The organism is Hymenobacter ruricola (assembly GCF_015694525.1).
Lineage (GTDB): Bacteria > Bacteroidota > Bacteroidia > Cytophagales > Hymenobacteraceae > Hymenobacter > Hymenobacter ruricola.
This window is the reverse complement of sequence record NZ_JADQDM010000001.1, coordinates 226669-457354: the sequence shown is the minus strand read 5'-3', so window position 1 is coordinate 457354 and position 230686 is coordinate 226669. Positions and strand designations below refer to the sequence as shown.

The window sequence follows — 230686 nt, the reverse complement described above, 5'->3', positions numbered from 1 at the left end:
TTGCCCTGCAGCTGGTCCTGCCTGCTCAGGGCCTCGGTCAGGGCCAGGTTGGCGTTGAGGCTGCCGCCGTGCTGCTTCAGGGTGTTGGTTTGGTTGAGGTCGTTGAGGTTGTTCACGCTGTCGTCGGTGCGGAGCGTTGCGCCGCCGTTGCGCTGGCTGTAGGTGCCCCCGATGGTGAGGCTGGCCGTGCGCCCGGCCTTTGGGAAGCGGTGGCGCAGCAGCACGTCGCCGCCGGTGTTCAGGCCCTTGTTGTTGGAGTTGTAGTCGCTGTGAATGCGGCTTTGCTCCTCGCCGGCGTTGCGCGTCACGCCGTCCACCACGCTGGTGGCGTCGTTCTGCTGGTAGCTGAACCGGGGCCGGAACAGCACCGAGTTGGCCGAGTCAATCTTGTGCTCCAGGCGCATGTTGAAGCGCTGGTTGGTGTTCAGGCTGTTGGTGGTGGCGTTTTGGGTGAAGGTGGTGTTGGCTTGGTCGGGCAGCACGTACTGGCGCTGGGTGCTGCTTTCGTTGCGGTTGTTGGCGCGGTTGAAGAAGTAGCTGGCCGACAGCTCGGTTTTCTTGTTCCAGGCGTCCGAGAAGTTCAGGCCCGCCGCGTTGGTCGTGGTAATACCGCCGCTCTGGTTCACCAGGAAGTCGCCGGCGTTGCCGCCGTTGCCACCGCCTCCCCCGCCGCCCTGGCCGCCGCGTCCGCCCCCGCGGCCCCCGCCGCCCACGTTGGAGTTGCCCACCACGCCCAGCAGGTCCTCGGTGCCGAAGTTCTGCTCGTTCACGTTGTTGCTCTGGGCCAGCACCGCCACCCGGCGGTCGCCCTTGAAGTTGTTCACGTTGCCGCTGGCCCGGTAGCGGTCGGGGCCGGCGCCGGCCACCACCCGCCCAAACGTGCCGTTGCGAAACTCCACCTTGGTCACAATGTTGATGGTCTTGGTCGTGTTGCCGTCGTCGAAGCCCGAAAAGCGGCTTTGCTCGCTGCGCTGGTCGAATACCTCCACTTTGTCCACCATTTCGGCGGGCAGGTTTTTGAGCACCGCGTCGGGGTCGTTGCCGAAGAAGGGCTTGCCGTCCACGAGCACCTGCTGCACGTTTTCGCCCTGGGCCTGAATCTTGCCGTCGGCCCCGCGGCTCACGCCGGGCATCTTTTCCAGCAGGTCGCCGGTGGTGGCGTCAGGGTTGGTTTTGAAGGCGCGGGCGTTGAACTGGGTGGTGTCGCCCTTCTGCACGCTCTGCGCGGCCTGGCCCGTCACCACCACGCCTTTGAGCTGCACGCCGCCGGTTTGCAGGGCCAGCGTGCCGAGCATCAGGGGCTGGCTGGCCACGGTCACGGGCTGGCTCAGCTTGGCGTAGCCCACAAAGGAGGCGTCGAGCACGTAGCGGCCGGGCACCACGTTATCGAACTGAAACCGGCCTTCGGCGTCGGCCGCCGTGCCGGTTTTCACCGAGTCGGGCAGGCGTATCAGCAGCACGTTGGCCCCGATGAGCGGCGACTGGTCTTTGCCGTCGGTGATGCGGCCGCTCACCGTAGTGGGCGCTTGCGCGCGGGCCGCGCCCAGGCCGAGGAGCAGGAAAAATAAGAGGGTAACGTGCCGCATGTAAAGAGGAAAAGCGCTGAAAATTGGTCTGACGGGATTCCGCCGGTCAAGGTTGGCCGGGCCGGCTGTGGCGGGAACCGCCGGCTACTTCCGGCGCAGCAGCAGCAGCCCGTCGCGCAGGGGCAGAAACACCGGCTCCACCCGCGCGTCGCGGGCCACTTTCTCGTTGAAAGCCCGGACCAGCGGCGTGTCCTTGTCCCCCGGTTTCACCGCGTGCGCGGGCAGCACCTTGCCGCTCCACAGCACGTTGTCGACGATGAGCAAGCCGCCGGGCCGCACGTGGTCAATGACGGCGTCAAAGTACGCGGCGTTGTTGCGCTTGTCGGCGTCAATAAAGACCAAGTCCCACACTTCATCGACCAAGCCCGGCAAAACGTCGAGCGCCGCGCCGATATATAAGCGAATTTGCGCCGTGCGGCCCGCCGCGGCCACGTAGCGCCGGATGCGCGCTTCCCGTTCAGGGTCTATTTCAATGGTATGCAGTATGCCATCCTCGGCCAGCCCTTCCGCCAGGCACAGCGTGGCGTAGCCGCAAAACGTGCCGATTTCCAGCACGCGCCGCGGGCGCAGCAGGTGGCTGAGCAGGCTCAGGAACCGGCCCTGCAAGTGGCCGCTGCTCATGCGCGGCAGCAGGGTTTGCAGGTGCGTTTCGCGGGTGAGCTGGGCCAGCAGCGGCGGCTCGGGCGCGGTGTGCAGCTCGGCGTAGGTTTGAGTGGGGTCGTCGGTCATGGGCATTGCACGGCAGAGATGCAATATTTTGCGTCTCGTCGTTGCTGATGTTGTTTGGTTGTTTGGGCGGACGGCGTGGTTCCGGTCGTTCAACGACGAGACGCAAAATATTGCGTCTCTACAACGCTACCAACGGCTGCAGCCGGAATACGTACACTTGAAAGCCGGACTTGCCCGGCCCGTAGGTGGAGCCCACCACCCGGTACAGGCCTTCGTAGCGATACACTTCCAACTCACCTTCCTCGGCGGGCTCACCTTCCTCGGCGGGCACTTTGCGCAACACGCGTACCGGCAAGCCGGTTTCGATGCTCTTAAGCAAGGCCAGAATGCCGGTGGTGGCTACCTGGTCCATGATTTGACGGCCGGTTTTGGGGTCGCGCCCGCCGTTGCCGGAGTACAGGATTTCTTCTTCGCTAAAGTCGTCCTCTTCGTATTGCCCCGCCAGCACGATGCTCTCGGCGCCCAAGGCGGAAGTACCACACACGCCCGTCCGGCGCGGGCGGTGCACGCCGCTCAACGACAAGTCGATACGGTTGCGAAAGGTATCGCCGGGCCGGTAGCTGCCCACGTGGCCGTACACTGGCTGGCGGCCGCTTTCTCTATTTCCGGTGGGTTTCATCAGCATTCGGCTCATAAAAATGGATTCGCTGATAAGCCAGAAACGCCGGGTCGATTACGTGTTTTTTGTGCAGGCGCAGTTTTCCTTCAACGCCAAGTAATTGCCCGTCATCAGCCACCCCAAAACTGCCCAAGTCAAACAAAACGTGGTGGTTGGGGCACAGGCAAAGCACGTTTTCTAACACGTCGGGGCCGTGATGCGGCGCACCCAGCGGCCGGATGTGCGCAGCCTCGGCGTACGGCCCGGCGGACCCGCGCAGCTGCGTGCCACACACCTGGCAGCGGTGTTCGTGCAGCATTTTTACGCGGCGCGTCACGGCTGTATCCCGCACAATGCGCAGCGTGGTTGTTTCCCGACGCGGCGCCGGGCCATAGCCAGCCGGGGGCTCGGCCGCAATTGAATCCTCTGCCTCCAAGCCCCCAAATAATTTGCCCTGTACCCCCGATTCGGGAGCAGCCTTTGCAGCCGGAACCTCGGCCGTTTCATCAGTATCTGCCTTCTCGGCCAGCAACTCCAGCCGAAAACGCCACACTCGGTGCCCTGATTTGCCTGGCTCGGCCCAATGGCTCACCACGCGGTAGAGCCCGGCGTAACGGTAGAAACTACTGTGGCCGACTGTCACTTTGCGCGTTACGCGTAGTGGCAGTCCCTGCTGCTCGTTGCGCACCAATTCCAGATTGGCGCCCGTCAGTGCTTGGTCGGCTACTTGTTGGTTGGTTTCGGCGCTGCGGCCGCCCCGACCGGTGTAAATAATGATGCTGCCAAAATCCTCGTCATCCTCGTAGCCGCCCGACAGCACGATGGATTCTGCGCCCCCGCCTTGCCGAGCGCTAATGCCCGCCTGCGTTTGGCGGTGCACCCCCGCGCCCCACAATTCGAGCCGACTGGCAAACTCATGCCCCGGCAAAATGCCCGGAATCGAGCCAAAAACAGGATGCGCTGATGTAGGCACGGCTTGTTGCTACTTCCCCTCCGGCACGTATTGCAGCACGCTCAAGTGCTCATCGGTCAGCACCTCGTTGGCCATCTCGCGCAGCTCAACGGCCGACACCCGCTCGATTTTCTCGAAAATCTCGCTCAGCGGCTCGACACGGCCCAGGTCCAGCGTGCTCTTGCCCAGCAGCTGCATCAGGCCGCTGTTGCTTTCCTCACTCATGGCCAGCTGGCCCATGAGCTGGTGCTTGGCAATGTGCAGCTGGTTGGTGGTGAGCGGCTTCTCGCGCAGCAGCTTTAGCTCCTTTTGCACCAGACCCAGCGTGCGGTTCAGCTGCTTGCCCTCGGTGCCGAAGTAAATGCCAAACAAGCCGGTATCGGTGTAGGGCGAGTAGGTGCTGTCGATGGTGTACACGAGGCCGTATTTCTCCCGCACGGCCAGGTTGAGGCGCGAGTTCATGCCGGGGCCGCCTAGAATGTTGTTCAGCATGAAGAACGGGATGCGGCAGGCGTCGTTCAGCGCGTAGGCCGGGCCGCCCACCAGGCAGTGCGCCTGCGAAATGGGCCGGGTTTCGACCTGGGTTTTGCGCGCGTAGCTGCCCACCGGGCGGCGCACCCGCGGCCCGCGCTTAGCCGGCAGCGGCGCCAGAAATTTGTCGGCCAGCTTTTTCACCGCCTCAAACGGCAGGTTGCTCACCGAGCTGAACACGAGTCGGTCGGTGCGCATCTGCTCCTGCAAAAAAGCGTGGAAGTCGGCCGTCTGGAAGCGGCTCACGCTTTCGCGGGTGCCCAGAATGTTGACGCCCAGCGGGTGGTCGCCGAAAATGACGGTGTCGAAGTCGTCCACGATGGCGTCTTCGGGGGCATCCTGGTACATGCTCATTTCTTCCAGAATCACGCCCCGCTCCTTCTCCACCTCGCGGCCCGGAAACACGGAATTGAACGTCAAATCGGTCAGCAGCTCAAACGCCCGCTCGAAATGCGTGCTGAGCAGCGCGGCGTAGAAGCAGATTTTTTCTTTGGTGGTGTAGGCGTTGAGCTCGCCGCCCACGGTTTCGAGGCGGTTGAGGATGTGGAAGCTCTTGCGCTTCTCGGTTCCTTTGAAAGCCATATGCTCCCAGAAGTGCGCCAGGCCCTGCTGGTGCGGCGCCTCATCGCGCGAGCCAATGTCGAGCAAAAACCCGCAATGCGCTATTTTAGTGTGCGGTACCTGCTTGTGCAAGAGGCGGATACCGTTGGGATATTCGTGAATGTGATAGTCAAGCATAAGATTGCAAAGGTACCGTAGCGCGGACTTTGTAGTCCGCGTCTTGAAGGAATGTCATTAAAAATGGCGCGGGGACGCGGACTACAAAGTCCGCGCTACATCAACCGGCAGCGTAGCCAGTAGTTGCCCTACTTCAATGGTGTGCGCGCAACGAAAGTGCCCCAGCGGGCAGGCGCCGTGCCCGTGCAATCCGCAGGGCTTGCACGGCAGCGGCTCCCGGGTTTCCACCACGAAGGACACCGGCGCCAACGGCCCAAACCCAAACGCCGGCACCGTGGAGCAAAAAATGGCCGTAACCGGCGCGCCCACCGCCGAGCACAAATGCATGGGCGCCGAGTCATTTACGTAGTTCATCACGGCCCCGCGCATGAGGGCCGCCGAGGCCAGCAGGCCGATTTTGCCGGCTAGGTTCACCAGGTTTTCGCGGCCGCTGGCGGCGGCCAGGCGCTCGCAGGCGCTTACGTCGGGCGGGCCGCCCAGCAGGTACACACGCAGGCCAGCGGGCAGCGCCGCCAGCAGCTCCAGCCATTTGGCTTCCGGGTATTGCTTGGTGAACCACACCGAAGTGGGCGCAATGCAGAGGTAGGGCCCGGCCGCCGCGTAAGGCGCCACAGCGGCTTCATCGGCCGCCGAGGGGTATAGACGCGGCGCCAGCAGCGGCGTGGGCACCGTATCCGTGAGCAGGCGCAGGTTACGCGCCACTTCGTGGGTGCCGTCGCCAATAACGTGGGGCACGCGCCGCGTGAAAAACCGGCTCAGTGGGTTTTTGGCAAAGCCTACCCGCTCGGGCGCCCGCGAAAACGCCGTGAGAAAGCCCGTGCTGGCGAAGCGCTGCAGCGTGACCACGCGGCGGTAGCGGTGGGCCCGAATCTGGCGCAGCAGCTGCCACAGCGCGGCGTATTTGCGGTGCTTCTTGTCCCAGATGAGCACCTTCCGCACGTGCGGGTGGCCGGCCAGCAGGCCCTCGTTGCCGCGGCGCACCAGCACGTCGACGGGCGTGGCGGGCTCGGTCTGGTGCAGGTACTCCAGCAGCGCCGTCATCAGAATGACGTCGCCGATGAAAGCGGTTTGGATAAGCAGGGTGGCGGGCGAAGACTCGGGCATGGGCTAGCGCAAAATTACGGCCGGCCGGGCGCCTTGCGTGCGCCCGCCGCACTGTTCAGGCTAGGCGCTACCTTTCCGCGGCTTTTGCGCCGGGCGGGTCACGCCTGCCGTGTAATGTCCGGCCATTTCCCCCGATTCACCCATTCCAAACGATTCTTAATTATTCACTTTTCTTCGCTTCCCTTCATGCTTTTTGTCATTACTGTTCCGCTGGCTTACACCGTCTTCGGAATCATTATCGGGCTGCTGGTGCTGCTTTTGCTGGCCAAGTCCCTGCTCGGCATCGTGGTCATCGGCGAGATGCAGGTGGGCGTGGTGGCCAAAAAATTCTCGCGCCGCAACCTGGCCGCCGGCCGCCTCATCGCCCTGGAAGGCGAAGCCGGCTATCAGGCCGACACGCTGGCGCCGGGCTGGCATTTCTTCCTCTGGCCCTGGCAGTATTCGGTCACCAAAGAGCCCGTGGTCATCGTGCCACAGGGCGAAATCGGCCTCGTGGTGGCCAATGGCGGCGAGCCCATCCCGCCCAGCCACATCCTGGCCCGCGAAATTGACTGCGACAACTTCCAGGACGCCCGCGCCTTCCTCACCAAAGGCGGCGAGAAGGGCCGGCAAATCGGCATGCTCACGGCCGGCACCTACCGCATCAACACCGCCCTGTTCACCGTCATCACGCAGCGCACGGCCGGCTCCATGGGCATGATGCCCGAGGAACTGTTCATCTACCGCGTGGCGCCCGACGCGGTGGGCATCGTCACCACCCTCGACGGTGTGCCCATCACGCCGGGCGAAATTGCTGGCCCCGTCATTCCCAACCACAACAACTTTCAGGACGCGCAGGCCTTCCTCTCGGCCGGCGGCAGCCGCGGCCTGCAGGAGCAAATCCTGCTTTCCGGCTCCTGGAACCTCAACCCGTGGTTTGCCCGCGTCGAGCAGGTGCCCATGACCGAAATTCCCATCGGCCACGTGGGCGTGGTCATTTCCTTCGTGGGCAAGCCGGCCGTCGACGTCAGCGGCGCCGATTTTACCCACGGCAACCTCGTGGAAGTGGGCCACAAGGGCATCTGGGCCACGCCGCTCTACCCCGGCCGCCAGCCCCTGAACACGCACATCATGAAAGTGGAGCTCATGCCCACCACCAACATCGTGCTTAACTGGGCCGTGCGCACCGAAGCCCACCACTACGACGACTCGCTGAGCAGCATCACGGTGCGCTCGCGCGACGGCTTCTCCTTCAACCTCGACGTGGCCCAGATTATCCACGTGGCCGCGCTCGATGCGCCGCGCGTCATCTCCCGCGTGGGCTCCATGAAAAACCTGGTCGACCACGTGCTGGAGCCCATTGTGGGCAACTATTTCCGCAATTCGAGCCAGGAATTCACCGTGCTCGACTACCTCACCAACCGCGCCGAGCGCCAGCGCGAAGCCTCGGCCTACATCCGCACCGCCCTGCAGGAATACAACGTGCAGGCCGTCGATACGCTCATCGGCGACATTGTGCCGCCGGCCCAGCTCATGACGACGCAAACCGACCGCAAGCTGGCCGAGGAGCAACGCAAAACCTACGAAGTGCAGCAGGCCGCCCAAACCCAGCGCCAGGCCCTGGTGCGCGAAACCAGCATCGCCGACATCCAAAACTCGCTGGTGCAAAGCGAGCAGGGCGTCAACATTGCCGAGCTGCAAGCTAACGCCCAAGTGAAAAAGGTGCGCGGCGAAGCCGAAGCGGCCAAGCTGCGGGCCGGTGGCGAGGCCGAAAGCACCCGCCTGCGCGCCATCGCCGACTCCGAAGCCACCCGCCTGCGCGGCGTGGGCGAGGCCGAAGCCATCCGGGCCATCGGCAACGCCAAGGCCGAAGCCTACCGCGTGGGCGTGGAGGCGCTGGGCACCCGCGAGTTCACCGGCCTGCAGCTCATGCAAATCATCGGCGACCGTCAGGTGAAAATTGTGCCCGAAGTGCAGGCCAACGGCGGCGCCAGTGGCACCGGCGGCGGGCTGGTGGAGGCGCTCATCGGCCTGCTCGCCCAACAGCAAACGGCGCAGCTGGGAGCGCCGGCGCCCGTTGCCGCACCGCCCCCTCCGCCGCCAGCCGCAGACGTCCCACCGACAACCTCCGATTCAAAAGAGCTATGAAGTAAAACGGTCATGCTGAGCGCAGCCGAAGCATCTTTACCGCGACACTAAATCAAATTAGTTGTGCGGGCGAGATGCTTCGGCTGCGCTCAGCATGACCGTTTTATTTGTGTTGTCTTGCTTGAGAACCTACGTCAGCTGCGTGGGCCGGTTTACCACTTCTTCCAGCGAAATCAGGGTTTCGGTGCGCTCGATGCCGTCGATGGGCTGAATGCGGTCGTGCAGCACGTCGCGCAGGTGCTGGGTATCGCGGCACACGAGGCGGGCAAAGACCCCGTAAGCGCCGGTGGTGAAGTGAATGCTCACTACCTCTGGAATGTCGCGCAACTGGTTTACCACGCTGGTGTACACCGAACTTTTCAGCAGGTAGATGCCCAGAAAAGCGCTGACGCCATATCCAAGTTTTTGATAATCAATTCGCAGCGTGGCGCCCTGCACGATGCCGATTTCTTCGAGCCGGGCCATGCGCACGTGCACTGTGCCGCCCGACACGTTCACCTTCCGGGCGATTTCGGTGTACGGCATCTTGGCGTCCTGAATGAGCAAGTTCAGAATGTTGCGGTCCGTATCATCAAGTTCGTAATTTCTAGCCATGTTTTGCAGAGTGGAATTAAAGAGAAAGCTAAATTATGACCTTAAAATTAACTTTATTGTAAATTTTAAGTTAAACGATGAAATTATTTGCACCATGTAACTTGTTCACTTACATTTGTTGCAATCCAAGGCAGAAGGCCACGGCAGAACGTAGTGGTGAAAAGTGAACAAATAAACGCAGTATTTCCCGCGGTTTGTCACCAATCCCTTTATGATTGGACTTTCCTATCAATACGGCCGTGGTTGGATACGGAGGAGAAGAGGGGAAAACGAGATAGTGCATCTGGGTGGGTGCACGTCTCACACAAGTAAGAGGCGACCTCTGGGTGGGGGTCGCCTCTTCGTGCTTTAAAACGATTGCAGTCGGACTCAAAGCACGTATCATCCAGGTGGTCAATAAGTTATCAGCGAGTAGCAACGGGCCCGCGCTGGTGCTGGTACTGCTGCACTCCGGCCCGCAAAAAGGCGCTGAACTGCGCCACATCGGGCTCGTAGGCAATAGGCGTTATCAAGGGTTTGCTGGTGGGGTCGTTGGGGTCGAGCAGCACGTAATAGGGCTGGGCGTTAAAGCCATAGCGGGTGATTTGCAGGTCGGCGTTTTGCTTGCCGAGCGTTTTTTTCACCTGCTGGTCGTGGGTGGAGGTGTACCATTCCCTTTGCGGCAGTTCGGTTTTGTCGTCTACGTACAGGGCCACCACCACGTAGTCGTTGCGCAGCTGTTCCAGCACTTGGGGGTCGCTCCACACGGTGGCTTCCATCTTGCGGCAGTTCACGCAGGCGTGGCCGGTGAAATCGATGAAAATGGGCTTGTGTTCTTGCCGGGCCACGCGTTTGGCCTGCTCCAGGTCGAAATAGCCGTTGAGGTTGTGGGGCAGCTCCAGAAACTCGCCGAAGCGCGGCACCTCGCGGGTGGAGGCGGCGCTAACCGGAACCGCAGCCCCGGCAGCGGCCAGCGAAAAATCGTGCTTGCTCTGGGGCGGCAGGTAGCCGGCCAGCAGCGGCAGCGGCGCCCCAAACAGGCCCGGCACCAGGTACACGGTGAAGGCGAAGGCCAGCACGGCCATCAGCAGCCGGCCCACGCTGAGGTGGTCCAGCGGGGAGTCGTGCGAGAGGCGGAACTTGCCCAGCAGGTAGAAGCCCAGCAAGGCCGAGAGCACCACCCAGAGCACAATGTACACGTCGCGGTTGAGCAGTTGCCAGTGGTAGGCCAGGTCGGCGGTGCTCAGGAACTTGAGGGCCAGCATCAGCTCCACGAAGCCCAGCACCACCTTCACGGTGTTGAGCCAGCCGCCGGAGCGGGGCAGGCTTTTGAGCCACGACGGGAAGATGGCGAACAGCGTGAACGGCAGCGCAAACGCCAGCGAGAAGCCCAGCATGCCCACGATGGGCTGAATGCGCTGCCCCCGGGCGGCCATGCCCAGAATGCTGGCCACGATGGGCGCGGTGCACGAAAACGACACCACCACCAGCGTGAGGGCCATGAAGAAGATGCCGGCCCAGCCGCCCTTGTCGGCCTGCGCATCTACCTGGTTCACAATTTGGTGAGGCAGGGTAATTTCAAACAAGCCCAGAAACGACAGGCCGAACAACACGAACACCGCGAAGAAAATCAGGTTGGGCAGCCAGTGCGTGGCAATCAGGTTCGGGCCGTCTTCGCCCAGCAGCACCGACACGAGCACCCCCATCAGCACGTAGATGCCGATGATGCTGGCCCCGTACACCAGCGCTTTGAAGATGCCGCGCTGGCGGCTGTCGTTGCCGCTCGTGAAGAGCGAAACCGTCATGGGCACCATCGGAAACACGCAGGGCGTGACCAGCGCGGCCAGCCCCAGCGTGAAGGCCAGCAGCGCAAAGCCCCATAGCCCACCGGCTTCCTTCACCGGGTCCTGGGCCAGGGCCACGGCGGCGCTGGCGGGGGCAGCTTCGGCGGGCGCAGGCGCCGCTTCGGCTGGTGCGGCCGGCGCCACGGCAGCGGCCTCTGCGGTAGCTCCCGAATCGGAAACCATGGTGGGCGCTTCGGTTGGAGGTACTGCTTCGGGGACGGCGGGAGCCGTTGCTACGGTGGCGGTTTTGGCCGGCGCATCGGCGGGAACCGCCACGGCGCCCGTGGCTTTGGCCGGGGAGGCGGTGGCGGCGCCCGCCACGGCCAGCGGGCCGAAGGTGAGGGTTTCGTTGCCGGGCACGCAGCGGCCGTCGACGGTGGTGCAGCTTTGGTAGTCGGCGGTGGCCGAAACGGTGAGCGGGCCGGGCTGCAGCACTTTGATGCGCTGGCGCAGCTGCCCGGTTTTTTCCCAGAAGGCCACTTCGCCTTTGAACACTTCGTCCTGCTCGTGGTGCGACTTAACGGACTGCAGCTTGCCCACCAGCGCGTAGGCCGGGCTGGGCTTGAAGGCCAGGGTGAAGACGACGGGGCCCACTTCGTCGCTGAAGTCGGAAGCGTAGAGGTGCCACTTGTCGTCGATGCGGGCATTGATTATTAGCTCTACTTCCTCACCCACTTTGGCGGCGGGCTGGCTCAGGGCCGTGCTCAGGTGCGTGGGCGTGAGGATTTGGGCCGCTACGGGCCCGGCCAATCCCAGCCAGAGCAGCAAAACGGTAATTATCCAACTAGTTTTCATGGGTACAGGTATCGGGCGCGGAAGGGGCCGTTGCTTTTTTCACAACCGCGAAATGACGAACCTCGCGGCGAATCGTATTGTTGCCGTCGCAACCGAATAGTGGCGCAAAGACGCGGGTGGCGCCACGGGATTCAGCCCACAAAATAAGGCGGCCCGCCTCACAAACGTTCGCCTCAAAAACGCAGCCGCCCAACCACCTGCCGCAAACTGCGTACTTTTGGGTAACAAAGGCCCCCAGACCGACCGCGTCGCGGGGGCCGTCCACATGGGTTTACAATTACTTTTCACCGTTTTACTGGTATTGGTAAACGGCTTTTTCGTGGCCGCCGAATTCTCGCTGATTCGCGTCCGTCTCTCACAGCTGGAGGTCAAAGCCAAAGAAGGCAGCCGCCTCGCCGGCCAGGCCCTCGGGGTGCTCCGCAAGCTCTACGACTACCTTTCGGCCACCCAGTTGGGCGTTACCATCGCCTCGCTGCTCCTGGGCGCGGTGGGCGAGGAGCTGTTCACGGAAATATTTGCGGGCTTGCTGCCGCGGCTCGGCATGCCGGTTTCGCCGGCCACCCTGCACACCATTGGCGTGGGCCTGGGGCTGATTATCCTGACTTTTTTGCACGTGCTGTTCGGCGAGCTGTTTCCGAAGGCGCTGGCCATTCAGCGGCCCGAGGCGGTGAGCCTGGCGCTGGTGCTGCCGCTGCGCGGCTTTTACTATATCACCCGGCCGCTGACGTGGTTTTTGTCGAAGGCCTCGAACCTGCTGCTGGGCGCTTTTGGCGTGCAAAACGCCCACGGCACCGAGGCTCACACTTCTGACGAGTTGCGCCTGCTCATCGACCAAAGCAAGGAAAGCGGCGAGATTCAGGACTCGGAACACGAGCTGATTGAGAACGTGTTCCAGTTCAACGACCGGATGGTGAAGCAGATAATGGTGCCCCGCACCAAGCTCTCGGCCTTGGATGTGCACGCGCCCGCCGACCAGATTCTGGACACCATTTTCTCCGAAGGCTTTTCGCGCCTGCCCGTGTACGAGGGCAACATCGACAACATCGTGGGCGTACTCAACGTGAAAGACCTGCTGCCCATCATCCGGCGCGGCGAGCCCGTGGATTTGGCCCGCATCATGCGCGCGCCCTACTTCGTGCCCGAAACCAAGAAAATCAACCGCCTGCTGCGCCAGTTCCAGCGCAAGCACATCGTGATGGCCATCGTGAGCGACGAGTTCGGCGGCGTGTCGGGCATCGTCACCATCGAGGACATCATGGAGGAACTGGTGGGCGAAATTCAGGACGAGTACGACAACGAAGTGCCCGTGGTGGAGAAAGTGGCCGAGGACGAGTACCGCGTGAACCCCGCCACGCCCATCTCCGACGCCAACGAGTACCTACCCTTCCCCCTGCCTGAAGGCGAAGACTACGAAACCGTGGGCGGCCTGCTCAACGTCATTTACGGCAGCATCCCGGAAGTGGGCGACGTGGCCGTGCTCGACCCCTACGAATTCCGGGTGCTGCAACGCTCGCGCCGAGCCGTGGAGCTGGTGCAGCTGCGCGTGACCACGCCCCTGGAGCGAGAGGCGCCCCGCGGGGAACTGGACGACGAACTGTAAGAGACTCTTTTTATGGAAAGTTTTGAGTAGCAGAAGCAAAACCTCCTGTCTTCTTATTTATTCAACAACTTATCGCCTCTTCGTGTATTCACTGCCTTTGGGCTTCATCTCATCCGTCAGAATGCGAAACAAGTCACTGTACACAAGGACGATTAACACGACTCCCATCAGCGGGACAAATAAGATACTTGCACCGATGATGGCGTAAAATATACCCAAATCAGTATAGCCAAGGTAGAATCGGTGAACACCCAGGCTACCCAATAGCAGGCAAAGCAATGCGGCAACCAGCCGGCTTTTACCGTTGGTAGCACGGCCATCGGTAAACCCATTTTTTTTCTGTTTGCTAACCCGGCGTAATTCCGGCTTCATGCCTTTGCGGTCAATCTTGGAGAAGGCGGGGTGGACAGTTGCATTTTCAACCGCCACGGAGTTATACCGACCATACTTTACACCTGAAACCTTCAAAGGAGTGGCTGATGCCACTGTCAACGGCACCGAAACTCTCTCTTTAGTTTTGGCAACTGCATCAGGTTGCGTGGTCGGATTGAGCGTGCATGTATGAGTTGTGGTCAAGTATGCTGTAGTGGTATTGTCAAAAGAATAGCTCGCCCGCTGGCAACTATCGAGTCCTCCAACAAGCATCAACAGGCCAATTACTAGTTGCTGAATATGGCGGGAGTTGGTCATGGCCATGATAATCGAGGGAGCGCGAGGGCACTCCGCGGCGAGCTCGGCGACGAGTTGTAGGCCGCAACGGCTAAAAGAAACGGTCGGAATACTCGCCGTCTTTGGGCGTCAGGCTCCCGGTGATGATGCGCACGATGTCGCTCAGCAGCCAGGCCTCCAGCAGCACCGACAACAGAATAGCCACCAGAAAGAAGCCGGCATAGGCCCCGCCGAACACGATTCCCAGAATGCCGAGGGTGGCAAAGAAGAGGGTTAGCGCCCCTACCCCCAGGTAGACGAAGCCGCGGCCAACGTACCCCAGGTAAAATTGGTGGGCTCCCAAAGTGCCCAGGAACAGTGCCAGAACCAAGGCAATTCCTTTGCTCCGCCGGGGCGATGGTTCGGCGACACCGGGCGCCAACGCCTTATGCCCGGCGGCGCGCCGTTGAACAACCCGAGCCAGCGGCGTTGCTTTTGCTACTCTGGCAAGGGCTTGACCTACAATCCGCTGCTCAGTTTTCATCACTTTGAGCTGCTTGGGCGAAAGCAGCAAGCGACGGGAAGCTGCCAGCCTGTGGCGCGGCTTGAACAGCCGGGCGGGCATTGCAACCACAGAATCGGGAGTCGGCCCCAGCGCCGAAGGCGCGGCGACCCGGCCCACCTCCGGCCGGGCGGGCTCAAACGTGGCTTGATTGGTCTGAAACGAGTAAGTGGCCCGGTGGCAGCCCGCCGAGGCAAAGCAAATCAGCAGTGCGCAGGCGCAGGCCAATCGAATTGAGCAGAAATGCCTCATAAAGCGCTTGTACAATGTAATGCCCTGCGAAGTACCTCCCTGAAGCAACCAGCTTACAAGTATAAATGCAGCTTTATCAGACCTTAACAAAGCAGCATAATTTTATAATTACTAAATTAATAATCTGATTTTTAGAAAATTAAGCTGAAAACCGCGCGAAAATCAAGGACTTTACAAATGCGGGCTACTTCAGCCAGCTGGCGTAGGTCTGGTAGTTGGCGGCGGTGCGCCGCAGTCCTTCGCGTTGGGCCTCTGTCACGGGCTTTATTTTTTTGGCGGGCACGCCGGCGTAGAGAAAGCCGGGCTCGCACACAAAGTTTTCCAGCACCACGGCGCCCGCCGCGATGATGCAGCCGGTGCCTACCACGGCGTGGTCCATCACAATGGCGCCCATGCCGATGAGGACGTCGTCCTCCACGGTGCAGCCGTGCACCAGCGCCCGGTGCCCGATGCTCACGCGGCTGCCGATGCTGAGCGGGGCTTTTTGGTAGGTGCAGTGTAGGATGGCGCCGTCCTGAATGTTGGTTTCGTCGCCGATGCGGATGCGGTGCACGTCGCCCCGAATGACGGCCGTGAACCAAACGGTGCATTTCCAGCCCAGCACCACGTCGCCGATGACGGTGGCGTTATCGGCCACAAAGCAGTCGGCCGGAATTTGCGGAAAAATACCGTGAACAGGTAATATAAGGGCAGGCATGGCGATTTAGTAGCTGGTGCGGCCGTAAATATGCGGCGGTTTGCGCCGCGTGTTCATCCTTTTTTTATTTGCGCCATGCTTTTTCAGGAACGTCAGGTATTCATTCGTCGGTGGTGGCCGCTGCTGTTGGGGCCTATAGTGCTGATAGGGGCTTTGCTCCTGGCCGTGCCGCCTAAAGGCGCCTTCCCGCTCAATTGGTTGGGGGCGCTGGGGGCAGCGGCGGTGCTGGCCGGCGTGGCCCTGCTGCTCACGCTCCGCCTCGAAACCCGCCTGGACCAGGCCGGCGCCCACTACCGCCTGTTTCCGCTGCAATGGCAGTGGCGCTCCCGGTCCTGGGCCGAAATCGCCCGGGCCTACGTGCGCGCCTACGACCCGCTGAGCGAGTACGGCGGCTGGGGCCTGAAAGGCAGCGCCCGCAACCGCGCCCTCAACATCTCGGGCGACCAGGGCCTGCAACTGGAATTAACAAACGGGCAGCGCCTGCTGCTGGGCACCCAGCGCCCCACCGAGGTGGCGCAGGCATTGCAGCAACTGGGCGTGCCCGGCCCGGGCGCGGCCTTGGCGAGCTAAGCGCCTACCAGCCGCTTCCAAGTGCCTTTTTCCCAGTTGTACTTGAGGGTGCTGGGCAGCGCCTGCCAGAAGTATTTGCTGGTTTCGACGGCAAAGCTGGGCTGCATGTAGCAGTTGATGGTGCAGCCCTCGCAGGCGGGCAGGCGGCCTTCCAGCGCGGCCAGGCGCTGGGTTTCGGGCGCGTGGTATAGGTCAAACAGCTGGCCGGCGATGGGAAATTTCTGCTCGCCGAGGTGGTAGCAGGGCAGCACCAGTTCGTTTGAGGGCGAGATGACCAGCGTGGTGCTGGCGGCCCGGCACACGGGCGCGGCTACGTGGTTGCCGCCGTCGCGCCGCAGCTGGATGAAGGCTTCGTTCAAATACACGCCCTTGCGCTTGCCGAAGGCGGAGAGGTAGTCCAGCTCGGCGGGCGTGAGCTGCTCGCCGGTTTCCACGTCGCCGTACTCAAAAGCGGGGTTGAGGATGAGGACAAGGCCGTTGGGCTGGGTGATGTCGCGGTACACGGCTTCCAAATCCCGGAGGTTTTTGCGGAAGACGGTGAAGAGAATGTCCGGCCGCTCGCCCAGCTCTCTGGCCACGCGAATGCTTTCGAGCACGAAATCGTAGCAGGCCACGCCGCGGCCCAGGTCGTGGGTATCCCGGTCGGCCGAGTCGAGCGAGAAGTGCAGCATGTCGACCTTGCCGCGCAGCTTTTCGGCATTTTTGGGGTAGAGCAGGCCGTTGGTCGTGACGGTGGTGATGAAGCCCATCTCCCGCGCTAGCCCCAGAAACTCGGGCAGTTGCCGGTGCAGCAGCGGCTCGCCGCCCGTGAAATCAATCACCGACACGCCCAGCCGCTTGAGGTCGCGCAGGTTCTGCGTCACGTCTTCCAGGGTGATGTAGGGCGAAGGCTTCTCCCAGATGTCGCAAAACGCGCACTTCGCATTGCAGCGGTACGTGACGTAGTAATTGCAAAGGACGGGGTGCTTGACGAGACGCATGGCGGTAGCGTGGACTCTGCGAGTCCGCGCTTAAAAGGTGGGCAACGCGCGGACTCGCAGAGTCCACGCTACAAAGCTAATGCGGCAGCTTGCCCCAGGCGGCGGGGTCCCACTGCTGGGGCGTGGCAGCCAGCGCCTCGGCCGTGGCGTCGCCGTAATGTTCCTGATAGTAGTTGCAGAAGCCTTTGAGCGGGCAGCGCGGGCAGTTGGGCTTCAGGAAAAAGCAAATCTGCTGTCCGTGCCAGTAGTTGTGCTTGTGGAAGTTGAACAGCGTCTCGCCATCGGCGGGCAGCAGCGCCAGCAGCACCGCGTGAGCTTTCTCCACCGATACTTTCGGGCCCAGAAATCCCACCCGCTGCGCCACCCGGTGCACGTGCGTATCCACTGGCAACACCGGCTTGTGGTAGTTGAACAGCAGCAGCAGCGAGGCTGTTTTCAGGCCGATGCCGGGCATGTCTGTCAGCCAGGCCATGCCTTTGTCCACCGGCCATTCCGCCAGAAAATCCAGGTCAAACGGCCCACCGGTTTCGGCCTGAATACGCCGCAGGATTTCCTGAATGCGCGGCGCCTGCGTATCGGGCCAGCGCGTGGTCCGGATGGCGTGGGCCAGTTCCGGCGTGGGCGCGGCCAGCACGCCCGGCCAGTCGCCAAAGGCTTCCAGCATGCGGTCGTAGGCCAGCTCTTCGTCGGCGTGGGTGGTGCGGTGCGAAAGGACCGTCGAAATCAGCTCGCGCATGGGCGTGCGGCGCGGCTCGGGCGGCAGGTGGCCGTAGAAGTGGTCGAGAATCTGGTGGTCAGCCCAGGCCTTTTCGGCGACTGGCGAGGCGTAGGTGGCGTCGGGAGAAGGCATTTTTGGTGTACCTACGGCCGAGCCGCAAGGTTGCCTTGCCGGGCCTGCGCCGACCAAAAACCACAAAAAAGGCGACCAGTGTGGTCGCCTTTTTTAGTTGAATACCGGCGGCTCTTACCCCGCCGGCGTGGTCTTAGAGCTGGCCTTTCTTGGCAGCTTTCACCATTTTCTCGTTGGCGTAGATGGCCACTTCCACGCGGCGGTTGGCGGCTTTGCCAGCGGCGGTGGTGTTATCGCCCACGGGCTGGGTCGAGCCGTAGCCGGTGGCCGTGATGCGGGCGGCGTCCACGCCCTGGGCCTGGATTTCGTTCGATACAGCCTGGGCACGGCGCTCGCTCAGCGGCTGGTTGATGGCGTCCGAACCGGAGTTATCGGTGTGGCCTTCAATCACGACGTTGGTGTCGGCGTATTTTTTCAGCGTAGCGGCCAGCTGGTCAATATTGCCGGCCGCTTCCGGGGTCAGGCTCGACGAGTTGGTGGCAAACAGGATGCCCGAAGCGAAGGTGATTTTGATGCCCTCGCCCACGCGCTCCACTTTGGCGCCTTCCAGGTCGCGGCGCAGCTCAGCGGCTTGCTTGTCCATTTTTTTGCCGATGAGGGCACCGGCCGTGCCGCCCACCACGGCGCCGATGATGGCGCCTTTGGCAGTGCCCGACTTGCCGCCAATCAGGCGGCCGGCCACGCCGCCGGCCACGGCGCCACCCAGGCCGCCAATGATGCCGCCCTTCAGGGTTTTGCTCATGCCTTTCGGCTTATCCGTCGAGACAGTGGTGGTTTGGGCCTGCGCAAAATTATTCACCAACAGCAGCAGGGCCAGCAGAAAAGTGAGGGACAAACGAAGAAATTTCATGTTTAAAAAAGGGTTTGGATAAAAGATGCCAGCAAAAAGCCGCCGCTGGTACAACGGGCCGGCAAGTACGCCATTTGCAACCACCTTGCCAAACTATTGAGGTGAGACATTAGCGGCACAAAAAAAGGCCTTGCCGCAAAAGCAAGGCCTTTTTCATCATCTGTCTGGGGCACAATTGCCCGGGCGCGCCTTACTTTTTACGGTAGGCCTCGTAGCGGGCCGGGTCTTGTTTCTTGTCTTTGTTGCGGCCAATCAGGCCCCCGCCCACCACGCCGGCGGCCCCGCCGATGATGGCGCCCTTGCCGCCGCCGAGCACTGCCCCCGTCACGGCGCCCGCGCCGCCACCAATGGCCGCACCTTTGGCCTTATTGCTCCAGCCTTTTTTGGGCGTGGGCGTCGTCTGGGCCTGCGCGGCCGAACCGGCCAGCATCAGAAACGCCAGCACCAGCAGGAAATATATTTTGAACGTTTTCATGGTAAATCAGGAATGAAGGTTGAAAAACAACGGGCTTTTAACGCAGGCACTTTTGCGTAGGTTGTGCCAAAATCAGCTCATTTCAAAAGCAACGGGCACAAAAAAAGGCCGCCCGAGCAGGCGGCCTTTTTGCATTGAGCTGCGGCCCATTGACCGCCCAGACAGCGAAGCTTACAGCGTGCCGTTTTCGGCGGCCTTCTTCATTTTCTCGTTGGCGTAGATGGCTACCTCCACGCGGCGGTTGGCCTGCTTGCCTTCAGGGGTGCTGTTGTCGGCCACGGGCTGGGTCGAGCCGTAGCCGGTAGCCGTCACGCGGCTCGCAGCCACGCCCTTGGAGATGGTGGAAGCGGCCACGGCCTGGGCCCGGCGCTCGCTCAGGGGCTGGTTGATGGCATCGGTGCCGGTGTTGTCGGTGTGGCCTTCAATCAGCACGTTGGTGTCGGGGTATTTCTGCAGCACGGCGGCCATTTTGGTAATGTCAGCTTCGGAAGCCGGGCGCAGGTAGGCCGAGTTCACGTCGAAGAGAATGCCCGAGTCGAAGGTGATTTTGATGCCTTCGCCCACGCGCTCCACTTTGGCGTTCTGCATGTCTTTCTGCAGGTCGGCGGCTTGCTTGTCCATTTTGCGACCGATGATGGCGCCGGCCGTGCCACCGGCAGCAGCGCCGATGATGGCGCCAATGGCCGTGCCCTTGGCCCCGCCGCCAATCACGCGGCCCAGGATAGCGCCAGCGGCCGCGCCGCCCCCGGCCCCAATCAGGCCGCCTTTGGTGGTTTTGCTCATGCCCGTCTTGCGGACGCCGGTGCCGTTATTCGTCGAAAGGTCGGGCTGGGTGCTGGCTTGCTGCGAAGTGGCGCAGGAGCTGAACAGCAGCACGAAAGCCATCAGGACCGAGAGGAGGGATTTGGAGGTGTTCATCAGGAGAAAAGTTGGTGAGTGTTGGGCCGTATACGGGAAAAGCCCATTCCGGTGACGGAAACAGGCTTTTCAAGAAGTGTGCCGAAAATAAAAAACGCGGTTTCCAACCATCTAATGGGGTTTTGGGGCGGTGCGGCGGGCTTCGCGCTGCTCCGGCACAGCTACCGGTGCGGGCTGGAGCATGCCCAGCAAATCGGCCAGGCGCTGCTTGAGCTCGCGGCGGTCCACGATGAAATCAAGAAAGCCGTGCTCCAGCACGAATTCGGCGCTCTGAAAGCCCTTGGGCAGGTCCTTGCCAATGGTTTCCTTGATGACGCGCGGGCCGGCAAACCCGATGAGCGCGCCCGGCTCGGCAATGTTGAAGTCGCCCAGCATGGCAAACGAAGCCGTGACGCCGCCCGTGGTGGGGTCGGTCAGCAGGCTCACGTAGGGCACGCCGGCTTCGGAGAGCAGGGCCAGCTTGGCCGAAGTTTTGGCCATTTGCATCAGCGAGTAGCCGGCTTCCATCATGCGGGCGCCGCCCGAGCGCGAAATCATGAGAAACGGCGTCCGGTTTTGGCGGGCGAAGTCGATGGCGCGGGCAATTTTTTCGCCCACCACCGAGCCCATCGAGCCGCCAATGAACTTGAAATCCATGGCGGCCACCACCAGCGGCTGGCCCGCCGACAGGCCGTGGGCCGAGCGCACGGCGTCTTTCAGGCCGGTGTTGCGCTCGGTGGCGGCCACCCGCTTGGGGTACTCCTTGGTGTCGACGAAGTGCAGCGGGTCGCCGGAAGTGAGGTTGGCGTCAAGTTCGGTGAACTGGCCCTGGTCGAACAAAAACTCGAAGTAGTCAGCCGCGTCGATGCGGTCGTGGTAGTTGCAGTTGCCGCACACGTACAGCAGGCGCTTGTGCTCGGCCATGGTCACCACGGTTTTGCACTCCTGGCACTTGTGCCACAGGCCGTCGGGGGTTTCTTTTTTCTGGTCGGTGGGGGTAACGATGCCCTTTTCTACGCGCTTGAACCAGGCCATATTGTTAGCTTTTAGCTGTTAGCTGATGGCTATTAGCTTTATTTTTGGGAGGAAGACGACAAGCTTCGGGCCTGCCGGGGCTACTTAAAACCGGGCGTCAAAGATAAGCCAAACCAGCCGCCTTCTGCCACTGCGGCGGCCCGGGGTGGCGCCGGCCCGCCGTAGTGTACGCAAGAGCTTCCTTTTTGTCCGGGGCAAAAGGCTTCGGCGACGAGCATTCCGGCCAGCGCGGGGCCGAAGCCTTTTGCCTGCCGTACACCGCGCCGGGGCTAAGCCGCGGCAGGGTCGACGTTCCTGGCGATGGAGTGAAAAGCGGGGGTAATGGTCGATTTGGGCGAATTGCTGCGGCCGGGCCGCCCGTTAAGCGCTACCTTGCTACGCCAACGCGGCCGGACAGTCCGGCGGCCGATGGCCCGGCGCTTCGCCTTCTTTTTGCCTGTGAAAACCTTCTCCCCTACCCTGCTGGGCCTCTTGCTGCTGGCGGCCCCGGTGCTCAACGGCTGCGTGACGGCCAAGAAATACGACGACCTCAGCGCCCGCCAGCAGGCCGATGCCCAGGGCAAGGAAGCCGCTGAGCGCCAGCTGCGCAGCACCACCGCCGAGCTCCAGAAAGCCTCCGACGAGCTGGCCCAGCTGCGCCTCACCCAAAAGCGCCTCGTGACGGACTCGGCCGAAACCGGAGCCGCCTACCGCAAAACGCGCATGCTCTACAATGAGCTGAACAGCAGCTACGACAAACTCCTCAAAAACAGCGACCGGGAACTGGCCAACAAATCGTCGGACTATAACAAGGTTGCCAAAGACCTGGCCCGCCGCGAAGCCGAGCTGGGCGAGCTGGAAACCACGCTGCAAAAAAGCAAGGCCGTGAACGACCGCCTCGCCGCCGACCTGCAGGCCCGCGAAGCTCGCCTCACCGAGCTCACCAAGGCCTTGGCCGACAAAGACCAGGCCGTGGCCGACCTGAAAGCCCGCGTGAGCAAGGCCCTGCTCAGCTTCAACAGCAGCGACCTGCAGGTGAAGCTCAAGGACGGCAAGGTATACGTGTCGCTGTCGGAGCAATTGCTGTTCAAATCGGGCTCGACCAAGGTGGACCCCAAAGGCCAGGAAGCCCTGAAAAAACTCGCCACCGTGCTACAGGAGCAGAAGGATGTGAACGTGGTGGTGGAAGGCCACACCGACAACGTGCCCATCCTGCGCGGTACCGCCGGCCTCGCCGACAACTGGGACCTGAGTGCCCTGCGCGCCACCGAAATTGCGCGGCTGCTCACCACGGCCGGCGTGGCGTCGGAGCGGGTCACGGCGTCGGGCCGCGGCCAGTACGTGCCCGTGGCCCCCAACGACACGCCCCAGAACAGGGCCCTGAACCGCCGCACCGAAATCATCCTCACGCCGAAGCTCGACGAGCTGTTTCAGATTCTGGGCAGCAACAGCACGGCCCCGGCCGGGGCAGCACCGGGAAAGTAGCGAGACTGGTCAGTTGTTTAAAACGCCTTCCAGAACGTCCTGCTGAGTTGGTCGAAGCCTCTTTGTCGCGCGCAACTAATTAAATTTAGTACTGCGGTAGAGATGCTTCGACCAGCTCAGCAGGACGTTCTTTTCTATGAATACTATTCCCACCAGTTAGCATTGAGAGGCCCGGCGGCTACGTCGACGCGCTGACCGGGGGCGGGCAGCAGCAGCGGCACCTCGGGCCCGGCCTCGGCCAGGAGCTCCTGCACCGGCGCCCGCCAGGCGTGCAGGGCCAGATTGAACGTGCCCCAGTGCAGCGGCAGCAGCGGCCCGCCGCCTAGCAGCCGGTGCGCCTGCAAGGCCACGAGTGGGCCCATGTGAATGTCGGCCCATTCCGCGTCGGCCGCGCCAATTTCCAGCATGGTCAAATCGAAGGGGCCGAAGGCGGTGCCAATCTGCCGGAAGCCTTCCTCGAACGGGCCCGAGTCGCCGCCGAAAAACACCTTGTGCTGCGGCCCCAGCAGGCACCACGAGGCCCAGAGCGTGTTGTTGCGCGTGAGCCCGCGGCCCGAAAAATGCCGGGCGGGCGTGGCCACCAGCGTGAAATCGGGCGCCAGGGCGGCCTTCTCCCACCAGTTCAACTCGGTGATGCGGGCCGGGGCCACGCCCCAGCGGCGCAGGTGCGCGCCCACGCCCAACGGGCAGAAGAACGGCACTTCGCGGCGCGCCAGCGTCCGGATGGTAGCCTCGTCGAGGTGGTCGTAATGGTCGTGCGAGAGAATGACGGCATCGAGCGCGGGCACGTCGGCCAAGGGCAGCGGCGGCGCAAAAAACCGTTTCGGGCCCACCAGCTTTGAGGGCGACACCCGCTCGGCCCACACGGGGTCGGTGAGGAAGCGGCGGCCGTCGATTTCGAGCAGCGTGGTGGAGTGGCCCAGCCAAGTGGCGCGCAGGGCATTGGGCGGCACGGGTGCGGCCAGCGCGACAGCATCGGCCCGGAACGGACCGAGCGGCTGCCGGGGCTCGCGCTCTTCTTTGCCCCACAGGTAGCGTTTGAGCAGGGTGCCGTAGCCGGAAGTGGGGCCGACGGCGGTGGCAATGGCATTGTGGTATTTCTTGCCGTCGTGGCGGGCCTGGAGCTGCATAAAAAAAGGCTGGGAAGCGCCCTACGGAGGCGCCTCCCAGCCAAGACGCACAGCGCGGCCGGATATTTGGCGGGCTTGCGCCAACGCAGGCTTTTTAGGCTTAAAAATCAGCCTTTAAGCCCAGCGCCAGGGTCAGGAGCTGGCCAATGCCCAGGCCACCGTTGCGGTTGTTGAGGTAGCTGGCCAGGTACAGGTCGTTGCTGCCCAGCTCGTAGTAGAACGACAGTTTGCGGGGCTGGCCCGTGGCGGCCACCGGGGCGGCCAGCAGCGTGAGGCGGCTGCCCAGCAGGGGTCCGTAGCGCGTGTCAGTCGAAAACCAGTAATAGTCGCTCGAATACTGGCCCTTCAACTCGTCGTTGATGGTGCCGTGGGTGTAGCTGAAATAAGCGCCCACGGTGATGGGTACTACCTGCAGCTTCTCGCCCACCGGCAGCCGGAAGGGCGAATACAGGAACTTCACCGACGCCAGACTCAGCGTGGAACTGGCAAAGCGCTTGGGGACGTAGCCGAGGAGAATGTCGGTTTCGAGGCGGCCTTTTGAGTATTCGTAGCCGGCGCCGGCGGCCACCATGCCCAGGCCGCCGCCGGTTTGCAGAGCCAGGTGGCCGGGGCGGTACCAGGGGCGCGCGGCGCGCGGCGGGGCCAGGGCAGAATCGGGCGGGGTGGCGGCGCGGACGGCGCCAGCGGCCAGCAGCAGGGCCATTAGAAGCAGGTTTTTCATTAGAATGCGACCCGTTTGATGCGGAATTGCTTGTCGCCCCACACGGTGACCACCATGTAGTGGCGCTCCGAAAACGCATCGGAGTTCACGTAGGTCACCCCGTCGTTGTAGGGCTGCGAAATGGCGAAGGAATGGTTGTGGCCGTTCATCTCGAACACTAGGTTCGGGGCTTCGCTCAGGGCCTGCACGTAGGGCGTGCGCAGGGCGGGGTCGAAGTCGTCGTTGGTGGGCGGCACGTGGCAAATCACCACCTGGCGCCGGGCACCGTCGAGGTGGTTCAGTTGGGGGCGCAGCCAGGGCATGTCGGGGGCGGTGCCGTCGAAATTGTATTCGCGGCCGTTGGTGTCCACCATCGTGAATTTGGTATCGCCGTACACAAACGAGTAATTCAGGGCGCCGAAGATGTGCTGGTAGGTTTCGCGGCCGTTGCCCACCTGGTCGTGGTTGCCCACCACGGTCACGTAGGGCACGTTCAGGCGCCGCAGCTTCTCGTCCACCCAGCGCATTTCGCGGGCCAGGCCGAAGTCGGAAATGTCGCCGGCCACCACCAGAAACGAGATGCCCGACAGCTGGTTCACGCTGCTCACCAGGTCCTTGGCTTCGTCGTAGAACTGCTGCGAGTCGCCGGTGAAAACGAAGCGCAGGGTGTCGCCGGGGGCCAGGGGCCGGGCCTGCAGCTTGGCGAGGTTTTTCTCGGTGAGGTTGGTAAATTCCTCGGGGACGCGGTGGTCGTTGGGGCTGAATTCGATGAGCTCGCAGCCCGCCAGGCCCAACAGCGCCAGCAGGGTAACCGCCCGGCCCAGGCCGCGCAGAAAAGAAGAAAAATGCATGGTCAAAAAACCGACCCACTTGCCGGCCCGAATAAGGATAAACACGCCTTAAACCAGGTTTCGGTCCGGTTGGTTGAGGTTTAACTTGCTTTTAATGTAGGTACACTTGTGAGGCGGCGCCTGCATAATACTGTTTTTCACCTTAATGCAGGCGGGCGAGTTGTCGGCCAATGGGCTTGCGGGCGCACCGCTGCAGCTTGAGTTCGAGCACAGAGCAGAGCGGCCGGATTTCGATGGAAACCGGCAGCCAATGCACATCTGAAAGGCACAGCTCTTTACTTGACTTCAAACACCACGTCGTACACCGCCGTGATGTTGATTTTGCGCAGGTTGGGCGTGCCGATTTCGCCGCCCTCGCCCCCCGCGATGCTTTTGTTTTTCTTATCATAGCCCATCGAGCTATACGCCGCCAGCTTGTCGTCGGCCACGGCGGAGAGCGGCAGCACCTCCACGGCCGCCACGATGCCGCCGAGCTGGCCCCCGGCAAGTTTGGCCACGGCCTGGGCCTTCTGGCGGGCATTGGCGGCGGCGCGGCCGGCCACCTCCAGACGGGTGGCTTCGAGACGGCTGCTTTCCAGGTTCACCACGCGCAGGTTGTCGGCCCCGGTTTGCACCAGCTTCGGAATGAGGTCGTTGAGCAGCTTGGGGTTGTTGAGGGTCAGGCGGTATACTTTGGTGAGGGCCACGTTGGCGTTGGCCGTTTTCGAGAAGCCGCCGTAGCCGCTGGCGGCTAGGTCTTCCAGCACCAGCTTTTCGGGCGCGATGCCGGCCTGCTTCAGCACCTGCTGCAGGCCCTGCTCCTGTTCCTGGGTGCGGGCGTTTTCCTTCACGTTATCCGAAAAGCGGTAGGTGAGCAGCAAATCGGCCTTTTCGGGCTCCAGCTCCTGCTCGGCCGTGCCCCGCACCAGAATGGTGCGCGGCGTGGGGACAGGCGCCTGGGCCGCGCTAAAGTGAGCCAGGGGCAGCAGCAACAGATACAAATGACGCATGGGGCGAAGCGGAAATGGGGTGAAAACCTTAAAAGTAAAAGCGCCGGGCCGCCCGCAAAGGCAACCCGGCGCTTACAACGCTCGCGGCGCAAATTATTACCCAATGGCCTGGGCCAGGTCCTCAATCAGGTCCTCGGCGTCCTCAATGCCCACGCTCAGGCGGATGAGCGAGTCCGAGAGGCCCGACTTGCGGCGCTGCTCGGCCGGAATGCTGGCGTGCGTCATGGTGGCGGGGTGGCCGCTGAGGCTTTCCACGCCGCCCAGGCTTTCGGCCAGGGTGAAGTACTTGAATTTCTCCAGCACGGCAATGGCATCAGCCTGCTGGTCGCCTTTTAGCACGAAGGAAATCATGCCGCCGAAGTCGCGCATCTGCCGGGCCGCCACGGCGTGGTTGGGGTGGTTTTCGAAGCCCGGCCAGTACACTTTTTCCACTTTGGGGTGCTGGCGCAGGTACTCGGCCACGGCGCGGCCATTTTCGCAGTGCCGCTGCATGCGGATGTGCAGCGTTTTCAGCCCGCGCAGCACCAGGAAGCAATCCTGCGGGCCGGGCGTGCCGCCGCAGGCGTTCTGGTAGAAGCTCAGGCGCTGATGCAGCTCGTCGTCGTTCACCACCAGCGCGCCCATCACGGTGTCGGAGTGGCCGGCCATGTACTTGGTGAGCGAATACATCACGATGTCGGCCCCCAAGTCCATCGGTGTTTGCAGGTAGGGCGTGCTGAAGGTGTTATCCACGGCCAGCAGGGCGCCGCACTCCTTGGCCACGGCCGCGGCGGCCGCAATGTCGATGACGTTCAGGAGCGGGTTGGTGGGAGTTTCCACCCAAATGAGCTTGGTTTTTTCGCTGGCCACGGCGCGCACGGCTTCCATGTCGTGCATGGGCACGAAGTGGAATTTGATGCCGAACACTTCGTACACTTTCGTGAACAAGCGGTAGGAGCCGCCGTAGAGGTCGTTGGTCGAAATCACCTCGTCGCCGGGCTGCAGCAGCTTCATCACGCAGTCGATGGCGGCCATGCCGGAGGCGAAGGCCAGGCCGTGCTTGCCGTTGTCGAGGGCGGCCAGGGCGTCCTGCAGCTGCGAGCGGGTGGGGTTGTGGGTGCGCGAGTACTCGAAGCCCTGGTTTTTGCCGGGCGAGGTCTGCACGTAGGTCGAAGTCTGGTAAATGGGCGTCATGATGGCCCCGGTGTGGGGGTCCGGGTGCACGCCGGCGTGGATGGCTTTGGTGGCGAATTTCATGAATGAGGAGGTGGGATTTTAGCGAAAATGAGCCCGGCGCGCGGCCCATGGCGGCGCGTTGGGCCGGCAAGTTACGGAAGCCCGGCAAGGCAAGACCCAAATGCTGGCCGGCCGCTATATTCGTGGTTTGGCTACCACATAATCAACAGCCAATTACCGTATTTCAGCCCGTTGCGCCGCATGAAAAAACTACTCCTCTACTTCATGCTCGCTTTCGGCACGGCCTTCGCTAAGCCCAAAGCCAAACCCGTCCTCACCGCCGCCGACTCCGTGGCGCTGTGGCGCGCCGCCGAAAAAGCCTACGTCGACTCCGTGAATGCCACCCTGCACTACCAGCAGGGCCACATCGTCCTGCCCGGCGGCTTCGGCGAGCTCACCGTGCCGCGCGGTTTCCGCTACCTCGACTCGGCCCAGAGCCGCCGGGTGCTGGTGCAGCTCTGGGGCAACCCCAACGGCGAAAGCCTGGGCATGCTCTTCCCCATCGACCGCGGCCCCGTCGACCGCAACCACTGGGCCTATTCCATCGATTTCGACCCCATGGGCCACGTGGCAGACGATGATGCCGACGACATCAAGTACGACGAGCTGCTGGAGGAAATGCAGGACGACACCCGCGAAAACAACCGCGAGCGCGAAAAGCGCGGTTTCGAGCCCGTGTACCTCCTCGGCTGGGCTGCCAACCCCTACTACGATGAAAACACGCACGCCCTGCACTGGGCCAAGGCCCTGCGCTTCGGCACCGACCCCGACACGGTGCTCAACTACAACGTGCGCCTGCTCGGCCGCAAGGGCGTGCTCATCCTCAACGCCATCGGCGACCCCAGCCAGCTGGCCGAAGTGAAGGCCAGCATTCCCGGTTTGGTGCACAACGTCACCTTCGTCAAGGGCCAGCAGTACACCGACTTCGACGCCAGCCTCGACGAGGTGGCCGCCTACTCCATCGGCGGGCTGGTGGCGGGCAAGGTGCTGGCCAAAGTGGGCCTGTTTGCCGTCATCGTAAAGTTCTGGAAAGCCGGCCTGCTGTTGCTGGCCGGGGCCTGGGCGGCCATCAAGCGGTTTTTTGGGTTCGGCCAGAAGGAAGCGTAGCCGCCCGGGCCGGCGGCGCGTAAGCAGGGCACGGGGGCGGCTGGCCGCGCCGGACAAGGGCCCCGGCCCCGCTACCTTCGCTGCCCATGAAATTTCTGCGCGAGCTCTTTCGGAAGAATTTTTCCACGCTGCTGTCCATGCTGCTGCTGGTGGCCGTGCCGCTGGTGGGCAGCGCCTCGCTCACGGGGGTGCTCTACCACAACCAGCAATTCCTCGAAAACCTCAGCACCGGCCAAAGCCTGCTCTACTTCGTCATCGTGGGCGTGGCCATGGCGTTTTCGCTGGTCAATACCACCGCTGTGGTCCTGATAACGGGGTTTTATTTGGGCTGGAGCGGCTTTCCGGGCATGGTGGTGGCGTATGCGCTGGCGGCGCTGGTGGGCTACCAGGTGGCTTCCGCCCTCGACCACGGCAAGATGCTGGCCTTTCTCGGTCATTTCCCCAAAGCCGACGCCGTGATGAAAGAACTGAAAACCGACAGCTGGCAGTTGATTTTCCTCACGCGGGTGTCGCCCGTCACACCGTTTGCGCTCATGACGTTCGTGCTGGCCATCATGCGGGTGCGGCGCGGGCCCTTCCTGCTGGCTTCGGTGGCGGGGATGCTGCCGCGCAGCCTGTTTTTCTACTGGCTGGGCACCAAGGCGCAGGACGTGTTCACGCTGCTGAAAGACCCCGGCACCGGCACCACCGGCAAGCTGCTGCTGCTGGCGCTGGTGGCGGCCTCGTTTTTTGGCATCTACTATCTTTTCAACCAGGCCCTGAAGCGGGCCCTGAGCAAAGGTGCCGCCGCTCCCCCAACCGCTCCTTGATTATGAGCAGCTTGCACTTTTTTTCAAAATTTATTTAACAAAAACCCGCAGCGGGCTTGTACGGCCACTTTTTTCCGTCTTACCTTTGCGCTCCCAACACGGGAACTGGTTGTGTAGCTCAATTGGATAGAGCATCTGACTACGAATCAGAAGGTTTAAGGTTCGACTCCTTACACGACCACAAAAAAGGCCCTTTGCGACACTGCGAAGGGCCTTTTGCTTTTCCGGGGGACCCGGGAGGGGACCCGCTGTCTCTAGAGCGTGTTAATGGCTTAGCAGGTTGATGTGATATGCTTTGCCGAGCATGAGGCAGGCAAACATAAGGTAGTGAATGCCTTGCAGGGTACTGGTGAGACGTTCGTAATTCCGGGCCAATTGCCGGAACCGGGCGGCCCAGGCAAAGGAGCGTTCCCCACCCCCCGCTGCTCAGCCTCCCGCCAAGCCCAAGCACGGCGGCCGGCTAATCGGCGGGCAACAACAGTGCCTCTAGTGCACCGAGAGAGCACAATCCAGCGCGGGCGCCTGGGCAGGCACGTGATTACGCCCTACCACGGCAAACACGCGCTGTCCAGCGCGAGCCTTGTCGGCAATGAGGCGATACATGTAGGCGTTGCGAAACTCGCTGGAGGCGCGGTTGATGTCGTTGGTGAACTGGCCACCCGTGCTGGCCGAGGCTGCCGCCGGGTCGAACCAAGCAGCGGGAGCCTCCCACCAATTGCCACCCTGAGGCCAGTGCTTCCGGTACGCGGCGGCTAACTCCGGCACCGAGCGGATGACTTGGTCAGCACCGGGCAGCACCTGGGCACTTTTCGTCAGAAAGGCTTCCATGGCCTTTGTAATCTGCTCCGGGGTAGCATGGGAGCGCGTGCGCAGGCGTTGCGCCTCGCGCAGCATGTAGAAGAGCTTGAGCTGCTCCGGGTCAAACTTGGTTTTGAGGTGCTGGTACTCGGCCACCGGATTTTCGAGCGATTCTACCGCAATGTGCTGCTGTTTGGCCAAAAAGCGCACGTAGCCGGACTCCCCGAGTCGGGCAATGGTTGCGGCGGCCGTGGAATCAACTCCCCGATTGGGCCCTTCAAACAGGACAATGGTGGGGTTGACTTCCGCAAAAGCCTGTTTGATGCGGGCAAACTGCGGGTGCGTGGCATCCTGAGAGTGCTCGGCCCCGAAGTAGTAGACGCGGCCGCCGGTGGGCAAGGAGCGTGTGTACGTCCAGGTTGGCTTGGCTGGCAGCGGAGCGGCATAGCTCAGCAGTAGCTTGTCGCAGGGGCCAGGAACAACGTTTTGGGCCAGTACGGGGGCGGAGGCCAGCACGACAGTCAGCAGCCCAAGTAAAGATTTCATAGCGAGGTAATGGAGAAAACAACGCCGCAAGTTTTTCCTAAGCCGCTGGTCCTGCTATCACACAGGCAGGTGCACAGAACAGCTTTTCGGGGTGGCAGGTTGAGCTAAAAGATGAGTCTGATGGAGCAGGCTGGCGCCGCTTATTCCAGCGTCAGCCGCTGGCTCATTGCACCGCAGCGCAACGTGTACATGCCTGCCGGGAGCCCGGATAAGGGCATTAGGACCTCCGTGCCAGCTACGGGGGCCGGCTGCGAATGCACCTGCCGGCCCAGGGCATCGAATACCTGCAGCTGGGCTGCCACTAATGACCCCACCAAGCGCACCCTGACCGCGCCGTGGGCCGGGTTGGGGTAGGCCAGCAGCTGGTTCGGGACACTGCTGGCGGAGCGAGAGGCCGTGCGAACAGGCGAATAAACGGCGGTGCCGTCCCGGTCGACCTGGCGCAGGCGGTAGTAGAGCGTGGTTGCCTCCAGCGGGCATTGGCTGTCCATGAAGCGGTAGTCGGTTAGCTGGGCGGTGGTACCCTGGGCCGCCACGGTGCCAATGCGTTCAAATACCTGGCCCCCCAGGCTGCGCTCTACTTCAAATGTGGCGCTGTTCTTCTCCGAAGCCGTGCGCCAGGCCAGGGCCACGCCGGAGCCGCTCGGCTGGGCGGTGAAGGCCGCCAGTTCTACCGGCAGCGGGGCCGCGGCGCTGGCCAGCGTCAGAAAGCCAAATTGGTTCACGCCCGTAACGGTGACCGCGTTGGCCGTCGCATCGCGGCTGGTGGCACCAAGGCTTTGCCAGGTACTCGCCCCAAAAGTGGTGGAGCGGAACAAACTCAGGTCGGTTTCGGCCAGCCCTTGCAGCTCGGTTTGGGCGTAGGCGAAGGTGAGCGTCGCGTTCGAAATAGGGTTGGCCGGCTGCAGGATGTAGTAGCGCTCAATGCCGTGGTTGCTGCCGGCGGTTACGGCCGTGCCGGTAATGCGCGACACGGCCACGTTGCCGGGCGCGGTTGGGCTGGCCGGGTCGGGCGTGAGCGTGAGGCCCAGTCCCCCGAGGTTGCTCAAGGCGTTGGTGGTCAGGCTCTGGGTGGTAACCACGACGCCGAGAAGGTAGCCATTAGCCGACTCGTTGAGCATGCCCGCCGGCCCGATGGTGACGTACCGACCGCTGGTTTCCAACGTGCCGTTGATTAAGTCCAGCGTCTGCGTTACCTGCAGATTGTTGGAAAGGTGCAACAGGTTCCCGCCGGTCTGGGTGAGGGTGCGCACCGTGGGCGGCAGGCCCGAACCGGTGTACTGCACCCCCGGCCCGATGTAGTGGTAGTTGGCGTCGGGCGAGAACGTGCGGGGCCCCGTTACCTGCACTGCGCCGTTGCTGCCGCTGGCCGTGATGCCTGTGGCATCGCAAATGAACAGCGCGGCCCCGGCGGCCAGCGTGAACGCCCCCGGGCCCGTGAGGGGCTGGCAGCCGGGCCGCAGCAGGCCGCCGCTTTGCACCAGCAGCTCGCCCTCCACCACCACGGGGCCACCCAGCACGGCATCGCCGGTGCCGGTGACGGTGATGTTGTGGTAGGTGCCGGCCGGAATGGTGGCGGCGGTGTTCACCACCAGGTCGGCGGGCGGGGCGGTGAAATTCAGCTTCACGTATTGCAGGTTGCCGCGGTCGCCGCCGCTGGTGTCTTCCAGGCGCAGCGTCCACACGCCGTTGGCCGGGCCGGTGCTGAAGCCTGTGAGCGGAAACTGGGGCCGAAACGAGCCAATGAACGGCGATGCGCCGTCCCCCACGGCCACCGGGGCCGCATCGACGAAGTGCGTGACTTCGGTGGGGCAGTTAAAGGGGTTGCCGTAGTTGTCGTCGCGCCCGCCGTTGTGGCTGCTGAGCACCACGCGCTGCCCGGCCGGCGAAATCAGGCTAATTTCCAAATCAGAATCCCAGGTGTGGAACAGCGACAGGTCGACGGAGGTGAGGGTGAGGCCCGCGCCGAGCGTGCCAGCCACGCCGCTCACGTAGAGGGGCACGTCGGTAACGCTGACATCCGCAATTGGAATGTTGAGCCCGCAGTTGGCCGGCGTATTCGTCACCACCGTGAAGGGCGTGGCGCTACTGCCCAGGCCATCGAGCGAGGCCACCCGCAAGAGCCCCGTGGCCGCATTTATCGTCGGCACCGTGGCCGTGATGCTGGTGGCCGATACCACCGTAAAATTGACCGACACGCCGTTCAGCGACACGTTGGTGGCCGCGGTGAAATCGGTGCCGGTGATGGTGATGACCGTGCCCGGCACGCCATAGCTGGGGCTGAACGAAGTGATGGTGGGCGCCGGCGCAAGAACGGCGGCGCGAGCCGGGGCCGAAGCGGCGGCTGGGCGCAGTCCCGCGGCCAGCAGGCCGATTGCACAGGCAACGGAGCGAAAAAATGGGTTCATAGGTAAGCAGAAAAGAGGTGAGAGAATGCCAGAAACAGTGGGCCGTTCCGGTGCTTCAAAGTTGCCGGGCGCCTGCTGACAGGGCCAATGGGGAGTTGCATGAGCTGGGATTTAGCCCGCCTGAATTGTTGAAACCCAAGCTTGCGGGCAGCAACCGCGAGGCGCGCACCCGGCCGTGGCCCATCTGCATTCAAAGTCTAGCTGCTGGTATTCCGGGAAGCGCTTGTTCCGCGAACACACAGAAGCGACAAAGTCTAGGTGCTCCTGGGCTCTGTCGCTTCTGTTCGTCAAACCCAGCGCGGTCTGTGGCCTTACTGCTTCACCACCCGCCGCCGAACGACCCGGCCATCGGCCAAGGTGGCGCTCACGAGGTAAATGCCCGGTTTTTCTTTTGCCAGGCTTATAATAATTGCGGAGGCAGTAGGCGTCACCATTTGCAAGCAACGGCCGCTCAGGTCGTAGAGGGCCAGCGCAACAATGCGCTGGCCGGTGCGATTGACGAGTTGCACCGCATCGGCAGTGGGATTTGGGTATAGTTGAAAGTCGGTAGCTTGTTGAGGGGCCGTGGCCGAGGCCAGGCGCCGCCCCGTGTGGTACACCCGCACGTCGGTATCCTGCACCATAAACACGTCGCCATCGGCGAACTCGGCAAACTGTTGGGCCTGCCGAAAACCGTCGGCCCCCGCGCCCAAGCCAGCGCGCTCCAGCCGCCAGCTGCGCCCGCGGTTTTGCGAAACCAGCGTGCCGCCGACCGTCGGCGGGCCCGGGCGGGAACTGTACCAGTCGCCGTTTTGGGCAAAGTGGAGGTTGGCCAGTGGCGCGCGGGCCCACCAGCTTATGCCGCTGGTGCCGCCGTGCACGGTCCAGCCGGCCAGCGGATTGGTTACGTTGGTCAAGCTCTGGGCCAGGTTGCCCGACGCCTCAAAGTTTTGGTAAACTCCCTGGTAGCTGCACTGCAACGAGTCTTGGGGGCTCACGGCCAGGGCCGTCACCTCATACATCGTAACGGGGTCGGTGAAGCCGGCGGCGTTGAGGCGAACCGGCAGGTACTGCCAGCTCAGCCCTTCGTTCGTTGAGAGGTAGAGGCCCGGCTGGGAAGCACCCTGCTGGTCGGCTACGGCGGCGTACACGCGGCCCAGGCGGTCAGTCGCTAAGCGGTCCACAAAGCGCCCGGCCCCGATGCCGGTGTTGCGCGCCTGCCAGGTCTGGCCTTGGTCGACGGAGCAAAACACGCCGTTGCCGGTGCTGCTGCCTGCGCCGTTCACGGCAATGTACTCGCCCGTGCCCACCAGCAGCGCGCCCTGCGGCGTTTCCGCGAAGGCGGCAACCGGGTGCGGCGTGGCTAAGGCTACCGAATCCCAGGTGGCACCGGCATCGAAGCTGCGGTACACCTTGCCCGCGCCGCCGGCCAGCAAGTGGCCCTGCCGGGTGGCAAAAACCGCGAACACCGGCCCGGTGCGCCGGGCCAGCTGCCAGGTGCGCCCCCGGTTGGTGGTGCGCAGCAACCCAGCGGCTACCGCCGTCAGCAGGGTCGAATCGCCGGTGGCGGCCACGCCGGTTTTAGGGCCGCCGGGGAATGTTGGGGTAAGCTGCCAGAGTTGCGCCTGAGCCGGCGGGCTCCACGCGCTCAACCCCAAGAAGGAAGCTCCGCAAGCGAAGCGTTTCCATTGCCGCAATGGGCCAGCAAAACCGGTGAGATGGAGCATCGCCGCCATAGCATTTGGTCTGGGTTTGTCAGTATGAGCCATCGCGCTTTATTGAGCGTTCAACTACAGGTTTTTTTAAGCTGTTTGGCGTTGTTTAGTGCAGCTGCAGCCGCTGCGTGGCCAGGTAGCCAGCGGGCCCCACCAGCCGGAGCAGGTACAGGCCGGGCGGCTGCGCGCCTGGTTCCACCGTGACTTCGGAGCCGGGAGTGGTGGGAAGTGCCTGCGTGAAAACCGTCCGGCCCGTGGCATCCAGCAGGGTGAGTTGCAGGCCCGTGCGCGGGGCCGTGGCCGGCAGCGGCAGCCGAAAGCGGACGCGGGCCGGGTTCGGGTAGGCCTGCAAGGTGGCCGTGGAAGCCGCGGCGGCGGTGCCGGCCACGACGCTGCCGAGCTTCACCACCCAGAAATCGCCCCCGCCCCGGCTGGCCTGCGACTTCTCCCCGCTAATGCCCGAGGCCGCATAGCCCGCCAGCACGTAGCCGCCGTCGGCGGTGGGCTGCAGCGCCGCCAGCTCATCGTAGGAGTTGCCGCCCAGGGTTTTTTCCCACTGCGTGGCGCCGGCGTGGTCCAGCTTCACCACCCAGAAGTCGTAGACGCCCCGGCTGGGCTGGCTTTTGTCGCCGCTGGCCACCGAGCGGGAGCCGCCGCCCAGCACCCATCCCCCGTCGGGGGTGGGCCGCAGGTCGTGCAACTCGTCGTAGGCGTTGCCGCCGAGGGTGCGGTCCCATTGCCGGGTCCCGTTGGCCTCGAGCTTCACCACCCAAAAATCCTCCATGCCTTGGTTGGGCTGGGTTTTGTCGCCGTCGCGGTCCGAGAAAGAGCCGCCGCCTAGCAGGTAGCCGCTGTTGGCCGCCACGCCCAGGGCAAAAAACTTGTCGTATTGTGAGCCGCCGAAGGTCTGGTCCCATTGCTTCGCGCCGGTGGGGGTGAGCTTCACCACCCAGTAGTCGCCGCCGCCGCGGGCGGGCTGCGTTTTGTCGCCGCCGATGCCCGAAAACGAGGTGCCGCCCACCACAAAGCCGCCTTCGGGCGTGATTTCCAGCGCAGCTGGCTCGTCGCGGTCGGGCCCGCCGTAGGCGCGGTCCCACAGCTTGTTGCCGGTGGCATCGAGGCGCAGCACCCAATAGTCTTCCTGCCCCTGGCCGGGCTGGCTGCGGTCGCCGCCGGGGCCCGAGTCCGAAGCCCCGGCGAGCAGGAAACCGCCGTCGGGCGTTTGGCGCAGGCAAGTCAGTGCGTCGGCGCCGCTGCCGCCGTAGGCCCGGTCCCAGAGCTTGTTGCCGTTGGCGTCGAGCTTCACCACCCAGTAGTCGGCAAAGCCGCGGCTGGGCTGCGTGCGGTCGCCGCTGGCGCCGGAGTAGGACGTGCCGCCCAGCAGAAAGCCGCCGTCGGCGGTGGGCTGCACGGCGTTCAGCTCGTCGGTGTCGGACCCGCCAAAGCGGCGGTCCCAGAGCTTGTTGCCCGCCGCATCGAGCCGGATTACCCAATAATCCCGGTCGCCATGGCTGGGCTGCGACTTGTCGCCGGTGAGGCCCGAATCGGAGTCGCCGGCCACGAGGTAGCCACCGTCGCTGAGCTGGTGAATGCCCCGGGCGTAGTCGTTGCCCGTGCCGCCCAGGGTGCGGTCCCACTGCTGGGGCGGGGCCTGGGCCGCGGCGAAATGGTGAGCCAACAGGCTGCTGAGTGCGAAAAAACAGGCAGCCAGCCGCTGCCGTGCGCGTAAAGACACGTTCATGGGGAGAAAAGAGCGGGAAAATCCAGGAAGAAAAACAGCTCGCCGGGCTACTGCCAGCGCACGTAGATGGGGTCGTTCTGCGGGCCTTGCAGGCCGCTTTCGTAGCTGCCGCCTCCGGCCGGTTTGAAATAGACGCCGTCGAGAGCGGCCTGGAACGGGGGAATGTTGCTGCGGCTCACGCCCACGCTGTGGGCCACGCCGCTGAGGCGGCTGGTGGCCGTGACGCGGTACTCGCACTGCGGGATGTCGTAGAGCCAGTAGTTGTCGTGCGTTTCGGTGTAGGGCACCACCGTGAACGACTTCCGGATGACCTGCGGGGCGCTGCCGTCGAAGAGCGTGGCGCCCGCCACGGGCGTGAGCGTGACGGTGACCTCGGTGCCCACGGGCATGCCCGTGAAGTTGGAGTCCATGTTGACGAGCCGGATGGCCCCGCCGAAATAGCCCGCCGAGGTGCCCGGCGTGCGCGGGCGGTCGGGGATGGTGCCCGAGAGCTGCCACCGGAAATCGCGCGTGGCGCCCTGGCTGCCGGGCGCGAAGGCATCGTAACCAGCCGCAGTGGGCATGCCCAGGCGCAGGGTGTAGGGCTGGCCCTTGTAAGTGACTTCGTGCCAGGCGTAGATTTTCCAGCCGCCGAACTCCAGCTTGGGAAAGGTGTAGTGGCCGATGGCGTCGGTTCGGACTTCGGCCCAGCTGTGGGTGACGTCGTTTTCGGCGCGGACGCGCACCCCGGCTAGGGGCTGGCCTTTGGTGTCAAGCACGTTGCCCTGCACGGTGTCGGCGAAGCGGGAATTGTCGGGATTAGCGGGGGCGGGAGGATTGGGGGTTTTGCAGGAGGCCAGGGCCAGCAGGCCCCCGGCCAGTAAGCCCGCCCGGCGCTGAAGGAAAGAATTGAGCATATCAGTTGCAGAAAAAAGGGTTAGAGAAGCCTGGTTTGCCAGCAGTTGCCCAACGACCTTGCCGGTTACAGGGCGGCCCCGGGCGAAGCAGAAATGCGATGCAAAACTCTTCGGCAGCTTTATCGGCTACCACTCAATCCTGCGCGAATTGTCAAAACCATTTGCCGTATTGGGCAAAGCCGGCCTTCAAATGGTTCACTCTTTTTTCGTCAGGCAAGCCGTCTGAGCTTGTTTTGGACAACTGCCGTGAACCAGTCTTCAGCACGCCAACTCGGCGCGGAGCGTGGCCTGCACGCGCAAGACCTGCTGCACGTGGCGCTGCTGGTGCACCACCACAAACTCCAATGCCTCGCCCAGGCGCAGCTTCAGCAGCCGGAAAAACTCCACGGGCACGGTTTTTCGGTTGAGGTCGGCGGTGCGGGCCCGGTCTAGCAGTTCCAGCAAGCGGGCCTGGTGCTGGTCAAATTCGGCCAACACCTCGGCGCCCAGGCGGCTGCCCAGCGGGTTCATGTGCTTGAGCGTGCTGCTCTTTTTGGCATTGGCGGGGCGCATCATCTCCACCGATTTGCGGCCCAGCCAGCTGTACCCTACTTCGGAAGAGGATGCGGTGGCTTCGCCAGATTTGGCCAGAGCCTTGGCCAGTGCGGGATTGTAGTAGCGGCTGTAACGGTTCAGGTGCTCCAGGCATTCGAGGATGCTCCAGCTGGCCGGGGCGGGCCGCTGGTTGAGCAGGGCCGGGTCGAGGGCGGCGAATTGGGTGTGCGCGGTGGCGCGCAGGTCGGCGACGGCGGTGTGCAGCGCAGCGAGGAAATCAGAAGGTGTCATAGTGGTTGTTTTTTTTGACAAAGTTCTGACCCTGAGCGCGCCCCAAACATTGACGGGCGTCAAGAATTAGCGCAGGCGGCTCAGGGTTTCGGGACTCATGCGCAGGTAAGACGCCAGATACTTGCGCGGCACCACCTGAAAAACGCGTGGGTTGCGCTGCCGCAGGCGCGCCAGCCGTTGCGCCGGCTCGGGCAGCAGCAAGTCAATTTCGTGCTCCATGCGGCCCACCAGCGCCTTTTCCAGCTCCCCGCGCCAAAAGCGGGCGAACGCCGGGCTGCGCTCCACAAACGCCAGGAACTCGGCGCGGCCAATGGCCAGCAGCTCGCTTTGCCGCAGCGCCTGAATGCCGTATTCAGAGGGCTGGCCCGTCACAAACGACGGAAACGCCACCAGCAGCGAGTTGGCGTAGCCGAAGCCCACGCAGGTTTCCTCGCCGGGCGTGGTGGGGTAATAAATGCGCAGCAGCCCGTGCCGCACCAGGCACAGGCGCTGCTCCACCTGGCCGGGCCGCACCAGAAAGTCGCCCCGCCGCAGCAGCATCGACTGGTCCCAGCGCGCGGCAAAATCCTCGATTTCCGCGGGTGTCAGGCCAGGGATTTGGCCGAGAATGGCCGTCAAGAGCGTGCGGGCGGCGGGAGCGGGCATAGTTGCAAAGAAAAAACACCAGGCCCGGCGGACGGGTAGCGGCCCGGCCAGGGCTGGTTCAACGGGCCGCCACCAGGCGCTGCAAAGCGGGCTGCCACACCAAGGCGTGCCGCCCGCCGACCTGGACGTACACGCGGTTGTGGACGCGCAGGCAGCTGTCAATCCGGGCCAGCATGAACTGGTCGCGGTACCGCGCGCTCGTTTGGTTGATTTTGTTGAGGACGGTTTTGGTGAATTTGATTTCTACGGTTTCATAATCAAACGTCGCCGGGTCGAACGGCTTGTTGTAGAAGGCCGCGTAGGCCGCGTAAAAGTGGGGCAGCGCTTTCTGCTCATCCGTCAGGCGCAGGCCTTCGCGCTCAAAATCTTTTATCAGCGACGGAAACAGCTGTTCGAACTCGCTTCGGGTGTGTTGCTTGATAAACAAGGTGTTTTGGCCCAGAATGGCGGCCAGCATTATCTGGTCGGTAGCAAACTTCTTTTGCAGAAACCGGTACTTGCCCTGCGCCGGCGGTTCCAGATTCAATTCCTTCACGGCGTGTTTGGCCGCCCACCACCGGGCCAGGCCCATCTCGAAATACGTGCTGAGGCTGGCATTTCGGCTGGCCTCCACGCCGATATAGTCGCCTTCGTACAAAATAATATCGGGCCGAAACGCAGCCAGATTCCGCTCAATGTCTTTGCCCTCAGCATCCGTCGAATCGTTCGTGTGGTAGCTGCCGTACACAAACACCGTTTTCGGGCCTTTTGCATACTCTTTGATGAAAGGCAGCTTGGTTTTCAGGGCGGCGCTTTGCGCGTAGGGAATGGTTTGGTAAGCCGAATGGCAGGAGGCAGCGCCTGCCAGCAGCGCCATTCGCATCAACAAGGCGGTGGTTTTCATGCTGATTAATCATTAAAAGGGTTTCGGGCCACTTGCAGCGGCTGCGCCTCAGGTTAGCAGACCAAGGCCGCAAAGCCACGGACGATTACGGGTTGCGCTGTGGCTCCCAGCAGGTAATGCAGTGGCCTGCGCGCGGCTTCGCCCCATTCAGCAACGCCTGCTGCAAGCACCTTACTTGCCCATCCAGGTTTTGAAGTCGCTCACCTTTTCGCGGCTCACCAGCGCGTCTTTGTCGAAGGCGGGGCGGAAGGTGAGCGCGAGGCGGTTGCCGAAATAGGGCTGCATCTGCTCCACGGCCTGGTGCGTGACCAGCATGCCGCGGTTGATGCGGAAAAACCGGGCCGGGTCCAGGGCTTCGGTCAGCTCGTCGAGGGTGTAGTCGACCAGGAATTTCTGGCCGGCGTGGGTGGCGAAAAAGCTGTACCGCTCGTCGGTGTAGAAGTAGGCAATGTCGCCGGTTTCGACGGACAGCAGGCGCTGGCCCTGCCGCACCAAAAAGCGCTGCCGGTACTCGCGCGGCGCCTGCTGCTGCAGCTGTTGCAGCAGCTTTTCGATGTTGAGCGCGGGGCCGGCGGCGGGGGCGGCGTGGCGGCGCAGCTCCTCGTACTTGCGCAGGCTGCGCGCCAGCTCCTCGCGCTGCACGGGCTTGAGCAGGTAGTCGATGCTGTTCACCTTGAAGGCTTGCAGGGCGTACTCGTCGTAGCTGGTGGTGAAGATGACCGTGCTGTGCACCGGCGTGCGCTCGAAAATCTCAAAGCTTTGCCCGTCGGCCAGCTCGATGTCCAGAAAAATCAGGTCGGGCTCGGGCTCGCCGGCGGCGCGGCGGCTTTCCAGCCAGGCCACCGTGTCTTCGATGCTGGCCGCTACGCCCGCCACCGCGAGCGTGGGGGCCACTTCCTGCAACAGCTTGCGGAGCTTGCGCACGGCCAGTTCTTCGTCTTCAACAATGAGGGCATTCATGGGGTGAGGAGCGGAAATTGCGCCAACAAGGGCAGCGTAACGGTAAAATACTCGGCATCGGCCTCGACGAGCGGCTCGGGCTGGGCCAGCAGCTGGTAGCGGGCCCGGATGTTGGCCAGCCCGATGTGCGTCGACTCGAACCGGCCGGGCCGGGTGGCTTTCTGCTGCAAATTATTGCGCACCCACAAGCGGCCCTGGGGCGTGGTGGCAATTTCAATGCGCAAGGGGCGGGCGGGCAGAATGACGTTGTGCTTCACCGCATTTTCCACCAGCAGCTGCAGCGTGAGGGGCGGCAGGCGGTGCTGCCGGTACCGGCTGGGCACGTCGATGGTGAGGTGCAGGCCGGGGCCGTGCCGGGTTTTGAGCAGGTGGTAGTAGGAGGCAATAAAGCCCAATTCCAGGTCGAGGGTGGCCAGCTCGTCGGCGCCGCTGCCGGCCGCGGCCGAGCCGCCGTTGGTTTGCAGCAGGTAGCGGTACACGCGCGCCATCTCGTCCACAAACTGCTCGGCTTTCGCGGGCTCGTCGGCAATGAGCGAGGAAAGGGAATTGAAGCTATTGAAGAGAAAATGCGGGCTCACCTGGCTGCGCAGGCCCTGCAGCTGCACGTGCAGGTTTTCGCGCTTCAGCGTTTCGCGGTCGAGCTGCTGCTGTTGCCACTGGCCCAGAGAATGAAACGTTTCGTAGAGGCCCAGGGCCAGCACCAGCGCTACCAGGTTCAGCGCGTAGGCTTTCAGCAAGACGGCATAGCTCGGCGTAAAGCCAAACAGTTGAAATGCAGTATATAACACTACAATGACGCCCAGTGATGCCACCGCCAGCAGCGCGTGCACCAGCAGGGTGAGCCCCACGCGACGCAGCGTTTGCCCAAAGCCGGGCAGCCGCCGGCTGATGACAGCCGCCACCCGGGCCTGCGCCCAAAACCCGGCGCTCAGCAGCGCCGCATTCAGCAAAGTGGCCTGGGCGAACGTGGCGGAGCTGTGCCAATACGCTTCGCCCAGCAGCAGGTAGCCCCAGGCCAGCACCAGCCAGGGCATCGTGAGCAGATACGCCCAACGGGTGCGGTGGTCAGGCAGGGCAGCGGGCGGAGACGTAGCCAAAAGTGCCATGAAAACCTACGGAAACAAAACGAAGGAATAGGTAAACGGTTAATCGACTGACGATTCAGCTTCATTCAGGAAGGTGTGTACGTCGCCCGTCAGCAGCCCGGCGTAGCGGGTAATTTTCGCCGTCGGCCAGTCCCACCAGCGCAGGGCCAACAGCCGTTGCACCGTGGCGGCCTCAAAGCGCGGGCGCAGCAGCTGCGCCGGGTTGCCACCCACGACGCTATAAGGCGGTACGTCGCGCGTCACCACCGAATACGCCCCGACAATAGCTCCGTCGCCGATGGTAATGCCCGGCATAATGGCGGCGCGGTACCCCAGCCAGACATCGTTGCCAATCACAGTATCGCCTTTGGTAGGATAGGCTTTGCCGGCCATCGCGCCCTGCCAGTCGTGGCCGAACACGGCGAACGGATACGCGCTAACGGCCCCGGTGAGGTGATTGGCGCCATTCATGATGAATTCAACCCCCGAGGCAATCATGCAAAACTTGCCGATGCGCAGGCAGTCGCCCGTGAAATCGAACAGGTAGCGCACTTGGCGCAGAAAATTTTCAACCGTTTCGAAATCATCGTAATACGTATAGTCGCCTACGCTGATTTGCGGGTGGTGCACTACGTTTTTCAGGAAACACAAGCGGTTGTAACCCGCCAGGGGAAACGCGGCATTGGGGTCGGGAGCAGTCATAAATCACGTGTCGGGAGAGAAGCGCTATCGCCTTTGCGGGGCAGCCAGCAGCTGTTGGACAAGCTTAAAGGTGCGAAACGACGCAGCCGGATTCAAGCCTGCCCGGCGCCAAGTGCGTATTCAGCTTCCTGAACTGGCAAGGCCGGTGCGTGAACCGTGCTCGGACGCGGCACGGGCAGGCGGAAAACCACCAGCCCCAGGCAAAACCAGGCCACCACCGAATACCCGGTCATGCCATACAGCACCACCTCCGACCGGCCAAACGCTAGGCCCAGCAGCATGGTGAACGGAAACCAGCACCCCACGCCCAGCGGCACCCACCGCGCCCAGCCGCGCAGCCGCCTCGCTCGCGCCACTGCCGCGCCCGTCGCCAGCATGAACACGTTGCTGATAGGCCAGAAAGCATCGAAGAAGCGGAAAACCGACCCTTCCGAATTTGGCGCCACAATCACCCAGGCGTTCCAGATGCAGGCCATGGCCAGGCAGCCCAGCTGCGCGTAAAGCACCGCCCGGCCAACCTTGGTATCGCCCGCGGCCCGCAGGCGCAACAGGGCCACAATGCTGCCCGCCCAGCCCAGCATGTAAATCAAGTCGCACGTGCCCGTGAGGGAAGTGTTGTGCATGCCGGCCTTGATAAAGAAATGCGTTTCAAGGCCGAGAAACGGCGCGGCAGCCATGCCCAGCACGCCCAGTACTTTGTTGGAGATTTTCATAAATCTTGCAGAAAAAAAGGAGGAATTGATAGCGCCCCGCCGCCCGGCCTTCTGACGAAGGGCCCAGCGGTGAATGCCGGACAAAAGTGCGCCATCCCCCGGCCCTGCCAAAGGCGAAGTGGGCCCAACTGCGGGTTTCGTTGCTTCAATTGTGGCTCTTCGGGCCTGAAATTCGGCCGCTAGGCGGGCAGCAGCGGCAGCGTCACGGTGAAGTGGGCGGGTTCGGCTTCAATCAGCGGGCTGGCCTGGGCCAGCAGCTGGTAGCGGGCCGTGATGTTGGCCAGGCCCACGTGGTTGGATTCGACGCGGGTGGCACGGGGCTGGGCGTTGTTGCGCACGCACAAGGCCCCCGCTGGCGTGGTCACGATGTCGATGCGCAGCGGCCGTGTGGCCTGGATGACGTTGTGCTTCACCGCGTTTTCCACGAGCATTTGCAGCGTGAGGGGCGGCAGGCGGTGGGCCAGATAGTCGTCGGCCACCGCCACGCGCAGCTCCAGGCCCGCGCCGTAGCGGGTGCGCAGCAGGTGGTAGTACGACTGAATAAATGCCAACTCGGCCGCCAGCGACGTCAACTCGCTCTCGTTGGTTTGCAGCAGGTAGCGGTACACTTTGGCGATTTCGTCCACGAACCGCTCGGCCAGCGCGGGCTCCTCGGCAATGAGCGAGGACAGGGAGTTGAGGGTGTTAAAGAGAAAGTGCGGGTTAATCTGGCTTTTCAGGCTTTGCAGCTGGCTGCGCAACGCCGCTTTCTTGCGCTGCTCGAAGTTGAGCTTGCTTTCCTGCCAGCGGCCCAGCAGGTAAAACGCCTCGTACACCAGCACCAGTAGCAGCACCACCAGCAGGTCGACGGCGTAGAGCACGGCCGCTACCGCCGCGGGGCGCAGCTGCACGCCCAGCGCGCGCGCCAGCCACCCCTGCACCTGCGGCACCGCCTTGTGCGTAGAGAAAAATTGGCCCACGGTGATGGACGTGCCAAACAGGTGGCCGTACGAAAACAGCGCCACGCTGCCCACCAGAAACACCACCGACACGCCCAGGCCCAGCAGCAGGTTGCCCGCCACGCGCTGCGTAGTTTGGTGCAGGCCGGGGTAGCGGCGCACCACGGCCCGCGTGGCCCGGTTCAGCCCCCACAGCCAGCGCTCCGCCAGCAAGGCCATCAGCGCCGTGGCCCCGCCAAAAACCACCGGGCGCTGCAAGTACGCCGGCCCCACAATCAGGTAGCACGTGAGGGGCACCACCCAGGGCAGCACCAGCACGTAGGGCCAGTGGCGGCGGAAATTAAACCGCGGAAGCACGCGTTGCCAGCTCGTTTGCATGGGCCCGCTCACTGGGTGGCCAGCTGCGGCGTCCGGCAGCCCGCCAGATGAATGCTCACCGTGAAATATTCTTCGCCCGCGGCCACCTCCACGGCCGGGCCGCCGGGGCCCAGGCGCTGGTAGCGGGCCTGCAGCGCCGCCAGGTTGTCTTGCGGCAGGGGCACGCGCACGGTGCGTTTCTGCCGGGTGTTGCGCACCCGCACCTGCCCGGCGGGCGTGGTGTCGACGGCAATGCGCAGGGGCCGGGCGGCCGAAGCCACGTTGTGCCGCAGGGCGTTGTCGACCAGCGTTTGCAGGGTGAGGGGCAGCAGGCCGCCCTGGCGGTGCCCCTCGGCCACGTCGGCGGCAATGCTTAGCTCTAGGGCCGCGCCGTAGCGGGTGCGCAGCAGGTGGGCGTAGGAGGCCAGGTAGCGCAGTTCGGCTTCCAGGGTGGTGAGGCCGGGGTGGCCGGCCAGTGGCTCGCCGCCGCGGTGGCTTTGCAGCAGGTAGCGGTACACCTTGGCCATTTCGTCCACGAACCGTTCGGCCTGCCGGGGGTCTTCGCCGATGAGCACGGAGAGCGAGTTGAGGCTGTTGAAGAGGAAGTGCGGGCTGATTTGCTGCTTCACCTCGTCGAGCTGGCCCTGCAGTTGCTCGTGCTCCAGCCGCTCGGCGCCCAGTTGGTTGGTTTGCCACTGGTTCAGGGCCAGCAGCAGTTCAAACAGCACCACCACCAGCACGTTCACCAGCAGCACTGAGCCCACAATCCAGGGCCCGGTGGCCGGGTTGTAGCGGTAGCCAAACAGGTGCACCGCGTCCATGCTCCACATCCACGCCGCCGTGGACGGCCCAAACAGCACGCTCATCACCAGCACCAGAATGCTAGCGCGCTGCCGGGCCTGCTGCGGCTCGGGGTAGCGCCTCGTCACTTGCTCGGCCAGCGCGTTGCACAGCACGATGGCCGGCACGCCCAGCACCACCAGCAGGCCCGTGCCGCCCAGCAGCACCCGCCAATCGGTGAAGTAGCGCGGGCCCCAGTACATGTAGCTGTAGAAGGGAATGGTGAAGAAGGTGGTCCAGCGGTAAAAGCTCGCCTGCACCGTGCTGGGCCGAATGGCCTTGAGCAGCACCCGCAAAAGGAAAGGGTCGCGCAGGGTAGCCATTCCGGTTGAAGTCACAAGCAAATGGTTGATTGGCAGTCGTTGGGCTGCGGGCTTGATGCGAATGAAAGCAAGGCTGCGGCCCGAAATAAAGGTGTTTAAAAGTACAGCACGCGCCCGGCTCAATCCGAAAGAAGGGGGCGAAATGCGCCATGTAGTGCTTGAATTGCGCAAAGCCGGTGATGAACTGTGGGTCCCGCTGCCAGCAAGGCTGTCTTGGTGCGGCGTAAGTGGCGGCGTTGGTCGCAATCCATTAATAAACTGGTAATTACCGCAATAGACCTAGCGGGCCGCATTTGGCCGCGCAACTGAAATCCAAATTCATCCGGTTCATGCCACATTTTCTGCAGTTGGTTCCATTCGCCATTGGCCCACCCCTGGGGCGGCCGGCAATTTTGCAACACCAACCCGCCACCAGCGCCGGTTAGAGCCGGCTCTTTCGGTGCTCCTGAGCCATCTGGCGGGCCGCAGTACAACTGCACTACGAGCGAATTAACCGGCCTCATTCTCACCTTTTTTCTGCTTCACTTTTTCTCAACCTCATCCTTTTTTCTGTATGAAACGCATTGCTCTTTTCGCCCTCACCGCCGCCACCTTGCTGGCCGCTGCCTGCACCAAAGACAAGGAGAAGGCCCCCCAGCCCAAAACCCCCGAGCAGCTGCTCAGCGCCAACGTGTGGCACATGACGGCCCTCACGGCCAACCCCGGCCTGCAAACCACCGGCGGCACCACCGTCACCGACATCTACCCCTTCATCCCGGCCTGCACCAAGGACGACACCCAGGAGTTCGCGGCCGGGGGCCAGTTTAAAAGCGATGAGGGCGCCAGCAAGTGCGACCCCTCCGACCAGCAAACGGTGACCGGCACCTGGAGCTTCGTCAAAACCGGCAACGACAACGGCGTCAATGTGCTGGTAAACGGCAACCAGATTCGCTTCAAGGTGCTGAACGTGACGGATACGCAGCTGCAGATGAGCACTGCCGACGACTTGTTCGGCATTGGCTCGGGCACCAGCGTCACGTACACGCTGACCTACACGAAGTAGCCCGTTTCCCACTCACTCGCACTGCTTTGCCCTATGCTTCGCTCCTTCCTTTCCGCCCGCCGGCGCCCGCCGCTCGTCGCCTGGGCCTGGCTGCTGACCTTGCTGCTCAGCGGCGCCCTGGCCGGCTGCCACCACGAAGACGGCATCGACCCGGTGCCCTCGCCCGAAAACCCGACGCAAGTGACCACGGCCGTATCGGGCCTGGTGCGCGACGAGCAGAACCGCCCCGTGGCGGGCGCCCTCGTGCGGGTGGCCGGCCAGTCCCAAACCACCGATGCCAACGGCGCCTTTTGCTTCGCCAGCGTGACGGTGCCGGCGGCGCGCTACGTGGTGCAGGCCAGCAAAGCCAACTACTTCGACAGCACGGTGGGCCTGAAGCCTGGTGCTGGCCAAACCGCCACCACGGTGCTGCTGACCAGCCGGGGCCCGGCCCTCACGCTGGGCTCGGCCACGGCGGGCGGCACCCTACAAGTGCCCGGCGGCGCGCGCATTGAGTTTCCCGCCGGGGCCGTGGCCCGCAACGGCAGCGCCTACGGCGGCGCGGTGCAGGCCTACGTGCGCTACATCGACCCCACTTCGGCCCGCGTGAACGACCTGATGCCCGGCCGCGACCTGCAAGCCGAGTCGGCCGACGGCAAAACCCAGAAGCTGAAAACCTTCGGCGCCATGCGCGTGGAGCTGGAGGACGGCGCCGGCCAGGCCCTGCAGCTCGCGGCCGGCCAGCGCGCCACGCTGCGCTTCCCGGTACCGGCCAGCATGCGCGGCGCGGCGCCCGCCACCATCCCGCTCTGGCACTTCGACGAGGCCAAGGGCTTGTGGGTGGAAGAAGGCTCGGCCTCCCTCACGGGCGGCGAGTACGTGGGCACGGTGGGCCACTTTTCGAGCTGGAACGCCGACCAGATTGTGGGGCCCAGTGCCTTCATCAAGTTCCGCATCCGGCCCACCACCGACCTGCCGGGCTTCACCAAAAAAGAGGCCCCGTACCCCGTGGCTCGCGTGTCCATTCCCCGCCTCGGGTTGCAAATGACCGTGCTCTGCAACTCCGCCGACAGCGTGCAGATTGTGGAGGTGCCGTCCGGCTCGTGGACCGGCCCCGCCGGCGAGGCCGACGAGCTGTTCAGCACCGCGGCCGAAAACTTCGGCACCGCCAGCGTGAATCGCCTGAGGCTGGGCAACCTGGCCCCCGGCACCACCACCGACATTGGCACGCTGCGGGTGAACCCGCTCAGCGCCGTGAAAGGACGCTTTGCGCCCAATAGCTGCAACGGGCGGCCTGTGGACCACTACTTTGCCTACTACGACACCCCGACCGCCAACGGCGACTTCACGCTCTTCTACCGCAGCGTGAGCGCGGACGGCCAATTCAACTTCCGTTGCGCGCCGGGCCAACTCATCCGGCTGGCGTTCTACAACGACGGCGGCCAGGTCATCGGCCAGCGCGACGTGGCCCCGCCGCCCGCCGGGCAGGTGCTCGACCTCGGCGCGCTGGACCCCTGCACCGGCAACCCCGCCACCAACCCCGGCAACAACGGCGGCATCCTCGTGCCCGGCAACCCCGGCAGCGGCAGCCACACCGTGGACCCCAGCGCCCGCGTCGACTTCACAATTAACGGCGACGGCCACGTGAACGAGTCGGTGCAGATGCGAGACACCAGCCCAGCCGGTGCGGGTCCATTTGCTACCTTCTTCGCCAACGGGGCCGCCATCGGCATTCCCGGCCCGGCCCTCCAACTCCAGGCCGGCGGCACCGGGCCCGGCAGCAAATTCATCTACCTGGCGCTGGAAAACGCCTCCGGGCGCGGCACCTTTCCGCTGACCGTGATGCTGCCCGGGCTGATGTTCAACGGCGGCGAGCTGACCATGCAGGCGTATTTTCCCCAAAGCCCGCGGCCCGCCACCGGCCTGACCGTCACCATCACCCGCTATGATGCGGTGGGCGGCCGCATCCAGGGCACCTTCGCGGGCACGCTCATGGCACTTTCGGGCGATGTCGTGACCATTAGCAACGGCTCCTTCGACCTGCGGCGGGGCGTGGATTTGTAAGCATCCGGCCTTGCTTGTTGTGCCGTCTTAGTAGCGGCCTGCCGCGTGGCGCCTACATGCTGTTATTTAAGTGGTTGATAGCCTTCTTTCAGGCCCAGCGCCGCGTGAGGCGCCGCTTTCCTCCCCATCTTTTTTCTGCATTCATGAAATTCCTCCTTGCCTCCCTGCTAGGGCTGGGCTTGCTGGCCGCGCCCGCCGCCCACGCCCAATTCCGTTTGCCTAACCTCGGCCACCGGCTGGAAAGCGCCGTGAGCAACCGCCTCAGCCAGCGCACCGACCAGGCCATCAACCAAGGTCTCGACCAGACCGAGCGCACCGCCACAGCCGCCGCGAAAAGCAGCGCCGGCAAACCGGCCGACCCGGCGGCTGCTCCGGCGCCCGCCAGCGCCGATGCCCCAGCCGCGGAGAATGGCCGCGCCACCACCCGTTACGATTTTGTGCCCGGCGCGCAGGTGCTGTTTGAAGACCGGTTGACAAACGAGAAAGTGGGCGAGTTTCCTTCGCGCTGGGACTTGGGCAAAGGCAGCGCCGAAGTGGCTACGGCCAACGGGCAAACGGTTATTCGGCTGGACAACAACGCGAACATCAACCCGCTGTTCAAGCAGGCCAGCTACCTGCCCGCGGTTTTCACGCTCGAAATGGACGTTTTCCTGGGGCCTGATGACCGCTGCCGCCTCTGGCTGTGGGACGAGCGCCAGGGCCACCAACCGGGGAACGGAACCCTTGACTGGCTCGACGTTTCACAGCGCGAAATCAGCATTCCCAACCAGCACCTGGGCCTGGCCCTGACCGGGGCCCCGGCGGTGCGCGCCGGCCGCTGGTGCCACCTGGCGCTGGCCTTCAACCAGCGCAGCCTCAAGGCCTACCTCGACCAGAACCGCCTGCTGAACGTGCCCAACGTGAGCGGCCGGCCCACGGCGCTCACCATTGGCGCCCGGCAGGCCTCGCGCAGCACCACGCCGGTGCTGCTGCGCAACGTGCGGCTGGCCGCCGGCGGCACCGACCTCTACGCCCGCCTCGCCGCCGAGGGCCGCCTGGTGACGCACGACATTTTGTTCGACCCCGGCCAGGCCGTCATCAAGCCCGCCTCCCAACCGGCCCTCCGCCAGTTTATCGACCTGCTGCAAAGCCAGCCCACGCTGCGCTTCCGCATCGAAGGCCACACCGATGCCGACGGCGAGGCCGGCGCCAACCTCCGGCTTTCGCAGGCCCGAGCCGAGGCCGTGCGCGCCGCCTTCCTGCAAGCCGGCATCGCCCCCGACCGTCTCAGCACCCTAGGCATGGGCGAAACCAAGCCCCTCGATGCCAGCCACACCGCTAGCGCCAAAGCCCAGAACCGCCGCGTCGAGTTCGTGAAGCTGTAGCCGCCCCGACTGCTTCCCATTGCCATTCCTCCAACTCAGTCTTTCCTCTCACTACTTCCTTTTTTCTGTCATGCAAAAAGTTCTCACTTTCGCTCTCGCGGCCGCGCTGGTGGCCGGCAGCGCCCACGCGCAAACTCGCCCCGGGGCCCGCTCTACCGCCCGGCCGCTCCCGCGCACTCCGGCCAAAACCCCTGTGGAACGCCCCGCCGCGCCTGCTCCCAAACCGGTTGTCAAGCCGGCGCCGGCGGTGGCGGCCACCTCCTCGTCTGGCCCGGTTGAGGCTGAGCGGGCGAGCAGCCAGGAGCCGCTGGGTAAAACCCTGTCGATGAAAACCGTTTCGGACCGCTCGTTCGGCAAGGGTTCCAGCGCGCTCAACCTAGGCGTGGGCTTCGGCCTGGGCTACAACTATACCACCGGCGGCAACACCACCCAGACGCCCGCCCTGAGCCTGAGCTACATGTACGGCGTGGGCAATGCCGGCCCCGGCGCCATCAGCGTGGGCGGCGCGGTGGGCTACAAGAGCATCACCTGGAAAGACGGCGGCGAAAGCGCCACCTGGCGCAACATCTACGTGGGCGCCCGCGGCGCCTTCCATTACGGCTTCCACAACCCGCGGCTGGATGCTTACGCCGGCCTCGGCCTGGGCCTGCGCGTGGTGTCCTACTCCGATAACTACAGCGCCGCCGCGGGCCTCAACACCAGCAGCACTTCGAGCGGCAGCCAGGCCGAGGTGAGCAGCTTCATCGGGGCCCGCTATTTCTTCTCCGATAAAATCGGGGCCTTCGCCGAGCTTGGCAACGACACCAGCTACCTCAAGCTGGGCCTGAGCGGCCGCTTCTAACGCCTGCCTTTTTTTCTAATCTGCTACCTGCTTTCTGCACCTCTTTTCATGCGTACCCTTTGCTTTTTGTTACTGGCCGTGCTGCTGCTCGACGCCCCTGCGGCCAACGCTTACCGCTTGCTGGGCATTGGCCGCCCCTCGGCCCGCCAGCGCCAGAAATATTCCTACATGCTCAACGGCCGCCGCGTGCGGCGAGTACACCGGCAACCCGTCCGGCCGCGGGGCGCCGCCTTGCAGTCCCCAAGCTGAGATTGTCGCACTGGCAATCAGGAGGATATTGCCCTCCGTTGCCTGACCTCGGCGAGCTGAACGGGCATCAAGACAACAGCTTCCGTTGAGATGAAATAGAATGCGTGTAATTCGAGCCGGTTTCCGTCTCAGCACTCTGCCGGGCCTACCGCGTAGCGGGCGCCTGTACTTCGCGTGCTGTCAGCAGTAGTTACGACGCGATTTTAGCCAGTTCAGGGCTTCTAATTCGCACTTGGCGTTGGCTGGCATTGGGCACCCGGCGGCGGGTCCGGACTTTTGTTCGGCTCGCCAACGCCTGGCGACACGCGCCGGACGGGTTGCCGTTGCCCGGTGTCAGTATCCGACCTTTTTCCCGCCGTTCGTCATGTCATTTTTGAGAAAAATAGGGCTATTAACCTGTCTTTGCAGCCTCTTTTCGTTGTTCGTCCACCTGCAGGCCCACTCCGGCCAACGCCCTCCCACCCCCCTTCGCGGGGCCGAAGTGAACCGCGCCCCGGCCCGGACGTTGTTTCGGCAGGTGAACGTGGTGGACGTGGAAACGGGAACCGTGCTGCCCAACCGGGACGTGCTGGTGGGCAACGGGCGCATTTTGTCCGTTCAGCCCCATCGCCCGGCCGGCCGCACCCCGCCGCCCGGGGTGCGGGTGATTTCGGCCAGGGGCCAGTACCTCGCGCCCGGCCTTATCGATTGCCACACGCATGTGTTCTACCAGGCCGACCTGGGGCACTACTTGCGCAACGGCGTGACCACGGTGTTCAGCCTGGGCCAGCCGCCCGAAGTGCTCGCGTTGCGGGAGCAAGTCAAGCAAGGAAAAGTGGCCGGCCCCACGATTTACGCGGCCGCCTTGCTGGATGCGGCGCCGTCGGATTGGCAAGGCCGGGTATACAGCTACGTGGTGCATTCGCCGGCCGAGGTGGACGCGGCGCTGGTCCGCATCGTGCACCAGCGCTACGATTTGCTCAAGGCTTACAACGGGTTGTCCACCCCCGCGTTTGACGAACTCATGCGCGTGGCCAAGGCCTACGGGCTGCCGGTGGTGGGCCACGGCGTCCGCGAGCCGGGCATGGAGCACATCCTCTCGAAAGGGATGGCCATGGTGGCCCACGGCGAAGAATACCTCTACACCGTTTTCAAAGACAGCCTGGACGCCCGCAAAATCCCGGCCGCGGTGGCTTTCACCAAACAATCCGGGGCCTTTGTCTGCCCCAACTTATCGACGTTCCACGCCCTTCTCACCCAATGGGGAGACAGCCTCCGGTTTGCCGGCTTGCTGAAACAGGCCGGCCATGCGGAAAGCCGCGTGAGTCCTCCAATCCTGCAGTTCTGGACGCACGAGAACCACTACATTCACCGGACGGGCGCGCCGCTGGTGCCCATGTACCCGTTCTTGCAACAACTCACCCGCGCATTGCACGCCGCCGGCGTGCCCCTGGTGGCTGGTACCGATTCGCCGCTCATTCCCGGCTGCTTTCCCGGCTATTCTCTGGTCAACGAGCTGGAATTGTTAGTCGAGGCGGGCCTGAGCCCGGCCGACGCGTTGCGAACGGCCACGCTGGTGCCCGGCCGGTTCACGGCCAAGCACCTGCCGCACGTACCCAAAATAGGCCGCGTCAAAGTAGGCTACCGCGCCGACCTGGTGCTCCTGTCCGCCAATCCGCTGCAAAGTGTGCACAACCTGCGAACAATCAAAGGCGTCATGGCACAAGGCCGGTGGCAAGCCGCGCAGGGAGCGCAAGGCAACGGCCAGTAGGTCAACGCTCGTTTTTCGAAACACCGTGCGTTCAAGCCGCGGCCGTGGCTGTTGCAGAACTCCCATGCTGGTGGCCTGGATAGTTCGTAAAAGTCGGATGCAAGGCAAGAGGCCACCCCTACCCGCACAGCGTCAAGTTTCCTGGGCTAGGGGGTGGCCTCTTGTGCCTCACGCAGCCACGCTTTGGCCTCGCCGACGTCGCCAAACATGCGCATCTGCAGTTGCCCTCCCAAGCCCAGGCGCATGGCTTCCGCCGACAGGGCCGCCATGGACTCGGGGCTGACCACGTTGACAAAGTAATTCAGGCCCTGCGCAATGGCTCGGGGCCCAGTCCGTTACAATCCATTCCACGGCGTGGTCCTAAGGCCCCACCACTTCGCGGTTGTCGTTGAGCAGTGTATAGTCAAAGCCAAGAAAGGGGCCGCCCGTTGCGCTGCCTAGGGGGCCTAGCCAGAACGGGCAGCAGTTATGCGAAACGGCAGTTATTCCAGCCGGCTCTGGCCAGGAAGTAGTACTGAAAGGCGCGCCTTTTTGACGCCCCTCTCCTACCCCAAGCAAGCAGGCTAAAAGGCGCTTTTTGCTGAGTCAAGAAGTGGGTTCTGAAGGTTTTTGCGGATTAACTTAATGAACTATACTTTCTGAGCCATGCCACCAATTAGGTTAGCTTCTAACTGCGCGCATCCTGCTTAGGCAGGTTGATTGGCATCTCATTCCGGGAAGCTCGATTGAAAGAATCACTCATACGCTAAAAGTATATATTGTAAATTAATATAAATCAGACATATAATGAGGAATCGACCGCGGTGTTGGTGCCTTTTTAGATACCTCATAACTGGGGGACCCGTCAGGGGACCTGTGACTTATCTCTCTTATATCAGGCCGTATCAGACTAGATAATCGCCAGCCGTACAAACCGCGTTGTTGAAGTCGGCCCCGATGTGGCAGCGCACGCAGCCCGCCTTGCCGTTGAAGAGCGCAAAGCCCCGTTTCGCCGAGGCGCTTACGGCTGCCTCATTGTCGTTGAGGCGCCAGTCGTCGAGCGGCGACTTGCTGGTTTCGAGGCTGCGCTCAAACTCGGCCAGGGCGTTGGCTAGGGTGCGGCCCGACTACCAATAATGGAAAAGCACTGGCTTTGATGCGAGTTTTTACGTAGGAATCTGGTGCTTACTGCGTAGAACCAATACAGTTCCTCCTTGTTCAGCTAACCACCAACCCCGCCTGGCAACGCCACGTTTTCCCATTGGGACGTGGGCTGGCCGCTTTGCTGCGCCTCCCAGGTCCAAGGCCGAGGTCGACAAATAAACGGTTAGACTTGCCTTTCCAACTCATTGCCCAGTACAACCTTGAAATACAGACTTATCCGAGGCCTCAAACCAGCTTCGCGACCCCTATTCATCCTTTATTTTTAACCGCCCGCTTATGCCCTTGCTCACCATTCTCGACGAAACCGCCGGCGGCAGCATCCTGCACCGGCTGGAGCTGGAAATCAGCCAGGAAATGCTCACCGTGCGCGAGCTCATTGCCCGCCGCGTGCACGACGAAGTGACGGCCTACAACGAGCGCCAGACCGGCGTGTTTCAGGGCCTGGTGCAGCCCACCGAGTCGAAAAAGACGCTCAACGGCGGCTTCCGCCTGCGCCCCCACAAGCTCATCGACGCCGAGCAGCAGGTGTACCGCGCCCTGGAAGCCTTCCAGAAAAACGGCTTTTTCGTGCTCGTGAACGACCGCCAGGTGGAAAGCCTCGACGAAGAAGTGTGGCTGGGCAGCGGCGCCACCGCCAGCTTCCTGAAACTCACCCCGCTGGTGGGCGGCTGAGGCATGGGACTGCTCGACCGCTTTCTGGCTTTGCTCACCCCTCCCGCTGCCAATCCACCCGCCATGTCCACCACCAAAAAAGACCAGTTCAATCCCACCATTCTGGACGATGAGAGCCCGGAAGCGCTGGAAATGAAACCCGTACTGGCCGAGCTGCTGCCCCAACTGCTTGGCAAAGACTACAACACCAAGCTCAGCGACCTGCCCGCCTACCAGACCATCCGGGCCCAGGATTCGGCCTACCAAAGCCGGATGGTGCTGGCCCTGACGGCCGCCATCAAGCGCGTGGGGCACAACGACGGCGACTACCGCATTCGCTGGGTGCTGGCCGACGTGCTGACGGCCCTGCTGCGCACCACCCTCGCCCTCACCGAGGCCGACTACCTGCGCCTGTTTGCCAGCTACGGCATCAATCTGGAAGAGCCGGGCAACGCTGCATTATACGTGTACCCGTTCCCGCTGCTGCTCACGCTTGGCCAGGTCGGCAAGCTGGCCAAGCGCGGACCCCTGGGCCAGCCCATGCTGACTTTTCTGCAGCGCGTGTGCGACCAAAGCACCGGGCAACGTGGCGACCAGCTCAAGGTGCGCCTCAAAGCCCAGGAGATTTTGAGCCAGTCTGCCGGCGACGACGCCCTGCCCGTGGTGGTGTTTGCCGACGGCGACCCACTGGGCCAGGCCCTCGCGCAGTTTGTGGCCGGCCTCGACCGCACTGAGTCGCGTGCCGCCCCCTGGCTGGGCCTGCTACAACGCTGGCAAAAAGCCAGCCCCGCCCAGCCAACCGCCAAGCTGCGGCAGGAGCTGGACGCCGCCACGGCCGCCATCGGCCCCGACGCCGTGCGCGAGCAGGGCCGCGCCTGGCTACAGCTGCTGGCCGACACGCCGGTGACCGAGCGCCCGCACGTGCACGAATACGGCGACGGCACGACCTACAATTACTCCACCTGGGACTTCGTGACGGAAGCCAACGCCACCGTGGCCAAGGGCCTCGTCTGGACTTTGCAGCCGCTGGCCGACCCGCCGCTGCTGGAGACGCTGACCACGCTGGCGGCCAAGTGCTTCCGCAAGATTCCCGGCAAAGGGCCCCTGGCCGTCGGCATCGGCAACGCCTGCCTGCTGGCCCTCTCGCAAAACGGCCTGCCCGGCGTGGCCGCCCTGGCCCGGGTGCGCAGCAAAATCCGCCAGACTAACACCCAGGAAACCATTGCCCGCTACATCGCCCAGGAATCGGCGAAGCTGGGCGTGAGTCCGGCCGAGATTGAGGACATGGCCGTGCCGGATTTCGGCCTCGAAAACGGCCGGCTGGTGGAGGAGCTGGGCGACTACACCGCCACCCTCGCCCTCGCCGACGGCAAGGCCGAAACGCAGTGGCAGAAAAGCGGCAAGCCCCTCAAAAGTGCCCCCGCGGCCCTCAAAGCCACCCACGCCGAGGAGCTGAAGGAGCTGAAAGCCGCCCAAACCCAGGCCCAGCAGACCTACAGCACCCAGCGCGACCGCCTCGACCGCGGCTTTGTGGAGGAGCGGCGCATGCCGTGGCCCTGGTTTGCTCAATATTATTTCCATCACGGGCTGATGAGCGAGCTGGCCCGCCGCCTCATTTGGCGCCTGCACTACCCCGACGGCACCTACGAGGACGCCCTGTGGGTGCGCGAGGACTGGCGCAACGCGCGCGGCCAACCCCTGCCCACCCCCGCCGACCAGGCCGAAGCCGTGCAGCTCTGGCACCCGCTGCTCGCGCAGCCCAGCGAAGTGCTGGCCTGGCGCGAGCTGCTGGAGCGCAACCAGTTGCGCCAGCCGCTGAAGCAGGCCTTTCGGGAAGTGTACCTGCTCACGCCGCCCGAGGAGCGCACCGCCACCTACTCCAACCGCATGGCCGCGCACATCCTCAAGCAGCACCAGTTTAACAGCCTGGCCAAGCTGCGCGGCTGGCGCTACCGCCTGCTGGGCGCCTACGACAAGGGCTACGACTCCGAAATTGCCACCTTGCCGCTGCCCACCCACCACCTCACGGCCGAGTACTGGGTGAGCGAGGTGTACGCCGACGGCGAGTGGAACGACACGGGTATCTACAACTACGTGAGCACCGACCAGGTCCGCTTCACGCGCCAGGACGTGCCGGTGCCGCTGCCCGAAGTGCCACCGCTGGTGTTCTCCGAAGTGATGCGCGACGTGGACTTGTTTGTGGGCGTGGCCTCGGTGGGCAACGACCCGCAGTGGCGCGACAACGGCGGCCTGGCCCAGTTCCGCAACTACTGGGAAAGCTACAGCTTCGGCGATTTGAGCGAAGTGGCCAAGTCGCGCAAGCTCGCCCTGGAACGGCTGGTGCCCCGCCTGAAAATCGGCAAGGTGAGCGAAATCAAGGGCAACTTTTTGGTGGTGAAGGGCCACCGCCACACCTACAAAATCCACCTCGGCTCGGGCAACATCCTCATGGAACCCAATGACCAGTACCTGTGCATCGTGCCCGACCGCTCCGGCAAAACCCTGGGCACGGGCGACGTTTTCCTGCCCTTCGAGGGCGATGCCGTGCTGTCCATCATCCTCAGCAAAGCCCTGCTCTTGATGGACGACGACAAAATCACCGACTCCACCATCCTGCGCCAGCTGTGAGCCCGACCGTTCTTGCCCAAATGCAGCAGCTGGGAGGGCGCATCGACCAAGTCGAGGGCCAGTCGTTGGCGGATGACTTGCAGGCCATCACCTTCGACACCGTGCTTTACCGCCGGCCCACCGATACGCCCTGGGCCACTGCCGCCGAGGCAGAACCCATCGCGGGGCTCAACGAAGTGGTAGAGGCCCATCGCGCCTTGCTGACCACCGACCTGGTGGCCTTCTATCAGCGCGTGGCCGACCATTTCTACCGCCTCACGGAGGCTCCGCAGGGCCAGGTGTTTTACCGCCCCAGCCTCTTCACGCCCTTTCGCCCCGGCACGGCTGACTACGCCGAATGGAACGACTATTTCACTGACTCCGACGAAGTTGATTTGAGCCCAGTGTTCGAGGTTGTCTCCGACCCGGCTCCGGACTTCATCTACTTGGCGCACAGCTACGGGTTTCCCGACACGTATTTCCTTTGCCTGTCCGACCCCAACCCGGCCAACCCCACGGTTTTCAGCACCGACCACGAAGAATTCTTCGCTTCCATCACCAACGAAGGCCCGCTGGAAAATTTCTGGCAGCGCTTTATGTCGAAGGAAGAATTGCTAACCCGACTCCGGGAACGCCTGGCCCAATGAAACCCGAGCCGTTGCCTCCTCCCCCGCTTTCTATGGACCAACTCACCGATTTACAAGCCGCCGTCGAAGCCGAAGGGCTCGGCGCGTTCTGGCCGCGGTTGGCGCCGCAGTGCCGCCCCAGCATCCGGGTGCTGCCCCAGGCCGCGCCCGATGCGGCGCTGCCCGTGGGCGCCTCCCGCCTGGGCGGCGTGCCCGACCTGCCGGCCGCGGCCGAGTGGCCCGCCTGGGAAGGCCGGCCGCTCAGCTTCCTGGCCCAGCTGAACCTGGCGGAGCTGGCGGCCTTTCCGGCTGCCGCGGCGTTGCCCGCCGCCGGGTGGCTGTCGTTTTTCTACGATGCGCAGGAGCAGCCCTGGGGCTTCAGGCCCGCCGACCGGGGCCGCGCGGCGGTGCTCTACCACGACGCCACCGCAATGCTGGCCCCGCGCCCGCTGCCCGCAGGCCTGTCGATGGACGCGTACACCGCTTTTCCAGTCGCGCCGCTCACGTTTGCCGCCGAAATGACCTTGCCTGACCCGTGGGAGGATGACTTTAACATCTCTGAGGATGAAGTGACCGAGGACCAGCGCCAGGCCTTCTGGCGGCTGATGCACCGCCACGGCGACGGCACCAGCCGCCTCTTTGGCACGCCCGATGCCATCCAGGGCCCCATTCGCCAGCAGTGCGCGCTAGTTTCGCGCGGCATCAGCACCGGCAGCCCCGAGGCCCTGCAGCAAACCCGGGAAGCGCTGAGTTTCAGCGAGGCCGAAGTGGAAACCTGGCGGCAGCAGGCCGCCACCGATTGGGAGGTGCTGTTGCAACTCGACAGCCACGAAGCCGAGGCCAACATGATGTGGGAGGACATGGGCCGCCTCTACTTCTGCCTGCCCCGCGCCGCCTTGGCCCGCCGCGATTTTAGCGCCGGTTGGACGGTGCTGCAATGCTTTTAAATTAGTCCCATGCTACTCGGCGTGTACTGGTACTACGGCTTTCCCGAAGGCCTCTACCACTTCGACTTCTTCATCTTCCGGCCGGGCCTGGGCGGGCACGCCGACGGCCCGGCCGAGCTGACCGTGACCGTGCACGCGCCCAACCCAGCGGCCCTCCTCGACCAGGTGCGCGCCGTGGCCGCCCGCTACCCGGAAGGGCATTTATTTGCCGAAACCCACGGCCTGCTGCTGCGCCTCACCGTGGGCGACTACGCGCTGTCCGACTACGCTTTTCACGTAGCCAGCGAGCTGGAGCAGATGCTGCGCCAGCAGCAGGCCACCGCTACCTCCGAACCTTTACCCGCCGGTGCGCAATTCCTGCGCTTAGCGGCCCCGCAGGACCCCACGCCGCCTTTCCACTACGGCGGCATCCTGCAAGCCGTTGGCTCAGCGCCCAGAAAGTACCGGGCCGAAACCAGCTCCCTGCGCCTCGATTGCCACCTGCCAGCGGCCCGCAAAGCAGCGTTTATCGAAGCCCTGGACCAGCTCTGCCAGGAAGCGGGCCTGGATGTGCTCTACTACTTCGACCACGAAATCGGCCAGCAGGTCAACCTGATGGTGTTTTTCAGCAACGGCCGCCAGGGCGTGGGCGGCGCCCCGCTGCGCTACACCGACCCGGCGGCCCTGGCCACTGCCGTGGCCGCGTGCCTGACCGCCCACGGCGGGCAGCCCAATCACCTCGGCCGCTACCCGGACGACTACCCCGAACGCGGCCCCCACGCGGTGCGCCTCGTTGACGCCGACTTTGTGCTGTGACCTCTTTACTTTCAACACAACATGTCCATTCAGCCTGATTTCGACGCCGCCACTTTTTGGGACGACAGTGCCTACGCCTGGAAGGCTTATACCGAAGCCCCGCCCACCGATGAGCTGATTCAATCCATCGAAGCCAACTTGGGCTACACCCTGCCCGCGTTTTACGTGGCGCTGATGCGGCAGCGCAACGGCGGCGTCCCGCGCAACACCTGCTTCCCCACCACCACAGGCACCTCTTGGGCCGACGACCACGTGGCCATCAGCGGCATCTGTGGCATTGGGCGCACCAAATCTGTGTCGCTGGCCGGCGAGCAGGGCAGCCAGTTCATGCTCGATGAATGGGGCTACCCGCCCATCGGCGTGGTGGTGTGCGACTGCCCCTCGGCCGGGCACGACGTGGTAATGCTCGACTACCGCGCCTGCGGCCCGCAGGGCGAACCGGCCGTGGTGCACGTTGACCAAGAAGACGATTACCGCATCACCCCGCTGGCGCCAGATTTTGAAACCTTCGTGCGCGGGCTTGTCCACGAGTCCACCTTCGAGGAGTAGCCTGTTTTTTCTTCCCATACATCATTTCATCAGTGAAGCAACTCTCCCGCATCACCTCAATGCTGGCGTTGCTGGCCAGCGCCGCCTGCCGCCCCGAAACGCCGGCTGCGGAGCAAGCAGTCCCGCCAGCGCCGGTTCCTGCGGCCCCCGCCCCCAAGCCCGCCGCTGCGACCACTGCCGGCCCCGCCGACACGCTGCACTTGCCCGGTGGAGCAGTAGTAGCGTTGCAGCCAACCAATGCCGCAGTTTTCAACCAGCTTCCAGCCAGCAGCCTGCCCGACCTGCCCAATGACCCGACGGCCGAGCATCTGGCCACCGCCGAGGGCCGGGTGCGCCGCGCTGGGCTCGACCTCTTGCTGCGGCCAGTCCAGGGCGTTGAGGTCAAGCTGACCTCAACGCCCGAGGCCGAATTTACCCTGCAAAACGGCGCGGCCGTGCGCTATGCCTACTGGGGCAGTCTGCCGGCGGCCCATCAGTGGGTGGTGCGCGCCTGGTATTGGGAATCGTCGGGCACCGTGCTGGTGGACCAGCGCACCGGCCGCCGCGTCGAACTACCCGGCGACCCCGTGGCCGCGCCCGACGGCCGCCATGTGCTGCTAACCAGCCCGGGCCTGAGCGGCGGCGACCAAGCCAATACCGTGGCCCTGGTGCAAATCGACCCGGCCGGCCCACGGCTGCTGTGGCAGCGCGAGCCCACCACCTGGGAGCCCGCCGAAGCCCGCTGGGCCAGCCCCACCCGCGCCGTGCTGCAGCTGCGCCACACCGATGCCGAAGGCAACATTCCCGACGATGCCCCCGTCAGCTACGCCGAACTGAACCTGCCGCGCTGATTTGAGCCAGTGGATTATTTGCCGTAGAGACGCATCCTTGCGTCTCATCGTCCGCACCGACTGGATGGTTGCTCAACCGCAAGTCGTTCAACGACGAGACGCAAGGATGCGTCTCTACACCATCCTAATGGCTTCTGGCTCGCCAATAAAAAAGCCCCACCGGAATACCGGCGGGGCTTTTTTGTGCCAATCAATTAGCTCAACGCTACACCCACTTGTTATCGAGGGAAGCGCCGTTTACGTCAATCTTGTTGGCCGAAATCACCAAGCTCAACACCATCGAGGCCTGGGTTTCGCCGCCGCGAGCGTCGAAGCTCTCGGTATAGCCCACACAGTAGGCTTCTTTGAAGGCGATTTCCTTCATTTTCGAGTCCTGGTCACCGCGCTTGAACACGATTTTACCGTCGGCCCGCTTGTAAGGGTCCAGCATCCAGCTGATGAGCTTTACGCTGTCCGTCGACACGATGGTCACTTTGATGGTGCCGCCCTGCACAACGGATGACGGACGACCCTTGTCGTCGGTGGTTTGGTTGAAGGTGTAGCTGCAGCTAACAACTTCACACGCTTCGCTGCCAGCAGCGTCAAATACAGCACTGAAAGAGGCCATGGTAAAGGGGTTTTGTGGAAAAAATGGAAAGAGTCACGCTACTGCGTGAGGTAAGAAGGCATAAACACCACTAGTAAGTTTCAGCAACTTACAAATATTTTCGCAGAGCGCTATGTTGTTTTATTGTTGCGCGTACTCGGCGTTCCAGTCGCGGCCGGGGTTGTCCGGGTCGTCGCCTTTGGTGCCGTCGAGCGACACGAGGAAGGTTTTGGCCGGGAAATACGGCACCATGTGAATGTCGAGAATAATCCGGTCTTTCTGGTCCGGGTCGCGCTCAAATTTCTTCACCGAGAACTTCTCAATGAGCTTGCCGGGGCCGGCAATGCCGTCGAGGAAGCGCACAATCTGGTTTTGGATGTCCATCCGCATGTTATGGTCCCAGTTCTCGAAAGCGCGGCGGTTGAGGAAGTCAATCAGCACCTTGGTCACGTAGTCAAACACGCGCACCACCGAGTAGGTCTGCAGGCCAATGTTGTCGCCGTTGAACAGGGTTTTGGCCGAGAAAGCCATCACGCGGCCGTACTCGTTCACCATCGGCACGAGGCCGATTTTTTCGAGGTTGGAAATCTCGCTTTTGCGGAGCGGGAATTTCACGCCGTCTACTTCGTTCAGGGTGCCGTGCTTGCGGCCGGCCGTGACCTGCGAGGCCAGGGTGGAGTAAATCCGGCCCGCCAGCGCCGACGACGGCGGCACGAACATGTCTTCCTCCTCCCCTATTTCTTCCAGCTTGCCGCGGCCCACCAGCCAGTTGGCCGTCATGATGACGTTGGACTTGTGGGCGTCGCCGCCGGTCAGGTTGGCTTCCTCGAACAACTCGATGACGTCCTCCGGCGTGTCGTAATGCTCGAAATCGGTGACGAGCATCACTTTGTTCTTATGGGCAATTTTGGCCCATTTATCCACCACTTTGTTCGAGCCCAGGTAGCCGGGCACCACCAGCAGCGAGTAGTTGTCGCGCAGGTCGAGGCGGTCGTAGTTCTGCTCCAGCTCCTCCGACACGGCGTCGATAAACGTCGTGTTGTCCAGGTCCTGCAATTGGTCCTTGTCAGCGTTCATCACCGACACGTTTTTCACCTCGTCCTGGTCGGTATTGCGGAAGAACAGGGCCACCGAGCGGTAGGCTTGCTCTAGCTCGTGGGTGGCTTCCACAGCCTTTTTGAGGTTGTCGGTGAGCTGCTGCTGGGCTTCTTCTACGCGCTGCGTGCCCTGCTCCACGGCGTCGGCCACGGTTTCGGTGTTGCTCAGCAGCGAATGCCACAGGGCCAAGCGCTTTTTGAGCTGCTTGCGGTCGGCCTTTTTGCTTTCCTCCGAAAGGAAAATCTTTTTGCGGGCCTTCTTTTCCGGGTTGAGGTTGGAAGCGCCGTCGATGGTGGTTTCGAGCAAATCGAAACCGCCTACTTTCAGCAGGGCCTGGGTGCTTTGCTCCAGGGCCGGGCCGGCTGCCTCGCGGGTTCGGTAGTTGGACGCCGCGTCTTGCTGTTCAAGTGCCATATAAGGGGGAAAGGCAATGAGTCGGTTAAGAATGGAAGAGAAATGGAATTTACTCCAATTCGTCCATCATGGCTTGAATGGCTGCCAGGAAAGCCGCCTTGGTTTCGGGGTTTTCCAGCGCCGTCTTCAGAATTTTATTGGACTTGAGCTGGCGGAGCAGCTTCTGCAGGTCGTCGGTTTCCGACGCCAGGCTCTGCAGGAAGTTGCTCTGATTGATGATGCCTTTCTTGCCAAAGTCGCCCAGAGACGAGAAATGCAGCTTTTCGGGCACGGTAGTGCCTTGCGCATCCTCAAATTCCACGGCCACTTCGGGCTTAAAGTGAGCAAACACCGCTTCGGGGGTTTTGAGGCCCTCCACCACCTGCGGCCGCAGCGGGGCGTTGGTGGTGAGCTTCTGCACCAGCAAGGTGCGGTTGAGGGGGATATCCGAGATGGCTTCGGAGGAGTTGTCGAGCTTTCGCTCCTGACCGCCAATTCCGTACGTATACATAGAAGGGGGTGTGGATGGGGAGGCTGAGCGCACAAACAACCTGCGTAGCCAACCGGTGAAGGCATTCATTATGCTGGCGTTCTATCTTCGTTACGGACAGGCGCAAGCCAGGGTTGGCCGGTGGAGGTTTTTTTAGCACGACGCCGGATTTCTTTCCCAAGCCAGCCCTAATCTACACGAAAAAACCGTTGGGCGCACCCTGGCCCCCTTTTTTTCCGTAGCCAAAACTCCACGGTACTCTTACGTTCCACCATTCGCCGCCTGCCCTTGGCTTACTCCGACAACCTCAAACGCAGCCTGCACATCGCGCAGGCCGTGGCCCACGAATACCGCCAGGCCCACTACGCGGCGCCCCACCTGCTCACGGCGCTGCTGCACAACGAAATAGGCCTGGCCTCCTGGCTGGTGGCGGTGCTCGACAAGGACATTCACTACCTGCGCGAGTGGGCCGAAGTGCGCCTCGAAGACGAGCCCAAAGCCGCCCGCCCGCCCGAAATGCCCACGCCCGACCCCGGCGTGCAGCAGGTGCTGGAAATGGCCGATTTGGTGGCCCTGCAACTGTCGCGCGACCAAACCGACCCCCTCAGCGCGCTGGCCGCGCTGTTGCGCCCCGGCCTGGCCTTCACCGCTGAGCAGCTGAAATCCTTCCCGCTCACGCAGAAGGAAATAATGGACGCCGCCCAGGCCGAAATGCCCGCGCCCGCCATCTCGGCGGCCGAAGAGCCTGGCAACGCCGCCGGCAGCGCGGCGCCTAGCGGCAAAGGCGGCGCGCTGGCCACGTACTGCACCGACAAAACCGCCCAGGCGCGCGAGGGCAAGCTCGACCCCATCGTGGGCCGCGACCGCGAAATTCGGCTGGTGGCCGAGATTCTGGGCCGGCGCACCAAGCCCAACGTGCTCCTCATCGGCGAGCCGGGCGTGGGCAAGTCGGCGTTGGTAGAAGGCTTTGCCCAGCAGATTGCGCAAGGGCTGGTGCCGGTGCATTTGCGCGAGGTCACGCTGTTTGAGCTGGATTTGGGCACGCTGGTGGCGGGCGCTTCCTACAAAGGCGAGGTGGAAGACCGCATCAAAAAGGTGCTGACCGAAATCAAGCAATTCACCCGCGCCATCCTGTTTATTGATGAAATCCATGTGCTGCTCGACCCCAAGGGCAGCGCCGGCAGCGGCATTGCACAGCTGCTCAAGCCCGAGCTGGCGCGCGGCGAGCTGACGGTTATTGGCGCGACGACCAACGACGAGTACCGCCAGTACGTCGAAAAAGATGAGGCCTTCAACCGCCGTTTCGACATCGTGCGGGTAGAAGAACCCACGCTGGTGGTGGCCGAACGCATGCTGGAGCGGGTGCTGCCCATCTACGCCACGCACCACGGCCTCACGCTGGGCGAAGGCACCGTGGCCGAGGCCGTGCGCCTGGCCAAGCGCTACCTCAAGGACCGGCAGCTGCCCGACTCCGCTATCGACTTGGTTGACCGCACCATGGCCGCCATTCGCATGTTGGATGAACAGGCCGTGGCGGGACTCACGCAGCTCCAGAACGACTTTGAAACCCTGACTGCCCGGCACGAAGAATTGGGCGAAGCCGATTACCTGCGCGAGCTGCGCTGGTTCCTTTATCAGGTGCAAAACCAGGTGAGTCAGCTCTGGCTGAACCAGTTGGAGAACGAGCAGCAGCCCGAAACCCTGGAAACCAGCGCCGAACTGGAAACCTACCTGCGCGAAATCCTTGGCGCGGTGCTGGCCCTGGCCGACCACAAAAAGGAAAGCGTAGAGAAGCAGGACATTGCCGCCATCGTGTCGGGCAAAACCGGCATTCCGCTGGGCAAGCTGCAAAGCAACGAGCGCGAAAAGCTGCTGCGCATGGACCAGATTCTGCAGAAGCGCGTGGTGGGCCAGGATTTCGCCGTGAAGGCCATGTGCGCCGCCATTCTGGAATCCCGCTCCGGCCTGACCAAGGCCGGGCAGCCCATTGGCTCCTTTTTCCTGCTCGGGCCCACGGGCACCGGCAAAACCGAGCTGGCCAAGGCGCTCGCCGATTTCCTGTTCAACGACGAATCCTTTCTCATTCGCTTCGACATGTCGGAGTTCAAGGAAGAGCACTCGGCCGCGCTGCTCTATGGTGCGCCTCCCGGCTACGTGGGCTACGAGGAGGGCGGCTTGCTGGTGAATAAAATCCGGGAGAAGCCTTACTCGGTGGTGCTGTTCGATGAGATTGAGAAGGCGCACCCGTCGGTGTTCGACATCTTTCTGCAAATCCTGGACGAAGGCCGCCTGCACGACCGGCTGGGCCGCGAAGGCGACTTCTCGAACGCCGTTATTCTGTTCACATCCAACATTGGCTCTGAGCAAATTAGCACGGCCTTCCAGGCCGGGCGAGTGCCCGCGGCTACGGAACTCATGGAAACCATGAGCCGCCACTTCCGGCCCGAATTTCTCGCCCGCCTCACCGAAATCGTGCCCTTCGCTCCTATTTCCGAGGAAAACGTGGGCCGCATTTTCGACATTCACCTGCGGCCGCTGCTGGAGCAGTTGCGGCGGCAGGGCATCACGCTGGAGCTCAGCGAGGAGGCGCGGCAGCATCTGGCGCTGTCGGGCTTCACGCCGCGCTACGGCGCCCGGCCCATCACGGGCGTGATTCGGCAGCAGCTGCGGCGGCCCATTTCGCGGCTCATCATCAGCGGCGAGGCCCGCAAGGGCACCGTGCTGGCCCTGAGCAAGCCCGAAGGCAGCGACGAAGTGGTGTGGACCACCACCCAGGAAACCGACGCCGCCGAGCCCGCTGCGGAAACCCCAGTGCCGGCCGCCGAGCCAGCCCCCAACGTGGCTTGACGTCACTTCACCCCACGCAATTGCTCAAGAAAATAAGTCTTAGCTTTACTAAAACCGGCAGTTTGCGCTACCCCCCACGTTTATGGCATCGTTCTATGCGGAATTAGAAGTAGACGGCCACACCTACCCAGTGCGCTGGTGCCGGTTTGCTTTCGAGCAGGCCATCAACGAGCGCGGCCGGGCGCGGGGCAAGGTGCGCCACGGCCAGCTGCACCTGCGACTGGACGTGCCGGAGAGTGACCAGCTGCTGGCTTGGGCCGCCGCGCCGCGCAAGCCGCTGGCGGGCCACGTCACTTTCTTTGAAACCAACCGGCTGACCGCGCGCGAAACCGTGGCCTTTGCCGCCGGCGAGTGCGTGGGCTATGAGGAAACATTCGCGTCCGGTGACGGCGGCGACGGGGCCTACGTATGCCTGCTCACCATCGCGGCCGGGAAGCTGGAACTCACGCCTGGCGGGCCGGCACGGGCGTTCGTGCCGGCGGCGGCGCGGGACTACGGCGCACCGCTAATCAGTCCTTATTCTCCAACCAGCGTCTCAGTAGAGCCTTCAGTTACTCAACCCAAGAAAAAGCTCGTTGCGGGCACCGCTGAGCATAAGCAGGACCGCTGGGAACGCTACCAAAAAAGAGCAAACAGCCAGTGGGATTATGCGCGCTGGAGCCAGCAGTACGACACCAACATGAATAACTGCAGTGTTGGACTAAGCCGGGAACGGGAGTATTGCCAGGCTTGGGCGGGAGAAAGCAAAACCCTAAAAACAGCCTTCACCCTACGTCAAATTGATATCTATCGCGCTGAAGATGATTACTGCGGCCAGCTTAAAACGGGTAAAGTGAGCCTAACTGCGCAAGCAGAAATAGACTTACAAAAAGATGCTGACCTAGTCAACAACCTTTACCAAGTGGAATACATTTTAGAAAAAGGCGCGAGCAAAAATTTTCTAACAGCCTTAAATCGCATTGGTGCTACCTACAAAATAGGCCCTCAAATTCCTTAATTCATTGAGTACTGCCATGAATCCGAGCACCCTTGATTTTGCCGAAGAAGAGGAAAAGTTTCAACTCTTTCTTTTTGAATTGGAGGACCGACAAGAAGCATTTATCGAAAATTCTACTGCTCAAGGATATCAACTTGATTACACGTCCCAGAGCCTGACTGAATTGGAGCGGTATTTAACGGCCATGCCATTCAGCTGGGACGACAAATCCGACGAAGCCGTCGGCCGGCGCTTGGATTGCTGGACTTACCTGGGCGAGGTAGTTCGCCAGAATCATGGCGGCGATTGGCAACTGAGTTGGAACGACGACAACTCAGCCAACCGGGGCCAATTTGTTATCACGGGGCACGCCCCGGTCGAAGGGGTAGAATTCACGCCCCTTCGGTTGATAAAGACGTTTATTCAGCGGGGCCAAAGTGGCGCGCTGAACCGTGCCGTGCAAGCGCAAGTAAACCCGACGCCGGTTGATTTCAGCGACTTGCGCGAGTAGCTTGCCGAGCTGCGCTACTTGTTCAAAGGCATCCGGGCTTAACGATTGCAATTTATTACTGCGGCTGGAAGGTAAATACTTCACCCGCTGTGCCGCCTTCAAACACCCACGCTCTAGGGCTTAACGCGCCGACCCATCATCAAGGTCGGGCGCTTGAACTCACGCCTGGTGGGCCGGTGCGGGCGCTGGTGCCGGCGGCGGTGCGGGACTACGCTACTGCTGTTGCGGCTGGGGCCGTGGCAGCTGCGCCAAGCGCGAGCCTTGTGCCAACTGGGCAAAAAGGCTCGTGTGACCAGCACGACAAACACTCGGGGCGCAAGCAGTACGAATAGCTGTCAATGGAACCGAACCCTTTCGTTTCGACCAAAGAACCTGCCACACTGGCCGATATTCAGGCCATTGAACAGGAATACCATTTCACGCTGCCGGAAGACTACAAAGCCCATTTGCTGGTTCACAATGGTGGGTGGCCCACCCGTAAAATTTTTCTTCAGCAAAACGAAGACGGCAGCCAGACCGCCCAAAAAATCAGTGATTTTAAGTCCGTTAAGCATGGCCCGTCGAAACTGGAGCGCAGTCTGGGGCTTTTGCACGACCAGCTGCATCCGCACTTGGTGCCTTTTGGGTCCGAAACAGGCGGCGACTTATTCACCTTGTCGGTAGGCCCCGAAGACTATGGCAGCGTCTATTACATCAGCCACGAAGCGTACAAGCCTCCGAAGAAAAAAGAGCGCCAACTGCCTCGTCAGTACGGCAAAGGGGTGTCATTATTGGCTTCTTCGTTCACAGCGTTCATGGCGGGTCTGGTAGCCGGGCAAGCGTCATAAACTCAGGTTTGTCTGGTTTTCACACTTAGATATGGCGCATTGGCTTTTTTAGCCAATGCCCGCTGGCTTTACTACCACCTCGTATGGCAGGTTCATGGCCGACTGCCCGGCCAGCACCGTTTGCAGCTCGTGGGCGGCGCGCTGCCACTCCGGCGCACTCAGGCGGCTGGGCACGTTGGGCGTGAGCTGCACCCGAATGCAGCGCACGAAGCCCGCCGCGGGCGTGGCCCCGGTCTGGAAGCCTTTTTCGATGTGGACCGCCGCCAGGTGCGGGCCCAGCTCGGCCCAGCAGGCGGCTTTGATGTCGGCCAGGGTCACGAGGCGGTTGCGGGCCAGCAGGTTGCGGCGCAGGGCGTGGGTGCGCTCGGCGGGATTGGGCCGCTCGCGGCCGCCGCTGGTGGTGGTGAGCAGGCGCACCTCGTCGATGTAGTGGCCGTCGTGAATGCGGAGGCGGCTGCCGGCGGGCAGGCGGTTGGCGCCCTCGCCGTTGCTGGACCAGTACTCTAAGTACACGCTGTCGTTCACGTTTTGGGGGCGCAGCAGCAGGTAGGGCACCGGCTGCTCGGCGGCGCGGCTGCGGTCGAGGCGCTCTTCGAGGCGGGTCAGGTTCTGGTCGAGCTCGCGCAGGATGGAGCCGATGAAATCGGTGCCGGCGGCGGTGAAGGCGCGGCTTTCGTCGCGCAGCAGTTCCAGCAACTCGCGTAGGGCCTCGCGGCCGGTGCGGGTGTCGAAGCGGCCCACGCCGTGGGTGCGCAGCGTGTAGGTATCCGTCGCGCCCTCCGACAGGTCGCTGAGCGTGGTGGAGCGGTAGGCCACGTTGCTGAGGCTGTACACGTCGCGCACGGCCAGAAAAGGCTCTTCGCTGGCCAATGGAAACAAATTGAGCGCCGGCTGCAGGCGGAACAGCACCTTGTGCAGGCGCCGGTTCAGCACCGGGAAGCAGTTCAGGGCGCACACCAGCTGGTCGAAGGCCTCGGGCGGCAGGGCGTGGGCAAAGCGCACCTCCAGCCACAGCAGCGGCTGGCTCAGGGCCTGCAGCTCGGCGCTGGGGGCGGGAAAAGCCGCCGTGAGCTCGGCCGGATATGGGCGCGGCACGTAGGTGGCCAGCACGCCGGCCGAGGCCGAAACCTGCACGAAAGACGGCGAGTACAGCGCCCGAATCTGCTGCTCGGCGCGGCGCAGGAAGTCGTATTCGCCGTCGAGCGGGCTGGTGGTGCCGGCCCCCAGCGCGGGCTCGGGCAGGCCCTGGGTTGCCGTGAGCTCGGTACTGCCCAGCAGCCACCGCTCGCCGGGCAGAAAAGCGGCGTAGCTGGCCCGGCGCGGCTCGTTCAGCCAGTCAAAGTAAAAGGTCAAGTCCACCGCATCGAGGCCTTCGGCGGGCAGCTCCAGGCCAATCCAGAGGCGGCGGTGCTCGGTGGGCGGCGGGGCGGCGGCCTGCGCCACCACGCGCTTCTGCCCCGAGGGCTCCACCAGCCACACCACGGCGTCGGTGGCCAGGCAGCGCACGGCGCCGCTCACGAGGCGGGTGGCCTGCAAAGGCGAAAAAAACATTTCCTGCCCGGCTACCTTGCGGCCCACCGTGGGCGGCTCAAACACGAACTGGGCGTCTTCGGGCAGCTTCACCACGGCTTCGCGGGCGCGGGCCTGGGCAATGGCGTGGGCCGGGTGCGGGGCGTCTACCACGTCGGGGTTCAGCAGCGTGGCCAGGCGCTCAATCAGCCGGTACTGGGTGTTGTTCAGCTCCTGCCCCACTTTTTCAAACTCGACGGCGCAGGCCTCGAGCAGCAAATTCACCAAGGGGTCGAAGCCGTCGAGGTCGGCCTCGGTGTAGCCCCACAGTTCGGCGGCCTGCCGCGTGAGGCGGCTTTTGACGCTGGCTTTGCTGAAATCGGCGGCAGCGGGCGCCGGGAAGGAAAGAGGAGGCAGCACGGGGGTAAGGAAGTTATGGCGTCTTTAAAACGAGAACGAACCTACAAGAACGTCATGCCGAGCGGAGCGAAGCATCTTGCCCGCTGTAGTAATCAATTTTACTATTGCGGGCAAGATGCTCTGCATGACGGACTATCGTCCTCATATAATCTTAATCAACTGACAGCGGCGCGACGAACAAGCTGGCCTGAAACGCAAAAGCTTCCGCCGTGCGGTACAGCGTGGCATTCACCGTCACTTCCAGCCGCTTGCGGATGCGCTGGCTCACGTTTTTCAGCTCGAAATCCATCACGGCCACGTCGACGCGGGCGCGGGTCAGGCGCGGCTCGTAGTCGCGAATGGATTCCTCGATGGAATGCTGCACGTTGTCTTTCCAGCGCATGGTGGTCATGGCTTCAAAGTCCTGCTCCCACACCTGGCAGCCGAAATCGGGCTCGTAGCGCGACTCGCCGAAGTAGGTGGTCAGCATCAGGTACAGGTGCTGGGCAATGGACTCCTGCACCGAGCAGCGCGGCAGCTGGCGACGCTCCAAAATCCCTTCCAAATCGAGCGGCAGCTGGTAGTACGAAGCACTCATGCGAGGCAAATGATAACAGAAATAAGCAGCGGGCCGCACCCCGGCTGCACCCGCGAAAGTCGGGCTTTTTTCCCGCTTTGCCTACGCCTGGCGGGGGCGTTTCGTTGCCGGCCGGCGGGGCCCGTCTGGCGGCGAGGGTGGCCGTTTATTTTTTAGCGCCGTACTTTTAGAATACGCCGGGGCCCTCCCCGACCGGTCGTTTCTCTCACCTTTCCGCCTTGCCTTTATGTCTTTTAGCGCCGCGCTCATCATCGACAATAAAAGCTACACCGTGCGCCACTTCACCTGGGGCGTGCAGCAAAACACCGACGTGGTGGGCCGGCCCGATGCCCGCGTGCAGGGCGGCCGCCTCCAGGTTGAGCTCGATTCCGAGCCCGACGAAACCCTGCACCACTGGGCCCTCGACGACACCAAGAAGATGAGCGGCGAGCTGGTGGTGTTTGCGGCCGACAACCGTTTTTCGCGCCGCAAAACCATCCGGTTCGAGGACGCCTACTGCGTGGGGCTAAGCAAGTTATTCGACGGCACGGCTTCCGACCAGGGCATGACCATGACGCTGACGCTCTCGGCCAATAAGCTCAGCAACGGCGAAGTGACGCTCGACAACAAGTGGCCTGCCTAATCCTTTTCCGCCTTCCGCATGTCCTCCTTCCGCTGCCTCCTCGCCCTGGCCGACCAGGAATTTCCCGTCGTGCTGTGCACCTACGAGTTCGAGCAAGCCACCACCGAGCGCGGCCGGGCCACGGCCAAGGTGCGCAGTGGCCTCATCACGCTGCACCTCGACGTGCCCGACGGCGACCAGCTATTGGCCTGGGCCACCGACCCGCACAAGAAGCTCAGCGGCTCGCTGCTGTTCTTTGAAACCAACCGGCCCATCGTGCGCGAAAAGCTGGCGTTTGAAGACGCTTTCTGCGTGTCCTACGACGAAGTGTTCCAGTCGGGGGCCGAGCCGCAGGGCGCCTACCGCTGCATCCTGCGCATTTCGGCGGCCAAGCTGGCCCTGAACGCGGCCGAAAAAGACAGCGCCTGGGCCCAGACGCGCTAGCGCTTCTCGCCACCGCTCAGCCGCCCGGCAGCCGAGCCCGCACTCACGAAGGGTTTCAATCGGGCCCAGGGCAGCACCAGGGCCCGGGTCTGGCAGGCACGGCCAATCTGGGCATCGCCCAGCAGCACGTAGTAGGCGCTGGCACTGATTACAAAATTGTCCCAGGCCATATTATCGGGCTCCAGCTGGCAGTCGGAACTGCTGTCCAGCGCCGGCTGGAGGGTGCTGAGCAAAAGCGTTTTGAAGGCGGCGTTTTGCTGCAACACGTCGGCAGGTGCCAGCTTGCGGCCGGTGCGTAGGTCGTAGGTCAGGCCGGTGGCCCAGTTGACGGGGCGCGGCCCGATGCCGTCCTGCGTGATGGCGAAGGCCACGCTCACCAGTCCCTGCTGCAGGAGGTAGGGCCGGAAGCTGACTTGCAGCAGCGTCGGAATTTTATCGCGGCGGTTTGCGCGGGCCGTGGTTTCAATCTCCTTCACCAGGTCCGTGCCAAAGGCCTGCGCCTCGCGGTTGAAGGCGGCAATTCCTACCGTGTCGGTGGCGGCGGTGCCGGGCCGGGGCCGCAGGCGCGGGTAGGTTACCTGCACCGTAAGATTGGTGGTTTTCTTGGGCTTGATGATGACCGGCTCGACGGAATAATCGGCGCCCGGCTCGGCCGAATTGGCCGGAAACGCCTCGGCGCCCGCCGCACCGAAACCGGCCGACCGCGGCGGCGCGGCCGGCACGTTCTGGGCGGCCGCCGGGCTGCCCAGAACGGCCAGCAGCAGGCCGAGGCAGCACGTAGAAAAGCCTGAAACGGAAAAAATCATGAGGCAGTAGCGGCGTTTAGCGGACGCGCACGAACGAAAACCCGCCGCCCTGGCCGTAGTTGGACAGCTGCAACGTGTTGCTCGTCAGCTTGGTGATGATGTAGCAGTAGCAGTCCCCGTCCTGGGGGCTGCGCACGGTGAGCAAAACCGGCGTTTTATATACGAGGGGTTTCTGGTCTGCGCAGCCGCAGGTGGTGGAAATTGTGTAGCCGGAAGCCGACACCTGCTTGCCGGCGTACTTTTCGATGTAGCGCGTGGGCGTTATCTCCACTTCCGACAGCTTATCTGTCGTCGATTTCCAACGGCCCACGAGTTCCCGGGGGAAGCTGGCGGCGGGGCCAGCGGCGGTTTTAGGGGCGGCGGGCGGGCTTTTCACTTCCTGCCCGCAGGCCGCGGCCGTCCCGCAAAAAACGTACAGGGCCAGCAGCCCCAGCAGTCTCGCTCTGGTCATGGGGCGGGTCATTTCAGGCCAAAGATTTTTTTGGCGTTGGCGGTGTAGCGGCGGCGTTCCTGCAGGCCGTTGGTGCCGCCGTTCACGGCGCGGCTCACCGAGTCCACGTTGTCACTGTCGGCGCGGGCGTTGATGTTTTTGGCTTTTTTGTAAATGAGCCAGAAGTACCCGGCGGCGTCGGAGGCCCATGGCTCTTCTTCTACCAGCTTCATGTTTTCGCCCTGGGTGAGGTCCTTGCCGATGTATTTGCCATACTTCACGTACACGTCGCGGCCGGTAATCTGGATGAGGCCGCGGCCGGCGAAGCGCACGCCGTCGCCTTTTTGGGTGTTGCCCAGGTCGGCTCGGCCTTCGTAGGATTTGCCGCTGGCGTATTCGCGGGTGGCTCGGAAATGGTCGCTTTCCACCGAAACCTGGGCCAGAAAGTGGGCCTGCCGCAGGCGGGTGTTGATTTCGTATTTCTGCATGCTTTTGTTGAGCGGTGCCACGTGCTTTTCGATGTTGGCGAGGCTGGCCTCCGGGCAAATGGCCTTAAGCTGCGCGGCCGTCACTTCCAGCGGGTTGCCCGAGTCCAGGGCCAGCGGCGTTTCCCAGTAGGCAAAATTTATTTGCCGGTTATACACCAGCGTGCGCTTGTCGGGCAGGTGGTAGTAGTCGGTGTTCAGGCTGCCCTTGTTCGACACCTGATAGAGGCTGTACTCGGCGGTGGTGTACACCGGCACGTAGGCCGGGGTTGGCAGCGGGGCCAGCAGGCTGGTGCCCGGGCCCGCGCCGAAGCCCGCGGGCTCGAGCGGCCGGTTGTTCATCCAGCCATCGTACTTGAAAAAGCCCATCAGCCCGCGCCCGGACAACTGCTCGATGACGCTTTGGGTGGCGAAGATGTTGCGAATAGTTACGTCGTACTCCATGGCAGCGAAAACAGATGTCTGAGGAATGAGGGTCCGGCCGGGTCGCCCACACGAACCGGCCGCAGCGCAGTTGCTGGTGGGCCAGTAGGCCGCGTTTTGGGCACCGGGCCGGCCGGCGCAAACGGTATCTAAGGAACTTCAACCACTAAGTAAGCGTAAAGCTTGTTGGTCAGCTGCTGCAACGGCCGCAGCTGGTTTCTTCTTTTTCGCGGCAGCGGTTCCGGCGGTTTGCAATCGGCAAGCGCCCCGCCACTGGCTTCCGGCTATACGAAACTGGCCCGGCGAGGGTGGCCGCGCGGCCCGGTTGTAGCGGAATGCGCTGCTTTCCTTGGCGCGCCTTTTTTATATGCGCACCGGCCGGCCCGGTTTGCGGCCGCCGCTTTCGTAACTTGTTGTTTGCAGGCGCCGGCCGCCGTGTCCGAACCTGATTTGTAAGCCCGAAACGCACCCCACCCGACTAACCCCTTTCGCATGGCCCGTCAAGTAAAGCTGCTCATTCAGCCCAAGGATAACCCCACGCTGCTGTCGGAATACAACTACGTCCGGATTTTTCAGGACCTGCACACCCACCATTCCTTCGAAATCAGCGTGCCGTTCGACTACCTCGAAGGCCGACAGGCGGGGTTCATGCAGAAAACGCACAGCGCGCTAGTGGGCAAGCCCATCGTGTTTTCCCTGGCGCCCGACGGCGAGGGCACGGGCGGCAAGTTTGCCTTCACCGGCTTCGTGACCGACCTGGTGGTGGCCAGCGACAACGACTACACCGGCAGCTTCCTCATCCGGGGCTACAGCCCGGGCGTGCTGCTCACCGACGGCGTGCAGAAGCGCACCTTCGTGAATCAGCCCCTGAGCGCCATCATCGACCAGGTGCTGCAGCCCTACCGCGCCAACCTGGTGCCGCGGGCCAAAAACCTGAAAAGCAAGGCCGCCCTGCCCTACGTGGTGCAGTACGACGAAAGCAATTTCGACTTCCTGAACCGCCTGATGGCCGAGTGCCACGAGTGGTTTTTCTACGACGGCACCACCCTGCAGTTTGGCCTGCCCGGCCAGCAGGACACCGTGGCCCTGGAAATGAACCGCAGCTGGAGCAGCTTCCAGCTGGAGGCCGCCATCCGGCCCGGCAAGGTGGCCCTGCACAGCTACGACCCCGTGCAGCACCAGCGCTGGGACGGCAAAAACCCGGTGACCACCAGCGGCATGAGCAGCAACCAGTTTGCGCAGTTTGCCGAGCAGACCGGCAACGACATTTTCTCGCAGCCCTCGCACGCCCGGCCGCCGCTGCCCGCCCAAAGCCGCACCGACGTGCAGGACGCCGCCACCGGCCAGGGCGCCGCGCTGGCGGCCAGCTCCCTGCTCTTTCGCGGACGCAGCGAAAACCCGGATTTGCGTCTCGGCACCCTCATCGACGCCACGGCCGAGGGCCTGGGCAGCGACAACCTGGGCACCGAAAACATCGGCAAGTACCGCATCATCAGCCTCAGCCACGACGTTGATTTTGCGGGCACCTACACCAACACCTTCACGGCGGTGCTGCACTCGCTGGCGCAGCCGCCGGCCAACCCGCAGGCCCGCTCCCAGCCCGGCCTGCCCGAGCTGGCCGAGGTCATCGACGTGGCCGACCCTGACAGCCTGGGCCGCGTGAGGGTGCGCTACTACTGGCCCACAGAAAAGCCTGCCGACGCCGAAACGCCCTGGCTGCGTGTGCTCACGCCTTATGCTGGCGACGGCAAAGGCCAGATGTTTACGCCCGAAGTGGGCTCGCAGGTGCTGATGCACTACGAGCACCACCGCCCCGAGCAGGCCCTGGTGCTCGGTAACATGTTCCACTCCCAGAATAAGCAGAACGCCATCTACACCCGGCCCCAAAACCAACTCAAGGGCATTCAGACCTCGGGCGGGAATAAGTTTGTGATGAGCGACGTGGCCGGGGAACAGTCTATTCTGATTTCCAATTCTAACAAAAAAAGCACTTCGATTCTGGTCAGCTTCAAGGGCGACGGCAGCATCGACATCAAGACCAACGGGCCCATAACCATGACCTCGGGCGATAGCATTTCTATTGCAGCCAAAAAGAATGTCTCTATAAGGGCTGGAGAAGACATCACCCTGGCAGCCGACAAGAACATTCTGGCCGAAACCAAGGACGAGAGCATCGGCATTCGGGCCAAGAAGCGACTGGTGCTGACGGCCACGGACGAAAACCTGGCTTTGGAAGCCAGCAGTAAAAAAATACTGGCCAAGGCATCCGATAACGTGGAAGTATCGGCCGGGGCCGTAGCCAAGATTATGGGTTCCGACATCAAACTGAGCAAGTCGTAAACGCTGGCAAGGGCCGCGATGCTCTTGCTTCTTCTCCTAAATTGACCACGCACTTTCCAACCTATGGCCAACGCATTGGACCAAGCGCAAGCCACGCCGGCTCAGGACCCCATGGGGAAGAGCAAGGTGGGCGAGCCCGACCAGCCAAACAAAGTAGGGGTAAAAATTAAAGCCGCTATCTTCTTCGATGGGACCGGAAACAACGAAAACAACACGAAAAAACGAATAAAAGACCCGTATTACATGACGATGGGGTTCGACCCCTTGGGCCGTCGCAGCAGCTACAAAAACGCCTACTCCAACGTGGCCCTGCTGCATTTCATGCACCAAAAGAAGGTAAGCAATGAGAAAATCATATCGGTGTACATGGAAGGCATCGGCACCACCAACGACGGCGACGACGACATAAGCGGGGGCGGTTTCGGGTCAGGGCCGACCGGTATTCCGGCACGCGTAACGGAAGGCATTAAACGCTTGGAATCCAGCGTAAAATCGCTGCTGCTTGCTACTGAGGACGGTTACTTAGAAGAGTTGACTATTTACGCATTTGGCTTCAGTCGGGGAGCAGCGGCGGCTCGGCACTTCTGCGCCCGACGCACCAATTCGCGGGGCCGTGAGAACAATTTGTGCGGAGCGCTGGGAGCCGACGCGGCAGTGGTCAAGCTGAAATTCGTGGGTCTTTTCGATACCGTCTCGTCGTTCGACGAAAATGACAAGGAAGACACGAGCCTAAGCAGCCTGCTCGGCAAAGCCGTGCGCCACAAGCTGTTCGATGACTACTCGTTTCGTAACGACGTACCCGAGCTACACCTGTGGCTGGACGACCCCACGCTGGAAAAAGTGGTGCAACTGCGGGCTGCCGACGAATACCGGGTCAACTTTTCCATCACCAACATTGTGAGCGCCACCAGCCAGCACAAGGGCTTGGAACTGCTGCTGCCGGGGGCACACTCCGACATCGGCGGCGGCTACCAGCCCGGTGCCACCGAAAAGCTGGAGTATAAGAATCCCGCGCAGTACAAGCTGGCCGCGCACTTCCAGCGCCAAGGCTGGTACCTGCCCGCCCAACTGGTGACCACCTGGAAAGACCAAGGCAAGGGCGTGCCCCGGCAAAAAATCGTTACGGGCACGCGCACGCTCGGCAACTCCTTTCAGCACGTGTCGCTGGCCGTCATGCTCAAGCTCATCGTGGCGGCCGAGTGCGAAATTAAGTTTGATTCGCCGACCGCGCCCGACGAGCGCACCGCTAAATATACCGTACCGCCCGGCCGGTTGGCCACCGTGCGCGACCAGCTGGCAGGCTTTGCCGTGGAGCAGTTTGGGGCGCGGCCCGCGGCCGCCGTCACCGCGCCCGTGGCCGACGCCGACTACCGCTGGCTGCGGCAGCACTACCTGCACCTGTCGTGGAGCAACAGCACCGGCATGGAGATGCGCGTCGATACCAGCGCTTACGATGCCCTGCTCGAAGCCCGTTCGAAGCGGCAACTAGCCGCCATGGAGGCGGCGCGCCAGCAGGCCCCGGCCGATAGCAGTGGGGCCTTGCCCCCCATGCCGCCCATGGAAGAGCTGCCCCCCAACGACAGCTACCTGCCAACCCGCCTGCCCATCGAGGGCTGATATACTTTCGCTCACTGCCATGTCTCAACTAGCTGGCTATCTGCTTGCCCTATCGTTGGCTGTGGCTGCATGGGTGGCTTGCTCTCCCACCCCACTCATACTCAAATCACCTGGTTCCGTGCTGCCCGCCACAACCCCGCCGCCCCCCGAAAGCTTCCGCCTCTCTGCCGCACCGGCGGCGGCGGAAGGATACCCAATGGAAGTAATAGACGGCTACTTCCTGCCTGCTGCCGGCAATGGTAGCACCGGCATTCCCATCGCCCCCGAGTTTTTGGAAGGGGACTGGGGGCACTCGGCCATCAGTTGGGGGGTGGGCAATCCCATACAGCCCGTGCCGGAAAGGTTTTGGGTGCGCTGGTACTCTTACCCGGAAGACAAGTTCTACGAAGGACACTGGCTCTTGCCCGGCCAGCACTTAACCGAATTGCTACGCCAAGGCTACTGGAACACCAAAGACAAGCAGCACGAAACGTACGATGGATTGACGCTATGCTTGCTGCCCAAGGGCGTGGTAGTGGTATGGCTAACCGGTGCCAACCAAGTGCTGCTGGGTCGCTACGAGGGCAGCGAAATTAACTACGACTTCAAACGCTTTAACGAGGCGGCCAACCGCCCGCGCATGGTGGTACAGGAACAGGCCAAGCTGCCGCCAGCCGTGCAGCACGAAATCAAGACCCATACGCTCAGTACCCGCCGTTGGGACGCCTACCTTAAGACATACTCGTGGCAACTGGCGTTCAATCGGTCTTTGCAGCTCGAAACATTTAGCCTCACCTGCTTAAATGCCGAGCGCACCCACTACCCTCCTACCGCCGACCTACCCACCTACGTGCAGAACCTATTGCGGCCCCAAACGCGCGCGGTTCCCGCTCACCTGCTGCTGCTGGTGGATGCGGGCTATGGGCGCCGGCGCAAAATTCGGGTTGATGCCTTTGAGGAGGCCGAGACCCTGGCCGCCTTCCGCCAGCTGCACGCCGCCCGGCCCGATGCCCCGCTCACGCTTTTCGTCGAAACGGACGAGCGCGTGAGCCAGGCCCGTTTTTTTGTCAAGAATGACCAGCAGCAGGTACCGCTGCCCCACGCCAAAGTAGTGGTTTATGACGCCGACTAGGCAGCCTGCGTATCTCTCACCGCCCGATGACTATTGCACCGCCCCTTCCCGTCACGCTCACGCTGCGCCCGGCCGTGGCCCACTACACAGCCACTAGTCGCTGGGAAGCCTACGCTGCCGGTGACTTCCAGGCCACCACCATCACCAAAGCCTTGCGCCTGCAGGTGCATTCGCTGGCCGAGGGCCTGAGCGTCATCCTCGAAACCGGGCCCCCGTCGCTTCGCACCTCAACCGACCCGGAGCCGCTGGCCGAGCTGGCTCAGCGGCTGGCAGCCCTCTACGCCCGCCTGGAGCTGTTGCTGACCCCCGCTGGCGAAGTAGCCGCGCTGCTCAACTACGACGCGTTGCGGCAAGCCGGTGAGCAGGTGCTGGCCGGGTTGCGGGCCACCACCGCCCCCGATGACCGCGTGACCACGACGCTGCTGGACTTTACCGAACGGCAATTGGCTTCGCCCGCCGCGTTGCTTCACTCGCTCCAGTTCGACTACCTCTACCAAACCCTGTTTCCGGGCTTGTGCCGCCAGCCGTTGGGCTCACCTCGGCCCCCCCGACGGTTCGCCGGCTTCTTCGATAAAACGCCCCTGTGGTTTGCCGAGCAGGTGACGATGGAGCCGGCGGTGGGCACCGAGCCGGTGGGCGTGCGCGTGCACGGCCCCCTCGACCCGCAGCGCACGGATTTGGCCGCCGTACAAAACCATTTAGCCAACGCCCTTCAACTAGCTGCCGCTGGCCAGGCAGGCCAGGTGGGGCCCCTGCCAACGCCGCACTTTTGTTATGAGGCCACCTACGGCATGGAAGTGGGTACTGGCTTGCCCGAACACGCCGAATTAACCGTATACGCTCGGGCCGGGCAATTGCTCAACAAAGAATATCACCTTACCCTTGCGCGCATATGAGCCAGGTTGGACAAGAACTAGTGTGCAATGGTGCCATCTGCCGTTGCGATAAGGGCACACTGCCCAGCCAGTTGCAGGTGGTCAGTCCGCACAACAGCTACTTGCAGGGCAAGCTCGTAGCCACTACCCTCGACAAAACGTTCCTGCCCTTTGGAACCTGCGCCCTCAAAAACAACACTCCCTGTACCCCTGCACTGCTGTTGTGGGAGGACGTTTTTGACTTGGTAGAAGTCAACCAGCCTGGCCGCCACCCCTTACTAGAGAAAAGCACCATTCGTTGCGCCATCGGTGGCCAGGTGAGCATCCTCAACACCTTGCAAATAGCTATTCCGGCGCTGCCTGCCCCGCCACGGGTAGAGGGCGTGCGCACGGCTTTTCTCAGCTTGTGTCCACTCTTGCTCAATGAGGAAGAAGAATAGGTTGTTGCCGGGAAATAAGGAAGACAGTTGAGGCCAGTTCTTCAGGCCCGAGGTGGGCTCGCAGGTACTGGTGAACTACGGGCACGGCTTGGCCGAGTTAGCCGTGACGTCAGGCAATCGCCCCCACAACAGGCAGAAATACGTTGCTCGCTACCTGAACGCCGAGAGCACCTCCTCGCCCCAGACCCGCGATGTGGCGCCGTACCTAAGGGCCCTGCTCACGCCCCAGGCCCGTCCCGTGTCCTGCAGCCTGTGGCTCTACGTCACGGATGAGGCCGGGCCTAAATTCGTGCTCAAGGCCGACCCGGTGGACGAGCCGGAGGCCCAGGCGGCTTTTGAGCAGCTCCAGCAGGCCCACCCGGCCGGCCCCATCACGCTACGCGTGGAGACCGACAAGCATGTGAAAGCCGCCACGCTGGTGCTGAAAAGTGGCGGTCAGCGCATTCCCTTAGCCAAGAGCCCGGTTCGCATCACAGCTCTGTGGGCAAGTTCGATGGCGTTATTGGAGTAAGCAAGGGCTTCCAAAAAGGACGCCTCACGCCACGTAACAAGCGCTGGCAGATTCCGCTACGGAGAACCCAGGCGCGGCTCTTCGACGACGATTAGTGGGTTTGAAGGCTCAAAATCCTACAGCAGCCCAAAGAAGCGCGGCGGCCGGCCCAGCTCTACGTTGATGGGCTCCAGCGTTTTCTCGATGGCGGCCTTCAGGTCGTCGGTGGCGGGGTCTTGCAGGATGTTGATAAAGGCCGTGCGGGACTGGTCCAGCAACTGCTTGCGCTCCTTGCTGCGGGCCTTGTGGTCGAGGGCGCGCTGGCGCAGGCAGTCGGCTTCGGCAAAGGCAATCTGGTCGGTGAGCAGCGCAATCTGCAGGCGGGCGTTGCTGCTGGGCGCAACCGCGGCCTGGCTTCCGCCCCCTCCGCCCCCGCCCCCACCGCCCGAAGGCATGGGCATGGGCCGGCTCAGGCTGGCTTGCAGCATGATAATCTGCTGCTTGGCCTGCGAGAGCTCGGCGGCCATGCGCTCGGCGCTGCGGGTGTCTTCGCCATTTTTGGTCAGCTGCTGGCGCAGCACGTCGATGGTACTGCGGTTGGAGCGAAACAGGTCGAAATCGCGCAGCACGTTGCGGGCGATGAGCCGATGGGCCCGAATCTGCATCTGGGCCGAGTCGTTGCGCAGCTGGCTCAGGTTCACCGCAATGGAATTCAGGTAGTCCTGGTTGGCCGTCGACAGCTTGCCAAGCACCAGGTCATTGGTTTCGACGCGCATGCGCTGGTCCACGGCATCAATGCGCTGCAGGTGCTGGGTGAGGGTGTCGAACTGCGTAATCAGCCGGGCCTGCTCCTCGTGGGTGCGGTCGAGCTCTTTTTTCAGGCGGGCGTTTTCGTCGGCAATGCTGCGGTTCGAAAACAGGTAATACGACGCCCCCACCGGAATGAGCAGCGACAATAAGTATAGCAACGTGAACTGCCACAGGCGGGTGCGGCGTTCGGGTTGGTTGAGGGGTTTCATGCGGAGGGGAAGAGGACGGCGGGCAGCGGCTTAGGTGGTGAAAGGGCTCCAACGGGCAGGGCCATTGGCCGGGGATTCGGGCGAGGGCGTTGAGAGTGGTTTGGACGCCACCGGGTTTTCGTTGATGAAGGACTGCCACCCTTCTTTGTTTTTGCCAATGTACTCCAGCTGGCTGAGCTGCCGAAAGATGGCCCCAATCAGCTGCCACAGCTGCTGTTGCTGGCGCAGGTGCTCGTGCACCTGCTGGTGGTCGTAGGTGAGCGTGACGGCCCCCTGCAAGGCCCCCAGCAGCGTGGCCGGCAGCGTTTCGGACCATTGCTCAAAATACTTGAGCAGCTCTTCGCGCTCGGCCTCCGTGAGGGCGTCGAGTGAGGTTTTCACCTGCTTGGCCACCCGCAGCAAGGCATCGAGCAGGTAGATGGGCGGCTGCGCGGCGGCCATCAGCTGCAGGGTGGTGAGCTGCTGGGCCAGGGCAAAGGCGGTGCGCTCGGCCAGCTCGCGCACCATGTCGGCCAGCGGGCTGCGCTTGTCGGTGCGCAGCTTCACTTTATGAATGATTTTGAAGGCATCGGTTTCGATTTCCGTGAGCTGGAAATCGAGCTGGTGCAGGGCCTGCAGCAAGCCCGGGTGGCTGGCCACCGCCGTGCTCGGCGGAATGAACTGCGTCACGGGCCGCAGCTCGCCGTCGGCGTACAGCAGCTCGCCCACCACCAGCGTGAAGGCGGCGCTGGCCGCGCCCGCCAGTTGCTGCGTGGGCACGAAGCTGAGCTCGTAGGCCGGGCGGGTGTAGGGGTGGCGGGGCGGCACTTCCTCGGGCACGGGCGTGCCGGTGGGCACCCGCTCAAACGGGTTGGCCGTGAGCACCACGCTGAAGCGCAGGCCCTCGGTGGCCGTGAGGCCGAACGCGGCCAACAGCTGCGCCAGGCTGGTGCGGGCCGTGAGCGGCGCACTGCTGGCCGTGATTTCGATGCGGACGCCGCCCGCCGTGATGGCCCGGCACTGCGTGAGGCGGGCTTGCACCTCGCTCTGGGCATCCACGCTCAGCAGCAGCTCAAAAGCGGCGGGGCTGCCCAGCTCGTTGGCGGCAGGCAGCAGGCCGTAGTTGTCGGGGCGCAGCTGCAGGGCCACGGCGTCGCGCAGGTGGTCGGTGGTGAACCGCTCGGTTTCGGCGAAGTGGCGGCGGGAGATTTTCATCCCGTCGACCCAATTCACCGGATAGTAAGTAATTTCAGGAATCATAGCCGGGAAAGAGAAGCGAAAGTAACCGAAAAAAGCCGGCGTGCTTGCCCGCAGGCTTATTCGGCGGCGGACAGAGCGGGCACGCGCTGGGCCACGATGATGCTGCCCTGGCGCAGGAAATTGTCTTGGAACGTGTAGTCCGGGTCATAATAATGACGGCCGCGCCACCACGGGCGCTTGGCGTAGAACAGCCAGCCGTAGGCCTGCCCCTGGTTGTCAACGTACTGCAGGGCCTGGTCGGGCTTGAGCTTGTTATAATCGGTGAGGAAGATGGCGAACAAATCGCTCAGCCGCATCTGGTGGGGCGCTTTCGAGGAGAAGTCGTGGTAGAGCGCCTCGCCGTAACGTCGCGTCATCCAGAAATGAACAACCATGAAGTTGTTCAGGTCCATGCGCGAAAGGTCGGGGCTGGCGGCCAGCGGGTTGTAGTGCCACAGCTTGTACTGCTTGTACGGAATGGCCCGCCAGGCCCGGTACGACTGCCAGAAGAAATACGGCAGCAAAAACGGAATAACGGCCGTGACAAAGCCGGCGGGCGGCAGGTAGTTTTTGGCCCAGGGCACCCAGCGCAGCGCCAGGATGGCGCCGGCCCCCAGCAGGGCCGTCACCAGCAAAATAAGGGCGGTTTGCCAGCGGCTGTCGCGGTCGTACCAGCCCAGCCAGCGCGGCAGCATGGCGGCGTAGAGCCAGCCGAGCAACAGCACGGCCAGCTGCAGCAGTGCCAGCGTGGGCGGAAACGTGAGCGGGCTGCGCACCGCCGCCAGCCCCAGCAAGCCGAACACGAGCACCGTGCCCAGCACATACAAAAAACTACTGATGAATACCTTACTGTTCTGCACCCGCGAACTGGCGTTGGACAAGGTGCTGGAAGCGGCGGAACTGGCCTGAGAAGCAGGGTTTGGAAGCATTAGGGAAACGGATAATCGATTGGGCAAAGGCGGCCGGGCCTCCCCTGCCCCGGTTATGGGCAGCCGAACAATGTACGCAAAATATCAACTCAGGGCCATTCCCTTGGCCGGCCGCCGGCCCAACCCCGCCCCGGCGGGCGGCGTAAGGCAGCGAAGAAGTGGTTACTTTGGGCGCCTTCGCCCGCTTACGTATTCGCCCGTGTCCGATACCATCTCCGTTCATCGCCTGCTGGCCCAGTTGCGCCGCCAGCCCTTCGACTTGCGCCTGGAAGTAATTCTGGCCGAATTGCTGGCTTTCGGCTACGACTTCGATGACTTTCTGGTGCGGCCGGTGGGCCTGTTTGCCCGGCGCTACCGCCGCGACCTGGGCGCCGTGAGCGACGAGCCCTTCGAGCGCGGCAGTCGCCCCGTGGTGCGCACCGTGCTGGAGGTGCACCGCGAAGGCCTCTACGACGCCCTGCCGCAGCAGGTGTTTCACCAGCCCGGTAGCGCCACCACCGACGCCCCGCCCGGCGTGCGCACCATGATTCAGGACATCCACCTGCAGCGCCGCAAGGAGAAGGCCACCCGGCTGTTTTTCCTGCCGTTCGAGCAGGAGTTTTTCCGGTTTCGGGTGCGCGTCGAGCAGGAGGAACGGCGCTATTTCACCAACCTCTCGGCCCGCTGGTACAACGAGGCGCTGGCCCGTTTCTGGGGCATTGCCGACTGCGGCCTGCCCCCCGAGCCGCTCACCAATCTGCTGTATCTGTTGCCATTGGCCCACGGCATCGTCGGCGACCTGGCCCGCACGCAGTTGTGCTTCGAGAGCGTGCTGGGCCTGCCCGTGCAGTTGCGCACCATTGCCCCCCAGCGCCATGCCCTGCCCGCGCCCGCGGCCACTGCGGCCCAACCCACGTCCGGCGGCGCCCTCGGCCACCTGGCCCTGGGCCGCGACCTGGTGCTGGGCGGCGACTACCAGGAAACCCTGCCCGCCCTCGAAATCAGCCTGCACGGCCTTTCCGTGGCCAGCTTGGAAGCCTACCTGGCCGGCGAGTGGCCCGCCAAGGCCCTGGAGCTGCTCTGTGAATACTTCGTGGCCTTTGAAACCGACGTGGTGGTGCGCTATGAGATGGCCACCGCCGAGCCGGCTTTCTACCTAGGCGAAGGCGAAGACGCGCCGGTGCTGGGCTTCACTACGGCCGGCATCTGACCTGCTCGAAGGCACTCAGCAGCAAACCAGCTACACCAGTGGGGGCCGGCGGTGCACGAAGCGCTGCTTGAGCCACAGGAACGGCACACCCAGCCCGACAATGAAGCCCCAGTCGGCCCCAAACCGCTCCAGGCCTTCCAGCGCCAAATCGGCGCGGCCCACCACCAGGCCCGCGCCGATGAGCGCGGCGGCCGGCACAAAGGCCATGGCGATGAGCGGCCCGGCCTGAAAGCTGCGCCGAAACGCGGCCAGGGTGACCACCCCGGCCAGGGCCCCCGCCGCGGCCAGCAGCAGTTCCGGCAGCTTCGGGTGGGCCAGGTGCTGCACCTCGCCGTTGGCGGCGAGGGCAGCGGCGCTGGTTTCGCCGGCCGCCACCAGCGCCCACATGGTGAGGGCCGCCGCGGCCACCAGCACGGCGTAGCCGGCCCCGGCCGATTCCAGGCCCCGCCGCACCAACGACCAACGCCGGAGCACCAGGCCCAGCGGCACTTTGGTCATGGGGTCGAAGCCGGGCGCGATGACGGCCGAAGCCACAAACGCCACGGCCTGCGGCACGGGCTCCGCCACCAAGCCGATGGCGGCGATGATGCCACCCAGGCCCATGAGCAGCAAGTAGTTGGTGGTGATGCGACCCTGGTGGCGCAGGCCGCTTTCCATTTCTTCCCAAATGGCCTCGTCGCGGTCGTCGTCCACGGCCTCGTGGGCGGCCGGGGCAATGAAGCTGGCCACTTCGCTGGTCACCACGCTCAGGTCCTGCGGGTTGGCCACGGCGGCCCGGGCCCGGCGCAGCACCTCGTCGGCCCCGCGGTTGAGCACGTGCACCGTGAGCACGTCGCCGACGGGCTTGCGCGAGGCCCCGCGCAGCACGGCCAGGCCAATCACGGCATCTAAATCAGTGAGCTGCGCGGCCAGCGCGTCGGTGACGGTCGGCGGCACGGTCAGTTCCAGGGTTCGGTGCATGCAATCGGGTTGGGTGGAGGCAGGCGCGCTGGGCGCCGCAAGGGCTTACGCAGCAGGTGCACCGGCGTTCGTGAAAGCTGCTCAGGGCCTCAGTGCCCAAGTGGCACCAGTAGCTCCGTGAGCCGAGCCCCAGCTGTTATCCTAATAGTATCCAGATTCCCAACGGCAATCAGGACTAACCGGGTCAGTTGGTGTTACTCTTAATTCACAGATAGCCTTAAACGAAACAGCCACCATGCTTTGCAACATGGTGGCTGTTTCGTTTAAGAGTTAATCCGACTTACAAAACCAGTCCGTATTACTCCTGATTTTTCTTCTTCACCATTGTCAGAATCGTGGCCACGGCCACCGTCTCTGCGGTTTCATCGGTCACGGTCACTAGCCAGCGCACGATGCCCTTGGCCACGTCGGTTTCGTCGCGCTTCTCCTGTCCTACTTTCTCCTTCACCGTCAACGTCACGCCGATGGTCATGCCGGGGTACACGGGCTTGGTGAAGCGGCACTCGTCGAGGCCGTAGTTGAGCAGCACGGGTCCTTTGCGCGGGTCCACGAACATACCGGCGGCCTTGCTCAGGATGTAGTAGCCGTGGGCCACGCGGCCGGTGAAGAGCGTGCCTTCCAGCGAGGTGGCGTCGACGTGGGCGTAGAAATTATCGCCCGACACCTGGGCGAAGGCCGTGATGTCGGCCTCCGTCACGGTGTGGCGGTGCGTGGTGTAGGTCTGGCCGATTTCCAGCTCCTCGAAGTAGTGCTGGAAGGGGTGCTTGTCGCGTTCAATCTGCCGGGCGCCGGTCTGGTACACCTCCGTGATGGCCGTAATCATGCTGGGCGAGCCTTGCAGGGCCACGCGCTGCATAAAATGCTCCACCCCACGAATGCCGCCCATCTCCTGCCCGCCGCCGGCCCGGCCGGGGCCGCCGTGGATGAGTTGCGGCAGCGGCGAGCCGTGCCCGGTGCTTTCCTTGGCCATTTCGCCGTTCAGCACCAGGATGCGGCCGTGGTGGGTGGCGGTCCCCATCACCAAGTCCTGGGCCGTGCGCGGGTCGTTGGTGGCCAGCGAGCACACCAGCGAGCCTTTGCCCAGGTTGGCCAGCGTCACGGCTTCTTCGGTTTCACGGTAGGGCATCAGCGTCACCACCGGGCCGAAGGCTTCGATTTCGTGGCTGTCGAGGTGCTTGAACGGGTCGTCGTTGCGCAGCACGATGGGCGAGGTAAAGGCGCCCTTGGCGTAATCGGCGCCGCGCTCCTTGCCCAGCAACTCCACTTCTTCCAGGTTGCCGTACACGATGGGCGTATTTTTGGCCAGGTGGCGCACCCGCTCGCGGAAAATCTCGGCCTGGGCCCGGCCGGCCAGCGCGCCCATGCGCACGCCCTCGGCCTGCGGGTGGCCCACGGTGGTTTGAGCCAGGGCCTTACCTAAGGCAATCTGCACGTCTTCGAGGTAGGCTTCGGGCACAATGGCGCGGCGGATGGCGGTGCATTTCTGCCCGCACTTGGCCGTCATCTCCTTGCGGATTTCCTTGATGAATAAGTCGAATTCCGGGGTGCCGGGCCGGGCATCCACGCCCAGCACAGCAGCGTTGAGCGAGTCGGCTTCCATGGTGAACGGCACGGCTTCCTCGATGATGCGCGGGTGGGCGCGCAGCTTGCGGCCGGTGCTGGCCGAGCCAGTGAACGTGACCACGTCCTGGTAGGTGACGTGGTCGAGCAGGCCCTGGCCCGAGCCCACCACCAGTTGCAGGGCACCTTCGGGCAGGATGCCGGAGGCGATGATTTCGCGCACCACGGCCTCGGTGAGGTAGGCCGAGGGCACGGCGGGCTTCACCACGGCGGGCATGCCGGCCAGCAGGTTCACCGCAATTTTCTCCAGCATGCCCCAGATGGGAAAGTTGTAGGCGTTGATGTGCACGGCCACGCCCTCGCGCGGCACCAGCAGGTGCTGGGCCATGAAAGTGCCGCCCTTGCTCAGGCCCACCGGCTCGCCTTCCACATAAAACGGCTTGTCGGGAAACTTGCGGCGCAAGGAGGCGTTGGCAAACAGGTTGCCGATGCCGCCCTCGATGTCAATCCAGGAATCGGCCCGCGTGGCGCCGGAGCGGTAGCTGAGCTCGTAGAAAATTTCTTTTTTTTCCTGCAAGTGGAAGGCCAGCGCCTTGAGCATGCGGCCCCGCTCGTGAAAGGTCATGCGGCGCAGCTGGGGGTTGCCCACGCGGCGGCCGTAGTCGAGGATGGCGGCAAAGTCGAAGCCTTCGGTGTTGGCCAGGGCAATGACTTCGCCGGTGCTGGCGTCGAGCAGCTCCTGGGGCGTATTGCCGCCGGCGGCCCAGCGGCCGAGGGTGTAGTTTTCGAGGGTATGGGGCATGGTGGGTGGGGGTTTTTTAGAAAGTTAGGCCGTCTGTCATCCTGAGCGCAGCGAAGGACCTTTTCACGATTGAATAAGTTGTTCAATCGTGAAAAGGTCCTTCGCTGCGCTCAGGATGACAGACGGCGCGAGCCAGATGCTTTGCTCTACATGACGACCTATACCAATCGGGGCCGAATTTAGGCTGCCGGCGCCACTTAGGCCACGTCCCGGCCGCTACTCAATAAGCCAAATTGTCCGGAAAACTGTTCCGCTTCAAACAACCCGGCGCCGGCAAACTTAGTAGGCGAAGGGGCGGCGCCTAGCTTTAGCCGGAGCCAGCCCCCGCTCTTGCGGCTGCCCGCCTTACCTTTTGCCTTCGTAACCACTTAATTCCGAAACCGATTTTCCGATGAGCGACACGCCAACTTCTTTCTCCTTTGGCATGATTGGCCTGGGCACCATGGGCCGCAACCTGCTGCTGAACCTGGCCGACCACCACTTTGCGGGCGCCGGCTATGACAAGGACGCCGCCAAAATCGACCTGTTGGCCCAGGAAGGCGCCGGCAAGCCCGTGAAAGGCTTCACCGAGCTGCCCGATTTCATCAACAGCCTAAGCCGGCCGCGCGCCATCATGATGCTGGTGCCGGCCGGCAAAATTGTGGACAGCGTGATTGACGAGCTGCGGCCCCTGCTCGCGCCCGGCGACGTCATCATCGACGGCGGCAACTCCCACTTCACCGACACCAACCGCCGCGACGCGGCCCTGGCCGCCGAGGGCTTTCACTTTTTCGGCATGGGCATCTCGGGCGGCGAGGAAGGCGCCCGCTTCGGCCCCAGCATGATGCCCGGCGGCGATAAGCAGGCCTACGAGGCCATGCGGCCCATGTTCGAGGCCATTGCGGCGCAGGTGGACGGGCAGCCGTGCGTGACGTACATCGGGCCCGGCGCCGCCGGCCACTTCGTGAAAATGGTGCACAACGGCATCGAATACGGGCTGATGCAGCTCATTGCCGAAACTTATGCGGTGATGCAGCGCGGCCTGGGCCTGGACAACGGCGCCATCGGTCAGGTCTTCAGGCAGTGGAACGAGGGCCGCCTGCAGTCTTTTCTGCTCGACATCACGAAGGATATTTTCGGGTTCATCGCGCCCGGCACCGACCACTTACTGCTTGACGACATCAAGGACGAGGCGCGCTCGAAGGGCACGGGCAAGTGGACCTCGCAGGTGGCCATGGACCTGGAAATGGCCATCCCGACCATCGATACGGCCGTGGCCATGCGCGACTTGTCGAAATACAAGGCCCTGCGCGAAAAGCTGGCCGGCCTCTACGGCCCGGAAGCCGCGCCGCTGGAAGTAGACAAGGAAGCCTTTTTGGCCAGCCTGGAGCAGGCGTTCTATTTCAATATGGTCATCACCTACGCCCAGGGCATGCACCTGCTGGCCAAAGCCTCGAAAGACTTTTCCTACAACCTGCAGCTGGCCGAAATTGCCAAAATCTGGCGCGGGGGCTGCATCATCCGCTCTACTTTTTTGAACGACATTTTTAACGCCTTCCAGCAGGAGCCGGAGCTAGAGCATTTGTTGGTTGATGGACGGGTGCAGGAACTGGTGAAAGGCAGCGTGCCGGGCGCGCGGGCCGTGGTGTCGGCTGCCGTCACGGCCGGACTGGCCCTGCCGGGTTACTGCTCGTGCCTGAGCTACTTCGACACCTTCCGGACCGCGCGCCTGCCTTCTAATCTGATTCAGGCCCAGCGCGACTACTTCGGCGCCCACACCTACGAGTTGATTGGCAAGGAGGGTGTTTTCCACACCCAATGGACACCGGAGCACGAAGACGCGGCCAATAAAAAGGACGTACAGCCGGAGGAAAACGCCGGCAAAGAGCCGGTGACGCCCAACGCCTAAGGTTAGAACGTCATGTCGAGCCTGTCGAGACATCTCGCGTGCCACCACTAATCAACAAGGATTACTGCCGCACGCGAGATGTCTCGACAAGCTCGACATGACCGTTGTATTACATTCAATTACAAGCACCTGCTTCCCTCTTCTGCGCATGAGCTCTTCCTCCCAAAAAATTCCGCCTACGATTTTCGTCATTTTCGGCGGCACCGGCGATTTGAACGCCCGCAAGCTGGCGCCGGCCCTCTACAACCTTTTTCTGGACGGCTGGCTGCCTGAGCAGTTTGCCATCATCGGCACGGGCCGCACCAAGCTCTCGGACGAAGAGTTTCAGGAGAAAATCCTGGACGGCATCAACCAGTTTTCGCGCACCGGCAAGGCCGCCAAAGACAAATGGACCACCTTCAGCCAGCACATCGTGTACCAGGTGGCCGACGTGAAAGACGCCGGCACCTACAAGGATTTCGGCAAGCGCATCAAAGAATACGAGCAGCAGTGGGACGGGCCGGCCAACGTGATTTACTACCTGGCGGTAGCGCCGGAGTTCTTCCCCATCATCGCCTCCAACCTGGCCAAAAGCAAGCTGACCGACGACTCCGACCGCACGCGCATTGTGATTGAAAAGCCCTTTGGGCACGATTTAGACTCGGCCCGGGCGCTGAATAAGCTGCTGGGCGACATTTTTGAGGAGCGCCAGATTTACCGCATCGACCACTACCTGGGCAAGGAAACGGTGCAGAACATCATGGCCTTCCGCTTCGCCAACGCCCTGCTGGAGCCGCTCTGGAACCGCAACTACATCGACCACGTGCAGATTTCGGTGAGCGAGCAGCTGGGCGTGGGCGACCGCAGCGGCTACTACGACGGCGCCGGCGCCCTGCGCGACATGATTCAGAACCACCTGCTGCAGCTGCTGTGCCTGGTGGCCATGGAGCCGCCCGTCAACTTCACGGCCGACGAGGTGCGCAACCGCAAGGTGGACGTGCTGCGCGCCATGCGCCGCTTCCGCAGCGAAGACGTGCGCGAGTCGGCGGTGCGCGGACAGTACGGCGAGGGCTGGATGCAGGGCGAGCAGGTGCCCGGCTACCGCCAGGAAAAGGACGCCAACCCCACGTCGAACACCGAAACCTTCGCGGCGGTGAAGTTTTTCGTGGACAACTGGCGCTGGCAGGGCGTGCCGTTCTACGCGCGCACCGGCAAGCGCATGCACCGCTCGGCGTCCATCATCATGATACAGTTCAAGGACGCGCCGCACAACATCTTCCCGCCCGAAACGGCCGAAAGCTGGAAGCAGAACCGCCTCATCATCAGCATTCAGCCCGAGATGAGCATTCGGCTGCAAGTGCAGGCCAAGCGCCCGGGGCTCGACATGATGCTCAACACCGTGGACATGGTGTTCGACTACAAAGGCACCTACACCAGCGAGGCCCCCGAAGCCTACGAAACCCTGCTGCTCGACACCATGCTCGGCGACCAGACCCTGTTCATGCGCGGCGACCAGGTGGAAGCGGCCTGGGACCTGGTGATGCCCATTCTGAACTACTGGCAGGGCCGCATCAGCCAGAATTTCCCCAATTACTCGGCCGACTCATGGGGCCCGGAATCGGCCGAAGCGCTGATTGCGCGCGACGGTTTCCACTGGTACACCCTGCCGCTAAACGGCGGCAAGCACTAGCGCCATGCAGCTGCACATTCAACCCACATCCGGGCAGGTGCTGGCCGAACTGGCCGATTACTTTGTGGCGCAGGCCGGCCAAGCCATTGCGGCGCGCGGCCGGTTCGTGGTGGCGCTGTCGGGCGGCAACTCGCCCCGGAAATTGTACGAGCTGCTGGCCTCGCCCCCCTACCGGGAAAAGGTGGCCTGGCCGCAGGTGTATTTCTTCTTCGGCGACGAGCGCAACGTGCCCGCCACCGACGCCGAAAGCAATTACCGCATGGCCAAAGAAGCGCTGCTGGCGCCGCTGAACATCGCCGCCGCTCAGGTTTTTGCAGTTGACACTTCCCTCCCACCGGCCGAAGCGGCGGCGGCTTATACGCGCACCATCCAGGAATTTTTTGGCGCCGAAGAAGCCCGCTTTGATTTGGTTTTGCTCGGGCTCGGCGACAACTCGCACACGGCCTCGCTGTTTCCTCACACGCCCGTGCTGCACGATGCCAGCGCGGGCGCGCGGGAAGTGTTTTTGGAAGATAAACAAGTGTATCGCATCACCCTCACGGCTCCGCTTATCAACCAGGCCCGTGCCGTGGCTTTCCTGGTTTATGGCGCCGATAAAGCGGCGGCCGTGCGGCACGTATTGCGCGACGCGCGCGACGTAGACGAATTCCCGGCCCAACTGATTTCTCCGGCCGGGGAAGCGCACTGGTTTCTGGACCAGGCCGCCGCTTCCCTCCTACCGCACAATTGAACGGGGTAGAGACGCAACATTTTGCGTCTCGTCGTTGAACGTCCGGAACCGCGCCGTTCTGGGACTACTGTTCAACGACCAGACGCAACATGTTGCGTCTCTACCCCGCCCAAACCCATCACGGCAACTGCGCGAAACCGGCCGCGGCCACCGGCGTCTGCCCCGGCCGCAGCACCTGCACCTCTGCGCCCCGGGCCACCACCGCAGCCCGCGCTAGGCCCAGAAACAAGCCCTGCTCCACAATTCCAGGGATATTCTGTAGCTGCGCAGCCAACTTTTCCGGGTCGGCTATCACGTTGAAATGGCAATCAACCAGCAGGTTGCCCTGGTCTGAATGCGCAGGATGGGTGGGCGTGGCTTTGTCCATGCGCAGCACCGGCGCGCCGCCCAGGGCCGCTACGGCGTCCAGCACCCACGGCAAAGCGAAAGGCACGACTTCCAACGGCAGCGGAAACCGGCCCAGTTGCGCCACTGCTTTGGAAGAATCGGCCACAATGAGCCAATAGTCGGAAGCCGTGGCCAGCACTTTTTCGCGCAGCAAGGCTCCGCCGCCGCCTTTCACGAGGCGCAGGTGCGGGTCCAGCTCGTCGGCGCCGTCCACGGTCAGGTCGAAGCGCAGGCCGCGCCGGGGTTCCAGCAGCGGGATGCCGCCTTCGCGGGCCAGGGCCTCGCTGGCCAGGGACGTAGCGGTGGCCTGCACTTTCAGCTGGCCCGCGCGCACGGCCTCGCCCAGCAGCGTGATGAAGCAGGCGGCCGTGCTGCCGCTGCCCAGGCCCAGCACCATGCCGGAGCGCACCCAGCGCAGGGCGGCGGCGGCAGCTAATTGTTTTTCGCGGGCGAGTTGTTCGGAAGATGGGTTCATAATTGGAGTGGCAAACGTAGCGCGAACTTTGTAGTTCGCGTACCGGCACGACACCTAATGGCGCGGGGACGCGAACTACAAAGTTCGCGCTACAACGCTACGGCAGCTTCTACTTTCCAATCGAAAAGCCCCGCAACCGCAGCGAGTTGGTCAGAACCGACACCGAGCTCAGCGCCATGGCCCCGGCCGCCAGCATGGGCGAGAGCAGCCAGCCGAACACCGGATACAGCAGCCCGGCCGCAATGGGAATGCCGAGCGTGTTGTACACAAACGCGAAAAACAGGTTCTGCTTGATGGTGCGCATGGTTTGGCGCGACAGCGCAATGGCCGTCACCACGCCCTGCAAATCGGAGCGCATGAGGGTGATGCCGGCGGCTTCCATGGCCACGTCGGTGCCGCCGCCCATGGCCAGGCCCACGTCGGCCTGCGCCAGGGCTGGGGCGTCGTTGATGCCGTCGCCGACCATGGCCACGGTGCGGCCTTCGGCTTGCAGCTCCTTCACTTTGACGGATTTGTCGGCTGGCAGCACTTCGGCAAAGTAGCGCGTGATGCCGACCTGCGCGGCCACTTTGGCGGCGGTTTGGGCGTTGTCGCCGGTCATCATCACCACTTCAATGCCCAAGGCTTGCAGCTGCTGAATGGCGGCTTTGGAGGTTTCGCGCACCACGTCGGCCACACCGATGACGGCTACGGCCCGCCCGGCCACGGCCACATAGAGCACCGTTTTGGCCTGAGCCAACAGTTGCTCGGCGTGGGCAGTCAGGTCAGCCGAAACGGCCACGTTTTCTTCTGCGAGCAAACGCTGGTTGCCGATGAGGGCGGCTTGGCCATTCACCGTGGCAGCCGCGCCCTTGCCTTCGATGGCCCGAAAACCGATTGCAGGCAACGCAGACGTGCTCCGAGCGTCGGCGTAGCGCACCACGGCCTCGGCCAGCGGGTGTTCGCTCTGCCGTTCCAGAGCGGCCACCAACGGCAGCAGCGACGCAGTATCCTGACCGGGAGCCGGCAGAAAATCGGTCACGGCGGGCTCGCCGCGGGTGATGGTACCGGTTTTGTCGAGCAGCACGGTGTCGACCTGGTGGGCTTTTTCCAGCGCCTCGGCGTTGCGGATGAGGACGCCGTGCTCGGCCCCCTTGCCGGTGCCCACCATGATGGCCGTGGGCGTGGCCAACCCCAGCGCGCACGGGCAGGCAATGATGAGCACGGCCACGAAATTGGTGAGGGCCAGGGGCAGGCGACTGGCCTCGGGGCCCAGCGCAAACCACAGCGCGAACGTGAGCACGGCCATGCCCACCACCGTGGGCACAAAAACAGCGCTGATTTTATCGGCCAGCCGCTGAATGGGCGCGCGGCTGCCCTGGGCGTCTTCCACCAGCTTTACAATCTGGGCCAGCAGGGTATCGGCGCCCACTTTGGTCACGCGAAAGCGAAAAGCGCCGGTTTTGTTGAGCGTGGCGCCGAACACGGCGTCGCCCACGCGCTTGGCCACGGGCAGGCTTTCGCCGGTGAGCATGGCCTCGTCCACGGCCGACTGGCCTTCGGTAATGACGCCGTCGGTGGCCACTTTCTCTCCGGGGCGCACCAGCACCACGTCGCCGGGCTGCACCTGCTCGATGGGCACATCGATTTCCTGGCCGCCGGGGCGGACCACGCGGGCGGTTTTGGCCTGCAAACCCATGAGGGCCCGAATTGAGGCCGAAGTCCGGGTCTTGGCCCGCATTTCCAGCACCTTGCCCAGCAAAATGAGGGCAATAATGGTGGCTGTGGTGTCGTAATACACCTCCGGCATCAGCCCGTGGCGCATGAAAAAGCCGGGCACCAGCGTGGCCGCTAGGCTGTACAGAAACGCGGCGCCCGTGCCAATGGCAATGAGCGTGTCCATGGTGGCCGAGCGGTGTCGGAAGCTGTTCCAGGCCGAAGTGTAGAACTCGCGGCCGCTGTAGAGCAGCACGGGCAGCGTGAGCAGCAGCAGGCCGTAGTTCAGCCCCTGCACATTCACGTGTTGCATGGCGGTGGGCCACAGCATGAGCATGCTCAGCGGCATGATGACGGCGGCCAGGCCCACGGCCACCCAAAAGCGGCGCTTGAGCGCGGCATAGGCTTCGGCTTTTTGGCGGTCGGCGGCGCTGGTGTCGGGGGTGCGTTCCGTTACGCCGAAACCGGCATTTACCACCGCTTCTTTGAGCGTGGCGGGGCTGGCCTGACCGGGCCGGTAGTGCACGGTGGCTTTTTCGGTGGCGAAGTTGACCAGCGCGCTTTGCACGCCCGGCGCGCGGCTGAGCGATTTTTCGACGGCCGCCGCGCATGAGGCACAGCTCATGCCTTCGATGTCGAGGGTGGCAGTTTCGGTATTTTCAGAAGAGGGAAACATGGCGCAAGCAACGGCTATAGTCCGTCTGAACGGCGGTACGCTCCCCTAACAACCAGGGCCCGTACCGCGTTGCAAAGGAACCAGCCGCCCGCCCCAAAACCGGTGCGAAATGCGGCGCCAGACTTGCGTAATTTCCGCCTAAACGGCGTGCAGAATAACGTAGAGCGACACCGTGGAAACCACGCCCCACAGCAGCACGCCCAGCACGTAAGGTCGCGCGCCCACCGCCCGCAGCACCCCGGCTGACAGCCCCGCGCCGATGAAAAACAACGTTACGGTCAGGCCGATTTTGGCCAGCCGCACCAGCACCGCGCCCACCGGCTGCAGGGCCGGCAGCCAGGTATTGAGCAGCATGGCCACGATGAACCCCAGGATGAAATAGGGCAGCTTCACCTTCACGCCTTTCTGCTTGAAAGCCAACGCCGTGCCCAGCGCTACTGGAATAATCCAGAGGGCGCGGGCCAGCTTTACGGTGGTGGCCACTTGCAGGGCTTGGTCGCCGTAGGCCGCCGCCGCGCCCACCACCGAGCTGGTGTCGTGAATAGCAATGGCGCACCACAGCCCAAACTGGTTCTGCGTCATGGCCAGGGCGTGGCCGATGGGCGGAAACGCAAACAGCGCCAGCGCGTTGAGCACGAATACCGTGCCCAAGGCTACCGATATTTCCTCATCCTTGGCCCGCAGCACCGGCGCCACCGCCGCAATGGCCGAGCCCCCGCAAATGGCCGTGCCGCACGAAATCAGGTGCGTCACCGAGCGGTTCAGCTTCAGCCAGCGGCCCGCGAAATAGCCCAGTACCAGCGTGCCGCAAATGGACGCCACCGTGAACAGCAGCCCCTCGCGCCCGGCCTGCACCGCCGCGTGCGCGTTCATGCCGAAACCCAGGCCGATGACGGAGAACTGCAGCAGCTTGGCCGTGGCTTTTTTGGTTTGGGCGCCGAAGGGGTTGCCCGTGGTTTGGGCCAGCACCAGGCCCAGCGCCAGCGCCACCGGCGGCGACGACCACGGCGAAAGGCAGTACAACAACACCAACCCAAACACCACCTGCCGCAGCGTGAACGTGAACCCCAGCAGCGTGTGTGGCGCGTGAAAAGACCGGAACGGACCCGCCGGGGCCGCTGACGTCAGCGGGCCCGTTCCGGCATTCTCAGGAGTTTTGGTAAGTAGCTGCGGCATTGGGTGGGAAGCATTTAGTCCCCCAAAATTACGCCCTTACCTACCCGTTGGTTAATGGCAAAATGTTATTCCAAATAACCTCTGGTTATGCAAGCTCCTTGCACTCGGCCTGTGCAAACCCAAGAAATCGTTGCGCCGCCCGCGCCAGTGGCTGCCCCTGCACCCACACTGCCTCGAATTGCCGGGCCAGGTGCAGGCCCTCAATGGGCACGATTTCGAGCAGGCCGGCGGCCAGCTCCCGCGTCAGCGCCCGGCGCGACACAAAACCCAACGCCTCCGGTGCCGCCTCCAGATAGGCCTTGATGGCTTCGGTGTTATCAAAATAAAAGGCCACTTGCAGGCTGCTGAGCTTGATTTTCAGCTCGCGCAGGGCAAATTCCAGCACTTCCAGCGTGCCCGAGCCGCGCTCGCGCAGCACCAGCGGGCGGGCCAGGGCCTCGGCCAGCGGCACGGGCGTGGCCGGCGGGCCGGCGGCCGCGGCCCGGCGCACGGCCACCAGCTCGTCGGGCAGCAGCAGCTCGTAGTGCAGGTCGCGGCTTTTGGTGCGGCCTTCCACGAAGCCCAGGTCCAGCTCGTGGCGCAGCAGGGCGTCGGCAATGCGCTCGGAATTGGCGTTGAGCAGGGTGAGGCGCACCTTGGGGTGGCGGGCCTGGAAGGCGGGCAGCAGGCCCGGCAGCACGTATTGGCTGAGGGTGGTGCTGGCGCCCAGGCGCAGGCGGCCGGCGGCTTCGTCGGGGTCGCGCAGGGCCAGCAGCTGGTCTTCGAGCTGCTGGGCCGAGGCGGCCACGGCCTCGGCGTGGGCCTGCAGCAGGCGGCCGGCTTCGGTGAGGGCCACGCGGTTGCCGCGGCGCTCCAGCAGGCGCTGGCCGTGCTGCTTTTCCAGCTCGTGCAGGTGCTTGGTCACGGCGGGCTGGGTCACGAACAGCTCCTGCGCCGCCTTGGTGAAACTCAGGTGCCGGGCCACGGCCGCAAACACGCGCAAACGGAAATCGGACATGGGCGCAAGGTACGGGAGTGGGCGGATGCTGGCGGACTGTAGCGCGGACTTTGTAGTCCGCGTCCCCGGTGGATACCAAAACAGCTTTAGCGGCGCTAGGACGCGGACTACAAAGTCCGCGCTACAGTCCGCCTATTGCGCTAGCGTAGCTCCTTGCGCATGCACAGGCTGTTTTCCACGCCGATGTACTGCCCGTAGTTGGGCGTGAGGGCATAGCCGCTTTTCTCGTACAGGCGGATGGCCTCCGGCTGCTTTTTACCAGTTTCCAGCACGCAGGCGGCGTAGCCCAGTTCCTGGGCCCACTGCTCCAGCTCGGCCAGCACGGCGGGGGCCACGCCGGTGCCCCGGTGCGCGGGCTGCACGAAGATGCGCTTGACTTCCATCTGGCCGGATGCGAATTCCTTCAGGGCCCCGCACCCTACGGGCTCCTCGCCTACATAGGCCACTACCACATGGTTTATTTTATCAACCTTGTTGTACTGGGCGTAAAAAGCGTGGTCGTCCCCGTCACGACGGGCCAAATCATGGTCGAGCAGCTGCACAAGGGCGCGGAAATCGGCGTTTTCGGACGTGGTTCGGAGAAGGCGTAGCATGGTGGAAGAAGGGGATAAAGAACGTCGTGCTATAATATGCTACAAATAGAACGTCATGCAGAGCGCAGCGAAGCATCTTTACCGCCACCACTATTTATTTACTCTCGCGGTAAAGATGCTTCGCTGCGCTCTGCATGACGTTCTTCAGCCCTAGACCTACCCCACCCTACTCCGGCAAGTGCCGGTCGAAATGGGTCTTCAGCACGTCGTTCAGTTTTTCGCGGGTCAGGGGTTTGTTCAGAAAGCCGGCAATGTTGAGCTGCTGCACCCGGTCCACGTCCTGCGGGTGCAGCGAGGTGGTGAGCATCACGATGATGATGGCCTGCTTTTCGGGCAGCGGCAGCTCGTTGTAAGCGGCCAGGAACTGGAAACCATCCATGACGGGCATTTTCACATCCAGCAGAATCAGGGCCGGGCAGTCGGGGTGGGCTTCCCGGCAATGGATTTTTACCTGCTCCAGCGCCTCCTGGCCATTGAGGGCCACCAGCAGCTTATCGGTCATCACCAACCGATTGATGAGCAGCTTGTTGAGGTAATTGGTGGTTTGGTCGTCGTCGACGAGCAGGACGCAGGTAAGCTTTTGCATGAACGAATCAGCCGAAAACAGGCAGCCAGGCGGCGCGCCGATTACCGGCTAAAGTACACCGAAAATGTGGTGCCCTGCCCCAGCCGGCTGCGCACGGTGATGCGGCCGCCGGCGTTTTCCACCATTTTCTTCACCATGTACAGCCCAATACCCGAGCCATCGACGTGGTCGTGAAAGCGCTGGAACATGCCGAAGAGCTTCTGCTCGTTGGCCGGGTCCAGGCCCAGGCCGTTGTCTTCCACTTCGAGCACCGCGCCGGCGCCCTCGGGCCGGGCCTGCAGGCGCACCAGCGGCAGGCGGTCAGAGGCGCGGTACTTGAGGGCGTTGCTGAGCAGGTTGAAGACGACGGAGCGCAGGTTTTTCTCGGAAAACAGCACCGTGGGCACGGCTTTCACGTCCACCAGCAGCTCGGCGCCGGTGCCCTGGATGAGCGGCTCCAGGTCGAGGCGCACGTTGCGAACCACGGCGGCCAGGTCCACGGGCTCGGCGGGCAGGCCGTGCTCTTTTTGCAGCTTGCTCACGTCGGTGAGCTGCTCGATGGTGCGCTTGAAGCGGTTCACCGAGTCCTGCATCAGCTCTAGGATGGGCTGCACGGGGTCGCTCTGCACGGTGGCGAGTGGCAGCTCGCTCAGCAGGGCATCGAGCAGACCCTCGATGTTGCTGATAGGGGCCTTGAGGTCGTGGCTGGCCGTGTAGATGAAGTTGTCCAAATCCACGTTCACGCGGGTGAGCTGCTCGTTGTTTTCGCGCAGCTGGCGCTGGCCCTGGTCGATGCGCTCCAGGGCCAGCTTGTGCTCGTGGATGTCGGTGTAGGTGCCCACCCACTGCATGATGTCGCCCTGCTCGTTGCGCGAGGGCAGGGCGCGGCCCAGCATCCAGCGGTACTCATCGGCGTGGTTGCGGATGCGGCATTCTACCTCAAACGGCTCGCCGGTGATGAGGCTGTGCTGCCAGCGGGCCTGGGCAGCGGCGGTGTCGTCGGGGTGCAGGCGGGCGCGCCAGGAGCGGTCGGAGGGCGCGCCCTCACCCGGGGCGTGGCCAATGTAGTCGTACCAGCGGCGGTTGCGGTAGGTGTTTTCGCCGGCCGCGCTGGCCGTCCAGGCAATTTGCGAGATGCCTTCGAGCAGGCGGCTGGCTTCGGCGGCGGCGCGCTCGCCGGCCAGGCGGGCGGCTTCCTCGCGCTTGAGCTCCTCGCTCTGGCGGTCGAGCAGGGCGTTTTGCTCTTCCACCTGCGCCCGGATGGCCGTGATTTCGCGCTGGGCCGAGAGGTCCGTCACAATCAGGGCCAGCGTGGGCGCGTCGTTGAAGCTGAGCACGTTCATGCTCACCGAAAAGGGCACCAGGGCACCGGCCCGGTTCTTCAGCGGCAGCTCGCCCCGGCTTTTGCCCGTCCAGCCCTGCCGCAGCAGCTCGGCCCAGTAGTCCTGAAACGCCAGCGGCACAAAGCTCTCGAACGCGCTGCCCATGATTTCGCCCAGGGTCAGGCCCAGCAGCCCGGCCAGCGAGGCGTTGCAGTACAACACGGTGGCGTCGTGGCTGAGCAACACGGCCCCCTCGTTCATCTGCTCGATGAGGGTGCGGTAGGTTTGGTCGGCGCCCTGCAGCGTAAAAATGCGCGGCCCCTCGGTGCCCTGCACGGCCAGCGCGTCCACGGCCCCCGAGCGGATGGCATGTATCAGCTCCTGTGCCTCTTCCAGCTGGTAGCGCAGCTCTTCGTTTTCGCGGGCCAGGTCAACTGCAGGCGTAGGCTCACTCATGGCCGGCGGGGTCGTCGGGGGGCGAAGCGAGGCCGAGGGCTTTCAGCACCCGGTCGCGGTCCGAGAGGTCGCCCACGAGGCGGCGCACCAGGCCGGGCCGCAGCTTGATGAGCGTGGGCACGCCGATGAGGTCTTCCTGCTGGGCCAGCTCGGGCTGCTGAAAAATGTCGATAATCAGCAGCTCGTAGCGCCCTTTCAGGTACTGCTCGCAGATGTCCTTGATGTTGCGCACGGCGCGCGTCGAGTTCACGGTGGCGCCCGTAATGTACAGGTGCAAGAGGTACTCCGGGGCGGCCGGCTCCCGAAAACCGGGGGATGGTTCAGGTTCCATTGGCCGGGGTTATTTGCTGATGACGGGGCGCACGTCGAGCCCCACCAGCACTTTTTCCTCGTTCGAGAGGTCGCCAATGATTTTGCGGATGGGCTCGGGCACCTTGCGCACCAGCGTCGGAATGGCCAGAATCTGGTCGCCCTCGGCCAATTGCGGGTTCACCAGCAGGTCGATGACTTCCAGCTTGTAGCGGCCCTTGAGGTGCTGTTCGCAGTATTTGCGCAGGTTGGCCACGGCCGTCACCGACTTGGGCGTTTGGCCGGCCACGTACAGGCGCAGCTCCCAGGTTTCGTCGTCGAGAGGGTCGTTCAAATCTTCAGCCATGGAAATGGTACTAAAAGCGGAGGCCGGAGGCAACTCAGGTGTACGGATTACTTGCCGGTTTCGCCGGATAGCGGCGCGTTGAACGCCGGCGGGTTGGCCGCCGTGATGCGCTGTTTGCCGCTTTGCAGGGCCTCGTTGCGGCTTTGCTCGTGAGTGCTGATTTGGCGCAGCTCCTCTTCCACACTCTCAAATTCGGTGCGCAGGTTGGCAATGTTGGCTTCCAGCATGCGGCGGCGGCGCTCCAGCTCGCGGTCGCGGCGCTCGGTTTCCTGCTGGGAGGCCAGGGCCTGGGCGTGCTCCTGCAGCTGCTGGGTGAGGCGGCCGGCGCCGGTCACGATGCCCGTCGGGCCCAGCACCACGTCCAGCAGCTCGATGCCGTGCTCGGTCACGATGAACTCGCGCACCTGGTTGGAGTGCGCCATGCCGCGCGACTTGAGGATGCTCAGGCCACGGTTGCGCTCGCCCACGCCCTCCAGGTCGCGCACCGAAATCCACGTGTCGACCAACGACGACACGCCTTCCTCGGTCATCTCGGCGCGGCCCACGCCGCCGTTTATCAGGGCCGTGAAATAGGCCGTGATGCCGCTCACCTTCAGGAAGTCGATGAGGCGCGTGAGCATGCTGCGCACTTCGGAGATGTTGCCGACGGTGATGAGGTTGGTGATGGGGTCGATGACAACGGCGTCGGGCTTGAACTCTTTCACTAGGCGGTGCAGGGTCACGAGGTGTTGCTCCAGGCCGTTGAGTGTGGGGCGCGAGGCTTCGATGCGCAAGCGGCCTTCGTTTACGTGTCCTCTCAGGTCGATGCCCACCGAAGCCATGTTGCGGATGAGCTGCTGCGGGGACTCTTCAAAGGCAAAAAACAGGCAGCGCTTGTTCTCTTCGCAGATTTTTTCGGCAAAGGCGGCGGCCAGGGTGGTTTTGGCGGTGCCGGCGGTGCCGGTCACCAGCACGCTGCTGCCTTCGTAAAAGCCGCGCCGGCCGAACATCTCGTCCAACGCCGGCACGCCGGAGGACACGATGTTGTTCGACACCTCGTGCTCCAGGCGCAGGGAGGTCACGGGCAGCACCGAAATGCCTTCGCCGGTTATCAGGTAGGGGTATTCGTTAGTGCCGTGGGTGCTGCCGCGGTACTTCACCACGCGCAGGCGGCGGGTCGTAATCTGGTCAATCACGCGGTTGTCGAGCAGAATCACGCAGTCCGACACGTACTCTTCCAGGCCCTGGCGCGTGAGCGTGCCGTCGCCGCGCTCGGCCGTGATGATGGTGGTGACGCCCTTGTCCTTCAGCCAGCGAAACAGCCGGCGAATTTCCGAGCGCAACACGCTCTCGTTCGGGAAGCCCGAAAACAGCGACTCAATCGTGTCCAGCACCACGCGCTTGGCCCCGACGGCGTCGATGGCGTAGCCCAGGCGAATGAACAGGCCTTCCAAATCGTACTCGCCGGTTTCCTCAATCTCGGAGCGGTCGACGTGCACGTGGTCCACGCGCAGCAGCTTGCGCGCCTGCAAATCCTTCAAATCGAAGCCCAGCGAGGCCACGTTGGCAGCCAACTCTTCGGCCGTTTCCTCGAAGGCCATGAGCACGCCGGGCTCGTTGAATTCCGTGATGCCGCGCACCAGGAACTCGATGCCCATCAGGGTTTTGCCGCAGCCCGCGCTGCCGCAGATGAGCGTGGGGCGGCCCAGCGGCAGGCCGCCTTCGGTGATTTCGTCCAGGCCCTCGATGCCGGTGGGCGCCTTGGGTAGCTGGGGCAAGGTAGCGGAAGCGGAAGAAGAATTCTCTGGCATGGATAGGGAAGATAGCCCGGCAAAGTTAGTTGGTGGGAAGGCACCGCGGGGAATTGACTGCTTCGGGCCCCGCAGGAACCCGCAAGAATGCTCATGCCGAGCGCAGCCGAAGCATCTGGCGTGCTTTAAGCAAATCCTTACAATTGGATTACTGTTGCACGCGCGATGCCCCGGCTGCGCTCGGCATGACGTGCTTTTTGTATTGCCTGCTAGCGCTCCGCCTACCGGCTGCCGGCCTCAAAATCCATCCAGCCGGCGCGGTGCTGGTCCATTTCCTGGGCGCTGATGCCGTAGGCCGACAGCACTTCCTCGGGGCTGAGCAGGCCCTGGTCCACGGCGTTGAGGGCGGCCCACACCTTGAGCCGGCGCTCGGCTTCGGCGCTGGCGTCGGGGGCCGGTTCGGGGCGGCCGTCGGTGTCGAAATAGTTGGGCGAAGACTCACTCATAGACCCCTGCAAGTTAGGTCGCTATTTATTAAGTCGGCGTGAATTTATGACAATTTCGCGGCGCGCTTTTTACTTATTTCCAGCGGCTGAAAAACTGGTCGAACGCCTCCCGATAACCGTCGCTCACGGGCAGGGTTTCGCCCTGAATCTGGACCGTGCCGCGCCCCACGGCCTGGATGTGCCCCAGCCCCACAATGTAGCTGCGGTGAATGCGCAGGAATTTGCCGGCGGGCAGCTTTTCCTCCATGCTGCGCAGGCTGGTGAGCGAGAGCAAAGGCCGCGCGGCGCTGGCCAGATGCACTTTCACGTAGTCTTTCAGTCCCTCCACGTACACGATGTCGGCCAGGGCCACGCGCACCAGCTGGTATTCTACTTTGAGGTAGATGTGGTCCTCGGCCGGCGGAGCGGCGGGTGGGTGGATTGGGGGCGTAACGGGCGCGGCGGCCGGGGATTCGCTGGCCTGCTTCATCTCGAAATAGGCCTTGGTTTTGAGCGCGGCGCGCAGAAACTCCTCGTAGTTGAAGGGCTTGAGCAAATAGTCCAGCGCATCGACGCGGAAGCCTTCCAGCGCGTACTGGTTGAAGGCGGTGGTAAAGATGACGCGCGGGCCGTGCTGCAGCACCCGGGCCAGTTCCAGGCCGCTGAGGTCGGGCATCTTGATGTCGAGAAACAGCAGGTGGGCGTCGGGCCGCTCGTGCAGGGAGCGCAGGGCGGCCACGGCGCTTTCGTGGCGCCCCACCAGGCGCAGAAAGGGCGTGCGCTCGATGAAGGAGCACACCAGCCCGAGGGCCAGGGGCTCGTCGTCGACGGCCACGCAGTTGATGACGAACGGGGCTACAGGGTCAGTTGGAGACATACTTCGTACTCGTGGGAGGCGTTGCGGGGCGTGACGGTGACGGTGTGGGCGCGCGGATAAAGCAAATCGAGCCGACGCTGGGTGTTGGCCAGGCCGATGCCGCCGGGCTCGTCCTCGTCGGCGTCGGGGCGGTCGGGAAATACGGTGTTGCGCACGCTCAGCTCCACGGCATTGGCCGCGGGCTGGCGCAGCCGGATGGTGATGCGGCTGGGCGCCGTGGCGCTCACGCCGTGCTTAAACGCATTCTCGACGAAGGGCTGAAAAAGCATGGGCGCGATAAACGGGTCGGGGCTGAGCGGGTCGGGCCGCTCGAAGTGCACCTGCACTTTGGTGGTGAGGCGCAGGTGCATGAGGTCAATGTAGTCCTGCAAGAAGCTAATTTCCTGGCTCAGGCGGGTGTGGCCGGCCGGCGACTCGTAGAGCACGTAGCGCATCATGCGCGAGAGGCGGTGCAGGGCCACGCGGGCCTGCTCGCCGTCGAGCAGCGTGAGGGCGTAGATGTTGTTGAGGGTGTTGAAGAAGAAGTGCGGGTTTATCTGAGCCTTGAGCAAACTCAGCTCGGTGGCCACCTGGCGGCGCTCCAGCTCCAGGCGGCTTTCGGCGTCGCGCTGGCCTTTTTGCATGGCCGCCAGGCTGGTGGCAATGCCCAGCACCAGCAGCGTGATGAGCAGCACACCGGTGTTGAAGCCGGGGCTGCCTTCCTCGGGCCCGGTGAGGGGGTGCGGGCGCGGGCTCGACCACGGGTTGGGCGGGTTGAGGACGGCTTCGCGGGCGGCGGCCACCAGTTCGGGCACGCGCAGGCGCTGCTCTACCTGATGGTGGATGAGCAGCACCACCAGCACCACGCCGGCGTTCAGCAGCACGTAGGCCCAGGCTTTTTTGGCGTAGAGCAGCTTGGGCGCGGCCCAGCCCACGTTTAGGTAAAACACGCCCGCCAGCAGCCCAAACACCACGGCCTGGGTCAGCCAGAACTCCGTCGGCTTCGGGCCGGGGTAGTCGGGCTGCTGGGCCACCAGCAGCACCGCCACCAGCCCCCACACCAGGGCATGCAGCAGCAGCGTGGAAGCAGAACGGAGGGGCGGTAGCGGCATTTTGAGGGAATGAGGAGCAGGGAATAAGGAAAGGGGTTAGCGCGGGCGGAGCAAGGAAAATCAAAACGGGCCGCACATAGGGTGCCCTCTCCCTTATTTACTTTTCCTTATCCCTTTTAGGCGTCGCAAGCTACAACCCGCGCCCACGGCGGCGCGTGCCCCAATCGGCCAGCTCGGCGGGTTTGCCGGCCAGTCAGCGGTTTTGGAGCATTTATCTGCAAGCCTGGTCTTTCCGTGAGATGGACGGCCGGATTTGGCTGCCCAAACCGGGAAATGGGCGACGCAGCCAACCCACTCGGCGATTCCGCCGAGTGAGGGGGAGAAGGGCTGCGCAACTTTGAGCAACCGGGCCGCCCTGCCCGCCGCCTGCTTCGCCCTTTCCCTCTCATTCATGGCCGCTTCACTACTTCCCCGGGTTGCTTCGATGCTGGCGGCGGCCACGCTGCTGCTGGCGGTGGCCTGCCACAAGGAATCGGAAAACGCTACGCCCTCCAATGACGACCTGAGCGTGCTCGGCGCCCTGCCCCTCGCGGCCCCGGCACCGGCCTCTAACCCAAGTAGCCCGGCCAAAATCGCGCTGGGCCGCGCCTTGTTCTGGGACCCGGTGCTGTCTGGCGGCAAGGACGTGAGCTGCGCCAGCTGCCACCACCCCGCCAACGGCTACGCCGACGCCCTCGACCTGGCCATTGGCGTGAACGGAACCGGCCTGGGCACCGCCCGCCATTTCCGCCAGCCCAACGCCATTCCCTTCAACAAGCGCAACACGCCCACGGTCCTCAATTCGGCTTTCAACGGCCTGACCAACGGCGGCAGCTACGACCCCACCCGCGCGGCCATGTTCTGGGACAGCCGGGCCCAGTCGCTCGAAACGCAGTCGCTGCTGCCCATTGGCACGCTGGAAGAAATGCGCGGCACCGCGTGCAGCGAAGGCGCCGCCCTCGACACCGCCGTGGCCCGGCTGCGGCGCATCCCGGCGTATGCGGCCCTGTTCAGCGCCGCCTTCGCGGAGCCGGCACCCGTCACGGCCACCAACATGGGCAAGGCCCTGGCCAGCTTCGAGCGCACGCTGCTGGCCACGGATGCGCCGTTTGACCAGTACCTGCGCGGCGATAAAACGGCGCTCAGCGCCCAGCAGGTGCAGGGGCTGAATGCCTTTCTGAGCAGCGGGTGCGCCAAATGCCACAGCGGCCCCATGCTCTCCGACTACCAGTTGCACGTGCTGGGCGCGGCCGACAATGCCAAGAACGCCGCCTCCGACGCGGGCGCCAACAACTCCTACGCCTTCCGCACGCCCAGCCTGCGCAACGTGGCCCTCACGGCGCCCTACATGCACAGCGGCACGCTGCCCACCCTGGGCGCGGTGCTCAACTTCTACGACCCCGGCCGCGGGGCGCCACCGCCCGCCAACCCGCACGTAGCCCCCGGCCAGCGCGACCCGCTGTTTCCGGCCCGCGTGCAGGACCCGCAGGCCATCATCGCCTTCCTCCAGTCCCTCACTGCCGCCAGCTTCGACCGCACGGTGCCCGCCGCCGTGCCCAGCGGCCTGCCCGTGGGCGGCAATATTTAGCAGGGCCGGCCTTTTCGCTTCTTTCTCCATTATTCCGCCTCCGCTTATTCCATTACCCTTACGCTTCTCCCGGTTTTCATTTTTTCACTCTTTTCTTTTTCAACAACCATGCGACTATCCACCACCCTCCGCCTGCTCAGCGCCGCCGCGCTGCTGGGCTCCATGAGCAGCTTTTCGGGCTGCGAGAAAGAATGCGTGCGCCCGGCCGGCGGCAAAAACTGTCAGAAGCCGACCCCGCCGACCACGACCCCGCCGGCCGACACCACCAAAACGGGCGGCGCGAGCTAAATTGCTGATTACCGAACCGCCGGTTCGGGCCTGGTTGGGCCCGGCCGCTCTCTGCAAGGGGCGGCCGGGCCTTGGGCCGGGCGTCGGTTATTTTTTTCGCTATCCTATTTGTTATGAAGTGTATCTGGACGGCACGGGCTGATTTTCGGGGGTGGGCGCTGGTCCTGCTCGCGCTGCTGGCCCCGCTGGCAGCCGCGGCCACGCACATCGTGGGCGGCGAGCTGGACTTGCAGCACAAGTCCGGCAGCACCTACACCTTGAGCCTGAACCTGTACTTCGACGCCATCAACGGCAGCGCGGGCGCGCTGGACGACAACCTCACGGCCAGCATCTTCAACAAAACCACCAACCAGCGCATGGCCGACGTGGTGCTGCCCCGCGTTAGCGACACCTTCGTGAACTACACCAACCCGGCCTGCACCGTGGGCTCGCTGAGCACCCGCAAGCTGGTGTACACCAAGGACATTACCCTGAGCGCGGCCACCTACACCAACGCCGCCGGCTACTACGTGGCCGTGGAGCGCTGCTGCCGCAACGTGACCATCGGCAACATCGTGGCGCCCAACAACGCGGCCCAAACTTTTTACCTCGAATTTCCGGCCGTCGTCCGCAGCGGCGCGGCCTTCCTCGACTCGACGCCGCGCATCTTTCCGCCCTTGGGCGACTATGCCTGCCGCGACGAGCTGTTTTACTACGACTTTGGCGGGCAGGACCCCGACGGCGACTCCCTGGCCTACGACATGGTAACGCCCCTCAACGGCCACGCCACCAACCCCAACCCCATCCTCGCCCAGGCCGGCCCGGCGCCGTACTCCCTCATCAACTGGAACCGCGGGCTGGGCACCAGCAACCAGATACCGGGCAGCCCGGCCCTGGGCATCGACGCGCACACGGGCCGCCTCACGGTGCGGCCCCGCGACCTGGGACTGTTCGTGTTCGGGGTGCGCTGCTCGGAGTTTCGGCGGGGCGTGAAAATCGGCGAAACCCGGCGCGACTTCCAGCTCTACGTACTGAACTGCCCCACCAACATGGCGCCCACGCTGCAAGTGCGCGCGCCGGGCAGCGCCGCCGCCTACCGCCCCGGCCGCGACACGCTGCGCCTGACGCCCGGCGGCAACCGCTGCCTTGCCATTCGCTACACCGACCCCGACCCCAGCTCCACGCTCACCATGACCAGCCGGGCGGTCAATTTCACCACCGCCACGGCGCCCGTTTTCACCAGCACCACCAGCGGCACGGTGCACAGCGCGGGCGCCCCCGATACCCTCACCACCACGCTGTGCTTCCCGGACTGCCTCGACACGGGCGGCCGGGTGTACCTGGTCGACGTCATTGTGGCCGACAACGGCTGCAGCCTGCCCAAGCACGACACCATCCGCATTGCCTTCACGGCCGCCTCCCTGCCCAACCAGGCGCCGGTGCTCGCCACCACTTTCCCGCCCGCGCCGCTGCCCGTGTCCGACGACGCGCCCGCCGTGGTGCGCCTGACGCTGGGCGAGCGCTACGATGCCACCCTCACCGGCACTGATGCCAATCGGAATGCCCTCACCCTGAGCGCCGCCGGCGCCGGCTTCAACCTGGCCGACGCGGGCATGGCCTTCGCGGCGCGCAACGGCTACGGCCGGGCCGACGCCGCGTTTTCCTGGCTGCCCACCTGCGACGCCGTGGCGGCGGCCCGGGCCAACAACGGCCTGCTGGTGCGCTTCCGGCTGGCCGAGGCCGGGCCCTGCGAGCCGCTGCCGCAGGAGCGCCTCATCCGCTTCGTGGTGGCGCCGAAGGGCGACTCGCTGGCCTTCCGCCCGCCCAACGTCTTCACCCCCAACGGCGACGGCCTGAACGACTCCTTCCGGATGCCCGACCTGCCGGTGGACTTCTGCGACCACAAGTTTGCCAGCATCAAAATCTTCTCGCGCTGGGGCCAGCCCGTGTTTTCATCATCGGAGCGCGGCTTTCAGTGGAACGGCGCGGGCGCGGGCGGCCTGTACTACTACCTCGTCACCTACACCGACGGCCAGAAGTACAAGGGTTGGGTGGAGGTGCTGCCGTAATCATTTGAACAAGCTGCACTACCCGTCATGCCGAGCGCAGCGAAGCATCTTGCCCGGGTCAGTAATCAATAATTAGTGGCGGCGGGCAAGATGCTTCGCTGCGCTCGGCATGGCCGTTCTTTCGAAACCCAATCAGCCCACTGTTGCCCACTGCCCCCATGAAGCTCAAAAAGAACATTGCCACCAGCGAATCCGGCTTCATCTTCAACCCCGCCACCGGCGACTCCTTCTCGGCCAACCCGCTGGCGGCCGACATTCTGGCCCGCGCCAAGGACGGCCTGGACCCGGTGGCCATCAAAGCCGACATTCTGGAGCGCTACGACGTGGCCCCGGGCCAACTCGAAAAAGACTGGGACGACCTGCTGGCCCAGCTGCGCGAATTCAACCTGCTAGACTAACCCGCCGTGCCCCTCCCCGCTGCCCGCCCCCGCCTCACGGTGGCCGTGACCGGCCTCAACGCCACCGACAGCCCCGGCCCGGGCGTGGCCGTCATCCGCGCCCTGCGCGAAAGCCCGGACTTCGACCTGCGCATCATCGGGCTGAGCTACGAGGCACTGGAGCCGGGCATCTACCTGCGCGAGCTGGTGGACCGCACCTACCAGCTGCCCTACCCCTCGGCCGGCACGGCGGCGCTGCTGGAGCGCCTGCGCTACGTGCGCGAGCAGGAGGACGTGGCCGTGCTCATCCCGAATTTTGACGCCGAGCTGTACAACTTCATCAAGCTGGCGCCGGAGCTGCGGGCGCTGGGCATCCAGACCTTTTTGCCCACGCTGGCGCAGCTGGAGGCCCGCGACAAGCTGAACCTGCCGGCTTTCGGGGCGGCGCACGGCCTGCGGGTGCCGCCCGGCCGGCTGCTGCACGCCGTGGCCGAAGTGGCGGGCGCAGCCGAGGCCCTGGGCTGGCCGCTGGTGCTGAAGGGCCGCTACTACGATGCCGCCGTGGTGCACTCGCTGGCCCAGGCGGAGCAGGCCTTTCTAAGGCTGAGCGGGCTGTGGGGCGTGCCGCTCATCGCGCAGCAGTACGTGGCGGGACAGGAAATCAACATCGCCGGGCTGGGCGACGGCCACGGCCGGGCCCTGAGCGCGGTGCCCATGCGCAAGCTCACCATCACGGACAAGGGCAAGGCCTGGGCCGGCATCACGCTCGAAGACGAGGCTCTGCTGGCCCTGGCCCGCCGCTTTGCCGAGGCCACGCGCTGGCGCGGCGGCTTCGAGCTGGAAATCATGCGCACGCCGGGCGATGAACTGTTCATCATGGAAATCAACCCGCGCTTCCCGGCCTGGATATACCTCACGGCCGCCGCCGGCCAGAACCAGCCGGCGGCCCTGCTCCGCCTGGCGCTGGGCCTGCCCGTGCCGCTGATGGACGGCTACGCGGTGGGCAAAATGTTCGTGCGCTACGCCTGGGACCTGATTACCGACCACACCCAGTTCCAGCAAGCGGCGGCGCTGGGCGAGCTTTGAAGGGTGATGGCGGGCGAGCGGCTGTCATCCTGAGCGCAGCGAAGGACCTTCTCACGTCCGCAGCAATTGTTTACGGCAAATTGTTCATCGGGAAGAAGGTCCTTCGCTGCGCTCAGGATGACAGGCGCCTTCTCCGCCTCGCCCGCCCCCTAATTACACCCCATGAAACTCCCCTACGAACGCCCCACCCTGCGCAAGCTCACGGCCGGCGCGCTGAACAAGTTTGGCCCGCGCGCCGGGGCCCGCGCCGTGACGGCCCTGGATGGCGTGGCGGTGGACGAGCTGGTGGCCCGCTTCGGCTCGCCGCTGTTTGTGCTGAGCGAGCGGCAGCTGCGGCGCAGCTACCAGGCCGCCGTGCGGGCCTTCGGCACGCGCTACCCGCAGGTGCAGCTGGCGTGGTCCTATAAGACGAACTACCTGAATGCCGTGTGCCGCACCTTCCACCAGGAGGGCGCCTGGGCGGAGGTGGTGAGCGGCATGGAGCTGGAAAAGGCCTTGCTCAACGGGGTGCCCGGCCCGCACATCCTCTTCAACGGGCCCGGCAAGCGGCGCGCCGACCTGGAACGCGCCTGCGCAGTCGACGCCGTGATTCACCTCGACCACGCCGACGAGCTGCACCTGCTGCTGGACGTGGCCGCCGGCCGGCCTCAACGCCCCCGCGTGGCCCTGCGCGTGAACCTCGACGCCGGCATTGTGCCGCAGTGGGACCGGTTCGGCTTCAACCTGGAGAATGGCGAAGCCTGGCAGGCGCTGGGCCGCATCGTGGCCCCGGGGCGGCTGGAACTGGTGGGCCTGCACTGCCACATCGGGACGTACATCCTGCAAACGGCGGCCTACGCCACGGCGGCCGCCAAGCTGGCGGCGCTGGCCCTGCGCTGCGAGCGGGAGCTGAATACTTCCATTCAATACCTCGACCTGGGCGGCGGCTTTCCTTCCACCAACACGCTGAAAGGCGCCTACCTGCCCGCCTCCGATACCGTGCCGAGCCTGGACGAGTACGCCGAAGCCATCACCGGGGCCTTGCTGGGCGCGGGCTTCAGGAGCGGCGAGCTGCCCGTGCTGGTGCTGGAAGCGGGCCGGGCGCTGGTGGACGACGCGGGCTCGCTCATCGGCACGGTGCTGGCGAATAAGCGCCTGGCCGACGGCCGCCGCGCCACCATCCTCGACTTTGGCGTGAACCTGCTCTTCACTTCTTTCTGGTACGACCACCACATCAGCCCCACCCGCGAATTCTCCAACCAAACCGAGCCCACGGTGCTCTACGGACCTTTGTGCATGAACATTGATATGCTGCGCGAAAGCATTGCCCTGCCCCTGCTCGCGCCCGGCCACCACGTGCTGGTGCACAAAGTGGGCGCCTACAACCTCAGCCAGTGGCAGCAGTTCATCAACCTGCGCCCCAACGTGGTGCTGATTGACCAGACAGCCCAGGTGCACCTGATAAGAGCCGCCGAGACGCTGGAATACCTGCAGCAGCTGGAGCAGGTGCCGGCACACCTGCGGTAGGTGGTGTTTGTCATTGCGAGTGGAGCGCAGCGCAACGCGGCAATCCGTCCTCCCAATGCGACCAACTTGCCTAACCCAGAAAGTTCTTCATTAGCCACTCACCACTTCAAAAAACAGTCTGAGGTTATCAGGCTGGTCGCATTTACAGGACGGATTGCCGCGTTCCGCTGCGCTCCACTCGCAATGACAAACACCTCTTCCATTCCTTCTTTCTTTCGCGCCGTGCTGCACAGCTACGCCATGCTGTTCTTTTCGCAGCACCGGGGCTTTGCGGCGGTGCTGCTGCTGGTCACGTTCAGCCACCCGGCCGCCGGGGTGGCGGGGCTGGCGGGTGCGGCGCTGGCGGTGGCCGGCGCCCGGCTGGCCGGCTTCAATAGGGAATGGACCGACGCGGGCGCCTACAGCTTCAACTCCCTGCTGACCGGGCTGGCGCTGGCATCCTGCTACGCGCCGGGCTGGGCGCTGGCGGGGCTGGTGGCGGTGGGCGCCGCCCTGGCCCTGCTGCTGAGCGTGGCCCTCGGCGGCTGGCTGGGCGGGCGCGGACTACCGTTTCTGTCGCTGCCCTTCCTGCTCACCACGTGGCTCTTGCTGCTGGGCAGCGGGCCGCTGCTGCACCTGGCGGCCGCCGAGGGCAGCGTGTACTGGCTGAACGACGTGTACGCCGTGGGCGGGCCGCGGCTGGTGGGCTTGGCCCAGTGGGTGGCCGACTGGCCCTGGCCGCCGCTGCTGGCCACCTACCTGCGGGCGCTGGGCGCGGTGCTGTTTCAGGACAATGCCCTGGCCGGGCTGCTGGTGGCCGGCGGGCTGCTGTGGCACTCGCGCATTGCGTTTTCGCTGTCGGGGCTGGCGTTTTTGGTGGCCTACGGGCTGAGCGCGCTGGCGGGGCCGGCGGCGGGCGGGCTCAACGAGTACAACCTCGGGGCTAATTACCTGGTGGCGGCCATGGCCGTGGGCGGCGTGTTCGTCATTCCCTCGGCGGCCAGCTACGGCTGGGCCCTGGGCAGCGTGCCCGTGACGGTGCTGCTGCTGGCCGGCCTCACGGCCCTGCTCGACAAGCTGGGGCTGCCCGCGCTGTCGCTGCCCTACTGCGTCACGGCGCTGCTGTTCCTCTACGTGCTGCTGCTGCGCGAGCGGCCCGGCGCGGGCCTCGTGCTCACGCCCGTGCAGCGCTACTCGCCCGAGCGCAACCTCTACGCCCACGCCACCGACCGCGTGCGGCTGGCCCACCAGGGGGCGGTGGCCCTCACCCTGCCCTTCCTGGGCGCGTGGCGCTGCACCCAGGGGTACCAGGACGGGGGGCCCACCCACCTCGGCGACTGGGGCCAGGCGCTGGACTTCGCCATCGTCGACGCCGACGGCCGCAGCTACCAGGGCGCTGGCCGCTCGGTTTCCGATTTCTACGCCTACAACAAGCCGGTGCTGGCCCCCGCCGACGGCGTGGTGGCGGAGGTCGTGCAGCACATTGAGGACAACGCCGTGGGCGACGTGAACCTGGCCCGGAACTGGGGCAATACCGTGGTGCTGCGCCACGCGCCCGGCCTCTACACCCAGCTGTCGCACCTGCGGGCCCACTCGGTGCCGGTGAAAGTGGGCGAGCACGTGCGCCGGGGCGACATTGTGGGCACCTGCGGCAACTCCGGCCGCTCGCCCGAGCCCCATCTGCACTTCCAGGTGCAGGCCACGCCCTACGTGGGCTCGCGCACCGTGGCCTACCCGCTGGCCTACTTCGTGGCCGAGCCTCCCAGCCGGCCAGCGGGGCCAGAGCGTGCGGCCGGGCGGTGGGCGGGCTCCCCGGAGTTTTCCGGTAGGACCGCAACGCATGTCGAAACCATACCGGAAAACTCCGGAGTGGCCAAAACCTACGTCGAAGCCATACCGGAAAACTCCGGAATGGCAAAAATGTACGTCGAAGCCATACCGGAAAACTCCGGAATGGCAAAAATGTACGTCGAAGCCATACCGGAAAACTCCGGTATGGCAAAAACCTACGTCGAAGGCATACCGGAAAACTCCGGAGTGGCCAAAATGTACGTCGAAGCCATACCGGAAAACTTCGGAGTGGCCAAAATGTACGTTGTGGCCATACCGGAAAACTCCGACATGCCTTCGGCGTACATTTTTGCCATACCGGAAAACTCCGGGGTGATAAAAACCCACGTTGCGGCCACCCCGGAGTTTTCCGGTATGGCTTCGGGGCGGGATGTTGGGGCCCCGGATTCCCGGCCCAGGCCCGAGCTGCGCCACTTCGCCGTGCCCGTGGTGGGCGAAACCGTGCGCCCGCCCGCTTTCAACCGCACCCTGGCCCAGGCCTTTCGCTTCCCGCCCGGTTACGCGCTGGACGTGCGCGCCGTGAACGCGCCCGACGCCCCGGCCCAGCGCTGGGAGGTGTTCACCGACGCCTACAACCTGCCCTACCTGCGCTGCCACGCCACGGGCGCGGTGGCCTACTTCGGCGGCGACGAGTCCGTGTTCTATTTCACGGCCTTTTATGGGTCCGAAGCGTCGTGGCTCTACCTGCTGTACCGGGCCGCCTACCGGGTGCCGCTGGCGAGCCTGCCGGGCCAGCTCACCACGGATGAATTTCCGCTGACCGTCGTTGGCAATGCGGCCCTGACCTGGGCGCAGGACTTCCTGGCGCCGTTCTACCGGTTTGTGAAGCCCACGTTTTCGCTGGCCGAAGCCCCCACCGAGGCCAGCGACTGGGCTGGCCGCACCGTGCGGCTGCGCAGCCGCGTGGCCGTGGCCTGGTTTGGCCGCGAGCGCGAGACGCAAACCGCCGCCTTGCTGGTGCAGGAAGGACGCATCTCCGAGTTGCGCGTGCAGCGGGCCGGCACCGCCGTCCACCTCACCTTTTCCGTGGCGGGCGCATGAGGCGGGGAATGGACTTTTTCGCGGAGAGCAGGCCGCCGCGTTGGCAATGGGGCACCCGCGGCTGGTGGCGGCTGGCGCTGCTACTGGGTTGCTGCGGCCTCGGCCTGCTGCGCGCGCAAAGCCAGCAGCTGACCGACTTCCACTACGCCGACAGCCTCACCCAAACCTTGGCCGCTGAGTACCGCTGGGCCGAATTGGACTCGGTGGGCCGCGCCGCCCTGCGCCTGGGCACCGATTACCCCGCCCTGCGCCGCCGGCTGGGCCAGGCCGCCCTGGCCCGCGAAAAGCCCGCCCTGGCCCTGCGCCACTACGGCCGCGCCCTGCGCGAAAACCCGCTCGACACCGCCGCCCGCTACGGCCTGGCCCTCGCCTACCTCGGCCTCAACCAGGGCGGCCCCGCCGCGCTGCTGGCCGCCCGCCTGCCCGACTCCCTGCGCCGCCCCCTGCACCTGCTGCCCTTCCAGGCCCTCACCCAGGCGGAAGTGGAAGCCAGCGGCCAGCGGGCCGAGAACCCGCACCGGGGCGACGCCGGCTACTGCCGGCTCGACGTCAGCAGCCGGCTCAGCGCCCGCGTCAGCCTCAACCAAAACGTGAGCTACTTCGGCCAGACCGTGGAGCTGCCCGACCGCCGCCGGCCCGGCGCCGGCCGCCGGTACCCGCTCCGCCAGGGGCAGTACCACGCCCTGCTGGGCGCGCAGCTGGCCCCGCGCTGGCGCGCGCTGCTCGGCTACAACCACCTCAGCAGCGACCTGGGCCTGCTCACCAACCGCGCTGACGACCTCGGCTACGCCGCCCTGGCCTACGCCCGCCCCCACTGGACGGTGCAGGCCGGCGTGTTCGCCGGCACCCTCACCGACACCGCCCGCCTGCAAGCCGACCTGCGCCTGACCGCCTACCCGCTGGGCAACCTGCGCCTCTACGGCTTCGGGCGGGCCAGCGTGCTGCGCTCGGGCGGCCGCAGCTACCCGCACGGCGTGCTGGGCGCCGGCGGCCGGCTGCGCCGCCAGCTCTGGCTCGAAGCCTACGCCGGCACGGGGCTGACGCCCGCGCTGGCCGAACTCGACGGCACCTACGTCTACAACCTCCTCGACCCCGTGCGCGAGCGCGGCGGCGCCAACCTGCTTATTTTGCTGAGCCGCCCGCTGTCGCTGCGCCTGAGCTACGGCGCCGAGCGCCGCCGCGACAGCATCGACGGCCGCTTTTATTCCTTGCACTCCCTTAGCACCGCCCTCGCATGGACCTGGTAAAGCTGACCTTTTCCGCCGCCGCGCTGGCCTGCGTGGCCCCGGCCGCGGCCCGTGCCCAGGACCAGGCGGCGGCCTTCGCCAGCAGCTACGCCGCCGAAGCCAAGGCCGACTACGCCGACGCCATCGCGCCCCTCAAGGCCATTTACACGGGCACCTACGAGCAGAACCTGCGCCTGGGCTGGCTCTATTTCCTGGCCAAAAACTACACCGCCGCCGCCGCTCACTACCAGAAAGCCGTGGAGCAGCGCCCCTACGCCATCGAGCCCAAGTTCGGCCTCATCAAGCCGCTGAACGCGCTGGGGCAGGTTGAGAAAATGCTTGGCCTCTACACCGACGTGCTGAAAGTAGACCCCCAAAACACCCAGGCCAACTACTGGGCCGGCGTCATCTACCTCAACCGCAAAGCCTACGGCCCCGCCGCCCGCTACTTCGAGCGCGTGGTCAACCTCTACCCCTTCGACTACGACTCCAACATCTCGCTGGCCTGGGCCTACCTCAACCTCGGCAAAAAAGCCGAAGCCCGCGCCCTCTACACCAAGGCCCTGCTCATCCGGCCCGGCGACGCGGCGGCCACCGCCGGCCTCAAGCGGCTGTAGCGCAATCCTTAATTCTTGGGCCGGCGGCCGGGCCTGTTCGCCCGTTGCCGGGCGGCGCGCTTGGCTTGCAGGCGGGCGTATTCGTCGGCCTTCAGCACCGCGCGGAGCTGGGCATCTACCTCATCTTCTTCAAAACGGGACATCGGAAATGGGGGGATAAATGAAACATCGGCCGGCGCGCCAGCCCAGCCGGGCGCCGTCGGGCCAATGACCCCAAAAGTCCGTTTCCCGTTCGCGGGCCCGGTCCTTAATCGGCCAACGGGCCTTCTTCGCCGACCACCGGGCACCCAGGGACAAGTTCGGCTTCCGGGCAATTTCCGGCGGGGCCCGTCGTTGTCTCCGGCATTGATGGAAACATTTGGCCATTTTAACGTCATTTTAACCTCAGTCATCGATTAGGGCTTGGCTATTCACTGTGGTTTTTGAATATTTGCTTGTCAGTAAAGGCGTGGTTAACTTACGCTTTGAAAACAAACTGACTGGCTTACCCCCTTTTGCTGCCTGGCTTATGCCTGATTTTTTGCACGATTTTTACGCTAACCAGGCCGCCGTCGGCAGCGGCTGCGCCGTTTCGCCCGATGTCCCCATCAGCGACACCGAACGGCTGGCCCTGCGCCACTCGGCGCACGAAACCGGCGGCCAGTTCATTCTCGACCAGAATTACCCCAACCCCTTCGTGGGCGAAACCACGGTGCCCTTCACCCTGGCCACCGCCGCCGATGTGCGCCTCGACCTCTTCGACATGCTGGGCCGCAAGGTGGCCGGCGTGGTGCGCAAGGGCCGCGGCGCGGGCACCCAAAGCATCAAGCTCAACCTGGTGGGCCTGGGCCTGGCCGCCGGCGACTACGCCTACCAGCTCGAAGTGACGAACCGCCACGGCGTGTTCCGCCAGCGCAAGCTGATGACGGCCGAATAGATTTGGGGTGCGTGAGAGCACAGCCCCCGAGGCCGGCCGCTGCAACGGTCGGCCTCTTTTTGTTGCGCAGCCGTCGATTCTGGGGCCTGGTGCCCCAAGCGGCCGCGCGCCGCTTTTAGGTTCCGCCGCCCCGAGCGTACTTTGTTGCCCGGGACGCCGCTGCGGTGTCCCCGTTGTTCCTTTTGCTCTTCCCACCGCGGCCCCGCCGCATCAAAACCATTTTATGGCTGACCAAACCCTTACCGGCCTGCGGGCCGGCGTGCTGCACGGCGACGAAGTGCAGGCGCTTTTTACCCACGCCAAGGCCCACGCCTACGCCCTGCCCGCCGTGAACGTGACCGGCACCAACACCGTGAACGGCGTGCTCGAAACCGCCAAGGCGGTGAATTCGCCCGTCATGATTCAGTTCTCGAACGGCGGCGCGCAGTTCTACGCCGGCAAGTCGTTGCCCAACGACAAGCAGCAGGCCAGCATCGCCGGCGCCATTTCGGGCGCCCAGCACGTGCACCTGATGGCCGCCCTCTACGACGTGCCCGTGGTGCTGCACACCGACCACGCCGCCAAAAAGCTCCTGCCCTGGATTGACGGCCTGCTCGACGCTGGTGAGAAATACTACCAGCAGTACGGCCAGCCGCTCTACAGCTCGCACATGCTGGATTTGTCGGAAGAGCCGATTGAAGAAAACATCGAAATCTGCAAGCGCTACCTGGAGCGCATGGCCAAAATCGGCATGACGCTGGAAATCGAGCTCGGCGTGACCGGCGGCGAGGAAGACGGCGTGGACAACTCCGACGTGGACTCCTCAAAGCTCTACACCCAGCCCGAGGAAGTGGCCTTCGCCTACGAGCAGCTGAGCGAAATCAGCCCGCGCTTCACCATTGCGGCCGCTTTTGGCAACGTGCACGGCGTGTACAAGCCCGGCAACGTGAAGCTGCAGCCCAAGATTCTGCACAACTCGCAGGAATTCCTGCGCCAGAAGCACAACATTGAGGAGCAGTTGCCCATCAGCTTCGTGTTCCACGGCGGCTCGGGCTCCAGCCGCGAGGAAATCCGCGAGGCCATCAGCTACGGCGCCATCAAGATGAACCTCGACACCGACCTGCAGTGGGCGTTCTGGCAGGGCATCAAGGACAACTACGTGAAAAACGAAGGCTTCCTGCAGGGCCAAATCGGCAACCCTACCGGCGCCGACTCGCCCAACAAGAAGTACTACGACCCGCGCGTGTGGCTGCGCAAAGGCGAAGAAACCTTCGTGGCGCGCCTGAAAGAAGCCTTTGAAGACCTGAACTGCGTAAACCGCCGGTACTAGGCGCCGGGCGCGGCTCTGTCATTGCGAGCGCAGCGCGGCAATCCGTCCTGTTTTCAGCGACTCCTAAGTCCTAATTAAGACAGAAAGCCCCGGCGCCATTGCGGTGCCGGGGCTTTTTGGTAAAAGAACTGGGCTGGTGTTGGCAGGACGGATTGCTGCGCTACGCTCGCAATGACAGAGCCGCCCCCGCCCGCTTACTTTCCAATCGAGCCAATCTTAGGCTGCACCTGGATGATAAACCGCTTGTTCAGCGCCTCCTGGCTGCCCGTGTAGCGCCCGGCCCCGCGGAAGCCGCTGCCCGCCGCCACCACCTCCAGGTTGGCGGGGAAGCGCAGGCCGGCCTGCTCCCACAGCCGAATCACGGCCAGGGCGCGGTTGTAGCTGAGCTGGCGCACGCCGGGGCCGTCGGCGTTGTGCGGGTCGTTGGCGGGGTAGCGCAGGTCTTTAGCGGCGCGGCCTTCCACCACAATGAGGTACTGCACGTTGTCGTCGTTCTTGATGGCCTGCATCTGGCTCAGCAAAAAGCGGCCGGCCTTCACCAGCGGGGCCTGCGCCTCGGCGGGCAGCACCGCGCTTTGGGGCGAGAACGTGACGGGGAAGTTGAGCTCGTAGCGCTTATAGCGCTCGTTGTAGATGAAATAATTGCTTTCTAAGCGCTTCAGAGCCGCTTTTATCTCGTCGAGCTTGCGCTTCTCCGCCACCTGCACCTTGAGGTCGTAGATGAGCTTGTCGTTGTCGCGCTGCTTGTCTTTAAACAGCTTGTAGCTGAGCACAAACAGCACCAGCATGGTCAGGAACAAGGCCGTCATGAGGTCCACGTAGCTGGGCCAGAAGAAGTCCTTGCTTTCTTTCATGGGTGAGGAGATTGAGGCTTATGGTGGCTGATTAGTAGCGCGAACTTTGTAGTTCGCGTCCCCAAACGATGCTCGAACAACTGTTAACGGCGCGGGAACGCGAACTACAAAGTTCGCGCTACTTCTTGCCCAAAATATTCCGCTGAAACCAGTTGGGCCGGGTAATTTCTTCCAGCACCTTGTTAGTCCGGTCTACTTGCTGCAAGAGCGCCTGCTGCAGCTGCGAGTCGGCTTGCAGGCGGGCTTCCATGCGCTGCATGGCTTGGGCCAGCACCGAGGCCTGGCGCTCCTGCAGGCTGTTGAGCTGCTGCTGCTGCACTGGCAGTTGGGTGAAGGGGTTGAGGTACTCGGTGATTTTCTGGTAGACGTTGTTCTGGTTGAGCTCGCGGAAGTGACGCTGCCACTGCTCATGGGCCTCGGTCGCTTCCTTTTGCAGCTCCAGCAGGCGGCCGTCGAGCTCCACGTCCATGCGGTGCACGCCCTCGCTCACGCCCTGGCGGATTTGGGCGCCGAGGTCGGCCAGCAGCTTGCCGTGCTGGCTGAAGAAGGCCACCTGCTGGCGTAGAGCATCGTCGTGCTGCTGCAGGTACTGCGGCACGCTGGCCAAGCCCTGCTCCAGGGCCGTGAGGCGGTTGAGCAGCGCGGTAATCACCTGCGCCACTTCGGCGCCGTGGGTCACGGTGTTGTTCAGGGCCTGCTGGTAGCCCAGAAATTTTTCGAAAGTCTGGGCGCTTTCGTCCACCCTATCAAACACCTTGATGGTGGCATTGGCCAGCTCCGAATAGCCGATTTTCTCCAACTGCTCCAGGAAGCGTTTTTGCACGCTCACGTTGTCCGTGATGCTGGCAATGAGCGGCGTAAACTCGTGGATTTTGCTGAAAAAGTCGTTCTGAATCTGGCTGAAGAACTCCGCGTTGAACGTGTCCAGCACCGATTTCAGATTGGCCATGCCGGCCTGCATGTCGGAGTTCAGCTTGGGCAGCAGGGCCTTTTGCAGGAAGGTGTAGTAGGCGTTTTTGTTGCGGTCGCGCCCGGCGCGGGCCTGCTTCAGCAGCTGGTTGCCGGCCAGCGTGAAGGCCAGGCCAAACAAGCTGCCAATCATGGCGATGAGCACGCCGCCGAGGAAGTGCTGCACGTCGCCGTTGCTGAACGAGGTGTCCTTGGCCGGGTCCGCCGCGGCCTCGGCAAAGGGGTTGCCCACCAGCGACACCAAGCCCAGAATGGCCCCCGTGAAAGTGCCCAGCAAGCCCAGGTACAGCGGCGTCGAAATCTGCGCCTGAATCTCCTCGTCCAGCGCTTCGGCGTGGCGCTCGGAGATGTCCTTCAGGATGCCAAAATCGGCCGCGGCGCCGCGGTTGTTGAGCAGGTATTCGTTGGTATCGGTGATGATTTGGTTGAATTCCGGCGAGGCGTTGCGCGTCATCAGCGCGTCGTACTGCACGTCAAAATTCCGGTCCGGATTGGCGGCCGTAAACGGGATGGGCTGCACCGCCACTGCCCCGGCGGCCGGGTACATCGCTCCCACCCGCGCGGTGAGCTGGCGGTTGCGCCAGAACACCACGCCCTGCCAGACGACCAGCGCCAGCACCAATACAATTTCAACTAAGAGCATAGCAGGGATTTAGAGCGAAGGTAGAGACGCAAGATTTTGCGTCTCTACCTCAAAACTAATTATTAACTCAGCGCGATGCCGGCCTTCTGCACCACGTGCCAGGCGTCGTCGCGCTTTTCCAGCTTGCCGGGCGCCAGGTTTTTAATGGTGGTGAACTGCTCGGTGGGTGGCAGCTCGAACGCGAAAAACTCCTTAAGCTCCCGCACGCCGTTGCCGATGATGCGCGACTGGTCGGCCTGCGGGCTGAACGAGAACTGCGCCGTCGTGGCTTCGGCGTGCGGCAGCGTAATGAGCAGCGGCATCTGCGGCAGCGGGTTGGGGCTGAGCTTGCGGTGCTCGATGCTGGGCACATCGGGGGCCGGCGCGTAGTAATGCACGGGGCCATTGGCGGCAACGGGCGTGGCGGCCGCTTCCAGCGCGGTCAGCGCCTCTACCCGGGCGTCGCGGTCAATGGGCACCTCGTTGCCGGCCACGGTCGAGTCAATCAGCTCCTGAATGGCGGGTGGCGTGGACGTGGGCGCGGCCCATTCCACGGTTTGGCCCGGCTCCAGCGGCGGGCTGTCGGGCGAGGAAGGCGAAGTAGGGTTCATATCGGTGGCGCGGTGCGGAACGGTCCAGTCCTGCGAGCCGCGTGAGGAAGAATTTTTACGCGGTTGATGACCTGATTTACCTGACGTTCCCGAGGACTTTGCAGAAGATTTGCCAGAAGCCGAAGGCCGTGGCTCGCGGCCCTGCAACTGGCTCAGCGACTGAAAGGAGCCCGGTTTGGATATGTTCTCAGCTCTGGGTGTCCCCTGCGTCGCTGCCGGGTCAGCCGGCCGTGCCGATGCTCTGGGCACGTTCTCGGCGCGTTTCCGCGGCACCGGGGCCTCGGGCGCAGGGCGCGGGTCGGCAACGTCGGCCACTTTCCGGGGCTGGCGGGCCAGCCACCGCGCGCCCAGCACGCCAATGGCAATGCCGCCCACCAGCAGGCCCAGCATCCAGGGCCAGTTGGAGGCCGAAGCGGCCGGCGCACCAGCCACCGAGTCGGAAGCCGCGGGCTGGGCATGCGCGGCCGCCCCGCTGCCCAAGGCCAGCAGGAGCAGCAGCGCCCACCGCCGCAACGGGCTAGTTGAGCGGCTGCGCGTCATGAAGCACCTTGGATAGCTCATACAGGGCGTTTTTGAACGGCAGGAAGAACAGGGTTTCGGGGATGGTGTCGCCGTCGCGCAGCACGTCGGCGTACTGCTGGCGGTAGAGGTTGAACGAGTCGCCGAGGCTGCGCTCCAGCGTGGTCATCACCAGGCCGGGGTCGTTTTTCACGCCCAGGTCGGCCTGCACGCGCTTCAGCTCGGGGTCTTCGAGCAGCAGCTTGAGGCAGGCGCGGGCGTTGCTCAGCACGGCCTGCTTGATTTCGTCAGTCACGGCCGCGGCTTCCAGGTGGTGCTCGCCTTTGTCAGCCAGCGGGTTTTCGGCATCGGGGGCAACGCCCACGGGGCGCACCAGCGGCGGGTCCTGCGGAATCTGGCCGGTGGCGAGCACACCGCCGTTGGCGGTGGTTTGCTTGGGGTCGTCGGCCAGCTTGATGCGGAAATCGGCCGGCACGGGCTGGCCGGTAGCTTTCTCCATGATGAGGCGAGCCAGCTTCTCCACCGGCTGCAGGTTAGAGCCAGCCGCCAGCAGGCGCACATAGAGGCTGCCGCGCCCCGTGAAGCACAGGTAGCGCGGCAGTTGCTGCCCATTGGCCACCGTCACCTGCGCCACGTGGTAAATGAGCGCACCGAAGTGCAGGTAAAACAGCACCCGCAGGTGCTCAGCCCGCAGCAGCCGCTCGCTAAAGCCCAGCAGCTGGTCGTAGTTGAACAGGAAGCTGGCCACGTCCTCGGAGCCGAAATTGTCGGTTCCTTCGGCCACCAGCACGTATTCGCGGGCCCGGCGGGCAGCGGGCGAAAGCACGGCGCTTTGCACCCCGGCCACGCCGAAACGCACAAGGCCGTTGTCCTTCGAGCCGCGCACTTCGGCGCCGCCGTCGCCCCACAAGTCATTGCCGGCGAAGCGGAACGAGGTGCTCAACACCGGCTTGCGGTCAGCATACAGCAGCACGTCGGTAGTGCCGCCGCCGATGTCGATGAAGGCCGCATTCTCACCCGGCCCCAGCGTCACAATATTGCGGCGCGTGAGGTAGTAGTACGGCGCCGTCGACTCGACCATGCAGGGCATGGACGCGGTGGTGTGGAAAACGTCGTGGAACAGCGTGTCCCACTCGCGCTGGTACAGGTTGCGCTGGTAAGTCGAGAAGCTCAGCGGGGCAAACCAGGTGATTTGCGTAGCCGCGAGGTTGCCGCCGTTCAGGGCCACCTTGGCGCGGCACAGCAGCAGGATTTCCTTGAAAAACGCCCGCACGCGGTTGGTGTTGGCGATGTTCAGCGAATTATCCCACTTCAGATTGGTGTGGTAATTCGGCCGGCGCTGCTCTTCGGTGATGATGCCGAAGGCCACGTTGATGTTGCCGAGCACGCTCAGTTCCTGGGTGGCGTAGTTAACGGCCTCGTAGGTAGCGGTGCGGGCCGGGAAGGCGTAGGGCGAATTGTCGGCCCCGATGATGGGCGGCACGAACTCCCGCTCCTGGTACTGCTGCCAGCGCTTGATTTGCACGAAGTTGGCCGGGTCATCGTCGATGCCGCGGTACAGGCGCTCGTAGGTGCTGCGGTCGGGCTCAGCGGTGCTCTTTTTGAGCAGGGCCACGGGCGTGTCGGTCAGGCCGAAGCTGAAGGGCCTGGGCTCCTGGCCGGGGCTGTCCTGCATGGCCACGTGGGTGTTCGTGGTGCCGAAATCGATGGCAAAACGGTACTCCTTGGTGCCCTGGCGCACTTCGGGCCAGCGCGGGATGATGAGCGCGCGGCCCTCGGCCGGGGCCGGGTTCAGCACTTCGAGGTAGTCGAAATGCGTGCCGCGCACCTCGTAGTAGGTGCTGCCCTCGTCCTGGCTGGTTTTGGGGGTGCGCTCGTAGCGGGTGGCGCTCTGGTCGGTGCCGGTTTCGCTGAGCTGGTGGCCGTTGGCCCAGAATTTCAGGTCGACTTTCTTGGTCACCATGCTCGGGTCGATGTTGTTGGCATCCACCAGCATGACTTTGTAGAAGTCGTTGTACTGCGGTGCGTCGGCCACTTTCACGAACGGGAAAATAGACAGCGCCACGTTGGTCACCAGCAGCCGGCCGATGTTGTCGCCCTGTGGGTTGGGGTAGTAGGCGCGCTCGTAGTCCACGTAGTCGCCGCCGCTCACCGGCACGCGCAGCCGCACCCGCACGCTGGCCGAATCCATTTCCACCGTCAGGTGCTCGGCCAAATCCTGGGCCGTGAAATAGTCAAAATACGTGGGCTTGAGGGGCAGCAGCGGCCAGTTGCTGGGTTTGAAGCCCGGCGCAACCTTCAAATTGCCGCTGAAAAAGCGGGTGTCGTCCACCTCGTACGGCACCGTGAGCAGCGTGTCTTCCAGCAAGTCGTTCACCGTGAGGTAGGGGTACGGCAGCTCCGGGCCGGGCAGGGTGCGCTCCTTCAGCGGGCGCGCATCAGCGGCGGGCACGATGGCGCCGCTGTCGGCAAACATGGTTTCGTTGAAGTAGCGCTTGCCCACGGCCTTCAGCCCGGGTCGCAGCACGATGGGCAGCGGCCCCGCCACGCCCGGCCGGCTGGGCCGGATGAACAGGTCCGAATTGCGCACCGTCCCTTCGTCGGGCCGCACGCGCAGCAGCACGCCGGCCACGTCAATCTGGTTGTTCGACGCATCCGTCAGCACCGGGAAGTTGCTCAGGCTGGCCGAGCCTTCCAGGGCCCACTTCTGCAACTGGCTGCGGTCGAGGGTGTCGCGCACCAGCGGGGCCAGCGACGTCAGCGCCGGGTCGCCGGTGAAAAGCTGGTACACGTAGTCGCGGAAAGCGGTTTCGCGGGCTTCCAGCGGCACGTAGGTGCTGTCGAAATAATAGCCGCCGCCCTGGGGCCGCTGTACCGGCAGCGGGCGCACGTTGGGCGCCGGGAAAAACAGCGTGAGCGGCGAAGTGCCGCCGATGAGCTGCGGCACCCCGTTTGGGCCGGGAAAATAAATCAGGTGCAGCTCGGTCAGCTTCGCAAAGCGGCCGTCCAGGTACAGCGCCAGCACGTCGGCCAGCGGGCGGGTGGCGGGGTTTTGGCGCAGCTTGGCCAGTTCCTCGTCTTTGCGCCAGGCCCGGATTTGCAGGCGTTGGCTGGCCAGCTTGCGCTGGTGAAAGTTGAACACCATCTCCCACACGTCCCAGAAGTGGCTTACCAGCTGGTGGTAAACGGAATCCTGGGCGGCCCCGCCCTGCGTCACAAACCGCAGCGCGGTTTCCACCAGGTGCATGCGCGCGAAGGGCGAGGGAATGGACACGGCCACCTTGGCCGCGCGGCCGCCCTGCGGGTCGCGCAGGCGCTCCACTTCGTGGGGGCCAATTTTTCCAGTCGGTCCCCAGCCCTCGTGGGTGCTGGAGCCGGTATCGTGCAAACGCAGGATTTTAGCCATGAAGGTTGTTTTCGGTCAAATGGCGCGAGTTGTTGAATCGGCGGTCATTGCGAGGGCGCAGCCCTTGGCAATCCGTCCTGTTCTCAGCGCGTCACTTAGTAATGTAATGAAGTTAAAATTGTTGAGGGCTCTACCCAAGACTTAAGGCTTGTCACTTCTCGAAGCTGGTCGCATTGAGAGGACGGATTGCCGCGCTACGCTCGCAATGACAAACGGCTACGAGTATTGCAGCTTCTTGTCCAGAATCTCGCCCGTGGCGTCTTCAAAGGCCTTTACCACCCAGCGCAGGGCCTCGTTTTCGGTGGGGTTTTTCAGCGTCGCCTTGCCCACGGCTTTGGTGAGCTCGTCGCGGAAATAGCCCGGCGTGATGCCTTTGCTGAAAATGCCGGTTTCGACCGTTTTATCGGCCACCATTTTGTTGAAATCCATTTCGTCGGCCCGAATGGCGGTGTAGCGGCGCTGGTTCACGCCCAGCTCCCGAATCCACTCGTTGTACTCACCGAAAAAGTCGTACAGTTCGCGCAAGGCGCGGTTGTTGCGCAGTTGGGCCGACAAGTCCCCGGCTTCGTAGTAGGGGGCTTTTTCATCCTCCGGCGTGTGCTTGAGGAAATAGCGGGCGAAGTAGTGCAACTGAATGAGCGGGCGGGCCACCTCCTGGCGCAAGTCGCTGGGCAGCTGGCCGAAATCGACGTCGGTGCTGTCCGATTTCAGGCCGTACTCGTGGTACAGCGGCTGGTTACCATCAAGCTGGTTGTCGGGCACTTCCATGAAGTGCTGGATGGACAGCGCGCCCAGCATTTCGAGCAGGTGGGCCTGGTTGCGCTGCTCGGCGCGGCCGGGGTGGTTGGCCAGCGGCTGGCCCGGCTGGTCGCCGAGATAGTACAGGGCTTCCAGCCCTTGCAGGTTGTCGGCGTAGTACGACAGGGCCGTTTTGGTCTTCGTAATGAACGTATTGGAATCGATGAAATCCTGCCCGGCGGCCTTTTCATCGGCCGAAGGTTCCTGCAGCTTGAAGTAAGGCAACATCACCAGTGCGCCGGCTTTCAGGCGGCGGCGCACTTCGGGGTGGGCCAGCGGCGAGTTGGCGTCGCGCAGGTTTTTCACCAGCAGCGGGAAGCCGGCCGCGCCCGTGCCGCCAAAAATCGAGCTAATGAAAAACGCCCGGTCGCCGTCCTGCAGGCTCTGGGCGAGGTAGCGCATTTCCTTGGACTGCACCACGGCATTGAGTACCACCGAGCCCACGTTGGGCGAGCCGCGGAAACCCACGTCGAGGTTGGCCGCGAGGCTGTCCTGCGTGAACAGCAAATCGACCAAACCCTGCGTTTCCACCGAGAGGTCGTTGTATTTCAGGTAGTCGCGAAAGGGCTGGCTGATGCCGCCGAAGTCGTACACGAACGAGTCGCGCAGCTCCTCGCCGCCGCCGCTGGTGTTGAGGTGGGCCAGCGTGTTCATGGGCTGGCTGAAAAAGCCGGTTTTTTCCTTCTGGCCGTCGCCGTACAGGGCCTCGTGGATGCGGGCGTAGCGCTTGAGCAGGGCCACGGTGCGGGTCACGTCGCCGTTCTGGGTGTCGGGGTCGATGAGGACGGGCACCACCTGGTCGCAGTTCGGAATGCGCACGCCCGAGGCCAGCAGCATGGTGAGGGAGCGCAGCACGCGGGCCCCGGTGCCGCCCACGGCGAAGATGAATAGTTTGGACATAGCTGAGTTAAGAGTTAAAAGTTAGGAGTGAAGAGTTGCCAGCTGGAGTTAGAATCGGCGCCTAGCCAACTCTTCACTCCTAACTTTTAACTCTTAACTGCTCTAAAACGGCCCTACAAACGGCGTGGTGCGCGCGTAGGTGCTCCAGCGCTTCAAGAGCACCGAGAAAATAAGGAACCACAGCGCCGCCACAATCATGTTCACCACCATGAAATAGCCCAGGTAAGTGCTGGACTCGGCCCCGTGGCTGGTGCTGAAATGGTGGGCCAGCGCCACGCCCAGCCCGGCGGCCAACGCCAGCGTGAGCACCCAGTGCGTGGTCCGGAACATGCCCGTGCGCAAAGCCGAGTTGAACACGTAGTAAAACGCCAGCACCAGCAGCAGCGCCACGCCCAGCGTGCTCCAGCCCACGGCCGCGAAAATGTCGGTTTTATACAAGCCGTAGTCGGCCGGGCGCTGGTTCTGGAAGATGGAAATCAGAGCCGAATACAGGCTGGTGAAGAAGGTTTGCATAGGAGAGGTGAGAAGTGAGACTGGGAGAACTGAGACGTGAGAAACCTAAGAATGGAGAACAAGCCTTGTCTCCTATCTCACTTCTCAATGACTCGTATCTCCTTTATTTATCGTTTTTGAGGGGAAGCTGAACCGTGAATACGGGCGGCAGCGGCGTGGGATACGACTGGCGGACGCCGGCCAGAATCTGGTCGAGGCCAAACGTGCGCGGCGCGGGCGTATTGTCGTTGGTGGTGCTCCAGGCCGCCACCCAGTCCGGCGTTTCCGGAGCGGGCAAAGCCAGGCTGAGCGTGGCGGTGGGGGCCGCCAGCTTGCTCACCCGCAGGCGCAGGGCGTGGGTGTAGGGCGCCAGCACCGGCTGGCCGCTCTGCTGCTCTTCGGTGAGGGCGCGCACCGAGCCCGGCACCAGCGCGGCTTGCCCGTTGGGCAAGCGCACCTGCAGATGTTGGGCCAAAAAGGCCGTTTGCTGCCACGCAGCGGGCAATTCTTTCAGGTTCAGCCCCACCGTAAATTCGGCCGGGTCGTCCGACACTTTCATGGTCAGGCCGTTATCCTCGCCGTACACGCTGCCGCTGGGCTTGAGTTTGGGGTCGGTCAGTTTCACCAGCAACGGCGCGAAAGCCGGCGTGCTCGTCTTCAACCCGAAGAAGGCTTGCTGGGCCGGCGCGTTCCGGAACACCTCGGCGGTGAAGCGCGCCACCAGTGCGGGCGGCCCAATCACCCACACGTAGTAGGGCACTTTTTCGCCATTCAGCGTGCGCTTTTGCACCGGCGTTTTCACGGCCGGGAAGTAGCTGCCGTAAAAACGCGAAGTCTCGCCAAACACCGCCACGGCCAGTTGCTTCTGGCTCACGGGCGCGATGGACGTGCGAATGAGGTTGGGCAGCTGCGAAAACGCCGACCGGTCCTCGGGCCCATAAATGAAATCGGAAATGACGACACTGACCTCCTGCGCGGCCTGCGGGCGCGCCAAAATGCCTTCCAGCATCTGCGGCAGCTCGGTGCCCAGGGCGGCTTGCGACACGTTGCCCTGCACCAGGTTGCGCAGGTCGGCAAAGGGCACGGCCTTGGGTGCGGCGTTTTCGCAGAGGTAGTATTTGCGGCTGTTCACGGCGCCGTTCACCTGCGTTTCGGTGATAAGCGCGCCGATGCGCTGCTGAAATTCGGTGGCGGGTTTGTCGGCCCCGCCGCGGGGCACGAAGCCTTTCATACCGCCCGAATATTCCAGAAAAACGCTCACGTTGAGCGGGGCGGCTTCGGTCTCGGTGGGCGCAGGGGTGGCGGGTTTGGCGCCCTTAGCAGGTTTAGAAGCAGTGGTTTCGGCGGTTTCAGAGCCGCCGCAGCTGGCCACCAGGGCCATGGCCCCGAGCAGCGCGCCGGCTAGCCGGAAGCCCCGGAAAAAACGCAAAGCCCGGGGCTCGGCGGAAACAGATGTCGGCATGGAGTAAGCGCTAGGCAGGATTTTGGGCGAAGTATAGGCATTACGCAACGAAATGCCCCACGGCCGAAAACCTGAGCCGGTAAACGCCGCCGGGCCGCGCTTGGTATGGTGCCGGCGCGCAGCAGGCGGTTTCGCGAATAATCGGCTACTGCAAAACATGTGCTCATAAGCCCAACCGCGAGCGGTACTTCTGGCCCGCAGCGCCATTGTCCAGCTTATGATTGTATATAGCCAGCAATATTTTGTAATATTGCATAAAAATTGGCCGGAGGTTGTTGTTCGGTTTGTGTTGTCTGATGCGCATTGTTGCTTTCCGCCCCGAGTACCAAATAACCGTCGACCGGGCCCAAAACCGGATTTTCTACCAGAACTTCAGCGCAATGCGCGCGGCAGCATCCCTCCCCCACTACCGCCACGACTGGTCGGCCGCCCTGGCCGAAGTGCGGCCGGGCTTCGTCATCCTCAGCGACATGCAGGTGGTGAACGCGCACGGCACCGCCCTGCTCTGCGAGTTTCAGGCCGTCGAGCAGCTCATCGTGCAGCGCGGCGTGACCCTGGTGGCCGAAGTGCATGTGCCCGGCCTGCCCACGCGGCGCTACTCCGACGCCGTGACCACCAGCCAGGCCATGCCCGTCGAGTATTTCCTCGACATCTGGGACGCCACGCAGTTTCTCGACGAGCTACAACTTCGCACCGACACGGCGGCTTAGCGCCGGCTGATTCCGGGCTTTTTGAAGGGCTTTCGGCCAACGATTTAGGCGGGCGCGTTGTTATAACCCGAGGCTGCGTTGGCGGCCCCGGCCGGTGGCCGTACCTTTGCCCCAGCGGCTTCCTACGTTGTGGCCGCTTCAACCCGACGCCCGGTTAAAGGCACTTATTTCATCCTATGTCCACTCCCATTTCCACTGACATTTGCATCATCGGGGCTGGCCCGGTGGGCCTGTTCGCCGTTTTTGAAGCCGGTTTGCTTAAGCTCCGCTGCCACGTGGTGGACGCCCTGCCCCAGCCCGGCGGCCAGCTCTCCGAGATTTACCCCAAGAAGCCGATTTATGACATCCCCGGCTTCCCCGAAATCCTGGCCGGCGACTTGGTCGACAACCTGATGAAGCAGATTGAGCCCTTCCAGCCCACCTTCACGCTGGGCGAACGGGTCGAACAATTCCAGAAGCTCGACGACGGCTCGTTCCAGCTTTTCACCACCGACGGCTCCGAAATTCATTGCAAAGCCGTGGCCATTGCCGGCGGCCTGGGCTCCTTCGAGCCGCGCAAGCCGGCCGTGGAAAACCTGGAGCAGTTTGAGGGCGGCCGCGGCGTGCACTACATGGTGCGCGACCCCGAGCACTTCCGCGACAAAAAAATTGTCATCGCCGGCGGCGGCGACTCGGCCCTCGACTGGACCAACTTCCTCGCCAACGTGGCGTCCGACGTGACGCTGGTGCACCGCGGCACCACCTTTCGCGGCGCCGCCGACTCGGCCGAAAAAGTGAAGACGCTGGCCGAAGCCGGCAAAATCAAGCTCGTGCTCAACTCCAACGTGACGCACCTGCACGGCAACGGCATGCTGAAGGAAGTGACCATCACCGGCAACGACGGCCAGGCCGAAACCGTCCCGCTCGACTGCTTCATCCCGCTTTTCGGCCTCACGCCCAAGCTCGGCCCCATCGGCGAGTGGGGCCTGGAAATTGAGAATGACGCCGTGAAAGTGGATACGGTGGACTACAGTACCTCGCTGCCCGGCGTGTTTGCCATCGGCGACATCAACACCTACCCCGGCAAGCTCAAGCTCATTCTCTGCGGCTTTCACGAGGCCGCGCTCATGTGCCAGGGCGCCTTCAAATACATTTTCCCCGACAAAAAATACACGCTGAAGTACACCACCGTCAACGGTGCGCCCAGCATGTAAGTGGGCTTGAAGACGAGTCATGCCGAGCGCAGCGAAGCATCTTTACCGTGGTGGTAAATAATATACACCACGGTAAAGATGCTTCGCTGCGCTCGGCATGACGTTCTTTTGTGCTTAATAACCCAATCCACTTATGCAAGAAGACATCCGCATCTACGTTGAAGAAGCGCCGGGCCAGCGCCGCGAAATCATGGCGCCCACCGACATGGGCCTGAGTCTGATGGAGCTGCTGAAAGCCAGCGGCTACGACATCATGGCCACCTGCGGGGGCATGGCCCTCTGCGCCACCTGCCACGTGGAAGTGCTGGCCGGCCCCGCCCTGCCCGAGCCCGAAGACGCCGAGCTCGACATGCTCGAAACGCTGCCCGTGGTGCACCTGGGCTCGCGCCTGAGCTGCCAGATTCGCCTCACCCCCCGCACCGACGGGCTGGTGGTGCGCCTGGCGCCCACTGGCGCGTAAAAGGCTGCTGGCGCCAAGTCACCACCTGTCATTGCGAGCGCAGCGCGGCACCCGAAGGACAGCGTAGCTAATCCGTCCTGTTCTCAGCGACCAGACCTAAGATTGTGACAAAGCCCAAACAAAGGCCCGGCACTACGCAGTGCCGGGCCTTTCTGATTAATAATGACGTGTCTGGTGTCGTGAAGATGAGTTGCCACGGCCTACGGCTTCGCAATGACAAACACCTACCCAGCGGCACTCAGGCGCTGGCGCATCCGCTCCTTGGCCGCTGCCGACAGCTTGGCGCCGGAGCTGGCCCGGCTGGCGGCGGCGCTGCGGGCCCACTCCGCGATGAGCACCGTTTGCCGGGCGTAGCGCTTGCAGTAAGGGCAGTAGCGCAGGTGCAGCCACAGGCTGGCCCGCGCGCCCGTGGGCAGCGCATCGTCGGCCTGCTTTTCCAGCAGCAGCGTAGCGTTTTGGCAGGTAATAATTCGTAGCATAACCAGTGGTTAATTCTTGCCCAGGCCGTGTTTTTCGAGGCAACGGCGCAGCTGCAGCTTGGCCCGGTGCACGATAACCCAGTAGTTGGCAGAACTCAGGCCGAGCTCCTGACATATTTCTTCGGCAGATAATTCCTCAATAAACCGCAGCGCAAACACGGCTTCCTGCTGCGGCGGCAGGCGCTGCTGGCAGCGCTGCAGGATGTCGTGCAGCTCCTGCTGCTCCAGCGCGGCGTCGGCGTTGAGCCAGCTGGCGGGCGCCTGCGGGCCGGTCCAGTGGCCGTTGGCGGGCGCAAAAAAATCGGCTTCCGTGGCGCCGCCTTCGCTGAGCTCGTCGAGGCTGACCTGCGTGGCGCGGGCCTGACGGCGGTAATGGTCGATGATTTTGCGCCGCAGGATGACGAATAGCCACGTCCGCTCCGACGCTTCGGCCCGAAATGTGGCCAAGCCGTCGAGGGCGCTCAGGAAGGTTTCCTGCACCAGCTCTTCGGCCACGTCGGCGTCGCTCACGCGGCTGCGGGCAAAGCTGAAAAGCTCGTCGCCGTAGCGCTCGGGCCACTGCGCGGGAACGGGGGTGGGTGGAGTCATGAAAAGCAGCAAGGAGCCGGGCCCGGCTCGTTCCGCAAGATTACGCCAGCCGCTGGGAACACCACGCTTTCGGCGCTGCTGCAACGCGCGGCCCGGCTACGGTACCGGGGCGGCCGCCACGCCCACAATGCGCCGCGAAGCCGTTTCCTGCACCAGGGCCACGGCCCGCAGGTTTGGCCGTTGCCAGGCCGCTGCAACCGCCAGCTCCGTGGTGGCGCTAAAAGTACCATCGGCCTGCACCCGGCCCAGGGGGATGAGCCGCCGCACCACGGCCGCGTGCCGCAGCAGTTGCCCGGAGTTCTCGCCCCGTCCCACTTGCGACGACAGCCCGCGCTCGGTGATGGCCAGCAGCACCTCCGCTGCGGGCGTACCGGCGGGCAAGCTGCGCACTTCTACGCTGGCCCGGCCTTCCCGTACGGCCACGCTTAGGGCCGCTTGCGGGGCTTGGGCGGCCCGGGCCACGGTGGCGGCCAGTTCGCCGGTGCGGCTGCCCACAAATTCGTAGCGGCCGTTCACCACGGCCTGCGGCGTGTAGGAGCCGGTGCCGAAGCTCTGGGCGTATTGGCGCTGGCGCTCAGTGTAAACCGGCGACGAAAAGACGTCCTTCCAGCCCAGCCGATTCCAGTAGTCGACGTGTTCGCCGAGGGCAATGACCTCAACACCGGGCACGGCCTGGGCGGCTTCCAGCTCGCGTAGGGCCGCATCGGCGCTGGGGCAACTGGAGCAGCCTTCGGAAGTAAACAACTCCACCACTACCGGCACCCGGCTGGCCGCTTTGGGCCCGGCCGTACTCGGCGCGGGAACCCACGCCGCGCAAAGGCCCGCCAGCAGCAGGGCCAGAAATACATAGAGTTTCATGAGTAGGAGGCAAAGGAGCGACTGGGCCCGGCACTATTGCCAATGCCCTGTGCTGGACGCGGCCGCGACAATGGCCTTACACCGGCCGGCTCCTCGGGACCAAACAAGAAACCAACGCACAGCAAAAAGCCCTCGCGGCAACTGCGGCGAGGGCTTCTGGGGTTACTGCTATGCCTGCCTGCTTACTCCACGCGCTTCACGGGGGCCTGGCCGGCGGCGCCGCTCACGCTTTGGGGCGTGGGAACGGGCGAAGCGGCCGCGTTGGCCGAGGGGGTGAGGTTGAAGATTTCCAGCACCACGCGCCAGCCGGCCGCGGCCTCGCGCCGCCAGATGCGCAGGTAGCTGCCGTTTTCTTCGGGGTTTTTGGCGCCGGCACTGGCGCGGTGCAGGGTGCCCACCACGTAGCCCAGGTCGCCGGCGGCGGCGAGGTAGCCGGTGGTGGCCTTAAATTCGTAGGGGCGGTCGAGGGTTTTCATGTTGGCCGCGGCGGCCGCGCCCTGCATCATCGAGAGGCCGGGGCGGTAGAGGCGGGCCTCGGCGCTGAGGAATTCTCCATAGGTTTCGCCGGGCTTTAGCTGCTCGGCGGTAGCGAATTTGCGGTCCACGTCGAGCACGATGTTGGCCGGCGCGGTGCTGGGCGTGGCCTGCGCGGCAAACAAGTGCGGCTGCAGGATGAAGGCCGCCCGGGCCGGGGCCGTGCCAATGCGCTCAATGCCCATGTCGGCCACAAATTTCCAGCCGCCTTCGGGCTGCTTGCGCCACACCGTCACGTACTCGCCGGCGGTTTGGGGCTTTTCGTTTTGCAGCATCGTCCAGGGGCCGGTGGTGTAGGCCAGCTCGCCCGACTGGGCCACGTCCACCAGCGAAGGGTACCACGTGAGGCGGGTGCCCGGCTTAGAAGGCTGGGCCCGCCAGTAGTCCTGGGCGTTCACGAGCTTGCCGCCATCGGCCACCAGGGCCGTAGGGGCGCTGTTGGCCACAAAAGCCGCGGCCGTGCCCGCTTGTTTTATCTGGGCCACAAACGCGTCTTCGGCGGCCACTACGGCATCGTAAGTCGACTGGCTGGCGACCTGGCCGAAGGAAGTAAACGGCAGCAAAAGCGCCATAAAAGTGTATTTAGTATACCGATTCTTCATAGGATGCAAACAAAAATGATTCTAGCGGGTATTCTCGGCGCTAAGGTACACTTTCCGGGATAATTATAATTGCAGTGCAATTCTGATTCCCACGTTCCTGCCGTTCTTGCGGCCGCAACGCGTGGTTTCGCCCGTTTCGGCTTCCCCTCACTTTATTTCCTGCCTTGCTTTTATGAAACTAGCCGACCTCACTGCCAGCGCCCGGCGCGTCCGCCTCGTGCTCACCGACTGCGACGGCGTGCTCACCGACGGCGGCGTGTACTACTCCGAGCGCGGCGAAGAAATGAAGCGCTTCAACATCCGCGACGGCATGGGCGTGGAGCGCCTGCGCCACCACGGCATTGCCACGGGCATCGTCACGGGCGAAGTCTCGCCCTCGGTGCGCACCCGCGCCGCCAAGCTGCGCATCGAGGAGCTGCACCTGGGCATCAAGGACAAGCCCGCCTGCCTGCGCGAAATCATGGCCCGCACCGGGCTGGCCGCCGACGAGATTGCCTTCATCGGCGACGACACCAACGACCTCGAAATCCTGGGCATGGTGGGCTTTTCGGCCTGCCCTGGCGATGCTACTTCCTTTGCCCGCGCGGCGGCCCATTTCCACTGCCAAACCGCCGGCGGCCACGGCTGCTTCCGCGAGCTGGCCGAGTTCATCATTGCCGCACAGAGCGGCGAATGAGTGAAAAAGCCCGTCATGCAGCGCGCAGCGAAGCATGACGGGCTTTTTGTTTCCTATATCCTCCTACCCTCTCATCATTCCGGCAACAGGCCCTGGCTGGCAGCCAGCCGGATGAGGGCGGCCGTGTTCTTGGCCTGGGTCTTGTCCATGATGTTTTGGCGGTGGGTTTCGACGGTGCGCTTGCTGGTGAAGAGCTTCAGCGCGATTTCGGCGTTGGTGAGGCCCTCGGCCACCAGGCCCAGCACTTCCAGCTCGCGCTTGCTCAGGCCCAGGGCCAGGCGGGCGGCCGCGGCGTCGGGCACCGGGCCTGCCGTGCGCAGGCGGCCCAGCAGCGCCAGCCCAATGGCCACGCACAGAAACGGCCGCCCGCCGGCCACGGTGCTCAGGCCGTGCGCCAGCTCGCCGGGCTGGGCGTTTTTCAGGAGGTAGCCGTGGGCGCCGAGGTCGAACGCCCGGGCCACGTACTGCTCGTTGGTGAAATCGCCGCGCGCCAGCACGCGCAGCCGGGGGTACTGGTCGCGCAAGGCCGGCAGCAGCGCAAAGGCGTCGGGCCCGGGCAGGGCCAGGTCGAGCAGCACGGCGGTGGGCGCGGCCGGGCCCAACTGCGCCAGCAGGTCGTCGCCGTGGCCGGCCTCGCCCACTATTTCTATGCCGGCCATCCCTGCCAACTCCTGGCGCAGCGCCGCGCGGGTGGGAGCGTGGCCGTCGGAGAGCAATAGGCGAATCATAGAAAGGAAACGGGGCAAACGGGAGTGCCGAAGTTACCCGATTGCGAAACGGCAGGCAAAAAAAACTGGCTTTTAGCACCCCGAAAATACAGGCCGGGCCAAGCTGAACCCTAAAAATGGCCGCAAAAGCCGTATAAATCCCTTGAAAAAACGGGGGGAAACGCGCCGAAAGGGTAGAAATACGTAGCCCCTTTTCCCGTATATGGGACTCGCCCCAACTTTGCGGCCATCCCTCCTTTTCGATACGCCTTCTAACCTTCCCCGCTATGACTCGCATTCTGCTTGCCGACGACCACACCATCTTGCGCGACGGCATCCGGGCGCTGCTTTCCGCCGATGCCGACCTGGACGTGGTGGGCGAGGCCAGCAACGGCGCCGAGTTGCTGGCCATGCTCGAAACCACCCCCGCCGACGTGGTGCTGATGGACGTGCAAATGCCCGTCATGGACGGTTTTGCCACCATGCCCGAGCTGCGCCGCCGCTTCCCCGACGTGCACGTGCTGGTGCTCACTATGCTCGACCACGAAAACTACGTGGTGCGCATGCTGGAAGCCGGCGCCTTGGGCTACGTGCTCAAAAACGCGGCCATCAGCGAAATCACCTACGCCATCCGGACGGTGGCGGCCGGCAACCCGTTTCTGTGCACCGAAATTGGCCTGAACATGCTCTACAAGGCCGTGGCCAGCTCGGCCGGCACCCCCACCCCTTCCGACGACGGCAGCTCGCCCTCCGGCGCCGACCTCACCGCCCGCGAGCTGGAAGTGCTCAAGCTCATCGCCGAAGGCCTCACCAACGGCGAAATTGCCGACAAGCTTTTCACCAGCAAGCGCACCATCGAAACCCACCGCCAGAACATCATCGCCAAAACCCAGGCCAAGAACACGGCCGCCCTCATCAAGCTCGCCGTGGGCCGGGGGCTGATTTCGTAATTATGAATGATAAATTATGAGTTACGAATTGAAAAGCCGGGGCCTTTAGGAGCCTGTTTCAATTCATAACTCATAATTTATAATTCCCCTACAGCAGTCCACCGATGGCGCTGATGCTGAGGGCCACGATGGCGGTGTTGAAGCCGAAGGACAAGAGGGCGTGCAGCAGGGCGGTGCGGCGCTGCCGCCGGCCGGGAATGGTGACGTCGGCCGTTTGGGCGGCCATGCCGATGGTGAAGGCGAAATAGGCGAAGTCCAGATAGTCGGGCTCGGGGTCCTGGCCGGGAAACTCCAGGCCACCGGTGTCGCCGCCGGCATCGTCGTCGGTGTCGTAAAAAATGTGGGCGTAGCGCAGCGTGAAGATGGTGTGCACCAGCAGCCACGACTCGAACACGGCCGCCATGCTCAGCAGCACGTGCTGCGAGAACCCGCCCGTGCTCAGGCCTTTGGTGGTGCTGAGCAGGGCCACCACGCCCAGCAGGCTGGCCACGGCGGCCACCAGCACGAAGATGAAGGCCACCGCCCGGCTGGGGTCTTCGTCGTTGGCCACTTCGCGGATGCGGGCGGCGTTGGCGGTGAAAATGGCCGCCGCGATGAGCAGCAGCGTCACGGCCGCGAAGGCATCCCAGGCCGCCACCCACTGGCTGACGTGGCGGGGGCTGGCCGGCGTGCAGGTCCAGGCCAGCGCACCCAGGGCCACGCCGGTCAGCAGCCGGTAGCGCGCCGAGATGCGGCCCACGCGGTGCACCAGACGAAAAAGAGCGGAAGAGGAAGGCGTTGGCACGGCACAAAGTACGGCCGCGGCGCCCGGCCGGCCGAAACTTTTGCCCCGGCTGTTGCTTCCTTTGCGGGGCCAGCGGCTGCTGGCGCCTTATCCGCCTTAGCTTATGAATGCAGCGCCCCTTTCCGGCCTCTACGCGCCCTCGCTCGCCCTCGTCACCGATTTGTACCAGCTCACCATGGCCTACGGCTACTGGCAGCAGGGCATGCAGGACCGCGAGGCCGTGTTTCACCTGTACTTCCGCAAAGCGCCGTTCCAGGGCGGCTACGCGGTGGCGGCGGGCCTGGCCCTGGCCGTGGATTGGGTCGAAAACCTGCATTTCTCCGACGATGACCTCGCCTACCTCGGCAGCCTGCGCGGCAGCAAGGGCGGCGCCCTGTTCCCAACGGAGTTCCTGGATTACCTGCGCCAGCTGAAATTTACCTGCGACATCGACGCCGTGCCCGAAGGCACCGTGGTGTTCGGCAACGAGCCGCTGATTCGGGTGCGCGGGCCGCTTTTGCAGGCCCAGCTGCTGGAAACGGCCCTGCTTACGCTCGTTAATTTTCAGACGCTCATTGCCACCAAGGCGGCCCGCATTCGGGAAGCGGCCGGGCCGACGGACCAGATTCTGGAGTTTGGCCTGCGCCGGGCCCAGGGCTTCGACGGGGGCCTGGGGGCCAGCCGGGCGGCTTTTTTGGGCGGGGCCGATGCGACGAGCAACGTGCTGGCGGGGCAGCGCTACGGCATTCCGGTGCGCGGCACGCACGCGCATAGCTGGGTGATGTCGTTTGAGGACGAGGTGGCGGCGTTTGGGGCCTACGCGAAGGCGTTTCCCGACGACTCGGTGTTTCTGGTGGATACGTATGACACGCTGGACGGCGTGCGGCAGGCCATCAAAGTGGCCCGCGAGATGCGTGCCAACAGCCACGAGCTGGCCGGCATCCGGCTCGATTCGGGCGACCTGGCCTACCTGAGCCGGGAGGCCCGGGCGGTGCTGGACGAGGCCGGCTTCACGGCAACGCGCATCGTGGCCAGCAACGATTTGGAGGAAAACCTCATCACCAGCCTCAAGCAGCAGGGCGCCCGCATCGACACCTGGGGCGTGGGCACGCAGCTCATCACGGCCTACAACCAGGCGGCGTTGGGGGGAGTGTACAAGCTGGCCGCGCTGCGCAAGGCCGACGACTCGGGCTGGGATTTCACCATCAAGCTCTCGGAGCAAGTGGCCAAAACCAGCGTGCCGGGCATCCTGCAGGTGCGCCGCTACCTGAACGAGCACGGCAAGCCCCGCGCCGACATGCTCTACAACACCGCCGCGCCCCTCCCCGACCAGCTCACCATCATCGACCCGGCCGACATCACGCGCCGCCTCGCCATCCGCCCCGAAACGACGTTCCGCGAGCTGCTGGAGCCGGTATTCCGCGCCGGCCAGCGCGTGCGGGAGCTGCCCACGCTGGCCGACAGCCGCGCCCACGCCCAGCGCGAAGTGCAAAGCCTCGACCCCAGCATCCGGCGCTTCCTCAACCCCCACACCTACCCCGTGGGCCTCGAGAAAGACCTGTTCGACTACCGCACGCAGCTCATTCTGGAGAAGAAGCCGGTGCGCGGGGCGTAAGACGGTTGCCAGTAAAAACTTATTACAACGAACGACCCCCACCGTTGTCGGTGGGGGTCGTTTTCTTTTGATACACAATCGTGCGTTTTGTTCTTTCTATATCAATGTTATAATTCGGCAAAGCCAGTTGCCGACAGTAGAGTTGGTATCGATGCTCTACCGAATATTCCTGACTGATAAAGTGCTCAACTATTTCCGGCTTTATTTCCTCGAAAAACTTACGCTTAACGGCAAATATTATCTTCCATAAATGGGTTTTAACGGCTGCGGGCAGATGGTCGAAATTGCCAGGAACCACGCTGTCGGGGCCAAAAAGAGAAAAATCACTTTGATAAATTCGTTTCCCTTCGTAGGTCGTTGTGTTGATTCGGTATTCCTGCACCAACGCCCCTAGCTCAGGATGCAAGTCGCTGATATCATATTCTAATATTCCTCCGTCCAGTCATTGGTTATTATTCTGTCACTTTCCAACATTTTTAGTGGTGTTTAATTCCTTTATGCGCTCTGCCGCAGTCTGCCCGGTCAAACGGTCTAATTCGGCGTAGCGGGCGGTAAGCGCCGCAGAAGCGGCCTTTCGGCGAGCTTCGCTGAGAACTTTTGCGTCTTTTTTATTGAGCGTATCCATAGTGATTATTCGACAACATAGGGCGATGAAAGGTTCTACGCCCTCGGTTCCGCAAGGCATAGGAAAGACATCCAACAAGCAAACTTGTTCATCGAATGTACGTGCTATTGTCGGCACAGTACCCAAGTAGCAGCTACGCTTATACCGGCCGCGCCGGCGGCCCCTCGCCCCGCCCGATGGCCAGCAGCCAGTCCTCGCCCCAGCGGGTGAGGCGGTACACCCGACGCGGGCCCTCGTAGGCCCAACGGAGCAGGCCGGCGGCCACCAGCCCGGCGGTGGCCCGGCCGCCCGCTACGCGCTCGATGTTGGCGGCATCGGCTAGGTTGCGGGCCGTGAGGGCTTCGTGCACGAGGAAGCAGTAAAGCATCCGGGCCTGCACGGTTCGGCCGCGCTGGTTGCGGCCCGGCACCAGGGGGGGCAGCGCCGCCAGCAGGCGCTGCATCACCTGCTCCGGCGCATAGGGGTCGAGGGCGGGTAGCGGGGGCTGGTCGCGGCGGGCAATGCGTTCGGCTAGGCCATCGAGCAAGGGCGTGGCAGTGGGTGTTGGGACGGAGTTCATGCACGGCAAGGCCCGTGAGGCGGGCCAGGCCACTAAACTACGTCACAAACACTGGCCAGCTGTGCCATATCCGCAGCCGGATGTGCCAGTAGTATAGCCGTATGGACACAAACACCACCGCGTTGTACCTATTTCTGCACCGGTGTGCGCCATTTCACGCAGTGACTGTTCCAATTGTCACAGCCACTTGAGCCATAACGCATACGTGCTGCGCCATAAACTACTGCCGGTTGCGCCATAACCGTTGGTGGTTGTACCATATTCGGCAGTCGATGTTCTGGTTCCACTCGCGGCTACGCATACCGCAGCTCCCCCGCGCCCACGCGCAGCGTCACGCCGGGCTCGGCGGTGAGGCGGCCCGCTACCTGCGCCCGGTAGCCGCTGGCTTGCAGCGCGGCCACCACGGCGGCGGCGCGGGCTTCTTCGGTCACGAGGAGCATGCCGGTGCCCATGTTCCAGTAGAGGTAGGCCGTTTCGGCGTCGATGCCGCCGATTTCCATCAGGCGCTGCATGGCGGGCAGGGGCTCAAACAGGTTGTCGAGCACCGCGCCGAGGCCGTTTTTGAGTACCCGCTTGAAGTTGTCGGCCACGCCGCCGCCGGTGATGTGGGCGGCACCGTGCAACGGCAAGCCGGCATCGAGCAGGGCCGCTACGCCGGGCGAATAGATGAGCGAAGGCGCCAGCAGGGCGTCGCCCCAGGTTTTGGGTGAGTCAGGAGTTAAGAGTTGAGAGTTAAGAGTTGAATCTGTGGCTGCGGCGGTTTCAGCAGCATCAACTCTTAACTCTTCACTCTTAGCTCCTAACTCAAACGGCGCCTCGTGCCAGTTGTCGCCGAAGAGGCGGGTGAGGGTTTTGCGGGCCAGCGAGTAGCCGTTGGAGCGGAACGAGGGCGACTGCAGCGCCACCACGGCCATGCCGGCCCGGGCGGTGTGCCCGCTCAGGGGGCGCGCCAGGCTGGGGTGCAGGCTGCCGATGGCCGTGGAGCACCAGTTGAAGTTCATGGCCGCGCCGGGCCAGCCGCCGATGCGGTTGCCGAGCTCCGCGATTTCGCCGCCGGTGATGGCAATTTGGGCAAAGTTGCAGGCGTCGTGCAGGCCGCGCATCATCTGGTCCACCACGTCGTAGTCGAGGTGGTTCACGTCGATGATGTTGGAGAGGTTGGTGGGCACGAAGCCGGCCACGATGAGGTCGTCGGCGGTCATGGCCACCAGGTCGAAGCCCAGGGTGTCGTAGCGGCCGGTGCGCTCGGCCACCTCAATCTTGGTCCCGATGCCGTCGGAGCTGATGCCGAGGCGGGCGTTGCCGAAGCGGATTTCGTTGGCAAAGCCGCCGTCGAGGTCCGGGGCGGCTTCGCCGGGCTTGCCGGCGCGGTTGGCGAAGGTTTTTTTGGCCCAGCCGTAGGCGTTGCGGGAAGCGGCGTTGCCTTCTTCGATGGAGTAGCTGGCGGGGTTTTCGGGGGAAGCGGACATGGTGGTGCGTTGGCGAGAAGAAAAAAGAACGTCATGCAGCGCGCAGCGAAGCATGACGTTCGGGTGTTTATGGGAAATGAATTAGTGCTCCGTGGGTGCGGGTGCCTTGGCGCTCACCGACTGGGTTTTCTTGTCTTTGCCGCTGCGGTGGCTGGCGCGCTCCTCCTGCACGTGGCGCAGGTAGTGGGTCACGTCGCCGGTGGGGTACCGGCCCGAGAAGCAGGCGAAGCAACTGCCGCCGTGGCCTTTTTCTTCGGCGAAAAGCTCCTGCAAGTCCTCCAAATCCTGATAAATGACTTTGTCGGCTTCAATGTAGCGGCAGATTTCGTCCTCCGTGTAGTTGGCCGCAATCAGCTCGGTGCTCATGGCCATGTCGATGCCGTAGATGCAGGGCGACACGATGGGCGGCGCGCTGCTGATGAAGTACACCTCCGCAGCGCCGGCGTCGCGTAGCAGGCGCACGATGCGGCGCGAGGTGGTGCCGCGCACGATGCTGTCGTCGACCACGGCCACCTTTTTGCCTTCCACAAACTCGCGAATGGGGTTCAGCTTTTTCTTCACCACGTCCTCGCGCCCGGCCTGCGTGGCCACGATGAAGGAACGACCCATGTGGTTGTTCTTCACCAGGGCCCGGCGGTAGGGCACGCCAATTGCCTCGGCCAGACCGGAGGCGGCGAAGTAGCCGCTGCTGGGCACGTCAATCACCATGTCGGGCCGCAGGCCGGCGTTGGCCACTTTGCGGGCCAGCACCTTGCCCAGGCGCACCCGCTCGCGGGCCACCAGCCGCCCGTGAATCACGGAATCTTCGCGGGCGAAGTAAATCTGCTCGAAGGCGCAGAAGGCTTTCGGCAGCGCGTAAGGGTTCTTGAAGTGAACCTGAAAATCGTTGTCAATGAACACAGCTTGGCCCGGCCCTACGTTTTTCACGAACTCAAAGCCCAGAAAGTCAAAGCACGTGCTTTCCGACGCAAACGCGTAAATAGGGCCGGCCTCCGTGTCGCGGCGGCCCAGCACCAGGGGCCGGATGCCGAGGCGGTCGGTGAAAGCCAGCAGGCCGTGGCCGGCAATGAGCGTGATGGTGGCGTAGGCCCCTTCTACCAACTCCTGGGTGGTTTCGACGGCGTCGAAAATGTCGACCACGGAGAGGTGGTCGAGGTCTTTCACGCGCAGCTCCGAGGCGAAGGTGTACATGATGAGTTCCAGGTCGTTGGTGGTTTTGGGCAGCACGTGGTACTGGTCGTGCAGGCGCTTGGCCACGTCGCGGAAGTTGATGACGTTGCCGTTGTGCACCATCGCCAGGCCAAACGGGTAGCTCGTGGTGAAGGGCTGGGCCAGGTTGGAGTCGTTGGCGCCCTGGGTGGTGTAGCGCACGTGGCCGATGCCGCTGTGGCCCTTGAGCTTCTTCACCTGCTTCTTCTTGAACACGTCGTTCACCAGCCCCTGCCCCTTGTGCAAGTGGAAAGCGGAGCCGTCGAAGGTGGCGATGCCCGCTGCGTCCTGCCCGCGGTGCTGCAGGGCGGTGAGGCCCACCACCATGTCGGCCACTACATCGTCAGGACCGTGAAAACCTACTATTCCGCACATATCAAATGGGGTTATTTCTGGTCAATTAAGAACGTCATGTCGAGCGCAGCCGAGACATCTCGCGCGCGTCGTCTAACGATTGATTTACTTCGGCACGCGGGATGTCTCGGCTGCGCTCGACATGACGTTCTGTTGGCTTTTGATTAATTCGGCCAGCGTTTGGGCATACAGCTCATGCTCCACGGCCAGGCCGCGGCGCTCCACTTCCGCCAGCGTATCAACTCCGCACAAATCCACGGTTTGCTGGGCGAGAATGGGACCCGTGTCGAGGCCTTCGTCAACCAGATGAACGGTGATTTTGGTTTCGGACAGCTGGTTTTCAAAGGCCCACTCATAGGCATGCAAACCTTGGTGCTGATGAGTGTCAGCGGGGTGAATATTGAGAATGCGGCCCGCAAACGGCTGAATGAAAGCCGGCGAGAGAATGCGCATGTAGCCCGCCAGCACTACGAAATCGGGCCGATACTGCTGAAGCAACTGGGCAGCTTCGGCATCGAAAGCTTCCCGCTTGCGGCCCTGGCTGGGCAACGAGGCCACGGGGCAACCCTGCTCCGCCGCGAAGGCCAAGCCGGGCGCATCGGGCTTGTTGCTGAACACAACCACCACTTCGGCCAGGTCTTTCAGCACGCCGGTTTTGGTGGCTTCTACCAGCGCCAGCATGTTGGAGCCCCGGCCCGACAGCAGGATGGCCAGCCGTGCTTTCCTTTCCTCCGCGCCCTCTGAAAAGGGCGCCAGCCGGAATTGCTCAAAGGAGGCGAGGAGCTTCATCAGTTTCAGTTGGGCTTCTGGTCTCAATTTACAACGGCAGCGGTTAGCACGGGCTCCGGGCGCTGGGCAATGTCCGGGCGGAAGTAGGCGCCCTCGAACGTGACGCGGGCGCAGGCTTCGTAGGCGCGGGCGGTGGCTTCCTCCAGGTCGTGGCCGTAGGCGGAGAGTACGAGGACGCGGCCGCCGTTGGTCACCAGTTCGCCGGCCTCGTTGCGCCGGGTGGCGCCGTGGAAGGCGCGCACGCCGGTGGGCAGGTTGTCGAGGCCGGTGATGGGGAATCCGGTGGGGAATTTCGGGGCCGGGTAGCCGCCCGAGGCCAACACCACGCCCACAAACGCGCCGGGCCGCTGCACCACGCCTTGCTTGGAAAGGGTGCCGTTGAGGGTGGCCTCAATCAGCGTGAGCAGGCTGCTGTCGAGGGCAGGCAGCAGGACTTCGGCTTCGGGGTCGCCAAGGCGCACGTTGTATTCCAGCAGCTTGGGGCCGGTGGGCGTGAGCATGATGCCGAAGTACAGGAAGCCCCGGAACTCGAACTGCTCATTTTGCAGGCCGCGCAGGGTAGGGTCCACGATGTCGCGGCGGATGGCGGCCAGCACGTTGGCATCGGCGAAGGGCACGGGGCAGTAGGCGCCCATGCCGCCGGTGTTGGGGCCCTGGTCGCCAGCCAGCAGCTGCTTGTGGTCCTGCGAAGTAGCCAACAGGCGAATAACATGGCCATCGGTGAGGCCGATGATGCTGATTTCGGGACCGGTCAGCTTCTCTTCCAGCAGGAAGGAAAACCAGCCCGAATAGCTCGTTTGCAGGTCGTCGAAAGCCGCTTCCGCTTCTTCCGGCGACGAGCACACATACACGCCTTTGCCAGCGGCCAGGCCGTCGTATTTCACCACTACGTGCCCACCTAGCTCGGCCGCTTTGGCGCGGGCGGCGGCAATGTTGTCGCTCCGGAACGGCCAGGCCTGCGCGGTAGCCACGCCGTGGCGGCGCATGAATTCCTTGCTCCACACCTTCGAGCTTTCCAGCCGCGCCGCCGAGCGGGTCGGGCCAAAAACCTGGATATTGGAACCGGCAAAAAAGTCGGTGATGCCAGCCGCCAGCGGCGCTTCGGGCCCCACCACAATCAGCTTGGAATCGTGGGCTTGCGCGAAGGCGCGCACCGCCTCAAAATCCAGCGGATTGACCTCGGGGTGGCTGTTGGGGATGCCGGCGTTGCCGGGCAGCACGTGCACCGTGGCCCCGTCGCGGGTCAGCTTTTCGGCCAGGGCGTGCTCGCGCGCGCCGGAACCGAGGAGGAGAAGGGTTTTGGAGTCAGTCACATTTTCAGAATGCAGAGACGCAACATGTTGCATCTCGTCGTTGAACATCGTCCTTGCACGGTGCGGTACCGCTCGTGCAACGACGAGACGCAAAATATTGCGTCTCTACAACACTTTGAACTCCTCGTCGGCCGCGCGCAGTTTGGCTTTGGTGGCGAGGATGTCTTTGCTCAGGCGTTCGCGCAGGCGGGGGATGTTCAGGGCGCGCAGGGCGGCCTGGGCGGCGTTGTCGGGGCGCACCACGGTCAGGTTGGGCGTGCCGCTGGGCATGATAACAGACGAGTTCAGGTTCATGGCCAGTTCGGCGTAGTCCTTGTAGGGCGGGCACGAAATCACGGGCACGTTCACGTTGGCCGCTAAGGCGCCGCCGAGGCCGTTGCTCAGGCCGGCCACGGCGATGATGACGCCGGGCTCGATGCTGTTGTTCCAGATTTCGGCCATGCCAGCGATGGCTTCGCCATTCTTATGGGCCGAGGTCACGCGCAGTTGGGTGAAGATGTCGTAGCCCTCAAACTGCTGGCGGATTTTCTCGCAGTGCTCCTTATCGGCGGGCGAACCCATCACGATGTTCACCCAGGCGTCCTTAATGAGGCCGGCCCGAACGAGGTTGGCCAGCATGCGGGCGCGGGCGTCCTGGCGGCCGGTGTGGGGCGCGTCGGCGCCATGGGTATCGGCGGTGGGCAGGGGTTCGCCCACGATGCGCTCGTAGATGTCGAGGTACCGGCGGCTGGCTTCGGCGGTCACTTCGGGCGTGAGGGCGCGGAGGTATTTGCCATCCTGCTTGTTGGCAATGAGCCACTGGCGGACGTACTCCTTGTCCATCTGCTCAGCCGTCTCAGGATTCTTGGCGTAGTCGTCGGCGCTCCAGAAACGCGACGAATCCGGCGTGTGCATCTCGTCGATGAGAATCAGCTGGCCGTTCAGCAAGCCGAACTCATACTTGGTGTCCACCAGAATAATGCCCTTTTCGGCCAGCAGGCGCGAGCCCACGGCAAACAGCATCTGCGACTTCACGGCCATCTGGTCGTACAACTCCTTGGTCACCCAGCCTTCGCTCACCAGGTTTTCGGGCGTGATTTCACGGTCCGATTCCTCCTTGGTGGTCGGCGTCACGATGGCCTGCGGGAACGCCTGGTTTTTGGTCAGTCCATCGGGCACGGTCACGCCCGAGAAGGTGCGCTGGCCGGCCTGGTAGCCGCGCCACATGGAGCCCGTCAGGTACTGGCGCACAATCATTTCCACCTTGATGGGCTCGGCTTCCTTCACCAGCATGGCGTTGGCGTCGATGAGCTTGATGACGTGGTTGGGGATGATGTGGGCCGTCTTTTCAAACCAGAAATTCGCCAGGCCGTTCAGCACCGCGCCTTTGTGAGGGATGGCCGTTTCGAGCACGCTGTCGAATGCCGAGAGGCGGTCGGTCACGATGATGAGGCGGTCGCCGGAGGGCGCGCGCAGGCTGTCGCGTACTTTGCCGCGGTGCAGCAGGGGGAGTTGGGGAGAAGCGAAGTGGGTGAGGGTGTTCATGAGGTCGTTCTGGCGTTTTGCCTCACCCCCCGGCCCCCTCTCCGGGGAGAGGGGGAGCCGAGGCGGCGCTGCGTCAAGTTGGTTGTTGGACTTACTTGGTTAAAGCGGTTTTGATTTGTTGCAGGACGGTGGGGAGTGCGTTCAGCACTTCTTCATTGGAGAATTTAATGAGTCGGTAGCCTAGCTTCTCTAATTCGATGGCACGGCCAGCATCGTAAGCGGCTTGTTCCGTTTCGAGGTGGATGTCACCGTCCACTTCCACGATTAATTGGTGGTCAGGGCTGAAAAAGTCGACGATGAATGGCCCAATCGTGTGCTGACGACGAAACTTGACGTCTGCTAGCTGCCGGTCACGAACGGCCTGCCACAAAGTATCCTCCGCCTCAGTCGAATTGTGGCGCATGTGGCGCCCAAAGGGCTTCAGCTTTTCCTCCCAATTCTTTCGGTCAGCTGTTAAGCGGCCATCTTTCCCCACTATAGAATCTTCATTTCCATAGTTCCCAACCGGTTCTTCAACCAAAAGCAAATCGTTCGGCTCCCCCTCTCCCCCGGAGAGGGGGCCGGGGGGTGAGGCAACCGGAGCCGCGCCGTCTGCCTTACGTTGAGCGATGTGCGCCACAATGTTTTTGAAGATTTGCAGGCCCTCCCCTTCCTCACTCGCCTCCGGATTCAGCCGCCGACGGCGGGCCCAATCCGGATGGTTGTAGGCCGCCAAAAAGGCCTCGGGGTGCGGCATGAGGCCGAACACCTGCCCAGTGGGGTCGGTAAGGCCGGCGCAGTTCAGGTCGGCGCCGTTAGGGTTGAGGGGGTATTCGCTGGTGCCGTCGCCGTTGGCGTCGATGTAGCTCAGGCAGTTGAGGCCGGCGGCTTCGATGGCGGCGCGGGTGGCATCGTCGGGCACCACGAGGCGGCCTTCGCCGTGGCGCACGGGCACCTCCAGCTTGTCGATGCCTTTGAGAAAGGGCGTGCGGGCGGCGGGGTTTACGCGGAGCGTCACCCACCGGTCTTCGTAGCGGCCGCTGGCGTTGTGGGTCAGCGTTACTTCGGGCGTCACGTCGCCGCCCAGGTTGGGCAGCAACCCCAGCTTTACCAGCACCTGGAAGCCGTTGCAGATGCCCAGCACAAACTTGCCATCGGCGATAAACTGCTTGATGTCGTCGAGCAGCGTGCGGCCGTCGGCGCTGGTTTGGCGGTAGCGCAGCTTGTTGGCCAGCACCACGCCCGAGCCGAGGTCGTCGCCGAAGGAGAAGCCACCGGGGAAGTTCAGCACGTCGAAATTGTGGATGCTCACCTGCCCGTGCAGTACCTGGTTGAGGTGCACAATGGTGGCTTCCGCGCCGGCCAAGCGGTAGGCGGCGGCAAATTCTTCTTCGCAGTTGATGCCGAAGCCGGTCAGAATCAGCGCCCGCACCGTGCCATGCGACACCGACGCGTCGTCTTGTGCCTCCGATTGAACTTTATGTGCTCCTTGAGCCGCGTCTTGTACCATCTCAAAAGTCTTTTGGGCCAATGGAAAAAGGTCTTGTGCTTTTAGAGCGAATTGGAATGGCTGAGGTTATCACTCGACACCACGCCAAGCAGGTGATTTACAGACCCGTTGGTCCAGGCGGCGCGCAGAGCGGCGGTATTAGCTGAAATAACCACTTTGCCCGCGTGGCGCACGGTCAGTTCACCATCCGCCGTCACGATGCCAAAGCGCGTGGCGCGGCTGCCGAGCAGCTGTTCAAACGCCACCACATCTTCCGGCGCTACCGTGGCCAGGAAGCGGGAGTGTGATTCCGAGAACAGCTGCGTGGCGAGCGGCAGGCCCGTTTCGGGCAGCTCCACCACCGCGCCGCAGCCGTAGCCGAAGGTGGTTTCGGCCAGCGCCACGGCGAGGCCGCCGTCGCTCAGGTCGTGGCAGGACTGAATGAGGCTTTGGTCGTTGGCTTGGCCAATGAGGGTGTAGAGCGCCTTGGCTTTTTCGAAATCAACCTTGGGCACATTAGCTCCGAGTTCGCCGAACAGCGCGTAGAACTCGGAGCCGCCCAGCTCGTCGTAGGTTTCGCCGAGGAGGTATACCACGTCGTCGGCCTGCTTGAAGTCGGAGGTGATGGCGCGGCGCACGTCTTCCATTTTGGCCGTCATCGAGTAGAGCACGGTGGGGGGCACCGAAATCTTCACGCCGTTGGCCTTGAAGTCGTTTTTCATCGAGTCCTTGCCGCTGGTGAGCGGGATGCAGTAGGCGGCGGTGGCGTCGCGCAGGGCCTCGCACATGCGCACCAGCTTGGCCAGTTTCTGCTTGCCATCGGGATTACTGGTGGGGTCGTACACCGAATCGGGCACGCAGAAGTTGTCGTTCACCGACCAGAAAATCCCGTCGCCGGGCGTCAGGTTCGGCAGCTTCCCTCCCACCGCAATAATCTGGCGCACGGCCTCGTCAAACGAGCCGGCCGACATATCGTAAGCGTCCAAATCGCCGTAGCGCGGGATGATGCCGTTGCTCACGGCCACGCCTTCCCAGTTCTCGAAATTGAAGCGCACCACGGCCGCGTCCTGCGGGGCCTGGCCCGTCGCGCCCATCAAGGGCTTCACAATCGTGCGGCCTTTCACCTCGTGGTCGTACTGGCGAATAACGGACTCCCGCGAGCAGATATTGAGCGAGCCCAGCAGCTGCGTCAGCGTCTCGGTGTAGTCGGTTTGGGCTGGGATTGCCGGCTCGGCGGCGGCGGGTTTGGTCCACTCCGCTTCCAAGGTTTTGCGGGGCACGCCCTCGTGCAAAAACTCCATATTCAGGCGGGCCACCGGCGCACCATCGAAACGCACGTCCAGGAAACCATCGGCGGTGAAGTAACCGATATCGGTCAGCTCCACTTCCATTTCCTGTCCCAGCGCCGTAATTTCGGCCATTTTGCCGGGCTCCACCACCAGCGTAAACCGCTCCTGCGACTCACTCACGAAAATCTCCCAAGGCCGCAGGCCGGGGTATTTCAACGGCACGCGCTCCAGTTCCACCACCGCGCCGCCGGAAATGCCCGCCAGCTCGCCCACGGACGACGAGAGGCCACCCGCGCCGTTGTCGGTGCTGCATTTCAGGAGGCCACGGCGGGCCGCCAGCAGCAGGAAATCCATCGCCAGCTTTTGCGTGATGGGCGAGCCGATTTGCACGGCCGTGGCGGGCGCGGTTTCGTCCAGCTCGATGCTCGAAAATGTGGCGCCGTGGATGCCGTCCTTGCCCACCCGGCCGCCGGCCATGATGATGCGGTCACCAGCGTCAATCTTCTTTTCCCACGAGTCCAAGCCCGCGAATTGCATGGGCATTACCGCGCCGGTGCCGCAGTACACCAGCGGCTTGCCCGCGTACCGGTCATCGAACACGATGGCGCCGTTCACCGTCGGCACGCCTGACTTATTGCCGCCGTCCTCAATGCCCTTGCGCACGCCTTCCAGAATGCGGCGCGGGTGCAGCTGCCCGGTCAGCAGCTGCCCGTCAAACTCGGGGTTGCCGAAGCACAGCACGTTGGTGTTGAACAGCAGCCGCGCGCCGCCGATGCCGGTGGCCAAAGGGTCGCGGTTGTTGCCCAAAATGCCCGTGATGGCCCCACCGTAGGGGTCGATGGCCGAGGGCGAGTTGTGCGTTTCCACCTTCCACACGAACAGCGAATCGGGGTTGATACGCACCGCGCCGGCATTGTCCGAAAACACCTTAATCAACCAGTCGTTGCCGTTGGCGCGCAGCTGCCGGTCCACTTCCGATGTGGCGTTTTTGATGTAGGTTTTGAAGAGCGAATCAATCTGCTTTTCCTCGCCCGTCTCGGTGTCTTTGTAGTTGATAACGGCCGCAAATTCCTTGTGCTTGCAGTGCTCCGACCACGTCTGGGCAATGATTTCCAGTTCGCAATCCGTGGGGTCAACGGGCAGGCCCGCGGCCTTCCGCTCCATTTGCGTTTCCGTGGCGGCGAAGTAGTCGCGCACGGCCCGCATTTCTTCCAGGTTCAGCGCATAAACGTTGTCTTTCGACAATTGCAGCAGTTCTGCGTCACTCAGGCCAGTCAGCGAAATAACTTCGGTAATGGCTTCGGCACCGCCACCGGGACGCGGCGTGTAGTCACGGATACCATCGGCCACGCGGCCCACTTCCAGCCAGTTGATGAGCTTGTTGCCGAGCAATTCCTCCGCAATGCGGCGCAGGTCCGTCTCGGGCAGGTCGTTTTCGAGCAGGTAGAGCTTCTTGCTGAAAATATGCTGGGTGTGCACGTCCAGCGGCTCGTTCAGGATATCGGCGAGGGCGTTTTGGGCGGAGGTGCCTTCGTCGTCGGTCACGCCGGGGCGGCGGGCTACCAGGATGTAGGTGGCGTAGCCGGCGGCGCCAGTCAGCTCGTTCAGGCGCACGTCGTGCAGCACCGGGTCAGCGAGGCAGCGGGTGGCGAAGTCGCTCAGCTGAGTATCGGTGAGCGGGTAGCGCACCGTGTAGAGGGCGGCGCTGCGCACGCGGCCGGTGCGCAGGCCCAGGTGGCGGGCGGCGGCTTCGGCCACGCGCTGGCCGTCGCCGTCGTGCTGGCCGAGTTTCAGCGTGAGCTGGATGGTGTGGGTATCGGTCATCTAGAACTCAGAATTCAGAACTTAGAACTTAGACTTTGAGGAGTAGCTGCCTAGAAGATAGCCGGGAAACCGATGCGAATGCCGCCGTTGTCCCGTGCTGTCTATGTTCTAAGCTCTAACCTCTATCCTCTCCACTAAAACGCTTTTTCAGGCCGGCTGCCGGGCTTCACCACCGGCACGCCGGCGGCGCACAGGGGGCAGCTCTCGGGCGCAAAGGTCGCCGCTTGCACCGAAAGGAGTGCAAAATGCGGAAAATCAAGGCCGCCTTTTCCGCCGGTGCGGTCAATCAGCGAAGCCACGGCCAAGACCTCGGCGCCCATTTCGCGCAGCACGCGGGCTACCTCCAGCGTGCTCTTGCCTGTAGTCACCACGTCTTCGGCGATGATGACTTTTTCGCCCGGCGCAATGGTGAAGCCCCGGCGCAGAGTCATCTGCCCATCGGCGTCGCGCTCGGTGAAGATGCCGGGCACACCCAGTTGCCGGGCCAGCTCGTAGCCAATTACCACGCCGCCCATGGCAGGGCCTACCACCACGTCGGGTTGCAAGTCGGCGGCCTGAATCTGGCCGGCCAATGCGGCCGCGGCCGGCGCTGCCAAATCGGGGCGACGCAGGAAGCGGGCGCACTGCACGTAGGTATCAGAGTGCAGGCCCGACGATAGCCGGAAGTGCCCGCGCAACAAGGCATCTTCCTGCCGCAGTTGCTGCTCCAGCAGTTCGGCGTCGAGGGCAATGGAGGAAAGTGTTTCTTGAGTCATGTCAGGCATCTTCTAATCTTCTCCTTCGGTTGAAATCTTTATTGGTTCTAAGCCGATATTTAAGCCCAACAGCAAGTCGATTTCCTCAGAATCGGCCGCGACTACTAGCAACTGATAGTCTTGTCTTTCAGCAGCTGTTGCCATCTGTATTGTTTCAATTCTGGAAATCTTAATAGAAATAGCAAAAGACGAATTCATTGAAATTTGAGCGAACCACTGCTCATGCATCTCTCCTTCCTCCAAGGTACCAATGATGTAAAACTCATTTCTCCGCCTTATCGCGAAGCTGTCGATTGCTTGGAACCGACCGCGAATCGGAGAAACCATTGGCACTTCAGAATCAGGCATCTTACAGAGAATCTAAAACGCAAAAAGCCGCGGTGAAGCGGCTTTCTGGTCAGGCATGTTGGGGGCTCGTTACGGCCCGGTATTGGTTGATTTCTTCTTGCAATTCGCGGGCTGCCGCGCCGGCGTCTTTCGCCTGCCAGATGCCCCGCGAGGAATTTATCAGCAGGCCGCTGCCGTCTTTGCGGAGGCCGGCGCGGAGTGTAGCGGATAGGTCGCCGCCCTGCGCGCCGATGCCTGGCACCAGGAACCATTGTTCCGGGCAGGCGGCGCGGAGCTTGGCCACGGTGGCTGGCTCGGTGGCGCCCACCACGAGGCCCACGGTGGAGTCGGTCAATTCTTCGTCCATCAGGCGGGCCAGGCGGGCGGCCCAGTCGCTAATGGAGCCGCCGCGCGTCATGGCTGCGTCTTGCAGGCCGTGCATGGGTTTGTTGGAGGTTTTAGCCAAGGAGAAAACCACTTTGCCGGGCCGCGCGAAGGGCCGGATAGTGTCGTCGCCCATGTAGGGGTTCACGGTCACGCCGTCGGCGCCCACGATGTCGTAGGCGAAGCGGGCGTACTGCTCGGCGGTGTTGGCGATGTCGCCGAATTTGCCGTCCAGAATCACGGGAATGTCCGTGGGGATGCTGCGCACTGTTTGTTGGAGCAGGGCCACTCCGTTTTCACGGCTCAGAAAGAACGCCAGATTGGGTTTGAAGGCCGCGGCGTAGGCGGCGGTTTCGGTAATTACTTCGTGGATGCGCTGGGCCACGGCGGCATCGTCGCCCGTGGGGTCGAGCCCCACACACAGCAGGGAATTGACGGTTTGAACACGGGTGAGAAGCTTTTGCATGACGGCGTGGTCGGTTGTGGGAATTTTGGAAGGAAGGGTATAGCGTAGTTATCGGGTTGCGGGGGCCAGGTTCGCCACCTCGGCCGCCAGCCGCGCCGTGAGGCCCGGCGACAGCCATTCGCCGCTGGCCACTTGCACGGCCTGGGCACCCACGCGCAGGTAGTCCTGCACGTCGCGCAGGGTAAAAATGCCGCCCGTTCCGAAAATGGGCAGCTGCAGCTTGTCGTCGTTGGCCAGCTCCCACACGCAGCGCAGGGCCAGCGGCCGCAGCGCCTCGCCGGAAAGGCCGCCCACCAGCGGCGCATCGTTCGGGTTGGCCGGCAGGTGCAACACTTTCAGGGTATTGGTGGCGGCCAGCGCGGTGGCACCACCATCCTGCGCACCCAGGGCCAGGCCCCGAATGTGGTCGGGCCACGGCGGCAGCTTCACTATCACGGCGGCCTCGTCGCGCAGCTCGTTGCGCACGGCTTCGGTGGCTTCACGCACGTAGCGGGCCGTAATGTCGGGCCCGGCGCCGGAATGCGGGGCGGTGATGTACACTTCCAACCCGGCCAGTTGCTCGCCGGCTTCGCGCTGCAGGTAGCGCGCAATCTTGCGGAAGCCCGGTACGCCCGGCGCGGTCACGCTCACAAACACCGGCACGCCGAACCGACGCAGCCGCGGCAGGTGCTCCTGCACCAGCCCTTCGGCGCCTTCGGTGCGGATGTCGGTGCGGTTGAGCAGGGTTTGGTCGGCCACTTGCAGGATGCCTTCGTCGCCGGGCAGGCCCGGGCGGGGCTCCATGGTCACGGTTTTGGTGAAAATCGCGCCCAGGTGCTCGCAGCCGTCCCCGGCGAGGTCCCAGGGAGCGGTGGCCAAGCACACGGAATTTTGTAACGTAATGGCGCCGAGTTTCATAGCTTTTCTTCGGTATCAGAAACGAACTATCACCCGCACCGGGCCCAAACCAGGTGCGGGTGACGCTCGGCTGGCGCACCAGCAATCGGTTCCTTAAATTACGTTGTCGCGGTTAATCAGGAAGGGCACGCACTCGCGGATGTCGGTCTGGCCGAGGATGAACTGGGCCACGCGGGCCATGCCCACTCCCGCGCCCGAGTGCAGCTTCACGTCGTGCTCCTCGTGGAAGCTCAGGTACCACTCAAAGTCCTCCAGCTTCATGCCTTGGCGGATGAGGCCCTCCAGCATGGAGCTCTTCTGCAGCTTCTCGCGCAGCTTGGCGCCGTCGAACTCGCGCTCGGCCGAACCAGCCGACTCACCCGACAGGGGCAGCAGCAGGTCGGAGGAGTTCACCACGCGGGGGTCGTCGTCGTTGGTGCGCATGTTGAAGAACTTGATTTCTTCGGGGTAGTGCGTCACGAACATCGGGCCCATCAGCTCGGTCAGGCGGCCTTCGTGCGTAGCGCCCAGGTCGTCGCCGAACACCAGCTCGGGGAAGCCGTTTTCTTTCAGCAGTTCCACGGCGGCTTCGTAGGTCATGCGCTTGAAGGTGAGGTCCAGCAGCTCCGAAGCGTCGCGGCCGAACAGGGCCAGCTCCTTGGCGCACTTGGTGGCCACTTCGTTGGCGGCGGTGCGCACGATGCCGGCCAGGTGGCCCAGCAGCTCGTCGAGGTCGCCGAGGTGCTCGATTTCAAACAGCGTGAACTGCGCCAGGCGGCGGTTGTCGGCGTTCAGCTCCTTGCGGAAGCTCTGGATTTCGCCGCACACGCGGCCGCCTTCCACGGCCTGGGTCAGCATCTCGATGTAGAGCTGGTTCGACTGGGGCAGGAACATCTTCTTGCCGTCGTACCAGTCCAGCGTGAACAGGGTGTCCGTGTTTTCGCAAGCGCCCGTCACGCCCACAATGTGCGGCATGTTGTGGATGGTCACGAAGCCTTCCTGCTCGCAGTATTTGCGGGCGCCGCGCATCATGGCATCCCATACCTTGATGACGGCCATGCGCTTGGGGTCGGTGCTCAGGTTGCGGTTTTGCACCTTGGCGGAAGTGAGGGTGGCCGCGGCCACGGTCGGGGTGAGGGTGTTGGTGTCCATGGTGTGGTTGATGATTGGGGGTAATGGAGGTTAAAAAAGTTGGAACCGAAAGGGCAAGGCGCGGCCCGGCCCCGAATTTTTGGGCGAAAAAAAAGCCGTTTCGAAAACGAAACGGCTACACGAGAAGCGGCGGCACTGCGGCCGGGTTGGGCACAAAAAAACCGTTTCGGAAAACCAAAACGGCAACAGGGCAAAAACCAGAAAAAGCAGTGTAAAAATCGGCGGAGCCGACGGGCGACGAGACCTTCCGGTCTCGCTGCGGAACGTCGTGGTCGAGCGTTCCGCACTTCATCAATTGGTTATTGGGGTGAAGCACGATGCAAAATTACGGAATCATTTCGCCGGGCAAATAGCTGGTAATGTTAAATTTTTATTTCATCTTTTTCTCAGGAATTTTCCGACTCCCGATTTCAAGCTAACTGGCTAATAAGCGTCCATTTCAGCCCAATTTTTTAGCCTGAATAAAATTTTGGCATTTTCTAACCTATTGCGTTGCAAGCAGAACCCACCGTAACTTAGACTCTTTATTCCTTAATTGTCGGCAACAGCCCTCATTGCGGAAATCAAAAAGCCCATGAAATACACGCGTATTCCATGGGCTTTTTAATGCCTGCTTTATTCACTGATTAAGGGCGCAAAAAATCGCCCGCAAACCTGCGAAAATCAGCAACGCGGGACGGTTTAGGAAGTGGGCCCCGTATCCACCTTCGACTCGATGGCGGCCTGCACTGTGCTGTTCACCGCCGAGAGGATGTTGTAGCCTGTGGCGGCCTCGATGGCGTCCACGGTGGTGCGGTAGCTGCCCCAGCTGGAGCTGATGCTGGTGGTGTTGGGCGTGTCGATGGCGATGACGCGCGTGCTGGTGGTCACGCGGCCGGCGTCGGAACTGCCCTCCGATAATACGACCACGACTTTCCAACAGCGGGCCGGCACCGTGATTTTGCCGCCGGCAATGGTGGTGGCGTAGCCGTTCACGCCGGTGCCGCCGCTGCCGTAGCTCCCGCAGATGACGTACAGTTCCTTGCCCTGGCCCACCAGCGTGCGCTCATAATTCTCCAGGCCGGCCCAGGTTTGCTGGTTGTTGTTGGCGGCCTGGGGCATCATGTTCGTCATCAGAAAGGTGGCCGAATTGTCGGCCACCGAGCCGGTGCGGTCGGCCGAGGGGCAATTGTGGCCGCGGTCGAAGCCCGAGCCGGTGTAGCTGCTGCTCGTGGCCCGGAACCAGCCGCTGGGCAGTGTGGCGTCGGAAGCGAAGTTGTCCTGGCGGGCGGTGCTGCCCAGCCAAGCGCTGCTCAGGTGCCAGCTCACCCAGTTCGGCTTGCCCTTGTCGCGGCTATATGAGAGGCTGTACTGGGTTTTGGTCATCAGGTAGTTGTTGGGCGAGTTGGTGGCGTCGGTCACGGCGCCGCTGGGGTTGCCCATGGCCAGGTTGCTGTCGCGGGTGGCGTCCTGGTTGGTAGTGGCAGAGGCGGGGTCAGCGGCCGGGGCCATGTCCTCCGTGCGCGAACAGGAAACAGCCAGGGCCGTGAGCAGCGCCAGGCTGCCAATGCGTAAAAATGTTTGCTTCATAAAATGGAAAAGGGGAAATGGTGAGTAGCGACCCCAAAATTCTGGTACTAACATTTCGGGGCTACCATCGCAATGTTACGGCTCGGTTATCATTATCCGAGGGGCAAAGAGCACAAGATTTTGGCATTGATAGTCAGTCTTTTTGGAATGATATTTGAGCATTTCAGCATCGTATTCTAGCTGAATTACAAACCCTGAGGGGCCGGCGAACTCGCTTCTCGAGGGTAGTGCATTGACTTGTTATTTTTCCGTTTTTTCCACCTTCTCTCCCTTCCACATGCACAAACTGTTACGCTTCTCCTGCCTGCTGGCCTTCGTTGGCCTGCTATTCGCTCACCCCGCGGCCGCTTCTCACATGCAGGGCGGCGACCTTACCTACGCCTCGCTGGGCAACAACCAATACCGTGTCACGCTGCACGTCTACCGCGACTGCTCGGGCATCACCCTGTCGCCCTTCACGCTGGAATGCCGCTCGGGCGGCTGCAATACCGTAGCCAACATCACGGCCCCCTTCGTGCAGGTGGGGCCGTCGGTGATAGGGCGCCAGTACTGCGCCACCCTCACCGGTACCTGCAACGCCACCGTCACCAACACCGAAGCCTTCACCTACACGGCCACCGTGACGCTGCCGCCCGCCGCTCGCTGGACGCTCAGCACCGCCCAGAACGCCCGCCCCAGCACCACCAACATCACCGCGCCCGGCGACCTCTACTTTGAAGCCACGCTCAGCAACCTCATCGCGGTGCCGGGCACCACGGGCCAGCCCATCGTCAACAGCTCGCCGGTGGCCAGCGTGCAGCCGGCCTTTTTTGTGCCGGTGCACCACCTTTCCACGCTCAGCAACAACGCGTTCGATGCCGACGGCGACTCGCTGGTGTATTCGCTGGAAACGCCCCTGCAGGCCTGCAACGTGCCCGTGACCTTCGCGGCGTATCCGTCGGCCTCGACCACGGTTATCAGCACCAGCCCGGCGTGCTTTTACCAGCCCCTGTCCATTGCGACGTACAGCGCGACGCTCCCCATTTTTGTGGACACCGACACCGTGGGCACCTGCCCCGCCAAAGCCGGCGCCAACCCGCGCTTCACCTTCGATGCCCGCACGGGCAGCATCAGCCTGCAGCCGGGCCGCTTCCTCAACACGCCCAGCTCCTCGGGCGATGACAAATACGTCGCCGCCATCAAAATCAGCGAGTACCGGCGCATCAACGGCAGCTACGTGCTGATTGGCACCACGCGCCGCGAGCTGTATTTTATGGTGTACGACTGCGGCACCAACCTGCTGCCGGTGGTGAGCCCCCTGCTCGCCGTGCAATCGGGCACCCGCACCACCACGCAGGCCCTGGGCCAGGCCATTCCGGTGACGGCCGGCGAACCGGTTTCGGTGCTGGTGAACGCCACTGACCGCAACGCCGGCCAGGCCCTCACCTTCACGCTGGACTACAACGCCACCGCCAACGCCACCTTGCAAAACCTGGGCAATGGCCAGGCCCGCCTCACCTTCACGCCGCCCCTGAACACCCCGGCCGGCCTCTACCGCGTGGCCGTGACGGCCGAGGACGACGCCTGCCCCATCAAAGGCATGAACACACAGCTCATCACGTTCCGCGTATCGGCCAGCGCCCCGCTGGCGGCCCGCCCCAAAGCAGCCCAGAACATCGCCGCCTACCCCAACCCTTTCACCGACGAGGTGCAGTTCCAGCTGGGCACGCCCGGCGTGCAGGTTCTGACCATCAGCGACTACCTGGGCCGGGCCGTGGCCACCGTGCGCAGCCAGCCTGATAGCAGCGTGCGCTGGCAGCCCGCCGCCGAGCTGCCCGCCGGCCTCTACTTGGCCCGCTCCGCCGATGGCAGCCAGGCCGTGCGCCTGCTCCGCAACGCCACCCGGTAACAACCAAATGGCGGCCCGTCAAACGGCCAGCCACAAAAAAGCCCTGCTGACCACGTCAGCAGGGCTTTTTTGTGGCAGAAAGGCAAGGTGGCTTAGCGGGTGCCCACCACCAGGCGCTGCGTGGCCAGCGTCTGCCCGGCGGCATCGCGCAGCACCACGTGGTAGAGGCCGGGCGCCAGGGTGGGCAGGGCCACTTGGGCAGCGGCGTTGGGCACGGCCAACTCGCCGGCCAGCTGGCCCAGCTGCGAGTAGGCCTGCACCAGGCCGCCCGTGACGGGCAGGTTGGGGCAATGCACCAGCACAGCGTCGGCACTGGCGGCGGGGTTGGGGTACACTTCCAGCTGCGGCGCGGCCACGGCTCCTTTGCCCACGGCCAGCGAGGCCACCGGCGAGAGCACCGCGCTGCCGTCGCGGTCTACCTGCCGCAGGCGGTAATAGAGCACGGCCACGCCCAGGGCGCCGGCTTCGGCGTCGCGCAGCTTATAGCTCAGCGTGCTGCTGCTGCTGCCGGCGGCATTCACCCGGCCCACGGCCACGAAGGGGGCATCGGCGCCGGTGGTGCGCTCCACCACAAAGTAGTCGCTGTTTTTTTCCGAGGCCGTGGTCCAGGTCACGTCGGCGCCGTTGTTGGCCCATTTGGCCCCAAAGGTGGTCAGCTGCACGGGCAGCGGCACAAAGAGCGAAGGCAGGCCGCCGGTCTTGTCGTCGGCGAAGGCGCCGTAAATGGGCAGAGTCGTCAGCAGCGACGCGCCCGACTTCGCCGTGAGCTGCACCGACTTGAAGGGCTGCGTGGTGAGGAAGGAGATTTCGTGCTGGCCGTTGGGCAGCAGGTTGAGGGCCAGCAGCGAGCTGCCCGAAGCGCTTTCCAGCATGTGGCCGTTCTCGTCATACGTGGTGAGGGTGAACTGGTCGAGCGCGCTGGCATCGAGCAGGCCGCCCCCGTCGCCCACCACCATGCCGGCCCGGTTGCCGGCCGTGCCCGTACCGTTGAGGGCCAGCTTCAGTTCCACCACCGAAAGCGCCGCCGTGGGCAGGGCCAGGGTGGCAAAGGTGTTGGGGTCGTTGTCGGCCGCGCCGGCCGGGTTCGTCACGCCGCAGCTGCCGTTGATGCTCACGCACACGCCGGCCTGGGTTCGCACTTCGTAGGTGCTGGCGAACGTGGGCTTGGTGGGGTCGTTGTCCGACAGCACGTGCGTCGAGCCCTCGAAGGCGTGCGGCTCCACCCCAAAGCCATAGTACAGCTTCAGGTCATCGAGCACCGACACCAGCCCAATCCGCTCAATTTTCACTTCGTCGAAGGGCAGATTGGTGCGGAAGCTCACCTGGTACTTGCCGTCGGGCAGCACGTGCAGCTCCAGCAGGTCGGCGCCGGTGGCCGACTCGCCCGTGGGCTGGCCGTCGCGGTAGGTGGTCAGGCGCAGGCCCGCCAAGATGCTCAGGTCCAGCAGGTCGTCGTTGCCGATGACAAACCCGGCGTAATAGCCGCCCGGCGCATCGAGGCTGCCCGCCAGCTTCACCGACAGCGCCGCCGGGCAGGCCACCGAAACCACGCTGCTGAAGGTGGAATAGTTGGTCAGGTCGTTGTCGACGGCCCGCTCGGGGTTGTTCACGCCCGCGCCGACGCAGGCGCTCAGCACGCCCGTGTTGGAAGTGCCGGCGCCGTAGTACTGGGCCAGGCCGGCGCCCGTGGCGCTGAACTGCGACACAATGCCCCGCGCCTGCGGCTGCACCAGCGAGGGCACGGCGTAGGCGTAGTACACCTTCAGCTTAAACGAAGCCGTCAGCAGCCCTCCCACGTTAATCTGGACGTGGGTGAAGGGCAGCTTGGCCACGAACTCCAGTTGCGTGGGCCGGGTGCCGCCCAACAGAATGTCCTTCGCCACTTCGGCCGACACCACCCGCGTTTCCTGCAGCTGGGTGCCGCTGTAAGTGGTCAGCGTAATCACGCTCACCGCGCTTAGGTTGAGGGGGTTGCCCACCGTGCCGGCGTTGCCCACCGCCATGCCCACCCGGTCGCCGGCCGCGCCGCCGGGACCGTTCAGGCCCAGCCGCAGGCTGGCCGAATTGGCTATACTGAGGAAGGTGTTGATGACGGCGTAGTTGTCGAGGGCAGCGTCGGCGGCCCGTTCGGGGTTTTCCACCCCGGTTTCAATGCCGGTTATGGGGGCCCGGAAGTAGGGAGTGTACTGCGAGTAATCGCCGGCGGTGGAATAATGAGGGCCCGTGGAAGCTACGGCCGAAGCGGAGCCCATTGTGAACATTAGGGCGGCCAGCGCCCACGTCCGCAGCCGGACAATGGGAGTAACGGTGAGAGTAAAGATTCGCATGGCTGTTGGGAAAAAATATTTACGATTTGGCACGTCGCCACCCTTTTCCATGCAATTCCGCGGCCACCGCGGCGCCGCTATTCTGCCCGTCTAATAATCAGCCAGATACATTTTAAGCAAAATTCTTAATCAGTCTCATTTTGGGATATTGTTCCTAAATTGAGAATTAAGAAAATTTTCGCCCCAATCCGGTTCGCTATTCGCCCCGTATATGCCTCATTTTGCCGAACATTTCTTTCACTCTGCCAATTGTGGCGTATTTTTGCAATATGATTTTTCTAATGCTGAACGCATTTTAACTACGCTTCTCTTTCCTTATTTCACGGCTGGGCGCCAGCCCGCCGCTGCTTTCTCCCGCCCCCTGTTTCTATGATGCCTACTCTACCCTTCAAGATTTTCGTGGTGGAAGACAACGAGTGGTATGGCGAGCTGCTGGTGCACCGCCTGGGCCAAAACCCCAACCACAGCGTGCTTCGGTTTGCCACGGCCAAGGCTTGCATTGAGCAACTGGGCGAACAGCCCGATTTCATTACCCTCGACTACTCGTTGCCCGACGCCAAGGGCGAGCAGGTGCTGCGCCAGATAAAGGAGCGGCTGCCCGGCGTCGAAGTCATCGTCATTTCGGGCCAGGAAGACGTGGGCACGGCCGTGAGCATGCTCCGCCAGGGCGCCTACGACTACCTGGTGAAGGACGAAAACACGCTCGACCGCCTCTGGAACATCGTGGGCAAGGTGGAGCAGCAGGTGCGCCTGCGCCGCGAAAACAGCCAGCTGCGCCAGCAAATCGGCGTGCGCTTCGGCGCGGGGCAGCCCATTCTGGGCGAGCACCAGTCCATGCAGCACGTGCAAACGCTCATCACCAAGGCGGCCCGCACCACCATCACCGTGAGCGTGAGCGGCGAAACCGGCACGGGCAAGGAGCTGGTGGCCAAAGCAATTCACTTTCAGTCGGGCCGGGCCGCGCAGCCCTTCGTGGCCGTGAACATGGCCGCCATTCCGCGCGAGCTGGTGGAAAGCGAGTTATTTGGCCACGAAAAAGGCGCCTTCACCGGCGCGGTGGCCCGGCGCGTGGGTCGGCTGGAAGAGGCCAACGGCGGCACCCTGTTTTTGGACGAAATCGCGGACCTCGACCTGAGCCTGCAAGCCAAGCTGCTGCGCGTACTCCAGGAACGGGAAGTGACGCGGGTGGGTGGCAACCAGGCCGTGGCCTTCGACGTGCGCCTCATTGTGGCCACGCACCGCGACCTACTGGCCGAGGTGCAGGCCGGCCGCTTTCGCGAAGACCTGTACTACCGCCTGCTGGGCCTGCCCATTGCGCTGCCGCCCCTGCGCCAGCGCGGCGCCGACGTGCTGTTGCTGGCCGAGGTGTTTGTGCGGGACTTCTGCGCGCAGAACAACCTGCCCCCGCGCCAGCTCACGGACGACGCCCGCGAGCGGCTGCGCACCCATCCCTTTCCCGGCAACGTGCGCGAGCTCAAGGCCGTGGTGGAGCTGGCCACCGTGCTGGCCGACGGCGAGCTGATAGACGCCAACGACCTGCCCCTGCGCTCCGGCCGGGCCGCCATGGGGGCCAGCAGCGGGCTGTCGCTCCGCGAGCAAACCACGGCCATCGTGCAGAATTGCCTCGACGAGCTGAACGGCGATGTGCTGGCCGCGGCGGCCCGCCTCCGCATCGGCAAATCGACTATTTACCGCATGATACAGCAGCAGGAGCTGCGCGTGGGGTAACGCCGCCCCCGGCGCCCGCTCACCGGCCTTACCTTGCCCCTGCGTTCTCCCCCGTTAAGCTCTGTCCCGATGATGCGTCGCTCCCGTTCTCCTCGCCTGGCCCGCCGCCCGGCCGCGCCGGCCGCGCGACGGGCGTTGAGCCGACCGGTTCCGGACGCGGGCACCGCGGCCGTGCCGGAAAAGCCCCTGTTTGGGAATGGGCTGGCCGACAAAGTGCCGCTCATCCTGTTCAGCTACGACACCCTGCACCGGCGGCTGTTGCACTGCAACCGCCACTGCGAAACCGTGTTGGGCTTCAGCGTGCCGGAGCTGCTGGCCCTGGGGCCCCGGCTGGGCACCACCTTGCTGCACCCCAGCTCGCTGGCCCAAATACAGCACAGCGATTTAGGCCAGCGGCTTGGGGAGGACCGCGCCCTGAGCTGGGACTGCCGGGTGCGCCACCGCGACGGCAGCTGGCGCTGGCTTCGCATCCGGGTGCGGGCCAGCGCCTGGGCGCCCAACGGCCGCGTGCAGGAGCTCATGGGCAGCGCCGAGGACGTGACGCGCCACCGCGCCGCCGTGGCCGAGCTGCGCCAAAACCGCCACCTGCTGCGCCAGGTGGTGGACCTGGTGCCCAACCTTATTTACATCTACGACCTGCGCGAGGAGCGCAACACCTACACCAACCGCCGCATCGAGCTGGTGCTGGGCTACACCAGCGAGGAACTGCGGTCCTTTCCCAACGGCCGCCTGCTGCCCGACCTGCTGCCCCCCGACGCCCAGCAGCGCCTGCGCGAGCACTGGAACGCCGTGGCCCAGTTGCCCGACGGCGAAGTGCTGACGCTGGAGTACGCCATCCATCACCGCAACGGCTCGCTGCGCTGGCTGCGCAGCAGCCACACCCCGTTTGCGCGCACGGCCGACGGCACGGTGACCAGCATCATCGGCGTGGCCGAGGACATCACCGACCGGCGCACCACCGACGCCCACCGCCTGGCCGCCACCGAGCGCCTGGCCGAGCAGCACCGCCTGTTCCGGCAGGTGATTGACACGCTGCCGCACCCCATCTACCTCAAGGACGGCAACAGCAACTACCTGCTGGCCAACCGCGCGATGGCCGACCTGTACGGCCTGACGCCCGACGAGCTGGTGCGCTTTGGCACGGCCAACACTCCGCTGCTGACCAGCAGCGACCTGGCCCGCTACCAGGAGCAGGACCGCCAGGTGCTGGCCACCGGCCAGGACCTGACCATTGAGGAGTCGTACACCTATCCCGACGGGTCGGTGTCGTGGTTCAGCAGCGTGAAGCGCCTGTTTGTGCGCGCCGACGGCACCGCGCAGGTGCTGGGCGTGGACAGCAACATCAGCGAGTTGAAGCTTGCCCAGCAGGCGCTGGAAGAGGCCATTGGCGAAGCCGAGGTGGACGCGCAGGCCAAGCAGGACTTTCTGGCCAACATGAGCCACGAAATCCGCACGCCGCTGCACGGCATTCTGGGCCTGACCGGGGTGCTGGCCAAAACCACGCTCAGCCGCAGCCAGCACGACTACCTGCGCCTGCTGGCCGAGTCGGCCGAGCACCTGCTCACGGTGCTGAACGACGTGCTGACCACCGCCCGCCTCGGCGCCGGCAAGCTGCGCGCCGAGCTCACCCCCTTCAGCCCCGGCGAACTGCTGACCGGCTGCGCGGCCCTGCTCCGGCCCCGGGCCCGCGAAAAAGGCCTGCGCCTGCGCATCGAAAAGCCCGCCGGCCTGCCCGAAATGCTGGGCGACGCCCACCGGCTGCGGCAGGTGCTGCTCAACCTGGTCAGCAACGCCCTGAAATTTACCGAAAGCGGGCAGGTGCGCCTGCGCGGCCGCCAGGTGGCGGGCCCGCGCGAGCAACGCGAGCCGGCCGGCACCGTGTGGCTGCAGTTCACGGTGAGCGACACGGGCGTGGGCATCGCGCCCGAGACGCTGGAAAAGGTGTTTGAGCCCTTCACCCAGGCCGCCGCCAGCACCGACCGCGAGTACGGCGGCTCGGGCCTGGGCCTGAGCATTTCGGAAGGCCTGGTGGCCCTCATGGGCGGCACGCTGCGCGTGTGCAGCGAGCTGGGCCGTGGCAGCACCTTCGCCTTCACGCTGCCGTTTCAGCCGGTGCGGGCGGCCCCGCCGGCCCCGGACCCGGAGCCGCCCCTGCCGCCCGCCGACGCGGTGGCCGGCCGCATCCTGCTCGTGGAAGACAACATGGTGAACAGCCTGCTGGCCGAAACCGTGCTGCGCAACTGGGGCTGGCAGGTGACCACGGCGGCTAGCGGCCCGGCCGCCATTCAGCTGTTTGAGCACCGGCCCTTCGACCTGGTGCTCATGGACATTCAGATGCCGGGCATGGACGGCGAAACCGCCGCCCGCGCCCTGCGCGCCCACCCCAACGCCGCCCAGGCCGCCACGCCCATCATCGCGCTCACCGCCCGCGCCCAGGCCGGCGAGGCCGAACGCCTGATGGCCGCCGGCTTCGACGGCTACCTGGCCAAACCTTACCGCGAGGAACAGCTCCTCGAAACCATGCAGGCCGTGCTGGCCCAGCATTCCCGCGTTTCCGAACCTACTCCCTTATACCAAACCCCTTCTGCGATGGACTCCCCTCTCTACGACCTCAGCAACGTGCGCCAGCTGGTGCGCCAGGATGAAAGCATTGTGCGCCGCCTGGCGTGGGCGTTCATCGAAACCACGCCCGCCATCCTCACCGCCCTCGACGAAGCCCTGACCAAGCCCGACTGGGAAGCCGTGGGCGACGCGGCCCACCACCTCAAAAGCTCACTCGACGGGCTGGGAGTGGAAAGCCTCCGCCACGTCATCCGCGAGATTGAGGCCTACGGCCAGACGCCGCCCGACCCGGCCGTGGCCGCCCGGCAAATTGCCCAGGTGCGCGCCGTGACCGAAGACGTGATGGCCGGCCTGCGGGCCGAATTCCCGGAGCAGGGCTAAGCAAAAGCCGAAATCTTGTTGAAACCTGCTTTCGCGTTTCGGGGTTGAAGACTCAGCAGTGGCTCCCCGACCGGGGCCGCTTTTTTCCACCCGATTTTCCCTTGTCTTATGTTTATTTTCATGCTCGGCCTGTTGGTACTCACGGCCATTCTCGCATACAGCACCGTCAACGACGTGAAGGAAATGCTTGCCCCGGAACCCGTGCGGGTGAAGTAGGCCTTCTGATGATTGAAAATAAAAAAAGCAGCCCAAGAGCTGCTTTTTTTGTGACCTTTGCCCAGACAAGCCGGGCGAATGGACTAGCGAATAACCAGCTTGCACATCTGGCTGGTGTTGTCCGACTCCAGGCGCACGTAGTAGAGGCCGTTGGCAAACTTGCTCAGGTCGAGCATCTTGGTATAACGGTCGTTGAGTTCGGTGAGGGTTTCGCGGTACATCACCGAGCCGATGACGTTCAGCACGCTCAACTCCACTTTTTTGCCTTGCAGGTTGTTGATGGTGAGGTGCACGATGCCGGTGCTGGGGTTGGGGTACACCACGAGGGTTTTCTCGTCGTTGCCGGGCTTGCTGCCCTGCTGGCCCGGGCGGGTGATTGCCGCCGAAGCACCGGGCAGGTGCAGCACGGGGGCCAGGCCGAAGCTCAAACACGCACACAATAGCAGAGGTAGAAAGTAGCGTTGCATCATAGTATAATTAAGGGGTGGGGAAAGGAGCTTAGGGCGTAATGGAGGTAACGAAAAATGGTGCTTTTAGTTGACAAAGGTACGGCGGCTTACTCGTCGGGCCTAGTTGTATATACAGAAACCTCGATGAAGTACGGTACTTTCGCCGCCATTGTTCACATTTTACCGACCAATTAGGTGGATATACTCTTGATTGGCGGCGGCTTGGCCGGCCTGGCCGCGGCCCTGGACCTCACCGCGCGCGGCCACCGCGTGGCCGTGGTGGAGCGCAAGCAGTACCCTTTCCACAAGGTGTGCGGCGAGTACGTGAGCAACGAAGTCCTCCCCTACCTGCGCTGCCTGGGCGCCGACCCGGCCGCGCTGGGGCCGGCCGCCATCACGCAATTTCAGCTCTCGTCGCCGGGCGGGCGCACCCTCAGCGCGCCGCTTGATTTGGGTGGTTTTGGAGTGAGCCGCTACGCGCTGGATGATTTTCTGTACCGGCTGGCCGAGCAGCGGGGCGTGGTTTTCTACCTGAAAAGCACGGTGACGGACGTGGCCTACGACGCCGCGGCCGACCAGCACCTGGTTTCCCTAGCCGACGGCCGGCAGCTTGCGGCGCGCGTGGTGCTGGGCACCTACGGCAAGCGCGCCAACCTCGACCGGCAATTGCAGCGCGGCTTTTTTGCGCAGCGCTCGCCTTACCTCGGCGTGAAGTACCACCTGCGCCTGCCGGGCTTTCGGCGCGACGTGATTGCGCTGCACAACTTTGCCGACGGCTACGCCGGCATTTCGGCCATCGAAGAAGACAAGCTGTGCTTCTGCTACCTCACCACTCGCGCAAACCTGCGCCGCCACGGCACCATTCCGGCCCTGGAGGCAGCAGTGCTGGCCCAAAACCCGCGCCTGCGCGAAATCCTGAACGCCGCCGAGGTGCTATACCCGCAGCCAGAGGTCATCAATGAGATTTCTTTCGCGGCCAAGCAGCCGGTGGAGCAGCACATTTTGATGGTGGGCGACGCGGCCGGCCTCATCACGCCGCTGTGCGGCAACGGCATGGCCATGGCGCTGCACGGGGCGGCGCTGGCGGCGGCGGCGGCGCACGACTTTCTAAGCCATAAAACCACGCGGGCGGGCATGGAGTCGGCCTATTCCCAGGCGTGGAAGGCGCAGTTTGGGGCGCGGCTGCGGGTGGGGCGGGCGGTGCAGCGCCTGTTTGGCGGGCCGGTGCTGAGCGAGCTGGTGGTGGGCGGCCTGCGCCACTGGCCGGGCGCCGTGCAGGCGCTGATGCGCCGCACCCACGGCCGGGAATTTTAGGTGCCGACTTGACCGCCGCCGAGGCCACGCCAAAAAGTTATTAACCCAATTTTAATCCGACGGCGGGCAAAACCGGTTGTAATCCCGTAACTAGGGCGAGTCAGTGCCGGGGCCGGGTGCCCGGGCGGCCATTTCGTTCCTGCTTTTTCGCCCGTAATTCCTTCCCGGCATGCCGAGTTATCTAGGTGCCATTGGCACGGCCAACCCCATTCATCGCATTGCCCAGCCGCAGATTGCCGAGTTCATGGCCGGGGCGCTGGGCTTTGGCGAAGCCGACACGCGCAAGCTGCGGGCGCTGTACCGGGTGTCGGGCATCGAGCACCGCTACTCGGTGCTGCCCGACTACGGCCGGGCCAACGGCGAGTATACGTTTTTCCCCAACACGCCCGACCTGGAGCCTTTCCCGAGCGTGGGCCAGCGCATGGCCGTGTACCGCCGCGAGGCCCTGCCCCTGGCCGTGGAGGCCGTGCGCAACGCCCTGCACCAGGTGCCCGACGTAGCCGTGGGCAGCATCACGCACCTCATCACGGTGAGTTGCACGGGCATGTACGCGCCGGGGCTGGACATTGAACTGGTGCAGGCGCTGGGGCTGCGGCCAGATGTGCGCCGCACCTGCGTGAACTTCATGGGCTGCTACGCGGCCGTGAACGCCCTGAAGCTGGCCGACGCTTTTTGCCTGGCCGATGCCGGGGCCCGCGTGCTCATCGTGAGCGTGGAGCTGTGCACGCTGCATTTCCAGAAAAGCCCGGAGGAAGACCACCTCGTGAGCAATGCCCTGTTTGGCGACGGCGCGGCGGCCTGCCTGGTGCAGGCCCAGCCGCTGCCCAACGAGGCGCCCAGCCTGGCGCTGCAAGCCTTTCACTGCGGCCTGGAGCCCAATGGGCACGACGACATGGCCTGGCACATCAACAACTTCGGGTTTGAGATGACGCTGAGCAGCTATGTGCCCAAGCTCATTCAGCGCGGCATCGGGAACCTGACGAATGGGCTGCTCAGCAGCTTGCCGGTGCAGCTGGGCGACATCCGGCACTTCGCCATTCATCCCGGCGGGCGCAAGATTCTGGAAACCATCGAAACCGAGCTGGGCCTGACGCGCGACGACAACCGCCACGCCTACCGCGTGCTGCGCGACTACGGCAACATGTCGTCGGCCACGGTGCTGTTTGTGCTGCGCGAAGTGCTGGCCCACGCCACGCCCGCCGACCACGGCGCGCCGGTTCTCAGTTTCGCTTTTGGGCCAGGGTTGACGATGGAAGCCATGCTGCTGGAGGTTTCATTTAACAATTATCATTTCACATTTAACAAGCAGGCACAGGCAGATGAGTCGCCAAAGCAGGATGACCCGGCTCCTGCTGCTCTATCACTCGAACTGTTAAATGTTACTTGATAAATGTTAAATGAAAGAGCTTCCGGCCCGGAGCTGATGGACGACCTGACGCTGGCCTCCGACGCCCTGCGCCATAACCTCGACGAGCTCGAAACCATCAATACCTGGCTGGGCGGCTACGCGCCGGTGCTGGATGCGCTGAACCGACTGCGGCCGCGCTTTCCTGCCGGCCGCGCCCTGCGCGTGGCCGACCTGGGCAGCGGCGGCGGCGATACCCTGCGCCAGATAGCCCGCTGGGCGCGCAAGCAAGACCTGCGCGTGGAGCTGGTGGGCATCGACGCCAACGAATTCATGCTGGAATACGCGGCGGGCAAAAGCCGGGAATACCCCGAAATCAGCTACCAGCAATTCGATATTTTCTCGCCCGAATTTCAGGCGCAGCCCTACGACGTGCTGACGTGCAGCCTGTTTTGCCACCATTTTACGGATGAGGAGCTGGTGACGCTGCTGCGGCAATGGCAGCAGCAGGCGGGAGTGGCTGTCGTCATCAATGACCTGCACCGGCACTGGCTGGCTTACCACAGCATCAAGTGGCTCACGCGGCTGCTGGGCGGCTCGTATCTGGTGCGGCACGATGCGCCGCTGTCCGTAGCCCGCGCCTTCCGGCGGGCCGACTGGGTGGCACTGCTGGCGCGGGCCGGCATCACGAAGTACGAGCTGCGCTGGCGCTGGGCGTTTCGCTGGCAGCTGATTCTCATTTAACAATTATCAATTAGCATTTAGCAGCCGTTCAAGCTGCGCCACTGGGTTCGTCGAACGGCTGCTAAATGTTAATTGATAATTGTTAAATGAAGAGCCCGGCCGCCACGCGAAAGGTATTGGCATGGGCTTCCACGATGTCGATGATGCGCTCGGAATAGCCGCCGCCCATGCACACTACTACGGGCAGGCGGTGCCGGTGGCAAAGGCTGAGCACGATTTCATCGCGCTGGCGGCAGCCGTCGCGGCTGAGGGCGAGGTGGCCCAGCTTATCGGTGGCCAGCACGTCGACGCCGGCTAGGTAGAACACGAAATCGGGCCGCACTTCATCCAGCAGGCGCGGGAGCGTGGCGACCAGCAGGCTGAGGTAGGGGGCGTCGTCGGTGCCGTCGGGCAGGGGCAGGTCGAGGTCGGAGGTTTCCTTGCGGGCGGGGTAGTTGCGGGCGCCGTGCATGGAAAAGGTGAACACCCGCGGCTCGTGCTGGAAAATGGCGGCCGTGCCGTTGCCCTGGTGCACGTCGAGGTCCACGATGAGGACTTTTTGCACGCGGGGCTCGTGGGCCAGCAGCCAGGCGGCCGCGGCGGCCTGGTCGTTCAGCAGGCAAAACCCTTCGCCCCGCGCCCGAAAAGCGTGGTGCGTGCCGCCGGCAATGTTGAACGCCACGCCCGTGGCCAGTGCCCGGCACGCGCACTCAATGGTGCCGCCCAGGATGGTGACTTCCCGCTCAAACAGCGCCGCCGACCACGGGAAGCCGGTGGCGCGCTCTTCTTGCCGGGTGAGCTGGCCCCGGCGCAACCGCTCGTAATAATCGGCGTCGTGCACCAGCAGCACGTCGGCATCGGGCGGCGGGACGGGTGCGAAAAAGTCGGCTTCCGTCGCGGTGCCTTCGCGCAGGAGCTGCTCGGGCAGCAGCTCGTATTTCAGCATCGGGAAGCGGTGGCCGGCGGGCAGCGGGTGGGCGTAAATAGGGTCGAAAGCAATGGGCAGCATCGGGCACCAACAAAATAAACGCAGCAATGGCCGCCGGCTTTATTACTCGCTGAGCAGCTCGAACCGCTCAAAGGCAACAGTAGCTGTGGCTGGGCCCTGGGCCAGCAGGCCCACGCGCACGCCCTGGTCCCAGGGCGGCAGGTGAGCACCGCTTAGGGTGCCGTCGTGGGGCAGCGGGTTGGCCCAGGTGTGGCCCTCGTCGGTGCTCCAGGCGAAGCCGTAGCTGCTGCCGGCGCGCACTTGCAGGCGCAGCTGCACGGCGTGGGCCGCCGCAACGGGCAGCGGAATTTCGGCCAGCAGGCGGGTTTTGCCGACCCGGCGCTCCTGTAGCTGCAGCGTGGCGTTGCTGGCGGTGAAAGCCAGGGCGTTATCGGGGTTGCCGATGGCGACGAGGCCGGCGCTGGCGCCGGTGGGCAGGGCAGCGGGGTTCAGCAGCGTGGTGGTGGCCGTGTAATTGGCGGAGCTAATGCTGCGGCCCAGGGCCGCACCGCCCGCGTCGGGACTGGCCGTGAGGTAAAGCTGGCCGTTGCGCACGGCCAGCCGCGGCCGGTGCTGCACGGGCCACTGCCAGGTCAGCGCCAGGGTGGATTGGTCGAACTCATCGGCCAGGGCCACGGGCTGGATGCGGCCGGGGCTGGCCGTGCCGGGCGAGATGGGCGGCTGGTTCAGAAACGCGGGCCAGCCGTCGGCGTTCCAGGCAAACTCGCTGAGCACGCCCTGGCGGCCCACGTTCTCGAAGCTGCCGGTTTGGTAGGCGTGGTGCAGCAGGTACCAATGGCCGTTGCGCTCCAGGGCGGTGCCGTGGCCGGGGCAGCTCCAGGCGGCGTTCGTGGACAGCAAGGGGTTGCGGGGGCATTTTTCCCAGGGGCCGAGCAGGCGCCGGGCCCGGGCCACGCCAATGGCGTAGGTGCAGGAAGCGCCGCAGCAGCCGTTGGCCGCGTAAAAAGCGTAGAAGTAGCCGGCACGCCGCACCACGCCCACGCCTTCCACAAGGTTGCCCTCCCAGGGCGCGGTGTTGCGGAACAACTCGGTTTTTTCGCCGGTGAGGGCCGTGCGAGCCTCATTCATGGGCTGGGCCCAGATGGGCGTGGGCTGCTGCACGCTGTTGCCGTCTTCCTTCCAAAGGAGGTAGAGGCGGCCTTTTTCGTCGCGCACGGGAAACGGGTCGATGGAGCCGTCGGGCTGGCCCACCAGCGGGCCGTGGTCGCGGTACGGACCTTCGGGGCGGTCGGCGCTGGCCACGCCGATGGCCAGGTTGCCGCCCTTTTGGTGGGCGGCGTAGTACACGTAGGTTTTGCCGCCTTCCTGGCTGATTTCAGGCGCCCAGAAATAGTAGTCGGCCCACTCCGGCAGCGCATCCGGAAACACGTAGCCCACCAGCTGCCAGCTGGCGAGGTCCCGGGATTTGAGCAGCGGAAACACCGGCCCCCAGTTGGAAGACGTGGCCGAGGCCCAGTAGCTGTCGCCGATTTTGGTCGCCGACGGGTCGGGGAAGTCGCCGGGCAGCACGGGGTTGGCGATGGCGGGCGGCCGCGCCTCAGTGGTGGCCCGGGTCAGCGACTGGCGCGGCTGGCAGCTCAGCAGCCCACCGCACGCCAGCCCCACTCCCACCGCCACCCGCCGAAAAATCACAGAAAAAATCATCGTCTAAAAAGCGCTGGCAGCCAGGAAGGCGGCCGGCTCAAGTCCTTGCCCGGCGACGCTTCCTGCCCGCCCGAATGCGTGTACGGCCGCCGGCCTGCCCCGGGCAAAGTGCCCTGCGCCAGGGCTGCCGCCGGGCATCAACGCTTCTCAAACAGTCCCTTTGTCGCAAAGCAGCTGTTTGAGGATAAAACTGTGGTTTTTAGCAACCTCATAGCGGCGTTTTTACGCTGCTACCCAGTAAGTCGCCCTGGGGCAGGGTGATGGTCCGGGAGGTGCCGTTGATGCTCAGCCGAATGTTTTGCAGCGTGCGGGTAGGGTCGGCCACCCACACTTCGGGCCGCGAAGTGGCGCGCTTATAAATCAGCAGGCACGGGCTGCCGGCCTCGATGCTGGTGGTAGCACTCACGCGCAGCTGCCCGGGCTGGTAGAAGGCGGCCAGCACCCGGTCGTTGAAGGCAATGGCTTGCACGGCGCGGGTGTTGGCCAGCACTTGCGCCGGAAAATGGCGGGCCGCGTCGCGCGTCTGTTGCTGGCCCAATCCGGTTTGCACGGCGTAGGCATAATCCGACGTTTTGCTTTGGGGCAGCAAAATGGTGCAGGTTTTCCGCACCTCGGTCCCGGCCGCCAGCACCGCCGGCGAGGCAACATCCACGGCCGGCCAGTTGCTTTTTCTGGCTTGCACCAACGTTTTCGGCTGGCTGCCAGGGGTTAGGAAGAAGTAGCCGATGCTGTCGTGCCAGAGCCACCGCAGGCTGCTCGGGGTTGCCTCAGCGTTCAGGAGTGGCGCCTTATAGTAAGTCTGATTAACCGTCGTGACCACGTTTTTGGCGTCCTGGGACTCGATGCCCGCCCCGAGGGCCACGAGTGTGTTGCCCACCAGGAAATAGCTTTTGCGCGCCTGGAGGCCGAGCCGGTCGTACGCCATGGTGCTCAGGCCCGCAGCGCCGTCCGACACCTGCCCCACAAAAGCCGCTTCGTTGTTGGATTTCAGCACCTGGGCATCGCCCGGCGCCATAGTGGTGTCACAAGTGGTGCCGGGCAGCAGGGCCCAGTTCCAGTACGCCTCAATGTCGTGGTACTCCCGGCCGGTGCGCTGCACCAGGCTCACGCCGTCGTTCAGATAGGCCCCGAGTTGGTTTTCCCCGTTAATGGACTCGATTTTTCTCACGAAGGGGCCGTGCGTTTTCACGCTCATGAAATACCGGTTCCGAGCCAGCTGCACCAGGTAGCCGCTTCGCCAGAAGCTTTGGTTGCCCTGTAGCTGGCAGGCCGCATCGGCCGGGCCGCCGAAGCCATCGAGAAAGTACCGGCAGGCCTGGGCCGGGTTGAGGGCGCGCACCAGCCGCAAGTCGTCGTAGAGCACCTGCCCTCGCTTGGTGTCGGCGCCGGCCCGCAGCTGCCGGCCGCGGGTCGTCATGTCCATCCTGCCCCGGAATACCGTCCAGCGCAGGCCGTTGGCGCAATAGTCAAAGAGGATGCGCTGCTTCTCCGGCGTAAAAGTATAGCCGGTGCCCTCCGTGACGGCCAGCCAAAACAATAGGCTGTTCACGAAGTGCAGGCCGTAGTTACCAAACTGCAGCATGGCGCCGTGCTGCTGAAACGAATAGTCCGGCTGAATGCCTTCACCGGTGGTGACTTCGATGACCGTGGCCATGTTGGCCAGCGCCTGGTTTAGCTGGGCGGCATCGTTGTGCAGCAGCGCCACGCGGGCTTCGATGTCGTGCTGCCAGATTTTGTTCTGGCCCGTGGGGTTCTTCTGCGCAATGCGCGGGCGCAGCACGTCGTCGAGAAACGCCCGCTCTTGCGCAGTGGCCTCAGTTCCCAGCATTAGCAGCAGGCTGGAGTAGGCGAAGGGGGTATTGATTTGGTTTTGCCACCAGTTCGGGCAGCGAAAATCATGGCTTGTCCAGTAGGTCAGGCCCCGGTGCAGCGCCGCCAGGTACTGCGGGTCGTGGTTGCGGTGGTACTGCCGGGCCACCAGCAACAGGCGGTAGAGGTGCCAGGAGGGCGGCCAGGCGTTGCTCAGCGTGGATTGGTAGTCAACGTCGGGCCAGGCGCCCTCCGGCGTCAGGGAGGCGTAGTAGCCCGCGCCGTCCTGCGCGTAGCTGATGTCGCCGCTCAGCTGGTAGCTCCGTTCGCTGGCGTAGGCGGTGTCGGAAAGCAAGAGCCGCACGCAACGGCTACGCACCGTTTCCAGCTCGCCTGCCCGCGCTGCCGGCAACTGGGCCCACGTGCTGGCAATGGAACCGCAGGCAAGCAAAATAATAAGAGCAATAGTTGCCTTCATTTTTTTATGTGTTTAGATAAAAGGCATTCGAGCAGCCGGCCGGATGACCTTGTTCACTGCTCGCTGATTTTACCGTCCCATCCAGCCGCCGTCGACGGTGAGGATGGTGCCGTGCACGTAATCGCTGGCCGCCGAGGCCAGGAACACCGTTGGCCCTTTAAAATCGTCGGCCTCGGCCCAGCGGCCGGCCGGAATGCGCGAAAGGATGGCGGCGCTGCGCTCTTCGTCCTGACGCAGGGCGGCGGTATTATCAGTAGCCACGTAGCCGGGCGCAATGGCGTTTACGTTCACCCCACGGCCGGCCCACTCGTTGGCCAGCGCCTTCACCAGCGAGCCGATGGCGCCCTTGCTGGCCGCATAGCCCGGCACGTTGATGCCGCCCTGAAACGTGAGCAGCGAGGCCGTGAAGATGATTTTGCCCTGTCCCCGCTTCAGCATCCCGGCACCCAAAGCGCGAGCCAGCCGGAAGGGCGCATCGAGGTTGATATTGAGCACATCATCCCAATCCTTATCAGAATGTTCAGCGGCCGGCGTGCGGCGGATAATGCCGGCGTTGTTGACCAAAATATCGATAACCGGAAAATCCTGCGCGACCTGATTCAGGAAAACATCCACCTGCGCACGTTGGCCGAAATCGGCCTGGTAGCTGTGGAAGCGCCGGCCCAGGACCCGCACCAGTCGGCCGGTTTCGCCGCCGTCCGGCTCCGCCGTGGCCGATACGCCGATGATGTCGGCTCCGGCATCGGCCAGGCCCAGCGCCATGGCTTGGCCGATGCCGCGGGTGCAGCCCGTCACCAACGCCATTTTACCGGTTAAATCAAAAACAGAAGCCATGGGAGCTTTATTAATCAGAGGATGAAATGAGGTCATTTACGGAGTTTTCGCCCAGCTTATTTCTACCGGTGAAGCCAGGCGCTGGGCAAACTGGGCCAGGTAAGCATCCCATTCCTGGGTCGTGCGAAACTGCCCGCTCTTCGTCCAGCCAAAGCCGGCGTAGAACCCGAAGGGCCCGGTGGCTGGGCGCATGAACACCAGCAGGTTGCTCTGGTCGGGCTGCTCCACGCGGTAGTCGCGCACCTCCGTCACAGCGCGCGGGTCGAGCACCACGCCGGTCCCGATTTCGGCATCATCAACCGCCTCCCAGTACCGGAACCAGCCGGCTTTCCGGTCGGTCTGCACCGCGCCCTTCTTCTCGTGCAAGCTGATGCCGACCACGAAATTGGGCAGCGGCTGCGGGCTGCTACAGTAGTCTTCGTACCGGGTCAGGTTGCTGCCCAGGTCCAGCGAAATGCGCTTGCGCTCGGTGACGGTGCGGCCGTTGGCCTGCCAGGGCGCATAGGTAAGCTCGAACACGGTGCGGATGGGGCCGGTAGCCAGCGTTTTGTAGCTGACGAAGTTTTTGGAAACCCAGAGCCGGCCCTCGTCCCAGATGCCGGTGCCACCGCAGCCGCGGCTGTTGCCTACGTGGTAGGGGTCGTAGCCCTCGCCGCGGTCGTGGTGGTAATAGCTCGGGTGGGTTTGGTAGCCGGCATACCACTTGTCGATGACCGGGGAGGACACCCGCTTCAGCCAGCAGTCCATGCCGCTGGTGAGGGTGCCGTCTTTGCGGCCGGCCTCGGTGAGCTGCTGCGCCACGGGGCCGTAGGTGCGGAAAGCCACCCGCTCATTCTCCCAGGCGTAGTCGTCAATGCGCTCCGGTACAAAGCGCGAGAAGGTTGTGTAAGGGCTTTGGGGACGTGCGGCAGCGCCATTGGGCGCGCCCGATACGGTGAACTTCCGGGTTTCGTTAGCGCCTAGCGCGGTCTGGAATAGCAGCTCGTCGGGCTGGCCGTCGGCGTTGTTGTCGAGTGCCTGGCTCACCAGCACCGTGCCGGCCGCATCGCGCACCAGCAGGTTGCCGGCGCCGTAGGCTTTGATGAGGCCTGACAAACGGGCCGCTGGCAAGCTAACCGTTTCGGTGGGCCGGGCCACCGCCAGCCGGTTGCGCACGGTAAAAGCCAGCGCGGCTGGGGTCTTAAGCGCAGGCTTGACGCCGGTATCGGCCGCGGAGCGCAACACAAGCGGCAATAGCAGCGCAGGCACTATGGCCGCAGTGAAACGTGGGAGGTGGTACGCCATTACTAAAGAAGGGCTTGAAAGAGACGCGAGAAGCGGAGACGCCTCGGCTGCGCGCAGTCGTGCGTGTTCGTTGGTGTATTTGGGCGGGCTGACCTGGAAAATTCTTTGTTCCAGCACCTTGGGCGGGCCATCCAGCCTAAGCCGTGACGTGGACAACTACCAGCGAAATGGATGTCTAGCTACCTGAGTTTGCTTGCTTTCATCACCGCATTTGCGGGCCTGCAATGGGGAGCAGTTGCTATTGCGGCAGAAATATACACGCCGTTTTCAGCTATCGTCTTTTCGCCTTTTCGCCTTTTCCCGGCTTCGCGGCAGCGGCAGCGGCGATGGCCAGGGAAGCCGTGCTTTTTACTAAAACTATTATGACAAGAGCGTGCTAAAAATGAAATAGCAGCTGGCAATACGCTTGGCAAATCCCTAATAAATTTCTCATTAACAATGAATTAATAATATTTTACAAAATGAACCACGACGGTTCGAAATGAGAAAGCGGATGCGTGGGCGTCCGCTGACATTTGTAGAGCCTGCCAGCATTTAGCTGCTCCGAGGCTGGCCGTCGCTCCTGAATTGCTGGCATCAACCGCCAACGGCCCTCCCCGAACCCCGCAGCCCCAACGGCCCTCAGCCCGGCAAACAAGCCACTCCGCTGAGGCGGCTGACCGACACACCTCGGCTCCTTTTGGGCAGCCAGCCTCCTGCGCCGCCCGGCCGCTTAGCTACCGCTTCTCACTTCCGACTCACATTCCTAAAACTCCCACGCATGAAAAGACTACTATCCCTGCTTTTGCTGAGCTGGCTTGCTATTGGGGCCGGCCACGGCCAGGCCATCTCGCCCTACCTCGCGGGCCAAAACGCCTGGCTGCCCACCGCCCTGGGCACCACGAACTACGGCGGCCTGCTCGACCGGCTCTGGCCGGTGGTGAAGCAGTCGAAGGTGAAGATGATTCGCATCGGTGGCAACGGCGCGAATACCAACCTGATAACCAACGCCCAGTACATCGCCCTGATTGACTCCATCCGCCGCATCGGGGCCGAGCCCATGGTGCAGGTGTCGGAAGGCCGCGGCCGGTTCACGGCCACGCAGGCGGCGCAGGTGGTGCAGCACGTCAACGTGACGATGGGCCGCAACGTGAAGTACTGGATTATCGGCAACGAGCCCGACCTGACCGCGCAGCCCAACCCAACCCCGGTGGCGGGCGTGGAAGCCTACATCAAGTCATTCGCTTCGGCCATGAAGGCCGTGGACCCCAGCATTCTAATTGTGGGGCCCGAAAACGCCAGCTTCAACTCCTACTACCCCGCGCTGCTGGGCGGCGCCAACGACGTGACCGGCACCGACGCCAACGGCCGCTACTACATCGACATCGTTTCCTTCCACACCTACCCTTTCTCGGGCAACCAGACGCGGGCCCAGGTGGTGGCCGCTGGCCAGAACGTGGCCAACACCGTGACCAGCCTGCTGGGCATGATGGCCACGGCCAACACCCTGCACAACCGCACCGGCGCCAACGCCCTGCGCTGGGCCCTCACCGAATTCAACCTCGACTACGCCAACCCGACCGTGAACACGGTGGAAGGCCTGGGCGCCCACTCGTTCATCAACGGGCAGTTTTGGGCCGAGGTGTTTGGCGTGGGCATGAAGTACGAGGCCGTTTCGATGCAGCCCTGGTGCATTCACGAGAGCAGCGGCTCGCGCATTGTGAGCGACAAGGGCTACCTCGACGGCGGCACGGTGGCCACCATCAAGCCGCGCTCGGCCTTCTGGCACGAGATGCTGGTGTCGGAAAACATACACGGCACCAACCTCAACGCCACCGACAACCAGACGCTGGTGAAGGAGGTCTGCAGCCAGGACAACGGCACTACCGCCGTGATGATACTGAACGAAAGCGACGTGACGGACTACGATTTCACGGTGCAGCTGAACACGGCCACGGTGCCGGGTTCGAACGCGCTCAAAATCAACGTGCCGGCCGGCATCAATGCCGCTTACACCGACAGAATCACGGCGCAGTCGACGCTGGTGCTGTTGTTTGACGCGCAGGGCGCGCTGACCCGCAAGATTGTGTACTCGCTGCAACACGCCCAGGGCGCACTGCCCCCGACCTACCTGCGGCCCGGCGAAACGCTGACGCTGGCCGATTTTTCGGCCGATAAAACCGTCACCTGCCTGGCCCCCGATGCGGTGACGTACACGGGCGCGGTGGTGGGCAGCTACACCTCCCTCACCTGGACTTTCGGGGCGGGTGCCACGCCGGCCACGGCCAGCGGCCGCGGGCCCTTCGCCGTCACCTACACCACGGCCGGCGCCAAAAACGTGACCATGACGCTGGTAAACCCCGACACGACCATCGTGGTGAGCAAGCCGGCCTACGTGCAGGTAAACCCCTGCCAGCGCACGCCCTACAACGGCACGCCGGCCCTGATTCCGGGCGTGGTGAAGTCCATTGAATACGACTTCGGCGGCGAGGGCGTGGCCTACCACGACAACGAAGCGGAAAACCGCGGCGCCACCGCCGACCCTACCGCGCCCCGACCCAACGAGGGCGTGGACACCCAGAACGGCGACGGCGGCTACGGCAACATCGGCTACTCGGCCGCCGGCGAATGGCTGAAATATAGCGTCAACATCCAGACCAGCGGCTACTACAGCATCGCCTTTCGGGTGTCGACGCCGGCTACCTCGACGGGGTCGCTGCGGCTGAGCGTGAACGACGTGGACAAAACTGGCGTGGTCGCCATTCCCGCCACGGGCAGCTACAACACCTACCAGAGCGTGGTGGTCAACAACGTGTATCTGGATGCTTCGCCGAACGCAACGCTGAAATTTGACCTGGTGACGAGCAGCTTCAACATCTCCAAAATCACGTTTACGGCCATGCCCCCGCCGCCCATAGTGGTGAACCGCGTGTACAACGGCTCGAACGACGCGGTGGGCACCAACGATGCCGTGGAGCTGCTCGTGGTACAGGACCACCTCGACATGCGCGGCATGATAGTGAAGGACTTCGACGCCAGCAGCACCACCGACGCGGGCGGCAAGTACCAGTTCAACAACACGCCGTTTTGGGCCGATATGCGCAGCGGCACCACCGTGGTGCTGCGCCAGCTGGCCGGCCCCGCCGGCTACGTGCCCGACTACGACGCCTCGGACTTTACCGTGGACCTGCTGCTCGGCAACAGCACCTACCTCACCAGCACCTCCACCAACTTCAACGTCACGCAGTACGAAATGGTGATGATTAAGGAGGCCGGTTCGGGCACGGCGGGCGTGGCCGGGGCCATCCACACGTTTGTGACGCGCCTGGGGCTGCGCGGCTCGGCGGCCGCGGGCACTTCGCCGCTCTACCTCTCGGTGCCGGGCTTCAAGATGACTTCACCCGATGCCGAAGCCGGTGGCGCGCCCAGCTCGTTTCACTACCCCCTGAACCCGACCCAGACGATACTAGACTACAACGGCGACGGCAAGGCCGCCATTTCCCAAAACCAAGCTCAAAACTGGGGCTACGGCTTCGGCACGCCCAATCTCACCTACATTCAGTCGCTGCGCCGGGCCGTGACGGGCCCCGACCTGGTGGTAACCAACGGCCAGCGCATGCCCGCCGGCGGCAGCTACAACAGCATCACCGTGCAAAGCGGCGGCACCCTGCTGCCGCAGCTCAACACCACCACAACCAGCACGGTGCGGGTGCTCACAGGCGGGATGCTCGCCAGCAACTGCGCCGTGCTGGGCGGCGCGGGCAGCTTCGAGCTGCAGGCCGGCGCCGAGCTGCAAATCTGCGACCCGGCGGGCATTGCAGCCAGCGGCAGCACCGGCGCCATTCAGCTGGCGGGCACGCGCAGCTTCTCACTGGATGGCATTTACACCTACAACGGCACGGCCGCCCAAATCACGGGCACGGGCCTGCCCAGCCAGGTGCGCACCCTCACGGTGAACAACGCGGCCGGCCTCACCCTGACCCAGGGCGTGAGCGTAGCCCAAGTGGCCCGTTTGCAAAGCGGCAGCCTGGACACGGGCGGCCAGCCGTTCACGCTGCTTTCCACGGCTGCGGGCACGGCGCTGGTTGATAATAGCGGCGGTGTTATCACCGGTAACGGCACCATGCAGCGGGCCGTCACCAGCGCCGTGACGGGGCCAGCTTACCGCCATCTGAGTTCGCCGGTAGCCGCGGCCACATTTGGCACTCTGGCTACTACAGGCTTCACGCCGACGTTCAATTCGGCCTACAACACCAGCGCGACGCCCGGCTCGTTGTCGTCATTCCCCACCGTTTTTGGCTATGATGAAAGCCGAATTGCCACGGCTGCTTCCAACTACGCGGCTTTCGATAAAGGTTGGTTTTCGCCCGCCGATGCCACCGAAACCATGCAGCCCACGCGCGGCTACACGGTGAATGCGCCCGCCACGGCCGCGCCAATTGCCTTCACCGGCACCTTTAACAACGCCGCCCAGAATTCGGGCCCGCTCAACCGCGGCACCGACGCCGACGCCGGCTGGCAGCTGCTGGGCAACCCCTACCCCAGCCCCCTGGATTGGAACACCGTGACCGCCGCCCAGCGCCCGGGCATGGACGCGGCCATGTACGTGTACCAGAGCACCGGCCAGTACGTCGGCACCTACCGCACCTACGCCAACGGCGTGGGCGCCTCCCCACTGATTGTGGCCGGCTCGGGCTACTTCGCCCGCGTTTCGGCCCCCGGCACGCCCGGCGCTGTCAATCTGACCAATGCCAACCGCGTCACCACCTTCGACCCGCAGCCCGTCTTCGGCCGCAGCACCACCACGGGCCGCCCGCTGCTGCGCCTCACGCTGAATGGCAGCGGTTTGCAGGATGATGCCTACGTATACTTCCAGCAAGGCGCCAGCGCGGGCGTTGACGCCGAGTTTGACGCCACCAAGCTGCCCAACCCCACCGGCCTGGACTTGGCCACGCTGGCCGGCACCACGCCACTGGCCATCAACGCTCTGGCGCCCCTCAGCTCCGCTGACGTGATAGTACCGCTCAATGTGCGCATACCACAAACCGGCGCGTTTGGCTTCACGGTGGCCGAATTGAGCAATTTTGACACAGCAGTGTATCTGCGCGATGCGCTGACCGGAACGCAGCTACTGCTGGCGACGGGCAGCCGCTATTCCTTCACGCTGGGCGCGCTGGCGGGCGGTAACGGGCGCTTCAGCCTTGTGTTCCGTTCGACAACTGTCACGGCCACCCGCGCCGAGCTGACTGCCGAAGTGGTGAGTTTGTATCCCAATCCGGCCCGTGCCCATTTCACGCTGCTACTGCCGCCGTTGGCGGGCCAGCACGCGGTGCGCGCCACCTTGCTCAATGCGCTGGGCCAAGCGGTGCAGGCCCGCACCATCGGCCTGAACGCTGCCGGTGCAACCGCCGAATTTCACACCTCGGGCCTCGCCCCGGGCGTGTACACCCTGCGCTTGCAGGCCGATAATCAGGTGCTGACCAAGCGCGTGGTTATCGAATAGCTGCTCGAAAAGCATGGCCCGGTCGGCAACTGCTGGCCGGGCCATGCCATCCTCGTATCCACGATTTTGAATAGTCTGACTCAATGAGTCAGGCTATTACGCATTTAATAAAAGCAGCACATACACGTAGGCAACGCATGAAAAACCTGTTAAGAGTGCTAAAAGAAGGCAATGGTGCTTTAAACACCCATGGCAACAGAATTGCTGCAACAACCATTACAGCCTTAGTGGCTGCGTGCTGTACCATGTCGTGCAAGGTCAGTGATGCACAAACGGCCTCAACACAAGTGGTTGTGCCAGAATGGGCATTGCCCGGTTCACCAACTCATAAGCAGGTTCCTCCGCCAGCAGATTTTCACCGAGCCACCAAAACGTCAAATAAGCGTATTGGCATTTTTGATGGCCAGAGCGACGTGGGGGCATCCCTCGTGCCTGGAAACTCAAATTTTTCTCCGCTGACTAAGGAATACACCATCAATTCAGCTGGTTACAACATCTGGTACACCCGGGATGAATTTCGTTTTCTTTGGAAAAAGATGTCGGGCGATATATCCTTGGCTGCCGATGTCAAGTTTCCGAACGAAGCGGGCTTTTTCGACAGAAAGGCGGTCGTAATTATCCGGCAAAGCCTGGATGACGACTCCGAAGAAGCCATGGTAGCCCGCCACGGCGCGGGCCTGATGCACTTGGCCTGGAGGCCAGAAAAAAACACAAAAGTTCTGCAAATGAAGGTGCCGGAGAAAAGCGCCATGCGCATCGGGATAGAGAAGCGGGGCGAAAACTATGCGATGTTTATTAGCTTAAATGGAGAACCCATGCACCAGTTAGGCGACCCCGTTAAACTCCCGTTCAAAGAGCCTTTTTACGTGGGCATCGGCTTTTGCTCACATATTCCGGATAAAGTAGACACTGCCATACTTTCGAATGTGGTGTTGGAAAACGCTGCGGGAAAGATTTGATAATCAACATATTTTAAAAAACGCCCTTGTTCACACTAGCTAATCTTACTCATGATGAGGCTTCTTCTAATCTGCTCCTTGTTCGCCGCCAGCCTATTCACGCAAGCATGCACTGCCGCTAAAAACGCAGGCGGAGGCAAAGCTGCTTCCAACACAAAAAAGGCGATGCTTCGGGCCCTGGCGTGGCAGGAAGCACATCCAATCGTCGAAAAATCGACCAAAGACTGGACCAATGGGGCTTACTACACGGGAGTTGTTAAAGCCCACCAAGCCACCGGCGACGCTGCATTTTTGAAGGCGCTGCAAGAAATGGCGAAAAAGAATGAGTGGCAGACGTACATCCGCATCAATAGTGCGGATGACGTGGCCATCAGCTACGCGTACCTGTATCTGGCATCCCTCGGCGACAAAGACGCCAACCTGGCGCCGACCGAAGACTTCATAAAAAAGCATTTAGCTTACCAGCAGGAGCAAAAGCGCAACAAGCCCTTGTGGTGGTGGTGCGATGCGCTTTTCATGGCCCCTCCGGTTTTCACGGTGCTGGCCAAACGGAACCACGACCCCGTGCTGCTGGACGACATGTACCGGCACTACAAGGAAACCTACGACTTGCTCTACGACAAGGAAGAGCACCTTTTTGCCCGGGACGACCGGTTTTTGTGGACAGGCGCCAGCACCGATAAAAAAGAGAAAAACGGCAAAAAGATATTCTGGTCCCGCGGGAATGGCTGGGTGTTGGGCGGCCTGGCGCTAATCCTGCAAGACCTGCCGCAGGACTATGTTCACCGTCCTTTTTTCGAGCAGCTTTTTAGAGAGATGGCAACCAAAGTGAAGAGCCTGCAACAACCCGACGGCATGTGGACCACCAGCCTGCTCTCGCCCGAGTCTTACGACCACACCGAAACCAGCGGCAGCGGTTTCTTCACCTACGGCATTGCCTGGGGAATCAATAATGGCCTGCTGAATCCTGCTGACTTCAAGCCGGTGGTAGCGAAGGCTTGGCCTGCCTTATTGAAAATGCAAAAGCCAGATGGAATGGTCGGCTTCGTCCAAAACATCGGCTTCGACCCTCGTCCGGCGACTGCCGAAAGCTGGCAGAACTACGGCACGGGCGCATTTCTGCTGGCCGGCAGCGAAGTTCTGAAAATGAAGTAAGCTTCTAATTCACAAGAGTTCATGAAGCATAACCTTCGCCTGGCCGTTTTGCTATTCGCTGCTTATCCGGCTTTCTCGCAGGAGTGGAGAAGCATGACGGCTTCTCTTCAGCAAGCATTGAACGATGTGGGCCAGCGTGGCGGCGGGGTGGTCTATTTGCCCGCAGGAAAATACAAGATTGATGTTTCCGCGGCTAGGGCCAACCCGTTGAAAATAAGTTACAGCAACGTCGTATTACGAGGCGCAGGCGAAGGTAAAACGTTTATTTTTAACGACAATTCCAACGTTAGAAATGTCTCCATTATACAGGCCAGGCCAACCGCTGGCGGAAACTGGCTTAGCCCCGAAACCAAAGCCGTGAGCATAACGGAAGACTTGTTGCTGCCTACCCAAACTATCCCGGTTTCATCTGTTCAGGATTTCAAGGTTGGTGACTGGGTAGTTTTGCGAACCGATGTTACCAAAGAGTTTATCAAAGAGCATAATATGAACAATCTGTGGGAGACCTCGCTGGTTGGGACCATATTTTACCGCTACATCACTGCGATAGACCAAAAGGCAAATACTGTACAGATTGATGCGCCTACCAGGTATTTCCTTAAAAAGCGAGACAACGCCAGGGTTTACAAAGTGAAGCCCGTATTGAGCGAAGTTGGCATTGAGAACTTTTCAATCGCAAACCGACAATCAATACTGCCAGGTTTAGGAGGTTTGGACTTCAATGTCAAAGGCACCGCTGCTTACGAAGTGCACAGCTGTAATCTAATCATGCTAAACAGCGCCATCAACTGCTGGATTAGAAACATAGGCACTTATAAGCCGGAAGAAAATAAAGACGGTATTCACTTGGTTTCAAGTGGGATTTTGTTGCAGAACTCCCGATTTGTAACAGTAAGCGACTGTTCTTTTCAGAGAGCCCAGTATTTGGGGGAAGGCGGCAACGGCTACATGTACATTCTGGCCTCGAATGACTGCCTTATCAGGGACTGCTTTGCGGCCTACGCCCGCCACAACTACGATTTCAAATCCATGCGGAGCAATGGCAATGTAATTCTGCGATGCCGGGGAGAAAATTCAACGCTGGCCAGTGACTTTCACATGCACTTGAGCATGGCCAATCTATTCGACAACACCACCCTGAACAAGGACTTCCTGGAAGCCAAATTCAGACCCTGGGGCACGTTGCCGGAGATGCACGGCTACCCCACCACGCAAAGTGTGTACTGGAACACGGTGGGCGAAGCCCACCCAGCCAAGTCCCCTTATGTAATCGATTCGGAGCAGTTCGGCTGGGGGTACATCATTGGCACCAGCGGCCCGGCCAGCGACGTAAAGACCTCGCCAACAGCCGGCAAGATTAAGGAATACAACTACAATTCGGCGCCCGAAGACTTCAAGGAAGGCCTCGGCAAAGGCGAGTCGTTGCGACCGAAATCCCTTTACCTGGACCAATTGGAAAGAAGGTTGAAGTCGCGCAAATGAGCCGGCAGGCTGGAAGCTGGCGAGGCAGTAGGCCCACGCTACTTTGAGCACCTGAAAGCCCCCGAAGCAACGCTGCTTCGGGGGCTTTTTGCGTGGTGGGCTCCTGCTCATAGCAGTGCTTCTCGTTTTGGCGTCGCCCTGGATTTTTACTCCTTCTGCGTTGCGCTTGGCCAGCGAATAAGCCCTTCCAACGACAGTTACGCCCACTAAAAATATTATGACAGATGCGTACTAAAAATGAAAATCGACCCATCACATCAGCAAACATTCATTATTTATGCCATTGCTTTTCAATAATTTAACAAATAATACTCACATGAACAACATCTGTCGAAAATGAGAAAGGGAGTAGCTATTTCAACCTAGACCTTTGACAAGCTAACTCCATATCAGGAATGCTCGGGGAAATGGTAAAGCCGGCTTCTGCAAGAGCTGCTCTTGCTGCCCGAAGCATTCCCGAAAGGCCTGATTTTGTGGCCGAGTTAGCGCCGGTTTCAGTCGTCTTTTTTTGCAATCCCACCCATTTTCATTTCTCATATGAGTCATTTTTTACCGTCTGCTCGCTTGCGCGGGGCGGCTGCTTCGCTGCTGCTGATGCCCGTGGCGGGCGCGGCACTGGCCGCCAGCCCGGCCTCCGCCGCCAGCCCCATTTCGGCCGCCATGCTGGCCGACATCACCGTGAAAGGCCGCGTGGTGGATGACAAAGGTGGTGCCCTGCCCGGCGTGACCGTGGTGGTGAAGGGCACCACCATCGGCGCCTCCACGGGCAGCGACGGCACCTTTGCCCTCACCATCCCCAGCACCGTGACGGACCCGGTGCTCAGCATCAGCTACATCGGGTTTGCCCCGCAGGATGTGGCGGTGGGCGGCCGCACCGACATCAGCGTGACGCTGCGCGAGGATGCGCAGAAGCTCAACGAGGTGGTGGTAATTGCCTACGGCGAGCAGTCGCAGAAAACGCTGACTTCGGCCGTGACGCAGATAGACGGCGACGCCATTGGCCGGCAAACGGTGGCCACGCCGGGCGAGGCGCTGGCGGCGCTGGCCCCGGGCGTGGCCGTGCAGTCGGACCAGGGCGGGGCGCCGGGCGCGCCGCCCACCATTGTCATCCGGGGCGGCACGTCGCTGGGCACTTCCACCGACCCGCTGTACGTGGTAGACGGCTACCCGCTGCAAGACGCGGCGCAGTTCAACCTCATCAACCCCAACGACATCGACGCCATTTCGGTGCTGAAAGACGCCGCTTCGACGGCCATCTACGGCTCGCGGGCGGCCAATGGCGTGGTGATTGTGACCACCAAGCGCGGCAAATCGGGCCAGACGCGGTTTACGCTGTCGAGCTACACGGGCATTCAGCGCATTTCTAAAAAGCTGGACGTGCTGAAGCGCGACGAGTACATCGACTGGCAGAAAGACCGGGTGCGGCAGCAGAACTTCAACCCCACCACGGGCTTGTTCGGCACGGGGGCGAAACCCGTGCCGCCCGTGTTCCTGAGCGACCCCGGCAGCCTGCCCGATACCGACTGGCAGGACGAAATTTACCGCGATGCCGTGATTCGCAACGTGCAGCTGTCGGCCTCCGGCGGCACGGAAAAGGCCCGATTCAACATCTCTGGGGCGTATTTCAAGCAAGACGGTGTGCTGTTGGGCTCGTCTTACGACCGGTTCAACCTGCGCTTCAATCTGGACGCCAACCTCAGTTCGAAGCTGAAAATTGGGGTGTCGGTGGCGCCGTCGCTGGGCATTCAGGACCGGCAGGCGGCCAACGGGGCCTACAACCAGTCGGGCGGCTCGGCCAACAACGGCACGCGGGCCGTGCCCAACGCCACGTCGCTGGCCCTGCTGCAGTCGCCGGCGCTGCCCGTCTTTATTGCCAACGGCGACTACGGCACGCCCTTGAACCAACTCATTGGCGCCAACAATGCCCAATTCTACACGGCCAACGTCTTCAACCCCCGCCAAACGGTGGACCTGAACCAGAACACCTACACCAGCTACCGGGTGTTTGCCAACACCTTCCTGGAATGGTCGCCGCTGCCGGGGCTGCGGCTGAAAACGGCCGGCGGCGGCACCCTCACCACCGACAACCAGTCGGCCTACATTCCGGCCACCATGGCCTCGGAATCGGCCCAGGGCGCTAATATTTCCACCCCGGTGATAAGCTCGGTGTACGCCCGCGAAAGCTCGAACCAGGCGGTTGATTTCCTGTGGGAAAACACGGCCACCTACGACAAGCAGGTGGGCGACCACCATTTTGGGCTGTTGGGGCTGTTTTCGCTGCAAAAGTTTCAGACCCGCAACACGGCCACCACGGCCCGGCCGGGCACCATTACCACCAACCTGCTCGAAAACCCGCTCGGCTCGCCCGACCGCATTGGCGAGCTGACCTACGACCAAAACGCCTTTCTGAGCTATGGCGGACGACTGACTTACGATTTCAAGAAGAAATACCTGCTGTCGGCGGCGCTGCGCACCGATGCCTCGTCACGCTTCGGGCCCAACAACCGCTACGCCGTGTTCCCTTCGGCTTCGCTGGGCTGGCGCGTGAGCGAGGAAGGGTTCTGGCAGGGCCTCAAGCCGGTGATGAACGAGCTGAAATTCCGGGCCAGCATCGGGCAGACGGGCAATGCTAACATCGGCTCCTTCAACTACCTGAACAGCGAGGTCAACAGCAACTACAGCTTTGGCGGCGCGCGGGCCTACGGCTACAACCAGCGCGGCTTGGGCAACCCGAACCTGACCTGGGAGAAAAATCAGCAGACCGATTTGGGCATCGATGTCGGCTTCTTTGGCGACAAAGTGACCCTCACGCTGGACTACTACAACCGCGAAACCACCGGCATGCTGCTGAACCAGACCCTGCCCGGCGCGTTTGGCTTTGCCACCTCCTACCGCACCAACATCGGCGGGCTGCGCAACCGCGGCCTGGAGCTGGCCCTCGGCACCACCACCAACCTGGGGCCGGTGAAGTGGACCATCAACGGCAATATTTCGGGCAACCGCACCAAGGTGCTCGACCTGGGCGGCGTGACTTCGCTGCCGCCCGAGCAGTCGATTTTTGGCTGGAACAACTCCTACCAGCTGATTGTGGGCGAGCCGCTGGGCAACATGTACGGCTTTGAGGTGCTGAGCGTGTACAAGAGCCAGGCGGACCTCGACGCCTACCCCTACGCCGCCACCAAAGGACTGGGCAACTGGATTATCAAGGACCAGAACGGCGATGGCATCATCAACGAAAGCGACCGGGTGAAAGTGGGCAAGGGCGTGCCCGACTTCCTCTACGGCCTGAACCAGACCTTCACCTACAAAGCGTTCGACCTCAGCCTCAGCCTGCAGGGCGTGCAGGGCCGCGACCTGATTATGGGCAACATCCGCCAGTTTTACACGCTGGCCGCCAACGGCACCAACATCACCCGTGACTTCTACAAAAACACCTGGAGCCCCGACGCGCCCGAGGTGGAAACGACCTGGCCCCGCATCTCGGCCGGCGGCTACAACCCCGGCACCCAGCTGACGGACCGGCAGGTGTACGACGCCTCGTTTCTGCGGGTGCGCAACGTGACCTTCGGCTACACCCTGCCGGGCAGCTTGGTGAAGCGCGTGAAGCTGCAGAGCCTGCGCCTGTACGTGACCGGCCAGAACCTGTTCACCTTCACCCGCTACCCCGGCTACGACCCCGAAACGAGCATTAACGGCGGCTCGCTCACCACGCCCGGCCTCGACCAAAGCAGCTACCCCGGCATCCGGGTGTTCACGGGTGGCCTCACGGTTGGTTTTTAATCTGTTCACTGTTAAATATCATGAAACCAACCACCTTCATCCTCCGTGCCTTGTTGCTGTCCGGCCTCACGGTGAGCAGCTACGGCTGCAAAGATTTTGTGAACCTCACGCCCCAGGACATCATTCCGGTGAACGGCTTTTATAAGACCGAAGCCGACCTGCAGGGCGCCCTCACCGGGGCCTACGGCTCGATGCGCAGCGTGTACAACGGCTACTTCCAGTTCACCGAGCTGCCCTCCGATAATACCCGCACCATCAACTCCAGCGAGGTGGGCTACGGGCAATTCGACAAGCTGACTTGGTTGGTGAACAACAACAACATTGCCAGCGCCTGGAACCAGCACTACACCGTCATTGCCGGCACCAACGTGACGCTGGGCCACGCCGACGACGTGAGCTACGCCAACCCGGTGACCAAAACCCAGCTGGTGGGCCAGGCCAAGTTCCTGCGCGCCCTGATGTACTTCAACCTGGTGCGCTTCTTCGGCGACGTGCCGCTGGTGCTCACCGAGCTGAAAGGCCAGGCCGAAGCGCTGGCCCTGGTGCGCACGCCCGCGGCCGACGTGTACGCCCAGATTGAACAAGACCTGACCGACGCCGAAGCCGCCCTGCCGGCCTCCTACCCCGCCGCCAACGTGGGCCGCGCCACCAGCGGCGCCGCCAAGGCCCTACTGGGCAAGGTGTATCTGCAGGAAAAAAAGTGGCCCGAAGCCGAAGCCAAGCTCGCCGAAGTGGTGGCGCTCACGCAGTACCAGCTGCTGCCCGACGTGAACAACGTGTTTGGCGTGGGCAAGGACAACAACGCCGAAATCATCTTCGCCTGCCAGTACTTCAGTTCCGGCAACGGCGAGGGCAACTCGTTCGCCTACAACTTCGCGCCAGCGGGGTTCAACGTGACCACCGTGGTGGCCGGCAGCACCAACCTCGGCACCAAGGACCTGAACGACGCCTTCGAGGCCGGCGACCTGCGCAAGCCGGCTTTCCTCATCGCCACCGGCACTGGCAACGCCACCGACTACTACGCCAAGAAATTCGTGTACAACGTGCTGTCTGCGAACGAGGGCGACAACGACTGGCCCATCCTGCGCCTGGCCGACGTGCTGCTCATGTACGCCGAAGCGCTGAACAACAACGGCAAAACGGCCCTGGCCATCCCGCAAATCAACCGCGTGCGCACCCGTGCCGGCCTGGCCGCCAAGCCCCTCACCCTCACCACCGCCGACACGCAGCTGGCCATTGAGCAGGAGCGCCGCGTGGAGCTGTGCTTCGAAGGCCACCGCTGGCACGACCTCATCCGCTGGGGCAAGGCCACCAGCACCATGCAGGCCTTCAAAACCAAATACGCCACCCTCGACGCGGCCAACGGCACCATGGCCCCAAGCGCCAATAAGGAGCTGTTTCCCATTCCGCAGGTCGAAGTGTTGCTGAACAGCAAGCTGACGCAGAACCCGGGGTATTAAGCGGGTAGGATTTGATTAAAAAGCCAAAGGGTCCGGTCGATTATTTCGAGCGGACCCTTTGGCTTTTTATGGGTTGGGGCTCGTGAAAACAGCCTAGTATTTACATAAATCGGGGTTGCGGTGCGGGCCCACATCACAAATCTGGCGGGTTTGCCCACAAAGTTTGCCCCGTTGGCCACACGGCTTTGGCCGGGCTTCGGGGCCGCGGTTGTTTTGAAGCATCAACCACTTATCTCCTTTGTGTATGAAGCGCTTCTTGTTTCTGTTTCTTCTGACGAGCCGGGCGGCGATGAGCCAAACGGTGGACTCGGCCCAGGTCACGGGTTTTCCGCCGAAAAGCAATTTTAAGTTCGGCATCATCACCGAGCTGGGGTTCATGCTGCCTTACACCAGCACGCCCAACATGCAGGTATTTTTTCGCCAGAATAACATCGAGCGGGAAAGGCCCATCGACCCGTTTGTGCACGCGAATGTGGGCGGGCGCTACCACCGGCTGAAGGGCTTGTTTCAAATCGGGTACGGCTTCAACTTTGTGCCCCCCAATGAGCAGGGCGCGCTCGTGGCCCGGCGTACCTACGCCAGCTACACGGGCGCGCTGCTGGGGTACGACGTCCTCAACAGCCGCAACCAGCGCCTGTACCTTAATGTGGGCCTGGGCGGGCTGTTCTACGACTACGCAGTATACAACCGCACCAGCCAACCCGTTGCGTTTCAAAACCTGACGCAGTACAGCCAGACCGGTAATATCCCTTCTCTCAAGCTGAACAACACCTACTGGGACATTAACCTGGAACTATGCCAGCGGGAGAAGCGCAAGCACGACATTTCCCGGGTGTTGCGCCTGGGCTACCGGCGGGGGGTGCAGGCCCGGGCGTGGGAGTCGGAGGCGTTTCAGTTGATTGGGGCGCCCACGGACCGCATCAGCCAGTTCTACTTTCAGGGCAGCTTCTATTTTTCGACCAACTACTCCAACGCGGCCCAGTGATGAAAGCGTCTGTGCTCGTGCTGGCGTGGCTGCTGTTGAGCAGCGGGGCCCCGGCCCCTGAACCGCCCCAAACCAACCAGGCGCGCCTGGTGATTTACCGACTCCGCGAATTTGGCGGCAGCACCTACGACATCAAGGTGAACGACCAGAAGGCCGGCGCCCTGCCCACCAACCGCTACCTGCAACTGGACGTGCCGCCGGGGTCAGTGAAGATTGAGTCGGTCCGGGATTATTTCTCCGACAACCAGACCGTGCGGCTCGATGCCCGGCCCGGCCGCACGTACTACGTGAAGGCCGTGGAAGAAATGGATTTTCTGACCAGCGCCCTGCTGCTCGCGCCCGTGCGGGAAGAGCAAGGCCAGCGCGAGACGCACGGCCTCAAACCGGCGGCCAACAAGTCCCGCGCCAACTAATTACTCGTTATGCTTCGTTTCCGGCCGGCTCCGGCCTTGCTTTTCGCCGTTGCCCTCGCCGGCCTGCTCGCTTACTGGGGGCGGCTGCTGTACGTGGGCGTGTGGCACAACGCGGCGGCGGCGCCCGAGGTGGGGGGCTTGGCCCGGTACCTGCTGGGCATCGGGCTGCTGCTGGCCGGCCTGGGAGCCGTGGCCCACCTCAACTACCGGCTGGCGTTCCGGCGCTGGGCGCTGGGCCGCGACACCGGCTGGCGCTACGGCACGTGGCTGTGCGGACTGGCGTGGGCGCTGTTTGAGCTGCTGCAGCTGCGGACCGACCGCGTGCCTGAGTTCATCGACGAGAACCTGCTGATGACGGCCGTGCTGCTGGCCGTGGTGGTGGCCTATGGCTACGTGGCCGATTCATTCCGGGCCCGCCGGGCGCAAGACCACCTGCTGCAGCAAAAAGTAGAGGCCGAGCTGACCGCGCTCAAGGCCCGGGTGAACCCGCACTTTCTGTTCAACGCCCTGAATACCATCTACAACGAGGCTCAGCGCGTCGACAACGAAACGGTGGCCGACCTGATTCAGCAGCTGGCGGGCATCATGCGCTTCACCCTGCAGGAATCGACGCAACCGCTGACGTCCATTGAAAACGAGTTTTCGTTTCTGGAAAAGTACGTGGCCCTGCAACGCGCCCGCCTGCCCCAGCGCGACGACCTGCGCGTGTCGACCGAGTTGGAATGGGACGGCCAGCCCGCCCCTATTGCCCCGCTGCTGTTGCTGCCGTTCGTCGAAAACGCCTACCAGTACGGCATTAGCTTTGCGCAGCCCTCCCACATCGACCTGGCGGTGACGGTGGAAAACCGGCGCCTGCGGATGCGCGTGGCCAACAGCATTGCCCCGGTGGCCGGCCGGCCCGGCCCGGGCACGGGCATTGCCACCGCCCGCCAACGGCTGGCTTTGATGTATGCCAGCCGGCACGAGCTGCACATTGAGCAAACCGCCGACGCTTTCATCGTTTCCCTCACCATTGACCTGTAAAGGATTATGCTGCACGCCATTGCCATCGACGATGAGCCCGCCGCGCTGGAGGTGCTGCAGCGTTACGCCGCCAAGGTGCCGTTTCTGGAGCTCACCCACTCCTTCCTGAGCACCAGCGAGGCCCTGGCCTGCCTGCACACACAGCGCGTCGACCTCGTGTTTTTAGACATTGAGATGCCCGACCTACGCGGCCTGGATTTTGCCCGGCTGGTGGCGCCGCTGCAAAAGCCCATCGTTTTCACCACCGCCTATGCCGAGCACGCCGTCGAAGGGTTTTCGCTGCAAGCCCTCGATTATCTGCTCAAGCCCATTGAGTTTGGCCGGTTTTTGCAGGCCTGCAACCGGGCGTATGCCCAGGGGCTGCCCGCGAAAGAGGGGCCGCCCGGCATTTTCGTCAAGGACGGCTACGACTGGATTCGGGTGAATGTGGAACAGGTGCTCTACATTCAATCGGACACCAACCTGCTGTTTATTCACGAGCAGGACCGGCAGGTGAGCACCCGCATGACCATTGCTGACATGCTAGCCACCCTGCCGGCCCAGGACTTTATCCGGGTGCACAAGTCCTACATAGTGGCTTTGAAGGCCATCCGCAAAATCGAGCGCCACCAGGTCACCGTCGGCACGGCCACCATTCCGCTCGCCGAAAGCTACCGCGAGGCCCTGCAAAACCGCTTGCTCAAAAAGAACGTCCGCTGAACGCGCCACCGCTACAGCAGCGCCAGAAACTGGTTGTAGTTCTGGTAGCGCCAGAGAGCTTCGAGCAGGTAATAGTCGGCGTACACCAGCGGCACGTCCACTTCGGAGTTGGCGGGCTTGTAGCCGGTGGCGTGTTTCAGCAGGAAGAAGTTGTTGGTGCCGGCCGTGGCCAGGTATTGCGGCGTGCAGAGGCTGCTGAGCAGGCCCGTGGCGCCCTGGTAGTACTTCTTCGGGCTCTTGGCGTACTTGCTCAGCTCCAGCAGGCCCGAGGCCGCAATGGCCGCCGCAGAGGCGTCGCGCGGGGCGTTGGGAATGTCGGGCGCGTTGAAATCCCAGTACGGAATATGGTCAGGAATGCGGTTGGTTTGCTTGAGGAAGTAGTTGGCCGCGTGCTGGGCGGCGGCCAGGTAGCGCGGGTCGTGGGTATTGCGGTAGAGCATGGCGTAGCCGTAGATGGCCCAGGCCTGCCCGCGCGACCAGCAGGACTGGTCCGAGTAGCCCTGGTGCGTCATCGCCTTGCGCAGCTGGCCGGTGGCCGGGTCGAAATCGAGGACGTGAAACGTGCTGTAATCCTTACGGAAGCGGTATTTCAGGTCGGTATTGGCGTGGGTTTTGGCGATGTGGGCGTACGTGGTGTCGCCACTCAGCTTGCTGGCCGCAAACAGGAAGTCCAGGTTCATCAAATTATCGACGATGACCGGATAAGTGAACGGCGCAAAATCCCACGACCGGATGGCGCCGACCTTCGGGCTGAAGCGGCGCGAGAGCGTGGCCGCGCCCTGCAGCAGCACTTCGCAGTACTTCGGCGGCTGCGTCTGCGCATAGCCCTGGCCGAAGGAGTTGTTCAGAATGAAGCCCAGGTCGTGGTTGTCGGTGGTATATTTTTCGGCTTCCAGGGTTTCGGTACGGGCAGCGGCACGGTGGCGCCAGCTGTCCTTACCCGTGAAGCGGGCCAGCTGCCACAGATTCCCCGCAAAAAAACCGCTGGTCCAGTTGCGTGAGGTGGTGAGTTGCAGCGAGCCATCGGGCTGGGTGCTGCGCGGCTGCCGGGTGCTGTCGGGGTACTGCTTTAGAAAAGCGGCGTACTGCGCTTCGGCCAGCGCTATTACCTGGCCCACAGGAATATCAGGAGACTTCTGGGCCGCCGCGGGGCCCGCCAGCGCGAGCAAGAGCAGCAGCGTCGGACGCGGTGCGTTCATGGCAAAGGAATTTCGGGAAAGGATGGCAAGGGGTGCATTTTTAGCTCGGCGGCCCTGAGGTTTCTTGTCCCACCGCGAAACCTGCAGGGCCGCTTCGCTACAAGGTCCAGGGCAGCCGGACGTTGTTTGGATACAAGGCAAAGACCTTGTCGGCGGCCAAATCAGGGTAGTGCTGGCCGGCCTTGTCGTAAAGCAGCAACGCGGTTTGGTTGCTGATGGGCACCACATCGGCGCGTTCCATCTGCTTCTCTTTCAGCAGGTAGGGCTTCAGCCAGGCCACGCCATTGTGCAGGCCGCGGCCGTCGGGCAGGGCGTAGTTCCAGAGGTCGACGTTGACTTTTTCGCCTAATCGGGCCAGGCGTACCCAGCCCAGCATGTTCATGGTCACGTAGTTCCAGGGGCGGGTGCGGGCCAGTTCCAGGGGCTGGGCGCCGTCGGGCTGCAGCTGCGTGGCAATGCGCGCCTTGGTCTGGGTTTCGAGCACCTTTCGGGCCAGGGCTTCATCGCCGGTAAAAAGGGCAAAATCCACCACTTCCGAGTCCCAGAAGGTGCCGTGGTTATTCTCCACCTTGCCTTCGGCCGAGCCCAGCGGGCTGGTCATCGCCCAGTTGGTGAACTGCCGGAACCAGTCCTGCAAACCGCTCACCAGCTTGGTGTCGATGCTTTTGCTATCGGCCATCAAAGCCAGCGCGTCCGGGATTTCCACGATGTTGCGGGTTTCAATCATGCCGTAGCAGCGGCCCGTGTAGAGGCCCGGAATAGCCTGCGCGAAGTTCAGGTTGGGGTTCATGCGGGTGGCCGGGTCCAGGAAAAACCCGCGCAGCTGCTTGGCGGCCTGCGCGGCATATTCCTCCTTGCCGGTGAAGTAATAAGCCACGGCCAGCTTTTTCACGTCGCTGGTCATGTCCAGCATGTTGTCCTCATCGGTGAAGGCAGCGGCTTCGGGGTTGCGCAGCCCGTCGCGGTTTATGTAGGGCTTGCCGTCGGGCTTGGCGGGGTCGGGCCAGCTGTAGGGCGCCTGCGACATATAGTCGTGCTTATCGGCGGTAGGCGGCGTCTGGGGTTTGTTGACGATGGTGTAGGGGCCGTGCTTCAGCGCCTTTTGGGCGTCGGCCACGGCCGCCTGCACCTGCTTGGTTTCGGCCGCGCTGCCTTTCTGGTAGGCCGCTTTGTAGGCCGCCAGTTGGGCGCCATCGAGCAGAATGAACGCCGGACGTCCGCCTTTCTGCGCCCGCACCTCTCCCCCAACCACCGCAACCAGCAGGCCAATCACCCAACACCGAACCAGAACCTTGCGCATCATAAGACCAGACGTTTGAAACATTACACGGAGCCGAAGCTGTGCAAAGTTCTACATCGGCAGCAGCGCACCCTTTCTGATTTTTAACAGGGATTGTTCACATCGTTTTTTTCTTATTATGCACTGATAATGAATAGAATATAAACATAAAAACCGAGCCTAAAGAAGGCTCGGTTTCAATTTTAGCGCGCGGCTGTAATAATCCTTTTAGTGCTGTTTTACGGTCAGAATGATGTAGGGGGCGGGGCTTGCCCCCGCTCGTCGTTGAACGGAATCGTTGAAACGGCGCCAACGTCCGGGCGGGGGCAAGCCCCGCTCCTACTGCGTTACGTGCCGGGCGCGGTACTCCGAAGGCGAAAGCTGATAGCGCGCCCGGAAGCTGCTGGAAAAGTACGACGGCGTGGAAAAGCCCAGCTCATACGCCACGTCCGTGATGGAGCGCGAGTCGTCGAGCAGCAGTTCGCCGGCCTTGTCCAGGCGCTGGCCCTGGATGAACTCCGTGACGCCGGTGCCGAGCAGCGCCTTCACTTTGCGGTAGAGCTGCATGCGCGTCAGGCCCAGGTAGCGAGCCACGTCTTCCACGCCCAGGTTGGTGTCGCTCAGGTGGGTTTGCACGGTGGCGGTGAGGTCGGCCAGGAACTTCTGGTCGGGCGTGGGCGCGGCTTCGTCCAGCCGGAACTCGCGGCGGAACTGCGCGCGCTGGCGGGCGCGGTTGGCCAGCAGCGTGCGCACACTTTCGAGCAGGAAGGTGGGGTTGAAAGGTTTGGTGAGGTAGAGGTCAGCACCGGCTTGCACGCCTTCCACCTGTTGCTCGGCCGCGCCCCGGGCCGTGAGCAGGATGACCGGAATGTGCGAGGTGCGCCAGTCGGCCCGCAGCTGGGCCACCACCTCCAGCCCGCTCAGGCCCGGCATCATCACGTCGCACACGATGAGGTCGGGCAGCAGCTCGGTGGCCAGGCGGAAGCCGGTGTGACCATCGGTGGCGCTTTGCACCCGGAAGTCGCCGCCCAGCTTGCGCGTCAGGAAGTCGTTCACTTCCTCGTTGTCTTCAATCACCAGCACCAGCGTGTCGCTTTCAGCTTTGGCGATGGCCGCGGTTTCTGAATTAACATCGTTCAGAATTTCCTCAGCTACTTCCAGCAGCATTTCCGATGGGTCAGTCGGGTTGTCGGCGCGCAGCTCGGCCGGCAGTTCCCGCGGCAGCGTCACGGTGAAGGTGCTGCCCCGGCCCGGCAGGCTGCTGAACGTGAGCAGGCCCTGGTGCAGGCGCACTAGCCCGTGCGCCAGCGCCAGGCCAATGCCCGAGCCCTTGGCCACGGTGCCCTGGCTGCCCTGGTAAAACCATTCGAAGATGTGCGCCCGGTCCTGCTCGCTGATGCCGCGGCCGGTGTCGGCAATGCTCACCTGCAAGGCCTGCCCGTCGTCGGCCGGTTGCACGCTGATGGTCACCGTGCCTTGGTCGGGCGTGAACTTGACGGCGTTGGACAGCAGGTTGAAAAACACCTTATCCAGCAAATTACCATCGAACCACGCCGTCAGCTTCGGCTTGGCGCTCAGCAGCCGCAGCTGCACGCCGCGCAGGCGGGCCGGCTTCTCAAACACCTCCACAATCTCGCGCACGAAAGCCACCAGGTCGCCTTCGGTGGCGCGCACGGCCATTTTGCCCACCTCAATTTTGCGGAAGTCCAGCAGCTGGTTCACCAGTTGCAGCAGGCGCTGGGTGTTGCGGCGCACCAGGGTCAGGTCCTGGCGCTGGCTCGTGGTCAGGGCCGGGCCGCTGCTGAGCATCTCCTCCACCGGCCCCATGATGAGGGTGAGCGGCGTGCGCAGCTCGTGCGAAAAGTTGGTGAAAAAGCGCAGCTTGGCTTCGGTGTCGGCGCGCGACTGCTCGGCCAGCACCTCAAGCTGGTTGCGCTGGGCGCTGATTTCCTCGTTCTGCTGCAGCAGCTGCCGGTTGATGCGGTCGTTTTCCTGGTTCTGGCTGGTCAGCTCGTGGTTGATGCGGTCGTATTCTTCGTTGCGGCTGGCCAGCTCGCGGTTGATTTTATCGTTTTCCGCGTTTTGCAGGGCCAGCTGGCGGTTAATCTGCCGGTTTTTGCGGGCCGAGCGCCAAGCCACCGCGCCCAGCGCCAGCGCCACCAGCAGCGAGGCCAGCGAAACGTACAGCGCCGTCTGCTGGGTGGCATAGGTGGCCAGCAGGTGCTGCATCAGCCCCTGCTGCCGCTCAATGTCGCGCTGCTGGCTCACCATCTTGTCAATCTGCTGGCGCATGGTCATCGCGTTGGTCGAGTCGATGACCATCGTGCCCAGGATGTTTTCCCGCTTGAAAGGCTGGTGCGCGAGAATCTTCGCGGCCGTCCGAATGGCGTCCTCGCCGGCGGGCGGGTACAGCAGCGAGGCCGTGAGCGCGCGCTGTTGCACCAGGCCCGGCTCCAGCCCGTCGACCCCAATGATGCGCACCTTTTTGCGGAGTCCCAGCTGCCGCAGCACCCGGGCCGCGCCGAGGCCCATTTCATCGTTGTGCGCAAAAATGATGGACACTTCCGGGTGCGCTTTCAGCGCGGTCGCCAGCAAGGGCTGCAGGGCCACGCTGTCCCAATTCCCATTGACCTGCGCGACCAAATGCATGTTGGGAAATGCCGCCAGGCCCTGCGCAAAGCCCAGGTGGCGGTTTGCCGTGGTCGAGGCATTCACGCCCCCCAGAATCTCCAGCACGTGCCCGTGCTCCTTGAGCAGGCGCGCGGCGTAGCGGGCGGCGGTTTGCCCCACTTCCAGGTTGTTGCCCCCCACAAAAGCCGTGTACTGCTCCGAAGTAATGCGCCGGTCGAGCAGCACCACGGGAATACCGCGCTGAAAAGCTTCTTCCACGGCCGGCGTCACGGGCCCGGCCTCCTGCGGCGACACGATGAGCAAGTCGATGCCGCCGCGCACCAGCTCCCGGATTTGCGCCTGCTGGCGCTGGCTGTTGTCGTGCGCATCCAGCATGCGCAGGTGCATTTCGGGATGAAAGCTCAGCTCGCGCTCCATGCCGGCCAGCACCGCCTTGCGCCAGGTGCCGCCGGTGCTGCACTGCGAAAACCCAATGCGGTACGAAGGGTGCGCCGCCGGCCCGCTACAGGCACTTAGCAGCAGAAAAACAGGCGCCAGGCACGCCGAGGCGCAGGAAAATAGTCTTGTAATCACCGTGAGATAAAAGGTTGGGCCGAGGGTGGGATGGCAGGCGCAACCTTTCAAATATACTACGTTGGCCTTTGTGTAAACCCCAAACCAATGGGGTGCTAACGGAGCAGCGTAGCTTTGTCTTTATACAAGTAAGTACCAACTTATTTGACCCTACTACCGCGCTCAGCGACTATCGGAACGGGCTGTCGGGTGAGCTTGCTTTTTCGGTGCCTCTTCACGGGCAGTTATTCACCACGGCCGTTCCATCAACCGCCCAATTCTTAGCCCTATGCTGCCCATTCTTGGCCTGCACCACGTCGCCATCATCTGCGCCGATTACGCCGTTTCGAAGCACTTCTACACCGAAATTCTGGGCCTGGAAGTGCTGGCCGAAACCCACCGGGCCGCGCGGGATTCCTATAAGCTGGACCTGGCCGTGCGGGGCCAATACCTCATCGAGCTGTTCTCCTTCCGCAGCCCGCCGCCGCGCCCCAGCTACCCGGAAGCGGCCGGCCTGCGCCACCTCGCCTTTGCCGTGGCCGACTTGCCGGCCGCCATTCAGTGGCTGGAGACGCACGCGGTGCCCTGCGAGCCCATTCGCGTGGATGAGTTGACGGGCCGCCGCTTCACCTTCTTTGCCGACCCCGACGGCTTGCCGCTGGAATTCTACGAGGTGTAAAGGCCGCATCAGCGCGGTTTCGGAGTCGTTGCACAGTAGCGCGAACTGTGCAGTTTGGGTACCAGAACGGCTGCTACTGACGCGGGGCACGCGAACCACACAGTTCACGCTACGGCCCGCTCCCTTCGAAACCGCTGCAGGCCCAGCCGTTTCATCAATACAGCCAGGGCTGGAAGCCCAAAGCCGTGTTGTTTAAGGCGGCATCGCTACCGGCTGCGGCAAAGTCATTGAAGGCTTTGTCGGTGCCCCGGATGATGAGGCCAAGCTACGAACAAGCCCCGACTGGTGAGCCGGGGCTGTCAAAGCCGCATTGGGGTTGCTACCTGTCCCGTCCCAGCCACTCCCGATTGTCCGGCTGCTCGCGCCGCCACTTCGCCGCCCGCCGCAGCACCCGGGCCCGGCGCCACGCCCCGCGCAGTCCCAGCGCCACTAGGCCGAGCAGGAGCCCCACGACCACCGGGCAGCCGATGGCCACGGCCAGCAGCAGCCCGTAGCTCAAGGCCGGAGCGAAGCGCAGGCTCAGCAGCAGGGCCGCCAGCAGGGCCAGCCAGGCCAACAAGAGGCGGTGGAGTAGGCGCTCCATTTGAAGGGAAGGCATAGAGACAAAGAAAAGCCCCGGCTTCTTGGAGTCGGGGCTTTTCTGCTTAGTTATTTACCTGTAATAAAACAGTATAGTTTTGTTAAATAACTTCTACGTTATTTATTTACCTACTGTTCACCCTTTTTGCTTTCGGTTATGAATAACAACTACCCCGGGTCGCGCTTCAGCCGCCGGTTGCGCAACGTTCGAAACGGCCTGGCGGTACTGCTGGGCTGGTGGCCGCTGTTGAGTCAGGCGCAGGCCCCGGCCAACGACGACCCCTGCGGGGCCTTGGCACTGCCGCTGCTCGGCAGCCTCTGCACCACGCCCACCACCGGCACCAACGCCGGGGCCACCACCACCGCAGCCAACGGCTACTTCAACCCCGGCAGCAACGGGCAGGTGAACGGCTGCGGGCAGTCCACGTCCCCCAAAGACGTGTGGTTTAAGTTCACGACGGCCAGCACGGGGCTGGCCAGCTTCGGGGCCACCGTCACGGTGAGCGGCAGCCCGGCGGGGCTGCTGCGGCTGTTTTCGGCGCCCTCGTGCGCCGGGCCGTTCACGTCTATTCAATGCACCGGCGGCACCACCAACAACTCGGTGGCGGGCCGCCTCACCACGGCGGCCCTCAGCCCCAGCACCACCTACTACGTGCAGGTGGCCGGCTACGGCTCCAACGACGTGCAGGGGCCGTTCACCATCTGCGTGACCGACGGGCCGGGCGCCCCCGAATGCCTGCCGGTGAGCAACATTGCCATCAGCTACACCGCGGCGGGGCTGCAGCCCGACCAGGGCATCCTCTCGTTCACGCCGGGGGCCAACAACGTGCCGCCCTACACCGTCACCCTGTCCGGGGGCGGGGCCAGCCGCAGCTTCAACACCATGGCCTCGCCGGTGCTGCTCAGCGGCCTGGCCCCGGGGTCGTCCCAGACGGCGCTTATTTCCTCGGCCTGTTCCTACGGCGGCACGGCCTCCACCGCGTATCCGCTGAACGTGCCGGCGCGCAACGGGTTTTCCTGCGATGCCTTGCCGCTCGCCGTGAACCCCACCTGCCTTTCGGTGGCCGGCGACCTGTACTACGGCAACCAAGGCGGCCCCGGCTGCGGGCAGGCCAGTGCCTACAAAAAGCTGTGGTACAAGTTCACAACTGCCGCCAGCGGCCCGGCCAGCACCCAGGCCACGGTGAGCCTGAACAGCAGCACCGGCGCCAACGAGCTGCAGGTATGGAGCGGCAACGGCACCAGCTGCAACAGCAACACCTTTACCCTGCTGGGCTGCTCGGTGCCCACCACGGCGGGCGGCGCCACCACCCCGCTCACCTTCACCACCCTCACGCCCGCCACCACCTACTACGTGCAGGTGGGCAACTCGCGCTTCGCGAGCGCCACGGGCACGTTCACGGTGTGCGTGACGGCCCCCGGCGGCTGCTCGGCCCCCCGGCTCAACGTGGACAACATCACGGGCACCTCGGCCGTGGTCAACTTCTCCACCCTTGTGACGGCCGCCGCGCCCACGGGCTATACCCTCACCTACCAAGCCGCCGCCGGCCCCCTGCAAACGCTGAGTCCGGCCCCCAGCGCCCCCGCGGCGGCCCTCACCGGCCTGCTGCCCGGCACCACCTACACCGTGACCCTGACGGCCAACTGCGACGGGGGTGGGGTTTCGGCCCCGGCCACGTTCACCTTCACGACCGCGGCCACGGCGCCCAGCTGCGCTCAAGCCACGGGCCTGAGCATAACGAACGTGACGGGCAATGCGGCCACGCTCAGCTTCACGCCCGCCGCCGGGGCCACCGGCTACGCCATCAGCTATCAGGCGGCCGGCTCGTCGCCGCAGGTGGTCACGCCGGCCCCCACCACCTCGCCGGTGCAGCTCACGGGCTTGCTGCCGGGCACCACCTACGCCGTGCTGCTGCAAGCCACCTGCGCGGGGGGTAGCAGCACCACCCAAACCGTGACCTTCACCACCCCGGCCCTCACGGCCAGCAACGACAATTGCGCCACGGCCGTGGTGCTGCCGGTGGGCACGGTGTGCCAGTACACCCGCGTGACCACGGCCGGCGCCACCGCTGGCAGCGGGGCGCCGGCCCCAACCTGCGCCACGAGCAGCACCCTCTACGACGTGTGGGGCCAGCTCACCGTGCCGGCCAACGGCATTGTGCAGGTCACCACCGGCTCGACGGGCAACGTCTCGAACACGGCCATGGCCATTTACAGCGGCACTTGCGGCAGCCTTACCCAGCTCGACTGCAACGATGACTACGCCGGCGGCGGCAACTTCTCGCAGCTGCGCCTGACGGGCCAGACGCCCGGCGCCACCCTCTACGTGCGCCTGTGGGCCCTGGGCGTGGGCAGCACCGGCGGCGTGTTCCAGGTGTGCGCCCAGACCGATGCCACCCCGCTGCCCACGGCCAGCGCCGCCCTCAGCGGCTCGGTGGCCGTGTACCCCAACCCCGCCCACACGGCCTTTGTGGTGCAATTGCCCGCCGCCCTGGCCGCTACAGCCGCCCCCGCCAGCCTCTACAACAGCCTGGGCCAGCTCGTGCGCCAGGTAACGTTCAGCGGCACCGAAGCCCGCTTTGCCATCGGCGGCCTGGCGCCGGGCGTATACGTGTTGCGCCTGGCCACGAGCGAGGGCCCGGTGACCAAACGCCTGCTGGTGGAATAACCCGCCTGCCTCGGTTGATGGCTTGAAAAAAGGCCCGGCTTTGCACAAGCCGGGCCTTTTTGTGCATAGCTCAGCCCGTCAATGATGTATTCGGAGCAACCCAGCCTGGTGGCCCAGGGTAGCTATCAAGCACAAAAAAGCCTAGCCGGTTTGGGCTGGGCGTTGGCATCCCGGGGCCCCGGCCCAGCCTCCGCAGTCGCACCGGGTTCGAAGCCCTTGAAAACCTACTTCTGTGCGGCCGTTTCCCTGCGGCAATTGGGTGCGGTTAGTGGGGGCAAAAGAATAAAAATGCCCCTCACGATATCGGGAGGGGCATTCTCGTGAGGCGTATTGGGCTCGAACCAACGACCTCCACCGTGTCAGGGTGGCGCTCTGAACCAACTGAGCTAACACCCCGGAAATGGCTGCGGCCAGGCGGCGCAGCGCCCCAAAGGTACGTCCCCGCGCCGAAACGGCAATCGGCCTTTTTAGTGCCTCCTCCGGCCACCCGGCAACTTTCTGGCCGCGGAAAAGTATAGGGGCAAACGGGAATAGGAATCTTCCCGGGCCTTGCGCCTCATTTCATCCTCTTTTTTTCACTCATGAAAAAGATTTTTCTGTTTCTGCTGCTTGCCGTAGCGTCTGCCCCGGCGGCTTTTGCCCAGGCGGCGCCCGGCGGCGCGCAATCTTCCAAAGACTACACCGGCGGCGCCACCGCCGAATCCGGCAACACCGGCTTCGGCGTGAAGGGCGGCTACAGCCTGGCCAACGTGTACGGCGACGACGCCGGCACCGGCCGCAGCAGTTCCAACTCCTTCCACGCCGGCCTCTACGGGCAGTTCGGGTTCAACGACTTTTCGTCCATTCAGGCCGAGGTGCTGTACTCGCGCCAGGGCACCAAGTTCAAGGATGGGGTCGACAACCTGCGGCTGGATTACCTGTCGGTGCCGGTGCTCTACGTGGGCAACATCACCGACAAGTTCAGCTTCCACATCGGCCCGCAGGCTTCCATCCTGACCAAAGTGGTTTCGGGCGACAAAGACCTGGACATCAACGACAACGGTTTCCAGAGCTTTGACCTCTCGGGCGTGGGCGGCCTGGAATATCGTATTGGCCCCGCCCGCTTGGGCGCCCGCTACAACCTCGGCCTGACCAAAATCAGCAAGGAAGCCAAAGTGTACAACAACGTGTTGCAGGTGTACGTCGGCTTCGGCTTCACGCAATAAGGCCGGCGGGCCGTTTTGCGGTTGGCTTAACAAAAAGGAGGTCCCGCGGGGCCTCCTTTTTTGTTGGCCCCACGGGCGGCGCGGGCAACTTTGGGCGGCGGCGGCCGTTTGCTAGTTGGCCATTTTACGCCCTATTATCATGAAAAACGCCTTATTCGCCCTTGCGCTGGCCCTGATGGCCGCGCCCGCCGCGCGCGCCCAGGACGGGCCCGGCCTCGACTCTTCGACCAAATACCCGGCCTCCGACGGCACCGAGTCGCGCAACACCGGCTTCGGCATCAAGGGTGGCTACAACCTGGCCAGCATCCAGGGCGCGGGCGCCGACTTGTTTACCAACCGCGACAACCTCAAGGACTTTCACGCCGGCGTGTACGGACAGATGGGCTTCAACAACTTCGCTTCGCTGATGGTGGAGCTGCTGTACTCGCGCAAGGGCTACCGCACCGACTACCTCGGCACCGCCACCCGCGACACCCGCCTCGACTACCTGGAGCTGCCCGTTCTCTTCGTGGGCAACCTCACCGAAACCCTCAGCATTCACGTGGGGCCGCAGGTGTCGCTGCTCACCAACGTGCGCGACGGCGGCGCCACCGTGGACCTTTCCGAGCGCGGCTACAACAGCCTCGACTACGGCGCCATTGCCGGGGCCGAAGCTCGCCTGGGCTTCGCCAAGCTGGGCGCCCGCTTCGACTGGAGCCTGGGCAAAATCTACAAAGACGGCAGCGTGGTGCGCTACCAAAACGCCAGCGGCGCCGCCGTGGGCGACAACAACATCCGCAACCAGGTGTTTCAGCTGTATCTGGGCCTGGGGTTCAAGAAGTAGCGGCGCCCACGCCGGGCCAGCGCTGAACCGCCCGGACTTTTTTTTGCTGCTGCTTATGCTTCTCACGCTCAACCTCGCGGCCTTGCACCAGGCCCGCGAGGCCCTGCTGGGGCAGGGCCTGGCCGTGCTGGCCGCCTGGGTACTGCTCAACCTGCTGGTGAGCGGCCACTTCCTGGCGCGGGCCGACCGGCGCCTCCCCGCCTACTACTTCCACGGCATGAACGTGGGCTGGGGCCTGGTGAATGCCGTGCTGGCCTTCTGGGGCATCTATCATTTAGAGCCCATCGCGCCCGCCGGCCTGCGGCTGGCCGACGTGGTGCAGGCTCAGCTATTCAACGAAAACCTGTTTTTGTTGAACGCGGGGCTGGATGTGGCTTACGTGATGACGGGCTATTACCTGCAGGCCCGGGCTGCCCTGCCCGCTGAGCCCCGGCCGGCGCGGCTGCTGGGCTTTGGCCGCTCGCTGCGGTTGCAGGGTGGCTTTCTGCTGGTTTTTGATGTGGTGATGTGGAGCTGGCTGCACTGGCAGGGCCGCGGCTGGCTGCCGTTTTTGAAGTAGCGCCCGGCCGCGGCCAGGTGGTAGCTCCGGCCCCGAAAGCTACTTGGGCAGTCAAGAAATTTCTGCTTTTTCTACTGCCGGGATGCTTGGACAGCGCCCCGCCCCGCCGGGCCGGGCCGGCGGGGCGGGGCGCTGTGTTATCACAGGATACGGAGCAACTGGCCGCACCCGTCTTACTCGCGCAGCAGGCGCACCAGGAAGCGGCGGCCGTCGGCCTGCTCGTAGCGCAGCAGGTGGAGGCCAGGCGGGCGGGCGCCCAGTTCCACGGTGGTCTGGCGGGCGCTGGGGGCCACGGCTTGCGCGCCCAGCCGACGGCCCAGCCCGTTGTAGAGCACCAGCTGGCCGCCGGGCGTGGCGGCCGGCAGCGGCACGGTGGCGCGGGCGGCGGGCCCGCCCACGGGGTTGGGGTAGGCCGTCAGCGGGGCCAGTTGCCCGGCTTCGGGCCGGCTGGCCAGGGGGCGAAAGCCGTCGTAGCGGGCCAGCGTGAGGTCGGCGCCGCCGTGGGGGCCGGCCGTGGTGTAGCCGCTGAAGACGAGGCCTCGGCCGTTGGGGGCCAGCAGGGTCGAGCGGGCATAGTTGTCGCCGGCCCGGAACAGCATCGTGTCGCTCACCAGCCGCCCGCCGCCGGTGAAGCGCACCAGGTGCACCTAGTTGCTGCTGCCACCTGCCCCGCCGTTCTGGTACTGCGAGTCGCCTACCAGCAGCAGGCCGCCCTGCGCGTCTTCCACGATGGCGCGGGCATCCCAACTGCGATTGGCGTAGCGGCTGGGCGCCACCGTGCGCCAAAGCGTGTCGCCGACCGGGGTAATCTTAGTGATATTTTGCCGCCGACCCATCAGGATGTTGCCGTCTTGGGTTACGCTAGATGTGGGGATGTTATCATTCAAATACAATCCATCGCGCCTTCTGAACTGTACCAGTGCCCCAGTGGTGCTATTAAACAGGAAATACCCTTTCACTCCATTGGTATTCCCTCCCAGGGTTCCTTCTACTAGCATCGTTATATTATTGCCACTGATTACTGGGTTAGCATATTGGGTGTTGGGTGGGTCGAAACCAGCAGCAGTTAGATAATTGCCAATGTTAAACGACCACATAACGTTGCCGGTAGGGGCATTCACCTTATAAAGGTTCACCGTTGCAATGAAGTAAGGAGGGCTTGGCAAAAAATCGTTGTCATTCCGCACAAAGAGGTAGTTGCCATCCGAAGCAATAATTGCTGGGAAAACATAGGTTTGCCCGGTGCTTCCCGCTTGGAGTGCAGGGCGGTAGGTGCGGGTCCAGAGCGTGTCGCCTATAGGATTCAACTTCATTGCAAAGCCTGTCTGGTTGCCTCGTCCATTTTCATAGCCGGTTAGCAGCACATTCCCGCTGGCGTCGCGTACCATGCCCGAGAGTGTTGGTAATAAAGCATATGGCGGAGACACGCGTTTGGTCCAGAGCGTATCGCCCACGTCGTTGGTGCGCACCAAGTACAGGCGGCTGGCGAAGCCGTTGGCGTAGGGCTGCTGGCCGGCCAGCAGGTAGCCCCCGCCGGGCATGGCCACGGCGTAGCCGCCGGTTTCGTCGACGGTGGTGCCGTAGCCCTGGGCCCAGGGCAGCACCTGCGCCCGCGCCCCCAAGGGCAGGCACAGCAGGAAGAATAAGAAGTAGCGCATGGGAAAAAGGAATGAGTGGGGCATTAGCGAACCTCCACCCGCTGGGTGCGGGCGGGGGCGTTGGGGCCCTGGGTGAGGAGCAGGTACAGGCCAGGCGCCAGGCCGGTGAGGGTGTTGCCGGCCGGGTTCACCGGGCCCTGCCGCAGCGTGTGGCCCTGCAGGTCGGTGAGCTGATACCGGTAGCCGACCCGCGACGCGGGGCTGTCGGCGGCGGGCCAGGCAAAGCTGGCCGCGCCCGTGCCGGGGTTGGGAAACACCTCGGGCTGGGCAGCCCGCAGGCCCACTGCAATCGTTTCGGCGTTGCGGTCAATGAGCCGGCTGCCGGGCAGCAGCACCAGGGCGCCCTTGTCGTCCAGGTCGGCGCGGTTGGCCACGTTGATGGTGGTGCCCGCCCGGGCCTCCAGCTTGGCCCCGCTGCCGTCCAGCACTACGTGGGCGCCGTCTTCCAGGTAGAGCGTGGTGCCGGCCCCCACCAGGTTCAGCACGCCGCCATTCACCAGGCTCATGCTGGTGTTGGCGCCGATGCGCAACTCGGTGCTGTTCACAAAGTCGCCCACGTAGCCCGGGGTTTCCCGCTGCGGCGTGGCGCTGCGGTCCAGGGTCAGGGTGGCCCCGTCGATGTAAATCTCGTGGCCGGCGGTGGCGTTGGCCACCGGGAAGGTTTGCAGCGGGCCGGTCCAGCGGGTGTCGTGGGTCACGGCGGTGTTGTCGTAGCGCACCTGCAGCGTGAGGTCGTCCGAGGCGGCGTCGTAGCCGGTAATCTCCACCGACAAGCCGTTGAGCGGAATGGTCGACTGCCGCTCCGTGGCCGGGTCGTAGGTCTGGTGCGGAATAATCAGGGGGTTGGTGTCGAGGGCATAGCGGAACCCCACCTTGCGCGTGCCGATGTGCGGCCCGAACAGGCCGTCCGTAATCCGGTCGTCGCCCACGAACAGGGGCGTGCCTTCGTTGCCCACGGTCACGTCGCCATTGCCCGTAAAGCTGTCGTAGCGAATGCGGCCGTTGTTGTCGCGGTCGGTCCGGATGCTGGTGATTTCGCTGTGGCCGCCCGTGGCGTTGTTGCGCAGCACGGGCGCCGGGGCGTTGTTGTCCCGCAGCTGGAAGTTATACGTCAGGTTGCCGTGCAGGTGGTTGTTCACGGTGTAGAGGCCGCCGCTGCGCTTGTAGTCGAAGTTGCCTTCGGCCGATACCACCCGCAGCCCGTTCACCTGGGATGTGTTCCACCAGGCAACAAAATTGTCGCGGCTGGCGCTCATGCTCTCCACCATGGCCAGCAGGCCCTGCGGCGCCGGCAGGTACGCGTTGCCATCGGGCGCCAGCGTGTAGCCGTTGCGGCGGTCCATCGGCCCGTTGCGGGCGCGGTTTTCCAGCCACAGGTGCTGGCCGGTGTTGGGAATCTCCAGGCGCATCACGTCGCCGGTGGTCACGTAGTCGCGCAGCACGTAGGTGCCGCCGGACGCCGGCGCGTTCGGCCCAATGTCGCTGCTGACCTGCGCGGGGCCGGTGCGCAGCTCCGTCCAGCCCAGGTACCAGCGCTCCCAGGCGGCGGCCGAAAACGAGGTGGCCGCGTTCTGCAGCATGCTCCAGCCCAGGGTATTGTAGTAGTGGTTGCCGGTGGTGCTGTTGGCACCCAGCACGTGCGGGGCCAGGTAAAGGTTATAGGCCATTTCGTGCAGCACCGAGGGCCAGCGTGCCGCCCGCCTGGCAATGCCCGGTCCCGATGGTGTACGCGGGGTGGTTGGCGTTGGCCGGAATCGTCACGCCGGGCACGCCCGCCACGCCGTCTTCACTCCGCACCGACGGATAACAGCTCACCCGAAAGCAGAAGATGACGTAGTCCAGCTGGCCGTCGGGGCCGGTGGCGCTGTTGTCGAAGTTGAAACGCGGGTTGTTGGTGCGCTGGTCGTACTGGCCCCAGTTAAACGCCGGAAACTGCGCAGCGGCTGCATTGATGGTGTCCTGGGCATAGCCGAAGAAATCGCCAAAGCTGCGGCCACTGGCCGGAACGTTAATCCGCTTGGGGAAGGTACCGAACGTTACCTTCAATGGATTGGGCGAAGTACGCGACATCTGGTACAGGAAGTTCGACACGCTTTGGTCGGTGGCTCCCAGGCTGAATTGCGTGGGATTGGTATAGCACACGCTGGTATAGTTGGCCGGGAACGTTTCACCAACTCCAAAGCCACTGCCTTGAACAGGGTCTTGAGCCCATTCAGGGGCATTATAACTTCCACATCCATTAGGGCCAGAAAGGATGTCTTCCATGAACCCCACGAAAACGACGAGCACCTTCAGGTCACCCTGTGGCGTGAATGCGTAACCGAAGGTTGAGCTAGGCGCCGGCCCGGTCAGCTGCGGGCTCCCGCCGCCAACGGCCTGGGTGGGAGCAATACCGCCCGGGGCCCGCAACTGGCCGGGCAGCACGGGCTGCGGCACCCACGCGGGGTAGCAATTGGAAAGGGGCGAAAACGGCCAGGCGGTGGCCTCGGGGGTCTGGGCCCGGGCGCTCTTGGAAAGCATCAGGCCCAGCGCCAGCAGAAACGACCAGCGCGCCAGCGCGCGCCAGGGAAGGAATGAGTAAGCGTGTTTCATCAGTAAAAAGTAGAGAAAAGGAATGAACAAAGCCGGTGCAGAGGCACCGCCCCCAACAATTCAACGTTTTTCCTTAGGCAAGCAGGCTTGGTGAATGGCAAAGCCGCCCGGCGGCTCCGGCACGCGGCGGCGTGACCCAGGCAGTCCGGCAGGCGGAACGAGACTAACCGCCGGAAGCCGGCGGGCAGAATGTGACGTTAACCCAAGCTGTGGGTGGCCCTCCGGCGCAATGCCGCAGGCGAACAGGTGGGTAGATGACTGCTGGCCGTGGTGGAAGGAGGAAGGCACGGCCGCTTATAACGCTTGAATATAGCAGCCATTGAATCATAAGCGAGCACGTGGGGCCAGTATTTCTGGCCGTTATGTCTTCTTTAAAAATCCCATTATGGGACAAATGACCCATTTTGAGAAAAAACAACATCTGTCCGCCGGGCAACTTCGTTCATAAGCCGACAAAAGCCGGTGGTTCGGCTTATAAATCCGTACCGACACGGCACGTGGCTGAATTTTGAGCCAGCTACCCAGCACCGCAACTCGAAGCCGATACGCTTTTCACCCACTGCCACTACTCGTCATCATGCGCCCTTTCTTACTTTTCGCTGCCTGTTGCATCCTGCTAACCTTCGTCGCCCCCGCCCGGCCCCTCGACCGCGTGGAGGCCGTGGCCGTGACCAGCCCGGCCGGCGGCGTGCGCCTCAACGGCGTGTTGCGGCTGCCTTCGGGGTCCGGCCCGTTTCCGGCGGCGGTGCTATTGCCCGAGCGCGGCGCCGACGCCCGGGGGCCGCGCTCGGCCGACAGCGAGCTGCTGAACGGCCTGGCCGACTACCTAGTGCGCCAGGGCGTGGCCGTGCTGCGCCTCCAGGAGCGCGGCCAGGGCGGCTCGGGTGGTTCGGCCACCACCACCACGCTGGCCGAGCGCGCGGCCGATGCCATTGCGGCGCTGAACTTTTTGCGCACCCGGCCGCAGGTCGACGTCACGCGCCTCGGCCTCATCGGGCACGGCGAAGGCGGCAACGTGGCGCTGCTGGCCGGCGCCCAGCCGCTGGCGCCTACGTTTGTGGTGGCGGTGGCGGCCGCGGGCCTGCCCGCCCGTGAGCTGCTGGCCACCCAGCCGGTGATGTACGGCAAGGTGCTCGGCAACGACACCACCGACCTGGCCCGCCAGCACCAGTACGAGCGCGCCATGCGGGCTGCCGAGCAGGAAGCCGCCAAGCTGCGCGCCCACGGCTCCAACGCCGCCCAGGTGCAAACCTACCTCGACCAGCAGCGCCTGCGCCAGAAAGCGGCCATGCGCCGCGACGAGGAAAGCCTCGTCAAGCACCAGCGCGCCATGCTCGAAATCGTGCGCCAAACGCCCGACAACAGCCAAGCCCAGGCCATTCTGAGCAACATGCTGCGCCAGCGCTACCCCGGCATTGCCGCCGCCGACGTGCAGGCCACCGTCCAAACCCTCACCACGCCCGCCTACCGCAGCTTCCTCGCCTTCGACCCGCAGCCCACGCTGCCGGCCGTGCAGTGCCCCGTGCTGCTGCTGCAAGGCGAAGCCGACCAGGAAGTAAACCCCGCGCTCAACCTCGCCGCCCTCAAAAAAGGCCTGCGCGCCAACGCCAACGTGGCCGAGCTGCGCTACCCAAACCTCACCCACGCCCTGCAGTTCGCCAGCGACTCGCCGGCGGAGGCCGCTGCCGCCGCGTTCAACCCCGATACGCCGGCGGACATCTACAAGTGGATTGTGAGCCGAAAGTAAGAAGCGTGAGCCCTGTTTAAACAAAATACAAAAAGGCCCAACCTGAATCAGGTTGGGCCTTTTTGTGGGAGAAAGATATTGCGCTAGCTGTTGCCGCCGTGCTGGGGCTCCAGCATTTCTTCCACAATTTTCTTGTTGAAGGCGGGGATGTCCTGGGGCTTGCGGCTGGTGATAAGGCCGTGGTCGGTCACCACTTCGGAGTCTTCCCAGTGGGCGCCGGCGTTCACGAGGTCGGTGTGCAGGCTGGGCCAGCTGGTCATGCGCTTGCCGCGCACCACGCCGGCTTCAATCAGCGTCCAGGGGCCGTGGCAGATGGCGGCGATGACTTTGCCGGAGCCGGCGAATTCTTTCACGAAAGCCACCACGTCTTTGTCGGTGCGCAGCACATCGGGGTTCATCTGGCCGCCGGGCAGCACCAAAGCGTCGTAGTCGGCGGGTTTCACGTCGGTGATGACTTTGTCGACGTCGACTTTGTCGCCCCAGTCCTTCTTGGGGCCATCCCAACCTTTAATGGAGCCGCTTTTGAGGGAGATGACGTGGGTTTCGGCACCCTCGCCTTCGAGGTATTTCTTGGGTTCGTCGAGTTCGGCCTGCTCGAAGCCGTCGGTGGCAATGATGGCAATTTTCCTGCCTTTGAGTTTGTCGCTGCTGAAGATGCTCATGGTGGTTTTGGAGAGGGAAAGGAGGAAAAGAAAAAGGCCGAGAATAGTCCCGGCCTTTTTCTTACGCTTTTCTATTTGGTTAGTTGAGTACGAAGCCACTGGCCCGTAGTGCTATTCATTGAGCACCGGTAGTTTCATCGGAACACACAGCGAGCAATTCTACGACTTTACGGAACAACGTCGCCGCAATAATGTCCGCTGCAGGAGTATACTACCACCTTCCTTCCTTTGTCAACGTACCCTTTTACACAATTTGCGAAGCCTATGCCACTTCCTTCACACTCCCTCAATGAGGAGGGAGTTTCGGCGGTTGGGGCGGGCCCCGGAGCTACGAGCATCTCGTACCCTCCTTCGACCTTTCGCACCTCGGCATGGTTCGTGCCGTCGAGTATTTCCAGTGTTTGCTTGAATGTAGCCTCGAATTGCTCCGCGCTCACGACGCCCGATTCTGCATTCACGGCTGCCTTCGCCGCCGAAATTTCAGTGGGCTTCACCCCTTGCTTTTCTTGGCAGCCCCAGAAAGTTAGCACTGCCGCAAGCGATGCACCAATCGCACTGATTGCAAATTTTGATAATTGGTTTTTCATTTCAAATTATTTTTTTAGGTAGAAAGAACTCAGCATATCAGGGTGTCAGCCTTTTCGCAACTTTTGTAAGAATGGAATTGATTTTCTGCTAATCATAAAAAAAAAATTAGAACTCCTAATCTAAGTATGAAATAATTTTTATATTATTAAAAATCAATTATTTAATTTTCAAACCAGTGCACCGTGAACGTGGTGCCCTGGCCCACTTTGCTGGTCACGTCCAAGTGCCCGCCGCGGCTGGCGATGATGCGCTGCACCAGATACATGCCCACGCCGGCCCCGGCAATGTGCGGGTGCTGCCGCGCAAACGGCTGAAACACCGGCGCCGGCCGGCCCGGCAGCTCCATGCCCAGGCCGTTGTCCTGCACGGTGAGGACGGGCTGGCCGGTTTCCGTGACGGCGCTGCGCACCTGAAGGTGCGGCGGCCGCTCGGGGTCGGCAAATTTGAGGGCGTTGCTGAACAAGTTGTGCAGGATGCTGCGCAGGTTGGCCCGGCCGTAGGTGAGCGTGGGCGCGGCCGAAAAATCCAGGTCGACCACGGCTTCCGACTCCTGCACCTGCACGCGCAGGCCCAGCAGCACTTCGTCGGCCACGCTGCGCAAATCCAGCGTTTCGACGGGCGCCGAGAGGCCGCGCTGGTCTTGCACGGTGGCGGCCAGCTCCAGCAGGGTGGCATCGAGCTGGCCCAGGGCCTCGTCCACCATGCCCACTATTTTTTTGTCTTCCGGGTCGTTGAACGAGGCCGTGCGACGCAGTTCCTCAAACAGGCCGCGCAGGTTAAGCACGGGCTGCTTGAGGTCGTGCGAGGCCGTGTACACGAAGGTGTCGAGGTCGCGGTTGGTGCGGGCCAGCTCGTCGTACTGGGTTTGCAGCACTTCGCGCAGGCGGTGCTGGTCATCCACGTCGGTGCAGGTGCCGAACCAGCGCGGGCCGCGCTCGTCGGCCAGCTGCCGCGCCCGGATGATGTGCCAGCGGTAACGCCCGTCGTGCCGCCGCATCCGGAACAGCCCCTCGTAGGGCTCGCCGCTGGCAATGCTGGTGACCCAGCGGCGCGCGGCGCCGGCTTGCTCGCTGGGGTCGAGTAGGTTTATCCAGCCGGTGGGGCCCAGCTCTTCCTTGGTCAGGCCCGAATACTCGGCGGTGTATTCATTGTAGTAATCAATAAAGCCCTCGGCCGTGGCCGTCCAGATGAGCTCCGGGATGCTGTCGGCCAGAAAGCGGAGCTCGGCCTCGCCGCGGCGCAGGGCTTCGGCCAGCTCGCGCTGGTCGTGGATTTCGGTGAGGGCGCCGTGCCAGAACACGGCCTGGTCGGGGGCGTGCAGCTCGGGCAGGGCGCGGCTCAGCAGCCAGCGGTACTGGCCGTCGTGGCGGCGCAGGCGGTACTCGTAGCTCCAGCCGATGCCGGCGGCCCGGGCCGAATCGGACTGGTAGAGCACGCGCAGCCGGTCGTCGGGGTGAATGAGCAGCGGCCAGATGGCGTTCAAATCGGCCGTGGGCGGCTGGCCGGTGAAGTAGTACCACTGCGGGCTCACGTACTCGTATTTGCCGGCCGCGTCCACCGTGAAAGTGATTTGGGGCACGGTTTCCGTCAGCACCCGCAGGCGCGTGTCGAGGCGGCGCGTTTCGATGGAGAGGTGGTGGGCCTTCTGACGGGCTTCCTCCTGCGCGGTCACGTCCACGGCGAAGAGCAGCAGGCCGCTCACGGGGCCGTCGCCTTCGCGCACGGGTTCCAGGGCCACATCGAAGTAGCGCGGGGTGGGCTTTTTGCCCTCCGCCGCGGGCAGCGGAATGCAGTAGGCCTTGGCCACGTAGGGCCGGCCCGACTGAAACACCTGCTGCATCACCTCCAACAGGTCGGCCGGAATGGTGCCGGGGTGCTCGGCCACGGGCTGGCCCTCCCGCACGGGCGCGCCCAGCACGGTGTGCATGGCCTCGTTCACGAAGCCGTAGCACAGCTCCGGGCCTTGCAGCGTGGCCACGCCGGCGGGCATGTGCTGCAGGATGTCTTGCAGTTGCTGCTCACGCATGGCCGAACGCAAAAAGAAGGTCGGGCCGGGCTGCGGCCCGCCACAGGGTCTGAGGATACTTCAACGCGCTTCGGTTAGGCATGCGCGGGCTCGGGTTCAGCGGGCGCAGCATCGGCGCCGAAGACGGCCAGCCGGACCAAATCGACCAGCATGGCATCGGCAATGCTGAGCGAGCTGGGGGGCGGCGGCAGGTGCCTGGGCAGCAAAAACCCTTGCAGGGCTTCAAATCCGCTGGGCTCCAGCGGATGGAACGCCATCGACCAGTCTTCGAAGCTGCGGGCCGTGATGGGCTTGTCGACCAGCTTTACCACGTTGGAATGGCGGCCGTCGCGCGAGATGACGTCGAACAGCGGTTCCAGCACTTCCTTTTCGCCCTCGATGAGCTGCGCAATGTTGCCGTGGCTGTAGAACAGCACGCCCGTGACGTTGCGCGCGGCGTTGTCGCGGCGGCACTGGTCGAGCAGCGCCTGCAAATCCTGGTCGGAAAGCGGGCGCACGGCCCGGCTCATGTACACAATGTGAATCATCTTCGAAAACAGCAACAGGGTGCCTTTTATCTCAGAAAAAGGCTTGACATGATAAGCGGGGCAATGCTACGGGTGAAGCGCCTGGAAGTTATTTGCTTCAATTCAAGCAACGTAAAAAGGCGCCCAGCCGGTTGAGGCGGGGCGTAAAATTAAGTCGATTTTGGCGTTTTACGCAGCCCGAAATCGCGCAGCCCAACGCTTGAGAGCCCATGCGGATATTTACCGTTTTGCCTCAAGCTGTACGCCGGGTTCCGCTGCCTCGTCGGCGGCTGCTTCCACAGACGGTTTGTGCCAAACGCAAAGAGGCGGGCCGTTTCCACGGCCCGCCTCTTTTTTGTGCCCGATGCCGGCTAGCCCGCGCTCAGCTTGGGGCCCACAATGCGGCAGCCGTTGGCCACGTGAATCTTCTGCACATCGTCGAGCGTGGCGGTGGGGGGCAGCTGTGAGAGGCCCCGAAACAGGGCTTCGGTGCCGCCGCTGGGGTGCGTCATGAACACCATTTTGCCGGTGTCGCTAAGGGTGACGAACGAGTGAGGCACGTCGCGGGGCAGGAAGATTAAGTCGCCGGCGCGCAGCGTGAATTTCTCCTCGCCCACCTGCACTAGAAATTCGCCTTCGGTGATGTAGAATTCCTCGTCCTGCTGGTAGTGCACGTGCAGCGGCGGGCCGTCGTGCTTGCGGTACTCGCCCGAGAAGACGGCCAGTTGCCCGTCCGAGTCCTTGCCCGATACTTTCAGGTACAGGTCGAAGCCCATCATGCGGTAGTGCTCCTGGAATCGGCCGTCGGCGCGGCGCAGCACGAAGGGCTTTTTGGGCGCGGCCGGGGCGGCGCCCAGGGCTTCAGAGGGGAGGAGGGCCATGCTGAGGGCCGTAGCGGAAAGGTGTTTGAGGGCCGAGCGGCGCGAAGAATTTTCCATAAAAATGCGGGGTAAGGTGATGCCCGCAAAACTAGCCGCCCCGCCCCGCGGCCAGTGGTCAAAAAACGACATCTTCAGCGCAGGTGCAGCACCCGCTCGGGCGCCGTGGCTTCGGCCTCTAGCAGGCCCACCGGCGTGGTGCCCGCAAACTGCCGGAAGTCCTTCACCATGTGCTGGTAGTCGGCGTAGCCGCAGGCCAGGGCCACGGCCAGCCAGTCGAGGTCGGCGCGCCGGGCCTTCAAATCAAACGCCCGGTTGAACCGCTGAATGCGCATGAACAGCTTGGGGCTCACGCCGGCCCGCTCCCGGAACTTGCGCTCGAACTGCCGCAAGCTTAGGCACGCCTGCCCGGCCAGGTACTCCACCGACGCGGCCGGGCCACCGCCCTGCAGCCACTGGCAGGCCCGGTCGATGGGCTCAATGCGCAGCTTGCGCCGCCGGAATTTATCGACCAAATACGCGTCGACCACGGCCCGCATTTCGCCGTAGCCCGCCGTGTTCATCAGCCGGTGAATCAGGGCCCCGATTTCGCCGCCCAGCACGCTTTCCGCGTCGAGGGCGGCATCGGTGAGCGCGCCCAGCGGCTGGCCCAGCAGCTGGTAGAGCCCGCCGGGCTGGAAAATGACTTTCAGCAGCGTGAACCGGCGCGGGTAGTGGTGGTGCCAGGTGCTGAGGGGCTGCCCCTGCACCAGCGTGTGCGGCATCACCAGGCGCTGGTTGCCGGCGGGGCTCACCTTCGTGAACACGTCGCCGGGGTAAAAAATCAGGCTTTGCTCGGCGCGAGCGGGCAGCAGCTTGGTCGGGATTTCGGCCAGCCCGGTAAAATCAAAATCAATGAGCAAGTACTCCTTGACGTAGGGCCGCAAAGCCGGGTGCGGAAGCGTGACCTGGTATATCATACGGGTAGCATCGGCCGGGGCTGGTGTCAGCCAGCGCCCTGGGCCGACGGTAAGATACGTAGCCGCGCGGGCTTCCCGACGCCGTATTGCCTACCGGCAAACGCCGCCCGCAGCTTTCCCGGAAACCGGCCCCTACCGCGCCGCCCGCAGCCCCGCCACCAGCCGCTGCATCTCGTGCTGCCGAAACGGCGAAGGCGAATCGAGCCCGGTGGTGAAATTGTAGCGCACCACCACCAGGTCCACGTTTTTGGCGAAGCGGTTGAGCTGCACCGGCACGAACCGAAACAGCGTGAGCACCTCGTAGCTCTCGTACACGAGGAAGGTGCGCCGGGCGCTGCCGGGCGGCAGCCGGTCCTTTTTGGCCACGTCGAAGTAGCCCGTGAGCGGCGAGGAATTGAAGGCAAACACCTTCTCGATGCGCGGGCTGGTGTAGCCGGCGTGCTGGGCCAGCCCGCCGCCCAGCGAGTGCCCCGCCGCGAAAATGCGCGCCCGGCCGCCGTAGGCCGAATCGAGCCGGGCCACCACGGCTGGCGTCAGGGCGCGGGCCTGCTCGTACTGGTCCCAGAACCACGGGTTGTTGGTGAGGGGCCGGGTGTTGGCCACCCAGTCGGCAAACTCCAGGTAGTTGGTGCCCCGGAACACCAGCACCGCCAGCGGCACCGGGCCCGGCCGCACCCACACGTCGTACACCAGCCCGCCGGCCAGGCGCTGGCCCGGGGCCGCCACCAGCGGGTAGCGAAAGGCGAAGGGCCGCCAACCGCGCCGGGCCAGCTCGCGCCGCTCCACGGCGTACTTGGTGGTGTCCTGGCTATAGTCGGGCCGGTGGTTGGCCGACTTTACGCCCGAATACACGATGGCGCTCAGCATGGCCAGGTCGCTCACCAGCGGGTAGTCGGCATCCTGCAGCCCGGGCGTCAGCTGGCCCTGGGCTAGCTGGGCTGGCGTACGGGTGCACTGCTGGCCGTTGAGGTTGACCACGACGTCAGCGGGCCGCTGGCAGGCGGTGAGGAGCAGCAGGGGCAGCAGCAACTGGGCGCCTGTATTCCGCAATGCAAACCAGTTTTGCATAATGTTTCTATATATCTACCGAATACCATTTCGCCTTTACCATACATACTATCCAAAGCAGCTACAGAAATGATTGGGACAGTATTCAGATAATAAAAGCTCCTGCCAATAACGTATCAGGAATTTCTACTATGGCCTAGCTATTAATTCTGCTGCCATATCTAAAATATTTTCATAAACCTGCAGCATCGTTTCCCCGCTAGAGGAATTCGGGTCTACCGCGAGAACATAGTAAGCAACTGTACCACCAATAATCGGCTGTGCCAACTTACGCAAAATCAGATTATCAAGAGATGCAGATGTCGTACTAGATAAATGTGATGCTGCGTTCCTTACTATTTTTAAATCCGACAACTCGCTACTAATTGACGTTAAAACAGTTTCATATGGCTCTCCATCTTTAAAATAAAGTTTACTCAGCTTACGGACACTATCAGGAGTACCCCACTCCATAAACCTCATGCCTCCAATAACAATTTTATTTGCATGAGCCTCATCAACAGGAAAGGCATATCTCTTTACTCTAATCCCACTACCAGAGCGTGTACCGATAAGATACAGTATAAATGAACGTTCAAGAAAATGTTCCCATGCAATAAACAAGCGAACGAGCCCAGATTCTACAATAGCAGCTCGCTCGCTCCCTGAAAAGAAAAAAGAACCACCTCCGTCGACACGATGAGCCGCTGCTATCATATTGTTTATCGCAGCAACTTTGTTCCGAAATTCTTGCAAACATGCTAAAAGTGGCATATTCTAAAATGATTTCAAAATCAACGAAACGAGGTACCTAGTGCGTCGCAGTCTGACTTTTGCATCAGTTGTCGCACGGCGGCTATCTTCTAGAAACTGCTTTTGCTCCTTGGTGAATGTTACCCTGTCCTCATCTCCAAATAGCTCATCAACTGGGTTTAGCGTTAGCCGTATTTTGTCGAAGTTCCATTCTACATCAGGTGCTTTAGGCATGTCTATCTCTTTGAGTCCAAAACTCAAATGGTAAATAGCTGTAAACAAGCTATAGAAAATGTGTACTCGCCTAAATTCTGTTCTCCCTAACTCTCCACCAAAAATTGCTCCTGTGGTAGCTAGAGTGGCATTAAACTTCGATTTCAAATCTTCAACGTCGTGTTGAAAATCACTTTCATAATCTTCGTAGTATTTCTTTAATTGCTTTTTACTTTTAATACCCTCTATCATAGCAATAAGTAAATCTGCTGCCAGAGCAACATTACCCATTCGCATAACTTGAGCGTCCGTCAAAATTTTATTCTTCACCCAAAAATTAAAAGCATTTTGACCAACATTATCAGCAAGCAGCTTGAATGGCCCAAAATGATTTGCATGAATGCGCTCTTGGTCATTGAGAACAACAGCGTAAGAATTTAACCTGCCAAAAACATCCAACACTTCTTCGTCGGACATATTAACTAATAAATCCGCTGCAACTTCATAATTTAGAATAGAAACCTGGACTTCCTCATCCAACTGACTAAAGAACTTACCTCCTTGTTCTTTATTATGCTTAGGATGAATATAGAAAGAATCTTTCAAATAAGAGATTATTGTTCTTAGCCTTTGTTGGCCATCCACAACTTCCCGAATAGACATTCGGGTTGTGGCATTAATTTTTTGCCTAAGGAACACTTTTGGAATAGGTTTTCCCCTAACAATTGTATCCATTAAATATGAGCGAGCATTGTCACTCCAGACAGAGTTCCTCTGAAATCTTGGCGACAATTCAAGTTGCTGATTACGCTCCCATTCCATGAAGTCATTAATGCTATAGGTGCGGCTGTCAAAGCTTTTCATTGCAGTTTAAATTGAATGTGATTAATTAAATTACACCTTCCCCAGCACCCCATCCACCCGCTTCTTCACCCCCGCCTCCACCGTCACGGCTAGCTCCTGCGGGGCGTAGCCCGCGCCGCTGAACACTACCGTGTAGTCCCCCGCCGGCAGGGCCAGCGCGTAGCGGCCGTCGGCGTCGCTCACGGTTTCGACGGTGCCTTTGGGGCCCTTCGCTGCCACCCCGATGCCCGCCAGCAGCGTGCCGTCGGCCAGGGTGAGGGTGCCGCGCACGCCCGCTTGCCGCGTGCCGCTCACCAGGCTCAGCAGGTACTCCGTCTGGAAGAGGCGGGCCGTGTCGGGCTGGCGGCGGAAGATGCGCTGCGCGTCGCGGTTCATCTTCTGGTAGTCGTCGTAGAGGGCGCGGTTGGCCGTTTGCTGGGCGGTGGTGCCCTGTTGGGCCGTGCCCTTCAGCTGCTGGTAGCGGCCCAGCAGGGTGGTCACGTCGGCGGCTTCGGCGGCCAGGGCCGCCAGGAAGGTGGCCGGCATCTGCCCCTTGGCCAGCAGCACGGCCTCGTTGGCCGCCCCGAAGGTGGCGGCGGCCGTCATCAGGGTGCTCAGGCTGGCCCAGTCGTAGTGGGCCGCCGCGTCGTAGCTGTCGTGGCCGGCCGCCGCGCGCATGGCGTCGTAGCTCTCGGGGTAGGCCTCCTCAATGTAGCCGTCGAGGCGCTGCCAGGCGGCCAGGTACTCGCTCACCTGGGGCAGCAGCTCGGCCCGCACGGCCTCGGCCTGGGCCGAGCGGGCGGTGTCGTCGGGCAGGGCCTGGGCGGCCGCCAGGGCCTGCGCCTGCGCGGTGGCCAGCGCCGCGGTGTAGCCGCTCTTGTAGTCCGCGAAGGCAGGCAGGTGGTCGGTGTAGGCCTGCCACGCCAGCGGCAACAGCAGGTAAAGGTCGCCTTGCGACACGGGCAGTCCGGATTTCTTCATGGCCATTCGGGGTAGATGATGGGGGTTGAGCCTATTGCTCCGGCCAAATGTATGCAGCTAATTCCGGCTTCCAACCGCGCAGGTTGCCATATTCAAAAAATGCAAAATCGCCGACTTTAACGACCGGTTTTTTCTGGTTTTCAGCCCCTTTCCCGTTCCCGTCGTCCTCCCATCGCCGGCCGCCCCGCCCCCGCTGGTTTCGGCCGTCTCTCCGGGGGCTGCCGCCGGCCGGAAGGCCGTTGCCGTCCCGCTCTCATCGGTTTCGGCCGCTCCCCCGCCCGTCGCGGCCGGCCGCCGATTTGTTTTCGCCGGTGCCCCGGCCATTGCAGCCGGCCGCCAATCCCTGGCCGCCGGCCGGATTTTTGTTTCCTTCCGGCCCTCGGAAGATGCTATTTGCCCGTAGCGCGGACTCTGTAGTCCGCGTCCCCGCGCCGATAGAGTCGTTCGGGTATCCGCCGGGGACGCGGACTACAAAGTCCGCGCTACTACCCCAGTTGCAAGCCTTTGGCTTGGAAGCGCCGGTAAATGCCCGCCAGAATCTCGCTTTTGGTGAGCTGCTCCTGCCGGATGTTGGTAATCCAGAACAGGATTTTCAGCTCGTACACCTGCCCGTTGATGCTGCTGAGCAGGATTTCGGGCGGCAGGTTGTGCAGCGTGTAGGGGCTGTTTTTAATTTCTTCCTGAATCAGCTCGCGGGCCGTTTGCAGGTTGGCCTGCAAGTCGGTTTCGGGTGCGGTGGCCGTCATTTTCAACGACAGGTCGGCCCGAATGTGGTCGTTGGTGCGCGTCCAGTTGATGACGTGCTGCGAGAGCAGGTCGCCGTTGGGCAGGATGATTTCGGAGCCCGTGAGCGAAAGCAGCTTGCTGGAGCGAATGCCAATGTCCTGCACCCGCCCCGACTTGCCGGCCACCTCGATGAAGTCGCCCACGTGAAACGGCCGCTCGAAAATCAGGATGATGCCCGACACCAAGTTGTTCACGATGCTCTGCAAGCCCAGGCCAATGCCCACGCTCAAGGCCCCAAACACGATGGCAATCTTGCTCAGCGGCAGGCCCGTAGCCGCCGTGGCCAGCGCAAACCCGATGAGCACCAGCAGCAGCCGCAGCGCCACCAGCCACGAGCCGCGCTGCCGCGAGTCCACGCTGTCGGCCTCGCCCACGTCGCCGAAGAAGTAGCCGATGTAGCGCTGTAATTGCGCCGAAATAAACAGAATTACGAAGAACAGCAGGATGTTGCCGTAAGTAAATTCCGTGCTGCCCAGCAGCCGCGGTGCCGTCAGAAAGTGCTCAAAGTAGCCGTAAATGAAGTTGTACACATTCAGATTCGACGTGAACACCACCAGCCACAGGGCGCCGGCCAGCACCGTGAGCAGGCGCAGCAGCTGGGGCTCAATTTTGTCGTAGTCGAAGTGCACCGCGCTGCCCGCTTCGCTCCGGCTGCACAAAATCTGCAAGTGAAACGCCTCCGTGAACAGCTCCATGAACACCGCCAGCCCGATGCCCTGCGTCAGCCCATAAACGCCCGCCGTGCTGAACATCTTCGCCAGACTCAGCCGGCCCACCACGTTGCAGATTATTGCCAGCGCATTGAGCACCACAAACAGCCCCGCCACCGGCACCAGAAACCGCAGCTTCTCCAGCGTCTGGCGCAGCCGCCACAGCAGCCACGCGCCAATGCCCACGGCCAGCGCATTCAGCCCCAGCAGGCCCCAGCGTGCGCCCAGCCCGGTGGCCGCGTTGGCATTGGTGATGCCCAGCCACACGAAAAACGCCACCAGCCCCAGCCACGCCCAAAACATGCGCCGCGGCCAGCTCCGGGCAAACACCGCCGTGAGCGCCACTAGCAACAGCAGCTGCAGCAGCGCCAGGTACACGGGCGGCGGGTGCAGCTCCAGCGCCGGCGCCAAGCTGAACATTACCACCAGCGTGGCCGCCACCGGCCCCGGCCGCAGGTAGCGGAAGGGCTCCGTCAGCACCAGTCCTTCTTTCTTAGCCCGCCGGTAGTTGAACGTGACCCAGCCGTAGAACACCAGCCCAATCAGGGCCATGTAGGCCCAGTTGTCCCAGTTGTTGGCGAAGTAAAAGTTGATGATTTGGCGGCGGTACTGCCCGGCCTTGCGCGCTTTGGGGTCGGCGGGCGCTTTCGGGGTGGCGCCGGCCTCCCACAGCGGCGGGTAGTTGGCCTTGGCGGTGGTGCGGCCGTAGCGACGCATCTGGTCGCCCACCTCGTCCTGCAGCTCCATGCCCTGAATGTAGCTGGCCGCCACCTGCGTTTGCAGCTGCTTCACCTTCGTCAGCCGCTTCGTGAGCAAGCCGCCAATTCGCTGCTGCCGCGCCTGCAGGGCCGAATCGGAGCGTTCGAGGGCCAGCGCGGTGGCGTCGGGGTTCAGGGCGCGGGGTCGGGCCGGCGGCAGGCTCCGGAGCTTGACCTGCATCCCGGTCAGCTGCTTGTTGGCCTCGCCCAGGGCCGTGCGCCACTCCGCCAGCTGCTCCTGAATGCTCACCAGCATCAGCTGGCACATTTGCAGCTGTTTGATGTCAACCACCTCGCCCTTCTGCTTCAGCGTGTACTGAATGGCCTTCAGGTTCTCCACCATATCGGGCAATTCCTCGGCCAGCCCGCGCGAGTCAAAAACCTTGCGCACCTGCCCCGAAATGCCGCTGAGCGTGGTATAGCCCACTTCCAGCCGGTAGGAATCGTCGCGGGCCGTGGTGTCCACAGCCATCGTGTCTTCCTTCGCGGTGGTCGGTTGAGCGGCGGCCGGGGCCAGCATCAACAGCCACAACAACAGCGACAGAATCGCGCGCAGCAAGTGGGGTTGGCGTGAGGATTGGTCCGGCTTGGTGCAAGCCTTTGGAGTATTCGGAATGCGCATTTCGGGAGCTTTGAACTGGAAAAGTACGCTCCGACTCCCCGAAAAGCGGAACCTTAAAAGAAGCGAAAGACACAGCTCCACGTCGTGCCGCTGAACTGGGGAATTGTATCGACCAAGCCGGGCGCCTCACCCCCGGCCCCTACGCCGCTTGATGCGCGGAATGGTGGAGAGGGGAGCCTGACGATTCTTGACCACGCAAAGCCGGTGCCCCCTCTCCACCATTCCGCGCATCAAGCGGCGTAGGGGTCAGGGGGTGAGGCGTCACGTCAGGTGCCATCTTTGCCCCACCACGCATGCAACGCCTACTCCTCCCCCACCGTCTCTCCCTGCTATGAGTAAACCCCTCTTCACGCTCCTGCTGCTCGCCGGCCTCGCCGAAACCGCCGCCGCGCAAACCCAGCCGCTCTACATGCCCCGCGACATCCAGCGGGCTTTCCAGAAAGGCACCCGCTCGATGGACGGTCGCCCCGGCCCCAACTACTGGCAAAACCGCGCCCGCTACGACATCACCGTGACCGCCGCGCCGCCGGCCCGTGACATCCGCGGCCGCGAAACCATCACCTACTTCAACAACAGCCCCGACACGCTGAAGCAAGTGGTGCTGCGCCTCATCCTGAACATCCACCGCCCCGGCGCGGCGCGCGACGGCGACGCCTCGCCCGACTACCTCACCACCGGCCTCGTCGTCGATACGCTGCAGGTGGCCGGCCAAACCCGCCCGCTCCCGCCCGGCCAGGGCACGAGCACCATCCAGGGCGTGCGCCTGCCTAAGGCGCTGGCCCCGCACGACTCGGTGAAGTTCAGCATTGCCTGGCACTACCCCATTTCGGTGGAAAGCGGCCGCGAAGGCATGATTGACCCCACCACTTACTACCTGGCTTACTTCTACCCGCGCGTGGCGGTGTACGACGACTACGCCGGCTGGGACCGGATTCCGTTCGTGGACAGCAAGGAGTTCTACAACGATTTCAACGACTACACCCTGCGCGTGAAGGCGCCGGCCAACTACATCGTGTGGGCCACCGGCACGCTCCAAAACCCCGACCAGGTGCTGCAGAAAGCCGCCGCCAAGCGCCTGAAGCAGTCCATGACCAGCGACAAAGTCATTCACGTGGCCACGGCCGCTGACTTAGCCAGCAAAAGCATCACCGCGCAGCAGGCGATGAACACCTGGGTCTGGACCGCACGCGACATCTCGGACGTGGCCGTGGGCCTGAGCGACCACTACGTGTGGGACGCCGCCAGCGTGGTGGTGGACGCCAAGGCCAAGCGCCGCGCCAGCATGCAAGCCGCCTACGCCGACTCCACGGTGGATTTCCGGGAGTCGGTGAAGAACGGGCAGTTTGCGCTGGGCTGGTTCTCGAACCCCAACAACTGGCCCGGCATCGCCTACCCTTTCCCCAAAATGACGGCCTTCCAGGGCTTTGCCGACATGGAGTACCCGATGATGGTGAACGACAGCCCGCAGAAGGACCCCAAGTTTGCGCAGTTTGTGCAAGACCACGAAATCGCGCACACTTACTTCCCCTTCTACATGGGCATCAACGAGAGCCGCTACGCCTACATGGACGAGGGCTGGGCCACCACGTTTGAGCGCCTCATCAACACGGCCGAAAACGGCGCCGAAACCGCCGACAAGCTCTACAAGCTGTTCCGCGTCAGCCGCTGGATTTACGACCGCAGCACCGCCCAGGACCTGCCCATCATCACGCCCAGCAACGAGCTGCGCGCCGGCTACGGCAACAACGCCTACGGCAAGCCCTCGCTCAGCTATTTCGCGCTGAAAGACCTGCTCGGCGATGCCCTGTTCAAGAAAAGCCTGCACGAGTACATGGCCCGCTGGCACGGCAAGCACCCCATTCCGTGGGACTACTTCAACTCGATGAGCAGCGCCTCGGGCCAGGATTTGAGCTGGTTTTTCAACAACTGGTTTTTCACGAATAACTACATCGACCTGGCCGTGGCCTCGGTGCACGGTACCACCCTCACCGTGCAAAACATCGGCGGCTTTGCCGTGCCGTTTGATGTGGTGGTGGAATATGCCGACGGCACCAAAGCCACCCTGCATCAGTCGCCCGCCGTGTGGCAGGCCAACCAGAAGCAAACCACCATCACGCTGCCCAAAGCCGCGAAATCGGTGCGGCTGGACGGCGGCATCTTCATGGACGCCACCGAGAAAGACAACGCCTGGACCCAGCGTTAGCCGTTCTCCAACGGCAGGAAAAGTAGATAACAATTTCTTAACATTGGGAAACCAATGGGCAGGAAACGGCCGTAAGTTCGCCGGCAGAACCTAATTTTTAGGGTTTTGTCGGCGAACTTTCTTTTCACCCCTAAACGGTTGCTATGCTGCTAGTTCTTCTCTTTTTGGCGGTGGTGCTGCTCACGTATTCCAACGGCGCTAACGACAACTTCAAGGGCGTGGCCACCCTGTGGGGCAGTGGCACCCTGGCCTACAAGCCGGCCCTGGTGCTGGCCACCGTTTCCACGTTTGCCGGCTCCGTCTGCTCGTATTTCTTCGCCGCCGAGCTGGTGAAAAACTTCTCCGGCAAAGGGCTGGTGCCCGATGAAATCATCGGCTCGGCGGCCTTTGTGCTGGCCGTAGCGCTGGCGGCAGGCATCACGGTGCTGCTGGCCACGCGGTTCGGCTTTCCCATTTCCACCACCCACGGGCTGGTGGGCGCGCTGGTGGGCGCCGGCCTGGTGGCGGTGGGCACAGCCGTGAATTTCTCCAAGCTGGGCACCACCTTCTTCCTGCCCCTGATACTAGGGCCGGTGCTGGCCGTGGTGCTGGGCAGCGTGGTGTACCTGGTTTTCCACCAGGGGCGCAAGGCGGCGGGCATCACCGAAGAATCCTGCGTGTGCGTGGGCGACGTGTGGGTGCCCGTGGCCTCGGCGCCCACGGCGGCGTTCACGGCCTTGCCCACGCTGCAGGCCGGCGTGGCCACCCAGGCCGAGTGCCAAAACCTGTACCAGGGCACTTTCATTGGCATCAACTTTCAGCCCCTCATCAACAACCTGCACTACCTGAGCGCGGCCGCCATGAGCTTCGCCCGCGGCCTCAACGACACGCCCAAGCTGGTGGGCCTGCTGCTGGTGTGCAAGTTCTTCGCCATGCCCGTGAACGTGCTCATTCTGGCCGTGGCCATGGCCATTGGCGGCTGGCTGAATGCCAAGAAAGTGGCCGATACCATGAGCAAGAAGATTTCCAAGCTCAACCACGGCCAGGGCTTCACCGCCAACTTCATCACCAGCATTTTGGTGATTGTGGCCAGCAAGTTCGGTCTGCCGGTTTCCACCACGCACGTGTCGGTGGGCAGCATCTACGGCATCGGCCTGGTAAACAAGACGGCCAACTCCAAAGAAATTGCCAAGATTGGCTTGTCGTGGCTGCTCACGCTTCCGGTGGCCGCCCTGCTAAGCGCGCTGCTCTACGCCGGAATCCGAGCCGTCAGCTAATGCGGAACCAAGCGCTTTGCACGGTTTAATGGGCGCGCGGGCCTCACTGGCCGTAGCTTTGGGCCAATGCGCGGGCACGGCGAATGTGCCAAAGCCGCTGCCGGGTCCCGTTGGTGCACGGCCACCGGGTTTCGATTGCCTCGGCGCATCCTGGTTGCGCTAGTCGCGGCAATTCCGCTGCAACGGACTTCTTCTCATTGCAAAACTAGCGCGGCCAGCCAACGCTTTCCTTGCCTTTCACATTACGTTAATGTTGTCATTTCTACCGCGTAGCC

The 230686-nt window shown here is 63.4% G+C and carries 196 protein-coding genes and 2 tRNA genes (2 of these 198 running past the window's edge); 78 read left to right on the top strand and 120 right to left on the bottom strand.

The genetic code is table 11. From position 1 onward, the window contains the following. The 6 genes from I2H31_RS02025 to I2H31_RS02000 all read right to left on the bottom strand — a co-directional run. On the bottom strand, positions 1–1586 hold the 5' portion of the coding sequence (locus I2H31_RS02025; protein WP_196291330.1) for an outer membrane beta-barrel protein. It extends 1330 nt beyond the left edge of the window; only the first 1586 of its 2916 coding nucleotides appear in the window; it begins with the start codon at positions 1584–1586; its stop codon lies off the left edge, out of view. Between the two features lie 84 nt (positions 1587–1670). After that, positions 1671–2321: an O-methyltransferase gene (locus tag I2H31_RS02020; protein ID WP_196291329.1), complete on the bottom strand. Its 651-nt coding sequence runs from the start codon at positions 2319–2321 to the stop codon at positions 1671–1673. A 112-nt stretch (positions 2322–2433) separates the two neighbouring features. Next, positions 2434–2934, bottom strand: coding sequence for a YDG/SRA domain-containing protein (locus I2H31_RS02015; RefSeq protein WP_196291328.1), 501 nt, complete (start codon positions 2932–2934; stop codon positions 2434–2436). Next, positions 2915–3886, bottom strand: coding sequence for a YDG/SRA domain-containing protein (locus tag I2H31_RS25575; RefSeq protein ID WP_196291327.1), 972 nt, complete (start codon positions 3884–3886; stop codon positions 2915–2917). The genes I2H31_RS02015 and I2H31_RS25575 overlap by 20 nt, the downstream gene beginning before the upstream one ends. A 9-nt stretch (positions 3887–3895) precedes the next feature. Next, complete coding sequence (locus tag I2H31_RS02005) at positions 3896–5134, bottom strand: M16 family metallopeptidase (protein WP_196291326.1); 1239 nt, start codon at positions 5132–5134, stop codon at positions 3896–3898. 81 nt (positions 5135–5215) lie between these two features. Continuing rightward, complete coding sequence (locus tag I2H31_RS02000; RefSeq protein ID WP_196291325.1) at positions 5216–6238, bottom strand: glycosyltransferase family 9 protein; 1023 nt, start codon at positions 6236–6238, stop codon at positions 5216–5218. Positions 6239–6424: 186 nt separating this feature from the next. Here I2H31_RS02000 and I2H31_RS01995 point away from each other — a divergent pair, with 186 nt between their 5' ends. Continuing rightward, positions 6425–8365 (top strand): SPFH domain-containing protein, encoded by a 1941-nt coding sequence (locus I2H31_RS01995; RefSeq protein ID WP_230687389.1) that lies wholly within the window; start codon positions 6425–6427, stop codon positions 8363–8365. A gap of 129 nt (positions 8366–8494) precedes the next feature. Here I2H31_RS01995 and I2H31_RS01990 read toward each other — a convergent pair whose 3' ends face one another. Both I2H31_RS01990 and I2H31_RS01985 read right to left on the bottom strand, forming a co-directional pair. Beyond that, the gene (locus I2H31_RS01990) at positions 8495–8959 is read right to left on the bottom strand and encodes an Lrp/AsnC ligand binding domain-containing protein (protein ID WP_046244611.1); all 465 of its coding nucleotides are present in this window, start codon (positions 8957–8959) and stop codon (positions 8495–8497) included. Between the two features lie 404 nt (positions 8960–9363). Next, positions 9364–11577: a protein-disulfide reductase DsbD family protein gene (locus tag I2H31_RS01985; protein WP_196291323.1), complete on the bottom strand. Its 2214-nt coding sequence runs from the start codon at positions 11575–11577 to the stop codon at positions 9364–9366. Between the two features lie 265 nt (positions 11578–11842). On the opposite strand from I2H31_RS01985, the gene I2H31_RS01980 reads away from it, so the two are divergent. Then, positions 11843–13177, top strand: a complete 1335-nt coding sequence (locus I2H31_RS01980) for a hemolysin family protein (protein WP_196291322.1) — start codon at positions 11843–11845, stop codon at positions 13175–13177. A gap of 69 nt (positions 13178–13246) precedes the next feature. Here the strand turns inward: I2H31_RS01980 and I2H31_RS24980 are convergent, their stop codons facing one another. The 3 genes from I2H31_RS24980 to I2H31_RS01965 all read right to left on the bottom strand — a co-directional run bounded on the left by I2H31_RS24980 (position 13247) and on the right by I2H31_RS01965 (position 15336). Then, positions 13247–13873: an NINE protein gene (locus tag I2H31_RS24980; protein WP_230687387.1), complete on the bottom strand. Its 627-nt coding sequence runs from the start codon at positions 13871–13873 to the stop codon at positions 13247–13249. A gap of 64 nt (positions 13874–13937) precedes the next feature. Further along, the gene (locus tag I2H31_RS01970; protein WP_230687386.1) at positions 13938–14654 is read right to left on the bottom strand and encodes a TM2 domain-containing protein; all 717 of its coding nucleotides are present in this window, start codon (positions 14652–14654) and stop codon (positions 13938–13940) included. Between the two features lie 169 nt (positions 14655–14823). After that, a complete protein-coding gene (locus I2H31_RS01965) occupies positions 14824–15336 on the bottom strand; it encodes a gamma carbonic anhydrase family protein (RefSeq protein ID WP_196291321.1) in 513 nt (170 codons plus the stop codon). A 75-nt stretch (positions 15337–15411) separates the two neighbouring features. On the opposite strand from I2H31_RS01965, the gene I2H31_RS01960 reads away from it, so the two are divergent. Continuing rightward, positions 15412–15906, top strand: coding sequence for a hypothetical protein (locus I2H31_RS01960; RefSeq protein ID WP_196291320.1), 495 nt, complete (start codon positions 15412–15414; stop codon positions 15904–15906). On the opposite strand, the gene I2H31_RS01955 is transcribed toward I2H31_RS01960, so the two are convergent. The 6 genes from I2H31_RS01955 to accD form a co-directional block, all read right to left on the bottom strand. Next, positions 15903–16886 carry a radical SAM protein gene (locus tag I2H31_RS01955; protein WP_196291319.1) on the bottom strand — a complete coding sequence of 328 codons (984 nt, stop codon included), beginning with the start codon at positions 16884–16886 and terminating at the stop codon, positions 15903–15905. The genes I2H31_RS01960 and I2H31_RS01955 overlap by 4 nt on opposite strands. A 76-nt stretch (positions 16887–16962) precedes the next feature. Beyond that, positions 16963–17736 (bottom strand): endonuclease III domain-containing protein, encoded by a 774-nt coding sequence (locus I2H31_RS01950; RefSeq protein ID WP_196291318.1) that lies wholly within the window; start codon positions 17734–17736, stop codon positions 16963–16965. A gap of 133 nt (positions 17737–17869) precedes the next feature. Then, positions 17870–18586 (bottom strand): OmpA family protein, encoded by a 717-nt coding sequence (locus tag I2H31_RS01945; protein ID WP_196291317.1) that lies wholly within the window; start codon positions 18584–18586, stop codon positions 17870–17872. A 190-nt stretch (positions 18587–18776) separates the two neighbouring features. Beyond that, positions 18777–19061: a YMGG-like glycine zipper-containing protein gene (locus tag I2H31_RS01940; protein WP_196291316.1), complete on the bottom strand. Its 285-nt coding sequence runs from the start codon at positions 19059–19061 to the stop codon at positions 18777–18779. Between the two features lie 171 nt (positions 19062–19232). Continuing rightward, positions 19233–19979 (bottom strand): OmpA family protein, encoded by a 747-nt coding sequence (locus I2H31_RS01935; RefSeq protein ID WP_230687385.1) that lies wholly within the window; start codon positions 19977–19979, stop codon positions 19233–19235. Positions 19980–20090: 111 nt separating this feature from the next. After that, on the bottom strand, positions 20091–20993 hold the full coding sequence (gene accD, locus I2H31_RS01930; protein ID WP_196291315.1) for an acetyl-CoA carboxylase, carboxyltransferase subunit beta: 903 nt from the start codon (positions 20991–20993) through the stop codon (positions 20091–20093). Between the two features lie 438 nt (positions 20994–21431). Between accD and I2H31_RS01925 the strand changes: the two genes are divergently transcribed. Then, positions 21432–22457 carry an OmpA/MotB family protein gene (locus I2H31_RS01925; RefSeq protein ID WP_317192160.1) on the top strand — a complete coding sequence of 342 codons (1026 nt, stop codon included), beginning with the start codon at positions 21432–21434 and terminating at the stop codon, positions 22455–22457. A 143-nt stretch (positions 22458–22600) separates the two neighbouring features. On the opposite strand, the gene I2H31_RS01920 is transcribed toward I2H31_RS01925, so the two are convergent. The 5 genes from I2H31_RS01920 to I2H31_RS01900 all read right to left on the bottom strand — a co-directional run bounded on the left by I2H31_RS01920 (position 22601) and on the right by I2H31_RS01900 (position 27363). Further along, entirely contained in the window at positions 22601–23587 is a 987-nt protein-coding gene (locus I2H31_RS01920) for an MBL fold metallo-hydrolase (RefSeq protein ID WP_196291313.1), read from the bottom strand. Between the two features lie 100 nt (positions 23588–23687). Next, positions 23688–24308: a hypothetical protein gene (locus I2H31_RS01915; protein ID WP_196291312.1), complete on the bottom strand. Its 621-nt coding sequence runs from the start codon at positions 24306–24308 to the stop codon at positions 23688–23690. After that, a complete protein-coding gene (locus I2H31_RS01910; RefSeq protein WP_196291311.1) occupies positions 24308–25138 on the bottom strand; it encodes a metallophosphoesterase family protein in 831 nt (276 codons plus the stop codon). The genes I2H31_RS01915 and I2H31_RS01910 overlap by 1 nt, the downstream gene beginning before the upstream one ends. A 275-nt stretch (positions 25139–25413) precedes the next feature. After that, on the bottom strand, positions 25414–26127 hold the full coding sequence (locus I2H31_RS01905; RefSeq protein WP_196291310.1) for an SIMPL domain-containing protein: 714 nt from the start codon (positions 26125–26127) through the stop codon (positions 25414–25416). 96 nt (positions 26128–26223) lie between these two features. Next, positions 26224–27363 carry a cystathionine gamma-synthase gene (locus tag I2H31_RS01900; protein WP_196291309.1) on the bottom strand — a complete coding sequence of 380 codons (1140 nt, stop codon included), beginning with the start codon at positions 27361–27363 and terminating at the stop codon, positions 26224–26226. Between the two features lie 180 nt (positions 27364–27543). Here I2H31_RS01900 and I2H31_RS01895 point away from each other — a divergent pair, with 180 nt between their 5' ends. The 3 genes from I2H31_RS01895 (at position 27544) to I2H31_RS01885 (ending at position 29439) form a co-directional block, all read left to right on the top strand. Beyond that, a complete protein-coding gene (locus I2H31_RS01895) occupies positions 27544–28449 on the top strand; it encodes a DUF2167 domain-containing protein (protein ID WP_196291308.1) in 906 nt (301 codons plus the stop codon). Between the two features lie 86 nt (positions 28450–28535). After that, positions 28536–29258 carry a TVP38/TMEM64 family protein gene (locus I2H31_RS01890; protein ID WP_196291307.1) on the top strand — a complete coding sequence of 241 codons (723 nt, stop codon included), beginning with the start codon at positions 28536–28538 and terminating at the stop codon, positions 29256–29258. 107 nt (positions 29259–29365) lie between these two features. Next, positions 29366–29439 (top strand) — tRNA-Arg (locus I2H31_RS01885). 305 nt (positions 29440–29744) lie between these two features. On the opposite strand, the gene I2H31_RS01875 is transcribed toward I2H31_RS01885, so the two are convergent. The 14 genes from I2H31_RS01875 to I2H31_RS01810 all read right to left on the bottom strand — a co-directional run bounded on the left by I2H31_RS01875 (position 29745) and on the right by I2H31_RS01810 (position 45627). After that, the gene (locus I2H31_RS01875; protein ID WP_196291305.1) at positions 29745–30602 is read right to left on the bottom strand and encodes a hypothetical protein; all 858 of its coding nucleotides are present in this window, start codon (positions 30600–30602) and stop codon (positions 29745–29747) included. Positions 30603–30742: 140 nt separating this feature from the next. Continuing rightward, positions 30743–33010 (bottom strand): proprotein convertase P-domain-containing protein, encoded by a 2268-nt coding sequence (locus I2H31_RS01870; RefSeq protein WP_196291304.1) that lies wholly within the window; start codon positions 33008–33010, stop codon positions 30743–30745. Positions 33011–33321: 311 nt separating this feature from the next. Continuing rightward, positions 33322–34641: a T9SS type A sorting domain-containing protein gene (locus I2H31_RS01865; protein ID WP_196291303.1), complete on the bottom strand. Its 1320-nt coding sequence runs from the start codon at positions 34639–34641 to the stop codon at positions 33322–33324. A gap of 169 nt (positions 34642–34810) precedes the next feature. Then, positions 34811–36445 (bottom strand): hypothetical protein, encoded by a 1635-nt coding sequence (locus tag I2H31_RS01860; RefSeq protein ID WP_196291302.1) that lies wholly within the window; start codon positions 36443–36445, stop codon positions 34811–34813. 47 nt (positions 36446–36492) lie between these two features. After that, positions 36493–37341: a carboxypeptidase-like regulatory domain-containing protein gene (locus I2H31_RS01855; protein ID WP_196291301.1), complete on the bottom strand. Its 849-nt coding sequence runs from the start codon at positions 37339–37341 to the stop codon at positions 36493–36495. A 258-nt stretch (positions 37342–37599) separates the two neighbouring features. After that, positions 37600–38166, bottom strand: a complete 567-nt coding sequence (locus I2H31_RS01850) for a DinB family protein (RefSeq protein WP_196291300.1) — start codon at positions 38164–38166, stop codon at positions 37600–37602. Between the two features lie 66 nt (positions 38167–38232). Beyond that, complete coding sequence (locus I2H31_RS01845) at positions 38233–38811, bottom strand: Crp/Fnr family transcriptional regulator (protein WP_196291299.1); 579 nt, start codon at positions 38809–38811, stop codon at positions 38233–38235. 58 nt (positions 38812–38869) lie between these two features. After that, entirely contained in the window at positions 38870–39694 is an 825-nt protein-coding gene (locus I2H31_RS01840) for a hypothetical protein (RefSeq protein ID WP_196291298.1), read from the bottom strand. A gap of 171 nt (positions 39695–39865) precedes the next feature. Beyond that, on the bottom strand, positions 39866–40654 hold the full coding sequence (locus I2H31_RS01835; RefSeq protein WP_196291297.1) for a LytR/AlgR family response regulator transcription factor: 789 nt from the start codon (positions 40652–40654) through the stop codon (positions 39866–39868). Next, positions 40651–41760 (bottom strand): sensor histidine kinase, encoded by a 1110-nt coding sequence (locus I2H31_RS01830; RefSeq protein ID WP_196291296.1) that lies wholly within the window; start codon positions 41758–41760, stop codon positions 40651–40653. The genes I2H31_RS01835 and I2H31_RS01830 overlap by 4 nt, the downstream gene beginning before the upstream one ends. A gap of 39 nt (positions 41761–41799) precedes the next feature. Beyond that, positions 41800–42441 carry a CatB-related O-acetyltransferase gene (locus I2H31_RS01825; RefSeq protein ID WP_196291295.1) on the bottom strand — a complete coding sequence of 214 codons (642 nt, stop codon included), beginning with the start codon at positions 42439–42441 and terminating at the stop codon, positions 41800–41802. A 92-nt stretch (positions 42442–42533) separates the two neighbouring features. Further along, complete coding sequence (locus I2H31_RS01820) at positions 42534–43154, bottom strand: hypothetical protein (RefSeq protein ID WP_196291294.1); 621 nt, start codon at positions 43152–43154, stop codon at positions 42534–42536. Positions 43155–43333: 179 nt separating this feature from the next. After that, entirely contained in the window at positions 43334–44470 is a 1137-nt protein-coding gene (locus tag I2H31_RS01815; protein WP_196291293.1) for a sensor histidine kinase, read from the bottom strand. 8 nt (positions 44471–44478) lie between these two features. Continuing rightward, positions 44479–45627, bottom strand: coding sequence for a sensor histidine kinase (locus I2H31_RS01810; protein WP_196291292.1), 1149 nt, complete (start codon positions 45625–45627; stop codon positions 44479–44481). Between the two features lie 538 nt (positions 45628–46165). Here I2H31_RS01810 and I2H31_RS01805 point away from each other — a divergent pair. From I2H31_RS01805 to I2H31_RS01745, 13 genes are all read left to right on the top strand, one after another. Continuing rightward, on the top strand, positions 46166–46654 hold the full coding sequence (locus I2H31_RS01805) for a hypothetical protein (protein ID WP_196291291.1): 489 nt from the start codon (positions 46166–46168) through the stop codon (positions 46652–46654). A gap of 33 nt (positions 46655–46687) precedes the next feature. Continuing rightward, a complete protein-coding gene (locus tag I2H31_RS01800; protein ID WP_196291290.1) occupies positions 46688–48697 on the top strand; it encodes a carboxypeptidase-like regulatory domain-containing protein in 2010 nt (669 codons plus the stop codon). A gap of 143 nt (positions 48698–48840) precedes the next feature. Continuing rightward, positions 48841–50061, top strand: coding sequence for an OmpA family protein (locus I2H31_RS01795; protein ID WP_196291289.1), 1221 nt, complete (start codon positions 48841–48843; stop codon positions 50059–50061). A 70-nt stretch (positions 50062–50131) separates the two neighbouring features. Then, entirely contained in the window at positions 50132–50902 is a 771-nt protein-coding gene (locus I2H31_RS01790) for a hypothetical protein (RefSeq protein WP_196291288.1), read from the top strand. A 48-nt stretch (positions 50903–50950) separates the two neighbouring features. Then, the gene (locus I2H31_RS01785) at positions 50951–51151 is read left to right on the top strand and encodes a hypothetical protein (RefSeq protein ID WP_196291287.1); all 201 of its coding nucleotides are present in this window, start codon (positions 50951–50953) and stop codon (positions 51149–51151) included. 418 nt (positions 51152–51569) lie between these two features. Beyond that, positions 51570–52901 (top strand): amidohydrolase family protein, encoded by a 1332-nt coding sequence (locus tag I2H31_RS01780; protein ID WP_196291286.1) that lies wholly within the window; start codon positions 51570–51572, stop codon positions 52899–52901. 1419 nt (positions 52902–54320) lie between these two features. Then, positions 54321–54716, top strand: coding sequence for a hypothetical protein (locus tag I2H31_RS01775; protein WP_196291285.1), 396 nt, complete (start codon positions 54321–54323; stop codon positions 54714–54716). A gap of 63 nt (positions 54717–54779) precedes the next feature. Next, positions 54780–57323: a DUF4132 domain-containing protein gene (locus I2H31_RS01770; RefSeq protein ID WP_196291284.1), complete on the top strand. Its 2544-nt coding sequence runs from the start codon at positions 54780–54782 to the stop codon at positions 57321–57323. After that, positions 57320–57949 (top strand): hypothetical protein, encoded by a 630-nt coding sequence (locus I2H31_RS01765; protein WP_196291283.1) that lies wholly within the window; start codon positions 57320–57322, stop codon positions 57947–57949. The genes I2H31_RS01770 and I2H31_RS01765 overlap by 4 nt, the downstream gene beginning before the upstream one ends. Before the next feature lie 32 nt (positions 57950–57981). Continuing rightward, positions 57982–58875, top strand: a complete 894-nt coding sequence (locus tag I2H31_RS01760; RefSeq protein WP_196291282.1) for a YwqG family protein — start codon at positions 57982–57984, stop codon at positions 58873–58875. A 9-nt stretch (positions 58876–58884) separates the two neighbouring features. After that, complete coding sequence (locus tag I2H31_RS01755; RefSeq protein ID WP_196291281.1) at positions 58885–59670, top strand: hypothetical protein; 786 nt, start codon at positions 58885–58887, stop codon at positions 59668–59670. A 21-nt stretch (positions 59671–59691) separates the two neighbouring features. Beyond that, the gene (locus I2H31_RS01750) at positions 59692–60219 is read left to right on the top strand and encodes an SMI1/KNR4 family protein (RefSeq protein ID WP_196291280.1); all 528 of its coding nucleotides are present in this window, start codon (positions 59692–59694) and stop codon (positions 60217–60219) included. Positions 60220–60251: 32 nt separating this feature from the next. Continuing rightward, positions 60252–61049 (top strand): hypothetical protein, encoded by a 798-nt coding sequence (locus I2H31_RS01745; RefSeq protein WP_196291279.1) that lies wholly within the window; start codon positions 60252–60254, stop codon positions 61047–61049. 205 nt (positions 61050–61254) lie between these two features. On the opposite strand, the gene tssD (I2H31_RS01740) is transcribed toward I2H31_RS01745, so the two are convergent. The 3 genes from tssD (I2H31_RS01740) to I2H31_RS01730 all read right to left on the bottom strand — a co-directional run bounded on the left by tssD (I2H31_RS01740) (position 61255) and on the right by I2H31_RS01730 (position 63637). Beyond that, positions 61255–61656, bottom strand: a complete 402-nt coding sequence (gene tssD, locus I2H31_RS01740; RefSeq protein ID WP_196291278.1) for a type VI secretion system tube protein TssD — start codon at positions 61654–61656, stop codon at positions 61255–61257. Positions 61657–61776: 120 nt separating this feature from the next. Next, the gene (locus I2H31_RS01735; RefSeq protein WP_196291277.1) at positions 61777–63147 is read right to left on the bottom strand and encodes a DUF5458 family protein; all 1371 of its coding nucleotides are present in this window, start codon (positions 63145–63147) and stop codon (positions 61777–61779) included. A gap of 49 nt (positions 63148–63196) precedes the next feature. After that, positions 63197–63637, bottom strand: coding sequence for a hypothetical protein (locus I2H31_RS01730; protein WP_196291276.1), 441 nt, complete (start codon positions 63635–63637; stop codon positions 63197–63199). Between the two features lie 267 nt (positions 63638–63904). Between I2H31_RS01730 and I2H31_RS01725 the strand changes: the two genes are divergently transcribed. The 4 genes from I2H31_RS01725 (at position 63905) to I2H31_RS01710 (ending at position 68777) form a co-directional block, all read left to right on the top strand. Further along, positions 63905–66463 carry an ATP-dependent Clp protease ATP-binding subunit gene (locus tag I2H31_RS01725; RefSeq protein ID WP_196291275.1) on the top strand — a complete coding sequence of 853 codons (2559 nt, stop codon included), beginning with the start codon at positions 63905–63907 and terminating at the stop codon, positions 66461–66463. An 82-nt stretch (positions 66464–66545) separates the two neighbouring features. Beyond that, positions 66546–67460 carry a type VI secretion system tube protein TssD gene (gene tssD / locus I2H31_RS01720; RefSeq protein WP_196291274.1) on the top strand — a complete coding sequence of 305 codons (915 nt, stop codon included), beginning with the start codon at positions 66546–66548 and terminating at the stop codon, positions 67458–67460. A gap of 16 nt (positions 67461–67476) precedes the next feature. After that, positions 67477–67950, top strand: a complete 474-nt coding sequence (locus tag I2H31_RS01715; RefSeq protein WP_196291273.1) for a hypothetical protein — start codon at positions 67477–67479, stop codon at positions 67948–67950. 338 nt (positions 67951–68288) lie between these two features. Next, positions 68289–68777, top strand: a complete 489-nt coding sequence (locus tag I2H31_RS01710) for an SMI1/KNR4 family protein (protein ID WP_196291272.1) — start codon at positions 68289–68291, stop codon at positions 68775–68777. Between the two features lie 48 nt (positions 68778–68825). Here the strand turns inward: I2H31_RS01710 and I2H31_RS01705 are convergent, their stop codons facing one another. Together I2H31_RS01705 and I2H31_RS01700 are read right to left on the bottom strand one after the other, a co-directional pair. Continuing rightward, on the bottom strand, positions 68826–70706 hold the full coding sequence (locus tag I2H31_RS01705; protein WP_196291271.1) for a type VI secretion system baseplate subunit TssF: 1881 nt from the start codon (positions 70704–70706) through the stop codon (positions 68826–68828). A 151-nt stretch (positions 70707–70857) separates the two neighbouring features. Next, the gene (locus I2H31_RS01700) at positions 70858–71283 is read right to left on the bottom strand and encodes a GPW/gp25 family protein (protein WP_196291270.1); all 426 of its coding nucleotides are present in this window, start codon (positions 71281–71283) and stop codon (positions 70858–70860) included. A 226-nt stretch (positions 71284–71509) separates the two neighbouring features. On the opposite strand from I2H31_RS01700, the gene tssD (I2H31_RS01695) reads away from it, so the two are divergent. Next, positions 71510–71905 (top strand): type VI secretion system tube protein TssD, encoded by a 396-nt coding sequence (gene tssD, locus I2H31_RS01695; RefSeq protein ID WP_196291269.1) that lies wholly within the window; start codon positions 71510–71512, stop codon positions 71903–71905. Between the two features lie 18 nt (positions 71906–71923). Continuing rightward, positions 71924–72328 carry a type VI secretion system tube protein TssD gene (tssD, locus tag I2H31_RS01690; protein ID WP_196291268.1) on the top strand — a complete coding sequence of 135 codons (405 nt, stop codon included), beginning with the start codon at positions 71924–71926 and terminating at the stop codon, positions 72326–72328. Here the strand turns inward: tssD (I2H31_RS01690) and I2H31_RS01685 are convergent. Genes I2H31_RS01685 through I2H31_RS01675 form a run of 3 tightly spaced genes read right to left on the bottom strand, consistent with a single transcriptional unit; the run spans position 72325 to position 74493 of the window. After that, positions 72325–73134, bottom strand: coding sequence for a hypothetical protein (locus tag I2H31_RS01685; protein ID WP_196291267.1), 810 nt, complete (start codon positions 73132–73134; stop codon positions 72325–72327). The two genes, tssD (I2H31_RS01690) and I2H31_RS01685, sit on opposite strands and share 4 nt — an antisense overlap. Before the next feature lie 16 nt (positions 73135–73150). After that, the gene (locus I2H31_RS01680) at positions 73151–73585 is read right to left on the bottom strand and encodes a hypothetical protein (protein WP_196291266.1); all 435 of its coding nucleotides are present in this window, start codon (positions 73583–73585) and stop codon (positions 73151–73153) included. A gap of 8 nt (positions 73586–73593) precedes the next feature. Continuing rightward, positions 73594–74493 (bottom strand): glycoside hydrolase family 19 protein, encoded by a 900-nt coding sequence (locus tag I2H31_RS01675; RefSeq protein ID WP_196291265.1) that lies wholly within the window; start codon positions 74491–74493, stop codon positions 73594–73596. Between the two features lie 471 nt (positions 74494–74964). On the opposite strand from I2H31_RS01675, the gene I2H31_RS01670 reads away from it, so the two are divergent. The 6 genes from I2H31_RS01670 to I2H31_RS01645 all read left to right on the top strand — a co-directional run bounded on the left by I2H31_RS01670 (position 74965) and on the right by I2H31_RS01645 (position 81366). Next, positions 74965–76812: a type VI secretion system Vgr family protein gene (locus I2H31_RS01670; protein ID WP_196291264.1), complete on the top strand. Its 1848-nt coding sequence runs from the start codon at positions 74965–74967 to the stop codon at positions 76810–76812. Between the two features lie 63 nt (positions 76813–76875). Then, a complete protein-coding gene (locus I2H31_RS01665) occupies positions 76876–78429 on the top strand; it encodes a phospholipase effector Tle1 domain-containing protein (protein WP_196291263.1) in 1554 nt (517 codons plus the stop codon). Between the two features lie 19 nt (positions 78430–78448). Then, on the top strand, positions 78449–79540 hold the full coding sequence (locus tag I2H31_RS01660; protein WP_262895749.1) for a DUF2931 family protein: 1092 nt from the start codon (positions 78449–78451) through the stop codon (positions 79538–79540). A gap of 26 nt (positions 79541–79566) precedes the next feature. After that, positions 79567–80436: a hypothetical protein gene (locus I2H31_RS01655; RefSeq protein WP_196291261.1), complete on the top strand. Its 870-nt coding sequence runs from the start codon at positions 79567–79569 to the stop codon at positions 80434–80436. Then, positions 80433–80855, top strand: a complete 423-nt coding sequence (locus I2H31_RS01650; RefSeq protein WP_196291260.1) for a DUF4280 domain-containing protein — start codon at positions 80433–80435, stop codon at positions 80853–80855. Before I2H31_RS01655 ends, I2H31_RS01650 begins: the two co-directional genes overlap by 4 nt. A 52-nt stretch (positions 80856–80907) precedes the next feature. Beyond that, entirely contained in the window at positions 80908–81366 is a 459-nt protein-coding gene (locus I2H31_RS01645; RefSeq protein ID WP_196291259.1) for a hypothetical protein, read from the top strand. A gap of 116 nt (positions 81367–81482) precedes the next feature. On the opposite strand, the gene I2H31_RS01640 is transcribed toward I2H31_RS01645, so the two are convergent. The 3 genes from I2H31_RS01640 to I2H31_RS01630 are packed head-to-tail and all read right to left on the bottom strand — an operon-like array spanning position 81483 to position 84511. After that, positions 81483–82364 (bottom strand): hypothetical protein, encoded by an 882-nt coding sequence (locus I2H31_RS01640; RefSeq protein ID WP_196291258.1) that lies wholly within the window; start codon positions 82362–82364, stop codon positions 81483–81485. A 30-nt stretch (positions 82365–82394) separates the two neighbouring features. Beyond that, entirely contained in the window at positions 82395–83603 is a 1209-nt protein-coding gene (locus I2H31_RS01635) for a hypothetical protein (RefSeq protein WP_196291257.1), read from the bottom strand. 56 nt (positions 83604–83659) lie between these two features. After that, a complete protein-coding gene (locus I2H31_RS01630; RefSeq protein ID WP_196291256.1) occupies positions 83660–84511 on the bottom strand; it encodes a TssN family type VI secretion system protein in 852 nt (283 codons plus the stop codon). A gap of 199 nt (positions 84512–84710) precedes the next feature. Here I2H31_RS01630 and I2H31_RS01625 point away from each other — a divergent pair, with 199 nt between their 5' ends. Further along, positions 84711–85700, top strand: coding sequence for a type VI secretion system baseplate subunit TssG (locus I2H31_RS01625; RefSeq protein ID WP_196291255.1), 990 nt, complete (start codon positions 84711–84713; stop codon positions 85698–85700). A gap of 30 nt (positions 85701–85730) precedes the next feature. On the opposite strand, the gene I2H31_RS01620 is transcribed toward I2H31_RS01625, so the two are convergent. Both I2H31_RS01620 and paaZ read right to left on the bottom strand, forming a co-directional pair. Beyond that, entirely contained in the window at positions 85731–86660 is a 930-nt protein-coding gene (locus I2H31_RS01620) for a DUF389 domain-containing protein (RefSeq protein ID WP_196291254.1), read from the bottom strand. A gap of 298 nt (positions 86661–86958) precedes the next feature. Then, positions 86959–89022 (bottom strand): phenylacetic acid degradation bifunctional protein PaaZ, encoded by a 2064-nt coding sequence (paaZ, locus tag I2H31_RS01615; RefSeq protein ID WP_196291253.1) that lies wholly within the window; start codon positions 89020–89022, stop codon positions 86959–86961. A gap of 391 nt (positions 89023–89413) precedes the next feature. Here paaZ and gndA point away from each other — a divergent pair, with 391 nt between their 5' ends. From gndA to pgl, 3 genes are all read left to right on the top strand, one after another. Then, positions 89414–90910 (top strand): NADP-dependent phosphogluconate dehydrogenase, encoded by a 1497-nt coding sequence (gene gndA / locus I2H31_RS01610; RefSeq protein ID WP_196291252.1) that lies wholly within the window; start codon positions 89414–89416, stop codon positions 90908–90910. A gap of 148 nt (positions 90911–91058) precedes the next feature. Then, positions 91059–92579 carry a glucose-6-phosphate dehydrogenase gene (gene zwf, locus I2H31_RS01605; protein ID WP_196291251.1) on the top strand — a complete coding sequence of 507 codons (1521 nt, stop codon included), beginning with the start codon at positions 91059–91061 and terminating at the stop codon, positions 92577–92579. Positions 92580–92583: 4 nt separating this feature from the next. After that, a complete protein-coding gene (pgl, locus tag I2H31_RS01600; RefSeq protein WP_196291250.1) occupies positions 92584–93309 on the top strand; it encodes a 6-phosphogluconolactonase in 726 nt (241 codons plus the stop codon). A gap of 118 nt (positions 93310–93427) precedes the next feature. On the opposite strand, the gene rpiA is transcribed toward pgl, so the two are convergent. From rpiA to I2H31_RS01535, 13 genes are all read right to left on the bottom strand, one after another. Next, positions 93428–94171, bottom strand: a complete 744-nt coding sequence (rpiA, locus tag I2H31_RS01595) for a ribose-5-phosphate isomerase RpiA (RefSeq protein ID WP_196291249.1) — start codon at positions 94169–94171, stop codon at positions 93428–93430. A gap of 109 nt (positions 94172–94280) precedes the next feature. Next, positions 94281–96542, bottom strand: a complete 2262-nt coding sequence (locus I2H31_RS01590; protein WP_196291248.1) for a heavy metal translocating P-type ATPase — start codon at positions 96540–96542, stop codon at positions 94281–94283. Between the two features lie 138 nt (positions 96543–96680). Then, a complete protein-coding gene (locus I2H31_RS01585; RefSeq protein WP_196291247.1) occupies positions 96681–97718 on the bottom strand; it encodes a YeiH family protein in 1038 nt (345 codons plus the stop codon). Between the two features lie 85 nt (positions 97719–97803). Next, the gene (locus tag I2H31_RS01580) at positions 97804–98715 is read right to left on the bottom strand and encodes a LysR substrate-binding domain-containing protein (protein WP_196291246.1); all 912 of its coding nucleotides are present in this window, start codon (positions 98713–98715) and stop codon (positions 97804–97806) included. Positions 98716–98855: 140 nt separating this feature from the next. Beyond that, positions 98856–99308, bottom strand: a complete 453-nt coding sequence (locus I2H31_RS01575; protein WP_196291245.1) for a GNAT family N-acetyltransferase — start codon at positions 99306–99308, stop codon at positions 98856–98858. A gap of 166 nt (positions 99309–99474) precedes the next feature. Then, on the bottom strand, positions 99475–99894 hold the full coding sequence (locus I2H31_RS01570; RefSeq protein ID WP_196291244.1) for a response regulator: 420 nt from the start codon (positions 99892–99894) through the stop codon (positions 99475–99477). Between the two features lie 41 nt (positions 99895–99935). Further along, the gene (locus I2H31_RS01565) at positions 99936–101651 is read right to left on the bottom strand and encodes an ATP-binding protein (protein ID WP_196291243.1); all 1716 of its coding nucleotides are present in this window, start codon (positions 101649–101651) and stop codon (positions 99936–99938) included. Further along, entirely contained in the window at positions 101644–101982 is a 339-nt protein-coding gene (locus tag I2H31_RS01560; protein WP_196291242.1) for a circadian clock KaiB family protein, read from the bottom strand. Before I2H31_RS01560 ends, I2H31_RS01565 begins: the two co-directional genes overlap by 8 nt. A gap of 9 nt (positions 101983–101991) precedes the next feature. Next, positions 101992–102306, bottom strand: coding sequence for a circadian clock protein KaiB (kaiB, locus tag I2H31_RS01555; protein WP_196291241.1), 315 nt, complete (start codon positions 102304–102306; stop codon positions 101992–101994). Positions 102307–102353: 47 nt separating this feature from the next. Then, positions 102354–104063 carry a circadian clock protein KaiC gene (kaiC, locus tag I2H31_RS01550; RefSeq protein WP_230687383.1) on the bottom strand — a complete coding sequence of 570 codons (1710 nt, stop codon included), beginning with the start codon at positions 104061–104063 and terminating at the stop codon, positions 102354–102356. Between the two features lie 254 nt (positions 104064–104317). Further along, positions 104318–104542 (bottom strand): hypothetical protein, encoded by a 225-nt coding sequence (locus I2H31_RS01545; protein WP_196291239.1) that lies wholly within the window; start codon positions 104540–104542, stop codon positions 104318–104320. 73 nt (positions 104543–104615) lie between these two features. Continuing rightward, positions 104616–105398 (bottom strand): LytR/AlgR family response regulator transcription factor, encoded by a 783-nt coding sequence (locus I2H31_RS01540; protein WP_196291238.1) that lies wholly within the window; start codon positions 105396–105398, stop codon positions 104616–104618. Beyond that, positions 105377–106489, bottom strand: coding sequence for a sensor histidine kinase (locus tag I2H31_RS01535; protein ID WP_196291237.1), 1113 nt, complete (start codon positions 106487–106489; stop codon positions 105377–105379). The genes I2H31_RS01540 and I2H31_RS01535 overlap by 22 nt, the downstream gene beginning before the upstream one ends. A gap of 391 nt (positions 106490–106880) precedes the next feature. Here I2H31_RS01535 and I2H31_RS01530 point away from each other — a divergent pair, with 391 nt between their 5' ends. The 9 genes from I2H31_RS01530 (at position 106881) to I2H31_RS01490 (ending at position 118075) form a co-directional block, all read left to right on the top strand. Further along, positions 106881–108056, top strand: coding sequence for a cytochrome-c peroxidase (locus I2H31_RS01530; RefSeq protein ID WP_196291236.1), 1176 nt, complete (start codon positions 106881–106883; stop codon positions 108054–108056). 108 nt (positions 108057–108164) lie between these two features. Then, positions 108165–108344, top strand: coding sequence for a hypothetical protein (locus I2H31_RS01525; protein WP_196291235.1), 180 nt, complete (start codon positions 108165–108167; stop codon positions 108342–108344). Between the two features lie 113 nt (positions 108345–108457). Further along, positions 108458–110392 carry a gliding motility-associated C-terminal domain-containing protein gene (locus I2H31_RS01520; RefSeq protein ID WP_196291234.1) on the top strand — a complete coding sequence of 645 codons (1935 nt, stop codon included), beginning with the start codon at positions 108458–108460 and terminating at the stop codon, positions 110390–110392. 158 nt (positions 110393–110550) lie between these two features. Continuing rightward, entirely contained in the window at positions 110551–110790 is a 240-nt protein-coding gene (locus I2H31_RS01515; protein WP_196291233.1) for a PqqD family protein, read from the top strand. Positions 110791–110796: 6 nt separating this feature from the next. Beyond that, on the top strand, positions 110797–111855 hold the full coding sequence (locus I2H31_RS01510; RefSeq protein ID WP_196291232.1) for an ATP-grasp domain-containing protein: 1059 nt from the start codon (positions 110797–110799) through the stop codon (positions 111853–111855). Between the two features lie 162 nt (positions 111856–112017). After that, positions 112018–113361 (top strand): type III PLP-dependent enzyme domain-containing protein, encoded by a 1344-nt coding sequence (locus I2H31_RS01505; protein WP_196291231.1) that lies wholly within the window; start codon positions 112018–112020, stop codon positions 113359–113361. Between the two features lie 183 nt (positions 113362–113544). Further along, positions 113545–116232: an urea transporter gene (locus I2H31_RS01500; protein ID WP_196291230.1), complete on the top strand. Its 2688-nt coding sequence runs from the start codon at positions 113545–113547 to the stop codon at positions 116230–116232. Positions 116233–116240: 8 nt separating this feature from the next. Beyond that, complete coding sequence (locus I2H31_RS01495; protein WP_196291229.1) at positions 116241–117479, top strand: hypothetical protein; 1239 nt, start codon at positions 116241–116243, stop codon at positions 117477–117479. After that, the gene (locus tag I2H31_RS01490) at positions 117467–118075 is read left to right on the top strand and encodes a tetratricopeptide repeat protein (RefSeq protein WP_196291228.1); all 609 of its coding nucleotides are present in this window, start codon (positions 117467–117469) and stop codon (positions 118073–118075) included. The genes I2H31_RS01495 and I2H31_RS01490 overlap by 13 nt, the downstream gene beginning before the upstream one ends. An 8-nt stretch (positions 118076–118083) precedes the next feature. Here I2H31_RS01490 and I2H31_RS25425 read toward each other — a convergent pair whose 3' ends face one another. Beyond that, positions 118084–118218 (bottom strand): hypothetical protein, encoded by a 135-nt coding sequence (locus I2H31_RS25425; RefSeq protein WP_262895748.1) that lies wholly within the window; start codon positions 118216–118218, stop codon positions 118084–118086. A gap of 365 nt (positions 118219–118583) precedes the next feature. Here I2H31_RS25425 and I2H31_RS01485 point away from each other — a divergent pair, with 365 nt between their 5' ends. After that, positions 118584–118991, top strand: a complete 408-nt coding sequence (locus I2H31_RS01485; protein ID WP_196291227.1) for a T9SS type A sorting domain-containing protein — start codon at positions 118584–118586, stop codon at positions 118989–118991. Between the two features lie 223 nt (positions 118992–119214). Then, positions 119215–120300: a class II fructose-bisphosphate aldolase gene (gene fbaA, locus I2H31_RS01480; RefSeq protein ID WP_196291226.1), complete on the top strand. Its 1086-nt coding sequence runs from the start codon at positions 119215–119217 to the stop codon at positions 120298–120300. A 194-nt stretch (positions 120301–120494) separates the two neighbouring features. On the opposite strand, the gene I2H31_RS01475 is transcribed toward fbaA, so the two are convergent. The 7 genes from I2H31_RS01475 to I2H31_RS01445 all read right to left on the bottom strand — a co-directional run bounded on the left by I2H31_RS01475 (position 120495) and on the right by I2H31_RS01445 (position 130933). Further along, the gene (locus tag I2H31_RS01475; protein ID WP_196291225.1) at positions 120495–121154 is read right to left on the bottom strand and encodes an OmpA family protein; all 660 of its coding nucleotides are present in this window, start codon (positions 121152–121154) and stop codon (positions 120495–120497) included. Positions 121155–121272: 118 nt separating this feature from the next. Continuing rightward, complete coding sequence (locus I2H31_RS01470; RefSeq protein WP_196291224.1) at positions 121273–122766, bottom strand: hypothetical protein; 1494 nt, start codon at positions 122764–122766, stop codon at positions 121273–121275. Between the two features lie 62 nt (positions 122767–122828). Further along, positions 122829–123896: a hypothetical protein gene (locus tag I2H31_RS01465; protein WP_196291223.1), complete on the bottom strand. Its 1068-nt coding sequence runs from the start codon at positions 123894–123896 to the stop codon at positions 122829–122831. Continuing rightward, positions 123874–127281, bottom strand: coding sequence for an acetate and sugar kinases/Hsc70/actin family protein (locus I2H31_RS01460; RefSeq protein ID WP_196291222.1), 3408 nt, complete (start codon positions 127279–127281; stop codon positions 123874–123876). The genes I2H31_RS01465 and I2H31_RS01460 overlap by 23 nt, the downstream gene beginning before the upstream one ends. A gap of 216 nt (positions 127282–127497) precedes the next feature. Continuing rightward, complete coding sequence (locus tag I2H31_RS01455) at positions 127498–128979, bottom strand: hypothetical protein (RefSeq protein WP_196291221.1); 1482 nt, start codon at positions 128977–128979, stop codon at positions 127498–127500. A 102-nt stretch (positions 128980–129081) separates the two neighbouring features. Further along, complete coding sequence (locus I2H31_RS01450) at positions 129082–129492, bottom strand: hypothetical protein (RefSeq protein WP_196291220.1); 411 nt, start codon at positions 129490–129492, stop codon at positions 129082–129084. A 103-nt stretch (positions 129493–129595) separates the two neighbouring features. Next, complete coding sequence (locus I2H31_RS01445) at positions 129596–130933, bottom strand: hypothetical protein (protein ID WP_196291219.1); 1338 nt, start codon at positions 130931–130933, stop codon at positions 129596–129598. Positions 130934–131229: 296 nt separating this feature from the next. Between I2H31_RS01445 and I2H31_RS01440 the strand changes: the two genes are divergently transcribed. From I2H31_RS01440 to I2H31_RS01430, 3 genes are all read left to right on the top strand, one after another. After that, positions 131230–131643, top strand: a complete 414-nt coding sequence (locus I2H31_RS01440) for a hypothetical protein (protein ID WP_196291218.1) — start codon at positions 131230–131232, stop codon at positions 131641–131643. Positions 131644–131819: 176 nt separating this feature from the next. Beyond that, positions 131820–132836: an NAD(P)/FAD-dependent oxidoreductase gene (locus I2H31_RS01435; RefSeq protein WP_196291217.1), complete on the top strand. Its 1017-nt coding sequence runs from the start codon at positions 131820–131822 to the stop codon at positions 132834–132836. Between the two features lie 133 nt (positions 132837–132969). Then, complete coding sequence (locus I2H31_RS01430; RefSeq protein WP_196291216.1) at positions 132970–133296, top strand: 2Fe-2S iron-sulfur cluster-binding protein; 327 nt, start codon at positions 132970–132972, stop codon at positions 133294–133296. 224 nt (positions 133297–133520) lie between these two features. On the opposite strand, the gene I2H31_RS01425 is transcribed toward I2H31_RS01430, so the two are convergent. From I2H31_RS01425 to I2H31_RS01410, 4 genes are all read right to left on the bottom strand, one after another. Continuing rightward, positions 133521–133775: an anti-sigma factor family protein gene (locus I2H31_RS01425; RefSeq protein ID WP_196291215.1), complete on the bottom strand. Its 255-nt coding sequence runs from the start codon at positions 133773–133775 to the stop codon at positions 133521–133523. A 9-nt stretch (positions 133776–133784) separates the two neighbouring features. Then, positions 133785–134363: a sigma-70 family RNA polymerase sigma factor gene (locus tag I2H31_RS01420; RefSeq protein ID WP_196291214.1), complete on the bottom strand. Its 579-nt coding sequence runs from the start codon at positions 134361–134363 to the stop codon at positions 133785–133787. Between the two features lie 96 nt (positions 134364–134459). Further along, positions 134460–135221: a DUF1223 domain-containing protein gene (locus tag I2H31_RS01415; protein WP_196291213.1), complete on the bottom strand. Its 762-nt coding sequence runs from the start codon at positions 135219–135221 to the stop codon at positions 134460–134462. A 182-nt stretch (positions 135222–135403) separates the two neighbouring features. Beyond that, positions 135404–136327, bottom strand: a complete 924-nt coding sequence (locus I2H31_RS01410) for a DUF4440 domain-containing protein (protein WP_196291212.1) — start codon at positions 136325–136327, stop codon at positions 135404–135406. A gap of 202 nt (positions 136328–136529) precedes the next feature. Here I2H31_RS01410 and I2H31_RS01405 point away from each other — a divergent pair, with 202 nt between their 5' ends. Further along, positions 136530–137033 (top strand): KdsC family phosphatase, encoded by a 504-nt coding sequence (locus I2H31_RS01405; RefSeq protein WP_196291211.1) that lies wholly within the window; start codon positions 136530–136532, stop codon positions 137031–137033. Positions 137034–137107: 74 nt separating this feature from the next. Here I2H31_RS01405 and I2H31_RS01400 read toward each other — a convergent pair whose 3' ends face one another. Beyond that, positions 137108–137761 carry a LuxR C-terminal-related transcriptional regulator gene (locus I2H31_RS01400; protein ID WP_196291210.1) on the bottom strand — a complete coding sequence of 218 codons (654 nt, stop codon included), beginning with the start codon at positions 137759–137761 and terminating at the stop codon, positions 137108–137110. Positions 137762–138027: 266 nt separating this feature from the next. Between I2H31_RS01400 and I2H31_RS01395 the strand changes: the two genes are divergently transcribed. Beyond that, complete coding sequence (locus I2H31_RS01395; RefSeq protein WP_196291209.1) at positions 138028–138690, top strand: response regulator; 663 nt, start codon at positions 138028–138030, stop codon at positions 138688–138690. A gap of 88 nt (positions 138691–138778) precedes the next feature. On the opposite strand, the gene I2H31_RS01390 is transcribed toward I2H31_RS01395, so the two are convergent. Next, on the bottom strand, positions 138779–139474 hold the full coding sequence (locus I2H31_RS01390) for a DUF1345 domain-containing protein (RefSeq protein ID WP_196291208.1): 696 nt from the start codon (positions 139472–139474) through the stop codon (positions 138779–138781). Positions 139475–139577: 103 nt separating this feature from the next. Between I2H31_RS01390 and I2H31_RS01385 the strand changes: the two genes are divergently transcribed. Further along, a complete protein-coding gene (locus I2H31_RS01385; protein ID WP_196291207.1) occupies positions 139578–141068 on the top strand; it encodes a nicotinate phosphoribosyltransferase in 1491 nt (496 codons plus the stop codon). Positions 141069–141090: 22 nt separating this feature from the next. Here I2H31_RS01385 and I2H31_RS01380 read toward each other — a convergent pair whose 3' ends face one another. The 17 genes from I2H31_RS01380 to I2H31_RS01300 all read right to left on the bottom strand — a co-directional run bounded on the left by I2H31_RS01380 (position 141091) and on the right by I2H31_RS01300 (position 159020). Beyond that, a complete protein-coding gene (locus tag I2H31_RS01380) occupies positions 141091–141474 on the bottom strand; it encodes a hypothetical protein (RefSeq protein ID WP_196291206.1) in 384 nt (127 codons plus the stop codon). Positions 141475–141528: 54 nt separating this feature from the next. Further along, positions 141529–141693 carry a hypothetical protein gene (locus I2H31_RS01375; RefSeq protein ID WP_196291205.1) on the bottom strand — a complete coding sequence of 55 codons (165 nt, stop codon included), beginning with the start codon at positions 141691–141693 and terminating at the stop codon, positions 141529–141531. A gap of 139 nt (positions 141694–141832) precedes the next feature. Next, positions 141833–142252: a hypothetical protein gene (locus tag I2H31_RS01370; RefSeq protein WP_196291204.1), complete on the bottom strand. Its 420-nt coding sequence runs from the start codon at positions 142250–142252 to the stop codon at positions 141833–141835. Positions 142253–142545: 293 nt separating this feature from the next. Then, positions 142546–143721 (bottom strand): AIR synthase-related protein, encoded by a 1176-nt coding sequence (locus I2H31_RS01365; RefSeq protein ID WP_196291203.1) that lies wholly within the window; start codon positions 143719–143721, stop codon positions 142546–142548. A gap of 81 nt (positions 143722–143802) precedes the next feature. After that, the gene (gene purF, locus I2H31_RS01360; RefSeq protein WP_196291202.1) at positions 143803–145305 is read right to left on the bottom strand and encodes an amidophosphoribosyltransferase; all 1503 of its coding nucleotides are present in this window, start codon (positions 145303–145305) and stop codon (positions 143803–143805) included. 84 nt (positions 145306–145389) lie between these two features. Further along, positions 145390–146073, bottom strand: coding sequence for a phosphoribosylglycinamide formyltransferase (purN, locus tag I2H31_RS01355; protein WP_196291201.1), 684 nt, complete (start codon positions 146071–146073; stop codon positions 145390–145392). Positions 146074–146096: 23 nt separating this feature from the next. Next, positions 146097–147386 (bottom strand): phosphoribosylamine--glycine ligase, encoded by a 1290-nt coding sequence (gene purD / locus I2H31_RS01350; RefSeq protein ID WP_317192157.1) that lies wholly within the window; start codon positions 147384–147386, stop codon positions 146097–146099. A 105-nt stretch (positions 147387–147491) separates the two neighbouring features. Continuing rightward, positions 147492–148910 (bottom strand): phosphoribosylaminoimidazolesuccinocarboxamide synthase, encoded by a 1419-nt coding sequence (locus tag I2H31_RS01345; RefSeq protein ID WP_196291200.1) that lies wholly within the window; start codon positions 148908–148910, stop codon positions 147492–147494. A gap of 91 nt (positions 148911–149001) precedes the next feature. Next, entirely contained in the window at positions 149002–150399 is a 1398-nt protein-coding gene (locus tag I2H31_RS01340; RefSeq protein ID WP_196291199.1) for a phosphoribosylformylglycinamidine synthase subunit PurQ, read from the bottom strand. Positions 150400–150440: 41 nt separating this feature from the next. Beyond that, positions 150441–153491, bottom strand: a complete 3051-nt coding sequence (locus tag I2H31_RS01335) for a phosphoribosylformylglycinamidine synthase subunit PurL (protein WP_196291198.1) — start codon at positions 153489–153491, stop codon at positions 150441–150443. 134 nt (positions 153492–153625) lie between these two features. Beyond that, the gene (gene pyrE, locus I2H31_RS01330) at positions 153626–154246 is read right to left on the bottom strand and encodes an orotate phosphoribosyltransferase (protein WP_196291197.1); all 621 of its coding nucleotides are present in this window, start codon (positions 154244–154246) and stop codon (positions 153626–153628) included. 12 nt (positions 154247–154258) lie between these two features. Next, on the bottom strand, positions 154259–154594 hold the full coding sequence (locus tag I2H31_RS01325) for a hypothetical protein (RefSeq protein ID WP_196291196.1): 336 nt from the start codon (positions 154592–154594) through the stop codon (positions 154259–154261). Between the two features lie 49 nt (positions 154595–154643). After that, complete coding sequence (gene pyrF / locus I2H31_RS01320) at positions 154644–155423, bottom strand: orotidine-5'-phosphate decarboxylase (RefSeq protein ID WP_196291195.1); 780 nt, start codon at positions 155421–155423, stop codon at positions 154644–154646. Between the two features lie 48 nt (positions 155424–155471). Then, positions 155472–156281 (bottom strand): dihydroorotate dehydrogenase, encoded by an 810-nt coding sequence (locus tag I2H31_RS01315; RefSeq protein WP_196291194.1) that lies wholly within the window; start codon positions 156279–156281, stop codon positions 155472–155474. A gap of 132 nt (positions 156282–156413) precedes the next feature. Next, positions 156414–157451: an amino acid--tRNA ligase-related protein gene (locus I2H31_RS01310; RefSeq protein ID WP_196291193.1), complete on the bottom strand. Its 1038-nt coding sequence runs from the start codon at positions 157449–157451 to the stop codon at positions 156414–156416. 115 nt (positions 157452–157566) lie between these two features. Continuing rightward, the gene (locus tag I2H31_RS01305; RefSeq protein ID WP_196291192.1) at positions 157567–157767 is read right to left on the bottom strand and encodes a hypothetical protein; all 201 of its coding nucleotides are present in this window, start codon (positions 157765–157767) and stop codon (positions 157567–157569) included. Positions 157768–158132: 365 nt separating this feature from the next. After that, positions 158133–159020: a DNA/RNA non-specific endonuclease gene (locus I2H31_RS01300; RefSeq protein WP_196291191.1), complete on the bottom strand. Its 888-nt coding sequence runs from the start codon at positions 159018–159020 to the stop codon at positions 158133–158135. Between the two features lie 277 nt (positions 159021–159297). On the opposite strand from I2H31_RS01300, the gene I2H31_RS01295 reads away from it, so the two are divergent. Further along, positions 159298–160908 (top strand): T9SS type A sorting domain-containing protein, encoded by a 1611-nt coding sequence (locus I2H31_RS01295; protein WP_196291190.1) that lies wholly within the window; start codon positions 159298–159300, stop codon positions 160906–160908. A gap of 92 nt (positions 160909–161000) precedes the next feature. On the opposite strand, the gene I2H31_RS01290 is transcribed toward I2H31_RS01295, so the two are convergent. Continuing rightward, on the bottom strand, positions 161001–163235 hold the full coding sequence (locus I2H31_RS01290) for a T9SS type A sorting domain-containing protein (protein ID WP_196291189.1): 2235 nt from the start codon (positions 163233–163235) through the stop codon (positions 161001–161003). Positions 163236–163604: 369 nt separating this feature from the next. On the opposite strand from I2H31_RS01290, the gene I2H31_RS01285 reads away from it, so the two are divergent. Beyond that, positions 163605–164963, top strand: a complete 1359-nt coding sequence (locus I2H31_RS01285) for a sigma-54-dependent transcriptional regulator (RefSeq protein WP_196291188.1) — start codon at positions 163605–163607, stop codon at positions 164961–164963. 69 nt (positions 164964–165032) lie between these two features. Beyond that, on the top strand, positions 165033–167906 hold the full coding sequence (locus I2H31_RS01280; protein ID WP_196291187.1) for a PAS domain S-box protein: 2874 nt from the start codon (positions 165033–165035) through the stop codon (positions 167904–167906). Between the two features lie 299 nt (positions 167907–168205). On the opposite strand, the gene I2H31_RS01275 is transcribed toward I2H31_RS01280, so the two are convergent. Then, positions 168206–168592, bottom strand: a complete 387-nt coding sequence (locus I2H31_RS01275; protein WP_196291186.1) for a T9SS type A sorting domain-containing protein — start codon at positions 168590–168592, stop codon at positions 168206–168208. Between the two features lie 174 nt (positions 168593–168766). On the opposite strand from I2H31_RS01275, the gene I2H31_RS01270 reads away from it, so the two are divergent. From I2H31_RS01270 to I2H31_RS01260, 3 genes are all read left to right on the top strand, one after another. Beyond that, the gene (locus tag I2H31_RS01270) at positions 168767–169885 is read left to right on the top strand and encodes an NAD(P)/FAD-dependent oxidoreductase (protein WP_196291185.1); all 1119 of its coding nucleotides are present in this window, start codon (positions 168767–168769) and stop codon (positions 169883–169885) included. A gap of 169 nt (positions 169886–170054) precedes the next feature. Then, complete coding sequence (locus tag I2H31_RS01265) at positions 170055–171272, top strand: type III polyketide synthase (RefSeq protein WP_196291184.1); 1218 nt, start codon at positions 170055–170057, stop codon at positions 171270–171272. A gap of 3 nt (positions 171273–171275) precedes the next feature. Then, entirely contained in the window at positions 171276–171974 is a 699-nt protein-coding gene (locus tag I2H31_RS01260) for a methyltransferase domain-containing protein (protein WP_196291183.1), read from the top strand. 82 nt (positions 171975–172056) lie between these two features. On the opposite strand, the gene I2H31_RS01255 is transcribed toward I2H31_RS01260, so the two are convergent. The 5 genes from I2H31_RS01255 to I2H31_RS01235 all read right to left on the bottom strand — a co-directional run bounded on the left by I2H31_RS01255 (position 172057) and on the right by I2H31_RS01235 (position 178951). Then, the gene (locus I2H31_RS01255; RefSeq protein WP_196291182.1) at positions 172057–172962 is read right to left on the bottom strand and encodes a histone deacetylase family protein; all 906 of its coding nucleotides are present in this window, start codon (positions 172960–172962) and stop codon (positions 172057–172059) included. A 42-nt stretch (positions 172963–173004) separates the two neighbouring features. Then, the gene (locus I2H31_RS01250) at positions 173005–174606 is read right to left on the bottom strand and encodes a family 43 glycosylhydrolase (RefSeq protein WP_196291181.1); all 1602 of its coding nucleotides are present in this window, start codon (positions 174604–174606) and stop codon (positions 173005–173007) included. A 208-nt stretch (positions 174607–174814) separates the two neighbouring features. Further along, positions 174815–176770: a polysaccharide lyase family 8 super-sandwich domain-containing protein gene (locus I2H31_RS01245; protein WP_196291180.1), complete on the bottom strand. Its 1956-nt coding sequence runs from the start codon at positions 176768–176770 to the stop codon at positions 174815–174817. A 192-nt stretch (positions 176771–176962) separates the two neighbouring features. Continuing rightward, positions 176963–177727: a 2-dehydro-3-deoxy-D-gluconate 5-dehydrogenase KduD gene (gene kduD / locus I2H31_RS01240; RefSeq protein ID WP_196291179.1), complete on the bottom strand. Its 765-nt coding sequence runs from the start codon at positions 177725–177727 to the stop codon at positions 176963–176965. Between the two features lie 36 nt (positions 177728–177763). After that, positions 177764–178951: a DUF4861 domain-containing protein gene (locus I2H31_RS01235; RefSeq protein ID WP_317192155.1), complete on the bottom strand. Its 1188-nt coding sequence runs from the start codon at positions 178949–178951 to the stop codon at positions 177764–177766. Between the two features lie 820 nt (positions 178952–179771). On the opposite strand from I2H31_RS01235, the gene I2H31_RS01230 reads away from it, so the two are divergent. The 10 genes from I2H31_RS01230 to I2H31_RS01185 all read left to right on the top strand — a co-directional run bounded on the left by I2H31_RS01230 (position 179772) and on the right by I2H31_RS01185 (position 196449). Next, positions 179772–184493 carry a carbohydrate-binding protein gene (locus I2H31_RS01230; protein WP_196291177.1) on the top strand — a complete coding sequence of 1574 codons (4722 nt, stop codon included), beginning with the start codon at positions 179772–179774 and terminating at the stop codon, positions 184491–184493. 137 nt (positions 184494–184630) lie between these two features. Then, complete coding sequence (locus I2H31_RS24975; protein ID WP_230687381.1) at positions 184631–185452, top strand: hypothetical protein; 822 nt, start codon at positions 184631–184633, stop codon at positions 185450–185452. Between the two features lie 51 nt (positions 185453–185503). Beyond that, complete coding sequence (locus I2H31_RS01220) at positions 185504–186607, top strand: glycoside hydrolase family 88/105 protein (protein ID WP_196291176.1); 1104 nt, start codon at positions 185504–185506, stop codon at positions 186605–186607. A 21-nt stretch (positions 186608–186628) separates the two neighbouring features. Continuing rightward, positions 186629–188089 (top strand): glycosyl hydrolase family 28-related protein, encoded by a 1461-nt coding sequence (locus I2H31_RS01215; RefSeq protein WP_196291175.1) that lies wholly within the window; start codon positions 186629–186631, stop codon positions 188087–188089. 537 nt (positions 188090–188626) lie between these two features. Continuing rightward, positions 188627–191869 carry a SusC/RagA family TonB-linked outer membrane protein gene (locus I2H31_RS01210; protein WP_196291174.1) on the top strand — a complete coding sequence of 1081 codons (3243 nt, stop codon included), beginning with the start codon at positions 188627–188629 and terminating at the stop codon, positions 191867–191869. 20 nt (positions 191870–191889) lie between these two features. Continuing rightward, on the top strand, positions 191890–193329 hold the full coding sequence (locus I2H31_RS01205; protein WP_196291173.1) for a RagB/SusD family nutrient uptake outer membrane protein: 1440 nt from the start codon (positions 191890–191892) through the stop codon (positions 193327–193329). Between the two features lie 244 nt (positions 193330–193573). After that, entirely contained in the window at positions 193574–194314 is a 741-nt protein-coding gene (locus I2H31_RS01200; RefSeq protein ID WP_196291172.1) for a hypothetical protein, read from the top strand. Continuing rightward, entirely contained in the window at positions 194314–194727 is a 414-nt protein-coding gene (locus I2H31_RS01195) for a DUF2846 domain-containing protein (protein WP_196291171.1), read from the top strand. The genes I2H31_RS01200 and I2H31_RS01195 overlap by 1 nt, the downstream gene beginning before the upstream one ends. Before the next feature lie 9 nt (positions 194728–194736). Further along, positions 194737–195750: a sensor histidine kinase gene (locus tag I2H31_RS01190; RefSeq protein ID WP_196291170.1), complete on the top strand. Its 1014-nt coding sequence runs from the start codon at positions 194737–194739 to the stop codon at positions 195748–195750. Positions 195751–195756: 6 nt separating this feature from the next. Next, positions 195757–196449, top strand: a complete 693-nt coding sequence (locus I2H31_RS01185) for a LytR/AlgR family response regulator transcription factor (protein WP_196291169.1) — start codon at positions 195757–195759, stop codon at positions 196447–196449. A gap of 11 nt (positions 196450–196460) precedes the next feature. Here I2H31_RS01185 and I2H31_RS01180 read toward each other — a convergent pair whose 3' ends face one another. The 3 genes from I2H31_RS01180 to I2H31_RS01170 form a co-directional block, all read right to left on the bottom strand. After that, positions 196461–197648: a glycoside hydrolase family 88 protein gene (locus I2H31_RS01180; RefSeq protein WP_196291168.1), complete on the bottom strand. Its 1188-nt coding sequence runs from the start codon at positions 197646–197648 to the stop codon at positions 196461–196463. A 97-nt stretch (positions 197649–197745) separates the two neighbouring features. After that, a complete protein-coding gene (locus I2H31_RS01175; protein ID WP_196291167.1) occupies positions 197746–198951 on the bottom strand; it encodes an alginate lyase family protein in 1206 nt (401 codons plus the stop codon). Between the two features lie 315 nt (positions 198952–199266). After that, entirely contained in the window at positions 199267–202131 is a 2865-nt protein-coding gene (locus tag I2H31_RS01170; RefSeq protein WP_196291166.1) for a substrate-binding domain-containing protein, read from the bottom strand. Between the two features lie 268 nt (positions 202132–202399). On the opposite strand from I2H31_RS01170, the gene gloA2 reads away from it, so the two are divergent. Beyond that, positions 202400–202789 (top strand): SMU1112c/YaeR family gloxylase I-like metalloprotein, encoded by a 390-nt coding sequence (gloA2, locus tag I2H31_RS01165; protein WP_196291165.1) that lies wholly within the window; start codon positions 202400–202402, stop codon positions 202787–202789. Between the two features lie 319 nt (positions 202790–203108). Here the strand turns inward: gloA2 and I2H31_RS01160 are convergent, their stop codons facing one another. Continuing rightward, positions 203109–203387: a hypothetical protein gene (locus tag I2H31_RS01160; protein ID WP_196291164.1), complete on the bottom strand. Its 279-nt coding sequence runs from the start codon at positions 203385–203387 to the stop codon at positions 203109–203111. A 138-nt stretch (positions 203388–203525) separates the two neighbouring features. On the opposite strand from I2H31_RS01160, the gene I2H31_RS01155 reads away from it, so the two are divergent. Next, positions 203526–206036, top strand: coding sequence for a fibronectin type III domain-containing protein (locus I2H31_RS01155; protein WP_196291163.1), 2511 nt, complete (start codon positions 203526–203528; stop codon positions 206034–206036). A 321-nt stretch (positions 206037–206357) separates the two neighbouring features. Here I2H31_RS01155 and I2H31_RS01150 read toward each other — a convergent pair. Continuing rightward, positions 206358–206432, bottom strand: a tRNA-Val gene (locus I2H31_RS01150). A gap of 185 nt (positions 206433–206617) precedes the next feature. Between I2H31_RS01150 and I2H31_RS01145 the strand changes: the two genes are divergently transcribed. From I2H31_RS01145 to I2H31_RS01135, 3 genes are all read left to right on the top strand, one after another. After that, on the top strand, positions 206618–207241 hold the full coding sequence (locus I2H31_RS01145; protein WP_196291162.1) for an outer membrane beta-barrel protein: 624 nt from the start codon (positions 206618–206620) through the stop codon (positions 207239–207241). A gap of 139 nt (positions 207242–207380) precedes the next feature. After that, positions 207381–208064 carry a porin family protein gene (locus I2H31_RS01140; RefSeq protein ID WP_196291161.1) on the top strand — a complete coding sequence of 228 codons (684 nt, stop codon included), beginning with the start codon at positions 207381–207383 and terminating at the stop codon, positions 208062–208064. A gap of 55 nt (positions 208065–208119) precedes the next feature. Next, the gene (locus I2H31_RS01135; RefSeq protein ID WP_196291160.1) at positions 208120–208623 is read left to right on the top strand and encodes a DUF6992 family protein; all 504 of its coding nucleotides are present in this window, start codon (positions 208120–208122) and stop codon (positions 208621–208623) included. Between the two features lie 173 nt (positions 208624–208796). Here the strand turns inward: I2H31_RS01135 and I2H31_RS01130 are convergent, their stop codons facing one another. Genes I2H31_RS01130 through I2H31_RS01115 form a run of 4 tightly spaced genes read right to left on the bottom strand, consistent with a single transcriptional unit; the run spans position 208797 to position 212873 of the window. Beyond that, positions 208797–209270, bottom strand: coding sequence for a hypothetical protein (locus I2H31_RS01130; RefSeq protein WP_196291159.1), 474 nt, complete (start codon positions 209268–209270; stop codon positions 208797–208799). Further along, positions 209271–210281, bottom strand: a complete 1011-nt coding sequence (locus tag I2H31_RS01125) for a hypothetical protein (RefSeq protein WP_196291158.1) — start codon at positions 210279–210281, stop codon at positions 209271–209273. A gap of 23 nt (positions 210282–210304) precedes the next feature. Next, on the bottom strand, positions 210305–211948 hold the full coding sequence (locus tag I2H31_RS01120; protein WP_196291157.1) for a hypothetical protein: 1644 nt from the start codon (positions 211946–211948) through the stop codon (positions 210305–210307). After that, positions 211938–212873: a hypothetical protein gene (locus tag I2H31_RS01115; protein WP_196291156.1), complete on the bottom strand. Its 936-nt coding sequence runs from the start codon at positions 212871–212873 to the stop codon at positions 211938–211940. The genes I2H31_RS01120 and I2H31_RS01115 overlap by 11 nt, the downstream gene beginning before the upstream one ends. 577 nt (positions 212874–213450) lie before the next feature. Here I2H31_RS01115 and I2H31_RS01110 point away from each other — a divergent pair. Continuing rightward, a complete protein-coding gene (locus tag I2H31_RS01110; RefSeq protein ID WP_196291155.1) occupies positions 213451–214620 on the top strand; it encodes an alpha/beta hydrolase in 1170 nt (389 codons plus the stop codon). A gap of 83 nt (positions 214621–214703) precedes the next feature. On the opposite strand, the gene I2H31_RS01105 is transcribed toward I2H31_RS01110, so the two are convergent. The 11 genes from I2H31_RS01105 to I2H31_RS01055 all read right to left on the bottom strand — a co-directional run bounded on the left by I2H31_RS01105 (position 214704) and on the right by I2H31_RS01055 (position 226889). Then, positions 214704–215282 carry a type 1 glutamine amidotransferase domain-containing protein gene (locus tag I2H31_RS01105; RefSeq protein WP_196291154.1) on the bottom strand — a complete coding sequence of 193 codons (579 nt, stop codon included), beginning with the start codon at positions 215280–215282 and terminating at the stop codon, positions 214704–214706. Between the two features lie 167 nt (positions 215283–215449). Continuing rightward, positions 215450–215869: a hypothetical protein gene (locus I2H31_RS01100; RefSeq protein WP_196291153.1), complete on the bottom strand. Its 420-nt coding sequence runs from the start codon at positions 215867–215869 to the stop codon at positions 215450–215452. 161 nt (positions 215870–216030) lie between these two features. Next, the gene (locus I2H31_RS01095) at positions 216031–217896 is read right to left on the bottom strand and encodes a PAS domain-containing sensor histidine kinase (protein ID WP_196291152.1); all 1866 of its coding nucleotides are present in this window, start codon (positions 217894–217896) and stop codon (positions 216031–216033) included. 74 nt (positions 217897–217970) lie between these two features. Next, entirely contained in the window at positions 217971–218423 is a 453-nt protein-coding gene (locus I2H31_RS01090; protein WP_196291151.1) for a BLUF domain-containing protein, read from the bottom strand. A gap of 350 nt (positions 218424–218773) precedes the next feature. After that, the gene (locus I2H31_RS01085; protein ID WP_196291150.1) at positions 218774–219340 is read right to left on the bottom strand and encodes a cupin domain-containing protein; all 567 of its coding nucleotides are present in this window, start codon (positions 219338–219340) and stop codon (positions 218774–218776) included. 74 nt (positions 219341–219414) lie between these two features. Next, on the bottom strand, positions 219415–220239 hold the full coding sequence (locus I2H31_RS01080) for a helix-turn-helix domain-containing protein (RefSeq protein ID WP_196291149.1): 825 nt from the start codon (positions 220237–220239) through the stop codon (positions 219415–219417). Between the two features lie 132 nt (positions 220240–220371). Continuing rightward, entirely contained in the window at positions 220372–221307 is a 936-nt protein-coding gene (locus tag I2H31_RS01075; protein ID WP_196291148.1) for an alpha/beta hydrolase family protein, read from the bottom strand. A 129-nt stretch (positions 221308–221436) separates the two neighbouring features. Next, positions 221437–222060: a hypothetical protein gene (locus I2H31_RS01070; RefSeq protein WP_196291147.1), complete on the bottom strand. Its 624-nt coding sequence runs from the start codon at positions 222058–222060 to the stop codon at positions 221437–221439. Positions 222061–222063: 3 nt separating this feature from the next. Beyond that, positions 222064–223116, bottom strand: coding sequence for a GmrSD restriction endonuclease domain-containing protein (locus I2H31_RS01065; RefSeq protein WP_196291146.1), 1053 nt, complete (start codon positions 223114–223116; stop codon positions 222064–222066). 30 nt (positions 223117–223146) lie between these two features. Then, the gene (locus I2H31_RS01060) at positions 223147–224076 is read right to left on the bottom strand and encodes a carboxypeptidase-like regulatory domain-containing protein (RefSeq protein WP_196291145.1); all 930 of its coding nucleotides are present in this window, start codon (positions 224074–224076) and stop codon (positions 223147–223149) included. Between the two features lie 485 nt (positions 224077–224561). Next, entirely contained in the window at positions 224562–226889 is a 2328-nt protein-coding gene (locus tag I2H31_RS01055; protein ID WP_196291144.1) for a mechanosensitive ion channel family protein, read from the bottom strand. 394 nt (positions 226890–227283) lie between these two features. Between I2H31_RS01055 and I2H31_RS01050 the strand changes: the two genes are divergently transcribed. The 3 genes from I2H31_RS01050 to I2H31_RS01040 form a co-directional block, all read left to right on the top strand. Then, positions 227284–229155, top strand: coding sequence for a M1 family metallopeptidase (locus tag I2H31_RS01050; protein WP_196291143.1), 1872 nt, complete (start codon positions 227284–227286; stop codon positions 229153–229155). A 143-nt stretch (positions 229156–229298) separates the two neighbouring features. Next, positions 229299–230411 carry an inorganic phosphate transporter gene (locus I2H31_RS01045; protein WP_196291142.1) on the top strand — a complete coding sequence of 371 codons (1113 nt, stop codon included), beginning with the start codon at positions 229299–229301 and terminating at the stop codon, positions 230409–230411. A 250-nt stretch (positions 230412–230661) separates the two neighbouring features. Continuing rightward, on the top strand, positions 230662–230686 hold the 5' portion of the coding sequence (locus I2H31_RS01040) for a hypothetical protein (RefSeq protein ID WP_196291141.1). Its footprint extends 1361 nt past the window's final position; only the first 25 of its 1386 coding nucleotides appear in the window; the start codon lies at positions 230662–230664; its stop codon lies off the right edge, out of view.

Bases quoted from the DNA above. Each gene is read 5' to 3' on its own strand.
- I2H31_RS02020 (WP_196291329.1), bottom strand. From the start codon at position 2,321: ATGCCCATGACCGACGACCCCACTCAAACCTACGCCGAGCTGCACACC.
- I2H31_RS02015 (WP_196291328.1), bottom strand. From the start codon at position 2,934: ATGAAACCCACCGGAAATAGAGAAAGCGGCCGCCAGCCAGTGTACGGC.
- I2H31_RS02005 (WP_196291326.1), bottom strand. From the start codon at position 5,134: ATGCTTGACTATCACATTCACGAATATCCCAACGGTATCCGCCTCTTG.
- I2H31_RS02000 (WP_196291325.1), bottom strand. From the start codon at position 6,238: ATGCCCGAGTCTTCGCCCGCCACCCTGCTTATCCAAACCGCTTTCATC.
- I2H31_RS01995 (WP_230687389.1), top strand. From the start codon at position 6,425: ATGCTTTTTGTCATTACTGTTCCGCTGGCTTACACCGTCTTCGGAATC.
- I2H31_RS01990 (WP_046244611.1), bottom strand. From the start codon at position 8,959: ATGGCTAGAAATTACGAACTTGATGATACGGACCGCAACATTCTGAAC.
- I2H31_RS01985 (WP_196291323.1), bottom strand. From the start codon at position 11,577: ATGAAAACTAGTTGGATAATTACCGTTTTGCTGCTCTGGCTGGGATTG.
- I2H31_RS01980 (WP_196291322.1), top strand. From the start codon at position 11,843: ATGGGTTTACAATTACTTTTCACCGTTTTACTGGTATTGGTAAACGGC.
- I2H31_RS24980 (WP_230687387.1), bottom strand. From the start codon at position 13,873: ATGGCCATGACCAACTCCCGCCATATTCAGCAACTAGTAATTGGCCTG.
- I2H31_RS01965 (WP_196291321.1), bottom strand. From the start codon at position 15,336: ATGCCTGCCCTTATATTACCTGTTCACGGTATTTTTCCGCAAATTCCG.
- I2H31_RS01960 (WP_196291320.1), top strand. From the start codon at position 15,412: ATGCTTTTTCAGGAACGTCAGGTATTCATTCGTCGGTGGTGGCCGCTG.
- I2H31_RS01955 (WP_196291319.1), bottom strand. From the start codon at position 16,886: ATGCGTCTCGTCAAGCACCCCGTCCTTTGCAATTACTACGTCACGTAC.
- I2H31_RS01950 (WP_196291318.1), bottom strand. From the start codon at position 17,736: ATGCCTTCTCCCGACGCCACCTACGCCTCGCCAGTCGCCGAAAAGGCC.
- I2H31_RS01945 (WP_196291317.1), bottom strand. From the start codon at position 18,586: ATGAAATTTCTTCGTTTGTCCCTCACTTTTCTGCTGGCCCTGCTGCTG.
- I2H31_RS01940 (WP_196291316.1), bottom strand. From the start codon at position 19,061: ATGAAAACGTTCAAAATATATTTCCTGCTGGTGCTGGCGTTTCTGATG.
- I2H31_RS01935 (WP_230687385.1), bottom strand. From the start codon at position 19,979: ATGAACACCTCCAAATCCCTCCTCTCGGTCCTGATGGCTTTCGTGCTG.
- accD (WP_196291315.1), bottom strand. From the start codon at position 20,993: ATGGCCTGGTTCAAGCGCGTAGAAAAGGGCATCGTTACCCCCACCGAC.
- I2H31_RS01920 (WP_196291313.1), bottom strand. From the start codon at position 23,587: ATGCAGCTCCAGGCCCGCCACGACGGCAAGAAATACCACAATGCCATT.
- I2H31_RS01915 (WP_196291312.1), bottom strand. From the start codon at position 24,308: ATGAAAAACCTGCTTCTAATGGCCCTGCTGCTGGCCGCTGGCGCCGTC.
- I2H31_RS01910 (WP_196291311.1), bottom strand. From the start codon at position 25,138: ATGCATTTTTCTTCTTTTCTGCGCGGCCTGGGCCGGGCGGTTACCCTG.
- I2H31_RS01905 (WP_196291310.1), bottom strand. From the start codon at position 26,127: ATGCGTCATTTGTATCTGTTGCTGCTGCCCCTGGCTCACTTTAGCGCG.
- I2H31_RS01900 (WP_196291309.1), bottom strand. From the start codon at position 27,363: ATGAAATTCGCCACCAAAGCCATCCACGCCGGCGTGCACCCGGACCCC.
- I2H31_RS01895 (WP_196291308.1), top strand. From the start codon at position 27,544: ATGAAAAAACTACTCCTCTACTTCATGCTCGCTTTCGGCACGGCCTTC.
- I2H31_RS01890 (WP_196291307.1), top strand. From the start codon at position 28,536: ATGAAATTTCTGCGCGAGCTCTTTCGGAAGAATTTTTCCACGCTGCTG.
- I2H31_RS01875 (WP_196291305.1), bottom strand. From the start codon at position 30,602: ATGAAATCTTTACTTGGGCTGCTGACTGTCGTGCTGGCCTCCGCCCCC.
- I2H31_RS01870 (WP_196291304.1), bottom strand. From the start codon at position 33,010: ATGAACCCATTTTTTCGCTCCGTTGCCTGTGCAATCGGCCTGCTGGCC.
- I2H31_RS01860 (WP_196291302.1), bottom strand. From the start codon at position 36,445: ATGAACGTGTCTTTACGCGCACGGCAGCGGCTGGCTGCCTGTTTTTTC.
- I2H31_RS01855 (WP_196291301.1), bottom strand. From the start codon at position 37,341: ATGCTCAATTCTTTCCTTCAGCGCCGGGCGGGCTTACTGGCCGGGGGC.
- I2H31_RS01850 (WP_196291300.1), bottom strand. From the start codon at position 38,166: ATGACACCTTCTGATTTCCTCGCTGCGCTGCACACCGCCGTCGCCGAC.
- I2H31_RS01845 (WP_196291299.1), bottom strand. From the start codon at position 38,811: ATGCCCGCTCCCGCCGCCCGCACGCTCTTGACGGCCATTCTCGGCCAA.
- I2H31_RS01840 (WP_196291298.1), bottom strand. From the start codon at position 39,694: ATGAAAACCACCGCCTTGTTGATGCGAATGGCGCTGCTGGCAGGCGCT.
- I2H31_RS01835 (WP_196291297.1), bottom strand. From the start codon at position 40,654: ATGAATGCCCTCATTGTTGAAGACGAAGAACTGGCCGTGCGCAAGCTC.
- I2H31_RS01830 (WP_196291296.1), bottom strand. From the start codon at position 41,760: ATGGCACTTTTGGCTACGTCTCCGCCCGCTGCCCTGCCTGACCACCGC.
- I2H31_RS01825 (WP_196291295.1), bottom strand. From the start codon at position 42,441: ATGACTGCTCCCGACCCCAATGCCGCGTTTCCCCTGGCGGGTTACAAC.
- I2H31_RS01820 (WP_196291294.1), bottom strand. From the start codon at position 43,154: ATGAAAATCTCCAACAAAGTACTGGGCGTGCTGGGCATGGCTGCCGCG.
- I2H31_RS01815 (WP_196291293.1), bottom strand. From the start codon at position 44,470: ATGCAAACGAGCTGGCAACGCGTGCTTCCGCGGTTTAATTTCCGCCGC.
- I2H31_RS01805 (WP_196291291.1), top strand. From the start codon at position 46,166: ATGAAACGCATTGCTCTTTTCGCCCTCACCGCCGCCACCTTGCTGGCC.
- I2H31_RS01800 (WP_196291290.1), top strand. From the start codon at position 46,688: ATGCTTCGCTCCTTCCTTTCCGCCCGCCGGCGCCCGCCGCTCGTCGCC.
- I2H31_RS01795 (WP_196291289.1), top strand. From the start codon at position 48,841: ATGAAATTCCTCCTTGCCTCCCTGCTAGGGCTGGGCTTGCTGGCCGCG.
- I2H31_RS01790 (WP_196291288.1), top strand. From the start codon at position 50,132: ATGCAAAAAGTTCTCACTTTCGCTCTCGCGGCCGCGCTGGTGGCCGGC.
- I2H31_RS01785 (WP_196291287.1), top strand. From the start codon at position 50,951: ATGCGTACCCTTTGCTTTTTGTTACTGGCCGTGCTGCTGCTCGACGCC.
- I2H31_RS01775 (WP_196291285.1), top strand. From the start codon at position 54,321: ATGCCCTTGCTCACCATTCTCGACGAAACCGCCGGCGGCAGCATCCTG.
- I2H31_RS01770 (WP_196291284.1), top strand. From the start codon at position 54,780: ATGTCCACCACCAAAAAAGACCAGTTCAATCCCACCATTCTGGACGAT.
- I2H31_RS01760 (WP_196291282.1), top strand. From the start codon at position 57,982: ATGGACCAACTCACCGATTTACAAGCCGCCGTCGAAGCCGAAGGGCTC.
- I2H31_RS01755 (WP_196291281.1), top strand. From the start codon at position 58,885: ATGCTACTCGGCGTGTACTGGTACTACGGCTTTCCCGAAGGCCTCTAC.
- I2H31_RS01750 (WP_196291280.1), top strand. From the start codon at position 59,692: ATGTCCATTCAGCCTGATTTCGACGCCGCCACTTTTTGGGACGACAGT.
- tssD (WP_196291278.1), bottom strand. From the start codon at position 61,656: ATGGCCTCTTTCAGTGCTGTATTTGACGCTGCTGGCAGCGAAGCGTGT.
- I2H31_RS01735 (WP_196291277.1), bottom strand. From the start codon at position 63,147: ATGGCACTTGAACAGCAAGACGCGGCGTCCAACTACCGAACCCGCGAG.
- I2H31_RS01730 (WP_196291276.1), bottom strand. From the start codon at position 63,637: ATGTATACGTACGGAATTGGCGGTCAGGAGCGAAAGCTCGACAACTCC.
- tssD (WP_196291274.1), top strand. From the start codon at position 66,546: ATGGCATCGTTCTATGCGGAATTAGAAGTAGACGGCCACACCTACCCA.
- I2H31_RS01715 (WP_196291273.1), top strand. From the start codon at position 67,477: ATGAATCCGAGCACCCTTGATTTTGCCGAAGAAGAGGAAAAGTTTCAA.
- I2H31_RS01710 (WP_196291272.1), top strand. From the start codon at position 68,289: ATGGAACCGAACCCTTTCGTTTCGACCAAAGAACCTGCCACACTGGCC.
- I2H31_RS01700 (WP_196291270.1), bottom strand. From the start codon at position 71,283: ATGAGTGCTTCGTACTACCAGCTGCCGCTCGATTTGGAAGGGATTTTG.
- tssD (WP_196291269.1), top strand. From the start codon at position 71,510: ATGTCTTTTAGCGCCGCGCTCATCATCGACAATAAAAGCTACACCGTG.
- tssD (WP_196291268.1), top strand. From the start codon at position 71,924: ATGTCCTCCTTCCGCTGCCTCCTCGCCCTGGCCGACCAGGAATTTCCC.
- I2H31_RS01685 (WP_196291267.1), bottom strand. From the start codon at position 73,134: ATGATTTTTTCCGTTTCAGGCTTTTCTACGTGCTGCCTCGGCCTGCTG.
- I2H31_RS01680 (WP_196291266.1), bottom strand. From the start codon at position 73,585: ATGACCAGAGCGAGACTGCTGGGGCTGCTGGCCCTGTACGTTTTTTGC.
- I2H31_RS01675 (WP_196291265.1), bottom strand. From the start codon at position 74,493: ATGGAGTACGACGTAACTATTCGCAACATCTTCGCCACCCAAAGCGTC.
- I2H31_RS01670 (WP_196291264.1), top strand. From the start codon at position 74,965: ATGGCCCGTCAAGTAAAGCTGCTCATTCAGCCCAAGGATAACCCCACG.
- I2H31_RS01665 (WP_196291263.1), top strand. From the start codon at position 76,876: ATGGCCAACGCATTGGACCAAGCGCAAGCCACGCCGGCTCAGGACCCC.
- I2H31_RS01660 (WP_262895749.1), top strand. From the start codon at position 78,449: ATGTCTCAACTAGCTGGCTATCTGCTTGCCCTATCGTTGGCTGTGGCT.
- I2H31_RS01655 (WP_196291261.1), top strand. From the start codon at position 79,567: ATGACTATTGCACCGCCCCTTCCCGTCACGCTCACGCTGCGCCCGGCC.
- I2H31_RS01650 (WP_196291260.1), top strand. From the start codon at position 80,433: ATGAGCCAGGTTGGACAAGAACTAGTGTGCAATGGTGCCATCTGCCGT.
- I2H31_RS01640 (WP_196291258.1), bottom strand. From the start codon at position 82,364: ATGAAACCCCTCAACCAACCCGAACGCCGCACCCGCCTGTGGCAGTTC.
- I2H31_RS01635 (WP_196291257.1), bottom strand. From the start codon at position 83,603: ATGATTCCTGAAATTACTTACTATCCGGTGAATTGGGTCGACGGGATG.
- I2H31_RS01630 (WP_196291256.1), bottom strand. From the start codon at position 84,511: ATGCTTCCAAACCCTGCTTCTCAGGCCAGTTCCGCCGCTTCCAGCACC.
- I2H31_RS01620 (WP_196291254.1), bottom strand. From the start codon at position 86,660: ATGCACCGAACCCTGGAACTGACCGTGCCGCCGACCGTCACCGACGCG.
- paaZ (WP_196291253.1), bottom strand. From the start codon at position 89,022: ATGCCCCATACCCTCGAAAACTACACCCTCGGCCGCTGGGCCGCCGGC.
- gndA (WP_196291252.1), top strand. From the start codon at position 89,414: ATGAGCGACACGCCAACTTCTTTCTCCTTTGGCATGATTGGCCTGGGC.
- zwf (WP_196291251.1), top strand. From the start codon at position 91,059: ATGAGCTCTTCCTCCCAAAAAATTCCGCCTACGATTTTCGTCATTTTC.
- pgl (WP_196291250.1), top strand. From the start codon at position 92,584: ATGCAGCTGCACATTCAACCCACATCCGGGCAGGTGCTGGCCGAACTG.
- rpiA (WP_196291249.1), bottom strand. From the start codon at position 94,171: ATGAACCCATCTTCCGAACAACTCGCCCGCGAAAAACAATTAGCTGCC.
- I2H31_RS01590 (WP_196291248.1), bottom strand. From the start codon at position 96,542: ATGTTTCCCTCTTCTGAAAATACCGAAACTGCCACCCTCGACATCGAA.
- I2H31_RS01585 (WP_196291247.1), bottom strand. From the start codon at position 97,718: ATGCCGCAGCTACTTACCAAAACTCCTGAGAATGCCGGAACGGGCCCG.
- I2H31_RS01580 (WP_196291246.1), bottom strand. From the start codon at position 98,715: ATGTCCGATTTCCGTTTGCGCGTGTTTGCGGCCGTGGCCCGGCACCTG.
- I2H31_RS01575 (WP_196291245.1), bottom strand. From the start codon at position 99,308: ATGCTACGCCTTCTCCGAACCACGTCCGAAAACGCCGATTTCCGCGCC.
- I2H31_RS01570 (WP_196291244.1), bottom strand. From the start codon at position 99,894: ATGCAAAAGCTTACCTGCGTCCTGCTCGTCGACGACGACCAAACCACC.
- I2H31_RS01565 (WP_196291243.1), bottom strand. From the start codon at position 101,651: ATGAGTGAGCCTACGCCTGCAGTTGACCTGGCCCGCGAAAACGAAGAG.
- I2H31_RS01560 (WP_196291242.1), bottom strand. From the start codon at position 101,982: ATGGAACCTGAACCATCCCCCGGTTTTCGGGAGCCGGCCGCCCCGGAG.
- kaiB (WP_196291241.1), bottom strand. From the start codon at position 102,306: ATGGCTGAAGATTTGAACGACCCTCTCGACGACGAAACCTGGGAGCTG.
- I2H31_RS01545 (WP_196291239.1), bottom strand. From the start codon at position 104,542: ATGAGTGAGTCTTCGCCCAACTATTTCGACACCGACGGCCGCCCCGAA.
- I2H31_RS01540 (WP_196291238.1), bottom strand. From the start codon at position 105,398: ATGTCTCCAACTGACCCTGTAGCCCCGTTCGTCATCAACTGCGTGGCC.
- I2H31_RS01535 (WP_196291237.1), bottom strand. From the start codon at position 106,489: ATGCCGCTACCGCCCCTCCGTTCTGCTTCCACGCTGCTGCTGCATGCC.
- I2H31_RS01530 (WP_196291236.1), top strand. From the start codon at position 106,881: ATGGCCGCTTCACTACTTCCCCGGGTTGCTTCGATGCTGGCGGCGGCC.
- I2H31_RS01525 (WP_196291235.1), top strand. From the start codon at position 108,165: ATGCGACTATCCACCACCCTCCGCCTGCTCAGCGCCGCCGCGCTGCTG.
- I2H31_RS01520 (WP_196291234.1), top strand. From the start codon at position 108,458: ATGAAGTGTATCTGGACGGCACGGGCTGATTTTCGGGGGTGGGCGCTG.
- I2H31_RS01515 (WP_196291233.1), top strand. From the start codon at position 110,551: ATGAAGCTCAAAAAGAACATTGCCACCAGCGAATCCGGCTTCATCTTC.
- I2H31_RS01505 (WP_196291231.1), top strand. From the start codon at position 112,018: ATGAAACTCCCCTACGAACGCCCCACCCTGCGCAAGCTCACGGCCGGC.
- I2H31_RS01500 (WP_196291230.1), top strand. From the start codon at position 113,545: ATGACAAACACCTCTTCCATTCCTTCTTTCTTTCGCGCCGTGCTGCAC.
- I2H31_RS01495 (WP_196291229.1), top strand. From the start codon at position 116,241: ATGGACTTTTTCGCGGAGAGCAGGCCGCCGCGTTGGCAATGGGGCACC.
- I2H31_RS01490 (WP_196291228.1), top strand. From the start codon at position 117,467: ATGGACCTGGTAAAGCTGACCTTTTCCGCCGCCGCGCTGGCCTGCGTG.
- I2H31_RS25425 (WP_262895748.1), bottom strand. From the start codon at position 118,218: ATGTCCCGTTTTGAAGAAGATGAGGTAGATGCCCAGCTCCGCGCGGTG.
- I2H31_RS01485 (WP_196291227.1), top strand. From the start codon at position 118,584: ATGCCTGATTTTTTGCACGATTTTTACGCTAACCAGGCCGCCGTCGGC.
- fbaA (WP_196291226.1), top strand. From the start codon at position 119,215: ATGGCTGACCAAACCCTTACCGGCCTGCGGGCCGGCGTGCTGCACGGC.
- I2H31_RS01475 (WP_196291225.1), bottom strand. From the start codon at position 121,154: ATGAAAGAAAGCAAGGACTTCTTCTGGCCCAGCTACGTGGACCTCATG.
- I2H31_RS01470 (WP_196291224.1), bottom strand. From the start codon at position 122,766: ATGCTCTTAGTTGAAATTGTATTGGTGCTGGCGCTGGTCGTCTGGCAG.
- I2H31_RS01465 (WP_196291223.1), bottom strand. From the start codon at position 123,896: ATGACGCGCAGCCGCTCAACTAGCCCGTTGCGGCGGTGGGCGCTGCTG.
- I2H31_RS01460 (WP_196291222.1), bottom strand. From the start codon at position 127,281: ATGGCTAAAATCCTGCGTTTGCACGATACCGGCTCCAGCACCCACGAG.
- I2H31_RS01455 (WP_196291221.1), bottom strand. From the start codon at position 128,979: ATGTCCAAACTATTCATCTTCGCCGTGGGCGGCACCGGGGCCCGCGTG.
- I2H31_RS01450 (WP_196291220.1), bottom strand. From the start codon at position 129,492: ATGCAAACCTTCTTCACCAGCCTGTATTCGGCTCTGATTTCCATCTTC.
- I2H31_RS01445 (WP_196291219.1), bottom strand. From the start codon at position 130,933: ATGCCGACATCTGTTTCCGCCGAGCCCCGGGCTTTGCGTTTTTTCCGG.
- I2H31_RS01440 (WP_196291218.1), top strand. From the start codon at position 131,230: ATGCGCATTGTTGCTTTCCGCCCCGAGTACCAAATAACCGTCGACCGG.
- I2H31_RS01435 (WP_196291217.1), top strand. From the start codon at position 131,820: ATGTCCACTCCCATTTCCACTGACATTTGCATCATCGGGGCTGGCCCG.
- I2H31_RS01430 (WP_196291216.1), top strand. From the start codon at position 132,970: ATGCAAGAAGACATCCGCATCTACGTTGAAGAAGCGCCGGGCCAGCGC.
- I2H31_RS01425 (WP_196291215.1), bottom strand. From the start codon at position 133,775: ATGCTACGAATTATTACCTGCCAAAACGCTACGCTGCTGCTGGAAAAG.
- I2H31_RS01420 (WP_196291214.1), bottom strand. From the start codon at position 134,363: ATGACTCCACCCACCCCCGTTCCCGCGCAGTGGCCCGAGCGCTACGGC.
- I2H31_RS01415 (WP_196291213.1), bottom strand. From the start codon at position 135,221: ATGAAACTCTATGTATTTCTGGCCCTGCTGCTGGCGGGCCTTTGCGCG.
- I2H31_RS01410 (WP_196291212.1), bottom strand. From the start codon at position 136,327: ATGGCGCTTTTGCTGCCGTTTACTTCCTTCGGCCAGGTCGCCAGCCAG.
- I2H31_RS01405 (WP_196291211.1), top strand. From the start codon at position 136,530: ATGAAACTAGCCGACCTCACTGCCAGCGCCCGGCGCGTCCGCCTCGTG.
- I2H31_RS01400 (WP_196291210.1), bottom strand. From the start codon at position 137,761: ATGATTCGCCTATTGCTCTCCGACGGCCACGCTCCCACCCGCGCGGCG.
- I2H31_RS01395 (WP_196291209.1), top strand. From the start codon at position 138,028: ATGACTCGCATTCTGCTTGCCGACGACCACACCATCTTGCGCGACGGC.
- I2H31_RS01385 (WP_196291207.1), top strand. From the start codon at position 139,578: ATGAATGCAGCGCCCCTTTCCGGCCTCTACGCGCCCTCGCTCGCCCTC.
- I2H31_RS01375 (WP_196291205.1), bottom strand. From the start codon at position 141,693: ATGGATACGCTCAATAAAAAAGACGCAAAAGTTCTCAGCGAAGCTCGC.
- I2H31_RS01370 (WP_196291204.1), bottom strand. From the start codon at position 142,252: ATGAACTCCGTCCCAACACCCACTGCCACGCCCTTGCTCGATGGCCTA.
- I2H31_RS01365 (WP_196291203.1), bottom strand. From the start codon at position 143,721: ATGTCCGCTTCCCCCGAAAACCCCGCCAGCTACTCCATCGAAGAAGGC.
- purF (WP_196291202.1), bottom strand. From the start codon at position 145,305: ATGTGCGGAATAGTAGGTTTTCACGGTCCTGACGATGTAGTGGCCGAC.
- purN (WP_196291201.1), bottom strand. From the start codon at position 146,073: ATGAAGCTCCTCGCCTCCTTTGAGCAATTCCGGCTGGCGCCCTTTTCA.
- I2H31_RS01345 (WP_196291200.1), bottom strand. From the start codon at position 148,910: ATGAACACCCTCACCCACTTCGCTTCTCCCCAACTCCCCCTGCTGCAC.
- I2H31_RS01340 (WP_196291199.1), bottom strand. From the start codon at position 150,399: ATGGTACAAGACGCGGCTCAAGGAGCACATAAAGTTCAATCGGAGGCA.
- I2H31_RS01335 (WP_196291198.1), bottom strand. From the start codon at position 153,491: ATGACCGATACCCACACCATCCAGCTCACGCTGAAACTCGGCCAGCAC.
- pyrE (WP_196291197.1), bottom strand. From the start codon at position 154,246: ATGACTCAAGAAACACTTTCCTCCATTGCCCTCGACGCCGAACTGCTG.
- I2H31_RS01325 (WP_196291196.1), bottom strand. From the start codon at position 154,594: ATGCCTGATTCTGAAGTGCCAATGGTTTCTCCGATTCGCGGTCGGTTC.
- pyrF (WP_196291195.1), bottom strand. From the start codon at position 155,423: ATGCAAAAGCTTCTCACCCGTGTTCAAACCGTCAATTCCCTGCTGTGT.
- I2H31_RS01310 (WP_196291193.1), bottom strand. From the start codon at position 157,451: ATGGACACCAACACCCTCACCCCGACCGTGGCCGCGGCCACCCTCACT.
- I2H31_RS01300 (WP_196291191.1), bottom strand. From the start codon at position 159,020: ATGAAGCAAACATTTTTACGCATTGGCAGCCTGGCGCTGCTCACGGCC.
- I2H31_RS01295 (WP_196291190.1), top strand. From the start codon at position 159,298: ATGCACAAACTGTTACGCTTCTCCTGCCTGCTGGCCTTCGTTGGCCTG.
- I2H31_RS01290 (WP_196291189.1), bottom strand. From the start codon at position 163,235: ATGCGAATCTTTACTCTCACCGTTACTCCCATTGTCCGGCTGCGGACG.
- I2H31_RS01285 (WP_196291188.1), top strand. From the start codon at position 163,605: ATGATGCCTACTCTACCCTTCAAGATTTTCGTGGTGGAAGACAACGAG.
- I2H31_RS01280 (WP_196291187.1), top strand. From the start codon at position 165,033: ATGATGCGTCGCTCCCGTTCTCCTCGCCTGGCCCGCCGCCCGGCCGCG.
- I2H31_RS01275 (WP_196291186.1), bottom strand. From the start codon at position 168,592: ATGATGCAACGCTACTTTCTACCTCTGCTATTGTGTGCGTGTTTGAGC.
- I2H31_RS01265 (WP_196291184.1), top strand. From the start codon at position 170,055: ATGCCGAGTTATCTAGGTGCCATTGGCACGGCCAACCCCATTCATCGC.
- I2H31_RS01260 (WP_196291183.1), top strand. From the start codon at position 171,276: ATGTTAAATGAAAGAGCTTCCGGCCCGGAGCTGATGGACGACCTGACG.
- I2H31_RS01255 (WP_196291182.1), bottom strand. From the start codon at position 172,962: ATGCTGCCCATTGCTTTCGACCCTATTTACGCCCACCCGCTGCCCGCC.
- I2H31_RS01250 (WP_196291181.1), bottom strand. From the start codon at position 174,606: ATGATTTTTTCTGTGATTTTTCGGCGGGTGGCGGTGGGAGTGGGGCTG.
- kduD (WP_196291179.1), bottom strand. From the start codon at position 177,727: ATGGCTTCTGTTTTTGATTTAACCGGTAAAATGGCGTTGGTGACGGGC.
- I2H31_RS01230 (WP_196291177.1), top strand. From the start codon at position 179,772: ATGAAAAGACTACTATCCCTGCTTTTGCTGAGCTGGCTTGCTATTGGG.
- I2H31_RS24975 (WP_230687381.1), top strand. From the start codon at position 184,631: ATGAAAAACCTGTTAAGAGTGCTAAAAGAAGGCAATGGTGCTTTAAAC.
- I2H31_RS01220 (WP_196291176.1), top strand. From the start codon at position 185,504: ATGATGAGGCTTCTTCTAATCTGCTCCTTGTTCGCCGCCAGCCTATTC.
- I2H31_RS01215 (WP_196291175.1), top strand. From the start codon at position 186,629: ATGAAGCATAACCTTCGCCTGGCCGTTTTGCTATTCGCTGCTTATCCG.
- I2H31_RS01210 (WP_196291174.1), top strand. From the start codon at position 188,627: ATGAGTCATTTTTTACCGTCTGCTCGCTTGCGCGGGGCGGCTGCTTCG.
- I2H31_RS01205 (WP_196291173.1), top strand. From the start codon at position 191,890: ATGAAACCAACCACCTTCATCCTCCGTGCCTTGTTGCTGTCCGGCCTC.
- I2H31_RS01200 (WP_196291172.1), top strand. From the start codon at position 193,574: ATGAAGCGCTTCTTGTTTCTGTTTCTTCTGACGAGCCGGGCGGCGATG.
- I2H31_RS01195 (WP_196291171.1), top strand. From the start codon at position 194,314: ATGAAAGCGTCTGTGCTCGTGCTGGCGTGGCTGCTGTTGAGCAGCGGG.
- I2H31_RS01190 (WP_196291170.1), top strand. From the start codon at position 194,737: ATGCTTCGTTTCCGGCCGGCTCCGGCCTTGCTTTTCGCCGTTGCCCTC.
- I2H31_RS01185 (WP_196291169.1), top strand. From the start codon at position 195,757: ATGCTGCACGCCATTGCCATCGACGATGAGCCCGCCGCGCTGGAGGTG.
- I2H31_RS01180 (WP_196291168.1), bottom strand. From the start codon at position 197,648: ATGAACGCACCGCGTCCGACGCTGCTGCTCTTGCTCGCGCTGGCGGGC.
- I2H31_RS01175 (WP_196291167.1), bottom strand. From the start codon at position 198,951: ATGATGCGCAAGGTTCTGGTTCGGTGTTGGGTGATTGGCCTGCTGGTT.
- gloA2 (WP_196291165.1), top strand. From the start codon at position 202,400: ATGCTGCCCATTCTTGGCCTGCACCACGTCGCCATCATCTGCGCCGAT.
- I2H31_RS01160 (WP_196291164.1), bottom strand. From the start codon at position 203,387: ATGCCTTCCCTTCAAATGGAGCGCCTACTCCACCGCCTCTTGTTGGCC.
- I2H31_RS01155 (WP_196291163.1), top strand. From the start codon at position 203,526: ATGAATAACAACTACCCCGGGTCGCGCTTCAGCCGCCGGTTGCGCAAC.
- I2H31_RS01145 (WP_196291162.1), top strand. From the start codon at position 206,618: ATGAAAAAGATTTTTCTGTTTCTGCTGCTTGCCGTAGCGTCTGCCCCG.
- I2H31_RS01140 (WP_196291161.1), top strand. From the start codon at position 207,381: ATGAAAAACGCCTTATTCGCCCTTGCGCTGGCCCTGATGGCCGCGCCC.
- I2H31_RS01135 (WP_196291160.1), top strand. From the start codon at position 208,120: ATGCTTCTCACGCTCAACCTCGCGGCCTTGCACCAGGCCCGCGAGGCC.
- I2H31_RS01125 (WP_196291158.1), bottom strand. From the start codon at position 210,281: ATGCGCTACTTCTTATTCTTCCTGCTGTGCCTGCCCTTGGGGGCGCGG.
- I2H31_RS01120 (WP_196291157.1), bottom strand. From the start codon at position 211,948: ATGGCCTATAACCTTTACCTGGCCCCGCACGTGCTGGGTGCCAACAGC.
- I2H31_RS01115 (WP_196291156.1), bottom strand. From the start codon at position 212,873: ATGAAACACGCTTACTCATTCCTTCCCTGGCGCGCGCTGGCGCGCTGG.
- I2H31_RS01110 (WP_196291155.1), top strand. From the start codon at position 213,451: ATGCGCCCTTTCTTACTTTTCGCTGCCTGTTGCATCCTGCTAACCTTC.
- I2H31_RS01105 (WP_196291154.1), bottom strand. From the start codon at position 215,282: ATGAGCATCTTCAGCAGCGACAAACTCAAAGGCAGGAAAATTGCCATC.
- I2H31_RS01100 (WP_196291153.1), bottom strand. From the start codon at position 215,869: ATGAAAAACCAATTATCAAAATTTGCAATCAGTGCGATTGGTGCATCG.
- I2H31_RS01095 (WP_196291152.1), bottom strand. From the start codon at position 217,896: ATGCGTGAGCAGCAACTGCAAGACATCCTGCAGCACATGCCCGCCGGC.
- I2H31_RS01090 (WP_196291151.1), bottom strand. From the start codon at position 218,423: ATGATTCACATTGTGTACATGAGCCGGGCCGTGCGCCCGCTTTCCGAC.
- I2H31_RS01085 (WP_196291150.1), bottom strand. From the start codon at position 219,340: ATGGAAAATTCTTCGCGCCGCTCGGCCCTCAAACACCTTTCCGCTACG.
- I2H31_RS01080 (WP_196291149.1), bottom strand. From the start codon at position 220,239: ATGATATACCAGGTCACGCTTCCGCACCCGGCTTTGCGGCCCTACGTC.
- I2H31_RS01075 (WP_196291148.1), bottom strand. From the start codon at position 221,307: ATGCAAAACTGGTTTGCATTGCGGAATACAGGCGCCCAGTTGCTGCTG.
- I2H31_RS01070 (WP_196291147.1), bottom strand. From the start codon at position 222,060: ATGCCACTTTTAGCATGTTTGCAAGAATTTCGGAACAAAGTTGCTGCG.
- I2H31_RS01065 (WP_196291146.1), bottom strand. From the start codon at position 223,116: ATGAAAAGCTTTGACAGCCGCACCTATAGCATTAATGACTTCATGGAA.
- I2H31_RS01060 (WP_196291145.1), bottom strand. From the start codon at position 224,076: ATGAAGAAATCCGGACTGCCCGTGTCGCAAGGCGACCTTTACCTGCTG.
- I2H31_RS01050 (WP_196291143.1), top strand. From the start codon at position 227,284: ATGAGTAAACCCCTCTTCACGCTCCTGCTGCTCGCCGGCCTCGCCGAA.
- I2H31_RS01045 (WP_196291142.1), top strand. From the start codon at position 229,299: ATGCTGCTAGTTCTTCTCTTTTTGGCGGTGGTGCTGCTCACGTATTCC.